This is a genomic window from Pseudoalteromonas sp. T1lg88 (genome assembly GCF_002964765.1).
Classification (GTDB): Bacteria; Pseudomonadota; Gammaproteobacteria; order Enterobacterales; family Alteromonadaceae; genus Pseudoalteromonas.
Genome location: NZ_PQCF01000018.1, coordinates 1 through 180,334, shown reverse-complemented (window position 1 = coordinate 180,334; position 180,334 = coordinate 1). Strand labels below are relative to the sequence as shown.

At 48.5% G+C, this 180,334-nt stretch carries 151 protein-coding genes, 15 tRNA genes, 1 other RNA gene and 2 pseudogenes; 52 read left to right on the top strand and 117 right to left on the bottom strand.

Going from position 1 to position 180,334, the window contains the following annotated elements; all coding sequences use genetic code 11:
* Positions 1–589: 589 nt before the first annotated feature.
* On the top strand, positions 590–2,005 hold the full coding sequence (locus C2M34_RS07335; protein ID WP_105200430.1) for an alanine/glycine:cation symporter family protein: 1,416 nt from the start codon (positions 590–592) through the stop codon (positions 2,003–2,005).
* A 30-nt stretch (positions 2,006–2,035) separates the two neighbouring features.
* On the opposite strand, the gene C2M34_RS07330 is transcribed toward C2M34_RS07335, so the two are convergent.
* Positions 2,036–3,649, bottom strand: coding sequence for a Na/Pi cotransporter family protein (locus C2M34_RS07330; protein WP_199878780.1), 1,614 nt, complete (start codon positions 3,647–3,649; stop codon positions 2,036–2,038).
* 123 nt (positions 3,650–3,772) lie between these two features.
* Here C2M34_RS07330 and C2M34_RS07325 point away from each other — a divergent pair, with 123 nt between their 5' ends.
* Positions 3,773–5,104, top strand: a complete 1,332-nt coding sequence (locus C2M34_RS07325) for an NfeD family protein (protein WP_105258433.1) — start codon at positions 3,773–3,775, stop codon at positions 5,102–5,104.
* Positions 5,105–5,107: 3 nt separating this feature from the next.
* Positions 5,108–5,884 carry a slipin family protein gene (locus C2M34_RS07320; protein WP_105258432.1) on the top strand — a complete coding sequence of 259 codons (777 nt, stop codon included), beginning with the start codon at positions 5,108–5,110 and terminating at the stop codon, positions 5,882–5,884.
* Between the two features lie 164 nt (positions 5,885–6,048).
* On the opposite strand, the gene C2M34_RS07315 is transcribed toward C2M34_RS07320, so the two are convergent.
* Together C2M34_RS07315 and C2M34_RS07310 are read right to left on the bottom strand one after the other, a co-directional pair.
* Positions 6,049–6,122: transfer RNA gene (locus tag C2M34_RS07315), tRNA-Cys, on the bottom strand.
* A gap of 36 nt (positions 6,123–6,158) precedes the next feature.
* Positions 6,159–6,234 (bottom strand) — tRNA-Gly (locus C2M34_RS07310).
* Between the two features lie 624 nt (positions 6,235–6,858).
* On the opposite strand from C2M34_RS07310, the gene C2M34_RS07305 reads away from it, so the two are divergent.
* Positions 6,859–8,142: a DUF7507 domain-containing protein gene (locus C2M34_RS07305; RefSeq protein WP_105258431.1), complete on the top strand. Its 1,284-nt coding sequence runs from the start codon at positions 6,859–6,861 to the stop codon at positions 8,140–8,142.
* A 64-nt stretch (positions 8,143–8,206) separates the two neighbouring features.
* On the opposite strand, the gene C2M34_RS07300 is transcribed toward C2M34_RS07305, so the two are convergent.
* The 11 genes from C2M34_RS07300 to C2M34_RS07250 form a co-directional block, all read right to left on the bottom strand.
* Entirely contained in the window at positions 8,207–9,991 is a 1,785-nt protein-coding gene (locus C2M34_RS07300; RefSeq protein ID WP_105258430.1) for an Ig-like domain-containing protein, read from the bottom strand.
* A gap of 1,120 nt (positions 9,992–11,111) precedes the next feature.
* Positions 11,112–11,187: transfer RNA gene (locus C2M34_RS07295), tRNA-Gly, on the bottom strand.
* A 185-nt stretch (positions 11,188–11,372) separates the two neighbouring features.
* A tRNA-Leu gene (locus tag C2M34_RS07290) sits at positions 11,373–11,459 on the bottom strand.
* Between the two features lie 42 nt (positions 11,460–11,501).
* A tRNA-Gly gene (locus C2M34_RS07285) sits at positions 11,502–11,577 on the bottom strand.
* 104 nt (positions 11,578–11,681) lie between these two features.
* A tRNA-Leu gene (locus tag C2M34_RS07280) sits at positions 11,682–11,768 on the bottom strand.
* A gap of 37 nt (positions 11,769–11,805) precedes the next feature.
* A tRNA-Cys gene (locus tag C2M34_RS07275) sits at positions 11,806–11,879 on the bottom strand.
* Positions 11,880–11,888: 9 nt separating this feature from the next.
* Positions 11,889–11,964 (bottom strand) — tRNA-Gly (locus tag C2M34_RS07270).
* 178 nt (positions 11,965–12,142) lie between these two features.
* Entirely contained in the window at positions 12,143–12,694 is a 552-nt protein-coding gene (pgsA, locus tag C2M34_RS07265) for a CDP-diacylglycerol--glycerol-3-phosphate 3-phosphatidyltransferase (RefSeq protein WP_105200435.1), read from the bottom strand.
* A 44-nt stretch (positions 12,695–12,738) separates the two neighbouring features.
* Positions 12,739–14,559 (bottom strand): excinuclease ABC subunit UvrC, encoded by a 1,821-nt coding sequence (uvrC, locus tag C2M34_RS07260; protein WP_105200436.1) that lies wholly within the window; start codon positions 14,557–14,559, stop codon positions 12,739–12,741.
* Between the two features lie 9 nt (positions 14,560–14,568).
* Positions 14,569–15,219 carry a UvrY/SirA/GacA family response regulator transcription factor gene (gene uvrY / locus C2M34_RS07255; protein WP_105258429.1) on the bottom strand — a complete coding sequence of 217 codons (651 nt, stop codon included), beginning with the start codon at positions 15,217–15,219 and terminating at the stop codon, positions 14,569–14,571.
* 68 nt (positions 15,220–15,287) lie between these two features.
* A complete protein-coding gene (locus C2M34_RS07250) occupies positions 15,288–16,439 on the bottom strand; it encodes a dicarboxylate/amino acid:cation symporter (RefSeq protein WP_105200438.1) in 1,152 nt (383 codons plus the stop codon).
* Positions 16,440–16,800: 361 nt separating this feature from the next.
* Between C2M34_RS07250 and cysK the strand changes: the two genes are divergently transcribed.
* A complete protein-coding gene (gene cysK, locus C2M34_RS07245) occupies positions 16,801–17,769 on the top strand; it encodes a cysteine synthase A (RefSeq protein WP_105200439.1) in 969 nt (322 codons plus the stop codon).
* A 149-nt stretch (positions 17,770–17,918) separates the two neighbouring features.
* Here the strand turns inward: cysK and C2M34_RS07240 are convergent, their stop codons facing one another.
* Positions 17,919–20,195 carry an acyl-CoA dehydrogenase gene (locus C2M34_RS07240; protein WP_105258428.1) on the bottom strand — a complete coding sequence of 759 codons (2,277 nt, stop codon included), beginning with the start codon at positions 20,193–20,195 and terminating at the stop codon, positions 17,919–17,921.
* A 163-nt stretch (positions 20,196–20,358) separates the two neighbouring features.
* On the opposite strand from C2M34_RS07240, the gene C2M34_RS07235 reads away from it, so the two are divergent.
* Positions 20,359–22,206, top strand: a complete 1,848-nt coding sequence (locus tag C2M34_RS07235; protein WP_105200441.1) for a M2 family metallopeptidase — start codon at positions 20,359–20,361, stop codon at positions 22,204–22,206.
* Between the two features lie 72 nt (positions 22,207–22,278).
* Here C2M34_RS07235 and C2M34_RS07230 read toward each other — a convergent pair whose 3' ends face one another.
* The 10 genes from C2M34_RS07230 to nagK form a co-directional block, all read right to left on the bottom strand.
* On the bottom strand, positions 22,279–23,070 hold the full coding sequence (locus C2M34_RS07230; RefSeq protein WP_105258427.1) for a putative porin: 792 nt from the start codon (positions 23,068–23,070) through the stop codon (positions 22,279–22,281).
* Positions 23,071–23,195: 125 nt separating this feature from the next.
* Positions 23,196–23,570 (bottom strand): PH domain-containing protein, encoded by a 375-nt coding sequence (locus C2M34_RS07225; RefSeq protein WP_105200443.1) that lies wholly within the window; start codon positions 23,568–23,570, stop codon positions 23,196–23,198.
* Position 23,571: 1 nt separating this feature from the next.
* Positions 23,572–24,483: an ABC transporter ATP-binding protein gene (locus C2M34_RS07220; protein ID WP_105258426.1), complete on the bottom strand. Its 912-nt coding sequence runs from the start codon at positions 24,481–24,483 to the stop codon at positions 23,572–23,574.
* Positions 24,480–25,289, bottom strand: a complete 810-nt coding sequence (locus C2M34_RS07215) for an ABC transporter permease subunit (RefSeq protein ID WP_105258425.1) — start codon at positions 25,287–25,289, stop codon at positions 24,480–24,482. The genes C2M34_RS07220 and C2M34_RS07215 overlap by 4 nt, the downstream gene beginning before the upstream one ends.
* Positions 25,290–25,398: 109 nt before the next feature.
* Positions 25,399–26,577 carry a cystathionine beta-lyase gene (locus C2M34_RS07210; RefSeq protein WP_105258424.1) on the bottom strand — a complete coding sequence of 393 codons (1,179 nt, stop codon included), beginning with the start codon at positions 26,575–26,577 and terminating at the stop codon, positions 25,399–25,401.
* Positions 26,574–27,494: an NAD(+) diphosphatase gene (gene nudC, locus C2M34_RS07205; RefSeq protein WP_105258423.1), complete on the bottom strand. Its 921-nt coding sequence runs from the start codon at positions 27,492–27,494 to the stop codon at positions 26,574–26,576. Before nudC ends, C2M34_RS07210 begins: the two co-directional genes overlap by 4 nt.
* A gap of 105 nt (positions 27,495–27,599) precedes the next feature.
* Positions 27,600–28,394: a glucosamine-6-phosphate deaminase gene (nagB, locus tag C2M34_RS07200; protein WP_105215781.1), complete on the bottom strand. Its 795-nt coding sequence runs from the start codon at positions 28,392–28,394 to the stop codon at positions 27,600–27,602.
* A 227-nt stretch (positions 28,395–28,621) separates the two neighbouring features.
* The gene (gene nagX / locus C2M34_RS07195; protein ID WP_105258422.1) at positions 28,622–29,758 is read right to left on the bottom strand and encodes a transmembrane glucosamine N-acetyltransferase NagX; all 1,137 of its coding nucleotides are present in this window, start codon (positions 29,756–29,758) and stop codon (positions 28,622–28,624) included.
* Between the two features lie 88 nt (positions 29,759–29,846).
* Complete coding sequence (nagA, locus tag C2M34_RS07190; RefSeq protein ID WP_105258421.1) at positions 29,847–30,968, bottom strand: N-acetylglucosamine-6-phosphate deacetylase; 1,122 nt, start codon at positions 30,966–30,968, stop codon at positions 29,847–29,849.
* A 49-nt stretch (positions 30,969–31,017) separates the two neighbouring features.
* The gene (nagK, locus tag C2M34_RS07185) at positions 31,018–31,914 is read right to left on the bottom strand and encodes an N-acetylglucosamine kinase (protein ID WP_105200450.1); all 897 of its coding nucleotides are present in this window, start codon (positions 31,912–31,914) and stop codon (positions 31,018–31,020) included.
* Between the two features lie 346 nt (positions 31,915–32,260).
* Here nagK and C2M34_RS07180 point away from each other — a divergent pair, with 346 nt between their 5' ends.
* Together C2M34_RS07180 and C2M34_RS07175 are read left to right on the top strand one after the other, a co-directional pair.
* Positions 32,261–32,884, top strand: coding sequence for a hypothetical protein (locus C2M34_RS07180; RefSeq protein ID WP_105200451.1), 624 nt, complete (start codon positions 32,261–32,263; stop codon positions 32,882–32,884).
* Positions 32,877–33,638, top strand: a complete 762-nt coding sequence (locus tag C2M34_RS07175; RefSeq protein WP_105258420.1) for a DUF3307 domain-containing protein — start codon at positions 32,877–32,879, stop codon at positions 33,636–33,638. The genes C2M34_RS07180 and C2M34_RS07175 overlap by 8 nt, the downstream gene beginning before the upstream one ends.
* Positions 33,639–33,705: 67 nt before the next feature.
* Here the strand turns inward: C2M34_RS07175 and C2M34_RS07170 are convergent, their stop codons facing one another.
* The 3 genes from C2M34_RS07170 to metE all read right to left on the bottom strand — a co-directional run bounded on the left by C2M34_RS07170 (position 33,706) and on the right by metE (position 38,213).
* Positions 33,706–34,545, bottom strand: coding sequence for an isopenicillin N synthase family dioxygenase (locus C2M34_RS07170; protein WP_105200453.1), 840 nt, complete (start codon positions 34,543–34,545; stop codon positions 33,706–33,708).
* A gap of 230 nt (positions 34,546–34,775) precedes the next feature.
* Positions 34,776–35,819, bottom strand: a complete 1,044-nt coding sequence (gene pyrC, locus C2M34_RS07165) for a dihydroorotase (protein ID WP_105200454.1) — start codon at positions 35,817–35,819, stop codon at positions 34,776–34,778.
* A gap of 120 nt (positions 35,820–35,939) precedes the next feature.
* Complete coding sequence (gene metE, locus C2M34_RS07160; protein ID WP_105258419.1) at positions 35,940–38,213, bottom strand: 5-methyltetrahydropteroyltriglutamate--homocysteine S-methyltransferase; 2,274 nt, start codon at positions 38,211–38,213, stop codon at positions 35,940–35,942.
* Between the two features lie 301 nt (positions 38,214–38,514).
* Between metE and C2M34_RS07155 the strand changes: the two genes are divergently transcribed.
* Positions 38,515–39,405 carry a LysR substrate-binding domain-containing protein gene (locus tag C2M34_RS07155; RefSeq protein ID WP_105200456.1) on the top strand — a complete coding sequence of 297 codons (891 nt, stop codon included), beginning with the start codon at positions 38,515–38,517 and terminating at the stop codon, positions 39,403–39,405.
* Positions 39,406–39,662: 257 nt separating this feature from the next.
* On the opposite strand, the gene C2M34_RS07150 is transcribed toward C2M34_RS07155, so the two are convergent.
* Entirely contained in the window at positions 39,663–40,415 is a 753-nt protein-coding gene (locus C2M34_RS07150) for a Nif3-like dinuclear metal center hexameric protein (RefSeq protein WP_105258418.1), read from the bottom strand.
* A 162-nt stretch (positions 40,416–40,577) separates the two neighbouring features.
* Between C2M34_RS07150 and C2M34_RS07145 the strand changes: the two genes are divergently transcribed.
* Entirely contained in the window at positions 40,578–40,967 is a 390-nt protein-coding gene (locus tag C2M34_RS07145) for a hypothetical protein (RefSeq protein WP_105200458.1), read from the top strand.
* Between the two features lie 51 nt (positions 40,968–41,018).
* Here C2M34_RS07145 and prpF read toward each other — a convergent pair whose 3' ends face one another.
* From prpF to C2M34_RS07120, 5 genes are all read right to left on the bottom strand, one after another.
* Positions 41,019–42,194, bottom strand: a complete 1,176-nt coding sequence (gene prpF, locus C2M34_RS07140; RefSeq protein ID WP_442792780.1) for a 2-methylaconitate cis-trans isomerase PrpF — start codon at positions 42,192–42,194, stop codon at positions 41,019–41,021.
* A gap of 60 nt (positions 42,195–42,254) precedes the next feature.
* Positions 42,255–44,846, bottom strand: a complete 2,592-nt coding sequence (acnD, locus tag C2M34_RS07135; protein WP_105200842.1) for a Fe/S-dependent 2-methylisocitrate dehydratase AcnD — start codon at positions 44,844–44,846, stop codon at positions 42,255–42,257.
* Positions 44,847–44,924: 78 nt separating this feature from the next.
* Complete coding sequence (gene prpC, locus C2M34_RS07130; RefSeq protein ID WP_105258417.1) at positions 44,925–46,049, bottom strand: bifunctional 2-methylcitrate synthase/citrate synthase; 1,125 nt, start codon at positions 46,047–46,049, stop codon at positions 44,925–44,927.
* 35 nt (positions 46,050–46,084) lie between these two features.
* The gene (gene prpB / locus C2M34_RS07125; protein ID WP_105200460.1) at positions 46,085–46,963 is read right to left on the bottom strand and encodes a methylisocitrate lyase; all 879 of its coding nucleotides are present in this window, start codon (positions 46,961–46,963) and stop codon (positions 46,085–46,087) included.
* 30 nt (positions 46,964–46,993) lie between these two features.
* On the bottom strand, positions 46,994–47,692 hold the full coding sequence (locus C2M34_RS07120; RefSeq protein WP_233999554.1) for a GntR family transcriptional regulator: 699 nt from the start codon (positions 47,690–47,692) through the stop codon (positions 46,994–46,996).
* A gap of 225 nt (positions 47,693–47,917) precedes the next feature.
* Here C2M34_RS07120 and rsmF point away from each other — a divergent pair.
* Positions 47,918–49,371 (top strand): annotated as a pseudogene (gene rsmF / locus C2M34_RS07115) (16S rRNA (cytosine(1407)-C(5))-methyltransferase RsmF).
* Between the two features lie 316 nt (positions 49,372–49,687).
* Here the strand turns inward: rsmF and C2M34_RS07110 are convergent.
* From C2M34_RS07110 to yceD, 14 genes are all read right to left on the bottom strand, one after another.
* Positions 49,688–51,529 carry an alkaline phosphatase D family protein gene (locus C2M34_RS07110; RefSeq protein WP_234398775.1) on the bottom strand — a complete coding sequence of 614 codons (1,842 nt, stop codon included), beginning with the start codon at positions 51,527–51,529 and terminating at the stop codon, positions 49,688–49,690.
* 20 nt (positions 51,530–51,549) lie between these two features.
* Complete coding sequence (locus C2M34_RS07105) at positions 51,550–52,329, bottom strand: TatD family hydrolase (protein WP_105200463.1); 780 nt, start codon at positions 52,327–52,329, stop codon at positions 51,550–51,552.
* Positions 52,330–52,363: 34 nt separating this feature from the next.
* A complete protein-coding gene (locus C2M34_RS07100) occupies positions 52,364–52,690 on the bottom strand; it encodes a PilZ domain-containing protein (RefSeq protein WP_105200464.1) in 327 nt (108 codons plus the stop codon).
* A 13-nt stretch (positions 52,691–52,703) separates the two neighbouring features.
* Positions 52,704–53,603: a DNA polymerase III subunit delta' gene (gene holB / locus C2M34_RS07095; protein ID WP_105258415.1), complete on the bottom strand. Its 900-nt coding sequence runs from the start codon at positions 53,601–53,603 to the stop codon at positions 52,704–52,706.
* Positions 53,603–54,226: a dTMP kinase gene (gene tmk / locus C2M34_RS07090; RefSeq protein WP_105200466.1), complete on the bottom strand. Its 624-nt coding sequence runs from the start codon at positions 54,224–54,226 to the stop codon at positions 53,603–53,605. The genes holB and tmk overlap by 1 nt, the downstream gene beginning before the upstream one ends.
* Positions 54,216–55,205 (bottom strand): endolytic transglycosylase MltG, encoded by a 990-nt coding sequence (gene mltG, locus C2M34_RS07085; protein WP_105200467.1) that lies wholly within the window; start codon positions 55,203–55,205, stop codon positions 54,216–54,218. Before mltG ends, tmk begins: the two co-directional genes overlap by 11 nt.
* Positions 55,202–56,014, bottom strand: coding sequence for an aminodeoxychorismate lyase (gene pabC, locus C2M34_RS07080; RefSeq protein WP_105258414.1), 813 nt, complete (start codon positions 56,012–56,014; stop codon positions 55,202–55,204). The genes mltG and pabC overlap by 4 nt, the downstream gene beginning before the upstream one ends.
* Positions 56,015–56,096: 82 nt before the next feature.
* Entirely contained in the window at positions 56,097–57,335 is a 1,239-nt protein-coding gene (gene fabF, locus C2M34_RS07075; protein WP_105200469.1) for a beta-ketoacyl-ACP synthase II, read from the bottom strand.
* Positions 57,336–57,419: 84 nt separating this feature from the next.
* A complete protein-coding gene (gene acpP / locus C2M34_RS07070; protein WP_010374019.1) occupies positions 57,420–57,656 on the bottom strand; it encodes an acyl carrier protein in 237 nt (78 codons plus the stop codon).
* A gap of 243 nt (positions 57,657–57,899) precedes the next feature.
* On the bottom strand, positions 57,900–58,646 hold the full coding sequence (gene fabG / locus C2M34_RS07065) for a 3-oxoacyl-ACP reductase FabG (RefSeq protein WP_105200470.1): 747 nt from the start codon (positions 58,644–58,646) through the stop codon (positions 57,900–57,902).
* A 12-nt stretch (positions 58,647–58,658) separates the two neighbouring features.
* Complete coding sequence (gene fabD / locus C2M34_RS07060; protein WP_105200471.1) at positions 58,659–59,588, bottom strand: ACP S-malonyltransferase; 930 nt, start codon at positions 59,586–59,588, stop codon at positions 58,659–58,661.
* A gap of 66 nt (positions 59,589–59,654) precedes the next feature.
* The gene (gene plsX, locus C2M34_RS07055) at positions 59,655–60,701 is read right to left on the bottom strand and encodes a phosphate acyltransferase PlsX (protein ID WP_105200472.1); all 1,047 of its coding nucleotides are present in this window, start codon (positions 60,699–60,701) and stop codon (positions 59,655–59,657) included.
* An 11-nt stretch (positions 60,702–60,712) separates the two neighbouring features.
* Positions 60,713–60,883 carry a 50S ribosomal protein L32 gene (rpmF, locus tag C2M34_RS07050; protein WP_105190738.1) on the bottom strand — a complete coding sequence of 57 codons (171 nt, stop codon included), beginning with the start codon at positions 60,881–60,883 and terminating at the stop codon, positions 60,713–60,715.
* 10 nt (positions 60,884–60,893) lie between these two features.
* Positions 60,894–61,418: a 23S rRNA accumulation protein YceD gene (gene yceD / locus C2M34_RS07045; RefSeq protein WP_105215446.1), complete on the bottom strand. Its 525-nt coding sequence runs from the start codon at positions 61,416–61,418 to the stop codon at positions 60,894–60,896.
* 120 nt (positions 61,419–61,538) lie between these two features.
* On the opposite strand from yceD, the gene C2M34_RS07040 reads away from it, so the two are divergent.
* Positions 61,539–62,126, top strand: coding sequence for a Maf family protein (locus C2M34_RS07040; protein WP_105258413.1), 588 nt, complete (start codon positions 61,539–61,541; stop codon positions 62,124–62,126).
* Positions 62,127–62,157: 31 nt separating this feature from the next.
* On the opposite strand, the gene C2M34_RS07035 is transcribed toward C2M34_RS07040, so the two are convergent.
* Positions 62,158–62,808: an HAD-IA family hydrolase gene (locus C2M34_RS07035; protein WP_325042613.1), complete on the bottom strand. Its 651-nt coding sequence runs from the start codon at positions 62,806–62,808 to the stop codon at positions 62,158–62,160.
* Entirely contained in the window at positions 62,792–63,754 is a 963-nt protein-coding gene (gene rluC / locus C2M34_RS07030) for a 23S rRNA pseudouridine(955/2504/2580) synthase RluC (protein WP_105200475.1), read from the bottom strand. The genes C2M34_RS07035 and rluC overlap by 17 nt, the downstream gene beginning before the upstream one ends.
* A gap of 632 nt (positions 63,755–64,386) precedes the next feature.
* Between rluC and rne the strand changes: the two genes are divergently transcribed.
* Positions 64,387–67,644, top strand: a complete 3,258-nt coding sequence (gene rne, locus C2M34_RS07025; RefSeq protein WP_105258412.1) for a ribonuclease E — start codon at positions 64,387–64,389, stop codon at positions 67,642–67,644.
* 82 nt (positions 67,645–67,726) lie between these two features.
* Here rne and yejK read toward each other — a convergent pair whose 3' ends face one another.
* Entirely contained in the window at positions 67,727–68,734 is a 1,008-nt protein-coding gene (gene yejK, locus C2M34_RS07020; RefSeq protein WP_105215450.1) for a nucleoid-associated protein YejK, read from the bottom strand.
* Between the two features lie 64 nt (positions 68,735–68,798).
* Between yejK and C2M34_RS07015 the strand changes: the two genes are divergently transcribed.
* The 5 genes from C2M34_RS07015 to C2M34_RS06995 all read left to right on the top strand — a co-directional run bounded on the left by C2M34_RS07015 (position 68,799) and on the right by C2M34_RS06995 (position 73,867).
* Positions 68,799–69,011 (top strand): DUF1414 domain-containing protein, encoded by a 213-nt coding sequence (locus C2M34_RS07015; RefSeq protein ID WP_105215452.1) that lies wholly within the window; start codon positions 68,799–68,801, stop codon positions 69,009–69,011.
* Between the two features lie 3 nt (positions 69,012–69,014).
* Entirely contained in the window at positions 69,015–70,505 is a 1,491-nt protein-coding gene (locus tag C2M34_RS07010) for a DUF3413 domain-containing protein (protein WP_105258411.1), read from the top strand.
* A gap of 116 nt (positions 70,506–70,621) precedes the next feature.
* Complete coding sequence (locus C2M34_RS07005) at positions 70,622–71,107, top strand: DUF4124 domain-containing protein (protein WP_158677897.1); 486 nt, start codon at positions 70,622–70,624, stop codon at positions 71,105–71,107.
* A 65-nt stretch (positions 71,108–71,172) separates the two neighbouring features.
* Positions 71,173–72,867 carry a bifunctional isocitrate dehydrogenase kinase/phosphatase gene (gene aceK / locus C2M34_RS07000; protein WP_105258410.1) on the top strand — a complete coding sequence of 565 codons (1,695 nt, stop codon included), beginning with the start codon at positions 71,173–71,175 and terminating at the stop codon, positions 72,865–72,867.
* A gap of 61 nt (positions 72,868–72,928) precedes the next feature.
* Entirely contained in the window at positions 72,929–73,867 is a 939-nt protein-coding gene (locus C2M34_RS06995; RefSeq protein WP_105200481.1) for a LysR family transcriptional regulator, read from the top strand.
* 66 nt (positions 73,868–73,933) lie between these two features.
* Here the strand turns inward: C2M34_RS06995 and C2M34_RS06990 are convergent, their stop codons facing one another.
* A complete protein-coding gene (locus tag C2M34_RS06990; RefSeq protein WP_105258409.1) occupies positions 73,934–75,460 on the bottom strand; it encodes an amidohydrolase family protein in 1,527 nt (508 codons plus the stop codon).
* A 138-nt stretch (positions 75,461–75,598) separates the two neighbouring features.
* Positions 75,599–76,699: a helix-turn-helix domain-containing protein gene (locus tag C2M34_RS06985; RefSeq protein WP_105215462.1), complete on the bottom strand. Its 1,101-nt coding sequence runs from the start codon at positions 76,697–76,699 to the stop codon at positions 75,599–75,601.
* A 647-nt stretch (positions 76,700–77,346) separates the two neighbouring features.
* Here C2M34_RS06985 and C2M34_RS06980 point away from each other — a divergent pair.
* The 3 genes from C2M34_RS06980 to C2M34_RS06970 all read left to right on the top strand — a co-directional run bounded on the left by C2M34_RS06980 (position 77,347) and on the right by C2M34_RS06970 (position 80,894).
* On the top strand, positions 77,347–78,696 hold the full coding sequence (locus C2M34_RS06980) for a site-specific integrase (protein WP_105258408.1): 1,350 nt from the start codon (positions 77,347–77,349) through the stop codon (positions 78,694–78,696).
* Positions 78,697–79,942: 1,246 nt separating this feature from the next.
* The gene (locus C2M34_RS06975) at positions 79,943–80,449 is read left to right on the top strand and encodes a hypothetical protein (protein WP_105258407.1); all 507 of its coding nucleotides are present in this window, start codon (positions 79,943–79,945) and stop codon (positions 80,447–80,449) included.
* 1 nt (position 80,450) lies between these two features.
* The gene (locus tag C2M34_RS06970; RefSeq protein ID WP_105258406.1) at positions 80,451–80,894 is read left to right on the top strand and encodes a hypothetical protein; all 444 of its coding nucleotides are present in this window, start codon (positions 80,451–80,453) and stop codon (positions 80,892–80,894) included.
* A gap of 113 nt (positions 80,895–81,007) precedes the next feature.
* Here C2M34_RS06970 and C2M34_RS06965 read toward each other — a convergent pair whose 3' ends face one another.
* A complete protein-coding gene (locus tag C2M34_RS06965) occupies positions 81,008–81,574 on the bottom strand; it encodes a recombinase family protein (protein WP_105258405.1) in 567 nt (188 codons plus the stop codon).
* A 473-nt stretch (positions 81,575–82,047) separates the two neighbouring features.
* Between C2M34_RS06965 and C2M34_RS06960 the strand changes: the two genes are divergently transcribed.
* Together C2M34_RS06960 and C2M34_RS06955 are read left to right on the top strand one after the other, a co-directional pair.
* Entirely contained in the window at positions 82,048–82,755 is a 708-nt protein-coding gene (locus tag C2M34_RS06960; RefSeq protein WP_105258404.1) for a hypothetical protein, read from the top strand.
* Between the two features lie 8 nt (positions 82,756–82,763).
* Positions 82,764–83,666: a DUF2971 domain-containing protein gene (locus tag C2M34_RS06955; protein WP_105258403.1), complete on the top strand. Its 903-nt coding sequence runs from the start codon at positions 82,764–82,766 to the stop codon at positions 83,664–83,666.
* Between the two features lie 582 nt (positions 83,667–84,248).
* Here the strand turns inward: C2M34_RS06955 and C2M34_RS06950 are convergent.
* From C2M34_RS06950 to aspS, 17 genes are all read right to left on the bottom strand, one after another.
* A tRNA-Ser gene (locus tag C2M34_RS06950) sits at positions 84,249–84,339 on the bottom strand.
* 106 nt (positions 84,340–84,445) lie between these two features.
* Positions 84,446–85,489 (bottom strand): quinolinate synthase NadA, encoded by a 1,044-nt coding sequence (gene nadA / locus C2M34_RS06945; protein ID WP_105200489.1) that lies wholly within the window; start codon positions 85,487–85,489, stop codon positions 84,446–84,448.
* A gap of 130 nt (positions 85,490–85,619) precedes the next feature.
* Positions 85,620–85,695 (bottom strand) — tRNA-Lys (locus C2M34_RS06940).
* A gap of 70 nt (positions 85,696–85,765) precedes the next feature.
* Positions 85,766–85,841: transfer RNA gene (locus C2M34_RS06935), tRNA-Lys, on the bottom strand.
* A gap of 68 nt (positions 85,842–85,909) precedes the next feature.
* A tRNA-Lys gene (locus tag C2M34_RS06930) sits at positions 85,910–85,985 on the bottom strand.
* 23 nt (positions 85,986–86,008) lie between these two features.
* Positions 86,009–86,084, bottom strand: a tRNA-Lys gene (locus C2M34_RS06925).
* Positions 86,085–86,110: 26 nt separating this feature from the next.
* Positions 86,111–86,186, bottom strand: a tRNA-Lys gene (locus tag C2M34_RS06920).
* 187 nt (positions 86,187–86,373) lie between these two features.
* Complete coding sequence (gene ybgF / locus C2M34_RS06915) at positions 86,374–87,141, bottom strand: tol-pal system protein YbgF (protein ID WP_105215486.1); 768 nt, start codon at positions 87,139–87,141, stop codon at positions 86,374–86,376.
* Between the two features lie 16 nt (positions 87,142–87,157).
* Positions 87,158–87,691, bottom strand: a complete 534-nt coding sequence (gene pal, locus C2M34_RS06910) for a peptidoglycan-associated lipoprotein Pal (RefSeq protein WP_105200491.1) — start codon at positions 87,689–87,691, stop codon at positions 87,158–87,160.
* Between the two features lie 122 nt (positions 87,692–87,813).
* Positions 87,814–89,169 carry a Tol-Pal system beta propeller repeat protein TolB gene (gene tolB / locus C2M34_RS06905; RefSeq protein ID WP_105200492.1) on the bottom strand — a complete coding sequence of 452 codons (1,356 nt, stop codon included), beginning with the start codon at positions 89,167–89,169 and terminating at the stop codon, positions 87,814–87,816.
* A gap of 9 nt (positions 89,170–89,178) precedes the next feature.
* Positions 89,179–90,111, bottom strand: coding sequence for a cell envelope integrity protein TolA (gene tolA, locus C2M34_RS06900; protein ID WP_105200493.1), 933 nt, complete (start codon positions 90,109–90,111; stop codon positions 89,179–89,181).
* Position 90,112: 1 nt separating this feature from the next.
* Positions 90,113–90,538 (bottom strand): protein TolR, encoded by a 426-nt coding sequence (tolR, locus tag C2M34_RS06895; RefSeq protein WP_105258402.1) that lies wholly within the window; start codon positions 90,536–90,538, stop codon positions 90,113–90,115.
* Positions 90,525–91,226 carry a protein TolQ gene (gene tolQ, locus C2M34_RS06890; protein ID WP_105200495.1) on the bottom strand — a complete coding sequence of 234 codons (702 nt, stop codon included), beginning with the start codon at positions 91,224–91,226 and terminating at the stop codon, positions 90,525–90,527. Before tolQ ends, tolR begins: the two co-directional genes overlap by 14 nt.
* Before the next feature lie 891 nt (positions 91,227–92,117).
* Positions 92,118–93,122 carry a Holliday junction branch migration DNA helicase RuvB gene (ruvB, locus tag C2M34_RS06885; RefSeq protein WP_105200496.1) on the bottom strand — a complete coding sequence of 335 codons (1,005 nt, stop codon included), beginning with the start codon at positions 93,120–93,122 and terminating at the stop codon, positions 92,118–92,120.
* Positions 93,123–93,135: 13 nt separating this feature from the next.
* Positions 93,136–93,756, bottom strand: coding sequence for a Holliday junction branch migration protein RuvA (gene ruvA, locus C2M34_RS06880; RefSeq protein WP_105258401.1), 621 nt, complete (start codon positions 93,754–93,756; stop codon positions 93,136–93,138).
* A gap of 2 nt (positions 93,757–93,758) precedes the next feature.
* Positions 93,759–94,280 carry a crossover junction endodeoxyribonuclease RuvC gene (gene ruvC / locus C2M34_RS06875; RefSeq protein WP_105200498.1) on the bottom strand — a complete coding sequence of 174 codons (522 nt, stop codon included), beginning with the start codon at positions 94,278–94,280 and terminating at the stop codon, positions 93,759–93,761.
* A gap of 129 nt (positions 94,281–94,409) precedes the next feature.
* Positions 94,410–96,197, bottom strand: coding sequence for an aspartate--tRNA ligase (gene aspS / locus C2M34_RS06870; protein ID WP_105200499.1), 1,788 nt, complete (start codon positions 96,195–96,197; stop codon positions 94,410–94,412).
* A gap of 193 nt (positions 96,198–96,390) precedes the next feature.
* On the opposite strand from aspS, the gene C2M34_RS06865 reads away from it, so the two are divergent.
* Positions 96,391–97,248, top strand: coding sequence for a DUF72 domain-containing protein (locus tag C2M34_RS06865; protein WP_105200500.1), 858 nt, complete (start codon positions 96,391–96,393; stop codon positions 97,246–97,248).
* 18 nt (positions 97,249–97,266) lie between these two features.
* Here C2M34_RS06865 and C2M34_RS06860 read toward each other — a convergent pair whose 3' ends face one another.
* Entirely contained in the window at positions 97,267–97,956 is a 690-nt protein-coding gene (locus C2M34_RS06860) for a DUF3334 family protein (protein ID WP_105258400.1), read from the bottom strand.
* Positions 97,957–98,183: 227 nt separating this feature from the next.
* Between C2M34_RS06860 and cmoA the strand changes: the two genes are divergently transcribed.
* The 5 genes from cmoA (at position 98,184) to C2M34_RS06835 (ending at position 102,793) form a co-directional block, all read left to right on the top strand.
* A complete protein-coding gene (gene cmoA / locus C2M34_RS06855; protein WP_105200502.1) occupies positions 98,184–98,909 on the top strand; it encodes a carboxy-S-adenosyl-L-methionine synthase CmoA in 726 nt (241 codons plus the stop codon).
* Positions 98,910–98,920: 11 nt separating this feature from the next.
* The gene (gene cmoB, locus C2M34_RS06850) at positions 98,921–99,889 is read left to right on the top strand and encodes a tRNA 5-methoxyuridine(34)/uridine 5-oxyacetic acid(34) synthase CmoB (RefSeq protein WP_105258399.1); all 969 of its coding nucleotides are present in this window, start codon (positions 98,921–98,923) and stop codon (positions 99,887–99,889) included.
* Positions 99,890–100,336: 447 nt separating this feature from the next.
* Complete coding sequence (purM, locus tag C2M34_RS06845) at positions 100,337–101,389, top strand: phosphoribosylformylglycinamidine cyclo-ligase (protein ID WP_105258398.1); 1,053 nt, start codon at positions 100,337–100,339, stop codon at positions 101,387–101,389.
* Entirely contained in the window at positions 101,389–102,060 is a 672-nt protein-coding gene (purN, locus tag C2M34_RS06840; RefSeq protein WP_105258397.1) for a phosphoribosylglycinamide formyltransferase, read from the top strand. Before purM ends, purN begins: the two co-directional genes overlap by 1 nt.
* Positions 101,993–102,793, top strand: coding sequence for a DUF3108 domain-containing protein (locus C2M34_RS06835; protein ID WP_105258396.1), 801 nt, complete (start codon positions 101,993–101,995; stop codon positions 102,791–102,793). The genes purN and C2M34_RS06835 overlap by 68 nt, the downstream gene beginning before the upstream one ends.
* A 50-nt stretch (positions 102,794–102,843) precedes the next feature.
* On the opposite strand, the gene C2M34_RS06830 is transcribed toward C2M34_RS06835, so the two are convergent.
* The 3 genes from C2M34_RS06830 to C2M34_RS06820 are packed head-to-tail and all read right to left on the bottom strand — an operon-like array spanning position 102,844 to position 104,820.
* Positions 102,844–103,458 (bottom strand): hypothetical protein, encoded by a 615-nt coding sequence (locus C2M34_RS06830; protein ID WP_105258395.1) that lies wholly within the window; start codon positions 103,456–103,458, stop codon positions 102,844–102,846.
* Positions 103,458–104,078: an RNA polymerase sigma factor gene (locus tag C2M34_RS06825; protein WP_105190773.1), complete on the bottom strand. Its 621-nt coding sequence runs from the start codon at positions 104,076–104,078 to the stop codon at positions 103,458–103,460. The genes C2M34_RS06830 and C2M34_RS06825 overlap by 1 nt, the downstream gene beginning before the upstream one ends.
* Positions 104,079–104,136: 58 nt before the next feature.
* A complete protein-coding gene (locus tag C2M34_RS06820; protein WP_105258394.1) occupies positions 104,137–104,820 on the bottom strand; it encodes an energy transducer TonB in 684 nt (227 codons plus the stop codon).
* A 981-nt stretch (positions 104,821–105,801) separates the two neighbouring features.
* Between C2M34_RS06820 and C2M34_RS06810 the strand changes: the two genes are divergently transcribed.
* Positions 105,802–106,041 (top strand): RNA recognition motif domain-containing protein, encoded by a 240-nt coding sequence (locus tag C2M34_RS06810; protein ID WP_105200510.1) that lies wholly within the window; start codon positions 105,802–105,804, stop codon positions 106,039–106,041.
* A 1,203-nt stretch (positions 106,042–107,244) separates the two neighbouring features.
* Here C2M34_RS06810 and C2M34_RS06795 read toward each other — a convergent pair.
* The gene (locus C2M34_RS06795; protein ID WP_105258391.1) at positions 107,245–107,544 is read right to left on the bottom strand and encodes a hypothetical protein; all 300 of its coding nucleotides are present in this window, start codon (positions 107,542–107,544) and stop codon (positions 107,245–107,247) included.
* An 81-nt stretch (positions 107,545–107,625) separates the two neighbouring features.
* Between C2M34_RS06795 and C2M34_RS06790 the strand changes: the two genes are divergently transcribed.
* Positions 107,626–107,859 carry a hypothetical protein gene (locus C2M34_RS06790; protein ID WP_046520085.1) on the top strand — a complete coding sequence of 78 codons (234 nt, stop codon included), beginning with the start codon at positions 107,626–107,628 and terminating at the stop codon, positions 107,857–107,859.
* 287 nt (positions 107,860–108,146) lie between these two features.
* Here the strand turns inward: C2M34_RS06790 and C2M34_RS06785 are convergent, their stop codons facing one another.
* Both C2M34_RS06785 and C2M34_RS06780 read right to left on the bottom strand, forming a co-directional pair.
* The gene (locus C2M34_RS06785; RefSeq protein WP_105258390.1) at positions 108,147–111,185 is read right to left on the bottom strand and encodes an efflux RND transporter permease subunit; all 3,039 of its coding nucleotides are present in this window, start codon (positions 111,183–111,185) and stop codon (positions 108,147–108,149) included.
* Positions 111,186–111,189: 4 nt separating this feature from the next.
* On the bottom strand, positions 111,190–112,278 hold the full coding sequence (locus C2M34_RS06780; protein ID WP_105258389.1) for an efflux RND transporter periplasmic adaptor subunit: 1,089 nt from the start codon (positions 112,276–112,278) through the stop codon (positions 111,190–111,192).
* Positions 112,279–112,709: 431 nt separating this feature from the next.
* On the opposite strand from C2M34_RS06780, the gene C2M34_RS06775 reads away from it, so the two are divergent.
* Positions 112,710–113,348, top strand: a complete 639-nt coding sequence (locus tag C2M34_RS06775; RefSeq protein ID WP_105258388.1) for a TetR/AcrR family transcriptional regulator — start codon at positions 112,710–112,712, stop codon at positions 113,346–113,348.
* Positions 113,349–113,635: 287 nt separating this feature from the next.
* Here the strand turns inward: C2M34_RS06775 and C2M34_RS06770 are convergent, their stop codons facing one another.
* The 4 genes from C2M34_RS06770 to C2M34_RS06755 form a co-directional block, all read right to left on the bottom strand.
* On the bottom strand, positions 113,636–113,923 hold the full coding sequence (locus C2M34_RS06770) for a TnsA endonuclease N-terminal domain-containing protein (protein WP_105258387.1): 288 nt from the start codon (positions 113,921–113,923) through the stop codon (positions 113,636–113,638).
* 130 nt (positions 113,924–114,053) lie between these two features.
* An RNA gene (gene ffs / locus C2M34_RS06765) (signal recognition particle sRNA small type) lies at positions 114,054–114,150 on the bottom strand.
* A gap of 264 nt (positions 114,151–114,414) precedes the next feature.
* The gene (locus tag C2M34_RS06760; RefSeq protein ID WP_158681403.1) at positions 114,415–114,816 is read right to left on the bottom strand and encodes a DUF3014 domain-containing protein; all 402 of its coding nucleotides are present in this window, start codon (positions 114,814–114,816) and stop codon (positions 114,415–114,417) included.
* A complete protein-coding gene (locus C2M34_RS06755) occupies positions 114,795–115,256 on the bottom strand; it encodes a hypothetical protein (protein ID WP_105258385.1) in 462 nt (153 codons plus the stop codon). Before C2M34_RS06755 ends, C2M34_RS06760 begins: the two co-directional genes overlap by 22 nt.
* Positions 115,257–115,403: 147 nt before the next feature.
* Here C2M34_RS06755 and C2M34_RS06750 point away from each other — a divergent pair, with 147 nt between their 5' ends.
* Positions 115,404–116,543: a patatin-like phospholipase family protein gene (locus C2M34_RS06750; RefSeq protein WP_105258437.1), complete on the top strand. Its 1,140-nt coding sequence runs from the start codon at positions 115,404–115,406 to the stop codon at positions 116,541–116,543.
* Positions 116,544–116,559: 16 nt separating this feature from the next.
* On the opposite strand, the gene C2M34_RS06745 is transcribed toward C2M34_RS06750, so the two are convergent.
* The 7 genes from C2M34_RS06745 to lpxB form a co-directional block, all read right to left on the bottom strand.
* Complete coding sequence (locus tag C2M34_RS06745; RefSeq protein WP_105258384.1) at positions 116,560–118,527, bottom strand: monovalent cation:proton antiporter family protein; 1,968 nt, start codon at positions 118,525–118,527, stop codon at positions 116,560–116,562.
* 195 nt (positions 118,528–118,722) lie between these two features.
* Positions 118,723–119,049, bottom strand: a complete 327-nt coding sequence (locus C2M34_RS06740; protein WP_233999556.1) for a hypothetical protein — start codon at positions 119,047–119,049, stop codon at positions 118,723–118,725.
* 11 nt (positions 119,050–119,060) lie between these two features.
* Complete coding sequence (tilS, locus tag C2M34_RS06735; protein ID WP_158681402.1) at positions 119,061–120,395, bottom strand: tRNA lysidine(34) synthetase TilS; 1,335 nt, start codon at positions 120,393–120,395, stop codon at positions 119,061–119,063.
* Positions 120,396–120,459: 64 nt separating this feature from the next.
* Positions 120,460–121,416, bottom strand: coding sequence for an acetyl-CoA carboxylase carboxyl transferase subunit alpha (gene accA / locus C2M34_RS06730; RefSeq protein ID WP_105200518.1), 957 nt, complete (start codon positions 121,414–121,416; stop codon positions 120,460–120,462).
* Positions 121,417–121,432: 16 nt separating this feature from the next.
* On the bottom strand, positions 121,433–124,924 hold the full coding sequence (dnaE, locus tag C2M34_RS06725) for a DNA polymerase III subunit alpha (protein ID WP_105200519.1): 3,492 nt from the start codon (positions 124,922–124,924) through the stop codon (positions 121,433–121,435).
* A gap of 3 nt (positions 124,925–124,927) precedes the next feature.
* On the bottom strand, positions 124,928–125,524 hold the full coding sequence (gene rnhB / locus C2M34_RS06720) for a ribonuclease HII (protein WP_105258382.1): 597 nt from the start codon (positions 125,522–125,524) through the stop codon (positions 124,928–124,930).
* Positions 125,514–126,671, bottom strand: a complete 1,158-nt coding sequence (gene lpxB / locus C2M34_RS06715) for a lipid-A-disaccharide synthase (RefSeq protein WP_105258381.1) — start codon at positions 126,669–126,671, stop codon at positions 125,514–125,516. The genes rnhB and lpxB overlap by 11 nt, the downstream gene beginning before the upstream one ends.
* A gap of 284 nt (positions 126,672–126,955) precedes the next feature.
* On the opposite strand from lpxB, the gene C2M34_RS06710 reads away from it, so the two are divergent.
* The 5 genes from C2M34_RS06710 to cydC are packed head-to-tail and all read left to right on the top strand — an operon-like array spanning position 126,956 to position 133,295.
* Positions 126,956–128,530: a cytochrome ubiquinol oxidase subunit I gene (locus C2M34_RS06710; protein ID WP_105258380.1), complete on the top strand. Its 1,575-nt coding sequence runs from the start codon at positions 126,956–126,958 to the stop codon at positions 128,528–128,530.
* The gene (gene cydB / locus C2M34_RS06705) at positions 128,527–129,666 is read left to right on the top strand and encodes a cytochrome d ubiquinol oxidase subunit II (RefSeq protein ID WP_105200523.1); all 1,140 of its coding nucleotides are present in this window, start codon (positions 128,527–128,529) and stop codon (positions 129,664–129,666) included. Before C2M34_RS06710 ends, cydB begins: the two co-directional genes overlap by 4 nt.
* A 9-nt stretch (positions 129,667–129,675) precedes the next feature.
* Entirely contained in the window at positions 129,676–129,801 is a 126-nt protein-coding gene (gene cydX, locus C2M34_RS06700; protein ID WP_105190793.1) for a cytochrome bd-I oxidase subunit CydX, read from the top strand.
* 4 nt (positions 129,802–129,805) lie between these two features.
* Positions 129,806–131,584 carry a thiol reductant ABC exporter subunit CydD gene (cydD, locus tag C2M34_RS06695; RefSeq protein ID WP_105258379.1) on the top strand — a complete coding sequence of 593 codons (1,779 nt, stop codon included), beginning with the start codon at positions 129,806–129,808 and terminating at the stop codon, positions 131,582–131,584.
* Positions 131,577–133,295 carry a thiol reductant ABC exporter subunit CydC gene (gene cydC, locus C2M34_RS06690; protein WP_105258378.1) on the top strand — a complete coding sequence of 573 codons (1,719 nt, stop codon included), beginning with the start codon at positions 131,577–131,579 and terminating at the stop codon, positions 133,293–133,295. The genes cydD and cydC overlap by 8 nt, the downstream gene beginning before the upstream one ends.
* 112 nt (positions 133,296–133,407) lie before the next feature.
* Here the strand turns inward: cydC and lpxA are convergent, their stop codons facing one another.
* The 13 genes from lpxA to rpsB all read right to left on the bottom strand — a co-directional run bounded on the left by lpxA (position 133,408) and on the right by rpsB (position 146,401).
* Positions 133,408–134,178 carry an acyl-ACP--UDP-N-acetylglucosamine O-acyltransferase gene (gene lpxA, locus C2M34_RS06685; protein ID WP_105200526.1) on the bottom strand — a complete coding sequence of 257 codons (771 nt, stop codon included), beginning with the start codon at positions 134,176–134,178 and terminating at the stop codon, positions 133,408–133,410.
* A 2-nt stretch (positions 134,179–134,180) separates the two neighbouring features.
* A complete protein-coding gene (gene fabZ, locus C2M34_RS06680; protein ID WP_105200527.1) occupies positions 134,181–134,633 on the bottom strand; it encodes a 3-hydroxyacyl-ACP dehydratase FabZ in 453 nt (150 codons plus the stop codon).
* Between the two features lie 21 nt (positions 134,634–134,654).
* Positions 134,655–135,680, bottom strand: coding sequence for a UDP-3-O-(3-hydroxymyristoyl)glucosamine N-acyltransferase (lpxD, locus tag C2M34_RS06675; protein ID WP_105258377.1), 1,026 nt, complete (start codon positions 135,678–135,680; stop codon positions 134,655–134,657).
* Positions 135,680–136,198 carry an OmpH family outer membrane protein gene (locus tag C2M34_RS06670; protein WP_105258376.1) on the bottom strand — a complete coding sequence of 173 codons (519 nt, stop codon included), beginning with the start codon at positions 136,196–136,198 and terminating at the stop codon, positions 135,680–135,682. Before C2M34_RS06670 ends, lpxD begins: the two co-directional genes overlap by 1 nt.
* 10 nt (positions 136,199–136,208) lie before the next feature.
* A complete protein-coding gene (bamA, locus tag C2M34_RS06665; RefSeq protein WP_105258436.1) occupies positions 136,209–138,680 on the bottom strand; it encodes an outer membrane protein assembly factor BamA in 2,472 nt (823 codons plus the stop codon).
* Positions 138,681–138,882: 202 nt separating this feature from the next.
* Complete coding sequence (gene rseP / locus C2M34_RS06660) at positions 138,883–140,235, bottom strand: sigma E protease regulator RseP (RefSeq protein WP_105258375.1); 1,353 nt, start codon at positions 140,233–140,235, stop codon at positions 138,883–138,885.
* Positions 140,235–141,434, bottom strand: a complete 1,200-nt coding sequence (gene ispC / locus C2M34_RS06655) for a 1-deoxy-D-xylulose-5-phosphate reductoisomerase (RefSeq protein WP_105258374.1) — start codon at positions 141,432–141,434, stop codon at positions 140,235–140,237. Before ispC ends, rseP begins: the two co-directional genes overlap by 1 nt.
* Positions 141,431–142,297, bottom strand: a complete 867-nt coding sequence (locus C2M34_RS06650) for a phosphatidate cytidylyltransferase (protein WP_105258373.1) — start codon at positions 142,295–142,297, stop codon at positions 141,431–141,433. Before C2M34_RS06650 ends, ispC begins: the two co-directional genes overlap by 4 nt.
* A gap of 16 nt (positions 142,298–142,313) precedes the next feature.
* Complete coding sequence (gene uppS, locus C2M34_RS06645) at positions 142,314–143,081, bottom strand: polyprenyl diphosphate synthase (protein ID WP_442792518.1); 768 nt, start codon at positions 143,079–143,081, stop codon at positions 142,314–142,316.
* Between the two features lie 100 nt (positions 143,082–143,181).
* Positions 143,182–143,739, bottom strand: a complete 558-nt coding sequence (gene frr / locus C2M34_RS06640) for a ribosome recycling factor (protein ID WP_105200533.1) — start codon at positions 143,737–143,739, stop codon at positions 143,182–143,184.
* A 13-nt stretch (positions 143,740–143,752) separates the two neighbouring features.
* On the bottom strand, positions 143,753–144,499 hold the full coding sequence (gene pyrH / locus C2M34_RS06635; protein ID WP_105200845.1) for a UMP kinase: 747 nt from the start codon (positions 144,497–144,499) through the stop codon (positions 143,753–143,755).
* A gap of 210 nt (positions 144,500–144,709) precedes the next feature.
* Positions 144,710–145,561: a translation elongation factor Ts gene (tsf, locus tag C2M34_RS06630; protein ID WP_105258372.1), complete on the bottom strand. Its 852-nt coding sequence runs from the start codon at positions 145,559–145,561 to the stop codon at positions 144,710–144,712.
* Positions 145,562–145,672: 111 nt separating this feature from the next.
* Complete coding sequence (rpsB, locus tag C2M34_RS06625; protein ID WP_105200535.1) at positions 145,673–146,401, bottom strand: 30S ribosomal protein S2; 729 nt, start codon at positions 146,399–146,401, stop codon at positions 145,673–145,675.
* A gap of 301 nt (positions 146,402–146,702) precedes the next feature.
* On the opposite strand from rpsB, the gene map reads away from it, so the two are divergent.
* From map to C2M34_RS06605, 4 genes and pseudogenes are all read left to right on the top strand, one after another.
* Positions 146,703–147,491: a type I methionyl aminopeptidase gene (gene map, locus C2M34_RS06620; protein WP_105258371.1), complete on the top strand. Its 789-nt coding sequence runs from the start codon at positions 146,703–146,705 to the stop codon at positions 147,489–147,491.
* A 30-nt stretch (positions 147,492–147,521) separates the two neighbouring features.
* Positions 147,522–150,151: pseudogene (glnD, locus tag C2M34_RS06615) on the top strand ([protein-PII] uridylyltransferase).
* Between the two features lie 22 nt (positions 150,152–150,173).
* Positions 150,174–150,998: a 2,3,4,5-tetrahydropyridine-2,6-dicarboxylate N-succinyltransferase gene (gene dapD / locus C2M34_RS06610; RefSeq protein ID WP_105258435.1), complete on the top strand. Its 825-nt coding sequence runs from the start codon at positions 150,174–150,176 to the stop codon at positions 150,996–150,998.
* Between the two features lie 150 nt (positions 150,999–151,148).
* Positions 151,149–152,198 carry a S66 peptidase family protein gene (locus tag C2M34_RS06605; RefSeq protein WP_105258370.1) on the top strand — a complete coding sequence of 350 codons (1,050 nt, stop codon included), beginning with the start codon at positions 151,149–151,151 and terminating at the stop codon, positions 152,196–152,198.
* 236 nt (positions 152,199–152,434) lie between these two features.
* Here the strand turns inward: C2M34_RS06605 and C2M34_RS06600 are convergent, their stop codons facing one another.
* From C2M34_RS06600 to C2M34_RS06590, 3 genes are all read right to left on the bottom strand, one after another.
* Entirely contained in the window at positions 152,435–153,175 is a 741-nt protein-coding gene (locus C2M34_RS06600; protein WP_105258369.1) for an HvfC family RiPP maturation protein, read from the bottom strand.
* Between the two features lie 2 nt (positions 153,176–153,177).
* Positions 153,178–154,023, bottom strand: a complete 846-nt coding sequence (locus C2M34_RS06595; protein WP_105200540.1) for an HvfB family MNIO-type RiPP peptide maturase — start codon at positions 154,021–154,023, stop codon at positions 153,178–153,180.
* Between the two features lie 78 nt (positions 154,024–154,101).
* The gene (locus C2M34_RS06590; protein WP_105215566.1) at positions 154,102–154,575 is read right to left on the bottom strand and encodes an HvfA family oxazolone/thioamide-modified RiPP metallophore; all 474 of its coding nucleotides are present in this window, start codon (positions 154,573–154,575) and stop codon (positions 154,102–154,104) included.
* 186 nt (positions 154,576–154,761) lie between these two features.
* Here C2M34_RS06590 and C2M34_RS06585 point away from each other — a divergent pair, with 186 nt between their 5' ends.
* Positions 154,762–155,727, top strand: coding sequence for a tRNA-dihydrouridine synthase (locus C2M34_RS06585; RefSeq protein WP_105200542.1), 966 nt, complete (start codon positions 154,762–154,764; stop codon positions 155,725–155,727).
* Between the two features lie 96 nt (positions 155,728–155,823).
* Positions 155,824–156,180: a TraR/DksA C4-type zinc finger protein gene (locus C2M34_RS06580; RefSeq protein WP_105258368.1), complete on the top strand. Its 357-nt coding sequence runs from the start codon at positions 155,824–155,826 to the stop codon at positions 156,178–156,180.
* Here the strand turns inward: C2M34_RS06580 and C2M34_RS06575 are convergent.
* From C2M34_RS06575 to C2M34_RS06530, 10 genes are all read right to left on the bottom strand, one after another.
* Positions 156,167–157,147 carry a hypothetical protein gene (locus C2M34_RS06575; RefSeq protein WP_158681401.1) on the bottom strand — a complete coding sequence of 327 codons (981 nt, stop codon included), beginning with the start codon at positions 157,145–157,147 and terminating at the stop codon, positions 156,167–156,169. The two genes, C2M34_RS06580 and C2M34_RS06575, sit on opposite strands and share 14 nt — an antisense overlap.
* 69 nt (positions 157,148–157,216) lie before the next feature.
* Positions 157,217–158,482, bottom strand: a complete 1,266-nt coding sequence (locus C2M34_RS06570) for a tetratricopeptide repeat protein (protein WP_105258366.1) — start codon at positions 158,480–158,482, stop codon at positions 157,217–157,219.
* A gap of 13 nt (positions 158,483–158,495) precedes the next feature.
* Positions 158,496–159,113, bottom strand: a complete 618-nt coding sequence (locus C2M34_RS06565; protein ID WP_105200546.1) for an energy transducer TonB — start codon at positions 159,111–159,113, stop codon at positions 158,496–158,498.
* Positions 159,113–159,514 (bottom strand): ExbD/TolR family protein, encoded by a 402-nt coding sequence (locus C2M34_RS06560; RefSeq protein ID WP_105200547.1) that lies wholly within the window; start codon positions 159,512–159,514, stop codon positions 159,113–159,115. The genes C2M34_RS06565 and C2M34_RS06560 overlap by 1 nt, the downstream gene beginning before the upstream one ends.
* Before the next feature lie 14 nt (positions 159,515–159,528).
* Complete coding sequence (locus C2M34_RS06555; protein ID WP_105190820.1) at positions 159,529–160,053, bottom strand: MotA/TolQ/ExbB proton channel family protein; 525 nt, start codon at positions 160,051–160,053, stop codon at positions 159,529–159,531.
* Positions 160,053–161,417, bottom strand: a complete 1,365-nt coding sequence (locus C2M34_RS06550; protein ID WP_105200548.1) for a MotA/TolQ/ExbB proton channel family protein — start codon at positions 161,415–161,417, stop codon at positions 160,053–160,055. Before C2M34_RS06550 ends, C2M34_RS06555 begins: the two co-directional genes overlap by 1 nt.
* A 6-nt stretch (positions 161,418–161,423) precedes the next feature.
* Complete coding sequence (locus tag C2M34_RS06545) at positions 161,424–162,194, bottom strand: DUF3450 domain-containing protein (protein WP_105200549.1); 771 nt, start codon at positions 162,192–162,194, stop codon at positions 161,424–161,426.
* 935 nt (positions 162,195–163,129) lie between these two features.
* Positions 163,130–164,029: a class I SAM-dependent methyltransferase gene (locus C2M34_RS06540; protein WP_105215574.1), complete on the bottom strand. Its 900-nt coding sequence runs from the start codon at positions 164,027–164,029 to the stop codon at positions 163,130–163,132.
* Between the two features lie 58 nt (positions 164,030–164,087).
* Positions 164,088–166,667, bottom strand: a complete 2,580-nt coding sequence (locus C2M34_RS06535) for a TonB-dependent receptor (RefSeq protein ID WP_105258365.1) — start codon at positions 166,665–166,667, stop codon at positions 164,088–164,090.
* A gap of 256 nt (positions 166,668–166,923) precedes the next feature.
* Positions 166,924–168,978, bottom strand: a complete 2,055-nt coding sequence (locus tag C2M34_RS06530; protein ID WP_105258364.1) for a DNA polymerase II — start codon at positions 168,976–168,978, stop codon at positions 166,924–166,926.
* Positions 168,979–169,415: 437 nt separating this feature from the next.
* On the opposite strand from C2M34_RS06530, the gene dinG reads away from it, so the two are divergent.
* The 6 genes from dinG (at position 169,416) to rsmS (ending at position 174,288) form a co-directional block, all read left to right on the top strand.
* Positions 169,416–171,485: an ATP-dependent DNA helicase DinG gene (dinG, locus tag C2M34_RS06520; protein ID WP_105258362.1), complete on the top strand. Its 2,070-nt coding sequence runs from the start codon at positions 169,416–169,418 to the stop codon at positions 171,483–171,485.
* Between the two features lie 2 nt (positions 171,486–171,487).
* On the top strand, positions 171,488–172,264 hold the full coding sequence (locus C2M34_RS06515; RefSeq protein ID WP_105215584.1) for a TSUP family transporter: 777 nt from the start codon (positions 171,488–171,490) through the stop codon (positions 172,262–172,264).
* Positions 172,264–172,872 (top strand): primosomal replication protein, encoded by a 609-nt coding sequence (locus C2M34_RS06510; protein WP_105200554.1) that lies wholly within the window; start codon positions 172,264–172,266, stop codon positions 172,870–172,872. The genes C2M34_RS06515 and C2M34_RS06510 overlap by 1 nt, the downstream gene beginning before the upstream one ends.
* Entirely contained in the window at positions 172,869–173,777 is a 909-nt protein-coding gene (locus tag C2M34_RS06505) for a histone deacetylase family protein (RefSeq protein WP_105258361.1), read from the top strand. The genes C2M34_RS06510 and C2M34_RS06505 overlap by 4 nt, the downstream gene beginning before the upstream one ends.
* Positions 173,778–173,864: 87 nt before the next feature.
* A complete protein-coding gene (locus C2M34_RS06500) occupies positions 173,865–174,155 on the top strand; it encodes a late competence development ComFB family protein (RefSeq protein ID WP_105200848.1) in 291 nt (96 codons plus the stop codon).
* The gene (gene rsmS, locus C2M34_RS06495; RefSeq protein ID WP_105258360.1) at positions 174,127–174,288 is read left to right on the top strand and encodes a pleiotropic regulatory protein RsmS; all 162 of its coding nucleotides are present in this window, start codon (positions 174,127–174,129) and stop codon (positions 174,286–174,288) included. Before C2M34_RS06500 ends, rsmS begins: the two co-directional genes overlap by 29 nt.
* Before the next feature lie 57 nt (positions 174,289–174,345).
* On the opposite strand, the gene C2M34_RS06490 is transcribed toward rsmS, so the two are convergent.
* Entirely contained in the window at positions 174,346–175,110 is a 765-nt protein-coding gene (locus tag C2M34_RS06490; protein WP_105200557.1) for a class II glutamine amidotransferase, read from the bottom strand.
* A gap of 177 nt (positions 175,111–175,287) precedes the next feature.
* On the opposite strand from C2M34_RS06490, the gene fadE reads away from it, so the two are divergent.
* Together fadE and C2M34_RS06480 are read left to right on the top strand one after the other, a co-directional pair.
* Positions 175,288–177,744 (top strand): acyl-CoA dehydrogenase FadE, encoded by a 2,457-nt coding sequence (gene fadE / locus C2M34_RS06485; protein ID WP_105200558.1) that lies wholly within the window; start codon positions 175,288–175,290, stop codon positions 177,742–177,744.
* Positions 177,745–178,079: 335 nt separating this feature from the next.
* A complete protein-coding gene (locus C2M34_RS06480) occupies positions 178,080–180,029 on the top strand; it encodes a S9 family peptidase (protein WP_105258359.1) in 1,950 nt (649 codons plus the stop codon).
* A 188-nt stretch (positions 180,030–180,217) separates the two neighbouring features.
* Here C2M34_RS06480 and C2M34_RS06475 read toward each other — a convergent pair.
* Positions 180,218–180,294: transfer RNA gene (locus tag C2M34_RS06475), tRNA-Asp, on the bottom strand.
* Positions 180,295–180,334 lie beyond the last annotated feature (40 nt).

The window sequence follows — 180,334 nt, the reverse complement described above, 5'->3', positions numbered from 1 at the left end:
ACTGTGATGATATCTTTCGATATCGAATTGACTGTGCTGCAATAAATAAATTTATTTCCGTTGGTCACTCACTTTCCATTTAAGGAAAAAACATTGAGACTCTAAATTTGTTTGCGTCATCTAGCGAACTAGAATCTGCTGTTAGAACTCAATCTGTACGAGTGCCCACACAGATGATTGCTTCATATTTTTAAAGAACGTTGCGATGACTCTTCATCGCGTCAGGGCTGCGTATATTAAGCCTTCCTGACTTAAAGTCAACTAGAAAATTTAATTTTCTTTTTCTCAAAGAGAAGTAACTTTTCCGTTTAACTTTCCCGACCACTTTGCTCGTTGCTTTTCAGCGTTGTGCTCCGTGTCGGTGGATGCGCATTATAGGGAGAAACGATTTCGACGCAACCCCTTTTTTAAAGAAAATGACAAAAAGATTTAACCCCCACACTTAACTACATCCTACCCACCAGTTATTCACAAATTCCTGTGGATAACCAAATGAATTAGCTATCTTATGTACTAAGGCACTAAAAGTTTGCTCGTCTATATGCTAGATTGCGCCTCAATTTTTTACTCGTTCAAAGGTACTCTTGTTATGACCGAAATCGCTAACGCTATTAGCGGCCTTATTTGGGGGCATGTACTTATCTATCTGCTGATAGCTGCAGGTGTATTTTTCACTGTTCGTTTGGGCTTTATTCAATTTCGAGACTTTGGGTACTCTTTTAAAGTCATGTTTGCTAGTCGTGAAGGAGCCAAAGGCGGTATTTCATCCTTCCAGGCTTTCTGTACTTCACTTGCCGCTCGTGTTGGTACCGGTAATATGGCCGGCGTTGCCGTTGCCTTATACCTAGGTGGCCCTGGCGCGATTTTCTGGATGTGGCTTATCGCACTAATAGGTATGGCCACCAGTTTCGCTGAAAGCACCCTGGCCCAGGCCTACAAAATAAAAGATGAAGAAGGTAACTTCCGTGGTGGCCCAGCTTATTATATGGAGCTTGGTCTAGGTAAGCGCTGGATGGGGGTGCTATTTTCACTCTGCCTTATCCTCGCTTTTGGCTTGGTCTTTAATGCCGTACAGGCTAACTCCATTGCCGCAGCCTTTAATGTGGCCTTTGATATTCCCAAGTATGCCGTTGGCATAGCCCTGGTGATTGGCTCCGGCTTTATTATATTCGGCGGCCTTAAAACCATTGCCCGCTTTGCCGAAATCGTGGTGCCCTTTATGGCCATTGCTTATCTTCTGTTGGCTATATATGTATGTGCGGTCAACGCGGAGCAATTGCCCGGCGTATTTATGCTGATCATTGATCATGCTTTCGGTATTGAGCAGGCTGGTGCCGGCGCCATTGGTTATGGCGTTATGCAGGCTATGATACAAGGCATAAAGCGCGGCCTGTTTTCAAATGAAGCAGGTATGGGTAGTGCCGCCAATGCCGCCGCCACGGCTACGCCCAACCCGCCTCACCCGGCCTCTCAGGGTTATGTGCAAATGCTTGGCGTATTTATTGATACCTTAGTGATCTGTAGTGCCACGGCGGCGCTGATTTTATTATCGGGTCAACTTGAACCTGGCTCTGGCCTGACCGGCATTGCCTTAACCCAACAAGCATTAGTGACACACGTTGGTGAATGGGGCTCAACCTTTATCGCCATCGCTATTTTATTCTTTGCCTTTACCTCTATCGTTGCTAACTACTCTTATGCAGAAACCAACCTGCTGTTTTTGGAGCACAACCATCAAAAAGGCATGTTGATCTTCCGCTTATTGGTGCTCGCCATGGTTATGTTTGGCTCGCTCGGTGAAATTAAGCTGGTGTGGACACTTGCAGATATTTCCATGGGGATGATGGCCATCGTCAATGTTATCGCTCTGTTTATGCTTTCAGGCGTGGTGATCTGGTTAGCTAAAGACTATCGCAGACAACTTAAGGCCGGAGACGTACCCACTTTTAATCGTCGCGACCATAAAAAGCTGGATAAGGACTTACCCCCGGGAATTTGGGAGTAATAATGAAGGCCGCACTTGCGGCCTTTTTTGTTATTTAATTTCTTGCCACCGATTAAGATGCAAACAAACCCGGCGAATATGGTAGATAGTTTTTTGCAGGTGCCGGTATTGCTCCAAGTAGTCCTCGGCCTCTGGTACCCCCAGCCGGCCTACGGCTATATCATGCATCCGCTGAGCTCGGGCCCTCGCTAACTCGCTTTCCACTTCGTCACCCAGGCTCTGCGCCTGTTGCCACAAACGGAGGTTGTCACCTTCATTAATACTCAGCATCATATTATTCAGGGCTTGCTCCGTATTTATAAGGAGTGCGCTAAAATGCCCGTTTCTCATAATAAGTTCGCCATCTGTGTCATACCATGGGTCATCACCCAAGACTTTGCATCTTTCATGCAAACGCTGCATATGATCTAGAATATGAATCAGCTCCAGTAACTGAGACCAGCTCGGTTTATCTTTTTGCTGTAAATGGATCAGGTCAACATAGACATGGGTTTCGTCCAGTGCACTTTGAAGCTCGGGAAAAGAGGGAGCATTAACAAAGTCTCCCGGCTTTAGCCGAGTGCGAAGATAACAGAGGAGATCATGAAATTGCCGATACACACTGGCATGAACCGTTTTTAAAGCAAGGTCCACATCCCGCAATAAGGTGTTGTCCAATGCCTCGGTGTACGACTGCCCCCGTTGAGGAACCAGCATTCGCATGAGGTGCTCAAACTGATTGGTAAAAGGCAAAACCAAAAACAGCCCCAAGACATTAAAGAGCGTATGAAAGGCCACCAGAGCCAGCTGCGCCTGGGTTTCAACTGATTGTGTGAACAGCCATTGCCAAAGATGCACAAAGGGTGTGATAAGCAACAGCGCCATCATTGCCGTTAAGACATTATAAATTACGTGCGAAAGGCCAGTCCGCCGCGATGCAACCGAGCCACCCAAGGTCGCAACCAAAGCAGTCACCGTAGTACCCAAATCCATGCCTATGATCAAGGCGGCGGCTTGATGAAAGTTAATGCTACCTGCATACAAGGCGGTGAGACTCGCCGCTACACCGGCACTTGAGGACTGGGTAACCAGGGTAATGGCGACCCCAAGGAGCAAAAGTTGTATTCTGCCAAGCCAGGTATCCGGACCAAAGGTTTCTGGTGTTAATACCTGCTCAAACCCGGACAGACCACTTTGCATCATGCCGATGCCAACAAAAATAACGGAAAATCCCGCTACCGCCATGGCCAGTGAGGCTCGCTTTCCCTTTAAAAACAACTTAGCAACCATGGCAAACAGCAATAAAGGCAAGATCAAACTGGTCAGTTGAAGCTTAAAACCTATCAACACCACTAACCAGCCGGTTATGGTCGTGCCTACATTGGCACCAAAAATAATCCCCAAGGATTCTTTAAAGGTTAACAACCCGGCTGAAACAAAACCGACGGCGGCCACAGTAGTGGCGCTTGAAGACTGCAGGATAGCCGTGCTGCAGGCTCCAGTGCACGCTCCGGACACAGGGCTACGTGTTAAGGACATCAAGGCATTACGGATCCGCTGACCAGCAAGTTGATATAAGGCATCGGTCATTATGGTCATGCCCAGTAAGAAAAGCCCCAACCCGCCTAGCGCTTCAAGGAGATGATAGGTCTCGATCATGGTCATTGTTAGTCGACTCGGTAAAATTTACTGAGTGCAACCTCAGTATTTCTTTGAATCTTAGTTGTAAATAACGCGGTGCTCCAACTAGGGCTATACTGTGACTAAAGCATCAAGTTCAAATTGATCATGATACGACTCCTCGCCTTAGTATTGCTGTTGACAGCTTTTTATGGATTGGCACAAGAGCAAACTGAGCAACAACCAACAAACATGGTCCCGGTAATTCGCATAGAGGGGGCTATTGGTCCCGCTGTGGCAGATTTTGTCGTTCGCCAAATCAATAAAGCCAATGCACTGTCGCAGCCCTTGCTGATGATCACCCTGGACACGCCCGGCGGGCTAAGCAGTAGTTTGCGGCAAATTAACCAGGCGGTGTTAACATCATCCGTTCCCGTAGCCTGCCTGGTATACCCTCAAGGCGCTCGCGCCGCCAGTGCGGGTACTTTCCTTTTGTACGCCTGTCATATTGCCGCCATGGCTCCGGCCACCACCTTAGGCGCCGCAACGCCGGTGAATATCGCCGCGCCTGGGCAAGGTCAGCCTCAAGGAGAAAAAGAGCAAACGCCAAGCGCCATGGATAAGAAGATGCTCAATGATGCTATTGCCTATATTCGCTCACTAGCACAGCTACGCGGACGCAATCCCGAATGGGCAGAGCAAGCGGTGCGCGAAGCGGCAACCCTGACGGCATCGGAAGCCATGAAAGAAAACGTCATCACTCATCTGGCCGACTCACCCACAGATCTATTGGCACAGCTTGAGGGGTTTAGCATCAAAAGCGGTGAGCAACAGACAAAGCTTACGCTAGCAGGAGCTCAATTGCAGCCAGTCGAGCCGGATTGGCGCTTTAACTTTATTGCCACCATTACCGACCCAAACATAGCGTATATATTAATGCTCATAGGCGTTTATGGCCTACTGCTGGAATTTTACAGCCCGGGCATTGGTGTCGCCGGTGTCGTTGGCGCCATCAGCCTTATCGTCGCCCTTTATGCCTTTCAAATGTTACCCCTAAGTTTCTCCGGCCTGGCGCTGATCGCGTTAGGCATTGCTTTAATGGTTGCCGAGTCGTTTGTGCCAAGTTTTGGCATATTTGGGCTCGGTGGCATTGCTGCTTTTGTTTTAGGCTCAATTTTCTTAATCGATACTCAAAGCCCCTACTTTCAGATTTCCATCCCTTTAATAGCCGGCGTCGCCTTCACCAGTGTCTTGGTGGTGATATTTTTACTTGGTTATTTATGGCGAAATCGAAATGTGGAAGTGGTTTTCGGTCAAGAAAGCATGGCTGGAAAAATAGCCATCGCCGAAAAGGATTTTTGCGGCCAGGGTTTTGTGGATGTTGGCGGCGAGCGTTGGGCAGCGCACAGCGATAGCCCCATCAAACAGGGTGATCAGGTCACCATAGAATCAGTTCAAGGCTTAACATTGCATGTTTCGCCACCCCCAGCCAAGGAGTAAGTCATGGAAATCTTCTTAACCAATAGTCAGATATTCTCGAGCACCATAATACTCTTGCTCATTTTAATCATTCTCAGTGCATTTCGCATTTTGCGTGAGTACGAGCGCGGCGTGATATTTTTGCTCGGGCGTTTTTACAAGGTAAAAGGGCCTGGCCTCATTATCGTCATTCCCTTTATCCAACAAATAGTCCGCGTGGATTTACGTACCATAGTAATGGATGTGCCCAGCCAGGATGTAATAAGCCGGGATAATGTATCGGTACGCGTCAATGCGGTGATCTACTTTCGCGTTATCGATCCGCAAAAAGCCATTATTAATGTTGAAAACTTTCTCCAAGCCACCTCCGAGCTGGCACAAACAACCTTACGCTCAGTGCTGGGGCAACATGAACTGGATGAAATGCTGGCAAATAGAGACATGCTCAACGTCGATATCCAAGAGATTTTAGATGCGCGTACCGATGGTTGGGGGATCAAGGTTGCCAATGTCGAAATTAAACACGTCGACCTTAACGAAACCATGATTAGGGCCATAGCCAAACAAGCCGAAGCAGAACGTACACGTAGAGCAAAAGTAATTCACGCCTCTGGGGAAATGGAAGCCTCAGAAAAACTGGTTGAAGCGGCAGAAACCTTATCAAAAGAACCTAACGCCATCTTATTAAGGTACCTGCAGACATTAACGGAAATTGCCGGCGAGAAAAACTCAACCATCGCCTTTCCATTACCCATGGAATTATTAAAGGGATTATTTGAAAATAAAGAAGAGAAGAAGTAATACCAATTCTGTTAAGTATGTGATCAGATATAGCACTGGATAAATGAAGTGATAACAAGGCGGTATTTTTCTTATGTAGTTATTCTACATATAAAAATTCCAACGTCGTAAGCATGATATTTAGCCCGCTAGAATGATTAGCGAGTTACGTGAATTGGTATGGATGGAGGCGGAACCCGGAGTCGAACCGAGGTAGACGGATTTGCAATCCGCTGCATGGCCACTCTGCCATTCCGCCCTCTTGAAATGATTGTAGCAACAGAAATAAGGAAGTTGGAGCGAGTAACGAGGTTCGAACTCGTGACCTCAACCTTGGCAAGGTTGCGCTCTACCAGCTGAGCTATACTCGCGTTCCTAGGTCAGAAAGAGAATATTCGCGCCGCTATAAGACAAAAGGTTGCGTCCTTACCTTCTTACAGCTGAGCTATACTCGCGTTCCATAATGAGAATCACCGACCTGCTATAAGCTAAAGCTTGTACCATTAACTTACGCAGTAAGACCCTTCCCATCTTACATTCTAACTACCGTTCCCACGAACTCTGCCGTATGAACGAGCGCGTAGTCTAACGAATTACTGAATTCGGTCAACTATAAATTTTAACTTTCTGATCTGAATGATTAAGAAGCGCTCAATTAATTATGTGTCTTAAGAAGTGTAACACTGGTGAACACTGTGTCCCTTGCTGTACACATCAACCCGCCAAAAATTAAATTTCATTAAATTCATACAGTTAATCACATTCCGAGAGCAGTTCAGCAAATTAGGGTGTATCGGCTATGACACAACATAGACCTCGCATCTTATCAAATTAAAATAATTTCTAATAAATACATATGGTTAAGAATTGGCATGGTCTGTGCTCATAAGCATAGCGACGTACTAAAAGTACGAAGTAAAAAGTTTCACTAGGCAATAACTAACTATCACTGTGTATAGGGCCGCAGTTTGTTGTCCATACTCAAAGGAGCTTTTATGAAAACCAAAATGAATTCATGGTGGGGCACAAGCGGGTTTAGTTGTTCCACCTTAACCAACAGCAAATTACTTGCTCTGTTTTTGGTCTTAGGGTTTACCCTTTGCGCACAAAATGCATTCGCCGAAGACCCTGGGGCGCCATCCGACAATGGGGTGCAACCTGAATATGTTGAGGGCAACCCAACCTGCTTTGAACTCACGGGTGTTGAAGGGTTATTGGAGTACCGAATCAATGACCCCGGTGACGGCATGTGGAGTAATGGCGAAATAAACGTGGACATAGATATACAGCCGGACAAAACGTTCGATTGGACCGTTAGCGGCGGTGTAATTATCCAGTCCATCTTCGTTAAAGGTGGCCCAGCCGGCAACCTTTATGAATACTACGCCGACAGTGGCGAGATCACCTTATCTGACGGAGGACTGCATTCTCCGGTCAACCATAAGAATGGTAATTACTATGGCCTTAGCCATATTTCATTCTGTTATACCCCAGGTGCTCCCGACATCAAACTTACTAAAGACTGTACCTTTGACAGCGTTGTGGATGGCGAAGCACTTAAATACAACTACGTGCTAACCGTCGAAAACACAGGTACCCTACCTTTATTCGACATTACAGTAGTCGACACCACAGCTGAGGGTGTTGATGGCGCAGGCAGCCACACCTACAACCATGACGGGTTAGAGCCCGGTGCTACCAAGCAGTTCAATGGCTCTTTTGTTATTGGTCAAAATGGTATTTTAAACCATGCTACCGTAACCGCAGCAATAGAAGATAACGGCCCGGTTGAAGTTGATGATATGGCCAGCTGGGATTGCCCAAGCCAGGAAATTCCAGGTTCCTTATCACTTGAAAAAGATTGTAATGTGGTGGTAGTGCTAAATGACAACTTAGACTACGGACTTCAAGTGAACTACAGCGGTGAGGTCTGTAATACTTCTGCTGTGACTATGTTAGACGTGGAAGTAGAAGACGTCGTTGGTGGCAACATCATAGCTACACATGACATAGGTACACTGACTCCTGCTGGTACTATGGGCGCCTGCGCTGAGTTCCAAGGTAGTTATGTACCAGTACCTGGAGATGGAGAATTAGGCGACGAAGGCCAAGCTGGTTTTTATGTCAGAGCGTTTTCTGACACAGTTGAAGCCAGTGGCGTAACCTTCTTTGGTCTTCCTGTAGACGCTATGCCAGCGGATGCAGAATGTACCTTATGTCCTCAGTGTGTGGACATGGAGATGTGCCCTGCACCTGCTTCAGCAATTAACCTTGAATAGGCAAAGTTAAATCGAAAAACTAAAAAGCCTGGCTCTTGCGAGTCAGGCTTTTTTATATCTATCTTTACTTGTTTTTGCCCTTCCCAGGCCCTGTATTGCTGCCACCGTCTGACTGTAGCCTTACAGAAACATAAGCTGTCGAACGGGTATTCCCATCACTAATGGTATAGCTAAAACTATCATTGTTTTTAAATCGACGCCCTGGTGTATAACGTAAGGTGCCATCTGACAGCATCTCTACAGTCCCCTTGCTAGGCTGGGTGATGGAAGTCACTGAAGCCTGTGCACCAGCAATATCATTGGCCAATACATCAATAACTACTGACGCCTTTGAACTTAGCGCTACCGAGTCGTCAACCGCAACCACTGCTGGTGTAGTCGCTTCATCGGCAATTACAGTATAACGTACCGATGTTGCTGCACTAGAAGCTGAATCGCCACCGTGCGTTGCTTTAATTGATAACGAATAATCTTTTGCGGTTGCACTTTGAGATGAAGTCACGGCGATAACTACTTGCCCAGATGCCCCCGGCGCTAAAGTTACTCGGTCATTAGTTGCTTGCCAACCGAACGGTACTGCGGTGCTGATATCGAAACTGGCACTGGCACAATCTGCTGAATCCTTATTGGTAACCGTCACCTGATACTGTACTTCGGCGCCAGCGAATACCGCACTTTCCGTAATGGCCTGTGCATTTATGGACGGCGCGTTAATTGCGCAACTTCCGTTATCACCGCCTGAGCCAGAGCCATCTAAAGTAACCTTTACCTCGGCCAAGCTGCCGTTTTCACTAACCAAGCTAAAGGAAACACCAGAAACAGGGTCGGTAAAGCTGCCGCCAACAGACAGAGCAGGATCAAACCAGTCATTAAAGCTAGAGTCAGGCTCAGGTTTAAAGTGAAGTAAATTGCTGCTACGTCCGTCACCCTCGATAGCCGAGCGAACAATGATGCCAGCCGTTACATCATCCCGCGAAGATCTGTATGAACGGGCATCCAAAAAGTCGTCAAAGCCTACCGACTGACGGTATTCAATATAAAACCAGCTCTTTTTGCCAGTAGTTGAATCTATACCACGTGGCACCTTGATGGTCACAGGTTGATTGGTTTGCGTTTCATAGTTAGCGATTGAATAAGTACCACTTTGAGTCACTTCGATTGTTTTAGCGGCATGGGCTCCTTCCAACCAACCCATTTGTTCTTTCTGAAATGTGTTGAAATAACCAATATCTGGGCCGCCCATAGCATCATAGGTATCGCCATATTCAAGTGTTTTACACTGTTCTGAAATAGTTGTGTCGCCACAATCTAGGGCACGGGAATGATACAAGCCTAAATTGTGTCCCAACTCGTGGGCGATAGTCTTAGCCGCAAAACCACCGTTGATCCACGCACGCGAAGGTGTTCCCTGCATGGTCGCAGATCCGGAAATAGCGCAGGCTGTTTTGGTCATCAGATAGACGATACGGTCATATTGTTCTAGTTGAATACCAGAAGAGATAGCTTTTTGATCGGCGGCGTCGCGCACGGCGCTTAAATCACACACCTGATTCGAAACAGGCAGTGTATACCAGCCAACTACCTGACCCGAGAACCAAGTTTGGTCGAAAGAGTTTTCACGATAAAAATCACTTACCGTACCAAAGACCAGGCTATTGGCCTCTGCTGCACTCATTGGCTGCTCGCTTGGGTTTTCCTTGAAGTTAAGCAACATTACCAGAGTCTTTTGTTGCCCTAGCGCACTTGCTGCTAGTGCAGATTGCACACTTTGGAAATATACGAACAGTACCAGTAAAAAAGATAAACTCTTATACATCCCTGCCTTAGTTATTTTAAGTTTTGCTGTCATCGCTACACCTGAAATAATTTATGTAAATAATTGAAATCTCATATAAAAGAGAAATCAAAAAACGGCAAAGGTAGTGAATTCAGACAATAAAAACCCTTGGTCCATAGAAATTGAACCAAAAACTGTATGCTTTTATTGAGCTGCTAAATCACAACCAGAATAAAAAAGGCGGCATAATAACAAGACGAAAGGTCAAAATTCAACCAATTTAAGGTATGAAATTGAATAGATTTTCGCCAATGGAAATTAAGCTTGCCACATCAATTACTTAAATTTAAGACTCAAATCTATAACGAAAACTTTTCTTATAGTTATAAAGCGCACTCGCTTGAACTGCATGGCTGAAAATAAAATAAAAACAACCAAATCAAAAGCTTAAGAATAGAAAAGAAGCAAAAATAAAATTAAGCAGAGAATCGACACTAGGCAATAAAACACCTTTTTATCCCGTCGATACTCATGCTGTTTTTTAGTGTGATGGATAATAATGCAGCTAGATGAATGCGAAATGACTAAATTATGTTCAAAAAATAACACCCTGACCTAGAAGAATTTTAAATTGAAAATAAAAGTTACTTTGTGAGGTTTTGCCAAACCACCAGGGCAATGAAAGGCTAATTGGCCAAGGTTTTGAGTCACTGTGAGTGCAATACCTGGATAGCTCAAAAAAGCTGGGCGCCCCGCCCATTACTCAAACTAACACCTCAGAGTTTAGGCAACCCGCGAGTAAGTATCGGCTGATAAGCTAGGCTTGCAATGAAAGAATACAATAGGTCTAGGGGGAAGATAATAGTAAGGCTAACCTTAAATAATTATCGTCACCGCGACAAATATTAACCCGCTCCTGGGCGCCACCCGCAATAAAAATACGATGCCAGGTTGAGCACAGAGATAAAAAGTATCAATGAGTCATATGGTTACTAAGTTCTGTTATCAAGGCAATGTGTGAAATAAACGACGGGAGGTCCAGTATAACTAACAGCCGGAGCAGTTAGGTTTAGTAATGCAGTAAACACCAGGGGTTTTATTAACTTTAGGTAGAATTAAGCGTTCGACAATTTTATATGGCGTTTTTTATTATTTTATTAAGAGAGGGATTTGATTATGAATCATAGGAAATTGGAGCGAGTAACGAGGTTCGAACTCGTGACCTCAACCTTGGCAAGGTTGCGCTCTACCAGCTGAGCTATACTCGCGTTCCATGATCGGAATGGGAATATTCGCACCGCAATAAGAATTAAGGTTGCGTCTTTACCTTCTTACAGCTGAGCTATACTCGCGTTCCAAAAAGAAAGTTTACCGCCGTTTTATATGAAGATCGCCTTACCTTCTAGCAGCTAAACAATTCTTTACTCTTAGGTCATTTGACTAAGCAGTCAAATGGTGCCCGGGGCCGGACTTGAACCGGCACGCTGTTACCAGCGAGGGATTTTAAATCCCTTGTGTCTACCAATTCCACCACCCGGGCGGATGGTCGACTCAAGAGTCGTACATACGAAGCGGAGGAGATTGGAGCGAGTAACGAGGTTCGAACTCGTGACCTCAACCTTGGCAAGGTTGCGCTCTACCAGCTGAGCTATACTCGCGTTCCATAGTGAGAATAGTTTAACTGCTAGAAGTTTAAGGTTGCGTCCTTACCTTCTTGCAGCTGTTCTATACTCGCAAAATCCGAAAACACATAGTGTTAAAATGGTGCCCGGGGCCGGACTTGAACCGGCACGCTGTTACCAGCGAGGGATTTTAAATCCCTTGTGTCTACCAATTCCACCACCCGGGCATCGGGTTGCTTGCGCATGTGGATAGTGTTGAGAAAATGGAGGCGGAACCCGGAGTCGAACCGAGGTGGACGGATTTGCAATCCGCTGCATGGCCACTCTGCCATTCCGCCATCAAAGATTGGAGCGAGTAACGAGGTTCGAACTCGTGACCTCAACCTTGGCAAGGTTGCGCTCTACCAGCTGAGCTATACTCGCATCCTACAGTGAGACATTCTCACTGCACGAAAAGCTTGGCTTTTCGTTTACTTTGATTGGGCTAGCGCCCTCTCAACACCGACGCATTCTACAGAGATTATTAAACGCGTCAATACAAAAAATATCAGTTTTGAATCGTTTGCTTAATTTTTATCTAAAACGGTGTGTAATTATACATTTAGCCGTTATCGGCCAGTAAACTATGACGTGCTGCCATTAAATATTGCACCATAGAACCAAAGGTCAACAAGGTCGCAATGTATAACAACACATAGCTTAAACTCACCATCCAGGGCTGGAACTGCCAAATCAAGCCGATAATGGCTAACATCTGAGCGGCGGTTTTAATTTTCCCTAGCTGGGATACGGCCACTTGACCCCGCTTACCCTGTTCGGCCATCCATTCACGCAATGCGGAAATGACGATTTCCCGAGAAACAATGATGATCGCCGGCACCGTCATCCATAAACTCTGATAATGACTAACCAGTAACACCAAAGCAACACTGACCATGACCTTATCGGCTACAGGATCCAAAAAGGCACCAAAGGGAGTCGACTGATTTAAGCGTCGCGCCAGATAGCCATCGAGAATATCCGTGATCGACGCCAACCAAAATACAAATGCCGCTGCGAAAAACGCCCATTGATAAGGTAAATAAAAAATAACTAAAAAAATTGGAATAAGGCACAACCTAAAGGTTGTTAACGTATTGGGAATGTTCCACATAACTACTAGCAGCGTCTTCTTTTTTTTAATATTCGCACGAAGGGCTATGCCTTGTCATGCAAATGGTTAAATATCTTTTCAGCCATGGCCTGGCTGATCCCCGGAGCTTGGCTCAACTGCTCCCTTGTTGCATTCTTAACTCCCTGCATTCCTCCTAGGTATTTGAGCAGCGCCTGGCGTCGTTTTTGGCCCACGCCACTGATTTCTTCTAGCACCGAGCGGTTACGCTGTTTCTGGCGCTTGTTGCGATGCCCGGCAATGGCAAATCGGTGGGACTCATCCCGTATATGCTGGATCAGATGCAGCGCAGGCGAGTCACTACTTAAATTCACTGTTTTACGCCCGGCATCGATCAACAAGGTTTCCAGACCTGGCTTTCGGCTGGTGCCTTTGGCCACCCCAACCAATAATGGCTCTTTTTCAAAGGGCCAATCACTAAAAAATTCAACCGCCTGATTTAACTGCCCTTTACCGCCGTCAATAAAAATCACATCGGGGATCTTGGTTTCATCCACCAGCTTGGAATAACGCTTTTTCAAAGCAAATGCCATGGCCGCATAGTCATCCCCAGGGGTGATATCGGTTACATTAAAACGCCGATATTGGGACTTATTTGGCCCTTGGGCGTCAAACACCACACAAGAGGCAACCGTGTTCTCCCCCATGGTATGGCTGATATCGAAACATTCCATGCGGCTAATATCATCTAGATTCAACGCATCTTTTAACAGCGCATAGCGTTTATTGATGGAATCCTGGGTGCTTTGTTTCACCTCCAGGCTACTACGGGCATTTTTATTTGCCAGTTGCAGGTATTGGGCACGCTCCCCCCTTTGCACCGTCACCAGCTTGACCGCTGCCGATTTTAGCTCACTCATGGCCGCTGCCAATTCGGCTTGCTCATCAATGGCAAAGGGTAAGATCAGCTCCTTGGCGATGCGTCCACTGGCTCCCGGTGTGCAGTAGTATTGAGCAATAAAAGAGGTGAGCACTTCATCGTCGCTGCTGTTTTTAGGTACCTTAGGAAACAGAGTCTTGCTGCCCAGCACCTTATGATCGCGCACCATAAGAATATGTATGGCGATCAAGCCATTATGGGAGTAATAACCTATGGCGTCGAGCTCGGCATGCTTACCCGATACCGATTGTTGCTCCTGCACCTTACGCAGCAGCTGGATTTGGTCGCGATATTTGGCTGCCTTCTCAAACGCCAACTCCTCGCTGGCCTGCTCCATTTTTGCTACCAGCTCGGCGATCACCTCTTGGGATTTGCCGCCCAAAAACTTGCGCACAAAGTTTACCTGAGCATCGTAATCTTCATCACTAACCTTACCCACGCAAGGGGCACTACAGCGTTTTAACTGATACTGTAAACAAGGACGACTGCGCGCTTTATAGTAACTATCCTCGCACTGACGCACCGGAAACAGCTTTTGCATTAAGCGTAAGCTGTCGGACACCGCGCTGCTACTGGGAAAAGGACCAAAATATTCGCCCTGAATTTTACGGGCGCCACGGTGGAAAGCTAAACGAGGGTGCTGGTGCTTAGTCAACAGAATATAAGGGTAAGACTTATCGTCACGCAGCAGGATGTTATAACGCGGCTGATACTTTTTGATCAGGTTATTTTCGAGCAGCAAGGCCTCGGTTTCGGTGTTAGTCAGAGTTACCTGGATATCACAGATATTACTCACCAAGACCTGTGTCTTAGTATCTAAACCGGTTTTACGAAAATAACTGGAAAGGCGTTTTTTTAGATTTTTAGCTTTGCCGACGTATATCACCTGCTCTTCTTTGTCGAGCATACGGTATACGCCGGGTTCTTCAGAGACCGTTTTAAGAAACTGGTCAGCAGCAAAGGTCATAAGGTTTGATCAGTGATCGCTATCAATATCGATCATTTTATGGCGGATAGCCAAATGTGTCAGCTCTACGTCGCCGTTCACCGCAAGCTTTTCGAAAATTCGATAACGATAACTGTTGACTGTTTTCGAACTCAGATTCAGCTGCTCGGCAATGCTTTGCGCCTTATCACCCTTAGTGATCATCAGCATAATTTGCAGTTCACGATCGGACAGAGTCTGGAAAGGGCTCTCATCGGTACGACCACTAAACTTGGCCAAAGCTATCTGCTGGGCGATTTCCGGAGCAATGTAGCGCTGACCGGCATTCACGGAGCGAATGGCTTGGATCACTTCTTCCGAGCCGGCGCCCTTAGTGAGATAACCATGGGCACCTATTTGCATCACTTTGCTAGGGAAAGGATCTTCACAGTGTACGGTCAATACGATGACCTTTACATCGGGGCAATACCGGCAGATCTTCTTGGTCGCTTCCAGGCCACCAATACCGGGCATATTCATATCCATCAAGACGATATCCGGCTCATTCTGACGGCAAAACTGCACCGCTTCTTCACCGGTTTTAGCTTCGCCTATCACCTTAAAGCCACGAACATCGTCAAGAATACGTTTAATTCCTGTACGTACCAGTTCGTGATCATCTACAAGTAATACATTAATCAACAGGATTACCCTCTTTAGTTACGCTCAAGTAATTCCTTGTTACCCGAGCGTACCTGTAAACACCTTACTCAAGCCTCTGTTTTAACAGAAAAACGGTCGACCCACAATGCTATGATGCCATCACCGGTAACATTACAAGCGGTACCAAAACTGTCTTGAGCTAAATACAAGGCGATCATAAGCGCAATTGCCGCATCATTAAAGCCCAACATGCTAGTTAGCAGACCCAAGGCCGACATCACCGCACCACCAGGAGCGCCAGGAGCCGCGATCATCACTATGCCTAGCATAAACACAAAGGGCAGCATCTCGGTTAAACTACCAACGCTCATACCCGGCGACAAGGCCATCACTGCCATGGCACAGGTCACTATGGTAATAGTCGAACCGGACAGGTGAATGGTGGCACACAGGGGCACGCTGAAGTTGGCAATATTTTCTTTTACGCCATTGTTTTTACTTGCCTGCAAGGACACAGGAATAGTGGCTGCACTGGACATGGTACCCAAGGCGGTAAAATACGCAGGCAACATGTTTTTAATTAGTTCTAGCGGAGAGCGGCCAAGCAAAATGCCCGTGCCCACATACAACACGGTCAGCCATAACCAGTGCATTACCAATGCAATGGCCAATACCACAGCAAAGGTTTGCAAGGTCGAGGCCACGGTACCGGCGACCGTCATATCGGCAAAGACGCCGGCGATATAAAAAGGCAACGCCGGAATGATCACCTTGGCCAATAAGGCATCGATCACTTCTCGGCCTTGGTCAACAACCGTTTGCAGCTCACTTAACTGGCGCTGGCTGATGGCTATACCAAAGGTAAAAGCGGTGGCCAAAGCCGTCATCACACCCATTAAAGGTGGGATTTGAATATCAATAAAGCTTTTTAGTGCGCTCTCTTCAGAGCCGGAAAAACTGATGCTACCGCTTAGGTGTGGCGCCGCCCAGATCATCACTAAAGTAGCCAAAGTACCGGCGATAACCGTTGAGCCATAGGCAAACCCAACGGTTTTACCCAACAAGTGATTGGCTCCACGGGGCAACCCGGCAATACCTGAACAAATGTAAAACAGGATGATCAAAGGAATGGTAAAACCAATCAGCTCGCCGATCAGGGCTTTCACCGTATACAACACCCGCGCCACCAATTCAGGAGCAAAGGCACCAATAACAATCCCCAACAGGATGCCGGCTATCAATTTAACAATAAGCTTCATAATATTAGAATCTAATTTAACAATACTGATGTTTTACCATCTTTTAACACTTATGTACGCATAAATCCGTTCAATCACGCATCGGATGAGTAAGGATTGACAAACAACTGCCTTATACGCATGCCACTCATGTATATAGAGAACTGGCAAAACGCCCTAGCATGCGCCAGAATTATTTCACCTTCTGGTAAGGAACTGCGAATAAAATTAAAGCATCAGGAATATCAAACTTTGTTTTTATACCCTGCTGTTATAACCGATTAGCTATATCATATAGCCAATCTTTCCTTTAGTTTTGCGCTTCAAATAGTAAAGTGAAGGCATTACCGAATATACGGTCACATTTAGCTAGGTACTGAATATGTCAAAGATTTACGAAGATAATTCGCTTTCAATTGGAAACACCCCGTTAGTCAAACTTAACCGCGTCACCTCTGGTAATGTTTACGCCAAAATCGAAGCTCGCAACCCGAGCTTTAGTGTTAAATGCCGCATCGGTGCGTCAATGATTTGGGAAGCCGAAAAATCTGGCGAATTAACCGAAGGCAAAGAATTGATCGAGCCGACATCAGGTAATACAGGTATCGCCCTGGCCTTTGTTGCTGCATCTCGTGGCTATAAGCTAACCCTAACCATGCCCAACACCATGAGCTTAGAGCGTCGTAAGCTGTTGAAGGCATTAGGTGCAAACCTGGTACTTACCGACGGCGCCAAAGGCATGAAAGGCGCTATCGAGAAAGCCAAAGAAATTCGCGATAGTAACCCTGAAAAATATATTTTATTGCAACAGTTTGAAAACCCAGCTAACCCTAAGATTCACTTCGAAACCACAGGCCCGGAAATCTATGATGCCCTAGATGGCAAGATTGATTTCTTTGTTGCCGGTGTTGGCACAGGCGGCACCATCACAGGCGTGAGCCGCTACTTGAAGCAGGAAAAAGGCGTGGATGTTAAGTCTATCGCCGTTGAGCCAAGCGACTCACCAGTGATCAGCCAAACCATGGCCGGTGAAGAGGTAAAACCTGGCCCCCATAAAATTCAGGGCATAGGTGCCGGCTTTATTCCTGGCAACCTGGATTTAGAATTGCTTGATGGCGTTGAACTAGTCAGTAATGAAGAATCCATGGAGATGGCCCATGAGCTGATGAAACGTGAAGGTATCCTTGCGGGTATTTCATCTGGTGCTGCCGTGGTAGCTGCCAAGCGCATCGCCGAGCGTCCTGAAAACGCAGGTAAAAACATTGTGGTTATCTTACCTAGCTCAGCTGAGCGTTATCTATCTAGTGCCCTGTTTGCCGATGAATTTAGCGACCAAGAGTTAGTACAATAACTCAGCTTATGATTCTTTATTCGTAATTAAAAGGCGCTCAGGCGCCTTTTTCTTTGCTTGTGATTCGGGCTAATATCCTACAGCGGCTAAATCTGAGCCGGACATTAAAAAAGGGCCTAGTGGCCCTTTTTAGTAGTTATTGAACTTGGCTAGGCAAACTCATCGGCGTCAAAAACATCGACGGCTATCACTTTTTGCCTTAATTCCTCAGCCTTGGATAACAAATTATATTGCTCCTCGGTGATCTTCTCTTTTTCTTTTGCATCCTCAATAAGCTCGGCCAGAGTTAACCCGCGGATCTCTTTGTCGCGTTTAAGTTTATTCAGTGCTTTGTAAGCAGATGCAGCTTGATGCTGGGCTTCGAGTGCCGCTTCAAGCACGCCAGTGCCATTTTTTTCATCAACCACGCACAAGTGGGTTAAGCGCTCGCGCACTACACCTATTTGAGTCATGTGCTTGGCCACAGCTTTGGCAACCTCGTCTTTAGGCATTTTAAAATGATTGCCTAAGGGGAACACCACCAGACGTAACAGGCTACGCAGCGCTAAGCCGCCAACATTAGTAATAAACTCGTCAAAGGCCTTGGCGCACAGATACAGGTTACGTTCTACCGAATATTGCACAAAAGGCAGGTCAGCATGCTGATGCCCTTCGTCTTCAAAACGCTTCAGCACAGCAGAAGCAAGATAAAGGTGACTTAATACATCACCCAAACGGGCCGAAAGCATTTCTTTGCGCTTAAGCTCGCCACCAAAGCGCAGCATGGCGATGTCAGAGCAAAACGCCAAGGCTCTGGAGAAACGGCCAAGATAACGATAGTAATGTGCTGTGGCACCACCTACGGGGGTACGGGCAAAGTAGCTACAAGTCAAGGCGTGCACAAAGGCCATGGCGCCATTGTTCGCGCTATAGAGGATATGCTGACACAAGAGAGGATCAAATTCCTTCACCCCTTTTTCGCCATCCTCATGTGCGGCGGCCACCATTTCATCGAGCACATAAGGGTGACAGCGAATAGCGCCCTGACCGAAAATCATCAGGTTACGCGTGAGAATATTCGCGCCCTCAACTGTGATCGAAACTGGCGTGCCCATATAGCAGTGTGCCAAATAATTCGAGGGTCCCATTTGAATGCCCTTGCCGGCATGAATATCCAGGGCATCATTGATCACCTGGCGACCCATTTCCGTCATATGGTATTTGGCGATAGCAGTGATCACAGCGGGGCTCAGTTTTTGATCTATGGCCGTGGCAGTTAGCACCCGGGTGGCCTCAAGCTGATAGGTTAAGCCACCGATACGCGCAAGGGCTTCCTGTACGCCTTCAAACTCGCCAATGGCCACACCAAATTGTTGGCGCAGCGCCGCATAGGCACCACTGGTGCGGGCACTTAAATGTCCGGTTGCGGTACTAAGCGCGGGTAAGGAAATGCCCCGCCCCGCTGATAAACACTCGACCAGCATACGCCAGCCATTACCGGCCTGCACTTCACCACCGATAATCCAGTCAAGGGGAATAAATACATCTTCACCCGTGGTGGTGCCATTAAGGAACCCCATATTCATGGGCTTATGACGCATACCCGTATTCACCCCGGGGTGATCCGTGGGGATCAGGGCGCAGGTGATACCGATATTCTTGGTGTGCCCCAATAGGCCATCTGGGTCGAACATCTTAAATGCCAGGCCAAGCACCGTGGCTTTAGGCGCCAGGGTTATATAGCGTTTTGACCAGTTGAGTCTTAAACCCAGTACTTCCTCACCCTGGTATTCGCCCTTACAAACGATGCCCGTATCCGGGATTGCACCGGCATCGGAGCCTGCATCCGGTGCGGTTAAGGCAAAGCAAGGCAATTCTTCGCCCTTGGCCAGCTTAGGAAGCCAGAGGTTTTGCTGCTCTAAGGTACCATAGTGCAATAACAACTCAGCCGGGCCCAAACTATTGGGCACCATCACGGTTACCGCAGCACTTAAGCTCTTAGTGGCAATTTTCGCCACTATGGTGGAGTTTGCTAAGGCCGAAAATTCATGACCACCGTGCTCTTTAGGAATGATCAAAGCAAAAAAGCCTTGGTCTTTAAGGTATTGCCAGACGGGCTCGCTTAAATCCTGATTCCGGGTGATCTCTTCGTCATCAAGCATGCTGCACAAGGTAGCCACCTGATTGTCGATAAACTCACGCTCTTCGCTGCTTAATATGGTGGTTGCGTATTGATGCAGGGTATGCCAGTTGGGATTGCCGCGAAAAAGCTCGCCATCCCACCAGATATCCCCCGCTTCCATAGCATCACGCTCGGTTTGCGACAGCGGCGGCAATGCATTTTTAAACCATTTAAACAACGGCCGGGTAATAATATTCATGCGAATATCACGCACCCCAAACACCACAATAATGGCGACCAAAATAAGGATAAATAACCAACTCATTGCTTTGTTCCTTGATACTCGATCTTAGCCCTCAGTATGGACGAACTATCAAGATTTACAATCATTTGCGACATCTGCATTGTACCAATTCGCAGCGCACTGCTATTATTCTGCTGCTTTAACCGGGATATTTAACCCGGGTCTAACAACAAGAGGAATCTTCATGACCAATTTGCCATTTAAACCAAGCCTAAGCGCCTTGGTTGTCTGCGCGGCGCTCGGCCTAACTGCCTGCTCGGATGCCAACACCGCAGAAACAAAACAACAAGGTGTTGCTAAAACCCAGGTGAGTGTTGCCGATGCTCAGCGTTTCTTAGATAAAACCGAGCAAGACTTAGCCGCCCTATATCTTGAGTCAAGCCGTGCCGAGTGGATTTACGCCAACTTTATTACTCATGATACCGCCGAGCTTTCTGCCGAAGTAAACCGCAAGATGACCGAAACCGTGGTGCGTCTTGCCAATGAAGCGGCTAAGTTTGACAGCTTGGAACTTGATTATGATGCCCGTCGTAAGCTCGACAAGCTTAAGCTTGCCCTAACTCTGCCTGCACCTCAGGATGCCGAGAAAACAGCCAAACTTTCTCAGTTGGTTGCCGAGTTAGGCGGTTTATACGGTAAAGGCAAATATTGTAAAGAAGACGGTACCTGTTTAAGCCTGGGCGAGATGACCGCCACCATGGCCACCAGCCGTGATTACAACGAACTGCTGGACTTATGGCAGGGCTGGCGCCAAGTGTCTAAACCCATGCGCCCGCTTTACGAGCAGCAAGTAGCACTTACCAATGAAGGTGCACAGGAGTTGGGTTATGCCGACACCGGCGCCATGTGGCGCAGCAAATACGATATGCCAGCCGATGACTTCGCCAAAGAGCTAGATCGCATCTGGGGTCAGGTAAAACCGCTTTATGATTCACTGCACTGCCATGTGCGCGCCAAATTGGGCGAAAAATACGGCGAAGACAAGGTACCGCAAGATCAACCTATCCCGGCTCACCTGCTAGGTAATATGTGGGCGCAAACCTGGGGTAACATTTATGACGTGGTCGCCCCGGAAAATGCCGATCCTGGTTATGATGTTACCGAACTGCTCGCCAAGCATAACTATGACGAGATCAAGATGGTCAAAGGCGCTGAGAAGTTCTTCACTTCTATGGGCTTTGCACCGCTACCACAAACCTTCTACGAGCGCTCCTTGTTCACTAAGCCTCAGGACCGTGATGTGCAATGTCATGCCTCGGCCTGGAACATCGACAGCAAGGACGATCTGCGTATTAAGATGTGTATCCAGCGCACCGGTGAAGAGTTCTCTGTTATTCACCACGAACTGGGCCACAATTTCTACCAGCGAGCCTACAACACGCAGCCGCTTTATTATCAGGAAAGCGCCAACGATGGTTTCCATGAGGCCATTGGCGACACCATAGCCCTGTCTGTGACTCCGGCTTACCTAAAAGAAATCGGCCTACTTGATGAAGTGCCGGATGAGTCAAAAGACATCGGCCTGCTGATGAAGATGGCATTGGATAAAGTAGCCTTTATTCCTTTCGGTCTGCTCGTTGACCAATGGCGCTGGCAGGTATTCTCAGGTGAAATTACTCCTGAGAACTATAACCAAGCCTGGTGGGATCTTCGTGAGAAGTATCAAGGTGTACAAGCGCCTATCGCCCGCTCTGAAGCCGACTTTGATCCCGGTGCGAAATACCATGTACCAGGCAATACGCCATACACGCGTTATTTCCTAGCGCATATTCTGCAGTTCGACTTCCACCGTAGCCTGTGTGAAATCGCCGGAAACGAAGAAGCGATTCATCGCTGTTCGGTATACAACTCGAAAGAAGCCGGTGAAAAGCTTAACGCCATGCTAGAGATGGGTTCAAGCCGCCCATGGCAAGAAGCCCTGGCCAGCGTGACGGGTAAAGAAGAAATGGATGCCACCGCCATCCTGGATTACTTTGCCCCGCTTCAAGCTTACCTTGATGAGCAAAACAAAGGCCGTCAGTGCGGCTGGTAATTTTCTAACCAAAGGTTGAAAACAAAAAAGCCGCGATAATCGCGGCTTTTTTTATTCCTAAAGCGAAGCAGATTAGAACTGCGCCGTGGCTTTTAGGTAGTACTGATCTAGGCCTGAGTCATCCCAGTTGTTACCATAACCAGCAGTCACAGCAAAGTTAGTAGTGAAGAAGTGCTTAGCACCAAAACCGTAGTTGTCTTCTTCATCAAACTCAACGAATGCCGAAGTTGCTTTGCTGAAGTAGTAGCTAGAGCCAAGTTGCCAGTAGCTGTCTCCATCTTCAATATCGATAAATGTCCCTTCAACCGTTAGGTAGTTACCTTGCTGCAGGTCTTTAAAGTATTTTGCACTTACTTCACGATGATCGAATCCGTCATCCACTTTGGCTGTGAAACCGATGTAATCGGTGGCGTTTAGCGCGTGATTGTATTGACCTGAAAAGTAGAAAACGTCGCTTGCCTGTTCATAATCTTCACGTTCAACTTTGAACAACAAGTTGTCGTTTACCAGGTAACCTAGGCTTAATGTGTAGCCATCAACATCACCAGCATCATCAAAGTCTGTGGTGTTGAACGATGCGCCAAATACAAAGCTATTGTAGAAGTACTCACCGCCTACATTGTAGCTAGTGGCGAAGTCACTATCAGCAAGACCGCCGTATACATTGGTGGTTTTGTTGATGTATTCAAACTGATCCAACGGGCCAAGTACTTGCTTAGGCGCGAAATAGTACTTAGAGCTTAAAGAAACAAAGTCATCAGAGTCGAAGTTAACGTATTCAAGGTCGGTGATCGACTGATAAGACTGGGCGAATGCAGCGCCTGAGAAAAGTACAGATGCGATGGCAACAGTTAGTTTTTTCATAATAGATTTCCCTATATCTAAATAAAGCAGCGCCACTCTAGCGCCGCTGAACTGAATTATAACTTAACTAACCATTTGATTGTTTTAATTAAATGTTAGGGATTGTTAGATATGGGTACAAATTCTTACAAAGCATAGCGTGACAATATTCGATAAACCTCATTAATGTTGTCGCCAGCCTTGAAGTTTTTCGTCAACGGCTCCTTATCCGAGCCAATCCAGATTTTCAGCTCCGCATCCATATCGAAGTGACCGGCGCTTTCTTTACTGAATTTAGTAATTTTGCCGTAAGGAATGCTCAACACTTCCATTTTTGACCCTGTCATACCTTGTTTGTCCACCAAGATTAAGCGCTTGTTGGTAAACAAGAATAAATCGCGGATCACCTTGTACGCTTTTTCCAGATTCTCTCCCGGGGCAAGAATTTCTTCGAGCAGGGTTTCCAGCTCCTCACCGTCCACTTCACTGGCATTACCCATTAGTCCGCTTAAAAGTCCCATATTAGGCTCCTGTTGCAAAAAGTTGATTTTCTAGAGTGTGACCATTAACCAGCGCACGATACTGCCACCCTTGTTGATGACATAATCTTAGCACCTGAATGTCCATGGCCTCAGAATTGACCTGATGTTCGTAGCCGATCACAAATTCATTACTTTGACTATTACTCACCTCAATCACCCGTTCAAGGGTTTTTAGTCGCTCTACGACTTGCGCATCTTGCGCTCGCAATTGCAGGGTAAGATACCTCAGCTGCGTGCCGCCTTGATTAAGTTCGTGGGTTGCCAATTGCCCCTGGCGTAAATATAAAACGCGATCACATAAGCGTTCTAGCTCGGATAAATCATGGGAGCTGAGCACAAAGGTGGTGTGGTCGCTGTGCATACTCACCAGCTCACGAATAGCCCTGGCATTGACCGGATCAAGCCCCGCGGTGGCCTCATCCAACATCACCAGTTTAGGCGAGCCGATCAGCGCCTGCGCTATGCAGATACGTTTTTTCATGCCGTGTGACAGCTCATTGGGACGGTTATTTAAAGTCTCGGGCAGACTCACCAGCTCCAATACCCGCTCACATTCGCTTCGCGCCTCGGCGCGGCTAAATCCTTGCAATCGCGCGAACAGATTTAACTGTTCACCAACGCTAAAATCCGGGCTTAGCAAGGCATCTTGGGGCAAGGCCGCAAGCTGACCAAACAAGGCAGCACTGCCCGGCTTATGACCAAGCACGCGCAACTCACCCCGGCTCGGTTGCAAGTAGCCGCAGATTAAACTGAATAAGGTGGTCTTACCGGCACCGTTAGGGCCGACCAGGGCAATGGGCTTACCCGCAGTCAATTCGATATTCACGTCTTGCAGCGCTTGCTTGGCACCGAAGAAATGGCTGACGCCCTTGGCTTCTATTAAAAAACTCATAGACTGCCTCGCTGAAATTTATAAAAGCCAAGCCCTAGGAAGAGCCCCGTTTGCACCAGCGGCCACAACACCGCGCTCATTAAGGGCGGGCGTAAGGTCGCAATCTGGTCGAGCGGCTCACCGGGGAACAAATAATCCAGCGCCTCGGGCACACCCAGTTTCACCTGCAGTATGGATAAGATCAGCAAGCCCAGGGTGTAGAGCAAGATCACGTAAATCAGTGCCATTCGCGATGAGCGCGCCACGGTGTTGAGCAAAGACATAAGAGCAATAAAGGGCAGTAAATTAACCAGCAGTAAGAGTTCAAACTGCAGGGCATGCCAAAGCGCTTGTGGAAGAATACTGATATCGCGCAGCGCCACCAAAATAAGCGCCCCGCACAAACTAATGGCAATCAAGAATGCGGTACTGAGAGCATGGCCGAAAAAACGTCCCAGTACGATTTCCAAACGTGTGGCGCGCAAAGCAATAAAACGCAGAGTGCCGCGCTCGCGATCGCTGACAAACTGATCGCTGCACAAGTAAATGATAAAGGGTGGAAAGGTGAGCATGGCGATTAGGCAATACACCGCCATCTCGGCATCGGGCCAATGTAACAGACTCTGCAGACCCAGGTTGCCAAACACGGCTAAAATAAACTGCTCAAAATCCGGCTGAGCAAGAATATTCACCGCTTCATACACGCCATAGCGGTAAATCATCAGCCACACTAGGGCAAAGGCCAACAGTGCCAGCCAGGCTTTCTTAGTTAAAAAATGCCGCGCTAGCTCAAACTGCATAAGCTTGCCGATACGCACAGGGTCCATGGCGTTATCCTTATTATTATTAGTTGCTTACCACTATAAATGAAAAAAGCGCTCAAAAGTATGAGCGCTTGTAAAAAGATGTTTCAGTAAAGTCTACGGCTTATGGACACTAAGCCTGAGCACAAACCTTGGCGTACACATCCAGACCCTGACTCAGGTCGTCAATCAAGTCATCAACATTCTCTAAACCAATATGCAGACGAATAATTGGCCCATGCGCCCATCCGGTGACGCTGCGCAGCGGTGCCATGTTAAGGCCTGTGGTGATCAGGCTCTCATAGCCACCCCAGGAAAAGCCCATTTTAAAGTGATGCAAGGCCTCAACCAAGGCATCCAACGCCGCCTGATTGCCCTCTTTCATCACCACGGAAAACAACCCATTGCTGCCGTGAAAGTCGCGCTTAAAGTGCTCATGTCCTGGGCACGTTGATAATGCAGGATGACGCACATGGTCGACCAAGGGGTGCGTGCTTAACCAGTTTGCTACTTCTAACGCCGCCTGCTCATGCTGCGCCAAACGTACCGCCATGGTGCGCAGGCCACGCAGTGCCATATAAGCATCATCGGCGCTGCAGCACTGACCAAGCAGGTAGGATTGCTCGCGCAAGGTTGGCCAGTAGCGCTCGTTGGCAACGCTGACCCCCATCATCACATCGCTGTGGCCGACGATATATTTGGTTGCGGCCTGGATGCTGATATCAACACCGTGATCTAAGGGACGAAATTGCAGGCCATTGCCGTATGTATTATCGAGCATGGTGATTAAACCATGATCTTTGGCCACCTTAACCAGGGCCGGTACGTCCTGCACCTCCATGGTGATGGAGCCGGGAGACTCCATAAACAGCACTCGGGTGTTGTCTTGAATTAGCTCGCTTATGCCTGCGCCTATCATGGGATCGTAATAGGTGGTACTCACGCCCAATCCGCTCAGTACCTTGTTGCAAAAATCACGAGTTGGCTCGTAAGCGGTATCCATCATCAGGATATGATCCCCGGCCTTCACAAATGACAGCAGGGTATTGGCGATGGCCGCTGCGCCGCTGGGGTACAGGGCACAACCAGCGCCGCCTTCAAGCTCGGTAATGGCTTCTTGCAGGGCAAAGTGGGTATTGGTGCCGCGACGACCGTAAAATAAGGCGCGATTACCGCGATTTTTAGCCGCTTCTTTAAATTCGGCCACGCTGTCGAATACCACGGTGGATGCCCGCTGCAATACCGGGTTCACAACCCCCTGAGTGTACTTTTTACTGCGCCCGGCGGCGATCAGTTGTGTTTCTTTTTTCATTCCTGGTCCTCATTCTGTGCTATCCAAGAGTCGATCAAAAACCGTGAGATAGAGTCTTTACGGGGCAATTTGAAATGCTCGCCCTCGTCCCCCCAGTTACCGAAATCGCGCAGCTCCTGGCGGGAAAACCATCTCGCCTCACTTATTTCATCCTGGTCGATAAATATATCTGTGCTTTTTGCCTTAGCCATATAACCTAGCATTAGAGAGCTTGGAAAAGGCCAAGGCTGAGAGGCGATATACCTGGGATTTTCAACAGCCACTCCAGCCTCTTCCATCACCTCACGAGCCACTGCAGCCTCTAAGGTTTCGCCCGGGTCTACAAATCCGGCCAAGGTTGAGTAAACACCTTGGGGCCAACTCGCCTGGCGGCCCAGTAAACAGCGTTCAACGCCATCGCTAAAGGGATAATGAACCAGCATGATCACCGCAGGATCGGTTCTTGGGAAGGTTAAATGACGGCAGTCTTTGTTGCTGCATTTACGCGCATGACCGGCTTCTGCAATAAAGTTTTGGGTGCCACAGCGACCACAAAACTTATGCGTTTTATGCCAGTGACACAGACCTCGGGCCAGCACTAAAATGGCCGCATCATGGGCATCAACCACAGGCCCGTATTTGCGGATATCAACGAATTCATAGCCGGCGAACTGCCTCTCTTCGGCCAGCGGCACGCTTACATCCAGGGCAAAATAATGCTGCTGCTGATGCTCGCCCAGATAGATGGCATTATCCACATCAAACTCTTTTACGGCTTGGTAATCGACAAAAGCGGCGATGGGTGAGTCTGCGATAAACAAATTATGGTCGTTATTGATAAGCACATAACGCCCACCTTGGCGCTTGTTAATAAGCCAATTTGGGTCTTTGCGGTCACTGGAGTGACGGTCGAGGGGCAACTGGGAGTATTGCAACATCTAAATCTAAACACGGGCCAAAAAATCGAATGCCCCTACCCTAGCATATTTGCGCGCCCCCGACAGCGACAATAAAAGCTCATTTTAATCTAGCTAATGAAGAAGTTATCTTTTGCCAAGGCGCTTTAACAGCTTTTGGTTTTCGGCTTCAATATGTTTGTAGAAATCTACATCCGCCAATTGACTTGCCGCAGCCTCATCTATCACCAGCACGGCGTTTTGGTGCATTTGCAGCGCCGATGCCGGGCAAGCGGCACTGAGTGGCCCTTCGACCGTGGCGGCAATGGCCGCAGCCTTACTCTCACCAGTTGCCAGTAATACCACCTTCTTGGCATCCAATATGGTGCCTATGCCCATGGTGATGGATAAATGGGGCTGGTATTCTCCTTCAGCAAAGAAGCGCGCATTATCGGCAATGGTTGCTTTGGTCAGGGTTTTTACCCGGGTACGCGAGGTCAAGCCGGACGAGGGTTCATTAAAACCGATATGGCCGTTGCGACCAATGCCAAGTAGTTGCAAATCAATCCCACCTGCCTCTGCTATTTGCCGCTCGTACTGCTCGCAGGCCGCAATGGGATCGTCCGCATTGCCTGGCGGCACATGGGTGTTGTTAATATCTATATCAATATGATTAAACAGCTGCTGATTCATAAAGTAGCGGTAACTTTGCGGATGTTCACCGGGCAAGCCCAGGTATTCATCGAGGTTAAAACTTTGCGCCTGAGCAAAGCTTATGTCCCCTTGCTGGTTTAGCTTGATAAGGTTTTGATACAAGGCCACCGGCGTTGAACCGGTCGCTAAACCCAATACCGAGGCAGGCTGTTTGTTTAACTGCGCCGCAAACAACTCACTGCCATAGTGAGCAACCGCCGCCGCGTCTTTTAGAATCACAATTTGCATGTCTAGCTCGTTGTTAAAGTTGAAAAAAATGGGATCTATGGTCAAGCGCTCCGTGCAATTGGCCCATGACCATAGATCAGCACCTAATAGGATGGTTATTAGGTCACACCATTATGACAACGTTGTCATTTTTACCTTTTTCATTTCCCCTTGTAAAGCCAAAGCGACGAAACAGGCATGGATTTTTGATTTAGCTTTGTTCGCTGTTACCTACGCCGGATAAAGGCCTAGACACTGACAAAGATCTTGCGCCTATACATCCAGTGTAGCACCAGCAACTGTACGCCCAGCAGCGCTATTACACCGACCAAGGGCTGCCAGGGCTCGGGCACGGCACGTATCACGCCGCCGAACAGACTTTTCGATATATGGCTCCAGCTCACCAGGCTTGAGGCCAGGTAAATAATGATGGAATTGGCGCCGATAATCACAAAGGGATACGCCCATTTTTGCAAGCCAAGTACGTCCACTAGCACATAGAACAGTGCCAACAGCATGGCACTCCAGCCTACTGTCACCAGCACAAAAGAGCTGGTCCAAAGCTCTTTGTTAACGGGAAAAATTCCATCCCATAACCAGCCAAGCATCAGGCTAACAAGCCCGCTGCCGAATAAAATAGCGGCTATTCGCCACTGCCCGCGCTCCTGTGCCTGAGCTATCAGACGCCCGGCAAAGACTCCCATCATGGCGTTAGCCACGGCGGGAATATTCGACAATATCCCCTCAGGATCAACCGGCCTATTCTGATAACTAATGCCCGGTAACAGGCGCTGATCAATCCAGGCGTTCCAACTGCCCTCGGCACTTAGGTCACCGGCAAGGCCACCGGGCACGGGAATAAAACAAAGCCACAGCCAATAACCCACTAAGATGCCAACCAGCACCATCACCTGAGTGCGCATCGAGGTGTGCCAGACCAGCATGGCGGCAATAAACCAGGCAATAGCAATGCGGCCAAGCACACTGGCGTAGCGAATTTCATCCAGCGCCATAGGCATGCCGGTGCCCCAGCCATGGTTATAGAGCACCCCAAAGGCTGATAAAATAACCAGTCGTTTCAGCGCCTTTTGGTAATAAGGCAGTCGTTCCTTAAGAGGTAAATGGTCGATGCGTTTAGGGCTTAAGCCCATGGCTACGCCCGATAAGAAGATAAAGAGCGGAAAAATCAGATCATAAAAGGTGAAGCCATGCCAAGGTGAGTGCACTGTCTGGGCCTCAAATGCCTTCCAGCCCTGCCAACCCGTTAACACCAAAAGTGCGGCAAATATGCCTTGACCGCCAAGGATCCAAAACATGTCGAAGCCGCGTAAGGCATCCAAAGAGGCCAGGCGTTGCTTCTTTTTAACCGTGTCAGTTGTTGTCATATACTCTCACTAGTTGCCCGCTCGCATTTCTGGCTGGGCACAATAAAAAGCCCCGCGTTACTGCCTGCGGGGTCTCCAGGGATTAACCTTAAAGCAAGTGCCCGCCCAGGTAGGTTGCCTGTGCCTGCAGTAGCTGGTCAAGCACCACAAAGTCGGCATCAAAGTCTTCCAGCAGACGCCCCTTAGTATTCTGTAAGCCCAAATAGTGCGCCGGATACAGCGAAGCCATTCGTAGCGCTTCGCCAAGGCTAATATCCAGGGTATTGACCGTATTGCGCACGGCACTGGCCATATCGAGCACACTGCCCGCCAGCTCTCCGGTACTGGAATTCAAACGATCGCCGGTGCGGTACACCTTACGACCATCGAAGAAATCAAACTCGGTGGCGTCTGTGCCAACCGGCGGCATAGCATCTGTCACCAGCATGATTTTGCCGCGCTGCTTGGTACGAATGGCCAGCTTGGCGGAGTCAGGATGCAGATGATGACCATCCACTATCAATCCACACCAGCTGTTGTCATGCCAAAGGGCTGCACCCACCACACCGGGCTCTCGGGAAGTAAAAGGTGACATGGCATTAAATAAATGAGTGAAGCCATCGGCGCCGGCATCGAGAGCCGCCATGGTGGTGGCATAATCCGCATTAGTATGGCCAAGGGAGACTTTAACACCCAAGGCCACCAGACGCTTGATGTCGGCGATACTGACATGCTCCGGCGCCAGGGTGAGCATTTTCAGACCCAGATCATCGCGCTCGTAAATGGCCATTTCTGCGGCGCTGATAGGACGAATAAACTGCTCACTGTGAGTGCCTTTTTTGGGCAAACTCAGATGCGGCCCTTCGAAATGAACGCCGGCAATACCCGGCACCTGAGCGCTGATAGCCTGAGCAATGGCGTCGGCCGCAGCGCCCATCACCTTAATATCATCTGTGATCAGGGTCGGCATCATGGCCGTGGTGCCAAATTGACCATGGGCATGCACCATCTTCTTGAGACAGGCAAGGTTGGGCTCGGCATTAAAAAACGCACCGCCACCACCATTGACCTGAACATCGATAAACCCAGGTACCACTAAGCCCTCAAGTCGAGTGGCCTGATCTTGTGGCGATGTCAGGAAATGCAATTTTCCCGCACGCACCTGAAAATAGACGTCTGTTAAAAAACGTTCACCATCAAATAAGCGCTGAGCATGGAAGGCTGTATTCATTTTATTTATAACCTTAGAGTCTGTGGTGCCAATTTATTCTTGCGCCGATTTATTCCTGTGCCAACGATTGTTGCGCAAAGTAAACCGCCCCTAATTCCGGCGGCTGTTTGGGCGTTGCGACACGCGCGGCAATATCCGCATCCAGCCACGGCTGCAGGGGCTCTGCCAGGCCGCCAATCATGGATAAACGCGGCGGCTCAAGTGCCAACAAGCGCTTGGCCATCATGCTGATATATCGGGCACCATCTTTAACTATCTCGGTGGCCAAAGGATCGCCCTGTTGCGCCGCATCCAAGACCATACGTGCCAATTTAGCATAACTACTTGAGGGTTGGCCTGCCATTTGTTCGGCAATCACCATCGCCGATTGCGTATTAAAGTGTAAGGTAAACATAGCCGTAAGCTGGGTATGGGGCCCTAAACCATCCAAATCGAGCAACACTGCCTTTAATGCTTCAAGACCGAGCCAGGCGCCACTGCCCTTATCGCCTTGAGCAAAACCATGACCACCATAGCTTTTGCTCTTGCCCTGAACGGTGACATACCCACAGGAGCCAGTGCCCGTGATGATAACCGCCCCATCCTGCCCTTCATGGGCACCAATACAGGCGGTGTGCAAATCCGTGGTCAGGTACATTTTTTTAAAGGGGTGCTGCCAACCACTGATCTGTTCATACAAGCTCGGCAAATTAACCCCGGCCAGACCTAAACCGGCCACCAGCTCATGAACGCTGTGCAAATTCATAGAGGCATCGCGCAACGCCTGTTGGGTCGACATCATGATCGACTCCAAGGTGCGCTCCAGACCATGCAAGGGGTTGGCGGGCCCGCCAAGGCCAGTGCCCAAGACTCCATGCGTGGGGCTATAAATGGTCGCCCGGCATTTGGTTCCCCCGCCGTCGATACCAATAAATAGCTGTTCCTGCGTTGCCGCGTCTACCCTCATTACCAGACCTCTATACCTTAATTCAATCCGGGCAAAAACGCTGTACGCACCTTGCCTCAAACCACCTGCTCTTTCATGTTGAAATTATGTTACCCAATTAATGACAGCGTTGTCATTAACTTTTTTAGAATTTATCAACAAAAACCCCATTTGCGGTATAGCTATCTGATATTATTATGGTTTGCTAATTTTAAGCACCTAGCTAAATACACCAAAAAGACAGGCATTCCTGGCAAGAAAAAGCAAAGCTTGTACTTTTAAGGGGGAGTAACTATATTTAGTTACAAATAAAGATGTAACCATTTTCAGTTACTTTCAATTAAGTAACCAAACTGCACGGAGATCTATGTCCACGGCCAATTACACAGTACTGAGCGGCGATATTGTCGGCTCCAGCGAGCAGGCAGGCGCACAATACGACGGTCTGCTTTATACCTTGGAGCAAGGCTTGCGCGCCCTGTGCGAACGCTTTGATGGGCACTTCAACATTTACCGCGGCGATGCTTTTCAATGCATTCTTGGCAAGGCCCCTGTCCCTTTACAAGCGACCTTGATGTTACGTCTTTATTTGCGCAGCCATGCCCTTGATGCCCGTGTTAGCGAAGCTATAGGGCCAATTGATAACTATCGCCAGGATGTAAAAACCGCCACCGGCGCCGCCCTGATGCTCTCCGGTAAGGGACTGGATACGATTAAAAACAAGCGCCTGAGTCTAAGCCTCTATCAAAGCCCCTTGAGCGCCAGCTTTGCCTTAAACATCCGCTTCCTTGACCATCTAATTAACCACACCAGTCAAAAGCAGGCCCAGGCCCTGTACTGGTATCACTGGCTGGAAAACAAGGATCATGCCGCTATTGCTGCTCAGCTGGGCAGCTCACGAGCCAATGTCACCAAATTACTCAATGCCGGGCAATATCATTTGCTCGATGAATTTCTAGCGGTCGCCGCCAAGGAGTACACACATGAATGAGCAAATCGCCCTGCTGCTTGGGCTGTTGTTGGCCCATGTGGTCGCCGACTTTTTTTTACAACCCTTAAGCTGGGTTCACCAGCGCAATAAACGCCATTTTAAATCCCCTAAGTTGGTGTTGCATACCTTGGTGCACGGAGCTCTGAGCGGCGCCTTATTGTGGGCCTGGGAGTGCTATTACGGCCTCGGTGATTGGCTCCCTGTGCTGGCGGCCACCGCACTTATTATGACCAGCCACTGGCTGATTGATGTTGCCAAATCCTACAGCAGCCGTGGCTTTGTGCCCTTTATTGTCGACCAAGGCGCGCACATTCTTATTCTTGTGGCGCTAAGCTGCTATTTAACGGATGCCGATACACTCGGCCAGTGGTTTAACGCTCAGCTGATGCACAGTAATACTTATGTGCTGTTGCTCGCCTATTTATTAGTGCTTAACCCCAGTTCCGTGGCCATTCGTATGCTGCTGGAGCGCTGGCACCTGCCCGCCAGCATCGCTGCTGATAAGAGAACAACGCTACCACAGGCCGGGCACAGCATCGGCCTGTTAGAGCGCCTGCTTATGCTGACCTTTATCATAATCGATGAATTGGCTGGGGTGGGATTTGTGCTTGCAGCCAAGTCGGTCTTTCGCTTTGGCGATTTAACCAATGCCAAGGATAAACAACTTACCGAGTATGTGATGTTAGGCACCCTACTCAGCGTGGTGATCACACTCGGTATCGGCCTGGCGGCCCGTGCCTTACTGATAAGCTAAACTTTCAAATCCAAAACAAAAAAAGCCCGTTTTTAACGGGCTTTTTTTTGTGGTCACTCTATGGGCGTTATTTTACGCCGAGTTCGCGTAAACGCTCCTGCAAATAACTGTCGGCGGTGTAACGCTCAGACAGCACCACATCTGGGCGTGGGTGCAAAAACAGGGGTAACGAGATACGCGACTTGGTCGAAGCCTTACCCGTTGGGTTAATTACCCTGTGAATAGTCGATGGGAAGTAACCACCAGATGCCTCTTGCAGCATATCGCCAATATTGATGATCAGATTACCAAAGTCGCTTGGAACATCCAGCCAGCCACCCTCTTTGGTTTGCACCTGTAACCCCGGCTCGTTCGCCGCAGGCAGCACGGTCAGCAGGTTGATATCGCCATGAGCGGCGGCACGAATGGCGCCCGGCTCTTCATCGCCCGTCATCGGTGGATAGTGCAAAATACGCAGCAGGGTTTGCTCCGAATTCTTGATCATGTCTTTAAGGTCAATGGAGAACTTAGCCTGTACATCCGCCGGCGCATGGGCCTGCACCCAGCTCAGTAATTCGCTGGCAAACTCATTGGCCAAGCGATAATACTCACGAATTTTCTCTTCCAGCTGCTCAGGTACCCGGCCCTTAGGATAGACATGGTAGTATTCTTTGATGTCTTTAACCTTGCAGCCTTTGGCCACTTCACTTATCTCGGGTGGGAAATAACCGTCCTGAGTTTGTTTATCAAAAAGAAACTCATGCTTTTGCTCTGAGTTAAAAAAAGCCTGCCAATCCTGATAAATTGACTCCACCAGCGATTGTGGGATCGGATGGTTGGTTAACACCCCAAAACCGGTATTGCGAAGCGATTCGACAAATTCGGCTGGCGCGTTCGGCGATTGATAGTCCACTGTCGGTAAGTGCATGGTTATTTCACCTGTTTGTTATAGCGCGAGAAGCACTGACTGTGCTTAATTTTAGCGCCAGAGCTTAGTCAAAGCCACTTTAGATCATAAGGACAATTGTCCGCTAAAGGCAGGGCTCTGCAACTTGCTTGCGGCAGATCAACACCCCGCCATCCATCTTGGCGGCTTATCCTTGCAGGCATAAAAAAACCCGATAACAAATCGGGCTTTTTCTAAGAGTAATCTGGAGCTTAGTCCTTTACCTGCCAGTTCAGCATTTCACCGGCACAAATAGGAATGACCTTGTCTTCTCCCAGCGGGTAGCTTTGCGGCACTTGCCACGGCTCACGTACCAGGGTCACTGTATCTGTATTGCGGGCAATGCCGTAGAAATCAGGACCGAAGTGGCTGGCAAAGGCTTCCAGCTTGTCCAAGGCACCGGCCTGTTCAAAGGCTTCAGCATATAGCTCAAGTGGCGCGTGCGCCGTGTATGCACCGGCACAACCACAAGCCGCTTCTTTTTTGTCCTTAAGGTGTGGCGCCGAGTCGGTGCCCAAGAAGAACTTGCTGTTACCACTGGTGGCGGCTTCGATCAGGGCTTCCTGATGGGTATTACGCTTAAGGATAGGCAAGCAGTAATAATGCGGACGAATGCCACCGGCAAGCATATGGTTGCGGTTATAAAGCAGGTGATGCGCGGTAATGGTCGCCGCCACATTGGCCGAGGCCGAGCTTACAAACTCAACCGCATCCTTGGTAGTGATGTGCTCTAACACCACTTTAAGCTCAGGGAAGTCCTTCACTACCTTCTTCAGTTTGGTTTCGATAAAGACCTTTTCACGGTCGAAAATATCGATACTTGAATCGGTCACCTCACCGTGAACCAACAACAGCATGCCTACTTCCTGCATGGCTTCAAGCACAGGGTAGATGTTTTCGATATCGGTCACACCTGAGTCCGAGTTGGTGGTCGCACCGGCTGGATATAGCTTGGCAGCAACGATTTTCCCCGATGCCTTGGCTTTGCGAATTTCATCAGCCGTGGTGTTATCCGTGAGATACAGCACCATCAGGGGTTCAAAATGCGCCTTTGGCCCCGCAGCCATAATGCGATCACGATAAGCTAGCGCCGTGTCTGTACAGGTCGCCGGCGGTACCAGGTTAGGCATGATGATGGCGCGGCCGATATAGCGGCTGGCGTCTCTTACCGTGTCTTTTAGTTGCTCGCCATCACGAAGGTGAATGTGCCAATCATCAGGACGAGTAAGGGTAATACGTTGCGGGGTATGTGTCATTGCGCTTATCCACTAGAAATTTAGTGTGATCTTATGAGGGAAGGCTGTGAAAGTAAAGGGTGAGAAAGGCTTAAAAAAGAGCGGACATTTATAACGTCCGCTCTTTTATGACTCTTTTTGCTAGGCGCTTAATTCTTGGCGCAGCTCCTTGGTGGCAATCACCATGTTTTGCAGGGCCTCACGGGTTTCCGGCCAGGCTCGGGTTTTCAAGCCGCAATCCGGGTTCACCCACAGGCGCTCAACCGGAACTTTCGCCGCCGCCTTGTGGATCAAGTCCTTGATCCATTTGACCTCAGGCACATTCGGAGTATGGATATCATACACCCCAGGGCCAATATCATTGGGGTAATCGAAGTGTTCAAAGGCATCGAGCAGCTCCATGTTCGAGCGCGATGTCTCTATGGTGATCACATCCGCATCCATGGCGGCAATGGCGCCAATAATGTCGTTGAACTCGCTGTAACACATATGAGTGTGAATTTGCGTGCTGTCATCAACGCCGCTGGCCGACACTCGGAAGGCATAGGCCGCCCAATCAAGGTAACTTTGCCACTGGCTGGCTTTAAGTGGCATACCCTCGCGAAACGCCGGTTCATCGATTTGAATCACCTTAATGCCCGCATCCTGTAGATCCACCACCTCGTCGCGCAGCGCCAGGGCAATTTGCTTAGCTATGGACGGCTTATCCAGATCATCGCGCACAAAAGACCAGAACAAAATAGTCACAGGACCCGTGAGCATGCCCTTCATATGCTTGTCGGTGAGCGACTGCGCATACAGGGTCCATTGTAATGTCATAGGCGCGGCACGAGACACATCACCCCAGATCAAAGGCGGCTTCACACAGCGGGTGCCATAACTTTGTACCCAACCGAACTGGCTAAAGGCAAAACCATGGAGCAATTCACCGAAGTATTCGACCATGTCGTTACGCTCCGCCTCACCATGCACCAATACATCTATATCCAGTGCTTCTTGCTCACGCACCGCGTATTGAATTTGTTCCTGCATCTGCTGCTCATAAGCCTGGGCACTTAACTCCCCAGCCTTAAAGTCGCGACGGGCCTTACGAATATCCGATGTCTGCGGGAAGGAGCCAATAGTAGTAGTCGGCAACAGTGGCAATTGCAGGGCCGCCTTCTGTTTTTCAGCACGCACCGCAAACTCGCTTTGACGTTGACCGTGATCCAAACTTAACTGAGCCACACGCTGCTGCACTTGCGCGTTGTTTACCCTGCTTGAAGTACGGCGGTTTTTCACCGGTGCACTATAAGCGTCGATATCTTGCGTGTTGCAGCGCTCCAGAGCCACTTTCAGCAAATTAAGCTCTTCGCCTTTTTGCTTGGCAAAGGCCAACCAGCTTTTCAATTCACCGTCCAGCAGTTGCTCTTGCTCCAAGTCCACCGGGGTATGCAATAAAGAGCAAGATGGCGCCAGCCACAATGAATCACCACGCTGGGCGGCAATATCTTGCACCTGCTCATAGATGGCACTGAGATCGGCGCGCCAAATATTACGGCCGTTGATCACCCCAAGAGACAACACCCGCTGCTCGCCAAGGGCTTTGTCCAGCGCTTCAATGTTTTGCGGTGTAGCCACCAAGTCGAAATGCGCGCCATCGATGGCATACTCACTGATATCTTTTAAGTAGGCGCTCACCTCATCAAAATAAGTCGCCAGCAGCAGCTTCACGCCCTGATTTGCCAAGGCGGCGAAGCTTTTAGTTAAAGCGCTGCGGTAGTGGGTATCCAGCTCCAAGGCCAAAATTGGCTCATCGATTTGCACCCACTCCACCCCTTGTGCCGCCAACTTGGCCAGCACCTGTTGATACACTGGCAATAGGCGCTCCAACAAGGTGAGCTTATCGAACTCTTCCCCGGCGCATTTAGCCAGGTACAAATAGGTAACCGGGCCAACCAGCACGGGCTTGACCTTATGCCCTAAATTCTGCGCTTCTTCTACCTGCTCAAAAAGTTCGTTAAAGCTCAGCGCAAACTGCTGCTCGGCACTTAGCTCGGGCACAATATAGTGGTAGTTGGTATTAAACCATTTGGTCATCTCACTGGCGGCACAGGCGCAGCCCGTTGGTGCACGACCACGGCCGATACGGAACAGGGTGTCCAGTGCATTGCTGCTGTCGCTTTGATGGCGCGCCGGAATGGCTCCTACCAGCATAGAGGTAGATAGCACCTGATCGTACCAGGCAAAGTCGCCCACCGGCACAAGCTCTATGCCCGCCTCGCTTTGCATTGCCCAATTTTCTTGGCGGATTTGCGCACCGCGCTGGCGCAGCTCTTCCTGAGTAATATCGCCAGCCCAGTAGGCCTCGATAGCAAATTTCAATTCGCGGCGTTTGCCGATACGGGGAAAACCTAAGTTATGTATACGTGCCATGATGTAAATATCCGTTTAGCTGTTTAGATGGCTAAACATTACCTCTCAGATCTTGGGGACACAAACGAAGCTTACTCACATTGCTAATGAATTAAATTCATATCAGCGCGTTAACTCACCGCTGAATAAATTTAAAAACAGAGAAAATAGACATTTTTCACAATGAATTTTATCTTTTAATAGCCAACTGAGTATAAAAGTGATAATTTTTTAGCCGTCTAGACTTTTATACATTTATCCAGCTCGGTTTAGTCGCAATCATTATGAGATATGTGACTGGCTTTTATGAGATTTACTAAAGATGATTGAAATTAAACACCTTAAAACCATAGCCACCTTGAAAGAAACCGGTTCTTTAGTGAATACCGCCCGTGAATTATTTCTAACCCAGTCAGCTTTATCTCATCAAATCAAAGACTTGGAAAACAAGCTGGATTGTCAGCTGTTTGAGCGTAAAACCCATCCGGTGCGCTTTACCCCTCAAGGCATGCTGCTATTAGAACTGGCGCAGGATGTGTTACCTAAGGTCGAAGCCACCAAATGCCGCCTGAAAGAAAGTTTAAATCAGCCTATTTCGCAACTGCGCCTAAGTGTGGAATGCCACGCCTGTTTTCACTGGTTGCTGCCGACCATTAAAGAATTCAATAATTTCTGGCCCGATATACATGTGGATTATGAACGCGGGTTTAGTTATGACGCCATTCCCGAGCTGCTTGATGGGGATTTAGATCTGGTTCTGACCTCGGACATTCGTGAGCCGGATCGCTTGGAATTTGCCCACCTGTTTGATTTTAAACTTAAGCTTATCGTGGCGCCGGACCACCCCTTGGCCAATAAAGCTTATGTGACCGCCTTAGATTTAAAAGATGAGACCATCATCTCCTACCCTATTCCGCGGGAACGACAGGATATATTCAAACACTTTATTCAAAATGCCCGTTTCGATGGCACCTTAAAAACCGTGGATCAGGGCTTGTTGATTTTCCAATTGGTCAGTGCAGGCATGGGCGTAGCCGCCCTGCCGGATTGGCTGGTGACGCCCTATGAGGCGCAGGGCTTGATCAAGTCAATTCCTTTAGGCGCCCTGGGATTGAACCGCCCCATGTATTTGGCGATGAAAAAAGAAATGAAGGACAACCCGGTTTACCGCCACTTCCTTAATACCTGTAAGCAAAATAACAGCCGCAAATAATTTGTTGCAGCGACAATAAAAAAGGAGCCCCTGGCTCCTTTTAATACCAATTCTGTTAAGTATGTGATCAGATATAGCGCTGGATAAATGATGTGATAACAAGGCGGAATTTTTTTTATGTAGTTATTCTCGGCTTTGGCTCCTGCGCCGCTCTACCGCCTACATCCGTGTAGGCGTACATCGAAAAATTTCAACACAGTTAGCACGATATTTAGCCCGCTAGGGTGATTAGCTATTTAAGTGAATTGGTATAATCTTTATACCGGATTGTCGATGTCAATAAAGGTTACATCCAAACCAAACTCATCCGCTAAAAACTCCCCCAGCGCCTTAGCACCATAGCGCTCGGTGGCGTGGTGCCCGGCGGCAAAGAAATCTATGCCCTGCTCGGTGGAACTATGTATGGTTTGCTCCGAGGCCTCGCCGGTCAGGTAGGCATCCAAACCTTGCGCCGCCGCCAAGTCGATATAACCCTGACCACCGCCGGTACACAGGCCTATGGTTTCAATCACCTCAGAGCGCACCACAGAGCTGAGCGGCGTGCGCCCGAGCACGGATTCAATGCGCTTGGCAAATTCATCGCCACTGACAGGCTCGTTGAGCTTACCCCACACCGGCACGCTAACTGGTCCCGGCTCCATGCCGCCCAGGATCTCGATGCCCAGTAGCTTAGCAAGCTGGGCGTTATTACCTAGCTCGGGGTGCACATCCAAGGGTAAGTGGTAGGCGAACAGGTTAATATCCGCCGCCAGCAGCGCTTTTAGGCGGCGCTTTTTCATGCCACTGATCACTTGCGACTCACCCTTCCAAAAGTAGCCATGGTGCACAACCAGGGCATCGGCTTGCAGCTCTATGGCCTTATCAACCAAGGCCTGACTGGCGGTCACTCCGGTGACGATTTTTTTAATATGCTCGTTGCCTTCAACCTGCAGACCATTGGGACAAAAGTCTTTGATTTGCTCCGGTGCCAGCTTGGCATTCAAAATAGCGAGTAGCTCGTTGCGTTTCATAATCACCTCATGACCTAATTTAGGCCTAAATTTTCCCGTCATTGGCGGAAAAAATAAAGGAAATTAGCAATTTCGCCACAAAAAATTGAAAATCCCAGGACAAATGGGTATAAATATATACTTGTAATAAAATTAACCTGCGTTAACGACTAGGATCTTTTGATGAGTAAACTAGACAAAACAGAAGTGTTAGCTGCTTTTGAAGCTGCGTATGAAGCGGCGAATGGCAAAAAGCCAGAAATCACCACCAAGCCTGGCTGGTACAGCATTGATGGCGGCAAAAACATGCGCCTTGCTGAGGTAGCTGAACTTACTGAAGAGCTTACTTCTGGTAAAACAGAAACAGTCGCTAAAGTAGAAGAAAAGGCTCCTGCCAAAGCAAGCAAAAAAACAACAACCAAAAAAGCGGCTCCTGCGGCAAAAGCAACTGAGAAAAAGGCTGCCTTTACTGTCGTTAGTGAAAACAAAGATGGTTTCACTGCCGAAGAATTTTGGATTAAAGAGCTTGCAGAGAAAGAGCACGACTGTCGCCTACCGCGTGGCGTTGTCTAATTCACCTTCTGCTTTAATAAAAAAAGCCGCTTAAAGCGGCTTTTTTTATGTCTACTCGCCTAATTCAGGCTCTGGTACACGCACCCAGCCTTCCATTAAGCGGCGGGCACTGCGGCTCATGCTGACACTGTGCACATCAGCCTGACCATCAAGCATATTTACCGCTGCACCCACTTGCAGCGTGCCCGAAGGGTGGCCAAAGGTCAGCGACTGGCGTGCTACACCACCTGCAGCCAGGTTCACCAAGGTGCCTTCGATGGCGGCCGCGGTAGCGATGGCAACGGCGGCGGTGCCCATCATGGCATGGTGCAGCTTACCCATGGACAAGGCGCGAACCTGTACATCTATATCTGCCGCATCAATGCGCTTGCCGCTGGATGCCACATAGCTGCTTGCCGGTGCCACCATGGCGATTTTCGGCGTATGCTGGCGCGTTTTCGCCTCTTCAATATCACTGATCAGCCCCATTTGCACTGCACCATAAGCACGAATACGCTCAAAGCGTGCTAAGGCCTGCTCATCATTATTGATATCGTCCTGCAGCTCTGCCCCGCTGTAACCCAGCTCGCTGGCATTCACGAAAATAGTAGGGATACCGGCATTGATAAAACTTGCCTGTAGCTCGCCCTCGCCCGGCACCACTAAGGTATCGACCAGGTTACCCGTTGGCAGTACTGCACCATCACCTACAGGCGATAAGAAGTCGACCTTCACCTCAGCGGCGGGAAAGGTCACACCATCGAGTTCAAAGTCACCAAGCTCTTGCACCAAGCCATCACACATAGGCACATGAGCGACAATGGTTTTGTGAATATTGGCCTGCCAGATCCGCACTTCGGTGATGCCATTTTCACAAATGCGTGACGCATCCACCAAGCCATTATTAATGGCAAAGGCACCCACCGCAGCGGTTAGGTTGCCACAGTTACCGCTCCAATCGATAAACGGCTTATCAATAGCAACCTGGCCAAACAGGTAGTCAACATCATGATCCGCCTTATCGCTTTTCGATAAGATCACCGTTTTACTGGTACTGGATGTCGCCCCACCCATGCCATCGGTATGTTTGCCGTACGGATCCGGGCTGCCGATGACGCGCAAAAGCAAGGCATCACGATAGGCGCCCGGCTGCTGCGCTTGTGCAGGCAAGTCATGCAGTGCAAAGAACACCCCTTTACTGGTGCCTCCGCGCATATAGGTTGCCGGTATTTTTAGCTGTTGTGTCATTATTAACCTCAAAAAAAGGTGAGATCCCACCTCTAAAAATGGGCTCTCACCTTCTGCAATTTATACTGAGCCTTCAAGGAAGTCCTGCGCAAAGCGTTGCAATACACCGCCTGCACTGTAGATGGACAATTCCTCTTGGGTATCAAGGCGACATTTGGTGGTAATAGTCAGCTGTTCACCATTGGCGCGGGTGATCTGCACTTGCATATCCGCACCCGGTGCTGGCTCGCCTAACACCGTATAGGTCTCGCTACCATCAAGGTTAAAGGTCTTACGGTTTTCACCCGCTTTAAACTCCAGAGGTAACACACCCATGCCAATCAAGTTGGTACGGTGAATACGCTCGAAACCTTCGGCGATGATCACTTCCACACCCGCTAGGCGAACGCCTTTGGCTGCCCAGTCACGGCTTGAACCCTGACCATAGTCGGCACCGGCAACGATACATAGCGGTTGCTTACGCTCCATATAGGTTTCAATGGCTTCCCACATACGAGTAACCTGGCCTTCTGGCTCAATACGCGCCAGTGAACCTTGCTTCACCTCACCGTTTTCATCGCGCACCATTTCGTTAAACAGCTTAGGGTTTGCGAAGGTGGCACGTTGCGCCGTTAGGTGGTCACCACGGTGCGTGGCGTACGAGTTAAAGTCTTCTTCAGGCAGACCCATTTTCGCCAGGTATTCGCCGGCCGCACTGCTGGCCAGAATCGCATTCGATGGTGACAAGTGGTCGGTGGTGATGTTGTCACCTAGCACCGCCAGTGGACGCATGTCTTTCATGGTACGTGGTGCCGCAAGCGCCCCTTCCCAATAAGGTGGACGACGAATATAGGTGCTCATTTCGCGCCAGTCATACAGTGGATTGTTCTTTTCACCGTAATCCACGTCTAAATCGAACATGGGTTCGTACACCTGACGGAAGTGCTCTGGCTTCACGCTCTTGGCAATAACCGCATCGATTTCTTCGTCGCTTGGCCATAGATCCTTCAAGGTAATAGGCTGACCTTGCTTATCATATCCCAGGGCATCTTTTTCGATATCGAAACGTATAGTACCGGCAATGGCATACGCCACCACCAATGGCGGTGAGGCCAGGAAGGCCTGTTTAGCATAGGGGTGGATACGGCCGTCAAAGTTACGGTTACCTGAGAGTACCGCCGTCGCGTAAAGGTCGCGCTCGATCACTTCTTGCTGGATTTTCGGGTCTAACGCGCCACTCATGCCGTTACATGAGGTACAGGCAAAACCCACTACGCCAAAGCCCAGGGCTTCCAGCTCAGGAAGAAGGTTCGCTTCTTCTAAATAAAGTTTTACCGCTTTTGAACCCGGTGCCAGTGAGGTTTTCACCCAAGGCTTGCGCACTAAGCCAAACTTGTTGGCGTTACGGGCTAACAAGGCTGCGGCAATCACGTTGCGCGGGTTAGAGGTATTGGTACAGCTGGTGATAGCGGCGATAATGACCGCGCCATCCGGCATCAGGCCCTCTTCTTGCTCAACATGCTTGGCGATACCACGGGCTTGCAAGTCCGCCGTCGCTAAACGGGCATGCGGGTTTGATGGACCGGCCAGATTACGACCCACAGAGGACAAATCAAAGCTTAATACGCGCTCGTATTTCGCACCCGTCATGGCATCGGCCCACAAACCAGTTTCTTTGGCGTACTGTTCAACCAGCTTCACCTGCTCGTCTTCACGGCCAGTCAGTTTCAAATAGTCGATAGTTTGCTCATCGATATAGAACATGGCCGCCGTGGCACCGTATTCCGGTGTCATATTCGAGATGGTGGCACGATCGCCCAGAGTCAGATGCGAGGCACCCTCTCCGAAGAATTCAAGGTAACTTGAAACCACACGCTCTTTACGTAGGAATTCGGTCAGCGCCAGTACGATATCTGTGGCGGTAATGCCCGGCTGCGGCTTACCCGTCAACTCAACACCAATAATGTCCGGCAGGCGCATGTAAGAGGCACGACCCAGCATCACGCTTTCGGCTTCAAGACCACCTACACCCACGGCGATTACGCCCAGCGCATCAACATGCGGGGTATGACTGTCGGTACCTACCAGGGTATCCGGGAAGGCGACGCCATCACGTACCTGGATCACCGGCGACATCTTCTCCAGGTTGATCTGGTGCATGATGCCGTTACCCGGCGGGATCACATCAACGTTTTTAAACGCTGTTTTGGTCCAGTTAATAAAGTGGAATCTGTCTTCGTTACGACGGTCTTCAATGGCACGGTTCTTTTCAAACGCGTCTGGGTCAAAGCCCGGTGCTTCGACCGCCAACGAGTGGTCAACGATCAATTGGGTCGGTACCACGGGGTTTACCTTGGCCGGATCGCCGCCTTTGGCAGCAATGGCATCACGCAGACCGGCAAGATCCACCAGCGCCGTTTGACCAAGAATATCGTGACAAACCACGCGGGCCGGGAACCAAGGGAAATCATGCTCGCGCTTACGATAAATAAGTTGCTCTAGGCTTTGCGTTAAATCGTCTGGGTTACAACGGCGAACCAGGTTCTCGGCAAGCACTTTAGAGGTATAAGGCAAGCCATCGTAGGCGCCAGGTTCGATTGCATCAACGGCCGCTCGGGTATCGTAATAAACCAGCTCTGAGCCCGGCAGCGTCTTACGGTATTGGGTATTCATAATCATCTCTACATTGCGAATGGATGTGGTGCGCCAACGAATGTGCCGCACCGACAGGCAAGGTGGCTAAGCCGTGGCTTAGCGCTCGCTTAGCTCAGGTACAGGGCGCGCTTCTGGGCCGATATAACCCGCACTTGGGCGGATAATACGGTTGTTAGCACGCTGCTCTTTCACGTGTGCAGTCCAGCCCGTTACGCGACTCATTACAAAGATAGGCGTAAACAATTTGGTTGGAATGCCCATAAAGTGATAGGCCGAAGCGTGGAAGAAATCGGCATTACAGAATAGCTTCTTCTCGCGCCACATCACTTCTTCACAACGTACAGACACAGGGTAAAGCACATCATCGCCTACCTCTTGAGCCAAACGCTCTGACCATTTTTTGATGATCACATTACGCGGATCGCTTTCACGGTAAATCGCATGACCGAAGCCCATGATCTTCTCTTTGCGCTCAAGCATGCCCATCAGCTCCTGCTCGGCTTCATCGGCATTGCTGAAACGCTCAATCAGTTCCATCGCCGCTTCGTTAGCACCACCGTGCAATGGACCACGCAGTGAACCGATAGCACCGGTTACGCATGAATGAATGTCAGACAGGGTTGACGCACATACGCGAGCGGTGAAGGTTGAGGCGTTAAACTCGTGCTCTGCATAGAGAATCAAAGACACATTCATCACGTCTGCAAACAACTGCGATGGCGCTTTGTCGTGTAACAGATGTAGGAAGTGAGCGCCCACCGAATCGTCATCGGTTTCAACGTCAATGCGCACGCCATCGTGGCTAAAGCGGTACCAGTAACAGATGATGCTTGGGAAAATAGCAACCATGCGATCGATGGCATCATTGGCCTGGTCGAAATCGGTTTCCATTTCCAGGTTACCCAGCATAGAACAGCCGGTACGCATCACATCCATTGGGTGCGCATCTTTTGGAATGGCTTCTAGCACTGTTTTAAGTGCCGCCGGTAGGCCGCGCAGTGATTTAAGCTTGGCTTTGTATTCAACCAATTCACCTGCGGTAGGTAGCTCACCGCGCGAAAGTAAAAAGGCCACTTCTTCGAACTGTACTTTATCCGCCAGCTCGCTGATGTCATAACCACAATAAGTCAGGCCTGAACCTGTTTTACCTACCGTACAAAGGGCTGTTTGACCCGCTTCTTGACCGCGCAGACCCGCGCCACCTAATGCTTTATCTACCATAATAATTCTCCTGAATTTTTCCTGTTGAAACTCGGTTACTTATTCTTGCCTTCGGCAAAAAGGGCATCGAGTTTTTGTTCGTATTCGTGATAGCCAAGATAATCGTACAGCTCCATACGAGTTTGCATGGTGTCTATTACGGCTTTTTGATCGCCGTTAGCCAGAATCGATTTGTATACGTTTTCTGCCGCCTTGTTCATGGCACGGAATGCCGACAATGGGTAAAGCACCATGTCCACACCCCACTCGCCTAGCTCTTTGCAGTTCCACAATTCGGTTTTACCGAACTCGGTGATGTTCGCAAGGATTGGCACGTCTAAGGCGTCGGCAAAGGCGCGGTAATGCTCTTCGGTTTGTACCGCTTCGGCAAAGATACCGTCGGCACCGGCGGCCACATAAGCCTTGGCACGTGCAATAGCGGCTTCTAAGCCTTCTTGGGCAAATGAGTCGGTACGAGCCATGATGAAGAAATCTGGGTCGGTACGGGCATCTACCGCCGCTTTAATACGGTCGACCATTTCTTCAACGGGAACGATTTCTTTATTTGGACGGTGACCACAGCGCTTTTGCGCCACCTGGTCTTCGATGTGCACCGCAGCGGCACCGGCTTTTTCCATATCGCGGATGGTCTTGGCAATGTTAAATGCACCGCCCCAACCCGTGTCGATATCCACCATTAGCGGTAAGTCGCAGGCCGAGGTAATACGCTGTACATCGGCAATCACATCGTTCAATGAAGTCATACCTAAGTCAGGCAGACCGTATGAGGCGTTGGCCACGCCACCACCGGACAGATAAATAGCCTGATGGCCTAGTTGTTTAGCCATCATGGCACAGTAAGCATTGATAGTGCCGACAATCTGCAATGGCTGATTGGCTGTTAATGCGTCTCTAAATTTTTTTCCTGCGGACATTGTAAACTCCTGCTCTGTGAACGGTTGCGGTTATTGCGCCGCGTTAAATTTATTTTCTATGTTATTCATTGAATAGCTGATATGTCGCTTCATCAACATCTCAGCCAATTCGCCATCACGATTTTCAATGGCGTTAATAATAGCCAAATGTTCGTCAAATGCTTTGGAAACTCGAGGGCCCGTCATCCCCATTTGCACTCGGTACATGCGAATAAGCTGATATAAATCGTGAATTAGCAAATTAAATAGGTGCTCGTTTTTTGAACCCTTAATGATGCGATAGTGAAAATCCAGGTCGCCAGCCTCTTGGTAATAGGACTCCCCCTCTTTCACTCGTTGCTCATTAAGATGCTTGTTTAACAAGGCTTTAATATTGGCAATTTCCTCGTCGCTCATGTTCTGCGCGGCAAGCCGACAGGCCAAACCTTCGAGGGCGGCACGCACCTGATACACCTCGATAAGGCGCTCCGGCGTCAAGGCCACCACGCGACAACCGACATTGGCTTTGCGCTCAACCAGGTTGCAGGCTTCTAAACGGTTTAAGGCATCGCGCAGGGTGGCGCGCGATACACCATAGCGTTTTGCCAATTCCGGCTCGGAAATTTTCGACCCCTGTGCCACGTCTCCCTCGACGATGGCGCGGCGCAGCTCCACAAAGACTTGGTCTACTGCGGTTGTCACCTGGTTTTGCGGTTCTATTGATTCATTAGTCACGGATTGATTGCTCACGCCTTTCTCAAATTGTCGACAATCTTGGCACCTACTATGGGAGAGGATGGGGATATTGTCAACCGTAGCCACCTTATATTGTCGACATAAATCCTGTTTATACCGGCTGAAGTTAGCACTTTGTGTAAAATTGAAACAAAAATGTCGACACTTTAAAAACATCGGCATTCACTATGGTGATGCGATACACTATGCCTAGATTATTTGCCCGTCATTACCCTATCTATGAACATCAACACCTATATCCCTGATGCTTTTATTGAAGATGTTAAAAGCTATTTGCCCGATCACCTTGAACTAGAAGACTTTATTAACGCCTGCCAAACCCCGCTAAAACGTGCGGTGCGGGTTAATACGCTAAAGATGTCGACCGAGGAGTTTGAGCAAGTATGTAGTGAGCGCAACTGGCAAATAGTCCAGGTGCCCTGGTGTGAAGAAGGTTATTGGTTAGAGCGCCCCGAGCAGGAAGAAGAGGCCCTGCCTTTGGGCAAAACCGATTTGCACTTAAGTGGCTGCATCTATGTACAAGAGGCCAGCTCCATGCTGCCACCTACCGCCTTAAAAGAAACCTTGAACAATGCCTTTGGCGTTACCCATACAGTACTGGATATGGCTGCGGCCCCAGGCAGTAAAACCTCACAGTTAGTGGCCATGCTTGATAATGAGGGCTTCTTAGTCGCCAACGAATATTCCTCGTCACGTTTAAAGGCACTGAGCGCTACCCTTAAACGCGTCGGCGCCCATAATGTTGGGCTCACGCATTTTGATGGCGCCGTATTTGGCGATTATATGCCGGAGATGTTCGACGCCATTTTATTGGATGCCCCATGCTCCGGCGAAGGCACGGTGCGTAAAGATGCCGATGCGTTAAAAAACTGGTCGTTGCAATCGAATATCGATATCGCCGAGGTACAGAAATCGCTGATCAAAAGTGCTTTCCATGCCCTTAAGGTTGGCGGCACCTTGGTTTATTCCACCTGTACTCTGACTCCGGTAGAAAATCAGACGGTGTGCCAGTACCTGCTCGACGAGTTTGATGGCTTAATCGAAGTAGAGCCGCTGAATGATTTGTTTACCGGCGCAGAAAAAGCGGCGACACAGGAAGGCTATCTGCATATCTGGCCACAGCTGTTCGACAGCGAAGGTTTCTTTATTGCCAAGTTTAAGAAAACCGGAGCCAAAGCGGTCAGCGAGCCGAAACGTAAAAAAGGCGCCTTCCCTTTTGCGCCAATGCCAGCGAAACAACTGCAAGAATTTATGCAGTATCTTAAAAAGCAGTTTGGGATAAAAGCCTTACCCGGCACTGTGTATAGCCGTGATAAGGAAGTCTGGTTGTTCCCGGATGCGGAGAGTGTGCAGTTGTTTGAGGCGGTTAAATACTCCCGCATCGGTATCTTGATCGGCACCACACACAAAAATGGCGTGCGTCTTGAACATGAATTTGGCAGTTGCCTAGGTAAACTGGCCAACAAAAACATCATTGAATTAACTGCCGAGCAAGGCGCCGACTACTTTAATGGCAAAGATGTGCGCCTAAGCGAGCCAAGTGCGGCTCAAGGCGAGGTGATCATCCGCTTAAATGGGGCCAGTGTCGGTCTTGGTAAGTGCAGAAGAATAAAATAAAAAACTCCCTGGCTCGGGATCTGGTGCTGGATGGGCGGTTAATAACTTGGGTATAACTTGGGTATAAGGGGTATAAAAAAACACCAGTTATTTTTACAGTTTTTCACAAAGACCAGTAACACACTGTTTTAAATGCATTTTAATCTTGTTCATTTATTTCACTTTTTGCAGTGTGTTAACTACAATTAAGAAGACTTTCGCTTCTCCCGTACGAATGTGAACAGTTTATTTAGTTAGCGCACGGCTCATCAAGAGCCATTCCCCTAGGCCCAGGACAATGCGGATTCGTCCTGGGCGTTTTTTATTCCACTTTTAAATTTTCACAATAAACTTCAAGCTGTTGCGAGAAATTATTGCGGCGTTTCTGCGTCCTTAATCGAGTTCATACTCGGTGCAGCTGCCATCACTGTGTAGCAAGCGATAGCGACTCAGCTCACCCTGCTCCAACTCAATCAGGCTGATCGCTGCCTGGCTCACCAAATGCTTTTGCGGACCCGTGGTGGTATCGTGCTTATCGACCTTCATTTGCCAACGTTTAGTAAACATATTCAAGGGGCTGCGCGGCGAATAGAGTATGGAGTCGAGCCTATCCAAAAAGTTAATCAGCTTACGAGGAAATTCATTTTTAATGCCACTGGCGGTCAGCTGCCAAATACGGTTATCACGCTCACCAAAGCGCGCCTTTACTGAAAAGCAAAAGGAGTAATGCACATCGCCGGAGAGAATAATGGTTTCTACCGGTGTCTCTAAACGCCGGAAGATATCGAGTAACTTTTTCGCCGAGCCTTCATGGGCCATCCAGTTTTCACAATCCACCATCAGCGGCTTGCCGCACAAGGTAAAGAGCGCCTGTATCGCCTCAATAGACTTAACCCCAAATACGGGGGCGGCAGAAACCAGCAAGACCTTGTCACATCCTTCCAGGGTGCTCTCCAGCTCGAGTAATCGCTCCCAGTCCAATAAGCCCGAGGGCTCATTAAAGTCCTGCTCATTACGCCATCTATGGGTGCGAGTATCGAGCACCACCACCTTAGGTACGGTGGGAAGCTCATAATGCCAGTAGTCGTAATGCAGTAAGGGCTTATACACGTCCTTCAAGTGCCAGTGATTCTCTCGCGAGGCGCTATTGAGCAAGGAGAAAAATGGCCAGTCCTGTTTCGCATCCGTGTTTCCCCAGCCCTGAAACAGAGCATACGCCAACATGGCATTACAAATAATGCCGCGGCTGGCGCCATGGGTATACACAGCTTGCTCCCAATTGGCGGTGAGGTTCCAGTCATCGGTAACGTCATGATCGTCAAAGATCATTAAGGTACTGGTATGGGCCAACAGCCGCGCCACTCGAGCCTGACTGGCGGCAAATTTACGCAAATGCTCACGCTCGGCGCTAAACTGGGCATGCTGAGGGTGCTCGGCGGCAAGATCTAAGCGGGCAAAGTCGACCAATTGCCAACTCGCAGCGCTAAAGCTCAACAAGTACAGAGCAATAAACTCTTCAAAGTGGATTAAATGGTTGGCACTTTTAATGCTGCTAAAGTGCGCCTCGTCTTTGCGCAGCCAATAGCCGCTATGCCACTTTGACAGCTGCTGCCAAGGGGTTTTCGGCAGCAACTCGGCGCGCCTATAGAGCTCATCCACAACCTGCTCGCTCACAGCTAACAGTGGCGCCGATTCGGTGTAAATCCCCAGCTTAGCAATCAACTGATGAATCGCCATTAACATGGGACCCGCCACATCATCGGCATACACCTGATCACCAGAGAGCAGGAGCAGCTGCGGACGCTGAGTCTCACTGCCGTGCTCCATTGAGCGTGCCAGTAAGGCATCGGCTTGCACCAGGGCATCGTCACTATAATGATGGGGATTGCGACAAGAGCCGTGCAGCACTGAGTGTAATAGCTGGGGTATTAATAAGGTCGGGCTGGCTTGGCCTGGGTAGCAAAACGCATTTAAATCGATGCGCTCTAGGCCATCAAACAACTCGTAGGCAATGGCAAGATCGCTTACAAAGGTGCCGTTGACGGGCGTTATGGTCAGGTTGTAAAGGTATAAATGCTCGCCCAAGCGACACATATCCACCTGCTGATAAAGCTCGACCCCGCTGAGCTCTAATCTTGGGTTAATCGCCTTAGAGGTCGCCAGTTGCAGACGAATAAGCTCGGGCTCGGCGCGCCGTAGCAAAGGGCCAAGCAGCAGCAGAGGAAGTTCTGTCACAATATTGGCCCCATCAATCCTTAACGCCTGTTGATACCGTTAAACAAACGATAAAAGTTATCCGTTGTTGCGCTGGCCAGCTCTTTATAACTCACCCCTTTGAGGTCGGCAATAAAGTAGGCCACATCCTGCACATAGGCCGGTTGATTGGTTTTACCCCGATGCGGCACCGGCGCTAAATAGGGTGAGTCGGTTTCAATAAGCAAGCGATCCAAAGGCACCTGTTTGACCACATCCCGCAATTGCTCTGCATTGCGGAAAGTGACTATACCTGAAATGGAAATATAAAAGCCTAGATCCATGGCCTTTTTAGCCATATCCAGGTCTTCGGTAAAGCAATGCAAGACGCCACCGCAGCGCTCAGCATTATGCTCACGCATCAAATTAATGGTGTCGGCTTTGGCATCTCGGGTATGAATGATCAGCGGTTTATTAAGCTCATTGGCCACCTGAATATGACCGACAAAGCTGTCTTGCTGCACCTGTTTGGTGTCGCCGCTGTAGTAGTAATCTAGCCCGGTTTCACCTATGGCAACCACCTTATCATGCACCGCCAAACGGCGCAGCAGGTCGATATCCAAGGCATCTTTTTGGTCTAAAGGATGCACACCGCAGGAAGCGGAAACATCATCAAAAGCGGCGATTTTTTCCAACATTTGTGGAAACTGCTGCAAGGTCACGCTGACACATAAGAAGTGTTCAACATCTTTGGCGCGTGCCTGAGCTAATACACTTGGCAAGTCTTGACCAAGCTTATCGAAATCCAACCTATCCAGGTGGCAGTGGGAGTCTACAATCATGTGTTACTGCAATATGAATGTAAGGCCGAAGGCCTTACATGGTGTACGTGGGATGTCCGGAGTTTAGCATGGTTCCGAGCTGCTTTTCGATTTTATCACGCAGATGCACTTTATCATCTACGAAGCCAATGCCGATACCCGGCGGGTTGGAGCTCTGAGCACCAATGGGCGTCACCCATACTACCTTGCCTGTTACCACCTCTTCTTCGAGGGAATTGGGTAGACTCACGCGCAGCGCCAAAGACTGACCCATTTCATAGCTCATGTTTGTGCGTACAAACAAACCACCGGTTTTTAGATAAGGCATATAACAACGATATAATTCGTCCAGATCGTCTAATTCTACAAGTAACTCTTGCACAACGGCTCCTTTGTTATCCTAATTCTTGCTTTAATACACGCAACAGCTTTGCCAGTGCTAAGGACATATTTAGCCCTGGGGTTTGCGTTACCTGCTCACTAAAGTGTTGTAATTGCCTATAACAGCGTTCAAAAGCCGTAAAGCTTAACCCCTGCTGAGACTTATGTAATAAAAACTGGCTGACGAACAGCCTAAAGATAGCAATATATTGTGAGTTTTGCGCCAAAATATCAACCAGCTTTTGTTCGTCACCCGCCAATTGCTGTTCATACAGCGCCTGGTATAAGGTTTGGATTTGCCCTAGTTCATCGTTTTCCTGCCATTGGCGTAATAACAAGGGCTGAGTTTTAAAATGTACGGCAAAGGGCTGCTGTATCGCCAACGAGGCATGATTCTGCAGCCAGGTATCCAAGGCTTCATTGTCCTGCACCGTGATCTGTTGCTTAGCACAGCGACTCAAGATGGTGGCCGATAAATTGGCGGTGCCTGGACTTAATAACCATAAATAACAATGATTATTGGGCTCTTCCAAGGTTTTCAGCAAGGCATTACTCGCCGCTACCGTCATACGCTGGGCATTGGGAATAATCACGCATTTGGCGCCGCCTTGCTGGGCACTGTGTTGGATAAAGTCGCTGATCGCACGTATGGCATCCACGCCTATGCTGCTGCCATCGCCGCTGAGCATAAGTAAATCCGGATGGGTGCCAGCAGCGATTAGCTTACAGCCCTTACATTGGCCGCAGGGCTGCATCTGCAGCGGTTGTTCGCACAGCAGCGCCTGACTGAGCTGCTCGGCCAAGGCGCGTTTTCCCACACCTTCAGCGCCGTATAGCAGGTGGGCATGGTGCAATCGCCCTTGCTGCTGCTGTTGGGCATATTGTTGCTGTACTGTGCTAAGCCAGGGATACATTATTGCTCCGCAATAAAGGGCACAAGTACATCGGCAAGGGCCTGATGCACCTGCTCCATGCTTTGACTGGCATCGATAATATATATGCTGTCATCCGCGTGCGCCAAAGCCAGATAACGCTCTCGGGTGCGGACAAAAAACGACAGGTCTTCTTGTTCGATGCGATCCAGCTCACCACGGCCTCGGGCACGCTCAAGGCCCAACGCCGGGTCGATATCCAGATACAAGGTCAAGTCCGGGCGCAGCCCGTCTAATACATATTTGCCAAGAAAACTCATCACCTCGGCGTCAACTTCTCGGCCACCGCCCTGATAGGCCTGAGACGATAAGTCATGGCGGTCGCCCAGCACCCAGGTGCCCTGTGTCAGGGCCGGGCGGATCACATTTTCAAGCAACTGAGAGCGCGCCGCATACATAAGCAGCAATTCGGTTTGGGTGCTGATTTGCTCACCCTGACATTCCTTTACCACACTGCGCAATTGCTCGGCCACAGGCGTACCGCCCGGCTCCCGCGTGGTGATAAAGTCAATGCCGGCATTCTTTAATAGCTCGGCACAGACCTTCATGGCGGTGGACTTGCCACTGCCTTCAAGGCCTTCAATCACAATAAACTTAGCTGTCATTTGCTCTTCTTAACTGATACTGGCGCACGGCGCGGTTATGCTCCGCGAGTTGCTTGGAAAATTGATGACTGCCATCGCCTTTGGCGACGAAATAATAATAGTCCGACTGTGCCGGTTGCACAGCTGCTAAGAGCGCTTTGCGCGATGGCATGGCAATAGGCGTCGGCGGCAGGCCATGGATACGGTAGGTATTGTAAGGCGTCGTCTGGCGTAAATGGGCACGGGTAATATTGCCATCGAAATCCGGACCGATCCCATAGATCACTGTGGGATCCGTTTGCAAACGCATACCCTTGTTTAAACGATTTACGAACACGGATGCAATCAAGGCGCGCTCGCCGGCCACACCGGTTTCCTTTTCAATAATAGACGCCAAGATCAAGGCTTCATAAGCGCTTTTCAGTGGCGTGCTCTCGTCACGTTGCTGCCAGATCTGGGCTAACTGCGATTCCATTTTATTGTAGGCGCGCATTAGGATCTGCTCGGCATCTTCATGAGCATGGTAATGATAGGTGTCGGGGAACAACTTACCCTCGAAACGCTCATCCAAGGGCTGGTCGATAAAGCTATCGCCCCATTGCAATGGCGCGCTCACATATGCGGACTGGGCCAATCGTGCCAATACCTGACGCAGGTTGTCACCTTCGATAATGGTGAAGCTGAATTCATGCTCCTGACCCTGACTTATCTGTCTAAAGGCACCAAGCGCTGTGCCCGGTACCAACTGATACACGCCGGCTTTTAAATCGGTCAGAGTGGGATCGAGCTTGGCGAGCACCTGCAGCGGCCAACACTCTTCGACCCATTGTTTTTGCTGCCACTGACGGCATAACTGGTTGAAACCAGTGCCGCTTGGAATTTCAACTAATTGGGTGTGCTCAATATTAAAGGGCGCTAGCATGGCTTGACGCAATTGATAATATCCAGCAGAAGTAAGTACTAACGCCAGCAATACAACGCCGACAATGACCCTTATCATATCTTGATCCCTTGTTTTGCTAGCAGGCTATGAGCGACATCCAAATTAAAATCATGGTGAGCGATGCGGGTAATGGGCACCAAGCCCATCAGGCTATTACAGCAAAACACCGCATCCATCGACAATACCTGGGCCAAATTGAGCTGACAACTGATCACCGGCATACGCTCTTGCAGATGGGCTAAATACACGCCCTGCACTCCGGCCTGATCTAGGCTTGGTGTGTACCACTGCCCCTGCTTATACATCAGCAGATTTGCGCTGGATGTTTCTATCACCTTGTCTGTGGTGTCTAATACCAACAAATCGTCGCTGTTTTGCTGCGCCGCTTCTTGCTTGATAAAGACTTGCTCAAGACGATTGAGGGTTTTTAGACCGGCCAATAAAGGCTGTTGCCCTAACCGTGTTTTGGCCACCGCAAGACTCAGGCCTTTTTGCGCTATCTCTCGGTATGCATCGGGATAAGGCAACAAGCTAAGTATGCGCGTAGGCTGAACATCACTCGGAGGCGCATAACCTCGCCCACCACTGCCACGGGTGTAGAGCACCTTAAGGACCGCCGGCTCATCAAGGGCGTTTTCGCGGCTATTGAGCAGCTGCGCCACGTCCTGCTCAAGGGCGGCAAAGTCCAAATCCCCAAAGCCTAAACGACGGGCACATTCACTTAGACGAGCACGGTGTAAGGGCCATAGTTGCACCTTGGCGTCGACCACTTTGGCCGTAGTAAAAAAACCATCGCCGTAGTTTAAACCGCGGTCATTAATATTGATTAGGTGCCCCGGCTGGCCATTTATAATAGTTTTAGTCATAAAAAAAGCTCGGTCATAACCGAGCTTATGTTACCAGCTTAGTCCTAACTTGGTCTACGCTGGTAGGCAGTTGATTTCACTGTTAGATCTTTTTAAATAGCAGTGAGCCGTTAGTGCCACCGAAACCAAACGAGTTACACAGCGCATAGTCTAGTTTTACATCACGCGCAGTGTGGGCAATGTAATCCAGATCACAGCCTTCATCCGGGTTATCCAGGTTGATGGTTGGTGATACTTTTTGGTCTTGTAGCGACAGTACCGTGATGATTGATTCTACCGAACCGGCAGCACCTAGCAGGTGACCCATCATAGACTTAGACGAGCCTACCATCACTTTGTCGGCAGCGGCGCCAAAGATGCTCTTAACCGCACTGGTTTCGGCCTTATCACCCGCAGGTGTTGAAGTACCGTGAGCATTGATGTAACCCACTTGCTCAGCATTGATGCCTGCATCTTTAATAGCGTTAGCCATAGCAAGTGCCGCACCGGCGCCATCTTCTGGCGGCGAGGTCATATGATAAGCGTCACCACTCATACCGAAACCAACAAGCTCGGCATAAATCTTCGCACCACGTGCTTTGGCGTGTTCATACTCTTCAAGAACCACAACACCGGCACCGTCAGACAGTACAAAACCGTCACGGTCTTTATCCCAAGGGCGTGACGCCGCTTGCGGGTTGTCGTTGCGCGTTGACAAGGCACGCGCCGCACTGAAGCCACCCATGCCCATAGGCGTAGATGCTTTCTCAGCACCACCGGCAACCATGGCATCCGCATCGCCGTAAGCGATCATTCGTGCCGCATGGCCAATGTTGTGCAGGCCGGTTGTACAGGCGGTAACGATAGAAATGTTCGGTCCACGCAGGCCCTTCATAATAGAAAGGTGACCTGAGATCATATTAATGATGGTTGACGGCACATAAAATGGCGACAACTTGCGCGGCCCAACATTTAAAAGTTTTTCATGGTTTTCTTCGATCAGTGTTAAACCACCGATCCCTGAGCCCACAGCAACACCAATACGGTCGGCATTGGCTTCGGTCACTTCCAAGCCTGAATCATCTAAGGCTTGAATACCAGCGGCGATACCATATTGGATAAACAAATCCATTTTCTTGGCATCTTTTTTCGCCATGTATGCTTCGGCATCAAAATCTTTGATTAAACCAGCAAATTTGGTACCAAAATCTGTTGTATCGAAATGGGTTATAGCACCTATGCCACTTTGACCATTCAATAAGCCCTGCCAGGTTGACGCTACATCATTACCCAGCGGCGTAAGCATACCTAAGCCAGTAACTACGACTCGACGTTTAGCCACGGTGTCCTCCAAAAAGGGAATAAAAGATGGGGGTCTCAGATAGACTAAGGGCAGCGGATGCTGCCCTTAAAAGAAATGCGTTGATTACTCAGCGTGAGCTGTAACGTAATCGATAGCAGCTTGAACTGTAGTGATCTTCTCAGCTTCTTCGTCTGGGATCTCAGTATCAAATTCTTCTTCTAGCGCCATTACTAGCTCAACAGTATCAAGAGAGTCCGCACCTAGATCATCAACGAAAGACGCTTCAGATTTTACTTCTTCTTCTTTAACACCTAGTTGCTCAACGATGATTTTCTTTACGCGTTCTTGGATGTCGCTCATTCTTCTTTCCTTTATTTAAACGCTACTGCGTTATTTTTTCAGATTGCGGCGTAGTTTACGCAGCATATTTGTCTGATTCAAGGATTTGCCCTGAGTTTTTTCTCTGGTCAAACCTGTATCAAAGTAAAGTTGCACTTTTATCGCCCATTTTCACAGCGATTTCAAGTATGTTTAAAGCAAGATCACAAAAACTTCAATCTTTTTAGTCGAGTTTTTGTGACCTTTTTTGGCCCCGATAGAGCCTTAAACCATATACATCGCGCCGTTAACGTGCAGAGTTTCGCCGGAAACGTACGCCGCGGCGTCAGACGCCAAATAGCATACAGCCGCTGCAATTTCATTCGGTTGACCAAGACGACCAGCCGGTACATTGGCAAGCGTTGCCGCCTTTTGCTCTTCGGTTAGCTCGTCTGTCATATCGGTTTGGATAAAGCCAGGAGCAACAACGTTCACCGTGATACCACGTGAGGCCACTTCACGAGCCAACGACTTAGAAAAACCAATTACGCCCGCTTTCGCAGCAGCATAGTTGGCCTGACCAGCGTTACCCATGGTGCCCACAACAGAACCTATGTTGATGATACGGCCCGACTTTTTCTTCATCATAGGACGCAATACGGCTTTTGACAGGCGGAAGATAGACGATAGGTTAGTATCGATAATATCCTGCCATTCGTCGTCTTTCATGCGCATTAGCAGATTATCGCGGGTGATACCGGCATTGTTTACCAATACATCTATGTCACCCAGATCTGCTTTAATCGCCGCCAAAGTTGCTTCGATTGACTCGGCATCGGTCACGTTTAGCTTATAACCCTTGCCGTTCTCACCAAGGTAAGCAGAGATCTTCTCAGCACCACCGTCGCTGGTTGCCGTGCCCGCAACTTTTGCGCCCTGCGCAACCAATTGCTCAGCAACTGCTTTACCAATACCACGGCTTGCACCTGTTACTAGGACTACTTTGCCCTCTAGGGAAAATAAATTTGCCATTTTTGTTCTCTTTTATTTAGCTGCTTCTGCGCTGGCACTGTCGTTAACAGCGCTGCAATCAAGGGTTTTATCAATTCGTTTTACCAGGCCGGTTAGAACCTTGCCAGGACCAAATTCAAAGGCCTGAGTAACGCCCATTTTAGCAATGGCTTGTACGGTTTCAGTCCAGCGAACTGGGCTGTAAAGCTGGCGTACCAGGGCATCTTTAATGGCTTCAACATCCTGCTCGGCAGCCACATCAACGTTGTTGATCACCGTGTATTGAGGCGCGTTTAGTGCTAAGGCGTCAAGGTCGCCTTTAAGCTGCTCGGCGGCAGGCTTCATCAGTTCACAGTGTGAAGGTACACTTACCGCAAGCGGCAGTGCACGCTTAGCACCTGCTTCTTTACAGGCTTCGCTAGCGCGATCTACGGCTTCTTTATTGCCGGCGATCACCACCTGGCCCGGTGAATTGTAGTTCACTGGCGCAACTACCTGGTCTTGGGCACTGTCGGCACAGGCTTTAGCAATTGCATCATCGTCAAGACCAATGATGGCCGCCATTGAACCTACACCAGCAGGTACGGCTTGCTGCATATATTGACCGCGCTTTTCAACCAGCTTAACGCCATCGGCTAGGCTCAGTACACCGGCACATACCAGCGCCGAGTATTCGCCGAGACTGTGACCAGCCAATACCACTTCTTGCTCTGCACCGCCTAGTTGTTGCCAGTGACGGAAAATAGCCACTGAAGAACACAATAACGCAGGTTGTGTACGGTGAGTTTGATTTAGCTCTTCTTCTGGACCATTAAGCACTAGCTCTGCCAAGTCATAGCCAAGGGCTTCTGATGCTTCTGCAAAGGTGGCTTTAACTACCTCAGACTCGCTCAGTAGCTCGGATAACATGCCAACGCTTTGTGAGCCTTGACCAGGAAATAATATTGCGATTTTTTCAGACATATGCTGCTCTTTCGTATTGTTTTAGCGATGTTCGCGAATTTTGGCAGGCATTAATGAGGAGGGAGTTTACGAGTTTTCTGCGCTCGTATCTGGCGTTGGCTCGTTCTCAGCAAAGGCCGCTTGAATCTTCTCGGGCAACTGTCGTTGCACTTCCTTAACAGCCTCATTAATTGCCGCTAGAAATGCACTTGCCGATGCATTCCCATGACTTTTAACCACTATACCGCGCAATCCTACCAAAGATGCGCCGTTATACTGGTCGGGGTTCACCTTTTTATAGATCTTTTTTATGACAGGCATAAGTAATAGCGCCAAGCCACGATAAAGCAAATGCTTTTTCAAGGCTTTAGTCATCTTATGCATGATCAGTTTTGCAATTCCTTCACAGGTTTTCAGTGCCACATTCCCGACAAAACCTTCACAGACGATCACATCGGCCTTGCCACTGAAAATATCACTACCCTCGCTGTAACCCGTGTAGTTAATGCTGTTACAGCGCGTCATCAACTGAGCTGCCTCTTTGATACCCTCATGACCCTTAATGTCTTCGGAGCCGATATTGAGCAAGCTAACCTTAGGGTGTTCAATGTCTTGCACCTCGCGCGCCACCACAGCGCCCATGATCCCGAATTGATACAGGGTATGAGCATCGCAATGGACATTGGCGCCAAGATCCAATAAATAAACCGGTCGTTTTGTTTCTGTGGGTACCGAAGAGATCAGCGCCGGGCGTTTAATGCCGGGCAACATTTTCAGAACATAATGAGCAATGGCGAATAACGCCCCTGTGTTGCCGGAACTTACACAGGCCTGAGCTTCCCCGGATTTAACCAAATCAAGGGCCACACGCATAGACGCATCTTTTTTATTACGTAACGCATACGCGGGTTCATCGGCATTGGTGACGATTTGCGTACAATGTTTGATTTTTAAGCGTGGGTGCTGCAGCGCGTCTAAACGGGAAAGCTGCTCTTGAATTAGGGTTTCATTACCGCAGAGGATCAGGGTAAGTGAACTATGAAGATGGACCGCTTCAACTGCGGCTGGGATAGATGAACGGGGGCCGTAATCGCCCCCCATCATATCTAACGCAATGGTTAGACTGCGTTGCATAAAGCAATCTCTTACTTAGAAATTACTTTAACGCCTTTGTAGTAGCCGTCTGCAGTGATGTGGTGACGACGGTGAGTTTCACCAGTCACTTTATCAACTGTTAGAGCTGGACCACTGATCGCATCGTGTGAACGACGCATACCACGTCTTGCACGAGACTTCTTGCTTTTTTGTACCGCCATTAGCCTTCTCCTAAGAATCTTTCTTAAGTTGTTTCAAAATTTCAAATGGATTTGGTTTTTCATCTTCTTCGTCGATTTTACCAAAGCTTTTTTGTTGCTCTGAGTAACGACAAGATGCTTCGTCATGCATAGGCACGATAGGAATGGCCAAAATCAACTCGTCTTCAACTAATTGTCGAATGTTGACTTCTCCGTTCTCATCTAGCTCCACAAGATCGTAGTAATCAGGGAGATGATCTGACTCTGCACCCATGCCAACCGGCGTATACGCAAAGTCTTGTTCCAAATCCAACCCAAACTCTTCATTACAACGCTGACAAATAAGGGTGGCTCGGGCCTTTAAAGAACCACTTAGCACAGTTAAACCTTGTTCGTCCTGCTTGCAATGAATTTGTACCGCTACTTCACCACTTTTATCCAGCACAACTTGCTCGAATCGAGAAAGTTCTTCAAACATCACCACGCCATCATAACTTAGCTGACGCTGTGCTGCCCTGCCCGGATCAAGGGTGACGGGAATCTTCACCTTTTGCATAGGGGCTGCATCATATAGATAGTTATCATTAGAGTCAAAATAAAATTCGACTTTCCTTTTGTTTTTCGCCCGATTGCGCCGTATTCTAGAGCCGATATTTAACAATTCGATGATCGGGCAATGAAAACAGCTTTTATCTTAGCCTCAAGTTCGCCTTTTAGGCAGCAATTATTAAAAAAAATTATCCCTGAATTTCACCATTTTTCACCCGAAATTGACGAGTCAGCCAAAGCCGACGAAAAGCCGGAGCAACTGGTACGCCGTTTGGCTCTGGAAAAAGCCCAAACCGCGTGTAACTTGTATGACAAAGGGCTGGTGATTGGTTCAGATCAGGTGGCTCTGCACCAGGGGGATATACTTGGAAAACCCCACACCGTGGCCAAGGCCGAAGCGCAGCTGGCTCGTTTTAGCGGCGAAAAAGTCACCTTTTTAACCTCTTTAGCCCTGCTCGACATAGAAACGGGCAAAAATGCGGTAATAGTCGAGCCCTTTGAGGTTCATTTTCGCCATTTAAGCGCCGAGCAAATACGTCTTTATGTGGCCAAAGAGCAACCGCTTAATTGTGCCGGCAGCTTTAAAAGCGAAGGCTTGGGGATTTGTCTTTTTGAAGCCCTTAAGGGCGATGATCCCAATGCTCTAGTTGGCCTGCCTTTATTGCGCCTTAATCAGCTATTGTTAGATTGGGGCATAGATCCGCTGGCGCTGTAACTGTGCCAGCACACCAGCACAAAAATGGCGCTTAAAATAGCGCCAATAATTCCCGATAACTGTTTACAGTCGCCTTGGGGTTGAAGATTTCCAGTTCTTCCTTGGCATGCACACCAAAGGTCACGCCTATGCTATCAACCCCGGCATTGGCTGCCAGTTGCATGTCGATTTGCGTATCCCCTATCATCACCGCCTGCTGTGGCGACAGTTGATAAAAGGCAAGGATTTGCTCCAGCATCTGCGGATGCGGCTTAGATTGGGCCTCACAAGCAGTACGGGTTATATCAAAAAAATGCGTCAGACCGGTTTCACCCATTAATCTGTCTAAGCCCTTACGGCTTTTACCGGTTGCCACCGCCAAGGCATAACCTTTATTCTTTAGCGCCGTGAGCGTGCTTTCAACATCATCAAATAGCGGCGTTGGTGTGGTGTCAACGGCCAGATAATGGTGCTTATATTGCTCTTCAAGGGCCTGATGAAACTCGCTATGCTCGGGGAACAAGGTGGCCACCGTGGTATCTAGGCTTAGGCCTATGATATTCTTTGCGCTCACCGGGTCGGGCTCGGGCACGCTCAATGCGCGCGCCGCACTTTGCAGTGTCGCCACAATTTTCGGCACCGAGTCCATAATGGTGCCGTCCCAATCGAATATCAGCAGCTCTTTGTTATTGATTTTGCTCACGTAAGCGTCCTAAACAATGTTCCAATGCCGCATCTAAAGGCGCTTCCAGAGCCAAGGTAGTTTCCGTTTGCGGATGGAAAAAGCGCAGCTCACGAGCGTGCAAGAATAAGCGGTTTAAGCCCTGAGCACGCATTTGCGCATCAAAAGCTTGATCGCCATATTTATCATCACAGGCGATGGGATGACCCTTACACTGAGTATGCACACGAATTTGGTGAGTACGCCCGGTCACAGGTGATGCCTGCACCAAGGAGCAATTTTCAAAACGCTCCAGAACGCGAAAACGCGTATGGGAGGCTTTACCGCGCTCATGGTCAACACGCACCACGCGCTCACCGGATTGCAGGGTATTTTTATTTAGCGGCTCATTCACATTACGCACCTTGGCATCCCACTGCCCGGCTACTAAGGCCCAGTAGTTCTTCTCCATGGTTTTTTCGCGCAATTGCTCGTGCAGAGACTTCAAGACCGAGCGTTTTTTCGAGATAAGCAGACAGCCCGAGGTATCTCGGTCTAAGCGGTGCACCAGCTCCAGGTTTCTGTCATTCGGGCGCAGCGCGCGCAATGCTTCGATAAGACCAAAACTCAAGCCACTACCACCGTGCACCGCCATACCGGCAGGCTTGTTGATAACAATAAGATATTTGTCTTCAAACAAGATGGCATCTTCGAGCTTACTCACCTTATCCAAGTTGGTGGGTATCGGCTGTTCGCTGCGCTCGGCCACCTTAATCGGCGGAATACGTACAGTATCGCCCGCTTGTAATTTATACACAGGCTTGACACGTTTTTTATTCACCCGCACCTCGCCCTTGCGCAAAATACGGTATACCGCGCTTTTTGGCACCCCTTTGAGTTTGGTTATCAAAAAGTTATCTATGCGTTGTCCGCTGTAGTCTTCATCAACGGTTACAAAGCAAACCTGGGTGCCAATTGTCTCTTTCATTACCTAATCACTGATTTGAGTCATAATTTAGTTGCTTATGCTGAGGTTTTAGTGGGATAATCGCCCTTGTAAAACCTGTGCATAACACAAGATTTTACATCACCTTTGGTTTTAACCAAAACTTGCGTGCAACACATTCTGGGAATGGCGATCATACAGATTCGAGCTCGTATTTCCACAGCTTTATCACCCAGAAACCACGTGAATGCAGTGACAAACAATGCGCGTAATAGATTGTTTGTTTGGCTGCGACCGCAAGTGGTGATTAGCCCAACGGGGTAATAATAGGAAACGAAGAATAGAACATTAGGTCTTTTGCGCACGATTCAGCATTAAATAGAACGTCAGCGAACGGCCTGTAATTAAACAAAATCATAATGCTATCGACCACCATTTGGTGTAACGGTAAACGACTATTGCCTTGTGCGTCGCCTGTCAGCCCCTAGCTGAGGGCATAAACTTAGATGTGGTGTAGTGGCTCAAAATTACTGCCAAACCACTCCAAGGTAGATTTAAAACGTTAAGCTTTTTCGTTAAAAGCCCAGTCGTGAGACTGTACCTAAGACACAAAGAAGAGCGCCGAACGACCCAAGTCAGGTCGGGCACTATGTAAAGAATTTAAGAGTAACAATATGAAACGCATGCTAATCAATGCGACGCAGCAAGAAGAAATGCGCGTAGCACTGGTTGATGGCCAGCGCCTGTACGATCTAGACATCGAAAGCCCTGGACACGAACAAAAGAAAGCAAACATCTACAAGGGTAAAATTACCCGTATCGAACCTTCACTTGAAGCCGCTTTTGTTGACTACGGCGCCGAACGCCATGGCTTCTTACCACTGAAAGAAATTGCCCGCACTTACTTCCCTAGCGGTTATACCTTCAGCGGCCGTCCTAATATCAAGGATGTGATCCGTGAAGGTCAGGAAGTGATCGTCCAGGTTGATAAAGAAGAACGTGGCCAAAAAGGCGCTGCGCTAACCACCTTTATCAGTGTTGCCGGTAGCTACCTGGTGCTTATGCCAAATAACCCTCGTGCTGGCGGTATTTCTCGTCGTATCGAAGGGGATGAGCGCGCCGAGCTTAAAGAAGCGCTAAGCCGCCTGGACCTGCCTAAAGGCATGGGCCTGATTGTTCGCACCGCAGGTGTAGGCAAATCATACGAAGAGCTTGACTACGACTTAAAAGCGCTTCTGGTACATTGGCAGGCGATTAAAGATGCAGCCGACAGCGGCAAGGCACCTTTCTTAATTCACCAAGAAAGCAACGTTATTTTCCGCGCTATTCGTGACTATCTACGTCGCGATATCGGTGAAATACTAATCGACAAGCCGCGCGTATTCGAAGAAGCAAAAGCCCATATCGAACGCTTCCGCCCAGACTTTATGAATCGCGTGAAGCTGTACCAAAACGATGTGCCCCTGTTTACGCATTATCAAATTGAAAGCCAAATTGAGTCGGCCTTCCAACGCGAAGTACGTCTGCCTTCTGGTGGTTCAATCGTTATTGACCCGACGGAAGCACTGACCTCTATCGATATCAACTCGTCAAAAGCGACAAAAGGTAGCGATATTGAGGAAACCGCACTTAATACCAACTTGGAAGCCGCCGATGAAATCGCCCGCCAGTTACGCCTGCGTGACCTGGGTGGTTTGATTGTTATCGACTTTATCGATATGACGCCGCCGCGCCATCAACGTGAAGTAGAAAACCGCCTTAAAGATGCGGCACGTCAAGACCGTGCCCGCGTGCAGATCGGCAAAATTTCTCGTTTTGGCCTGTTGGAAATGTCACGTCAGCGCCTGCGCCCTTCACTGGGTGAAGCGAGCCAAGGCAGCTGCCCACGTTGTAGTGGCCAAGGTACCATTCGTTCAAACGAGTCTATCGCCTTGTCTATCTTGCGCTTAATCGAAGAAGAAGCGATCAAGGACAATACCGCTCAGGTTAATGCTCAGGTACCAGTTGCCGTTGGCGCCTACCTGCTCAACGAAAAGCGCCGCAGCGTGCAGCGCATCGAAAAACGTCACAACTGTGATGTGGTGATCATTCCTAATCAACATATGGAAACACCGCATTACGAAGTCGTACGCTTACGCAAAGACGAGACCCTAGAAGCAGCAAGCTACGAGCAAATCATTGAGCCGGAGCCGGAAGCAATTGAGTACTCACGTGCGCCGGCTATGCCACAACGTGAAGAGCCTGTACTTAAAGGCGTAGTCATGCCACACGAGCCTGCACCTGTTGCTCAGCCTAAAGCGGCCAGCCCTCAAGCCAAAGCGCCTGCACAACTAGGCCTGCTTGAGCGCATCGGCAAATGGCTTAAAGGCCTGTTCGGCGGCGAAGAGCAAAAAGAGCAAGATAAAAAGTCAGGTCAAGAAGAGCAAAAAGAGCGCCGCACGGGTGAACGTCGTCGCAATAACCAGCGTCGTCGCAGCAATCAGTCGCGTAACCGTGGTAAAGGCCCGCAGCAAAAAGGCGGTGATAAGCCAGAAGCTGAGAAGAGCGAAAGCAACGAGCAAAATCGCAGCGATGAGCGCGGCGGACAACGTGGTGGTCAACGCAGCAACGAGCGTGATGATAATCGTAGCTCGGACAACCGCAATAAACGCCGTCGTTCGCAAAACCGTCGTCGCGATAACCGCAACGATAACGAGGAAGTGCGCAAAGAAGCGGTTGTTGAAGCTCAAGAAGAGCAACAACAAGAGCAAGATCAAAAGCCTAAGCAGCGCCGTCAGCGCCGTAACCTTCGTAAGAAGGTACGTGTGTCAAATCAGACAGAGCAAACGCTTACAGCCGAAACAGCAACGCCTGCGGTTGAGCCTGCAGTAGATGCTCAAGAGCAACAAGCAGCGCCGGTTATTGCAGCAACTCAAGAAGTTGCCGTGCAAGAACAGCAAGCTGATGCAGCACAAGAAAAGGCTTCACCAAAAGCTGAATCTAAGCCTGCACCTAAGGCAGAGCCAAAAGCAGAGCCAGCAGCTCAGGTGGAAAACGCCAACGCTGAGACGCAAGAAGGTGAAGAGCAAGCTGAGGGTGAAAAAGAAGGCCGCACTCGCAGCCGTCGCTCACCACGCCACCTGCGCGCCGCCGGTCAACGTCGTCGCCGTGAAAAGCAAGAAGGCGAAGTGGAAAAGGCTGCCTTTATTCCGGTAGCGGATCAAGCCATGGCGGAAGAAGCGAAGCAAGATATTGTACCTGCAGAGCAGACAGCCGAGCAGTCGGTAGAAACGCCGGTGGAGCAAGTAGCCGTTGAAGCTGCTCCAGCACCAAGCCAAGAGAGCCCAGAGCCTCAAGCCGAAGTTGTTGCAGAAACTGTTGAGCCACAAGCTGAAGAAGCGGTTGTTGAAACGCCTGCAACTAGCAGCGAAGAGCCAGCGGTAGAAGTTACCGCCGAACAAGATGAAGCGAAACCAGTTGAAGCTGAAGTTGAAGTTGAAGCTCAGGTTGAAACACTTGCCGAGACTAATGTCGAGACTTCCGTCGAAACTGCTGTCGAGACTGCCGTCGAGACAGTTGTTGAAACACCAGCCGAGCCTGCTCAAGAGGAAAAGGTTGAAGTTGTAGCTGAAGAAGCACCTGTTGCGGAAACTGCAGAAGCCCCACAAGTTGAAGCAGAGGTTACAGCAACGGCTGAGCCAGCCGCTAAAGCCGTACGCGCAATCGGTCATGCCACTGCGCCTATGACACAGCCGGTAACCCCAGCCATGCAACCTCTGGGGGAATTGCCACAGCCAATGCCGGCTGAGCAGCGCATCGCAGTTGTAAACAGTGGCTTGAAGCCAGGGTCAGTTGCACCTGTACACCATGCATTCTGTGGCGCGGCGACGCCAAAAGCCCCACAGATTGCCGCTGAGCCGGTGCCCGAAGTAGCTCAGGCTGATGCCGAGTAATTAAGGTAAACGAAAAAAGCCGCTGATTTCAGCGGCTTTTTTATGTCTTTTTATATCCTAAGACTAGAAGCAGGTTTACCCCCTACTCCTTATCCAACTGCTCAAGCTGGTCTTTTAGATTTGGCGGCACGCCCTTGATAGTCAGGGTGTCATTAACCGGGTCGTAAATAACCCGCTCACCCAAGTGCTTGCGCTCAAAGCCAACGCTCACTCCACCACCCATGCCAGATAACTTCACCATGCCGGTTACGGTTTTCTTATCGATCGGGAATGACTCGGCCAAATCATAATTTTGCTGCTGATAAAAATCGTTAAAGCTGTTCTCATCATCCTTGCTGATAGCCTTACCAATTTCATCGATTTGAGCATCTTCGCCACTGCTTAAGCGGTCACTGCAATAATCAAAGACTTCGCGACGACGTTCATCTTTTTCCGTCTTGTCTAAGCCTTGCTCGCTTAAGTAGTCTTCAACTGCGTTCAACATGGAGCGACTTTGTTGTTTCGGGTCGATACCTTCTTCACAGCCGAGGAAGTCCAAGAAGAAATCGGCAACCTTACGCCCGGCTCGACCTTTGATAAAGGAGATATAACGGTTATCGTCTGCCTGCGTGTCCCAGGCTGCTAAGTCGATGCGCGCCGCCAATTGCATGCGGGTGATATCCAGGTGACGGGAAGAAGCCAAGTCAAGCTCAGAGGTAATGCTGTAATGCTCTTTAATATTAATTAGGGCAATTAAAATATATTCCGTGGCAACATACTGATAATGACAAAACACCAGATAGCCGGTTTCATTAAAGGCATATTTATCAAGCTCTTCTTTTAATACCGTAGCGGCCTGCTCGGTGACTTGCCAAAAGCCAAGCTCATGATTACGGTAGCTTTGCATGGCACTTGCCACAACGCTGCTTTTGTCTGCACTGAAGGCACAAAAACCCTTGCCTGGCTTGCCGTTATAGGCGTGATGTAACTGCTCGATAAACACATTAACACGCTCATTGATGGGCATTTCGTCATTGCGCAAGTGAATTTGGGTATTACCGTCGTCTTTATCGACGTAATGTACAACCAGCTTCTTAACCTCAGTGGTCATCTTTGTTTTTCACTCCTACGGTGTTAAAATACAAGGACATATATAAATCAGTAATGAACCACCGATGCCAGCGTTATCCAAATATACCAATGAAGAAGTAGAACAACTTGTCGACCAGCTTGTAGCTGTACTTGCCGAAAAAAAGGCACCGGTTGATTTAAGCCTGATGTGTCTGGGCAATACTATCACGCATATTATTAAAGAGCATGTGCCTGCGGCAAAAAGAGCTGCCGTGGCGCAAAACTTTGCTAATGCCCTAACGGATTCGTTGAAGTAACCAATGAACCTGACAACGCAAAATCAATTTTCTTCTCGAGTCAGTCAGTTACTGGCCTGGGGTCACTGGTTTACCCTGGCTAATATTGGTCTTGCGTTGTTGCTTAGCCTTGCCTATTTATTCGCCGATGCGCATCCAGCAACGGCTATCGGCACCTTTTATATGGTGGTGACCTGGTTAAGCCACACCGCCTTTATTACTTTTCTAGCCTTTGTGCTGACCATATTCCCGCTGTCCTTGGTTTTTCCCTATCCTCGGCATATTCGCGGCATGGCCTCGGTGCTGGCCACCATAGGCATGACCTTGCTGGCGGTGGATGCCTTTGTTTATTACAACCTGGGATATCACTTGAATTACAGTGCCTTAGGGGAAATTTTATCCCTGTTTTGGCGCAATGTAAGTAATACCCCAGCGTTGTCGACTCTGATGGTAAGTGCCTTTGTCATGTTGATTTTGGCCTATCAGCTGATCGTCAGTAATTATGCATGGCACCATCTGGGCGATCTCAAACGCCTGCGTATTGGTCGCACCATCACCACTGCATTAGTGGTGTGTTTTGCCCTTAGCCACAGCATTCATATTTGGGCCGACGCCGAGCTAAAATTTGATATCACCAAGCAGGACAATATGTTGCCTCTGTCTTACCCGACTACGGCAAAATCCCTGCTCGCGAAAAATGACTTACTGGATCTGAAACGTTACGAGCAAGAGCGCTCGGTTAATGTCAATGCGCCCAATGTCAGCTTTGTGATGCCAGCGCAATTGCCAAGCTGCAACCTGGCGCCGGATGCCGCCGCAGTTGATATTCGCTTGTTTAGCACTCAGGCCGACTTAGCCCGCTTTACCCAGGCTAATCCGACCCTACAACAGGTTGCCCCTATTTTGCACCCAACCAGCGCTGAAGACACTATATTCAATGCCCTGTATGGCTTACCCAGCTATTACCGCCAAAGCATGAGCAAGGATCACATAGATCCGCTGTGGCGACGCACGCCTTTGACGCTGCAAACGAATCTAGCGCAATTTGATTTTATTCATGACGATGCCGACGCCCTGGTCACAGTCTCCCTTGATGAGCACACGCCGGTGCAACACTCGCATACAGTCTTTGCCTTTACCCTTGCCAGCGAAAGCACAGAGCGCATCACGACAATTAATCAGTTGTGGAGCTCAGACACGCGTTTGCAGGGTTTAGGTCATATAGTGCAACCCCAGGACATACTGGCCACAGTGCTTGCCGAACATTGGCAGTGCCCAGAGTTGGCAGCCAGTGCATTAATTGCCAATAATATGCTGGGTAATGACACTCAGCCCAATATCAATTACTCACAAGGGGTGTTTATCGCCCTGCGCAAAGACCGCATTACCTTGTTAAGCAGCGATGGCAGTTATAAACATATTTCCGCCAGCGAGGGCTTTAATGTCGACCAAGAACTTAATGTGCCTTTTTTAATTCAAGGCCTTAAGCAGCTCAAACGCTTTAACGCGCAATAAAACGGATAAAAAACAACCATCTCGCTTTAATACCTTTGGCTTACTTCCGTGACATTCAATTTTAGTTCATCTATATTGGGTAAGGAATGAGAACAATAATTAAGCGAGGTGAAATAGTGACTAGTAGATTAGCACTCCTAAGAAGTGTGTTAATACTTAGCGCGGCGCTGCCAGTTTTGGGTTATGCCAATACCACATATTTTAAGTGTCAAACGTCAGAAGGCACGGTATTTAGCCAGTTCCCTTGCGATAAAAATGCGAAGGAGCAAGAAGTAACACATACCAAGTCTCCTCAACGAGGCCCAAAAGAAGACTACAACAAGCAACTATCCGAGCTGGAAAAGGAAAATAAGCGCGACAGCATCAATATGCAAATTCGCAGCACCAAACATAAGGTGGTGATGTTAAAGCGCGAGCGCAGTGCAAAAACCCTGGCCGAAGAACAACGCCTGGAGCGTCTGATGTCAGATGACGAGCGCAAGGCACTGAAAAAAGAGGTTCAGGTTAATATCAAGGACATTGAACGTCGCTATACTCAGCGCATTAAAGAAACCGAACAAAAGCTGGCAAGGTTAGAAAAGTCCCTGGCAAAATATCAATAACACTTGCAAAGACTTAGAACCATGGCTTAAGGTAGGTTAGAGTTTATACTCTAGAGGCTTTAACTGTGTATGCACAAGCAATAGCGCAACAAATTCTTAATGGGTTTTTCCATCATTATAAGTTGTTCCAATCGATCACGGCGCAAGCTCCCCAAGCCTTTGCCAAGCGTGATTGGGCGACCATGCGTCATATCGCCAGTTTGCGCATTAGCTATTATGATACCCGCGTTAATGAAACCGTCGACACTCTGGCCTCTGTAGTCAGTGATCCGGCGGACGATCCCCAGCTGTGGATAGACACCAAGGAATGCTATAAGCAGTTTTTAACCTTTCACCCTCAGGCTGAGCTCGCAGAAACCTTTTATAACTCGGTGTTTTGTCGTTTATTTGAACGCAAATACTACAATAACGACTTTATCTTCGTTCAGGCGACCTTGGCCGATGCCCCGGCGCTGCCGGTGGAGGCCGAATATCGCAGCTACTTTCCCGTGGTTGAAGGCCTTAAACCCACCATTCGCCAAATTATCACTCAGTTTGAGTTTGGTTGTGCCTTTGCCAATTTAGAACGTGATATTCGCTTGTTATTAAAGGCTTTTATAAAACAAGCGCCAGACACCCATGTTAAAAGCCACCAAATGCGCTTTGACATACTGCAGACCCCCTTTTATCGCGGCCAGGCCGCCTATATCGTCGGTCGTATAGTTTCATCAACTGGCTCCCAGCCCTTTATCATTGCAGTATTGCATAACAAAGACCGCGGCCTCTATATCGATGCCCTGCTCACGCGTTCATCGCAAATGTGGGTGATCTTCGGCTTTGCCCGCGCTTATTTTATGGTGCAAACTCATGCGCCGTCGGCCTTAGTGCACTTTCTCAATCAACTCATGCCTGGCAAAACCAAGGCGGAACTCTATAACGCCATAGGTTTTCATAAGCAGGGCAAAACCGAATTCTACCGTGAGCTACTGGCACATATGCAGCATGCTCAGGAGCGCTTTGAGCTGGCCGCCGGTACTCCGGGCATGGTGATGATGGTTATCAACCTGCCATCTTTCCCTTACGTATTTAAAATAATCCGCGACCGCTTTGGCTCCAGTAAACCCTTTGGCAGACAAACCGTACTCGAGCGTTATCAACTGGTTAAGCGCCACGACAGGGTTGGCCGCATGGCCGATACCTGGGAGTATTCCGATGTGGCTCTGCCCCTGAGTTGCTTTAGCGATGAATTACTGCAGCAGTTGGAAAACAGCATCGCTAATTCCATGCGTATCGAAGGCGATATGCTGATCATCAAGCACCTCTATATCGAACGCCGTATGACGCCGCTAAACCTTTACCTGCAAGAGGTGAATGAGGAAAAAGCCGAGCACGCCATTATCGAATACGGTCAGGCACTTAAAGAAATGATCGCCGCCAATATCTTCCCCGGCGATATGCTGTTGAAAAACTTTGGCGTCACCAAGCATCAGCGTGTGGTCTTCTATGACTATGACGAAGTTCAATATCTTACAGATATGCAATTTCGCGAATTCGATTACAACGATGAGCACAGCATGTCGGTCGCCCCAAACGATGTGTTCCCGGCTCAGCTAACCACCTTTGTGTTACCTAACCCTACTCATAAAGAAATATTTATGCGTCATCATGGCGAGCTGACTGAAGCCGCCTATTGGCAGCAGGCACAGCAAAAAATTGTTCGCGGCGAATATAAACAGGTTTATCCTTATCCCAAAGAACAGCGATTTATACACCTTTGGTAGCCTATTCTGCTACCCAAGAATAAGCTAGACTAACTATAAATATAATAAATGGCATAGCGGAATGAACATAAACAAAATTGATTTAAATCTTCTCGTTTATCTCGATACCTTATTGCGCGAGTGTAATGTCACCAAGGCAGCCAATCAGCTCAGCATTACTCAGCCGGCCATGAGTAATGGCCTTAAACGCCTACGTAACCTGTTGAACGACCCCCTATTGGTGCGCACCAGTGAGGGCATGGTCCCTACAGAGCGCGCCTTAGAGCTGCAACCTGTGATCCGCGGGGTGCTGATGACCCTGGAAGAAACCTTAGCCCCTAACCGCGACTTTGAGCCCGCCAGCAGTAAGCGCGTATTTCGCATTATGGCCAGTGACTATGCCGCCAGCACCTTGGCTCCACGCCTGTTAAGTAAACTCCATGCCGAAGCACCGGATACCACCTTGGATATACTGACGCCAAGCGACGTTAACTTCCACGACGTTGAAAACGGCAAGGTGGACATGGCCCTCAACCGTTTTGAGAAACTGCCTCAGTCTTTCCACCACAAACGTATTTGGAAAGACAGCTTCTGCTGTCTGGTTAAATCCGACAACCCCATTTTGGAGCGCTTTAATTTAGAGAGCTATTTGCAGGCCAGACATATCTGGGTGAGTAAAACCGGTTTTGGCGTCGGTGTGGGTATGGACCCTAAAGATGTGCAAAAACTCGGCTGGGTTGACGAGGCCCTGGCACACTTTGGTAAACACAGAGACATTGCCACTTTCACGCGTAATTACCACGTAGCCATTCACCTGGCTAAAGAGCTAAACCTGGTGGCCACCTTGCCCTCTAAGGCGGCAAAAATATACAAAGACGACCCTGGGCTCACCATTTTAGAGCCGCCCTTCCCCATACCGCCGTTCGAGCTCGACATGATTTGGTCGCCGCTGCTGCATAGGGATGTGAGCCATATCTGGTTACGACAAAAAGTGGCAGAAGTGGCGCAGGAGTTAGCGTAAATCGGATGCAAATATAAAAGAGCCCAGCGACATAGCTGGGCTTTTTGTTTCAAAGGACAAGGTCGATTAGAGATACTTATCAATATTGATTTTGCGACTGTTAGCGTTCGCCTGCTTAACCGCGTCTAACATGGCATCTAGCTGCTCTCGCGCAAACACACGACCGTTTAGAATAACCGTATCTATACTGCGAGTGTTGCCAATATCTGTAAGTGGGTTTTGATTGAGTATTAGCAAGTCGGCACGTCGGCCAGGTTCAATAATACCGGCATTACTCTTCATCAATTCCGCTGGAATTCTGGTTGCGGTTGCCAGCGTTTGCGCCGGGTTCATGCCGCCTAAATTTAGCGAACTTAGTTCGTCATGCAGTGAGAAGCCAGGTACCACCAGGTTGCCTCCCGCGTCTGTGCCCGCAACTATCTTAACGCCACGACGAACCATGGCTTTTAATAAAATATGATGCGCTTTCTCCCGCGCTTGCCAGAAAGTATCGCTCTTTTTGTAAGCCTCCTCCGACGCATCATTCACAGCTTCGAACTGATTATAGCCGGGTAACCAGCCCACTTTATATTCGCCGCCGTCTTTGGTGCCTTCAACCAGGCCTGGGTTGGCGTATTCCATATGCACTTCTTTTAATGCCTCCTCAAGATTGCTGAACTGATCATGGATGCTTTCCATAAACCATAAGACGGAATTTACTGTGATGTCATTCGCCAATAAGTCGTCAATAATCTCGTCGGCACGGGCTTCTACATGGGCATAGAAGGCCTCGCTGCCTTGCTTATTGATAGAACCAAACTCTCTGATCAGCACCCGCACAATTTCCTCAAGGTGAGCGACTTCCCTTTGTTGGGTGACCGCCAATTCCGAGAGCTCAAAGGTCAAAGGAAAATGACCCGTGGTTGGCACTCCCAATTCGGTGGCTAGTTTATTCACGGCGCGGTAGGTCGGCATATCTAGGTGGTAGATTTTAATGGCGTCATAACCTTGCTCGGCAAACTCTTTGACCATGCTTTTAGCATGCTCAACATCATGGGTATTTTTATGGAATGTAATAAACTCCCAAAATGCGCCCTCAAGCAGTCCCATAGAGTCGATGGGTGGGGAAGACACAAAGAGTCTAGGGCCAACGCGACCTTGGTCAATCTCTTCACGCAATTGTAAACGCTCGGCTGGGCCTCCCAAATCACGAATATGGGTGACGCCATTGGCAACGTAAAGCAATAAATCGTTGGGGCTCTTTAGAAGATGGGCATGTGAGTCCACCAAGCCGGGAATAAGATATTTACCCTGGCCAGGTATGACCATAGCACCTGCGGGAATTGAGCCCTCGGTGGTCACCGAGAGAATCTCTCCCTTATCCAGGACCACAGTGCGATTGGGTAGCATGGTTTGGCCGTCAGGTGAGAGCACGCTGACATCCGTAATTACGGTTAACTGCCTGGGCGATGCAAAGGCGCGATGATCGACGACCTGGGTATGGGCGCCATAAATAAAATTAACGCCATTTTTAAACCAAGCGAGATAAGCGGCTGCGACAATGCTGACGCCAATAAAGAGACCAAAAAGCCATTTTAAAAGAGTTTTAAACATGGGGTATTTCCATCTGTTGTTGATGGAGTAATTTCAGCACACAGGTGAATCAAAAGCGTCCAGCCTTATAATATCAGACGTCCAATATGTTGTTTTTACACCTTTTTAGGCGCTATATCCGATCTAGCCGATAGAGCACTACTGGCATCGATACGCACTTGGCGTCAGCCCCGTAAGCTTTTTGAAGATGGCATTAAAACTGCTTTTTGAAGAAAACCCCGCATCCATAGCCAAATCAATTAATTTACGTTCGCTTTTTTGGTCGAGTTGCTCGCATACCTCGGCCACCCGGTATTCGTTAATAAATTGATTAAAATTTTTGCCACCGGCTTGATTCAAGGTCTCTGACAATTGGTGCACACTCACACCAACCTGCTGTGCAAGTGTGGCCAAGGTCAATTCGCTGTTCCGATATAGGGCCTGGTTTTTGACTTCATCTTGAACCAATTTCAGTATGCTTGAACGCGTATCTGGATCCAATACACCATCAGCAGAGGCTTTAGCACCGGAATCCTTTGGCTGCTCCAGTTGTGTTGTCAGTTGCCGAATATGAAAGAGACTTGGGTTGCGCCATTGGACTACTGCAACAAAATAAACCATTAAAACCAGGAGGCAATCGGCAAGCAGATTGACGATAGGTGCCGAGTTAATAAAGTAAAACAACAGCTTTAAACTCCATATCCCGACCATAAAGGCCACCAGGCTCCAAATCCACTTAAAAATATCTGGGCTATAAGAGGAGAGTGTTTGTTTAGCCTTGGCCTGGTAGCGACTGACCATGGTTATCAACAGCGCTAAATAGACGCCCACTTGTCCGTAAAAAACAATTTTTGTCAGAGTATGCTTGATAAGCGTGGTGTCGGGTACGGTGACAAAACTCAACGCCTTGTCGCCAGAAAACAGGATGTCGTAATTGAGCAGGTAGCATATTGCCAAGGGAAAAAGATGAAGAATATCACTGGCCTTAAGCGGCGCACCGGTAATGGCTGTTCGGCAATACAAATAGGTAAGAGCCCCATAACAAGCGGGTAGAAACACCAACCAAGCTATCAACCAAGTAAATTGACTTTCTCCTGCATCCACGATTAGTGGCAAAGCAAAAGTTGTAGCTATAAACAAGCACTGGATAGCCAATAACTTACTGGCGTAGTTAACCCGTTTGTCACTCACTAATAAGGTAAACAACAAAAAGCCCTGAAACCCGCCAATGGCCAGTATTACAGTCTGAGTTTGCGACATTGTTATTTTTATTTTATGTCTGGTTAGATAAGGGCATAAGTCTATCTATTAACCGAACTTATGTCGATTTGTATCGGCTTATAAGTGTTGAGGTGAGGAGTGAGTTCACCGCGAGTGAACGAACAGCCCAAGGCAACGCCGCAGGGCTGAAGCTTGCGACCGGGAGGGATAAGCTTGCCTACGTCCTGTAGGCAACCCTGCGGGCGCCTACGCGACTTAAAATGCTCGCGGCATTTAGGTGCGCTCATATATCCCTATATTCGCCCCTTCGGGTGCTTCGCAGCACAAAACGCTCCCGGCGTTTTGTCGAACTAGGGTTTTCATCATGACCTCCCCCACTCAGCTAGTGCTGTTAAAACAAAAAAGCCCAGCTATTTAGCTGGGCTCTTTCGTTTTAATGCATGGCGCAGAGGAGCGAGTTCACCACTAGTGAACGAACAGCCCAAGGCAACGCCGCAGGGCCGAAGCTTGCGACCGTACGCCGAAAAGCAAAAAACCAGCCGAAGCTGGTTTTTTATCATAATGCATGGCGGAGAGGGAGGGATTCGAACCCTCTATATCACCCGCCTACATCGCCCAAAGCCATTGATAACAAACACTTGCAGCTCTACAATGACTAGAATGATGACTATTTCTTGCAGAAATTTATGACTAAAAGACACTTACGACTGAGAGGTGATACTTGGTATTTTAATTATGCCGTTCCCAAACATCTCCAACCGATATTGAAAAAGAAGAATATCACCAAGTCCTTAGGTACTGACTCACTTAAAACAGCAAGAATGCTTCGAGATAATTTATTAAGAGAGTACGAAGGCTTGTCAGAGTCTCATGGTGTAAACCCTGAGGGTGTACGCTTAAGAACTCTCATATCTGAAATACGTGAAAAATACTCCAAGGCGTCAGAAGAGGAACACTATTGGGCGCTTGATGATATTTATGATGCAGAGAGGGTATCCAAGACTGACCCGCTTTTAGCTGATGCAATTCTAATTGCAAATAAAGGAAATGATTCTAGTTCACTATCAGGGGTTAGTGTTGAATATACCTTAGGTGAAGTTTGCGCAGAATATATTAACAAAGTGAAAGACCAAAGGTCACAGCAAACAATTAACACCACCAAACGCGCTTTAAAATACTTCGAACAATTCCGAAAAAGCAGAAATATTCTTTTAAAGTCTATTGATAGACCTAGTGTCACTCGATTCATAGATTTTCTTAGAAATGATGTTAAAGTTGGTTCGAAGTCAACCAGTAACATGTTGTCATGTCTAAACAAAATCTATAAATACGCCAGAGACTATGGGTACGTAGAAAACGAATCACCCTTTCAAGACCATAGCATCATCAAATCAGTAGGTGATGACACTAAAGGGTACAGACCCTTTACACTTGAACAATTCACAAAGTTAATGAGCATCATCAATAACTCAAGAAAGATAAGTGAAGCTAGGAAATGGTTTGTACCAATGATGCTTATGACAGGAATGCGTCCATCGGAGCTAGCTGGGTTGTATAAGGATGATATTTTTGAAGAGGAAGGCTTATGGTTTATATCAGTTCACGAAACTAAAGAACGAAGACTCAAGACAAAAAACTCTTATAGAAAAATCCCGATTCACAGCTCAGTCTTGAATATATTTCTCAAACTGAAAAATGATAAAAGCAACGAAAGTAAGTTTCTTTTTAATGAGGTTAAAGACTTGGAAAGCCCATTAAACTCGACAGGTCAGTGGTTTAGTCGCTTAAAGAGAAAACATATAACTGAAGATAGTGATGTGGCTCTTTATAGCCTGAGAGCGATGTTTGCTACTGCTTGTGAAAATGCCGGTATCGAGGAAAGAGCGACAGCTTACCTCATGGGACATTCAAGAATCGCACAAGGTCTAGCATATGGCTTATACTCTACTGGCCTAGAACCATCTTTATCTGCAAAATATATAGATAAAGTGGGAGAAAAACTAACCCCTTATGTTAAGTGCTTCCCAAGTCTTTAGCCCCAACCCCTAGAATCGCTTACGGTGCGTTACAGAGCTTCCTAGGGGCTTCTATGGGTAACAACGTGATAAGCCACCAACAAAAACCCTTACAGAAGCTCCCAGACACCACTAATACTTCCTAAAAAAATTTCTGAGCAACTTTAACACCAACAACCATAGAAACCTACCAATAACAAGTTAAAACCCATCACAGAGCGTTACAGAGCGCTACAGAGCTTCTAGGCTTATTTATGGCTGGTGGGTATGGCTATGGGTTTAAGCTCGTGGTGTTTTTCAACCAATTGTGAATGTTCTTCAAAGAACTACAAGCAAACAGACAAACTAATAGCGTAGAGGTACGGGTTTACTGGGTTTTCTTGGAAAACTGAGGGAGAATGTAAAACAATGGGAACAAGACGATTTACTGGTGGGGTATCGAGATGTACAACGGGTGAGCCTAGTATACATGAGCAGCTAACGGGGAGGCTGAAATGACACCTCATAGCACAGGATTATACTAAAGTCCAGATTCAAGAAAATTATTTTCAAACTAAATTCCTTTATACAACAACCACTTAGCAAAACCAGAGAAAATAAAGCTTGACTTTTTAGGGGGAATATGTTATTATAATAGTATTATAAAGTTTACTTAAAAGGTTGGCTGGAGTTGCTGTAACAGTTTATTGAGGAGATTGTTACAGATTATTAGGGACAACCTTTAATAAATCATCTTTAGTAAAAGAAAACTTATAACACATTTTGTAAAGCATTTCTTAGTGTGCACTTCGAAGGGTTCATAACCATTTTTACAAATGGGAATCACATCTACTTTAAGGTAGGTTGTCAGGAAGGTTGCCACTTATAAGAGATTTTATAAAACCCTTATTAAATATCTCTAGTAAACAAACCTTCTTACCACAAGTGAATAGAAGGTATGGTGATTAGGAATCTCTTACAGGTTTACTCAAAAGATTGGCCAAGATACTTCAAAGTTCTCATAAATTAATTGGCTAGTATTGAGTAATACCTTAGTCAATCTATCCAGTTCAATACTACCCATAGATAACCCATTGGTGATTCCACCTATCACCAACTTCAAAAGAATCTCATAAGGGACTCCCTCCCTTTACCGTATGTGGTTGAGTGGCTATGACGGCACTTACAAAACCACTGCTTTATCCAGACCTCCCAACTTGCTTAGTTCCCTCTTGTACTAAGGGAGTTGGCTGCGTCTTTTTACATCCAACAAGAGGATTTATTAACAATGAAACTATCAGAATCAGAATTTAAACAATTGCTAACTACTGCCCAAAGCCCCAAAAGACGCTTTACCAAAGAAACTGTACAAAATCGATTTGAGCGCTCCAAGAGTTTATACCAGAAGAACATTGAATCTCATGGCGTACTTGGCGCTGTGAAACACTTCATCTTCTACAACAACAAATATGAAGTTATCCAAACTCTTGAAAGATTATTTAAGGAAGGTTGGGAAGAATACGGTAGCCCACAGAGCTTTTATCAGTTCAAGGTTGATATACGAACTAACGCAGTTGAGTTTTGGATGACTAAACCAGAGTCGCTTCAAGAAGAGGATTTAAAAACCTTACGGGATAAGGCCGAAGCAGAGTTACGAGTGGAGATTGATTCCCACAACCAATCCCGAGAAGAAGCTATAAAAGCCCTAGCCTTACATGCTGAAGCCGTTCAAGCTGAGAAAGATGAAGAGGCTGAGCTATTCAGTCAGATTCAATCACTGGTTGAGGGTCTGTAATATGCTGGATAGACAATCTTTAATCGCTAGGGTTGGGGCAGCTTTAGCAGCTAACACCCCATCGCAAACAACCCAGAGCAGCGCAACCAATAGCATTCTAACCAAGCGTAAAATGGGATTAACTCCCGAGGAGCAACACAAAGAGCTTGTAAAGCGCATTTCAACCAGCTACAAGCCAACCAACCCAACCATGAGTGACGCCGATACTTTACTACTTAAGAAGAAGCTTTACTTCAAAGATGAAACTCTCACTTTTCACTTTACTTCTAAAGGTGAAAACAAGATGGAAGCCTACTTCCCAGCTGCATTGTTAGTAGAAGATATGGAAGCTATCAAAGCTACTAGGCTTTACCGTGAGACTGTAGGTTATTGCAAGAGCGAAACTAAGCTACTGGAACAACTGGAAATCAAACGAGCTGAGCTATTAAGTAAACTTCCTTTCTAAACCAAGAGAATGCTAGAAATGATACTCCAAAGCCATTTTAGCCATTTTAAAAAGCCCCTTTCCAAGGTTGATGGTTAGGGGCTTTTTTGTGTCTGAAATAAGGTTGCTGACGGTCAATCTTTCATGGCTTTCTTCATCTGGTAATATTGACCACGGCTCAATCCAATCAACTCCAAAGCTCTAGTGGCTGTTTTACCACCCTCTATCAGCTCATTTACCTCATTAAACTTCTTAAGCGTTTCTGGTGACTGCTTACGGCCAGTATACTTCCCTTCGCTTTTAGCTCTAGCAATACCTATCTTCTGCTTTTCCAGCATCTCTACACGCATCATTTCAGCCACACCAGTTAACGTGGTTAGTATCATTTTACCTGAGCTACTGGTGACATCTACACCACCCAAAGCATGAATGAACAACTTAATACCATTCGCCTTACAATAATCAGCAAAGTCCAATACGTGCTGAACCTTTCGACCTAACCGCGATATGTCGTAACAGATAACGGTATCACCAAACTTTAGGTTGCTGACCATTCTATTAAAATCTGGTCTATCAACATCCTTACCAGAGCGCTGGTCAGTGAATATCATATCAACTTCACCATAATGCTTTTTAAGCTCTTCTACTTGCTGTTTAACATTCTGCTCTTCTGTCGATGTCCTTGCGTAAATGCACTTCATACCTTCCCGCCTTAAACTGTTCACCACCCAATGACCCTAACTATACAGTTCATTTTAAGTTGCATCAACAAGTATAATGAACACACCTAAGACTGATACAGTTGTTCACCTAGGGCATGGTCTTAATGAACACATATCGACACAGGGATTTTAAAATTGCTACGGGATATTTAGGGGTAGCCCAGTTGGAGCTAAGCACCTCTGAACATGTTCTAGGGATTTTGATTGCCATGGAAAAAAACTGCTGATTTAATGGAATACTACTAAAGGATATAAGGTAAGAAAGTGAATTCATTTAACAAACTACTAAAGGACACTCCTCTATATACAGAAGTTCAGGTGAAAGGGTTTTTGTCGGAAAAAGCTGTGGAAAAACAGCAGCAGAGTATTAAAGACTCTGGTTACAGGCTGCCTTTTACCGAAGTGGTTATAGATGACGAATTTAGGCCTTCTCTATACTGTAATTCTGAGGAATGCAAGCGGTTGGTCTTTTTGACATGCTCCACGGTAGTGTTAGAACGATAAAGATTCGTTTCACCTCACACCCAATAACATTGATGTACGGCTGCTCTCACTGCCGCAAAAGCAATTATGTTTTTCATTTAACTATCACCTGTTCAGTAACTGAAAACGCGACTAATGATACTACATTCAAAATTCAAAAAGTTGGGCAAACCCCTCCTCACGGTGAAAGGACACCTGATAAATTCTTAAAAGTTTTCGGTAAGGAAAGGGGGTTATTTCTAAAGGGCGTCCAATGCGAAAATAGAGGGTTGGGCATAGGGGCTTTCTCTTATTACCGAAGGGTTTTAGAGGCTAAGAAAAACACCCTTTTTGATGAAATAATTAAAGTACTAAAACTAGAATCAAGCAATATAGCCTTAATCAATGAGCTTGAAGCAGCAAAAAAAGAAGGTCAATTTACCAAAGCGGTCGACACGATTAAAGTAGCACTTCCTGACTACCTCCTAATAAATAACCACAACCCTCTAAAGCTAATGTATAGCGCCCTTAGCGAAGGATTGCACTCTCATACTGACGAAAAATGCTTAGATTTGGCTCGCACAATAAAGTTAATTCTTTTTACTTTCCTTGAAAAACTAGAGTTTGCTTTGAAGAGCCACGATGAGGTCAACGAGGCCGTTAATAGGCTTCTTGATGCAAAAAAACAAAACAACTAAATAGCAAAATGACAGATAACAAAGACAAAGACCTCCGAGATACTATTAAGAACGATAAAATCTATAAATTTTATCCTTATCGTGACTTTGACCTAGATGCCTTAGCTGGCTCATACCTTTGGTTTAGCTCAATAGAGGATTTCAATGACCCTTTTGAAGGGATGTACCTAGAGCAGATTGCATTCCGAGGGGTTGACGATATAAATGATGAAGAAATTATTGAAATTAATGAAGCTTTGCATGAGTGGGCTGGGTATTCAAGTAAGGCAGCAAGCAGTAAAGCGCTCGCAATCTATAATAATATCATGAAAACCGAAGAAGATAAGATTGCATACAAGCAAGTGCTAATGGAAAATATTGAAAGCCAGCTGAGGGCGACCTTCACTTTAGAGGCTAAAAAGCGATGCTGCTGCTTTATAACTGACTATGAAAATAAACCAGCTATCACGAGCAAGCTTATGTGGTCACATTACTCCAATGGGCTGAGAGGCTTCATGCTAGAGTTTGACACTGAAGCACTGCTAAAATCCCTTGAAGACTGCAACCAGACTGCCGTTCAGTACGGCAAGGTTAACTACAGTAATTTTGAGCGCTTGGATGCACTTAAAGACCTCTCCCTTTCCCCTACCGCCAAAGGTAATTTCAGTAGAATTCTCCTAAGGAAAAGCCCTGAGTGGGTATATGAGCAGGAGTTTAGGCTAATATCTGAGATGGATAGGGTATACTTTAACCCCAATGTAATTAGGTCGATAGTGGTAGGGGAAAAGATACCTCATCCCAAGCTCAAAACATTACTAGCGGTAATCAAATCACAGGGCTTGCTAGAGCAAGTCAAGGTCGCTCAAATAAACAAAAAAACATTGGAGCTAGATATCGTAGATTTAAATATTAGCAACCTAAGCCCTACATAATCTGCACAATTGCTAAACGAGTGAACCCTCATGTGCAAAATGCGCCTCTGGCTAGATACCAGAAAACCTGATTACGCAGTCATCACGATAACGAACAGGGAGTTACGAACTTTGCAATAAACTCAAGCAGGGTTAAACTGATATATCACCCTCAAGAAACTTGCAGGTCACAAACCACCTGGAGCAAGTGGCGTCAGGCTAGCCAAATTATTGATTGGGGCGCTGTGAATGTCAAAACCACTTTATAACCCTACCAATCTGTAATCGCATCAACTACTGGGAATAGTTTCTTAACCGCAAAACCATAGGTATAACGCTTGGAGGTACCTAGCTCGCTTTTCTCACGCCCTACAACAGACTGAAATAATGAAGTTGATACACCACACCTCTGCACTTTAGTAATGCGTACACCCAAAGCCATGCAAAGTATAGCGCTACCCTTTGCCACCAACACTTGGAAGATTCAAATCAAACTCCAACAGAAGTAAAAGAGGTGACTGGAAAAGTAACTTTTTTTTGACTAGAAATTGACTATTTTTGGCAGGAAACCGAAAGGTAAGTATTTGATTTACAAAAAGAAAATGGCGGAGAGGGAGGGATTCGAACCCTCGATACGCTATTAACGTATACACGAGTTCCAGTCGTGCGCCTTCGGCCACTCAGCCACCTCTCCGCACTTTAACTGGGCTGCCGCAGCAGCGCCGCTTATACTAAGCAAAGGCTTTGTTTGTTGCAAGGTGTTTTTTACAAAACCAAATCAATTGCTTAGTAATCCGCCATTAGCGTGCCATGGCGGCGGTGAAATCAAGCATGCGATTAAGTGAGCGTAAGGCGCCCTCACGCAGCTCCATGTCCACAAACACTTCTTTACCGCTTGGGTCAATCAGTGCTTCTTCAATGGCTTTTAAGCCGTTCATGGCCATCCAAGGGCAATGTGCGCAGCTTTTACAGGTAGCACCCTCGCCTGCAGTCGGTGCTTCAAAGAACTCCTTCTCTGGGCACAGTTGCTGCATCTTATAAAAAATACCGCGATCGGTGGCGACGATAAACTTCTGGTTATCCATTTCCTGCGCCGCTTTAATCAGCTGGCTGGTTGAACCAACCGCATCGGCCAACTCAACAATCTCCGCTGGAGACTCTGGGTGAACCAGAACCGCCGCATCCGGGTGCAAAGCTTTCATATCTTGCAGCGCTTTAGTTTTAAACTCGTCGTGAACGATACAGGCGCCATTCCACATGATCATATCGGCACCGGTTTGCTTTTGAATATAGCTGCCAAGGTGCTTATCCGGACCCCAGATAATTTTTTCGCCTTCACTATCAAGGTGCTCAACAATTTCCAACGCACATGATGAGGTAACAATCCAATCCGCACGGGCCTTAACCGCAGTCGAAGTATTGGCGTACACCACTACTTTACGATCCGGGTGCTGATCACAAAACGCGCTAAAAGCATCGATAGGACAACCCACATCCAGCGAACAGGTCGCCTCCAGAGTTGGCATGACCACGGTTTTATTCGGCGTCAGGATCTTAGCCGTTTCACCCATAAAGCGAACGCCGGCAACAATAATCATATCTGCTTGCTCTTGACGTGCGCCAAAACGAGCCATCTCTAACGAGTCGGCAACACAGCCACCGGTTTCTTCCGCGAGCGCCTGAATTTCAGGGTCGGTATAGTAGTGCGCGACTAATACGGCATTCTTCTCTTTCAGCAATTGCTTAATACGCTCTTTATAGGCGAGCTTTTCGGCATCGGAAAGAGGAGCTGGCTTAGGAGGAAAAATATAGTCCTCTGGCATGATCTGTTGGCTAATACCCATACTGATAAAACTATTCTAGGTTACGAAATACTAGGGCAATTATACGAAACTATGACGATAAAAAGAAGCTATGCGCTAGGGTTCGAGAAGATAGTTAGTAACTAGTTAGTTTAAAAGGGAATAAAGAAAGTGGTGGGTCATGATGGATTCGAACCATCGACCAATGGATTAAAAGTCCACTGCTCTACCAGCTGAGCTAATGACCCGCTCTGGTGTAATGAGCCAATAAGATGTCGGCACATTAAGTGCTATTCATAATAGCAGGGGGAGATTGAATGGTGGGTCATGATGGATTCGAACCATCGACCAATGGATTAAAAGTCCACTGCTCTACCAGCTGAGCTAATGACCCGCCCGGGTTGTTAAGTTGTTTAAGGCGTTATGATTAACGTCAACAAGTTAACAGTATTGATTCTAAAGTGGTGGGTCATGATGGATTCGAACCATCGACCAATGGATTAAAAGTCCACTGCTCTACCAGCTGAGCTAATGACCCAACATTAGAATCTATTTAGCAATTGGTGGGTCATGATGGACTTGAACCATCGACCAATGGATTAAAAGTCCACTGCTCTACCAACTGAGCTAATGACCCAACGCTGTGCTAAGTATTACATAAAGTGGTGGGTCATGATGGATTCGAACCATCGACCAATGGATTAAAAGTCCACTGCTCTACCAGCTGAGCTAATGACCCACTTTATGTAATTTGCCGCAGAAAACTTCCTGAGTGGTTATCCCCTGCTGCGGGCGCTTATAATACTTATTTAAAATCCAAGTGCAATACAAATACTCGGTTTTTTTTAGTTTTTCCTTTTAGTTGCCTAATTTTAGACCGCTTTAGCTACAAAGCAGTCTAAAACATTGCAACTGGCAAAATTCGGCTACAACTTGCTAACACGTTCGGCGGCAAGTTTCGCAGCCGTGGTATTAGGGTATTGAGTGATAACCTCATTAAACAACTGCTTAGCTTTGGCCAGCTGACCTTGCTGTTGTTCTAGGGTGCCAAGTTTAAGGAGTGCGTCCGGGCGCTTGCTAGAATCACTGAACTGATTCACTACGGTCTCAAAATGAGACTTGGCACCGGCTGTATCGCCCTTGATAGTCAACAATTGCCCCAACCAGTAATGAGCGTTAGCCGCATACACGGAATTTGGGTAGCTTTGTAAAAAAGACTGGAATTCAGGAATAGCGGCATCATAGCGCTTATCCTGCATAATCAGTTTCACCGCTTTATCGTACGCTTCGTTTTCCGATAGGTCGGTGCTGACCGCCGTGGTGCTTAAGCCAGTGTCAGGCTGCGGCATTGGCACTTGTGATGACTCGTAGCTCGGCTGCTGCGTATAAGCGGCACTCACACGGTTCTCAATCTCTTGATAAAGCTCACGTTGACGTTGCAACACCTTCTCGAGCTTGTAGCTATGCTCTTCGGTAATGCCACGTAGCTGGCTCACTTCATCCTGTAACATATCGAGCTGCTGCTGCAGATTGGCTTGCATAATGTTGCGCGATTGCATCATTTGCTCAAGTCGGCTTAAGCGCTGCTCAATACTTGATTCGCTGGCAGTGGCCTCAGAAACAGGAGCGGGAGCAGCCCAAACATGGGTGCTCCCGCTCATGAGTAAGGCTGCCAAAATAAGTTTCGGCTTCATCATTACTCTACTGATTTTAGTATACTAATACCGCACGGCGGTTTTGAGCAAACGCTTCTTCGTTGCGTGCTTTGATCATTGGCTTTTCTTCGCCATAGCTCACAACTGACATTTGGTTTGCGCTAACGCCAAGGCTTAGAAGGTATTTTTCTACCGACTGACCACGGCTCTCACCCAGGGCGATGTTGTACTCAGGCGTACCACGCTCATCGGCGTGACCTTCGATAAGTACTTTAACTGATGGGTTTTGGATTAGGAATTGAGCGTGCGCTTGAAGTAGCTCAGCATACTTGCTTTGGATCGTTGCACGGTCAAAGTCGAAGTGGATAACTTGTTGCTGGCGAAGTTCTTCAAACTTTTTACGTAGTTTTTCTTCTGCAGTTTCTACGCGCTCAACAGTTTCAACTTCTACAGTATCAGTTACTTGGGTTTCAACTTGGTTAGTCTCGTTGGCTTGGCCTTCATCTAGGTTAGATGAAGAGCTACAGGCCGCTAGTGTCATTACTGGCACTGCAACAAGCAGGCTTTTTAACAGTTTATTCAGTTGCATTGAGTAGATTCCTATTATGATTTAGTGAAACCATCACCTGATTTTCAATTTTTCTTAATATAGTGCGATAGTCGCACAAACATCAAGTTTATACGACTAAAGCTGACTGCACCCTTAGCGAGTTACAAAAATGGCGACCATGCCGGCGACTTAACCTGACCGTCGAGCACAGGTAAACGCGCTTTAAAACGACCATCCATCGACACCAAAGCCAATACATTTTTATTGTTATGCATGGTGCTGTATATAATCATTGAGCCATTGGGCGCAACGCTTGGTGATTCATCCAAGCGAGTTCGAGTCAACACATGGAAGTTCCCGTTATCAAGATCCTTCTTAGCAATATGATATTGACCTAAAGTACGGTTAACCATGACCAGATGTTTCCCATCCGGGGTCACCGAACCATTCAGGTTCATATCGCCGTCGAAAGTCACACGCTGTACTCGACCCGAGTCTAAATTTAACTTATAAATCTGGGCATTACCACCTCTTTCAGAGGTAAACATTAGGTCTTTACCATTGGGATGCCAAGTTGGCTCCGTGTCTATGCTACGGTGGCGTGTTAAGCGGCGTTCCTGCTTAGTAATTAAGTCGTATAAATACAATTCAGTGGCGCCGGTACGGTCTTTTGACAGTACCATGGCCAGCTTAGTGCCATCGGGTGAAAACTGCGGCGCACCATTGATACCTGGGTGAGAAGTGACCAACTGACGCTGGCCTGAGTAGATATCCTGAATAAAGATCTGACTCTGACGGTTCTCAAAAGTTACATAAGCCAGCTTATTGCCATCCGGCGACCATGAAGGCGACATCAGCGGCTCTTTAGAACGCAATAACACCTGCTCGTTAAAGCCGTCGTAATCGGCAACCACTAGCTGATATGGTTTCTCGTCCTGCTCACGCACTATGATGTAAGCAATTTTTGTTAAAAAGGCGCCGCGCTCACCGGTCAAGGCCTCATACACCACATCACTGATGCGGTGGCCATAGCGACGGAAGCTCGATGCCGAAATCACGGTTTCGCGGGCATCCAGCACATGGTCTTCACTGTTCACCAACTGACCATTGTTCAATACTCGGGTTTGACCGCCAGTGATCTGACCGCGTAACACATCGATCAGCTCAAAGCTGACCAGGTAACGACCCGCTGATTGCTGCTCAACCGTGCCCACAACTATGGCTTCTACACCACGCTGTGCCCAGGCACCATAATCTACATCTGCATCCGAGCTCGGGCGCTGCGGCATATCGATATTGGCAACTGGCTTAAATTTACCGCTGCGGCGCAAGTCCGCAGCAACCACTTCGCTGATTCGCATGGGCATTTCGCCTGTGCCTTTATAGGCGAAGGGCACCACAGCGATGGGGCGAGCGCTGTCGACCCCTTCGGTGATCACAATTTCCAGCGCGGCCTGAGCCCACATACTCATGCTCGCCAGTAAAGACACTGCCACCATGCGGCATAATCTAATCATAAAAGTCCCCTAAAACTCTGGTTTAACCGTTAAGTTAATATTTTTTAATTCTTCAAATACGTCGCGATCTTTAGATACCGGCAGCGTATCGGCGCGGCGCACGGCACGTACTGCGGCCTCACATACTTGTCTGTCACCACCAAGCGAATTTACGCTGGTCACCAGGCCATTAAAGGCCAATTTAATATTGAGGCGACACTCTTTACCGCGGAAGCTATCATCAAGCAGCAGGTTCTGCTGAATACGCTGACCGATTAAGGCGCGATATTTGTCGACTTCAGATAGTACCTGCTGACGGCGGGCTTTAGCACGCACCGCTTGCTCGGCGGCCATCTGCTCTTGCAACATTTGCTCTTGCAGTGCCTTCTGCCTTGCTTCTTCAGCCTTACGCTTGGCTTCCGCCTCTTTACGTTTGCGCTCTTCTTCGGCTTTGCGTGCCGCTTCTTCTTCCTTGCGACGTTTCTCCGCTGCGGCCTTGGCAGCCTTCTCTGCCTTTTCCTTTTCTAACTGAGCTTTCTTCGCTTTATCGCGTTCTTTACGCTCAATTTCTCTGGCTTTTTTCGCTTCGGCTTCGGCTTTTTTACGCTCTTCTTCCTTGGCTTTGCGTTCCTGCTCTAGCTTTTTAATGCGATTAGCTTCTTCCTGACGCTGACGCTTGGCCAGCTCAGCGCGTTTTTCCAGTTCGCGAATGCGTTTTTGCTCAGCCCGTTTCTTATCTTCTTCCTGCTTACGCAGCTCGTCGATACGCTTTTCCACCTGCTTTTGATCCACGGCCACCGCATCCACGGCTTTTTGCGGCGTGTCTTCATTGCTCGGCGCATTCAAGGTCACAGTGATCACCTCGGGCGTTGACGGGCGCAAGTAATTGACGCCAACGAGTATGGCAATCATCAGCACATGCAAACCGGCAGAGATCAGAAGAGGTATTTTAAACTGCTGCATATTAATCCTCGAACGACTCCGTCATCAGACCCACCTCGTTCACTCCACTTTGTCTTAGTATGTCCATAAGACGGAGTACCTCTTGATAACTGACCTGGCCGGAACCCTTGATCATCACAGGTGTTTTCGGGCTTTTTTCCAGTTGCATTTGAATTATCGCTACAACTTGAGCCGCTTCTAAAGCCTCTTCCGGGTCAGGGTTAGCACTGACATAGTATTTACCGTCGGCATCGATAGAGGCAATGATAGGCGGTTCACCCTTGGTATCCACCAATTCCGACTGCTCCATTTTCGGCAGCTCAACCTTGACGCCATGGGTGATCAGAGGCGCGGTGGCCATAAAGATAATTAACAGCACCAACATCACGTCGATGTAAGGAACGACGTTGATCTCCGAGACCGGACGACGCTTCTTACGCTGATACATGGCTTTTCACCTCATGAGTCAGAGTCTGGCGATGTAGGATATTGGCAAACTCTTCCATAAAGTTACCGTAATAAGATTCGATTTTTTCCATCTTGGTAGCAAAACGGTTGTAGGCGATAACCGCAGGAATAGCCGCGAATAGACCCATGGCCGTTGCAATCAGAGCCTCGGCAATACCCGGGGCAACCATTTGCAAGGTCGCTTGTTTTACTTCACCCAAGGCGATAAAGGCGTTCATGATGCCCCATACGGTACCGAACAGACCGATATAAGGACTGATAGAACCGATAGTGGCTAAGAAAGACAGGCTGTTTTCTAGCTTTTCAATCTCACGAGAAAGGGCAACACGCATGGCACGATGTGGACCATCAATTCCCATCGCAGCGGCAGAGAGATTGTTTTTCTTGGCGCGGGCAAATTCTTTAAAACCCGACGTGAAAATGGCTTCGATACCTTCACTTTGGGTACCGCGAGCAGAGATTTCGTTATACAGCTTAGAAAGGTCAACGCCAGACCAAAAACGGGATTCAAACTTTTTCGCATTCGTTAGGGCGTTGCTAAGTATTTTGCGACGCTGAATGATAATGGCCCAAGAAAGCACCGACAGGGCAACCAGGGTAAGCATCACCAGCTGTACTAAAAAGCTGGCTTTTAAAATAAGATCAATAAAGTTTAATCCTGAATCCACGTATTTTCTCCTAAGGCGCGTATATTGCAATTAACTGTATCCGCGCTCAATACAGCGTACGACACACAATGAACCCTAGTGTACCCAGTCATAATTGCGCTGACAATGACCTTGCCATGAATTGCCGCCTAGCGCCGATAAATCGCCGCAGGCTGTGGTTAACAGGCAGATACACAGATATCTTATTGGGCTCTTTTACATGCGAAAAAGTTCCAAAAAAACAGATTTTATGCGAATTATTCGCATAAGCTGTCATTTTGCCGATGTATTACAAGTTAAAAAATAGTAATTCTAATAGAACAAAAAAAGCACAAAAATAATAATAGCCTTATATTTCAACATACAAAGCTAATAGCCTTACGTTTATTGCGCAAAATATCATCATGAAGATTTTATTCGGTATTAGTTTTTTTTATCCGAAAAAAATAATTTTTCTAGTTTGAAGAAAATCTGCTACCGCTTTATTATTCTCCCTGTACTGAGCTAGCGCAACCAACTATGGCTCTATTGCACAGTTCATGAGGTGGTTTCTGATTCCCCACCTCACACCATCGGCTGTTTCATCCTACTATTGAGCAGCTGGTGTGTTCCTCGGATTTACTTCCTTCAACTTGTTGTTTTGCCCGCTTTATTAGCGGGCTTTTTTTTGCCTGAATCAAGCTCAGTCACAGACCCTAATCGGTGCAGCCTTAATCCGCTGTGAATCGGCTGTCGTATGACAAGCAATTGGCTGCCTGTTGTCGGCCGTTGCTTCGCGTCGACAAGGTATCAAGGGTGCACTTTTGTCGGGATGAATCCCGACCTACAGAGGTATTCCGGGCATAAAAAAGCCGAGCTTATGGCTCGGCTAATTAGTGCTCGGCTAATAAAATGCGATTTTACACACCAGACTTAGGTCGCCTTATGCAGACCAAAGTGAGCATAGGCATGGTCAGAGACAATGCGCCCTCTTGGTGTACGTTGAATAAAGCCCTGCTGGATCAGATAAGGCTCAATGACATCTTCAATGGTTTCTTTTTCTTCGCCTATGGCGGCGGCGAGGTTGTCCAAACCAACCGGCCCACCCATAAACTTCTCGATGATCGCCAGTAAATACTTGCGATCCATGTAATCAAAACCGCTTTTATCAACATCCACCATATCCAGAGCCTGGGCGGCAATATCGGCGCACACGCTGCCATCGCCTTTCACCTCGGCAAAGTCACGAACGCGGCGCAACAAGCGATTGGCAATACGCGGCGTGCCCCGCGAACGTTTAGCAACCTCGTATGCACCCTGCTCGTCTATGCTCAAACCAAGATGAGTTGCAGAGCGCTTAACTATGGATGCCAGGTCATCGACATTATAAAACTCCAGGCGCTGGACAATACCGAAACGGTCGCGCAGCGGTGAGGTTAAAGAGCCGGCCCGAGTCGTTGCACCGATAAGGGTAAAAGGCGGTAAATCTAACTTGATTGAGCGCGCTGCCGGACCCTCGCCTATCATGATATCGAGTTGATAGTCTTCCATGGCCGGGTAGAGAATTTCTTCCACATGCGGGCTCATGCGATGGATTTCATCGATAAAGAGCACGTCATGGGCTTCTAAATTGGTTAGCAAGGCCGCCAAGTCGCCGGCCTTTTCTAATACCGGGCCTGAAGTGGTTTTAATACTCACCTCCAGTTCATTGGCGACTATGTTCGCCAACGTGGTTTTACCCAGGCCCGGCGGACCGAAGATAAGCAAGTGATCCAAGGCCTCACTGCGAGAGCGTGCCGCCTCGATAAAGATATCCATTTGCTGTTTTACATGAGGCTGACCATGATAGTCCGCCAGCAGCTTAGGTCGTATGGCCCTATCGACCACGTCTTCATTGCCCTGCTGCTGGGGCTCAATTAGTCTATCCGCTTCTATCATTCACTTATCTCTGTTACAGCATCGCCCTAAGCGCTTGCTTGATCATTTGCTCCGAGGTCATGGCCTCCTGGGCAACGGCTTTCACCGCTTTTGTTGCCTGACTATTCTTATAACCCAAGGCTTCCAGGGCAGCAATAGCATCGTCTGTGGCATTGGCGGCTACTAAGGTATCACCACCTGCACCGCTAAGGGGCGCCACATCCGTATATGGCGTGAATAAATCCGGCCCCCAGTCTTTGAGTCTGTCTTTCATTTCCAGCACCAGACGCTCGGCGGTTTTCTTGCCCACCCCAGGCAATTTCACTAAGGTGCTGGCATCGCCATGATGGACACAGCGGATAAACTGCTCCGCCGACATGCCAGAGAGAATGCCAAGGCCAAGTTTAGGACCCACACCATTGGCTTTTAGCAGCTCTCGAAACAGAGCGCGCTCGCTTTTGGTGTTAAAACCGAATAGAAGCTGGGCATCTTCACGCACCACAAAATGAGTAAACAGGGTGACGTCTTCGCCGCACTCAGGCAAGGCGTAAAAACAGCTCATGGGCAAGCTGATTTCATAGCCGACACCGGCCACATCCACCAGCACTTCTGGAGGCTGTTTTTCGACTAATTGTCCGCGAATTCTTCCTATCATATTCACCTCAAACGACCACGCACGGTTTTGCGCGCTTGGCCGGCTAATTTAATCAGGTTTTGTTGTGAGTGACCATGACACATGGCAATGGCCAAGGCATCGGCGGCATCCGCCTGGGGCGTCGCCGGCAGCTTTAAAATATGCTTAACCATATGTTGAACTTGTGCTTTTTCTGCCGAGCCCTTACCCACCACGGCCTGTTTTACCTGGCGCGCGGAATACTCATGGACGCCCAGCTCTGCCATGGTGGCGGCAACGATGGCGGCACCGCGAGCCTGACCCAGCTTGAGTGCCGAGTCCGGGTTATGGGCCATAAAGACCTGCTCAATGGCAAAGGCGTCGGGGTTAAACTGTTCGATCAACTGGGTGACACCTTGGTAGATCATTTTTAAGCGCGTTGGAAACGCGTTCTCACCAAGCTTAATACAGCCGCTGCCCAGATAGACAAAACGCTGTCCTTGCTGGCGCACCACGCCGTAACCGGTGAATCGCGAGCCAGGGTCAATCCCCAAAATAATACTCACCCAGAAACCTTATTCTTGTTATTGCACCAAACAATGGTAACTGTATGGATGACCAGTGTAAAGGCGAGGCACAAGAAAAAAGCGGCCTAAGCCGCTTTTAAGATTGAACTCTGTGTCTGAGCGAGCGGATTACTCACCCTGCTCCGCTGTCGCACTTGCTTTAGGTGCAATGGCGATACCCAGCTCTTTAAGCGCATCCGGGTTGGCACCGCTTGGCGCATCCGTCATCAAGCATGAAGCCTGAGTAGTTTTCGGGAAGGCGATTACGTCACGAATGTTGTCCGTGCCACATAGCAGCATTACCAGACGGTCAAGACCAAAGGCCAGACCCGCATGTGGAGGCGTACCGTACTTCAAGGCATCCAGTAAGAAGCCGAACTTCTCTTGTTGCTCCTGCTCTTCAATACCCAAGATGCGGAAAGCTGTTTCTTGCATGGCGCTGTTGTGAATACGTACCGAGCCACCACCGACTTCGTAGCCGTTTAAGACCATGTCATAGGCATCGGATAAGGTGCCTGCCGGGTTGGCTTCCAGCTCTTCTGGGCTTACGCCTTTTGGTGCCGTGAACGGGTGGTGTACCGCGTGCAGGTTACCTTCGTCGTCTTCTTCAAACATTGGGAAGTCAACAACCCAAAGCGGTGCCCACTTGCTTAAATCTGTTAGCTCAAGGTCTAAACCGATTTTCAAGCGTAGTGCACCCATGGCTTCGTTAACCACGTTGCGGCTGTCGGCACCAAATAGAATGATGTCGCCAGATTGCGCATTGGTGCGCTCTAGCAAGGCAGTGATCACTTCTTCACTTAGGAATTTAGCGATAGGTGATTGCACGCCTTCAACACCGGCGTCGCGGTCGTTAACCTTCATCCAGGCCAGACCTTTTGCACCATAGATGCCGATAAACTTAGTGTAATCATCGATTTGTTTGCGTGATAACTCAGCACCGCCTGGTACGGTAAGTACAGCTACACGGCCTTTTTCATCGTTGGCCGGGCCTGAGAATACTTTAAACTCAACGTCTTTCACTAAGTCGGCAACGTCGATAAGTTCCATCGGGTTACGTAAGTCCGGCTTATCCGAACCGAAGCGACGCATGGCTTCTTCGTGACCCATCACAGGGAATTCGCCAAGATCAACGTTCAGTAGCTCTTGCCACATATCACGAATTAGTTTTTCGGTGATAGCACGAACCTGATCTGACGTCATAAACGAGGTTTCGATATCGATCTGGGTGAATTCAGGCTGACGGTCTGCACGTAAGTCTTCATCACGGAAACATTTCACGATTTGATAATAACGGTCGAAACCAGACATCATCAGCAACTGTTTAAATAACTGCGGCGACTGTGGCAAGGCGTAGAAGCTGCCGTGGTGTACGCGGCTAGGTACCAAGTAGTCACGAGCACCCTCTGGTGTCGCCTTGGTCAATACCGGAGTTTCGATATCAAGGAAGTCGTTGCTGTCTAAGAAACGACGTACAAAGCTTGAAGCCTTGGCGCGCAGTTTAATGCGATCGCTCATCTCAAGACGACGCAGGTCAAGATAACGGTATTTAAGACGACGCTCTTCCGAGTTTTGCTGGTTAAAGTCCAGCGGTAGCGCTTCGGCACGGTTGATGATTTCAAGCGCGGTGCCAAGAATTTCAACTTCACCTGTGGCCATATCTTTATTTACTTGGCTTTCGGGGCGAGCACGCACCACACCTTTGATCTGGACACAGAATTCTTGACGAAGTTTGTTGGCAATATCCATTAACCCTTCTACTTCAGGGTCAAACACCACCTGCACCAGGCCTTCGCGGTCACGCACATCGACAAAGATCAAACCGCCTAGATCACGGCGTTTGTTGATCCAACCACAAAGAGTAACCTCTTGGTCGACATGGCTTTTATTCAAGTGTCCGCAATATATAGAGCGCATAATATTCCTGTTTTAATTGTAAGCGCGTGAGCTAAATGCACGCAGTGGCCAAATAAATTGCGTCAATTATATAAAATCGGCGGTCAATGTCACGAAGCAAACTACGGCTTGGCTATTTATTCACCACCTTGAAGACCCAAGCTATGGTAGCATTTGCGTATCAGAGCAAATAAAGACAAGAGCAAAAGCACAGATGTTGTATTTGGGTTGCCCACAATGGGCCAATAACGCCTGGAAAGGCAGTCTTTTTACTTCCGACTGTCAAAACGCCCAGATGCTGGCGCAATATGCCCAGGTGTTTAACTCGGTGGAAGGGAACACCACCTTTTATGCCGATCCCAAGACTGAGACAATACAGCGCTGGCATGAGGCCACCGGCGATGACTTTCGCTTTACCTTTAAGTTTCCCAAGCGTTTTAGCCACGACCTGGCGCTGCAATGTGATAAACAGGCGGTACATACCTGGTTGAAGTTAATGTCACCCTTGCTGGAAAAAACCGGATCCCTGATGTTGCAACTGCCCGCCAGTTTTGCCCCCATGCACCTGAGTCGCTTACAACACTTTATGGCGCAGATACCCGCGGACATCGGCCGCAGCATAGAAGTCAGGCATCCTGAATTTTTCACCAAAGGGGATGGCGAGAAACAGCTTAATCGCTATTGTTTTGAACAGGGCATAGATCGTGTGTGCATGGATACCCGGGCGCTGTTTGCCGCCAAGCCTTATAACGACGCCATTATTGATGCCCAGCAAAAGAAGCCCCATCTCCCCGTGCATGCTATTGCTTTGGGCCAGCGTCCTATCGTACGTTTTGTTATCGCCGCCATGGGGGATGAATATCAAAGCTACTATCAACCCTGGCTCAAAAAGATTAAGCAATGGCTGGATGAAGGCCGTGAGCCCTATGTGTTTTTGCACACCGCCGACAATCATGGCGCACCCTTATTAGCACGACAGTTTGCTCAAGATTTAAAAGCCCACTGCGGTTATCATCATAGAGCTGTCGACCCCTTTGCCGGTGAATACAAGCAGCAAAGCAGTTTCTTTTAGTCCCCCCGAGGCTCACCACTATAAACCGAGGTTTTCCATAAAGTCATCATCGATATCCTGCTCTACGTCTTGCGCTTGCTTGGCCTTGGCGCGGGGATTAGTTGCGCTCTTATCCAAGTCGGCTGCTTCACGTGTATCCAAGTCTTCATTGATATCAAAATCACGCAGCTTAAAAAACTCGGTTTTTTCCATCGCCATTTCAAGATAGAAGATATGCTGACTTTGGGTGGTAAAGGTGACCCGTCGTGCCTGCGGTCTGTCTGAGGTAGTACCGACGGAGATCTGCACCTGCTTATTAATAGCCATCATTTTCGGCTGGTTTTGGCTGATAGAAGTGTGCAGTAGTTCACGCACTTTTTTGCTAAAGTCGCCGACAATCTGATTCATCAATTCACCGAGCACATTGGCCACATCATCGGATAAATGGCTTTTTGCCAGCTCACTCTGTGGCATGCCCATGTTGCGCAGGTAATTGCCGTAAATTTCCAGCGCCGCCCCAGCGCTGAAGTTGGTCACCACTAAGGCGCTAAAACCGCCGTCAAACAGCACAAAACAGCCTAGGTCCGGGCGCATACAAGTGTGCGATATTTTCTGCACCATGGCGGAATAACCTATGCTACTGCCACTGGCGGACGATAAGACCTGAGTGACCGAATGACACAAGGTAGCGAGGATATCATCGGTGCTAATTACTTTGCTTTTGCTCATGCACAGTCTCACTTGCTGCTGTTAATGGCGCATTGCCGCGACTAACATATTGAATTAACGGCAAATAGGCTTGGTTTATTCGCGCTTTTTTATCATTGTTCCTGCTCTTATATCCCCTTGGCCAGCACACAGGGTTAATGCCCGTACATAATCGCCGACTAAAGCTGCCCACAAACAGCACAAAAATGATAAAATAACGTCATCGTTTCTAGCTAGAGCTTAGCAAAGTGTCAGCCAAAGACAGTATTTACGCCTCTGAACAACAAGTAAAAGACTTCACTTTTGACGCCAAGGTAGTGGAAGTATTCCCCGATATGATCGAGCGCTCGGTCCCCGGGTACGCCACCATAGTCAGCACCCTGGGCAAACTTGCCGGTAAGTACGCGCAAAACAACAGTAACCTCTATGACTTAGGTTGCTCCTTGGGCGCCGTGACCCTGAGCATGCGCCGCAACCTGAACCAAACCGGCTGTGAGATCATTGCCATCGACAATTCCGCAGCCATGGTTGAACGTTGCCGTTTACACCTTGAAGGCTTTCGCTCCACGGTACCGGTCAAGGTTGAGTTGGGCGATATCTTAGACGCCAAATTAGAAAATGCTTCTGTAGTGGCAATGAACTTCACCTTACAATTTATTGAGCCGGAAAAACGCCAGGCGCTATTAAGCCGTATCTACAACGCCCTTAAGCCCGGCGGCGTTTTACTGTTGAGCGAAAAGCTGCGTGGTGAAAATCAAATCGTCGACGACCTGTTGATCGATCTGCACCACGACTTTAAGCGCGCCAACGGCTATTCCGAGCTGGAGATCAGCCAAAAGCGTACCGCCATCGAGAATGTGATGCGCACCGACACCCTGAGCACACACCTCACCCGCCTTAATGAGATTGGCTTCAGCCAAACCCAGGTGTGGTATCAATGCTTCAACTTTTGCTCCATGGTCGCAATTAAATAAACGGAACAACTATGAATCAGTGGTTTAACGAATTTTATCGCCATATTGCCTGCACCGAGCTCAGCCATTGGCTCAATACCTTGCCGGCGCAACTACAACACTGGCAAGACGAAGCCCGCCATGGCGATATGCCGAAATGGCAAAAAGTACTGAATAACCTGCCTGAATTGAACGCCTCAGAAGTGAATATTCAAACTCAGGTGCAAGTAGGTACCAGCGAGGATATTAACGAAGGCCAGCGCAAGCAGCTTATCCATTTATTGCAGCGTTTTATGCCCTGGCGTAAAGGTCCCTTCTCTTTGTTCGGCATTGATATTGATACCGAATGGCGCAGCGACTGGAAATGGGATCGAGTTTTACCTCATATCAGCCCACTGCATGGGCGCAAGGTGCTGGATATCGGCTGTGGCTCGGGTTATCACCTATGGCGTATGCGCGGCGAAGGTGCCGAGCTGGTAGTCGGCATTGACCCAAGCGATTTATTCCTTTGTCAGTTCCAAACCATTAAGCACTATAACCCAGACCCGGCGGTACACCTGCTGCCGTTAGGGGTGGAACAACTGCCGGAACTCAAAGCCTTTGATACCGTGTTTTCCATGGGCGTGCTGTATCACCGCCGTTCGCCCATCGACTTCCTGGCCCAGTTGCGCGCTCAGTTGCGCAAAGGCGGCGAACTGGTGTTAGAAACCCTGGTTATCGAGGGGGATATCAATACAGTTCTGGTACCCGAGGACAGATATGCGAAAATGCGTAATGTCTGGTATATCCCCAGCACAGAAGCCCTGATGCTGTGGATGCGCCGTGTTGGCTTTAAGGATATTCGCGTCGTCGACACCGACCAAACCTCGCTCAACGAGCAGCGCCGCACCGAATGGATGGAAAATGAATCTCTGGCCGATTTCCTAGACCCTAATGATCCAAACAAGACTATTGAGGGCTATCCGGCACCATTAAGAGCCGTTATTGTGGCCACTGCATAAACAAGGACAAAGGTCCTCCTTTTCCTAGCTAAGCCGCGGCATTTGCTGTAAAATGCCCGGCGTTTAGAGGGCCTGTTTATCTTTGTGGTTTACTTTATGTTCAATCTAAACGCATTCTGGTGAATATAATCACTGATTTATCTGGTTAAATTCATCCATGAAGCTTGGTTACATCGCGCATCCATGCGCTCACCTCGCTAAGCTGCGAAGCATTGCTTCGGTCTTGCTCGCCTATGTTCATAGCGAGTAACACAGAGCAGGATGCGTTTAGATGAACCCACAGGGCAGCGTTTGTAGCGCATTTCTACTGTGTTGTTACATGTTTATGTAGAATAACTACACCACACATGTGACGCCTTGTACAAATCTGCTACAAACTGCTGCAGAAACAAACAACAAAGGTCAACAGACCCTGATCACCCCTAAATTAAATTTTGAGGAAACCCTGTGAGCGAACAAAAACAGTCTCTTAGCTACAAAGATGCCGGCGTTGATATCGATGCGGGTAACGCCCTAGTAGAACGCATTAAAGGCGTTGTGAAAAAGACCAAACGTCCTGAAGTGATGGGCGGCATCGGCGGCTTTGGTGCGCTATGTCAGCTACCGACTGGCTACAAAGAGCCTGTTTTAGTTGCCGGTACCGATGGTGTGGGCACTAAATTGCGTCTTGCAATCGACCTTAAAAAGCACGACACCGTAGGCATCGACCTGGTTGCCATGTGTGTTAACGACCTTATCGTTCAAGGTGCCGAGCCACTATTTTTCCTTGATTACTATGCCACCGGCAAACTAGACGTGGACACGGCTGCCGACGTAGTTACTGGCATTGGCGCGGGTTGTGAGCTTTCTGGTTGTGCCCTTATCGGTGGTGAAACCGCTGAAATGCCTGGCATGTACGAAGGCGACGACTACGACATGGCTGGTTTCTGTGTGGGTGTAGTAGAAAAAGAAGGCATTATCGACGGCACTAAGGTTGCTGCCGGTGATCAGCTTATCGCTCTTGCCTCTAGCGGCCCGCACTCAAACGGTTACTCATTGATCCGTAAGGTTCTTGAAGTATCTGGCGCCGACACCAACAGCGAATTTGAAGGCAAAACCCTAGGCGAGCACCTGCTTGAGCCAACGCGCATCTATGTTAAGCCGGTACTAGAGCTACTTAAGCAAGTAGACGTACACGCGCTTTCACACATCACAGGCGGCGGCTTCTGGGAAAACATCCCACGCGTATTGCCTGAGTCGGCTAAAGCCGTGATCAAGGGTGACAGCTGGCAGTGGCCTGCGGTATTCAACTGGCTACAAGACAACGGCAACATCGAAACCCACGAAATGTACCGCACCTTTAACTGTGGTGTAGGCATGGTGCTTGTGGTTCCTGCCGACAAGCTAGAGCAAAGCCTGAGCATCCTTAAAGATGCCGGCGAAAACGCTTGGCACATTGGTGAAATCCAAGACGCTGTTGCCGGCGAAGAGCAAGTTGAAATCACCGGTGGTGCGCAATAATGACACCAGGCCAGGTACCTGCTCGACTCGTAGTACTTATTTCGGGCAGTGGATCTAACCTTCAGGCCATCATTGATGCGGTTACAGCGGGTACCCTCCCCGCTGAAATCTGCGCGGTGATCTCTAATAAGGCCGATGCTTTCGGCCTTGAGCGCGCCAAAAATGCTGGCATCGAAACAAAAGTGTTAGACCACAAGGCGTTTGCCACGCGCGAAGAATATGACGTGGCTCTGGGTGAGCTGATTGAGAGTTTTTCACCTGACTGTGTTGTATTAGCTGGATTTATGCGTATTCTAACAGCAGGCTTAGTGCAAAAGTTTAAAGGGAAAATGTTGAACATTCACCCTTCCTTGTTGCCTAAGTACCAAGGGCTGAATACCCACCAGCGTGCTTTAGATGCAAACGATAAAGTGCATGGCGTTAGCGTTCACTTTGTGACCGAAGAGCTCGACGGCGGACCTGTGATAGTTCAAGCACAGGTGGCCATCGAAAGCGATGACACAGCACAGAGCTTAGCGCAAAAAGTGCATGCACAAGAACATATTATCTATCCGTTGGTGGTTAAGTGGTTCAGCGAACAACGACTGAAAATGGAAGATAACTATGCAGTGCTCGATAACAACACCCTTCCAAGCCAAGGCGCCGACCTCAGCGCGTACTTGGACAGCTAAATTATTGATTGCCGCAGTCCTTGGCTGCGGTGTCAATCTTGCTCAGGCCGAGCAGCAAGACGCAGATCCTGCACCGACCATCGCCTTAAACGAATACAGCGCCGAGTATATAGTGACCCGTCAGGGTGAACGCCATGGTGCCGCACAGCGCAGCCTGACCCGCGTCGACAATGACCTCTACCAATTAAGCTACCGCAGCGAAATTGAGTGGATGATCTTCTCCGACGAGCGCCAGGAAAGCAGTCGCTTTAAGTATGTCGATGGTGCCGTATTGCCCATAGACTATATACTTAAGCGCTCAGGTACCGGCCCGGATAAAACCTATAAGATCAGTTTTGATCACCAGCAGCAACAGGTATTTAGCAACCAGTCTAAATACCCGCTTGAGTGCACCTGGCAACAAAACTTCCAGGACGTGCTTTCTTACCAGATCTCATTGCGTCAGGCGCTAAGCAAGGGTGAAACCAAGTTTACCTACCCCATAGTGGATAAAAAGGGCAACAACCGCGAATATCAATTCGAGGTGATTGGCAACGAAACCATTACCCTGCCCATAGGCAATGTGGAAACCATCAAGGTTAAACGTGTGTACGACAATGATAAGCGCCAAGCCATCGCCTGGTTTGCTCCTAGCCTAGATCATATGATGGTACGCATGTACAAGGGCAAAGACGGCGTAGAACAGTTCCAGGTGGAATTGGCCAAGTACACGCCAGGCACCGCAACCCACTAATCTTAGAACACAAAAACAGGCGCTACATTTAGCGCCTGACCTCTCTTACCTCAGCACTGCTGATGCTTGCCCGCTCCCTGTATTGCCACCAGCTGACCGTTACTGTCAAAAGACAAGGCCAACAGAGCGCCAGACTGCAGTTGCGCCGCCGGGTGCCCTACCCGCTTCAACAGTTCCGAGCTCAAGGCGATCAACACCTGTTGCCGGCAATCGGCCAACAACCAATCGCCCTTATTTTGCACTAAACGCACTAAACGAACCGGCTCCTGCTCTTGGTCAAGCGCATAGGCCTGGTGTTGCACCCGCAGCTGACTGGCCAGCTGCAGCTCGGCCTGCTCTATGCTGCCCAGTTGCGCCGGTACCGTGTCGCTGATACGCATGCGTTGCTCGCCATCGGCGATATCAAAGATTTCCATGCGCGTATAACTCTCAACGCTATACAGGGGGGCATGCTCTTGCTTTGCCGCCTGCCAGGTTACCGACACTAAGGTAAATAAGGCCACACAGGCCATCAGCCACTGACCCTGATGCCACCAGCTACGACGATTACGGGGGCTCGAATTGAGAGCCGACAACAAGGCTTTTTTCTCCTGTGCCTGCAGGCCGCTTTGTTGTTTTTGTTGTTGCTGCCATTGGGCCAGTTTGTCTGATCCGCGGTTTGCCATTACTGTGCTCCTTTGACCATGGTGGCGGCGATTTTTGCGCGTGCATAGCGCAATCGGGTTTTTACACTCTCTTGGGCGCTGGCGGTGATCTGGGCAATTTCTTGCAAACTAAAACCCTCGAGTTGCAAGGTTAAGGCCTCGCGTTGTAAGTGCGGCAAGTCTGCTATCGCCGCTGTTAATTGCTGCTCGGTGGCGGCCATGATCAGTCCCTCTATATGCTGGGCGTCGAGGTGCAAATTAGGCTCCTGCAGACATTCTTCTACCGGTAGATGACGCTTTTGCCTGCGGGCATAATCAATCACCTGATTGCGGGCCAGGCTAAATAACCAGGCCTTAAAGCTGCCCTGCTGTTGCGGACTAAAGCGTTGTGGCTGGGCCAACCAGCGCAACCACACCTCATGCAATAAATCGAGCGCCAATTGCCGCCGCGTATGGCTATCCTCACTTAAGGACACTAACTGGGCCTGCAAAAAATACAGCACATCGTCGCTTAGCCTGAGCACCAAGACATCCCGTGCCTTGGCGCTGTCGGCGGCCAGTTGCGCCAACTGCTCATCACTATAGTGGCTATAGTTTGGCGACAGGGGCGCAAATATCCGTGTGGCAACCGCTTTTAGCATCTTTACTCCTTAAATCGGCGACACCCTAGGCTCAAATCCAGGGTGGCGCCCTAGGCGACTAATTTTGCAAGTTAAAGTCTAATCTTACCTGTTGATTGGGCTGGCTCCTAGCCACACCCTCCACAACCTTAGGGCTAAACTTCCATTTACTCAGCGCCTTAAGGGCCTCACGATCAAAAATCCGCTTGGGCTCGGCGCTAATTACCTTAGCATTGATAACCTGACCGGTTGGGGAAATATCATAGCTAAGTATGACATAACCTTCGATCCCCTCACGGGCGGCGGTCGCTGGATATTGCGGCGGTACCCGCACCAAGGGCATGGCGGTATCGCGAGACATGGATGAAAACTCCCCCAAATCCGACATCTCGGTGCCCACATCCGGCAAGGTCGGCGCTAACGTCAGCACCTCACCACCTGGGTCGGCAACCAGGCTTGGTCTTGATTCTGGCCTTGGCTCAACCTTAGGTGGCACCGGCTTGGCTTTTTTGATCACCTCGGTGTGCTTGGGCGGCTCCATGATTTCCACAATGACATCGTCAAACACCTCAACGGGCGCACGTTGCTCTGCGGTCAACAGCGACACCATAAAGCTAAAGGTCGCCAAAGTGATCGCCGCAGCGGCTAAGGCAAAGGCAACCGCCTTAAAACCTGGTGCAATCAGATTATGGCTGGGCTCAAAACCCGGTTCGTATGTGCCACTCTGGTGAGCGCCATGAGTAATATTCAATGTATTTTCCATGCTCTTTCCCCTTAAAAACTGACACCCTGACAAGTAAGGTGCTTACTAAGAAAACGCATGGGGGTATAAAAAGGGGTGAAAATATTTTTAAGACTTTTGCATAGAGCATGCCCTACCCTTACTTGGGTTGAGCTTAAACACAGTTCACACAGCAATTCGTATTGATAGAAGCGTTGAAATTAACACAACAAGGAATTATCCAACGAAGGCATACACAACAACAAACACCATAATTGACCAAAATATAATCTCCTGGAGTTTGTAAGCCATTTTATCCTTGTTGAGTAGAGGCAACACCCATACCAAGAAATAGCCAGTAAACCCACCCACCAGCAAAGGCAATATAATAAGTATATCCAGCAATAAAGGGTCACACGTTGGAAAGAAATCGAGTATAAAAACTGGAGAAATGACACTAAGCAAAAAAATAAAATAGATAAGTGAGTGGGTACCAATGGAAGTATTACATTGAGGGCAACGTAACTTCCTAGGCTTACTTAGTACATCCCAATACTTAATTTCTGTGTAATCACACTCTGGACATTTCATATCCTTTTTCGCGCCCCCATTATTTATTGGTTTTTACTAAAGGTGTTTGTAATTAATCTTAGACCTTATTCGAGTAGGGTTCGGTTGTTTGAAGTGAAAGTTGTCATAAAGCCCATGCCAATTTCAGGCACTTCAGAGGTATTAGTGAAGTAAAAGATGACAAAAACTTTCCCCTGTCCCAATAATGACCTTCGGATGACTCTTTTGTGCCAAAAGCGGACGGTGAGAACGCCGCGTTAAGTAGTGAGCAACGCTACCACCTAACCCATTGCACCGTAAACACAAAACTCAAATTGGACTAAAATGCCACGCGTTGCGAATCTGCCTTAAACATTTTGTTAGGTACAATTTTTTCAAGGTAAGTTATCAATAACTTGGTTTGTTAACCGTTACCTGCCACACTTAGCTCGCATTTTATATTAGGCAACCACTATGAAACTTTTAGTTCGCAATTTAGAGCGTAAAACATCGGAACATGACATTCGTATTCTATTTTCCACTTTCGGCACTGTAACTGAGTGCAATCTAGTTTTAGACCAAGAAACTGGTCAATCAAAAGGCTTCGCGTTTGTTGAAATGCCTGACGAAAGCGAAGCAAAAACAGCCATTGAAAAATTACACCTTTCAACGGTAGCTAAGACCAAAATCAGAGTTAAATTAGCTCAAAACTAATAACAATAAGCGCCAGTAAACCTTAGATATTGCTGGCTCGATTTCAAACTTTTCGTATTGTACCTAACGCAAAGCTTTGGGGCGGCTGAAGCGCAGCGTAAGCCGTCCCAGCCACGATAGTGGCAACAACAGCGCCTTGTTATGTGTTTTTACCATTATTTTTTTTACTAATCGTTGATTTAGCTAACGTGACAATTGCGATTAACCCCAGACCCAATAGCACTGCTAGTAGAGTAAAACTAAACTCCTCCCGCGCTTTGAAGATCAGTATTAAGTACACAACTACTATGCAAGCCAAAAATATATTGCTGATTAAACCAACGTATTTTTTCAAAACAACTTTGTCCATGATGTTCAGCTTGAAACACATAACAATTTAATATCGAGCGATTGGGTCGTTTTTCTGCCGCAATCTGTCTCGCTTTTGTCCTATGACCATTGATAGCAAACTTAGGAAGTGCTTGCCAGCATTGAAGTTACGCTACGTTGCTATAAACGTGGACACGACAAAAACGACCCATTGGATCGTTTTCCTGACTATGGGAGAAACTCATCGATTATGGATATATAAACAGTAATTTATGTGGAAGGATGAAGGTCAGCTTTTCGCTCAAAGCCTCCCTTAGAGCATTTGCATTATCTCATTGAATGAATGGTACTAATTCAGGGGAAAGGTCACTTTCAATCCAAATATCTTCAAACTATCACTCATAAGCTAATATCCGAAATTCATCAATTCAGTTTTGAAGAGAGACAAAAGGAAAAGCTTCAGGAAAAAGTGCCCCTACAAAGTTATGGAGCAGTTGATTATTTACCCTGCCTTTTCGGCAGTTAAAATTAATATGGTCTGATTATTTACTTCTAGCCTGACTCCGGCCAATGCGGGATCGGATATCAGCTGCAAATTAATTTACATAGTAAGTGTAGAAAGAGAGTAGATTTCAGAAAGATTTCAAAGAAGATGTAGTTTGAAGTATAAGTTGACATAGTACACTCCCTACTCCTCAGCTCTATATAGATGTTATGGAAGTATAAGCTGACATAAATTTGAAGTAAAAGATGACAAAAAGTTCCTTACTTTCCTAATATAGCCACTCGTGCGTCCCCTTTTATGCCAAAAGCGGACCTTCACACGTAACTCGTTTCTGCCCCAAAACGAGTTAAGGTGAATGCTCTAAGGGCGGCTTAGAGTAAAACGGACTGTCACTCTCTAGCTACTCTAGGGAGGGCTTTTCTAATTCCTGCCAAGATGTTGCTCCAACCAATACGCTTTTTCCAAAGCTTTCCGTCGACCAAAACTTTATAACAATCGATCCGATCAGTTTTATAAAGTTCAAGCTTATGAGTAATGGGTTCACCACTATCGTAATCGGTGATTTCGATTATTCTTCTTAGTTCAGGAATATTTTGTGGCTCTACAAAGCTTTCTTGTTCTATATCAAATTTTCGATTAGTGTATGATTTACGATAATTTTTTGAAGCTTTATTAGTTTGTCTATACATAGGTAATCTCCTACCTTACGAGGTAGCATACCTTGCAAGGTCTCACTAATAAGCTGTTAGAAAACCAATGGAGATCGAGCATTGAAAGATAGAATCAAGTTGAATCCAGGCGAAACCTTAAAGCAAGAAAGCCATCGTTCAAAAGGTACTATGGCTGAGACCGATATCTGGACATATGCAGTTTTGGATTCAAGCGGGAACAAAGTAGGCTCTGTAGTCCATACGGATCACACTTCAATTAAAGGCTTCAATCGCACCCAATCAGTTGAACAGCGCGATGCGAATGGAAAAATCGTAGTAGATGTAACGTGGTAAGGTTTTCTAACAAGGCGCTGTTATCGCCGCTATCGCGGCTGGGACGGCTTACGCTGCGCTTCAGCCGCCCCAAAGCTTGGCGTTACCGAATAAATACTCTAACTCATTTCTGTCCAAAAACGAGTTTGTCCGCCAGTCCGTTTTTGCTCACAGCCGCAGTTCACATAGTGCTAAAAGCGGACGGTGAACGTTCAGGTAAGAGATTGCTTTCCGGTGTAATTTACATAACTTACAAGCTTAATTATTACACAAAAAAAGCCGCAGGTTTCCTGCGGCTTTTTTAAGCTTTAGCTCTCACTCGGTGCTCTGAATATCAAAGCATACAAGATTGGCAAAACCACCATTGTCAAAATCGTTGCAAATATTAAACCACCAATAATAGTGATTGCCATTGAAACGAAGAATGCATCGAATATCAATGGGATCATGCCTAAAGCGGTAGTTAATGCAGCCATAGCAACTGGACGTAATCGACTGCAACCAGAATCTACAATAGAATTTAATAAATCCTTACCTTGGCTTTGTTCAAGGTTTATCTCCTCTACCAGGACGATCGCGTTCTTAATCAACATTCCAATTAGACTTAAAAAGCCAAGTAGGGCCATAAACCCGAAAGGCTGACTTGTAACCAACAAACCAACAGTTACACCTATAACAGCCAACGGAACACATAACCATATCACGAGCGTTTGGCGTAAAGAGTTAAACATCACTACGGTAAGCAAAATCATTGCAAGAACAAAAATAGGGATTGATACTGCCAGGCCTTGCTCCGCTTTTTTAGATTCCTCATGTTCACCGCCCCATTCTAAACTATAACCTTTTGGTAGCTGTATTTTCTCTACTTCTGGTTTCAACCGGTTAAAGAGCTCGACTGCATTTCCTGAACTTGGGTCTGCTATGACAGTGATCGTACGTTCTCTATTTCGCCTATAGATTAAACCATCTTCAAAAACCGTTTCAAAAGACTGTACAACTTGACGGATAGGCACCATTTTCTGCGCAACAGGACTCCATATTTGGATATTACCTAAGTTGTAAGCATCTTCTCTAATACTGTCATCCGCCCTAACAATGATCGGCAATAACAGATCTTGCTCACGAAATACCCCCGTTAATACCCCATCATATGATTCCCGAATTGCCTCCGCTACCATAGGCCGCGTAATGCCATTCAAGTTAGCTTGCTCTTCTATTAAAACAGCTTTTATTACCTTCACTTTTTGTCGCCAGTCCGTTCGAATGGCCTTTGTATTCGGGTCGGATGAAAACACCTGCTTTACTTCATTAGCAATGCTCCTTAGTTGGTCTGAGTCAGGCCCACTTATACGCGCTTGAATTTTACCGGTTCCGCCAGTACCCAATTCAAAGGGGGATGCGTAAATCAATGCATCAGGATGCTTTTCAGAAAGCTGGGATTCTACCGTTGACATAAGATCGGGTATTTTTTTGTAGTCATCAACATCTACAAGAAACTGGGCGTAGCTACTATTTGGTTGCACAGGCTGATAAGTCAGTAAAAACCTCAGAGCACCTTCGCCTACTGTCGTTGTAACGTGTGTTACATTTGGCTGTGCATTTAAATAAGACTCGACCTTTTTGGCACTCTTCTGGGTTTCGACAATATGACTGCCTTGTGGAAGCCACATATCAACCATAAACTGTGCTCTTGTTGAGCTTGGGAAGAAACTTTGCTCTACAAATGAAAATCCCCACAACGCAAATGCAAATATACCGACTACCGATGCAGAACTAATATAACGGTGGCGAATACAGCGTCTCAGTAGCATTCTATAGCCGATATAAAAAGCTCCTCCATATGGCTCAGATTTTCTATCACTCTCCTTTGGTGCTTTTAAGAACATAACACACAGAACTGGGGTGACGGTTACTGCTGTAACCCAGCTAAGAAGCAATGACACCAACACGACCTGAAAAAGAGAGCGGCAATATTCACCTGTAGCATCGTTTGAGGTACCAATGGCTGCAAAAGCTAAAATTGCTATCAAAGTTGCAGCGAGCAAAGGCCAAGCAGACTGATTAACAACTTTAACTGCAGCACTAGATGCTTTTTCTCCCTTTTGCATTCGAACAAGCACACCATCGACAACTACTATTGCATTATCAACTAGCATGCCTAGCGCGATAATGAGCGCTCCGAGAGAAATTCGCTCAAGCGCAACTCCCATTGGTTCAAGAAAAATAAATGAACCCGCAATGGTCAAAACCAATACAAAACCAATCAGCAAACCGCTCCTTAACCCCATAAACAGAAGTAGTACAGCGATCACGATAATCACTGCCTCCACAAGGCTTGTAACGAAGCCTGAAATCGCTTCTGTAACTGCTTTTGATTGCAAAGATACATAACCAAATTCTATTCCTGCAGGACGTTGCCCCTTGAGTTCATCCAGTTTATCTAATATCGCTTCCCCCATATCAACAACATTGCCGCCAGAGACAGTAGAAATACCAAGGCCTATCCCTTCTTTCCCATCGAAGTGAATATGTTGTGTAGCAGGTTCAACATAACCACGACGCACGTTGGCAATGTCTCGTAGATAAAACTGTTTACTCGAACCGTCAGAAATCAACAGGTAATTAAAATCTTCAACCTGACTAAAGCCACCCGTTGGTGTAATGGCAACATTAGCTCTACCTACTTGTACATTACCTGCATCAACTACAATGCCTTTACTGCTTAGTTGATGTGTTATCCGCTCCGGGGACAAACCTAACTGGGCTAACCGATCTCTATTGAACTCAATGTAGATTGCTTCACTACGCTCACCAAACGTATTGATTTTGCCAACCCCTTTCACTTGCAGTAATTTTTGCTGCAGGTCATCAACATACGATTTTAGTTCGCGGTAGGTGTAACCGTCTCCAGTTACAACCATAAATACACTGTACACGTCACCATAATCGTCCATAACAAACGATGTTCCAGCTCCAGGTGGGAGGTACCGTTGAACATCGCTTACTTTTTGCCTGAGCTTATTCCATACCTGGGGGAGAGTCTCACTGTTGTACTGCTCTTTGATTGAAACAGTAATCGTTGATAATCCACGCTCTGACTTGGATGTAACTTTATCTAACTCTCCGAGCTGTTGAACCGCTTTTTCGATAAGTTCTGTTACTTCCTGTTCAACTTCTTCAGCGGAAGCTCCGCTATAAGGGGTGACGACTAAGGCTTCTTTAATTGTAAACTCAGGGTCTTCCAGTCGACTCATTTGACTAAATACCATTAAGCCGGCGAGTAACATAACGATGGTTAGTACGAGCGTAACGGTTTTCTTTTCGATAGCGGCTGAGGCAAAATTCATGAGATTAATCCTCTAACGGGTGAACTAGAAACCCATCAAACATGCTGTGCACGCCTGATACAGCGATTTGGTCGCCTTTGGCTAGACCGCTCTCAATTTGCACCCAGTTCGAACTAACACTGCCTAATATAACGGGTTGCTTTGTAACAATGCCCTCATCAGCATTGTAGAGCCAAACAAAAGACTGGTTATCTACATCACCCACAATTGCATCAACGGGAACCTGAAGTCCATTATTTCCGGAAGAGGATTTAAGAGGCTCATACAAAACATGGCCCGTCATACCTGAGCCGACGATACTATCCTCAGGTACTGAAAAGGCGACAGTGACTTTGTATGTACGGGTGATCGCATCAGCGGCACCAGAAAATTCAGTAATAACACCCGGAAATTTTTCATTAGGTGCAGCACTAACTGTTACAAACAATTGATCCTTTAAATCAATTTCCGAGGCGGAACTGACTTTTTCTCCCTGTGCCCAGTCAGCTTCTGGAACATCAACGACCATTTCGAAAGCGGAATCACTGTGTAATTGAAGAACAGGTTGCTTTGCATGAACCGTGTCAAACTGGTCAATATTAATACTCACCACTCTACCAGCAAACGGTGCTGTTAGAGTTGTATCATCAACGGCTTTCTTTGCGCGCCTGAATTCAGACTGAGCTACTTCTAAATTTCGTTTAGCTTCATCAAATGCTTGTGGGGTGACAGCATTCGCCTTGAGAGCTTTTTTGTATCGCTCAAAATCAGCCAACGCAGCGTCCCTATTAGATTTTGTGCTATCAAGCTGCGATTGATAGTCTCGAGCATCTAGATTTGCTAACACTTGGCCAGCCGAAACTGTCTGACCCTCTTTAATTTTAAGAGAAGTAATCTTGCCAGGCACCTCAAATGCGAGGGTTGACTCAAGCGCGGCGGATACACTTCCCGGATAGCGAGATGAGTTTTGTACAATATCTCCACCAACCGTATAAATTTTTACAGGTCTTGATACAGGAGTGCTTTCTTCTGGCTGCTTTTGATCACACCCCAGCAACGTGGCCGCCAACATTAAGGTCATCACAACCATACTGCCCTTTGTTACATTTTTCATCGAGAACTCCCAGTAATTAGACTTGAGTAATTTTAATAAACATAGTGCCTGGCCCTATACCGCACAATTAAACCGTAAATGAAGTTGTGCCAAGTTGCCTTAAACCTGATTGTAATATAATCACCACAATTAACACAACATGTGTTATGTTAATTTAATCAAGGTGTGTAAATAAGCGATTGCCAAAGAATGAACTTTAGTTCGATAGAAATTATTCCATGTGACTCTTGTGAATATGTTCATATGTCACGGCCAGTACGTAGTCGTATTGTGTTGCATCAGGACATATCGTTATGGAAAAATTGCGCGTCGATGCACAGCGAATGAGAGTGTGTTTTTTTAGTTTTTGTAGTTCATGTTCAAGCTTGAAAATTTAGCTTCTAATATCGAATTTGTGCGGAACAACTAACCCAGAGGAGTTTAACCACCAAATGAGTAATAATGAGTTCAGTCACAACAAAGGCAAAGCAAAAAGAGGACGCCCGGCAGGAGATCACGATTCCAAACGAAAGCAACTGGTGTCAGCCGTGATAGAGGTACTGTGCGAACAAGGCCATCGAGGAACCTCTATGCGTAAAGTATCGGCGAAGGTTGGCAGCTCAACAGGGACAATGACCTATTACTTCAAAAACAAAGAAGAAATGATCACCGCTGCTACTGATTTTATTTTTGAAGAATATGAACAGTTACTAATTAACGATGGAAAATACCTTGATATAAGAGACACATTAGATAACTGGTTAATGCGCGCGCAAAATGAGAGTAAAAGCACAGCCCCTGTTTTTTCTGAGTTGTTGATTTACGCTAGAAATGAGCCCAACTTTGCCAGGTACCTACTGAAAAAATACGAAAAGTTAAAGTCAATTCTCACTTTAAGCATCGAGCAAGGACAATTGGAAGGTGCAATTCGCAAGGATATTAGTGCTAAAATGCTATGTGACCAATTAACAGCTTTAGTTGACGGTTGGCTGGTAATTCAATCCATAAATATTGATGAATTCGACCCAGAACATACACAAAATTTTGTAAGTGCGACTCTAAAGCTTATGTCTCCATATACCGTATCCTAGATATAACACTGGTCTTTCCATTACGATTAGAATACAACAAGCTAAAGTTAGCTCACTTATTTTTTCACTCGCTTTGCCAGAATGTACATGCCGACAACAAAGGTGACTACTGTTAGTGATAACATTGCCAATCCAAATATTTGAACGTCATTCATAACAAAACTCCCAGACAAATTGCATAGCATTAGATACTGTTCAGATTACCACTGTATTTTAAAGAAAACACCCCAGCATTTGCTGGGGTGTTTGATGTCTAGCCCTGCCTTTTCGGCAGTTCACAGTGAAGATCACTCTTCTTCAGCAAGCTCCTTTACTGGCTTTATCTCGATATACTTTTGCGCGCCATCGCTATGAGTTAATAGAAAATCAGGTGTATATGGGCAAGTACGGCCTTCAAAGTCGTATTTAAAGCCAACAGGCTGAGCCTCACACGCAACAATCGCTGGGGAATATTCGAAGTGGAAACAAGCATCGAACTCTAATGCCGATTCGACGAGACAGGTAGCCTTGTTCTTTTGACTGGCGAACTTAAAAAGGTTTTTTACTCTGGAGTGTTTGAGTTTGCGTCGGTACATAGCCGTTTTCTTTTTTAGCTCACTGACTAAAAATTAGACTATGACAACTTATTGTTCAAATTTATGTCAACTTTAACTTCAAATTTGTCAACTTATACTTCAAACAACAGAAGAGGAATTTGGGTGGTAGCCTTACCAGCCACATCTCGGCACACACATCACACGCTGTGGCTGCTCCCTTCCGGGCCTGACCAGGTTCACATGCTAGTGTTGCGAGAGGACCAATAAGGCCACCATAGTGGGCCTCTTTGGGCGCAGGAGGGATTATCCCGACTTTAACGGTGAGATTCAAGGGAAATCCGTGAATTGCCCAATAAATACAGGTTAACTGCCTAGTAAACAAACAGTTGGTTGTCTGTTAGGCACGAGTTTAGGCTATTGGGCCAGCCTGATGGCCAGCCCACCTCTGTGCTATTGTGCTATTGTGCTATTGTGCTATTGTGCTATCGAGAATCGAATGGCAATGCCACCGACTCTCTTATTACCGGCATTTAATCAAGCTGGGTGCGGAGCTCGCGTAACACCCCTTTCACCTTGGCCACGTTTTCCGGGCCCATGCGCAGTAATTGCTTTTGCGCCGGCGGCAGGTTTTCCCATTCTGAATAGGCATACTTATAGGTAACTGAATCGCGCAACAACGGAATTTGTGTGGTCATCTCCGGCGTTGCCAGTACCAGGTCGATGGCCTGCACCAGACGCTGCTCAAAGCTGGTACCCGGCTCACCTACTTCGCCATAGGCTTCGACAAAGAGTGGCTCGAAGCGTTTATAAAGCGCCAAAAGCTGCTCGCTGTCCAGGGCCGTAAGAATGGCCACATAAGGGTCATAGCGTTTAAAACTTTGCGGGTCCATGGTCAGCACATCGCCTTCAACTACGCTGAATGGCTCTTGCAATTAGTCACCGGCGAGTGATTGGTGGCAACGCGACCGGCGGCGAGGTTATTAACAAACACCACTGTGCGCCGGATTAAATCATCATTAACCAATAGTTCGGCACTGCTGGCGGCCAAGGATTGCTCTACCCGCTCGCTGACCTCAGCATCGCTGTCATCCAGGCTTGGTAGGGGCTCTTCCATTACCGGCTCAGGCTCTGGCTGAACGGTCTCGGGCTGAACAGGCTCGGGGGTTGGCTGCGGCTCTAACTCGGGTTCGGGCTCTTGCGGCTCAATAACCACCTCTTTGGGCTCGGCAACAGGTGCCGGCTCAGTCGGTTGCTGCTGATTACTGAGGGCGATAACCACTACAATCATCAACACCACAACAACGATGGCGGCAAATAACAGGGTATTTCTGTTCGGTGTTTTCGTGTCTTGTTCGGGGGGCTGCTCTTTCATAGGTGCTCCGTTAACATAACCACGGTTTCAGCAAGGGCGGTGGCCATCAGTGGCAGTGCCAACATTGACAACGCGCTTGCCTATACGTTTCTTTTTACTGAAGAATCTTTTACATTAAAGCTAGGTCTCCATTTAAGTGCAAATAATATGCGAAAGCAAACTAATTGCGGTCAAAAAGGCACAGCATTGTTTTTAAGCGGCGGTGGCGCTCGTGCGGCTTATCAGGTGGGGGTGCTTAAGGCCCTCACTCATAGCCTACCGCGTACCGCCCCGCTACCGTTTCGTATTATCACCGGCACCTCTGCCGGGGCAATCAATTCCGTGGCATTAGGCTGCTGGGCGTCCTGTGCCCACTTGGCCAGCCGCAAGCTTGATGCGGTGTGGAGCCAATTTCATACCTCGGACGTCTACCGCAGTGACTTTGCCCATGTTTTTGGCCATATCCTTCGCAACATACTTACCAGCTTTCGCTCCGGCCATGCCAACCATGCCCCGGGCAGCCTGTTTAATAACGCGCCTCTTAGGCGCCTGCTGGCCGACGTCCTGCCTATGGAGCGCATCGACCGCAATATTCACCGCGGGATCATAGATGCCTTGGCGGTCACCGCTTCGAATTACAGTAACGGCGATTCCATTACCTTTTTTCAAAGCCATAACGCCGAACCCTGGCAACGGGTGAGACGCCAGGGACTAAAAACCCGTATCCATATGGAACACCTGATGGCCTCCAGTGCCATCCCCGTGGTGTTCCCCAGTGTAAGAATTCGACAGCAATATTATGGTGATGGTTCCATCCACCAAATGTCACCGCTTTCGAGTGCCATTCACCTTGGCGCCGATCGCATTTTTGTTATCGGTGTCGAGGCCCCGAAAGATGAAAACCGCAAGTATGCCCCGCATTATCCGGGTATCTCGCATATTGCCGGCCACCTGCTAGACAGTGTGTTCGCCGATACCCTGCTGGCAGATCTGGAACGCGTTGAACGCATTAACCGTACCCTAAGCCTGCTAAAAGACCGTGAAGACCACAAAGAGCTCAAGCATATCGACACCTTTGTTATTAATCCCTCGCACAACTTTAATACCATAAGCAGCGAATATTACGACGATATGCCCCTCGCCATTCGCTTGTTACTGCGTGGCTTTGGTGTGAAGCGCTACAGCGAGTCAAGCTTACCCAGCTACCTGCTCTTTGAGAAACGCTATACCCAACATTTGATCGACCTCGGCTACCAGGACGGACTCGATAAATTACCCGAGCTGCGCCACTTTTTGAGTTTGGATTAGCTCAAGCATGAATTGATCAGGCTTCGCTACCATTGAGTAAGTAACGCTCGGCACGCTCCACCCTGCGCGGCTTGCCCTTAAGCACCAGCACATCCTGACCTTGCAAAACAGTATCGGCGCAAGGGTCGTCAATTTCCTCACCATGGCGGCGCATAGCCGCCAGACTAACCCGGCGCAGACCCAGATTTAATTCGGCAATGGTTTTACCCACAGCATAGGCGTTATCCCCTAAGGCCATCACATGCAGATACTCTAAACGGTCGCTGTGAAGCTCTCTGTGTAGGGCCTCATCGCTAATATAAAAGCTATGCAATAGGGAATAACGATTTTCCCGTTCCTGACTCACACGCCGTAGGATCCGCTTCATGGGTACGCCACTCATAAACAAAACATGGGAAGAGAGCATTAGACTCGCCTCCAGCGACTCGGGCACCACTTCCGAGACGCCGCATTCTTTGAGCTCTTCGAGGTGCGCATCATCCGGCATCCGCGCTAAAATTTTAACCTCAGGAGCAACCTCTTTGATCACCTCGGTCACTAATTTGACCTTAGCCAGATCAGTGAAGGTGATCACCACGAGGCGCGCATTGGCGGTGCCCGCACGCTGGAGAATCCCCTTTTGTGTGGCATCGCCGAACATCAAGGGATAATTGGCCAAACGGCCTTGCTGAACCAGGTAGGGGTCTAAGTCTATGGCCACAAAGGGCAGCGCTTCGGCACGTAAAAAACGGCTGATATTTTGACCGACTCGACCAGAACCGCAAATGATCACATGTTCGCTCTGGCGCTCATCGACACAATTGATCTGATCCGGCTCGCTTGAAGTTGCAAAGAGGCGGTGCACCCAGCGCGGCGCGCAGTCGATCAGATAAGGGGTGATAGCCATAGACAACACGCCCACAGCAATAAGCAAGGACGCTAACTCGGTAGCCAAAATGCCATGGGTTTTCGCCAAGGCCACCAGCACAAAGCCAAATTCACCCATTTGACAAAGCATGATGGCGGCACTGAAGGCATCGGTTTTACGCTCCCCCATTAGCTGGGCTATCAGCGCTAAAATGACCCATTTAAGCAACATCATGGCCACCAACACCGCAAGCACTATATGCAGATTAGAGAACACATAAAGCAGGCTCAGTTGCATGCCCACGGTAACAAAAAACAAGCCCATCAGAATGTCGCGAAATGGGCGTATATCGCTTTCCAATTGATGCCGGTATTGGCTCTCACCAAGCATCATACCGGCCAAAAAGGCACCCAGGGCCATGGACAGACCAAACCAATAGGTCAATCCACCGGCGAACAGGGTTACCAGCAAGGTGGTGAGTACAAAAAGCTCTTCATTGCGCATCCGCGCCACTTCATTAAAGATAAGCGGCAACAGCCACTTGCCTATGGCCCACAGCAAGGCGCAAACCAAGGCGCCCTTGCCGAGCGCAAAGGCCAGGCTATAAAGTAACGATTGCTCCGTGTCGTTTGCCAGTAAAGGGATGGCGATCAGCAAGGGCACCACGGCCAGATCCTGAAATAACAAGACACCCACAGCCAACTGGCCGCGACGCTTTTGCAACTGGCCGCTGTCTTTAAGGCATTTCACCACCACGGCGGTAGACGACAATGCTACCAGGGTCGCCACAGCAAAAGCACTTAGGGTATCGAAAGAAAATAACCACAGGCAGAAAAAGAAAACGCTCGAGGTCACCAGCACTTGTAATAAACCAACGCCAAATACGATATTGCGCATCGCCAACAAGCGGGGAAAAGAGAACTCTAGGCCTAGACTAAAGAGCAGAAATACGATGCCGAGCTCGGCAATGCCATGCATCTGTGAGCCGCTGGCAAGCCAGTCGAAACCGTGGGGACCGGCCATAATTCCGGTGACCAGATAGGCGAGAATCACCGGCAGACCCAGGCGTTTAAACAGCCATACCAGCACCACTGCGCTGACTAACAAGCCAATAACTTCGATAAACAGCTGCTGCATGGCGCTCCTGTAACGTCAACACCCGACCAACCAATGACCCTTCACTAACTATAGCAAGGCGTTGTTTTATGGCTAGTTTGAATTACAGGCACAGTTCTAGCATGGAAATGCTAGACGAAGTTAATATTCACAGCGGTACATATTGAGCGCGCCGATATGGCCTGAACAGGCCAAATTCAGTGCTCGTAACACCTATCACGGCGCCCCGGGTTTATCTGCCGTGCCATTGACGAGCTTAAGCGCCCATAACGACAACCAAAAACCACAAAAGAACGCCAAAATAAGCTGAAACAGGGAAATAAAGTTTGGTAACTCGGCGAAGATCACGGCCAGCAAGGGCACCAACAAGCCAAGAATAAAATAGATGCCACCCTTACCCAGCCAATAAGCGAGTAACAAAACACCGCAACCGACGCCGGCAATAAGCGCAATCACCAATACAGACCACATTGGCCCATAAACACCGACCACCACAGCCAGCAAAATCAAGGTAACCAGCGTAGCCAAGGGTGCTTTTTGCACCAAAGATAAACCTACATGAGGGGGCTTTGGGGAAGAGTTGGTTTCAATTGCCATTGCAATCCTTGTTGTGCCAAAAAGTCGTAATTATAAAAGTAACCCACCACGGCCACTAGGGTATCGCCATAAAAAATAAGCGGGATACGTTGGCGCTCCCAGGGCGGTACCTTGAGCTCTTTGAGCCAGTGACTTAGTTTATTGCCATAGGGTTTGTGCTGTGGACGAATACGGGCATTAAGCACACCAAAGCGCACCCAGACCTGCTCATCGGCATTTGGCGCTCTGACTCCCTGCCCCGGCTCACAGGTTAAAACACGTGCATCTTTCAGGATATGGGCGCCCGGGCAACTTAGTTGCTGTGCCAATAATTCGACTTGGTTTTCAACCAAGTACAGCTGCTCATTAAAGCGACGCACACTCACCTCAGCGCCACTATGAGTGCGCAGCGATAAACTCGGCTGACTATCGGCACGGGCACTTAACAGCTGCTCGCACAGGCTTTGCAGCTGCAATTGCGAAGGCATGGCCACATCATGGCTTTGCAGCCAGTAGCGCAACACATTATTGGCACGAGCCGCGCCTAAGGCCATTAATGGCGCCAGGCTTAGCTGCTGCGGATTAACAGCCAATTGAGTTAAGTCTTGGGCGGCAATCTCATCAAGCAGGTGCTGCTGCTGTTGCAGTAACTCAGTGGTTTGCGCCACCTTAGCGCTAAAGCCGGGGAAACGTTTGTTAAGTAGCGGCAAGACCTGGTTACGCAGAAAGTTACGGTCGAAGCGGCTGTCATCATTGGACTCGTCGTGAATATGCTCAAAGCCATGACTTTCGACATAGTGCGCTAATTGCTTACGACTAATACCCAGTAAGGGTCTAAGTAAAGGACGTTGTTGCCAGTAGCTTAGCGCCTGCATGCCGCCAAGTCCCTTGAGACCGGCACCACGCTTCAAGCGCAGGAAGAAGGTTTCTACCTGGTCGTCACTATGCTGACCCAAAAGCAGCGCATAGCCTGCAGGCAAGGCCATATCCATGGCTTGATAACGAGCCTGACGCGCCTTGGCTTCAATGCCCAGCCTGGTTTTATCCGACAGCGTAACCCGCTCGTTATAAAAGGCAATACCACGCATCCGACATTGCTCGGCACTAAAGGCCAGCCAATGATCGGCGTTGGCACTTAAACCATGATGGATATGAATGGCGCACAAGGGCATGCCCTTATCCTTGGCATAACGCTGGGCAAGCTCAAGCAACACCATGGAATCGAGGCCGCCGCTCAGAGCAACCGCCAAGCCTTGGCAGTCGGGCAGCTCATTAAGGAGGTGTGCTAATTGTGTGGCAAAGCGTGTATACATAAGGCTGGCCATTAGGCGATATTAGACTGGCATTAAAAAAGGCCGACTGAGCGGCCTTTTTTGCTTAACAGTAACCGAAGCTCATTAAGCGTTTGTAGCGCAAGTCCAGCATTTCTTCAACGCTGTTTTGACGCAGGTCGGCCAGGTCACGCTTAAGCTGTGCCTTCAGGCTCTTGGCCATGGCATCGTAGTTGCGGTGCGCGCCGCCTAACGGCTCTTCGATAATGTTGTTGATCAAATCCAACTCTTTAACGCGCTGCGCGGTTACACCCATGGCTTCAGCAGCCAATGGTGCTTTCTCAGCACTCTTCCATAGGATTGATGCACAACCTTCTGGAGAAATTACCGAATAAGTGCTGTATTGCAGCATGTTAACGCGGTCACCCACACCAATAGCAAGGGCACCACCTGAACCACCTTCACCGATCACGGTACAGATGGTTGGTACTTTCAACGCTGCCATTACTTTTAGGTTACGGGCGATGGCCTCACTTTGACCGCGCTCTTCCGCGCCTACACCTGGGTAGGCACCCGGAGTGTCGATAAAGGTGAAAATTGGCATTTTAAAACGCTCGGCCATTTCCATCAGGCGCAAGGCCTTACGGTAACCTTCCGGCTTTGGCATACCAAAGTTACGTTTGATCTTTTCAGCTGTGTCACGGCCTTTTTGCTGACCGATAACCATAACCGGCTCACCATCTAAACGCGCTACACCACCAAGAATGGCCGGATCGTTTGCAAATGCACGATCGCCCGCGAGTTCGTCGAACTCGGTAAAAATACGCTCGATGTAATCACGTGTGTAAGGACGCAGGGGGTGACGAGCCAGTTGAGAGACCTGCCAGGCACCTAGTTCAGAAAAGATTTTATTAGTTAGTTCAACACTTTTCTCTTTTAGGCGACCGACTTCTTCTTCCAGCCCTAAATCCAGCTCGCCCGCTCGACTGACGTGACGTAGCTCTTCAATCTTCGCTTCCAATTCGGCAATTGGCAGTTCGAAATCCAAATAATTGAGACTCATGCGCTCATTAACCCATTTAATTAAATTCTAATTCTATATTTTGTGCCGCCATCAGGGATAACTTATGAATTAAGTCATCCGCAGGCGTCACACACCATTGTGTTCCTAGTTCCAGCTCAGCCAAGGCATCTGGTCGCCGGTACAGTATTTTTACCGGACAGGTGCCAAACTTATACGGTTCCAGCACTTTTTCCAACTTTTCGAAGAAGTTGTCGTCAACTTGTGCCATATCCACCGTCATTTTCATCGCTTTAATGCGTTTTTCACGGGCCTCGGCGAGGGTACAGACGTCTCGGGCGGTCATTGTAATGCCGCCAGAGAAGTTATCAAAGCTGACCTGTCCAGTTATCACCAAGATATTGTTGATTTGCAGCAATTCTTGGAACATTTCAAACTGTTCTGGGAATAAGCGTACATCAAGACGGGCACTCTTGTCATCTAAGGTGATTAATCCCCAGCGTTTATTCTTCTTATTTATCAAAGTTCGGGCGCTGATCACCAAGCCCGCCGCCGTGGTTTGCACATCTCGCTCGGTCGGCGTCAGATCGACGAGTTTACCGCTAGTATAGTGCTTAAGTTCGCCACGATACTGATTTATTGGGTGCCCGGTTAGGAATAATCCCAGTGTTTCACGCTCACCGTCAAGCCATTGATTATCGGTAAAGTATGGCACTCGTTTAAAGGCTTGTTCAACCTCTTCCGGCTCAGTGGCAAGCAGGCCAAAGAGGTCGCCCTGCCCCAGTTGCTCAGCCTTATTGTGCTGCTCGGCGGATTTAATCGCCTCGGGCAATGAAGCCATCAAGATGGCGCGACCACCCTGCACAGGATCCGGTCCCAGCTTATCCATGGCACCGGCCATAATCAGCTTTTCGATAACCCGCTTATTAAGGCGCTTTAAATCAACTCGGGCACAGAAGTCGAACAGATCCTTAAACGGCCCTTCCTGCTCACGGGCGCTCAAAATCGCTTCTACCGGGCCTTCACCCACGCCTTTGATGGCACCTATGCCGTAGACAATCTCGCCTTGCTTGTTCACGGTAAACTTATACAGGCCGGCGTTTACATCCGGTGGCAACAAGGTGAGCTTCATGTTTTCACATTCGTCCACCAGGGTAACGATTTTATCCGTGTTATCCATATCCGCCGACATTACCGCAGCCATAAATTCGGACGGATAATGAGTTTTCATCCACAGGGTCTGATACGACACCAGGGCATACGCGGCGGAGTGTGATTTGTTAAAACCATAACCGGCGAATTTCTCTACCAAGTCGAAGATTTTCATCGCCAGTTCGCCGTCAACGCCATTTTGTATCGCCCCTTCTTCGAAGGTCGAGCGCTGCTTGGCCATTTCTTCCGGCTTCTTCTTACCCATGGCTCGACGTAATAAGTCGGCGCCACCGAGCGAGTACCCGGCGAGAACCTGGGCGATTTGCATAACCTGCTCCTGATACAGGATTACGCCATAGGTCGGCTCCAAAATGGGTTGCAAGCTGGTGTGCTGGTACTGGGCATCCGGGTAAGAGATTTCCTCGTTACCATGCTTACGGTCGATAAAGTTATCTACCATGCCCGATTGCAGTGGCCCCGGACGGAACAGGGCCACCAGGGCTATCATATCTTCGAAGCAGTCCGGCTTAAGACGGCGAATCAGGTCTTTCATACCGCGGGATTCGAGCTGGAACACAGCCGTGGTCTCGGCGCGCAGCAGCAGCTCGATACTGGGTCTGTCATCCAGCGGAATGGCATTGATATCCACCGGCTCTTTGCCCTCACGGGCGAGACGCTCATTGGTCATATCCAGGGCCCACTGCAAAATAGTCAGTGTACGCAGACCCAGGAAGTCGAATTTAACCAGACCGGCGGTTTCTACATCGTTCTTATCGAACTGGGTAACCGGGAACTTGCCCTCTTCATCGCAGTACAGGGCGGCAAAATCTGTGATGGTAGTCGGTGAGATTACAACACCACCGGCGTGTTTACCGGCATTACGAGTACAGCCCTCGAGAATACGGCACATGTCTATCAGGTCGCGTACTTCCTCGTCACCATCATAGGCTTCGGGTAAACGCGGTTCGATTTCAAATGCTTTGGCCAGGGTCATACCCGGATCGCCAGGGATCAGCTTGGAAATTCGGTCGACGAAACCATAAGGGTGACCCAGCACCCGGCCCACGTCACGAATAACCGCCTTGGCCGCCATGGTACCAAAGGTGATAATCTGGGATACCGCATCGCGGCCATACAACTTGGCTACGTGGTCTATTACCTCATCGCGGCGGTCCATACAGAAGTCGACGTCGAAGTCGGGCATGGAGACCCGCTCTGGGTTTAGAAATCGCTCGAATAGCAGGTCAAACTGCAACGGATCCAGGTCGGTGATCTTCAGGGCATAGGCCACAAGTGAACCTGCACCCGAGCCCCGCCCCGGGCCCACGGGAATATTGTTATCTTTGGACCACTGGATGAACTCCATTACGATCAAGAAGTAACCGGGGAATCCCATTTGGTTGATTACATCGAGCTCGATTTGCAAACGCTCGTCGTATTCACCGCGGCGCTCGGCACGCACCTGCTCGTCAGGGAATAAAAACTGTAAACGCTCTTCAAGGCCATCGCGGGATACCTTAACCAGGAAGTCCTCGATTTTCAGCGAACCCGTGGGGTAATCCGGCAAGAAATAGGTGCCCAGTTGCACTGTCACATTACAGCGCTTGGCAATTTCCACCGTGTTTTGCAGCGCCTCGGGAATATCGCTAAACAGCTCGGTCATTTGCTCGGGCGTTTTTAGATATTGCTCCTGCGAGAAGCGCTTGGGTCTGCGCTTATCTTCCAGGGTGTAACCATCGTGGATAGCCACACGAATTTCATGGGGCTCAAAGTCATCCGGTTTTAAGAAGACCACTTCGTTGGTGGCCACCACCGGCAGCTGATGCGCATAGGCGTGCTCAACCGCCAGGTGTAAATAGGTTTCTTCGTCGGCGCGGGAGGTGCGGATCAGCTCTAAATAATAATCACCGGGGAAATGGGTGCGATAAAACTGGCTGATCTCTTCGATAATACCGGCGTTGCCCTTAAGCAGTGCCTTACCCAAGTCACCGTCTTTACCACCGCTGATAATGATCAGGCCTTCGCCATGCTCCGCCAGCCAGTCTCTGTCGACCATGGCACGGTGCATCACATGACCACGCAAATAGGCCTTGGAAATAAGCAAGGTGAGGTTTTTATAACCCTGATTGTTTTTCGCCAGCAGTAATAAACGACAAGGCTCGTCGGGAAATTCCGGGGTATTGAGCCAGATATCGGCACCGACTATGGGCTTAATGCCGGCGCCATGAGCAGCACCATAAAAGCGCACCAGGCCGCAGAGGTTCATTTGATCGGTAATAGCCAGGGCACTGAGTTGCAACTCCTGCGCCTTGGCGACTATGGGCTTGGTTTTAGCCAGGCCATCGACCATGGAAAAGTCACTGTGAACCCGTAAATGAACGAACTGAGGTGCTGCCATTGCTTATTGTCCTCGCTCGGCCAGTACCCTTTGTACGGGCTTAAAACTTTTTCTGTGCTGCTCAAGGGCACCATGCTCGGCCAAGGCTTCAAAATGCGCCTTGGTCGGATAGCCTTTATGCCCGGCAAAACCATATTGAGGATACTGGGCATCAAGCTCGATCATTTCCTGATCGCGCGCCACCTTGGCCAAAATGGATGCGGCACTGATCTCTGCCACCAGCGCATCCCCTTTCACCACGGCCTGCGCCGCCATATCGAGCGCCGGCAAACGGTTGCCATCGACAAACACAAAATCTGGGGTAATATCCAAACCGGCTACGGCGCGGCTCATGGCCAGCATGGTAGCGTGGAGAATATTGAGCTCGTCAATCTCTTCCACCGTGGCGCGGGCAATACAGTAACTCAGGGCTTTTTCTTTGATTTCTTCGCTCAGTGCCTGGCGCTTTTTATCGCTTAGCTTTTTCGAGTCGGTCAGACCGGCAATGGGCTTATTGGGGTCGAGGATCACCGCGGCGGTGACCACATCGCCCACTAAGGGTCCGCGCCCTACTTCATCGACACCGGCAATATATTGTACGTCTGGGCGATTAATTTGCATCGATAAGCTCCAATACGGCTTTGGCCGCCTGACGGCTGGCATCACAACGAATATTCTGATGGATTTCGGTAAAGCGAGCGATTAAGGCGCTGTTATCACCGTACAGGCGCGGCTCCAGCGCCGCACACAAGGCGTCGACATTGCATTCATGTTGCAAATACTCGGGCACCAATTCTTCATCGGCCAGCAGGTTCGGCAGCGAGAAATACTTGATGGTAAAGGTAAAGACGTTTTGCACCATCCAGTAGGTCATAGGTTTAAGCTTATAGCCCACCACCATGGGCTTTTTATACAACATGCCTTCCAATGAGGCGGTCCCGGAGGCCAGCAAAATGGCGTCGCTGGCCTGCATGGCTAAGCTGGACTGACCGTCAAGCAGGATGGCCTTAAGCTTTGGCGCATGCTCCTGTTGCAGTGCTAAAAACTGCTCCTTACGCGCTTCATTAACCAAAGGCACCACCACCTTTAAGTCCGGATTTTGCTGTTGCAAACGCTCAGCGGTTTGCGCATAGGTAGGGGTTAGCAAGCCAACCTCGGAGCCTCGGCTGCCGGGTAGCAAAGCAAGTACCTTATCCTGATGGGATAAACCTAATTGCTCCCGCGCCTGGGTATTATCCTGTTCAACGGCAATATCATCGGCCAGGGTGTGACCGACAAAGGTGCAGGGCACCTGATGCTCATCGTAAAATGCTTTTTCAAAGGGTAACAGGGACAACACCAGGTTAGTGGCTTTGGCGATTTTATGAATACGTTTTTGTCGCCATGCCCACACCGAAGGGCTGACATAATGCACAGTCGTGATGCCCGCTTCTTTAAGCGGCTGTTCAACACGCAGATTAAAATCCGGCGCATCGATACCGACAAACACATCCGGCGGGTTAGCGATAAAATGCTGCACCAGTTCTTTGCGAATACGCAGCAGGCGTGGCAAACGCGAGAGCACCTCAACCAAGCCCATCACAGACAACTCTTCCATATCAAACAGGCTGTCACAGCCTAGCGCCTGCATGCGCGGGCCACCGATGCCGACAAACTCTGCATCCGGGTGAGATTTCAAGATCGCTTTCATCAGGCCTTCGCCGAGAATGTCGCCCGACATTTCTCCGGCAACAATACCGATACGTAGAGGTTTAGCTGCTGCGCTCATCTAAAGGGGGTTTCCCATATACCACTGTTATTATTAACAGCCTAGTCTACCCTGTTTAGGGTGTGCTTAAAACCTTAGCGGAGCACAAATCCACGGCGCTGAAAAATAGCCGATTTTTTCATCCCTTGGCACAGAGCGCAAGCCGGCTGTTTTTTCATCGCAATGAATTTTTTTATAAATTAGCAGCTGCTAATGTGTGGTTGACTGTTAACCAATAAGTACGGATACTATGCAAACTTTCAGTTATTACTGAAAGTTCAAACATCTTACATTAGGGGTAAACCATGATAGATGAATCCTTTGTAGACATATCCCGTCTGCAATTTGCAATAACGGCCTTCTATCACTTTTTATTCGTGCCACTGACGTTAGGGATGACATGGATTTTGGTGATAATGGAATCCGTCTATGTGATGACAGGGCGAGAAATATATCGTGATATGACCAAGTTTTGGGGCAAGTTATTCGGTATCAACTTTGCGCTTGGGGTCGCCACCGGACTGACCATGGAGTTCGAATTCGGTACCAACTGGTCCTACTATTCGCATTATGTCGGCGACATCTTCGGCGCGCCGCTCGCTATCGAAGGCCTGATGGCTTTCTTCCTCGAATCCACCTTTGTTGGCATGTTCTTCCTCGGCTGGGACCGTCTGACCAAGGTGCAACACCTGGGTGTTACCTTTCTCATGGCCATAGGTACCAACCTCTCGGCGCTGTGGATCCTTATCGCCAACGGCTGGATGCAAAACCCAGTGGGCTCAGAATTTAATTACCAAACCATGCGCATGGAAATGCAAAGCTTTGGCGAGCTGGTCTTCAACCCGGTTGCCCAGGTGAAGTTTATTCATACCGTGTCCGCCGGTTATGTCGCCGCGTCCATGTTTGTGCTTGGGATCAGCGCCTATTACCTGCTTAAAGGGCGCGACGTGGCCTTTGCCAAACGCTCGTTTTCGGTGGCCTGTAGCTTTGGTTTAGCCTCGGTGCTCTGTGTCATCTTGCTCGGCGATGAGTCCGGTTATGAGGTTGGCGAGGTGCAAAAGGTTAAACTGGCCGCCATTGAAGCTGAATGGGAAACCGAACCCGCCCCCGCCGCCTTTACCCTATTCGGCATTCCCGACTCAGAAGCACAGGAAACCCATGCCGCGGTTAAAATCCCCTATGTGATGGGCATTATCGCCACCCGCTCCCTTGATGAAGAGGTCACTGGTATCAAGGAGTTACAGCAGCAGCACGAGGTGCGTATCCGCAGCGGCATGATTGCCTATCGCTATCTGGAAAAGTTGCGCAATGGTGATACCCGCCCCGAGATCGTTGCCGAATTTGACAAGTACAAGGCCGATCTCGGCTATGGCTTGTTGCTTAAGCGCTATCGCGATGATGTCTATAACGCCAGTGAAGAAGAAATCGCTATGGCGGTGAAGGACTCGATCCCTGCCGTCGGTCCGCTATTCTGGACCTTCCGCGTTATGGTGGCCTGTGGAATGATCATGCTGTTTATCTTCGCCGCTTCTTTCTATTACAACGCCAAGCGGGTGATTGAGAAAAAACGCTGGCTGCTTAAGGCCGCCTTATTTGCCATTCCCCTACCCTGGATAGCCATAGAAACAGGTTGGTTTGTGGCCGAGTTCGGTCGCCAACCCTGGGCAATTTCCGAAGTGCTGCCCACCTTTATGGCCACCTCCAGCCTGACCTTTAATGATGTGCTGATCTCCCTGACCGGCTTTATTATCTTCTACACCATACTCGCCATTATCGAGGTGTGGTTGATGCTGCACTTTATTAAACAGGGTCCCAGCTCGCTGCACACCGGCAAGTATTATTTTGAACGCCAGGCCGCCCTTAAGGAGACTCAGGTATGATTTTCGATTACGAAACCCTAAAACTGATCTGGTGGCTGTTAATTGGTGCCCTGCTTATCGGCTTTGCCATCACCGATGGTATGGACATGGGCGCCGCGGTCTTGCTGCCCTTTGTCGCCAAAAAAGATGTCGAGCGCCGTGTGGTAATTAACACCGTCGGCGCACACTGGGACGGCAACCAAGTCTGGCTGATCACCGCCGGTGGCGCCTTATTTGCAGCCTGGCCAATGGTGTATGCAGCGGCTTTTTCCGGCTTTTACTTCGCCATGATGCTGGTGCTGTTTGCGCTGTTTTTCCGCCCCTTGGCCTTTGACTATCGCTCCAAGCTGGATAACCCGTCTTGGCGCAACCGTTGGGACTGGGCACTCTTTGCCGGCAGCTTTATTCCGGCACTCATTTTTGGTGTCGCCTTTGGCAACCTGATCCAAGGGGTGCCCTTGCATATAGATAATCTTATGCGGGTCAGCTACTTGGGCTCTTTCTTTGCTTTGCTCAACCCCTTTGCCCTGCTTTGTGGCCTTATTAGCGTCACCATGTTGGTCGCCCATGGCGGTCTATGGTTGCAACTGCGCACCGTAGATCCGGTCGCCTCACGCGCCGCTAAATTGGGTCGCCTGGCATTGATCCTAGCTCTGGTGGGCTTTGCCATTGCCGGAGTCTGGTTAACGCAAATCGAGGGCATGCAAATTATCACCATGGCCGAGCCCGGTAGTCATGCCGATCCCTTGGCAAAAACAGTGAAAACAGGCACCGGTTTATGGCTCGATGGCTACCAGCAGCGGCCGTGGAGTATGGCCTTCCCAGTGCTGGCTTATGTGGCTGGCGTATTGGCTCTGCTTTGCTCTTGGCGCAACAAGGCCGGACTGGGCTTTATCCTCACCAGCTTAATGCTGGTTGGCATTATTATGACTTTTGGCGCCAGCCTGTTCCCCTTCATCATGCCTTCAAGCCATGATGCCAATATGAGTCTGACCATTTGGGATGCGGTTTCCAGCCATATGACCCTTAACATCATGTTTATCGTGGTGGCACTGCTGCTGCCCATAGTCCTGAGTTACACCACCTGGTGTTATGTGAAGATGTGGCGTCGAGTCAGTCATGAAGAAATCGAAAACAACTCTCACGGCAGCTATTAAGGAGGCATTATGTGGTATTTCGCTTGGATATTAGGAGTACTCTTTGCCGTTGCTTTCGGCGTAATTAATGTGATGTGGTATGAAATGCAACAGCACACCGACAGTATTGCAGACGACGAGCAGGAGCACTTCTAAGCTCATGAACCCCCAACCAAATCGCGCGCAGCAACTCCAGCTGCGCGCCTTTTTAAAGGAATTTACCCGCCCCCATAACCGCCCTTTGCTGCTAAGCATATTTTTGGGCTTTAGCAGTGGCGTGTTGATGATCATCAGTTGCTATGTGCTGGCGCAGTTGTGCCATAAGGTGATGTTTGCCGGGCAAGACTTAGCCGAGCAGACACAAGCCCTGTACTTGCTGGCGGGATTAGGTCTACTGCGGGCGCTCTTGATAGGAGCCAGTCGCGCCATAGCTGAGCGCAGTGCACTCAATATCAAGCTGGCGATGCGTGAAGCTCTGTGGAAAGCCTTGGTCAAACAGCAAGAAAACGGCTCAGCGAGCCGCCCGGCATCGGAGTGGGTACTCACCCTCAACCAGGGAGTGGAAGCTCTGCACGATTACTTCGCCAAATACCTGCCGGCGGTAGCCTATGCTGGGCTTATTCCCTTTGCCATTATCGCCGTGGTATTTCCCATCGACTGGAAGTCCGGGCTTATTTTTCTTATTACCGCGCCGCTTATTCCATTTTTTATGATCCTCATTGGCTATAAGGCGCAAGCGCTGAATGAGCGAAATTGGCAACGCCTACAGTATATGGGGCAGTTCTTTTTTGACCGCCTAAACGGCCTGACTCAATTAAAACTATTTAACAGCGCCCAGAGCCAGGTTAAGCGCGTTGAGCAGATGGCGGATCAGTTTCGTATATCGACTCTGTCGGTATTACGTATCGCCTTTATTTCCACCCTGGCGCTGGAATTTTTAGCCACCATCAGCATTGCCTTGGTGGCCGTGATCATCGGCTTTCGTTTATATTTCGGCACCCTGGATTTTGCCACAGGTTTTGTGGTGCTCTTGTTGGCACCTGAGTTTTATCTGCCACTGCGTCAGTTGGGGCAGCATTACCATGCCAAGCTCAAGGGTCTGGCCTGCGCCGACTCCATGCTGGCGCTTTTGAGCACACAAGAGCTGCAGCAAGCTCCTCTGCCAAAAAATACGCGGGATAAGGCCAAGCTAGCATCTATCACCAAGTTAGAAGTGCAGGAGTTATCCCTGAGCCTCGATGAGGGCGCCAATGCGGTGCTAAAAAATATCAGCTTTAGCACCGAAGCTAACGGCATACTCGCCCTGGTAGGCCAAAGCGGCGCCGGCAAATCCACCCTGATGGACTGCTTGATGGGCTTATATCCGCAAGCAAACTCGGCCATACGCATCAATGGCATACCGTTAACGGATATCGATATTGCCAGCTATCAACAGCGCATTGCCTGGGTCGCGCAAACGCCCACCTTATTCAGTGGCACCCTGGCCGAGAATATTGCCCTTGGCAGCGAGTCTATCGACCTTGAGGCTATACGCGCGCTTTGTAAAGAGCTGGATTTGGACGCCTTTATCATGGCTCTGCCCCATCAGTACGATACAAAAATCGGCGAATTGGGCCAGGGTCTATCCGGCGGTCAGATACAACGTCTGGCCCTGGCCAGAGCCCTATTACGGCAACCGGATGTGATCTTTTTAGACGAGCCCACGGCGGCGCTCGATAAGCTTAGCGAACAAAAGGTGCAGGCCTGTCTTGGGCGCATCAGCGCACACACCCTGGTGGTGATCATTGCCCATAGACTCAATACCTTGAGCCAAGCCAATCAGGTCCTGGTACTTAAACAGGGTGAGCTGATAGAACAAGGCAGCTATAACGAGCTTGCCGCCGATACTCATTCTCAGCTTGGCAGCATGCTTAAGGCGCCGGAGGTGGTTTATGGCTAATTGGCGCTTTCTTATTTCCCTCATTCGCCCCCACCTTGGCTGGGCGCTGTTAGGTCTATTTTTGGCTTTTCTTGCCCTGGCCGCCAATATTACCCTGCTGGCCGTTTCCGCCTGGTTTTTGGCGGCCATGGCCGCCGCGGGTTTACAAGGGATGACCATGAACTACTTCACCCCGGCGGGCATTATTCGCTTCCTGGCCATCGTTCGTACCGCCAGCGGCTACGCCCAGCGCCTGGTCAATCACAACACCACCTTTTTAATACTTAAAACCCTGCGGGTGCGCATTTTCGCCGCCCTCACCCAGGCCCCCTTGCAGAGCTTTACCAGTGTCGGGCAACGCCTGTCACAGTTGCAGGAAGACGTTGAACAACTCGATGAATTCTATATCGGCGTTCTGGTACCCCTGTTATTGGCTATCATGGCCTTACCCTTAATTGCCTGGGTGCTCGGCAGCTACAGCCCTGTGCTGCTGCTGGTGACCCTTGCGGCCTTGCTCATTACCGGAGTCATCTTGCCCGCCTGGCTTAGTCGTAATCTAAAAGGAGTCGGCAAACGCACACAGGATGCGCAAAGCAAGTTAAGTGAATGCCTGGTAGAGGGCGCGCGCGGCTTAAAAGAGCTGCATTTGGCGGGCGCCGCACAACAATATTGGCAAGATCTGGATAAGGCGCAGCAAGCGCTGGCCAAAGAGCAACAAAAGGCACATCGCTGGTTTGCCATCCATCAGGGACTGTCACTGCTTATCAGCCAGCTGACGATAGTTATGGCACTTGTGGCCTTGATCCCACTGGTCAATAGCGGTCAGTTGGCACAGGTTGAGCTGGCCATGCTGGTGCTCTTGGTATTAGGTGCCTTTGAGTCCGTGTTAATGCTGCCCGATGCCATGCTAAAACTGGAACTCACCTTGGCCAGCGCCGGGCGCATTCGCGCCCAACTAGCCGAAGTGGATAAAACGCCAACACAGGTGCAACAAGGAAAAGCGCACGCCGAGCTTATCTTCTCCCTCGACCGAGTTTGCTTTGCCTACCCAAATCAGCCCCCTGTTTTTCAATCCTTGTCCCTGGACATAAAGCGAGGTGAGAAGCTCGCGATAGTAGGCAGAAGCGGCGCCGGCAAGTCCACCTTGCTTGGCCTGCTAACGGCGCAGCTCCAGCCACAACAGGGAACGTTTTTGGCGTTTGATACTCACGTAGAGATGCTAGACCCCGCTTGGCTTAATCAAGAGTTGGGCGTGCTGAATCAATTCAGCCACACCTTTAGCGCCACCATCAAAGAAAACCTGCTTCTTGCCAAGGAGGATGCCACTGATGAAGAAATCTGGTCGGCGCTCGAACAGGCGCAACTGGCGGCCACGGTAAAGCAAATGACTAAGCGCCTGGACACCCAAGTAGGAGCCACCGGACGCCAGCTGTCCGCCGGCGAAGCCAGGCGTTTGCACCTGGCGCAACTATTTTTGCGCGACCCACAAGTGCTGATATTGGATGAACCCACCCGCGGCCTGGACGGTGATAATCAAAGCAAGGTCTTTGATGCGGTCTTAACCCTGACACAAAACAAAACCCTGGTCATAAGCACTCATGAAACTTCACTGCTGAGTCATATGGATAAGGTGTTGTGGATGGACGAAGGCCAGATAAAAGCTGTGGCTAGCCACAAGGAGCTATATCAGCTGTATGAGGAGTATCGTGCCATCAGCCAGTTGCTTAACTAGCGAAACAGCCGCAATCACATTTACACAGGCATAAAAAAAGCGCTAACCGGGTTTACCAACCGAGTTAGCGCTTTTTCATATATTTCTGCTCTGCTAGTTTGCAGCTCTTATACTAACGAATAATGCCGCGCGTAGAGCTGTTAACCAAGTCGATCATAGGCTGAATGGCTGGGAAGTTAGCCACTTCCTCTTGCAGCTGTGCCAGTGCTTCATCGGCCTTCAATCCCTTACGGAACAAGGTCTTATAAGCACGGCGCAGGGCCATGATTTCGTCAGATTCAAAACCGCGACGCTTCAAGCCTTCGGTATTGATAGCCACCGGGCGCGCAGGCGTGCCGATTGTAGTCACATACGGTGGCACATCCTGGTTTACACCCGAGTACATGCCGATAAAGGCATGAGCCCCCACTTTACAGAACTGATGCACGCCTGAGTTACCCGCTAGGATCACCCAGTCACCTATGTGCACGTGGCCCGCGACACTGGCGTTATTGGCAAAAATAACGTTGTCGCCAATCACTGCGTCATGCGCAACATGGGTATAGGCCATAAACAGGTTATTGCTGCCAATCTTGGTGATACCCTGATCCTGAATGGTGCCACGGTGAATGGTGGCGCATTCGCGAATAATATTGTTATCACCTATGATAAGCTGCGTTGGTTCATCCTTGTATTTTTTATCCTGGCACGCCTCGCCTACCGATGCGAATTGAAAGATGTGGTTGTTTTTGCCGATTTTAGACGGCCCTTTTACTACCACATGAGATTCAATAATAGTACCTGCACCGATTTCAACGTCATTGCCTATATAGCTATAAGCGCCAACTTGAACATCATCAGCAAGTTTTGCACCGGGTTCGATAATTGCGGTCGGATGGATCACGATTAAAACTCTCTTCTTGCACACATTAGTTCGGCGCTGCACACGACTTTATCGTCAACGCGTGCTTCGCCGTAGAATTTCCACATATTGCGGCGCTCTTTTAAGAACTTTACATGCAAGTGCATGGTATCGCCAGGTAATACCGGCTGCTTAAAGCGCGCATTGTCGATGGCTGCAAACAAGTATAGCTCGTTCTCACCACGATTTTCTGTGGTTTTAAAACCCAATAGACCTGTCGCCTGGGCCATGGCTTCAAGGATCATCACGCCTGGGAAAATTGGCTGCTCAGGAAAGTGACCGGTAAAGATCGGCTCATTGATGGTCACATTTTTGATTGCATGCAGGCTTTCACCCGGGGTGTAATCTAACACCTTGTCCACCAACAGCATCGGATAACGGTGCGGTAGTAAACTCATTATCTCTTGAATATCTAAGCTATTTAACTGATTAGCCAACTTCTTTTCCTTAAAACAAAGTTATTCTTGTGACTTAAGCTCGGCCTCAATGGCCTTTATACGCTTATTCATGTCACCAATATTGCGCAGGTGCGCTATGGTACGACGCCACTCTTTATTCTTGCTGTGCGGCAAGCCCGAGGAGTAAATACCCGGCTCGTTGATGCCACTGGTAACCATATTCATACCGGTTAGCACCACCTTATCGCAGATCTCTACATGACCTGTGATGGCACTTAGACCACCTATCTGGCAATAACGACCTATTTTGGTACTCCCCGCCACCACGGTACAGCCGGCAATAGCGGTGCCTTCGCAAATTTCCACATTGTGGGCAATTTGACACTGGTTATCGATAATCACGTTATCGTGGATAATAGTGTCGTCGATAGCGCCCCGATCTATGGTGGTACTGGCGCCAATCTCAACGCGGTCGCCGATTATAACAGATCCGACCTGAGGGATCTTCACCCATTGGCCACGCTCATTGGCATAACCAAAGCCATCGGCACCAATCACAGTATTGGCTTGCACTAAGCAGTGTTCGCCCAACTGCACCTGATGGTAAACAGTCACGTTATTCCATAACTTGGTATGGGCACCGATTTGCGCATCTTTGCCGATAAAACAATGGGAACCAATTTGCGCATGCTCGCCAATCACTGCACCGGCTTCAATCACCACTAATGGGCCGATATTGGCGCTGGCGCTGACCTTGGCATCCGGGCTGATCACTGCACTGGGATGAATCCCCTGAGCCGCAGCCGGCGTGCTGTCGAGCAGCTGCGCCAACTTAGCATAGGCCACATAAGGGTCCTGGCAAATCAGTTTGTTGCCGGCGAAGTGCTCGGCATCGGCGGCACTGAGGATCACAGCACCGGCTTTCGTATCGACCAACTGGCTACGATACTTTTTATTCGCTAAAAAACTAATATGCGCCGCAGTTGCTTTTCCAAGCGTCTGTATGCCAACTACTTCAAGGGTGCCGTCACCAATAAGCTCGGCACCTAAGTGTTGGGCGATGTCAGCTAAGCTTTTTGCCATCATTACTTCTTACTTACGCGCTCAACCACTTTTTCTGACAGGTCAGTCACTTCTTTAGGGTTGAAGTAGATAGTACCGTCTTTAACTTTCACTTCGTCGAAATCACCGTCTTTGGCAATTTCTTCAATAGCCGTAATAATGGTTTTCTGTAGCTTGGCCAACTCTTGGTTTTGACGTTGCTTGATTTCTTGCTCTAGCGGACGACCTTTTTCGTTAAACTGCTTTTGCATGCTGTTGATCTTGTCACCAAGCGCTTTCTTCTGGTCTTCGCTCATGGTTGGCGCTTCACGCTGAAACTTTTCCATTTCAAAACGGATATCGCCCTGCAGCTTTTCAAGTTCTTGACGACGCTCAGAGAATTCACTTTTCAATGTATTGTCGATAGCCGCAGTTTGTGGCACCTGAGAGTAGATGGTTTGCATATCAACAATACCAACCTTATGCGCCAAAGCCTGTACCGAAGTACCCATGGTTAGTGCCGCTAATACTACTAGTGCTGTGTTTTTAAATAGTTTGTTCACAGAAAACTCCTTAGAAAGTGTTACTAATGTTAAAGCTAACAGTTTTCGTCTTATCATCTTCTTCTTCTTGCAACGGATAAGCAAAACTAATTAGCATTGGCCCCATAGGCGAGATCCACTGGATTGAAAGACCAGTTGAGACCCTGAAGCGACCTGGATCGGAATAATCATCCAAGCGCGCACGCTCATCGGGCTGAAGGTTTTGATAACGGTCAACGTTAAACTCTGTATCCCATACGTTAGCCGCATCGACAAAGAAACTGGTACGAACGGAACTGCTGTTCTCGTCGTCTAAAAACGGTGTTGGTACTATCATTTCAATACCTGCCACCGCCTTGGCATTACCACCGATACGACCGGCAAGTTGCAGAGTATCAAACTCCTCGGCACCACCGATATTGCCGGTAGGCGTACCATCAGGCAAGGTTGTGCCCGGGATATTCTGCGGTGAACGAATTACCGCACGTGGCAAGATGGTATTACGGTCAAAGCCGCGTAATTCCTGCTCGGTAATGCGGAAGAACTCCTGCACAGGAAGAACCTGCTCATAGCCATTGGTTTCGCCATAACCATTACCATATCCTAGCGCCGCACGGGCTGAGAATACCCAGCGATGGTCATCGCTCACCGGCCAGTAATAACGCGAGTTATAGTTGATCTTAAAATACGTCAGATCTGAGTTCGGTGTGGTTGCCGACAGGTTTAACGACTGGCGAGAACCGGCCGTTGGGAACATACCACGGTTAACTGTCACACGAGACCAACCGGCGCTTAGCTCGTACTTGGTGAACTCAAAACCAGCATCCGGATTTTCCGGGTCCAGGAAGGTTTCACGCAGTACGCGCGTTTGCTCGTATTCGGCCAAATCAGACAGTTCTTCTTCTATCCAACGCACACCAAAGTTCAAACGGTTAACCGCATTAATAGGGAAACCAATATTGGTACCCAGACCATAGCTCTTCGATTTATAGTCGATCAGGCTAAATTCGCCGGCATCATAGTTACGATAGAAGATGCTCGAACCCTGAGAGACGCCATCCGGCGTAAAATAAGGGTCGGTATAAGACAGGCTGACGCTTTCTGAACCACGTGAGGTATTGATATTAAAGGCCACCTGGTTACCAGAGCCAAGGAAGTTAGACTCACTCACACCTATGTTAAACTGCAGGCCGTAGTAGGAACCGTAAGCCAAGCCAGCGGTAAAGCTACCGGCGGATTGCTCTTTCACGGTAAAGCCAACATCGACCTCGTCATCTGCACCGGGTACAGGTTTAACATCGAACTCCACGCTTTCCATATAGGGCAAACGTTGAATTTGTAATTTTGAGCGCTCAAGGTTTTGGTTTGAAAGCCAGGCACCTTCAAGCTGAGTCATCTCACGACGAACAACCTCATCGGCGGTACTTTGGTTACCTGAGATATCGATACGACGTACATAAACACGTTTGCCCGGGTCAACGGACAACACCAGTTGTACTTCTTTGGTTTCGTCGTCGATTTCCGGAATAGTACGTACCACGGCATTGGCATAACCAAAGCGGGCCAAATAACTCTTAATAAATTCTTCCGACGAAGTCACCACAGAGCCATTGTAAAGCTCCCCAGCCTTAAGTGGGAGCACGCTGCGGATCAGCTCTTCTCGGCCAAGCAGGTCACCGATAAAGTCAAAGCCCTTAACCATGTACTGCTCGCCTTCGGTGAGGTTAGCGGTCACATACACGGACTCACGCTCAGGACTTACCGAAACTTGTGTTGAGTCGATATTAAAGCGCAGATAACCACGGTCGAGGTAGTAGCTGCGAATTTTCTCTAAATCGCCCTCAATAGTCTGCTTCTGGTAACGGTCCGATGACATAAAGCGCCACCAAGGTAAGTCCTGTTTTGACTCCACCAGGCCCAGCAGCTCTTCATCCGGGAACAACTCGTTACCAACGATATTAATTTGGCGAATTGAGGCAGCTTCACCTTCATCAAACTTGAGTTTAAGGCGCACTCGGTTGCGCGGCAGACGAATGACCTCAACGTCAATCTTGGCGTTGTATTTACCTATACTGTGGAAGAATTCGATCAAACCCTTTTCCACATTATCCAAAACCGTTCTATCTAAAGGCTCACCGGTACGGATATCTTGCTGATCTAGGCTCTCGGTCAGCTGCTCGTCTTTAATATCCTTGTTGCCATCAAACTCAATAGCACTGATGGTAGGACGTTCGGTCACCTTAAAGATGATTTGATCGCCATCGCGGTACACTTCGATATCATCGAAATGGCCAGATTTATACAGGGATTTAATGGTTTTCGATACCGTATAGGTATCAATTTGGTCACCCACGTTAATGGGGATATGGGTCAGCGCGGCGCCTAAAGCTACTCGCTGCAGACCTTCAACTTTTAAATCTTCTACGATAAAGGATTCTTGGCCCAGGGCGGCGAAACTGGCCCCTAATAAACTCGTTACTGCCAAATGTTTTTTTATAGCCATTTTATTATCTTTGTCCTTTACTACAGTGTCTTCACCCAAACGCACTATTAGAGTTCGTTTTGCGCACGGCTGTTTTGGTTTGGGCCATCGGCTGCGTTTAATACAGCCATCTTATCATTGCTGTTTGGCTTACACAGCAGTTTCTTTATGCATCCGGCTCAGTTTTTACCCATAAAACAACCAAGCCGGCAGTAACCTCAAGTTACAAGCGCGCAATATCGTTTAACAAAGCAAACGCAGTAAGCGCCAATAATAAGGTTGCACCAATGCGAAAACCAATTTCTTGTGTCTTTTCAGAGACTGGCTTTTTACGAATAAGTTCAATTATGTAATACATTAGATGACCACCGTCGAGCACCGGCAGAGGCAATAAATTAAATACCCCTAGGCTCACACTGATCAGCGCTAAGAAACTTAAAAACGCGACGAAACCGTAGCTTACGCTAGTTCCTGCCCCAACCGCAATGCCTACGGGGCCACTGATATTTTTAATCGATACCTGACCTGTGATCAGGTTGGCAATCATTTCAAAGCTCAGGCTAACCATTTGCCAGGTTTTAGTCACCCCAAGGCCAATGGCCGTAATCGGGTTGTAACTGCGGGTCACAATTGCATCTTCAGGCCAAGGTTCTACCACAGGCACCACGCCAAGATAACCGCGACTCAAACCATCTTCCATAGGCTTATTCGCTGGGGTCACTGTCACATCCATGCCGCTTTTGTCGCGAATGATATGAAACTTCAGCGGCTGCTCCGCAGAGCGCTCGATTTGTTGTACCAAGGCCGGCCAGGACTTAATCAGCTTGTCCTCAACACTGACCAAGAGATCCCCTTCTTGTAAACCGGCTCTTTGCGCCGGAGAATCCGGAGCCACCATGGCCAAGGTTAAGGTTGCATCGGGACGAAACGGCACTATACCAATAGATGCCAGCGGCGACTGGTCGCGCTGTTGCAGGCTCCAGCCCTCAAGATCCAGCACCTTAATGCTTTGCATGCCCGACGGCGTTTGTATTTTCACATTAACGCTTTCATCACCCAGGTGCTGCATTAATGCCAGAGTTACTTCCTGCCAATCCTGAGTTTGCTGGCTACCCACCTCAATAAGCTGGTCGCCTTCTTTTAAACCCGCAACCTGAGCACGGCTTTGTGTGCCAACATCGCCAATAATAGGCTTCACTGATTGCACGCCGATGACATACATCAGACTCAGGGCGAAAATAGCGAATAAGAAATTGGCCAAGGGCCCGGCACTGACGATGGCAATGCGGGCATAAACGGATTTGGCATTAAATGACAGGTGACGCTCATGCTCGGCGACCTTATCGACGCGCTCGTCGAGCATTTTTACATAGCCACCAAGAGGGATCATGGCCACCACATATTCGGTGCCTAATTTATCGTACCAACGCAGCAGTGGCTTACCAAAGCCGATGGAAAAGCGCAGCACCTTAACGCCAGCCTTGCGAGCCACCCAGAAGTGGCCGTATTCGTGCACTGTGACTAGGATACCCAAGGCAAGGATAAAGGAGCCCAGGTGCCACAAAAATTCAAACATTAGTTTGCCCTACTCTTAATTTGCTGCTGTGCCACGCGTCTTGCGTCGCCATCGCACTGCAAAATTCCCTGTAAACATTCATCATATTGGGTCGACATGGCCGCCAGGGTATCGGCATTGACCGCATAAATATCGGTAAAGCGAATATGCCCGGCTAAAAATGCCGCCACCGCTTCTTCGTTTGCGGCGTTAATTATGGTGGTCGCACTTTGCCCCGCTTTACAGGCCTCTATGGCAAGGCGCAGGTTCGGGTAGCGATTAAAATCCGGGGCATGGAAGCTGAAGTCTTTCATGGTGCTAAAGTCCAGGGGCGCCACACCGGCATTAATACGCTGCGGGTAAGCCAAAGCGTGGGCTATGGGCGTGCGCATATCCGGTTGCCCCATTTGCGCGAGCACAGAACCATCGCTGTACTGCACCATGGAATGGATCATACTCTGCGGGTGGATCACCACTTCGATATCGTCGGCGCTGGCATTAAAGAGCCACTTGGCTTCGATAAATTCCAAACCCTTGTTCATCATGGTCGCAGAATCGACTGAGATTTTCTGGCCCATGGACCAATTTGGGTGTGCGACCGCTTCGGCAACGGAAATATCGGCAAAGGTGTCCAGGGCGCGCTCACGAAACGGGCCACCCGAGCCGGTTAATAAAATTTTAGTCACCCCATGGGCCGTCAAGGTGGCGTCATGGTGGCCTTGAATGGCCTCGGGCATACATTGGAAGATGGCGTTATGTTCGCTGTCGATGGGCAATAAGGTGGCGCCGTGGTGGCGTACCTTATCCATAAATAATTGCCCCGACATGACCAAAGATTCTTTATTTGCCAACATCACTACCTTGGCCGCTTCAATGGCGTACAAGGTTGGAATTAGCCCGGCGGCCCCTACTATGGCGGACATCACCATATCAACATCGCTGTGTTGGCAGAGCATGGCCATATCCTGCTCATAGTCCACGACCTGGGTGGCACTTCCAAGCGCATTTAGGCGCTCGGCCAGCTGCTTGTTTGCATCAGCGCAGGAAAGAGTCGCAAATTGCGGCTTATGCACAACACAGTCGCTCACCATTTGCTCAAGGTTACGTCCAGCGACCAGGGCAAAGACCGAATATTGCTCTTGATTGCGGGCAATCACATCCAGGGTACTTTGGCCGATAGAGCCGGTAGAGCCTAAAATGGTGACGCTTTTGCTGCTCATAGAGTCATGGTCCAGGCGTAAAACACGACAAAGATAGGTGCCGCTGCGGTCAGGCTGTCGATTCTGTCAAGAATACCGCCATGGCCGGGTAAGCACTTACCACTGTCCTTCATGCCTGCCTGACGCTTAAACATGCTTTCCAGCAGATCGCCCACCGCAGAAAAGGCAGCAACAATCACTGCCATCAGTGCATAAGGCGCCCACATACCAGGCTCGATATCTTTAAAATAACAAAATACCAAGACGAAGATGGCAGCGCTTACCAGGCCGCCGACAAAGCCTTCGATGGTTTTATTCGGGCTCACCTTGGGCATCAATTTGTGTTTGCCAAAGTTTTTACCACAGAAATAGGCGCCGATATCGGCACACCAGACAATACCTAATACCGCCAGGATCAAGTAGGAACCAAACTGGCTCGACTCGTCATAGTTGGCGCTGCGCAGCACACATAACGCCAGCCACAAAGGTGCCAGGGTTAATATTCCGGAAATGCCACGCATTAAATAACCCTGCGACCAGGCATCACTGAATTTAGGGTAACGTACCACCAAAATGGTGGCGACAATCCACCAAGCCAGCGCCAGGGTGAAAACATAATTGATATCCGGCAGCATTTGCCCTTGCTGCCACAGTGCGGTGATCGGCCAATGCCATTGCATCAGAGCCACCAGCACACCGACCAAGGCCACATAGATAAGCCTTTTGCCGCGATTACAAATTCCCATTAACGCCGACCATTCGTAGGCGCCTAATAATACGATGCCGCCGGCACAGTAACTAAACCAATCCAGAGGGGCTAAAAACACTAATGCAAGGGCCAGTGGCGCCAGCACCAATGACGTGATAATTCGTTGTTTAAGCAAGTCTTATACCTTCAACTTAGGGCTGAGCGTGTGAGAGTAATTGTTTTATTTGTTCGCCGGTACATCCGAACCGACGTTCTCTCGATACATAGCAGGCAATGGCCTCTGCAAACACCGACTCATTAAAGTCGGGCCATAGCGTAGGCGTAAAATAAAGCTCAGCATATGCCGCCTGCCAAAGCAGGAAGTTACTGATGCGCAGGTCACCGCCGGTACGTATCAATAAATCCAGTTCACTTTGTTCATTAAGACTAATATGCTTTGCCAGCGAGTGCTCGTCAACGTCATCCGCTGTTATTTCACCTGCCGATACCTTAAGCGCCAACTGTTTAGCGGCTTGGGCGATATCCCAACGACCACCATAGTTTGCGGCAATATTTAGCCGTAAACCGCTGTTATTGGCGGTTAACGCTTCAGCTGCAGCTATCTTCTCTTGTAGCTTTGTGGAAAAGCGACCTAGGTCGCCGATAATGGATAATTTAACGTTATTTTTATGCAGTTTTTTCACCTCGCGGCCAAGAACCATTAAAAACAGTTCCATCAGCGTGGTGACCTCTTCTTCCGGGCGTCGCCAGTTCTCACTGCTAAAGGCAAATAAGGTGAGCGACTCTATGCCCAATTTGGAGCAAAATTTCACTGCTTCTCTAACCGCATCAACCCCTTTTTTATGGCCGTACACCCGCGGGTGACCCTGAGCCTGCGCCCAACGACCATTGCCATCCATGATAATTGCCACATGTTTGGGCAATAATTGCTGCGAAATTTGTTCTGCGTCTAAAGCCATGTAACTCAAATTATCCACAAAAAAACGCCGCCTAGTATACCCTAGACGGCGTTACAAACCTAATGGCAATTTATGAGCAAATTGCTCATATTTAGCACATTTAGAATTCCATCAATTCTTCTTCTTTGGCGCTCAGCTGTGCGTCCATTTCCTTGATGTACTTGTCTGTTAGCTTTTGGATAGCATCTTCGCCTTGGCGTGCTTCGTCTTCAGAGATATCTTTATCTTTTAATAGTGTTTTGATATCACCGTTAGCATCACGACGGATGTTACGCACCGCTACACGACCGCTTTCAACTTCACCACGTACGATCTTGATAAGGTCTTTACGACGTTCTTCCGTTAGTGGAGGAAGAGGAACGCGAATTACCGTGCCCGCTGACGATGGATTTAGACCCAGATCAGAAGTCATAATGGCCTTTTCAACCGCTTGTGCTAAAGAGCGGTCGAATACGCTGATCGCCAGCGTACGCGCGTCTTCGATAGTTACGTTAGCAACTTGGTTTAGCGGCGTATCAGCACCGTAATAAGAAACGGTGATACCGTCTAGCAATGCCGGGTGAGCACGGCCGGTACGGATTTTAGATAGTTGGCTGCCAAGTGCGGCTACACTTTTTTGCATGCGCTCTTGCGCACTTTTTTGAATGTCGTTTATCACGCTAGTATCCTACTTATTTTGTCTCACTAGAGGCTTCAGAAGAAATCAAGGTTCCCTCTTCTTCACCCATGATCACGCGCTTAAGCGCACCAGGTTTATTCATATTAAAGACACTGATTGGCATATTGTGGTCGCGCGCCAGGGTAAAGGCGGCCAAGTCCATCACTTTCAGTTCTTTTTCAATTACTTCATTATAGGCAAGATGACGATAAAGAGTGGCTTCTGGGTTTTTCACCGGATCATCACTGAACACACCGTCTACCTTAGTGGCTTTAATTACGGTGTCGGCTTCGATTTCGATACCGCGTAAACAGGCCGCGGAATCTGTGGTAAAGAATGGGTTTCCTGTACCGGCAGAGAAGATCACTACACGGCCCGACTTCAACAAGCTGATCGCCTCAGCCCAGTTGTAAGCATCACATACGCCATTTAGAGGAATGGCAGACATTAAGCGCGCATTTACAAAGGCGCGGTGCAAGGCATCACGCATTGCCAGGCCATTCATAACCGTAGCCAGCATACCCATGTGGTCGCCAACAACACGGTTCATACCCGCTTCCGCCAACGAACCGCCACGCAGGAAGTTACCGCCACCGATAACCAAACCCACTTCTACGTCGAGCTCTACCAACTCTTTAATTTCTTGTGCCATGCGGTCAAGCACTTTAGGGTCGATGCCGAAGCCCTCTTCGCCCATTAAGGCTTCACCACTTAGTTTGAGTAGAACACGTCTAAAAATAGGTTTGCGATTAGTATTCATATTTTCCTGGCCAATAACGAATTGAGATAAAAAATAACCGCGCCTATGTGGGTACATAAGAGCGCGGTTATTCTAATTAATTTTGCTGGGCGACGCAAAAGCAAATCATGGCTTTTGCTCACTTAAGGCCGCCGTTTCCTCTACTAAATGTAAAGAGACACGGCACTGATAAAAGGTTCGCCACAGCATGCTTATACAAGCTTAAAGAAATTACTCGCCTTTAGCAGCAGCGATTTGCGCAGCTACTTCAGCAGCGAAGTCTTCTTCTTTCTTCTCGATACCTTCACCTACTTCTAGGCGAACGAAAGCAGATACTGATGCGCCACGCTCTTTAAGCATTTCGCCAACAGTTTGCTTAGGTTCCATGATGAAAGCTTGACCAGTTAGAGAGATCTCGCCAGTGAACTTCTTCATGCGGCCAACAACCATCTTCTCAGCGATTTCGGCTGGCTTGCCTTCGTTCATTGCGATTTCTACTTGAACTGCTTTTTCTTTTTCAACTACGTCTGCAGGTACGTCTTCTGGGTTTACGAACTCAGGCTTAGACGCAGCAACGTGCATGGCAACGTGCTTAAGAGTTTCTTCTTCAGCTTCACCAACAACAACAACACCGATACGGTCGCCGTGACGGTAAGAAGCTAGCTTAGCACCATCGATGTACTCAACGCGACGTACGTTGATGTTTTCACCGATTTTAGCAACTAGAGCAACACGCGTTTCTTCGAACTGAGCTTGAAGAGTGGCGATGTCTGCTTTTGATTCAGCAGCAGCGTCAAGTACCTGGTTAGCGAAACCTAGGAAGTTTGCATCTTTAGCAACGAAGTCAGTTTGACAGTTAACTTCAAGAAGCGCAGCGAAGCCGTTGCCTTCTTTGATAAGGATTGTACCTTCGGCAGCGATGTTACCCGCTTTTTTAGCAGCTTTAGCAGCACCGCTCTTACGCATGTTCTCGATCGCTAGATCGATGTCACCGTTAGTTTCAGTTAGTGCTTTTTTACAATCCATCATGCCAGCGCCAGTGCGCTCGCGTAATTCTTTAACTAGGGCAGCAGTTACAGCCATGGGAGTTTCCTCAAATCAATGTTTAGAGCAAGTGACGATGCGTCACTTTGAATTAAGAATATCAAGTCTTCACCACTTTAGGATGAAGACTTGATGACAAGCGAGTCGCGATTACTCAGCGGCTACGAAATCGTCTTTTTCAGCTTGAACGGCGATGTTGCTTTCACGGCCTTCAATAACAGCAGTAGCAACTGCGTTAGTGTAAAGCTGGATTGCACGGATCGCGTCGTCGTTACCAGGAACGATGTAGTCAACGCCATCTGGGTTAGAGTTAGTATCAACGATAGATACTACTGGAATGCCCAGGTTGTTCGCTTCTTTGATAGCAATGTGCTCGTGATCAGCATCGATAACGAATAGTGCGTCAGGAAGACCGCCCATATCCTTGATACCGCCAAGGCTCTTTTCAAGCTTAGCCATTTCACGAGTAAGCATTAGCGCTTCTTTCTTAGTTAGCTTCTCAAACGTACCGTCTTGGCTTTGAGTTTCAAGATCTTTAAGACGCTTGATTGACTGGCGAACAGTTTTCCAGTTAGTAAGCATACCACCTAACCAACGGTGGTTTACGTAGAACTGGTCACATTTAACTGCCGCTTCTTTTACTGCTTCGCTTGCAGCGCGCTTAGTACCAACGAAAAGTACTTTACCTTTGTTAGATGCAGCGTTCTGGATGAAGTTAAGTGCATCGTTGAACATAGGTACAGTTTGCTCAAGGTTGATGATATGAACCTTGTTACGCGCACCGAAGATGAACGGCTTCATCTTAGGATTCCAGTAACGAGCCTGGTGACCGAAGTGTACACCCGCCTTAAGCATGTCGCGCATTGAAACGTTTGCCATTGTATTTTCCTCTATAATTTTGGGTTAAGCCTCCACATATCCCATAGCACCAACACCGCGGAAAGTTTCGTAAAATCATTCCTAAGTGCACCCAAGTGTATGTGTCGATATGTGTGTGTGTTAATATTAAATGGTTATGTCTTCGTTACAGACAAACCACTCGCAGTAAGTTTAATTTTACCGGCGGTGATTTTATTTGTAAAAAGACGGCGCGCTTTATACCATATTAGCGACCAAGACTCAAATTTTTGTGCACTATTTGTGCGCAGCAAATATCTTTAAAAACCGAATTGGAGCATCAATGACTGCAGTGATCAAAACCCCGGAAGAAATCGAAAAAATGCGCGTTGCGGGCCGTTTGGCCGCCGAGGTACTGGAAATGATCGGCCCTTATGTAAAGCCTGGGGTGACCACTGATGAGCTCAACACCATTTGTCACGACTACATAGTGAACGAGCAAGATGCGATTCCTGCGCCGCTAAACTACCACGGTTTCCCTAAGTCCATCTGTACCTCGGTGAACCATGTTATTTGTCACGGTATTCCTAACGACAAGCCGCTTAAAGAAGGCGATATCATCAATATCGATGTAACCGTGATCAAAGACGGTTATCACGGCGACACTTCCAAGATGTTCCATGTCGGCCAGCCAACGATTCAAGGCAAGCGCCTGTGTGAAGTGACCCAAGAAAGCCTCTACCTGGCCATTAAAATGGTTAAGCCGGGTGCACGTTTGGGCGATATCGGTGCTGCTATCCAAAAATATGCCGAAGGCTTTAGCTACTCCATAGTGCGCGAATACTGTGGTCACGGCATAGGCAAAGACTTCCACGAAGAGCCGCAGGTGATGCACTATGGCCGTCCGGGCACGGGCGAGACCTTAAAAGCCGGCATGTGTTTAACCATAGAGCCCATGGTGAACGCCGGTAAGCGCCAGTGTAAACTGCTTAAAGACGAGTGGACGGTTATCACCAAGGACCGTAGCCTGTCGGCGCAGTGGGAGCACACCCTGCTGGTTACCGACAACGGCGTTGAAGTGTTAACGCTGCGCAGCGATGAAGATCTGCCGCGAGTGATTGAGCACAATTAACGAACCCGGTTAATAAGCAAGGATAACTAAGTGGCCCTACCGAATAAGTTAAAAGACCTGCTTGAGCAGGCGAGCAAATTGGATAATACAAGGCCTGTAGCCAATACTTTTATAAATGGCTCGGCAATCAATTTGATAAACAACCGGTAGGCTCGCTTATCCGCGCCCGCGCCGAATACATAGACCGCTTACTGATCAAGCTGTTTCACAGCTGCGATCTGGCCCATGAACCGGAGCTCGCTTTGGTTGCGGTCGGCGGTTATGGTCGCGGCGAATTACATCCCTATTCCGATATCGACTTTCTGCTTTTAGTACGCAACGACCCGGCCCCTGAGCTGTGCGAAAAAATCGGCCAATTCGTCACCCTGTTGTGGGACCTGAATCTTGAAATTGGCCACAGCGTACGTACCCGTGAGCAAGTTATTGAGCAAAAGAAAGAAGATGTCAGCTTCGCCACCAGTTTGCTGGAAAGCCGCCTTATCTTTGGTAACCATATCGAGTTTGAAAAGCTCAAAGAGCATATTTTGCAAACACCGGTATGGGGCTCAGACGACTTCTTTATCGCCAAGCGCCAGGAGCAAGACCTGCGCCATCGCAAATGTCATGGCACCGCTTATAACCTGGAACCCAATATCAAGGAAAACCCCGGTGGCTTGCGCGATTTGCAAACCATTATCTGGGTGGCGAAAAAACACTTTCAGGCCGAAGCTCTTGAAGAGCTGATCAACCACGGTTACCTCACCCACGAGGAATACCAAGAGTTGCTCGAGTGTTTGGAGAACCTTTGGAATATTCGCTTTGCCTTGCATTTAGCCGCCGGGCGCAACGAAAACCGCCTGTTGTTCGACCATCAGCCCCATGCCGCCGAGATTTTAGGTTTCGGCAGTGACGGTAAGGCCTCGGTCGAGCGTATGATGAAACGCTTGTTCCGCATTATGAGCCGGGTGCGCGAGCTCAACCAGATGCTGCTGGCTTATTTTGAGCAAAGTATTTTACCGGACCAACGCCAATTGCCCGTGGTCGAGCTCGACCGTAACTTTGAGCGCATTGGTCACCAAATTCGGGTAAAAAACCCTTCGGTATTTTTCCGCCGCGACCAGCTTTTAGCGCTGTTCGAGCATATTGCCGATCACCCGGAGATCACCCATATCTACCCCAGTACCATACGCACCATGCGTCAGGTACGCCGTCGTTTACTCGGTGATTTACAGGACTACGCAGCTTGTCGCGACGCCTTAATGCGTTTGGTAAAGCACCCCAATGGCATGGGTCGCGCCTTTACCCTGATGCATAAGCACGGCATTTTAGCGGCCTACTTGCCACAATGGCGCAATATTTTTGGGCAGATGCAGTTTGATCTATTCCACGCCTATACAGTGGACGAACACACCCATAGACTGATCAACAATATCTACCAATACGGCGATAAAACCCGTATCAGCGATTTCCCCATTTGCAGTGAAATCGTCACCCGCATGGATAAGCCGGAGCTCCTGTATCTGGCGGCAATTTTCCACGATATCGCCAAAGGGCGCGGCGGCGATCACTCCGAACTCGGTGCCGTGGATGCCCTTGCCTTTGCACGCTTACATCAGTTGCCCACTTCCGATGGCAGGTTGATTGCCTGGCTGGTTGAAAATCACCTATTGATGTCGGTTACGGCGCAGCGTAAAGACATTAACGATCCGGATGTGATCAATGAATTTGCCGGCAAGGTTAAAAATGAGCGCCAGCTCGATTACCTCTATTGTTTAACCGTGGCGGATATTCGCGCCACCAACGACAATTTGTGGAACGATTGGAAAAACACCCTGCTGCGCGAACTCTACCTGCATACCCAAAGGGCACTGCGTTTAGGTTTGGAAAACCCCATGGATATGCGCGACCAAATTCGCGATAAAAAACAGCAGGCTAAGCAAAGGTTAATCAACCTGGGTTATGATGAGGGGCAGATTGACCTGCTCTGGAGTCGCTTTAAGGCCAATTATTTTACCGCCTTTAGTGAGCAGCAGATTTCCTGGCATTGTGAGCACTTGCTAAGCTCCGAGGACCTGTCTCAGCCCAGTGTTACCGTCTCCCCAGAACCCATGCACGGCGGCACCCAGGTCTTTGCCTACAGCCCTTACAGTGCCGCGCTATTTGCGCGTCTGGTCAGTGTTATCGGCTCAAAGAAAGCGCAAATTCAACATGCCCAGGTGATGACCACCAAAGACGGCTATGTGATATTCAGCTTTGTGATTTTAGAGGTTAATGGCGAGCCATTAAGCACAGGGCGAGGCACAAGTATAAAACGGGCGCTGGAGCTCTTTATGCTCGATCCCAAGAAGAAGATCCGCATTAAAAAGAGTCGTTCACAGCGCTTTAAAGACTTTAATATTAAGCCCAAGATAATATTACGACCTCATGCCCATGCGGATCGCAGTCTAATAGAAATTCAGGCGGTGGATATTCCTGGATTATTGACCAAAATAGCCCAGGTATTTCAACGTCACCAACTGCATATTCATGCCGCCCGCATCACCACTGTGGGCGAGCGTGCGGAAGACTTTTTCGTCGTTTCCAACAACGACTACAAGGCCTTGACGGATGAAGAGCAAGTTAAGATCCATCAAGCACTTAGGAAGAAACTAAACGCCGACAATGAAGCAACAACCGCTTAGTCGGCGCACTAACGAGGATAATATGGCAGATTTAAAAACCATTATTGAGCAGGCGTGGGATAACCGCGACGCCATTAGCCCAAGCAGCGTATCGAGTGAAGTCAAAGACGCCATTATCGCCGTACTTGAGCGCCTGGATAAGGGTGAAGCCCGCGTTGCCGAGAAGATCTCCGGCGAATGGGTGGTGCATCAGTGGCTGAAAAAAGCAGTATTGCTATCGTTTCGTATTCGCGACAACCAGGTGCTTGCCGACGGTGCCAATCAGTATTACGACAAGGTACCGCTTAAGTTTGCCGATTACACGCCGGAGCAATTCCAGCAAGAAGGCATGCGCGTAGTGCCTAATGCTGTCGCCCGTAAAGGCAGCTATATCGGCAAGAACGTAGTGTTAATGCCTTCTTACACTAATATCGGCGCCTATGTTGATGATGGCACCATGGTTGATACCTGGGCTACCGTAGGTTCATGTGCGCAAATCGGTAAAAACGTGCACCTGTCTGGCGGCGTGGGTATCGGCGGTGTGCTTGAGCCACTGCAGGCCAACCCAACCATTATCGAAGACAACTGCTTTATCGGCGCCCGCTCGGAAATCGTTGAAGGCGTCATCGTCGAAGAAGGTGCGGTAATTTCCATGGGCGTGTATATCTCGCAAAGCACCCGCATCTTTGATAGAGAAACAGGTCAAATTCACTATGGTCGCGTGCCTGCCGGTGCCGTTGTGGTTCCTGGCTCTATCCCAAGTAAAGATGGCAGCCACAGCCTGTATGCCGCTATTATCGTGAAGAAGGTCGACCAACAGACTCGCGAAAAAGTTGGCGTTAACGCCCTACTACGTGGCGTAGAATAAGCTCTTCAAAAGCCTCCACAACCCGTGGAGGCTTTACCACACCTATTAATTTATTCCATCCAACCTATAAAATTTGAAATATATACTTCACTGCGGTAATCATAGAGTCTGCAGCTCTTGGCTACAGTACGCATCCTGTGAGGTAGATAAATGAACAAACGTACCTTTTTAAAAACCTGCTCCCTCCTTGGAGCTGGCTTGCTGGCCAGTACCGGGGCACAGGCTATTGGTATACCTAAATTGGGCGCTCAAGCCGTTATCAAACCCAAGGCGTTAAAAAAAGGCGGCACAATCGCCATTGTCAGCCCTTCTGCGGCGACCGTAGAGCTCAAAGAGCTGATCCTGGCGCGTCAGCTGGTAGAGGCCCTGGGATATAAGGTTAAGCTGGCCGAGCATGTACTTGCTCGCCGTGGCCATTTGGCGGGAACCGATGCCCAGCGTGCGGCGGATATCAATGCCCAGTTCGCCGACCCCGAAGTCGATGCGCTCTTTTGTCTGCGCGGGGGCTCAGGCGCGGCCCGTATTCTCCCCCTACTCGACTACCCAAGTATCGCTGCCAACCCCAAACCCTTATTGGGTTACTCAGATATTACCGCGTTGCATAACGCCCTGCTCTCCCAAGCCGGCTTGATCAGCTTTCACGGCCCCAATGCAAGCAGCGATTGGAATCCATTTAATGTGCAACAGTTCCAACGTCTGTTTGAACAGCGCCAGCGCATGCACTATATGAATTTACCCCGCGGTGAGGACGAGCTGGTGAACAGCCGCTATCTGACGCAAACCATTAATCCGGGGCGCAGCAGTGGCCGCTTAATTGGCGGCAATTTAACCGTGCTCACGGCCTTGGCAGGCTCTCCCTATTTACCTAGCTTTGATGGCGCCATTTTATTTTTGGAAGACACAGAGGAAGCTCCCTATCGTATCGACAGAATGATGAGCACCTTAAAGCTGATGGGCGCGTTGGATAAGCTCAGTGGCTTTGTGTTTGGCGATTGCAACCTGTGTAAACCTAATTCTGGTTACGGCTCGCTGAGCCTGGATGAGATTTTCGCAGATTATATTAAGCCGCTGGGCATACCAGCCTATCGCGGGGCCATGATAGGTCATGTGAAGCAACAGTTTATCTTACCCGTGGGCGCTCGGGTTACACTTGATGCCGATGCCGGCTCCATCACCTTGGCCGAGTCGGTGTTTAGCTAAGGGTTTTTCAGGCACAAAAAAGCCCCTAACGGGGCCTTGTGCAAATATTTTCTTAGGCTGAAATGGCGGTTACCCAACCTAGAATTGCATTAAGACAACCAATGCCTACGAATACCGCGAGAAATGCAGCGAAATATTTGAAGTTGAAAGGGTCTTTAAAATCACCTTTATGCGCCATAGTAATTACCTCTTAAACACGACAAAAAACGGCGCATATAGTAATCTAATATCGGCTATCAATCCAGCGTTAGCACTATGCTTCTTTGTGCTAAGTCCGCCAGAATCTGCTGCGCCCCAGCTTGTAGTTGGGCTTCACTGAAGCTCGGTGCCTGCTGTTTGAGCAAGGTACATAAAGCGCTAAGGCTAATACCGGGATGCTTATCGAGAGTATCGAGTAACAGCGCGGTCATGGCATTGAGGGCCAAAAATTGCACCTCATCATCCCTATCACGATAAACACAAATATAGCTTGGCACCTGATCTGGGGCAGTCGGTTGGTTATCAACCGAAATGGTTTGCACCGGATAGTGATAACAGACCACCTGCGCACATTCGCTTAAATATAAGGGCTCATCCTTTACGGCGGCGATGGCACGATATTGGCCCTGCACCTTAGCTGTAGCCACCGCAAGCTCGACCCATTCATAATGAGCCAGCTCAAGCAAAAATGCGGGATCGCTGGCCTGAGGGGTATATTCTTGCGCCAAAAAGTCCACAAACTCTTTTGAGATATCAAGAAAGTATGGGGATTGCGCCTGATGTTGAGCAAAAAAGGCGCGCACCAGCTGCTGCCATTGCTGCGGTTTGTAAAGGCTATGCAAGACAGGGAAGCCACTTTCTAAAAAGCCGTTGACGTTATTAAAAAACAGCTCACGGTAGATTTTCATGCGCCGCTCTTCGATATCCTCAGGCTTGGGGTTAGCCTGTGGATCGCGAATATAGTCACTGAATTGCTTTTGCACCTGTTTAAACTGCATCTTTAGGCTCGCTGCTGATTAACTAAAAAAGGCTTTTGCAGCTCGGCTATGGTATCGAGCTCGGTTATTAACTGTGGCAAGGGCGGAATATTAAAGTCACGCTCAAGCAGGGTTGGGTGCACACCATGACATTCATAAGCCTGCTGTAGCAGACGCCACACCGGATCTATGACATCGGCACCATGGGTATCGACAATTAAATCTTCGGCCTCATTATAGTGACCTGCCACATGGATATAGGCGATGCGCTCACTGGGCAAACCTTGAAGAAAGGCTGTGGCGTCATAGCCGTGATTTACCGAGTTCACATAGATGTTATTTACATCAAGCAGGAGCTGACAATCGGCCGCCGCCAACACTTGGTTAGTAAATTCCAATTCCGTCATTTCTTGCCCGGGCGCACCGTAATAAGAAACATTTTCCATTATCAGCGGTCGCTCTAAAATATCCTGCACTTGACGAATGCGCGCCGCAACATAGTCTACCGACTCACAGGTAAAGGGAATGGGCATAAGATCATACATATGGCCACCGGCGGAGCAATAACTTAAATGCTCGCTATACATACGAATATTGTGCTCATCAAAGAAGCGTTTCAGGGCCTTGAGAAAACTAATATCCAGGGGGTCCGGCGAGCCTATCGATAAGGAAAGGCCATGGCAAATAAAGGGGTGACGCTCGGTCAAGGCTTTAAATTGCTTACCCAGCTTGCCGCCAAAGGGCAACCAGTTCTCGGGCGCGACTTCCATAAAACCAATTTGCTCGGGAATATGGGTGAGCATCTCCTCTACCATCTCGCGACGCAGCCCAAGGCCAACCTTACCTATGTCTGTGGCATGGGATTTCATCTCGTACTCCTAGGGGGTTCCTAAAAACACAAGCCGCGTGTGACAGCGGCTTGCATAGGTCTGACTTTACCTCAGTGCTTATGCGCTGTGGCCGCCACATTTACCTTCTTTCTCGGCTTTGCCTTCACCGCACTTGCCTTCTTTCTCGCCTTTTTTGGCCTTGCCTTCACCGCATTTACCTTCGCCACACTTACCTTCTTTTTTGGCCTTGCCTTCGCCGCATTTACCTTCGCCGCACTTGCCTTCTTTTTTGGCTTTGCCTTCACCGCATTTGCCTTCGCCGCACTTGCCTTCTTTTTTGGCTTTGCCTTCACCGCATTTACCTTCGCCACACTTGCCTTCTTTTTCGGCTTTCTTGGCTTCACCGCAGCGACCTTCTTTTTCAGTCTTACCTTCACCGCATTTGCCTTCACCGGCATCTAGCTGATAACCAGCTACCATTTCTTGCATTTCGAATGGATTTGCCTGGGCATCGGTTGCTGTCATTGCAGCACCACCGGCAACAACTGCGCCTAAGGTCAATGCAATTGAATTTTTCTTTAATGTGTTCATGCTCTTGCTCTCTCTGTGTTAGTAGCTGTCAAAATAAGTAGACCCGACTTAATGGCGGATGCTTTCACTAAGATTAGATTAATTTTGTAATCAGATCACAGACTTAAATATGAACTGATAATGCTATTTTATCAATAGCCTAGTTCAGGTTAGAATACGCGGCCAAAATTTCCTATAAGGTCAAACATGAAACTTATCCTCGCACCCATGGAAGGCGTTGTAGATTTTAAAATGCGCCAGCTGCTGACCGACATTGGTGGCTTTGACCTGTGTGTGACCGAGTTTGTTCGTGTTGTTAACCAGCGCCTACCACGACGCGTGTTTATGCGTTATTGCCCAGAGTTACACAATGGCGGCTATACCCGCGCCGGCACACCAGTGCGCATCCAACTGCTTGGGCAAGACCCATATTATTTAGCTGAAAATGCCGTTAAAGCGGTCGCTTTGGGCTCCCACGGCATAGATTTGAACTTTGGTTGTCCGGCCAAGACGGTTAATAAAAGCAAGGGCGGTGCCGTGCTTTTGAAAGAGCCTGAGCAGGTCTATCAAATCGTTAAGGCAGTGCGTGATGCGGTGGATAATGAGCATATTGTTACCGCCAAGGTTCGACTTGGCTTTGACGATGATTCCCTAAGCAGTGAGATTTTCGATGCCGTAGCCCAGGCCAAGGCCGATGGTATCGCCATACATGCGCGTACCAAACGGGACGGCTATCGCCCACCGGCCTACTGGGACAAGATAGCACCTCTGCTGGCCAGAAATACCAATATGGAAGTGGTGGCCAACGGCGAGATTTGGGATCTTAAAGATGCCCATAACGCCCGCATCCAAAGCCAGTGTCAACACCTGATGCTGGGCCGCGGAGCCTTGGCTATGCCTGACCTGGCGGCCTGGATAAAAGCAGAAGATTTAGGGCAACCCCACCGCCGCTTGAGCTGGCATGATGTTATCTATCATATAGTGCACTCGTCTATGCATGACGATGAGCTGATGTCAAAACGCTACTTCGCCAATCGCACCAAGCAATGGTTAGGATACTTAAAACGCACCTACAGCCAGGCCGATGCCTTGTTCGAAGATATCCGTCGTCTACACGATAAAGATGAAGTATTGGCGGTGTTAAAACACCATAGTGAGCAAGCGGAGCATTAACTCACTCTTTTTCGCCTTTAGTTGATCACGGTCATATCGACACAGCCAGTTAATGGCCACAATAAAAGCTACCTAAGTAAAACAGTGGATTGTGCCATGACTATCGAGACGCTCGACTTTGAATCGAAAGTAGAGGTGTTACTCGCGCAAGTGCGTGAAGAACTTTTAAATCGCTTGCGCTATTCCACCCTCAGCCATGAGAACGAGATATATCAAACCTTGGCAGCGCACCCAGAATGGGATTGGGTAGCGCATCTTCGCGATAAATCCGGACCCACCTATAAAGATCTTGTGGATAGACTGGAGCGGTTAGAAGCAACCCAATGTCAATTCGATCTCGGGCTATTCGGCTTTTGCAGCGATTGCGAAGAGCCCATTGAGGCGGCCCGCATTTTAGAAGACGTGACCACCCAACGCTGCGAGCAATGCGAGGCACATCTTAAAGCTCGTTAAGCACGCCTGCATAAATAAAGCTTTGCCCTGGGTGGGTTAAAACCTGCATCAAGATGCGCGTTGCCACCCCGGCATCAATTCCCTTCTTGGCCAAGGCGGTATAGACAAAGTGTTCGTTCCACATATGAGCATGTACGCCTAAGTCAACTTCCATCCATATTAACGCCATGCGGCGCTGTGGCGGGCTCAGAGACTGCTCTTTAGCCCACCCCCTTAGGTCGCCATAGTTTTGCCGCCAATCAAGGTCTGGGAGCAGCTGGGCGCTGTCTCTGTTTGGCAAAGGCTGCACATCCGTCTCTTTTAGGCTCTTTTGCTTGCCTTGAATATGGGTAAACCACTGGATTGGAGAGCGCACCTGGCCGCTATAATAATTAATTTTTGCCTGATACCACTGGGCACCATTGGGCAACTGGGACAAACCCAGTTGATTGCGAGGCGTATACTTGTCTAAATAGGCCTCCAGGCTGGTAATGGCCTTGTTGAGCGCAGGCTCTGTACCCTTGTCCTTAAAATGCCCTAACTGGGCCTGCATATGCGCTACTTCAACGGCATTAAGGAAGATTTTACTCTCTTTCGCCAGCTCCAGGGTGTGCTCAACATAAGTCAACCACCCGGCCAAGCCGTGCTGCCACTGAGGGTTTTGGAAGGCAGTGGCATCGACATCTATTTTTGCCGCCATAGGCCAGGGTTGATAACGGCGGACAAAGCGTTCTTCGGTGATTAAATAGTCCAAGGTTTGCGCTTGCGCTGGGGTTAACTGTGAGCGGGTTATGGCATTGTAGATATCATGACGTTGCTTTAGATACTGCTCGGTATAGGGCCAGGGCTGGCTGGTATCGCTTGATTCGCCACTGAGTCTGGCATTGAGCTGCTGCAAGGCTGCAATAGCCTGTTGTGAATTTAAGTCAGGCGCATCCGAGCACCCTGCCAATAACAATAAACCTACCGATAAAATTCGCTTGATCATAATCCGCTCAATGCTGTTATAAATATAAAAAAAGCCCCAAATGGGGCTTTTTATGATCACATGCTGTGATTAAAGACTTACGCCGTTGCGCTGCGCCTTATCCTTAATGAAGGTCTTCCAGCTGCGAGCAAACTTACGTGTACTTGGATCTTCCGCTGCTTTGGAGATCGCTGCATACGCTAGCTTGTATTTCTCTTGCTGTAAGTAGGCTTCGGCCAAATCAGAGTAGATAGCACCCTTTTTCTCCGAACCTAAGTCAAGCGCCTTGTTTAATAAGGCTACCGCCGAATCAAACTGCTGAGCTTGTAAACGCAATGAACCCGCCTTACGGAAAAGCTCAGCATCGCTATCAAACTTTGCTGCTTCTTCGTAATACTTAGCCGCTGTCTTAACGTTTTTCGCATTATGATAGTAGCTGGCAATTGCCGTTAAATTAAGCTTAGTACGCTCAACCTTACCCTCATTTACCGCTTTTTCCATATGGAAACCGGCTTTGTAAGGTATACCAACGAAAGAGTATAGCTGGGCCAATACTTTATAGTCGACTTCTGACTCTAAATAGCCGTTATCGTAAGCTATATCCATGATATTAAGACCTTTTTCATAGTCTTCTACCTGCATATAGAAACGACCTAGGTTAGTCCAAGACTTTTTGTCTTCGGGCCAACTTTTAACCATACGCTCACCAACTTTTACTACGTTCTTGAAATCTTTCGTCTCGTAGTAAGCACCCATAAGCAGCGAGAATGGAGCCTTTTTAGGCTCATTGTTCGCATCTAGCTCAATGGCGCGCTCAGCTGGTTGTACTACGTCTTTAAACTGACCAAGCTCATAGTTAGCCTGCGCAATACGCGTGTACACTGTGGCATCTTCTTGACCGGTAAAGTCCATCCACTCTATGTAGGCTTGCTTCGCTTCTTTGTACTTTTTGGTGTTAGCCAATAAGTCACCAATCAGCTTCATTGACTGCTCTTGGTCGTTGAAGTTAAGCACATCAGGCTTAACCGCATCGCGAATGTGCTTGATCGCTAACTGAAAGTTGTCTTTTTGCGCGTACAACTGACCTAAATAACGGTCTACCGTAGCTTTATCGAACTTATCAGAAGGGTCTAGCTCTTTCAAAACAGCAATGGCACCGTCGATATCTTCCGCTTCATAAAGCTCAAAGGCTTTAACCACTTTTTTACCGACGCGCTCACCCATGACCTTGGTCTTAGCGTTTTTGCGCTTTTCGATCTCCGCATAGTTCGGTGCAGCCAACGCTGAAGTGCTGACTACGCCGCCTGATACGGAAATTAGCAGAGCGAGTGCAGTAACTTTCGATAGATTTTTCATCTCTACACTCTCCTTACTGGTCTTGGTTCAGTTTAAAGTCAAGCTGTACTGTGATGCCAGGCTGCTTCATTGGCTTGCCATCAACAACTTTTGGCTTGTACTTCCATTTACGCAATGCGCGCACAGCTTCGCGGTCAAAGATACGTTTAGGCTCTGCATCGATAACCTCTACGTCTTCTACACCACCTAGCTCGTTAATGGTGAATGAAAGTTGTACCCAACCTTCTTTACCATCACGTGCGGCTTGCACAGGGTATTTAGGTTCAATTCGCACAAGAGGTGTCGCATCACCATCTCGGCCAAACGCACCTGGGCCACTTAGTCCACCGGCAGAACCACCCACGTTAACACTTGGCATATTAAAGCCTAGTGCGCCAGCATCAGGGTTGCTGTTGTCTGGCTGTGGCGGCTGCGGCTTAGGCGGCTGCTTAGGCGGAGGAGGCGGCGGTGGCGGTACACGTTTGCGCTCCTGAACCTTGGATTCAGGTGGATTCGTCATAATTTCGACAACGATCTTCTCTTTCTCGTTAGCGGCGCGTCCGTCTCCTCCGGAGATCAGATACGCCATGAAAAAGAATAAGCCGAAAGTAACTGCCCCACCTGCAATCAGTGAAAACAGAAAACGAATCATTACTTTTCTCCAGCGATGGATATCTTATCGATACCTGCAGCTTTAATTTGGTCCATTACCTTCACAACAACACCGTGCTTCGCTTCTTTATCCGCTTGGATAATTACGATTTCGGTTGGTTGCTCTGCTAATAGACGTTCGATATTTGCAGCTACACGCTCGGCATCTACCTGACGCTTATCCATCCAAATTTCACCATTAGAGCGGATAGCGATGAAGATATTTGCATTTTTCTTCTGAGTCGCTTGCGCTGCTTCAGGTTTATTTACATCAATACCAGCTTCTTTAACGAACGAAGTAGTTACGATAAAGAAGATAAGCATGATGAATACGATGTCTAGCATCGGCGTCATATCGACCGCTGCTTCTTCTTCTTCACGAAAACGTTGTTTACGTGCCATATTCAAATCTCTCTCTAGTGATGAGGCAAGCTATCGATCAGCTTTTCTTTAGCCATTTTTGCACGTGCTTCAAGACGTGTACTAAAGAATACACCCGATAGTGCCGCAACCATTCCAGCCATTGTTGGGATTGTTGCCATTGAAATACCTGACGCCATTAGTCGAGGGTTACCAGTACCTTGGGTTGCCATGGTTTCGAAAACCGCGATCATCCCCGTTACTGTACCCAGTAGACCGATTAACGGACATACAGCTACCAATGTCTTAATCAACAACATGCGCTCATCTAATTTTTCAGACGCTTCAGAAATCCATGCATCGCGGATTCTGTGTGCGTACCAAGACGTAGTGTCTTGGCGGGCGTCCCACTTGGCTACGATTCCTTTTTTCATTTTCGGAAACTCAGCAAGTAGGAACCAATAGCGCTCAATCATTAAAACCCACATGAGGAAGAGTGCTATCGCGACCACGTATAAAACCTGGCCGCCTGTGCCAACAAAATCCCTGATAGATTCCCAAATCTCCATCAGGACTAGCATTAGGCTTTCTCCTTCTCCGCGTGAGCAGCGATAATACCAGCGCTTTGCTCATCAAGAATGTGGATGATTGATTTACTACGACCGGCAACAACAGCGTGTACTAGGATTAGCGGAAGTGCCGCGATTAGACCTAGGGCTGTAGTTACTAGAGCCATTGAGATTGAACCAGCCATGATCTTCGGATCACCTGTACCGAATAGAGTGATCTGCTGGAAGGTGTTGATCATACCAACAACGGTACCAAGTAGACCTAGTAGTGGTGCGATAGCAGCCAAGATCTTGATGATGTTGATACCCATTTCGATGCGAGGCGTTTCACGTAGAATCGCTTCATCAAGCTTAAGCTCAAGGTTTTCAACGTCTTGGTTTTTGTTGTCTTGGTAAACTTTAAGGATACGACCAAGCGGGTTACCTTCAGAAGGAGCGCTGGTGTTCTTAAGTTGACTCTTGATCTTACCTGAAGTGATTGTTAGGTCTACTAGACGAACAATCGCGATTAGGAAACCAATCACTAGTAGAATAGCGATGATGTAACCTACTTCACCACCTTGGTGGAAACGCTCTTCAGGAGTTGCTTTTTGCGTGTTTAGACGCAAGATTGAACCACGAGTTGGGTCAACGTAGAAACCAGTGTACGCGTCTGCAGAAGTACCGATAAGTGACTTAGCAGTGTCAAGTACGTAACCGTCTGGTTGACGACCTAGTGGTTGAATCGACTGAGTGTCGCCTGAGTAGATCAGGTAACCTTCGTCTGTGATCAGGTTGAAGTTACCGATACGAGTTACTTGCTTAGTTGAGATTGAACCATCAAGCTCAGAAACTTCAGCTTCGAAAGAAGATACTTTCGCAGACTCGGTCATTTCAGTTTGTAGGGCAATCCAAAGCTCTTCTAGTTCACGAGTAGTTGGTAGCTCTTTAGCCGCCGCTAGTGAACGAAGGATCTCAGCACGTCCAGGCTTTTCAGCACTTACTAGTGATGCTTCGATTGAACCGATAGTTTCTTGTGCCGCACGACGTACAACACCGAACATTTCACCTAGGGTACCTTTTGCATTTTCAAGTGCAGTTTCTTTTTCCGCTAGAGTGATTTCGTTTTGTGCGTATTCTTTTTGCAGACGCTCACCACGTGCTTTTTCAGCAGCTAGTTCACGCTTTGCAGTGTTAAGAAGCGCTTGCTGGTCAGCACGAGCAGCTAAGAACTCTTGCTCACGTTGCTTGTTTAGCTTGCCTTCAGAGATACGCTCTTTCTTTACTTGCTCAAGGATTTGGTCAAGTACTTGCGTGTTTGCGTGGGCATTAAGCGCAGCACCGGCAGAAACAGAAAGTACTGCTGCAACAGCAAAACCTTTAAATAGTTTCTTCATTATCTATTACTCCGCGCCGAAGATTGGTAGTTTAACAAGATCCGGAGCCGCTTGCTTACGGGCCATACGGATTGTCTCTTTGATAGGCTTCAAGAATTCGTCGCCTAACTCTTCCCATTGCTTAGTAGTGTTGTTCCACACCCAAGCGTTCTTCTGGTCGAAAGATTGTGCTACATAAGCGATACGACCCAGACGCGCGAAGTCTACAGAGATATCACGACCGTCGATGTTCAGGCTACCTTGGTTAGCAACCATAGTCGTGCTGTAGTCTTTCTCTACCATGTAGGCTTCAAGAACCTGACGGAACTTCTCAGAAGTCGTCACAGAAGCGCTAGTCATGATGTCGCGAAGCTTCTCAACACGCTCCATACGCTCTTCAGTGTCAAACGGAACGTCCGCTTTGATGAATTGCTCAAGCGTATCGATCATGCGATACATCAAAGGCACAACGTTTTGTTTTGTTTTGTCGATACCAGCGATCTGACGCTCCAAAGACTCGATTTGTGAGTTTTGGTCATCAACAAGACGCTGAACGTGGTCGTTATAGACCTTCATGATTTCTGTTTCATCTACAGTAGAGCGGTAATCAGCGATTAGCTCTTGTGTTTGACCATAGATGTTGTCGATTTTAGTTTGAGACTTAACAGCAGCCGTTTGAATAGTTGCACCAGCTTTGTGCAAGTCATTCAACGGATCTGCCATCACATTGTTGCTTGCAAGTGCAGCTGCGCCAACCAACGCAGAAGCTACAAGACTCTTTCTGATTTTAACAGACATAGTTCCCAACCAATTAAGTAATGTTACTTTTTGAATTTTTATCGGCCCACCTAAAGTGAGCCAACCTAGGTATCTTTATAGTGATACCAACTAGCCAATAATGCTAAAAGCTTCCGGTGCTGTCAACTTGATGTTCATCGCAATTTTCCTTGCATTCGTCTTATTTCTTCATATGAAACATAAAATTAACACACAACTTATCTATATAGCCCAAAATGCCTAGCCCCTTCTGCACTTTGGAAATAAAAAGTTAATATAAAAACCCTAACAATTGACATAAAATTTAAATTATTAATTGTCCTGTGACAGCAAAAATCCCCCTTTTTACGAGCAAATAGCCCCCCTACGCAGTGGCAGTTTTCAATATTAACCTTGCTCTTTAACCACTTTTTAGCAAGTCTTTGCGCCGCTGCAAATTAAGGTTAGTCCATAGCTAAAAATAAAGCATGTATGCTTTGTACTAAGCATAAATATGCTAGATACGCTGACGAAAATAGTAATCAGCCTAATGGCTTTGAAAGCCAACATCCGTTGGCAGAAACTACAAATTTATTATTGTAAGTTATAGTCTGGCAGCGCAAGCTACTGCCATCAGTCTTTGAGTTACAGTGTTGTGGTTGGGAAATTTCGCGGTGCTTACTGTGCGGGGCTAGCTTCAGCACTTGGGGAGCTGTGAAGCTAAGGCCTGCTTATATGAGGCGGGCGGTAATTTCCCCCTTCAACGCAGAGGCTGGTGTAATAACCAGGCGTAACCTCGCATTGTCACCCTGAGATGCCTGGTGAAGACGAATGACAGAGGTAAGGCAAGATTGGCCTCACCAACATACTCCCCTGTCATTTCTGTTATGCTAGTACTTTGAGAAATCATTATTTTAGCCCCAAGTTGACCCTACTGGACATCAAACTTCGGGCGCTAGGGTAGCAGCCTTCAACTATTAAGGCTTTTTGCCCAGATGTAAATGCAGTCCAAACTCACTGCCATCGACCACAACCCTTTCTATCGTATATTCGACCACACCGGAGTAAGGTTGTAACAAGGCTTCAAGCTTTTCCACGCTATGCGCTACTGAAAGCTGCTGCTGTAATCTTGTCACTGTCTGCTCAAGGTTGGTCGCTAATCTATCGAGCAAGACTATGGTGCGCTCAGCGGGAGCATCAATAATACGTAAAAAGCTTGCACATATGTCATCTAGCCAAGACTTCATCAGACTGTCCTTAGCTAAATTATTAAATAGGTTCTGAACCTCCTCGGCCAGCGACTGTCGCGCTCCAGAAGATGTTAGCTCTTGATAAACCTTCAAAAAAATCCCCGAATGAAAAACCCGTTCAATCGCCTTGATACCCTGTATCGAGTCCGCCGAGATGGCTGAACTTGCCGAGTGGATGATGAAATCAGCACTTCCTGCAGGCGCCAATAAGCCTATTAGGGAATCAAGTAGCGGTTTATTCAATGTTGCGTATTCAACGCCAAATTGACTGACCAAGCGATTAAATGAACCTTGAGCATACGCCAGGTTGGCAATATCACAGCCTAAATTCCAGGTAATTCGTTTATATGCTTCATATTCGGCAGCAACGCTGGTCATATCTATGGCCACGGCATCGGTAGCATGAATGTCTAGTGGCTTGTGGCTCTGTTGTGCATTGTCAGCCAAAAGTAAAGCGAGAGCACCTCGCCCACAGGCTAAATCTAGAAGGGTGTCACCATCATCATAGGTTGCCGCCTTGGCGCACCAAAACTCTTCAATTGCCTTAGGATAACCGTATTGCTGACCACTAAGACCAAAACTTGAAACCATGGATGTTTGGTGCCAAAAGTCTTCCCATTGCTTCATAAAATATCCCCATAAAAAAAGCGGCCAATGGCCGCTTAGATTAACTTGTTAAGCTAACTTAGAAAGTTTGCTTGTAGTTAAGGTATACAATACGACCGAAGCCATTGTATAGGTTGAAGTTGTAGTCACGACCGTCGTAGCCAATAAGAGGTGGCTCTTTAGCGAAGGCGTTTTGTGCACCAAGAGTGAACTTACCGTTCCATGGAGCGTTGTAGCCAACTTGTAAATCGTGAGTAACCCATGTAGGAACATGGCCTTCACCTTCACCGTCAACGATTTCTTCGTACTGAGAACCGATTACGTTCATGTTCCAAGCGATGTCGAAATCAGCGATAGAGTATGAAGTTGCTAGAGTAGCACGGTACTCAGGCACACCTGGATCTTCTACGAAGTTACGGCCGCCATCTGTGCTGTAATCATTGATCCAGCTGTAAGATAGGTTCGAACGTAGTGCACCAGCTTCACCGAAGTCAAAACGAGCACTTGCTTTGAAGTCAATACCGTTAGTTTCAAGCGTACCATCGTTACCGAAACCACGTACAACTTCTGCAATCGCACCGTTAGGAGCACGTTTTACAGTGAAAGATGACGGGATTGGGTCGCCAGCGATAGTTGAATCAAGAATGTATTGTGAGCTGAACGCACGAATACGGTCTGTTACTTCAATATCGTAGTAGTCAATTTCGAAGTCGAAGTTATCATTTAGTGTGTAAACAGCACCAAGTGAGATTGACTCTGATTTTTCTGACTGAAGATCAGGGTTTGCAATAACAATCGCGTTAATTTGCGCGCTACAGCCTGCTTCTTCACCGATAGCAGCACAGTGTAGGTCATCATTCACTGAGTCAGCAGACTCAGCTGGCTGCTGAGTAAGGTCAGGTAGTGATGGAGCACGGAAACCTTCACCCCAAGATGCACGAAGTACTAGGTCTTCAACGCCGTCAAAACGAACTGACACTTTAGGTGAGAAATCGCTACCATAGTCTGAGTAGTCATCGTAACGACCAGCAATGTTTAGCTCAAATGTTTCAGCTAGAGGTACCAATGCTTCGAAGAAAGCAGAGCGAACTGAACGGTCACCAGCAGCAGAGCTACCAGATGAACCACCTACTTGGCCAGCTTCAGATAGTGAATCATATTTATCTGCGTAGTCTTCAGTGCGGTATTCAAAACCTACGAAGCCTTGAATCATACCAGCTGAAGTTTCCATTACGTCAAATGCAGCGTTAGCGTAAACTTCTTCTTGGTTGAACTTACCAGCACGAGAAGTAGTTACAGTCATCGCTTTAAGAACGCTTTCAGGGTTGCCGTAAGGGTCTGAAAGGTCGTAAGTACCATCGTTGATGTACTGACGAGCTACACCACGTAGAACGTAACCAGAACCGATGTTGTTACTTTCGTTAAGTGTCTTACGAGCACCGAAGTCAACAGATACGTCACCGATGTAACCTTCTGCACCAACTACGATATCTTTAAGCTCACTTGTGAAGCTGTTATCACGGTTACCTAGAGCAGCAAAACGGTGCCAGAAGTCAACAGGCTGTTGCTCTAGACCTAGGCTAGCATCGTATAGAGGGCTGTCTGGGTTAGTTGGGTTATTCGGGCTGTCTGCATCGATTTGTGCTGATGCGGTATAAGCCGTTTCATCCAATGATGGAGCATAGCGACCAAACGATTTAGTTTGAGCGATGTTCACGTTTGAATATAGAGACCACTGGTCGTTGATTTCAAAACGAGCCTTAACGAACGCAGAACGGTTTTTGATTGAAGCTTCATCAGCAGATACAGATGCGAAGTTAAAGCCACAACGTGCGCCGATGCGATAGAAATCTTCGCTGCCAACGCCTTCACACGCAGCTTCTGGAGAGAAGAAGTCGAAGTTAGATAGCTTTTCGCCATCAAGAATTTCGAAAGTTGTGAAGTTGTTTGAGTAAACTGAACCACCTGGTGAATACCAAGGGAAGTCGCGTGCATAAACGATATCACGGCCACTCCAAGAAGCACCCGCTAGTACTGATGCGTTGTCTGACGCTGCACCAAATACTACTGAACCATTCTCACGGTCGCCGCCATCGTGTTCGATACGCGCGCCGCCAAGTTGAATTTCAGCACCGTTGAAGTCTTTACGTGTAATAACGTTGATTACACCACCGATAGCGTCTGAACCGTATAGTGCTGAAGCACCGTCAGTTAGGATTTCAACACGCTCGATCGCTGCAACAGGGATAGAGTTCAAATCCTGGCTTGAACCAGTAAGTGTTGATTTAGGTAGACGACGGCCATCTACAAGGATAAGAGTACGGTCTGAACCAAGACCGCGAAGGCTCACTGATGAAACACCCTGAGCAGAACTACCTGACTGAGGACGGAATGAACCTAAGCTGTTAACTGTAGTGTTACGTAGTAGGTCAGCTGCTGAAGCTTCACCGCTTAGCTCGATAGCTTCACGGTCGATAACTGTAATAGGTAAGTCACCAGCCATATCAGTACGCTTGATACGTGAACCGGTTACTTCAATACGCTCTACTTCTTCTGCACTTTCTTCAGCGGCCATAGCCGTAGCTGAAATACCAGCAGTTGAAGCAGCGCCAAAAACTAGCGCTAAGCGCACTGATTTTGCAATTTTGCTGTTTAACATTGGATTCTCCCTGGGTCACATTTTGGTGTGACTAATTATTTTTTGTTGTGAACAACTCTTAGCGAAATGTAACAAAATACACTTCCTAAAGAGATACTAAACAATTTGAGAAATACTGGTCAACAGCAAATTAACAACAAAAGCATAAAAAACAACGTTAAATAAACAAACTATTGCTTTATGTTTCTAAAATAAGCTTAAAAAACAACAATCTAAATATTCAATTACACAAGTGTAATCGTTATAAATTATTTTGTTACAGAAGCGGGAATTGTTTGCCCGAGTGGCCGTAATTAATGGTAATTCCAAGGCCCTGAAGGTCATCAATAATGGGTCTTAATTGCTTTTCCAAATAATGTTCTAAGTCCAGCGGTTGCGAGGTCGGCAGCAGCTTAGGCCCTGACAAGGTGATCACATAATGAACCCAGTCGCCCTTGCTTAGCCCCTTAACAGAGCCCCGCGCTGCCCGTACATGAGGAGGGATAGCTTTTGTATACTGATCAGGGTCTTTACCCAAGCGTTTACTATAAGTAAGTAATTTTACATCATCGCAGTGGTGCAACTTATCTAGATACTCTGCAACCACCTGTTGCAGGTCACCACCTGTAAATAAGGCATTAAATAAATCTTGTTGGAAATCCCGGGCGAACTGCGTCCAATCGCTACGCACCGACTCCATTCCTTTAAACACCAGACGATAATCCGCTTGTGCTAACAAGCCCGCATAACGTTTTTTGCTGCCAATATCTTTATGACGAGCTTTTGGCATAAAAAATGGCCTATACAAACTCTCATACTCTAACTCGAGATAACTGGTTAAGTTTAGGTTGTTTTTTAATCTATCACGCCATTTTTGGTTAATTTTTGCTACCAAGTCCGATGCAACGCGATGACTTTGCGCTTCATCCAGGTCCTTGGGCAGGGCCACAAAAGTTGAATCCGTGTCGCCGTAAATAACGGTAACACCCAAGTCTTCAAGCCACATTTTGGTGGTTTGCATAATTTCATGGCCGCGCAAGGTGATAGAGCTTGATAACCTGGGATCATAAAAGCGACATCCCTTTGAACCGAGCACGCCGTAGAGACTATTCATAATAATCTTGATCGCCTGCTGCAAATGATGATCACCCTGGTTTTTAGCGCGTTGACGCGCCTGGGCTAAATTGGATACTAGTTGCGGCAGGTGGTGCTCGGTGCGGGAGAAATAAGCATGGTTAAACCCCGGCACACTGTCTTGCGGCTGCTGCAAACCTAGGATAAGCGCCATGGGGTCGATACAAAAAGTGCGAATAATGCTCGGATACAGACTTTTAAAATCGAGCACGGCAACGTTATCGTAAAGTCCTGGTGTGGAGTCCATCACATAGCCCCCAGGACTGTCGAAGCTCAGGCCATGATCGCCCAAGTTCGGGGCGACATAGCCACTGCGATGCAAATGGGGAAGATATAGATTGCTAAATGCCGCCACCGAGCCTCCAAGGCGCTCCAGAGGCAAACCGGTTAGCTGAGCACGGGCTACGGCAAATTCGCACAGTTCCAGCTTATTGAATATCGCCAGCACCAGCTCACTGTCTTTGAGGTTGTATTCGGCTAACTTGAGTTTATCGTGATGGAAAAGATGCTGTATGGCGCCAAGTTTATCTCCCTGCTCTAGCAATTTACGCTCTGCGAGCACCTCGGCGGCGACATTATCCAGGCTGTAACTGCTAAAGTGATAAGTGGCATTTTTTAACATATCAATGCCATCGAGTACCACCCGCCCCGCTACTATTAGCTTATTAACCTGACCGCCGCGCCAAATCACAGCTTCACCATCGCGTCCCAGGGTGAGCTCAATGCCCAGTTGCTGGGCACGAAAACACAAAAGCTGCATATCAAAGTCGGCCACATTCCAGCCGATAATTAAGTCCGGATCTAAATTTTTAATTTGCTCAATAAGCGCATATAGAAGCGCAGCTTCGTCTTCTACGTAATCAAGCCAAGGTTGCTCCGGGCCTGCACTTGGACTTGGGCCTATCATAATCACCTGGCGGCTGTGCTCACTCACCAGCGCCACACTATATAAAATGCCCTCGGGACTGCACTCCAAGTCCAGCGATAACATGGAGAGCTTGGGACGAAAGCCATCATTAGCTTTAAAGCGCGCGTTACGAATTAAACGGTTATCACCGCCGGACGCTTCGCCTTGCACCCAAACACCACCTCGAATAAAGCGCTCCATTAAAAATTGTTCTTGCGGGCGGATATCATCCTCATAGAGTTCGATACCCTGCTCACGCAGTAACTCTCGGCCCTGGTAATAATCTTGCAAGGAAGAAAAATAAAGCGCACAGACTGGCTCACCCGCAAATGTTTAAGCGTCAGAGCACGTTGCTGATACCGACTCTGCAGAGATGCCAAAATGCGTTCGGCGCTCGCACTATTTTTTTGCGCGACAAAAAAAACCGCCTTTTGCGCCGTCGATATGACCTTGACCGGACCACGTTCGGTAGCCAGCCAGGCAACATAATAAATACCATGGCGACGCTGTTGCGTTTGCATGGAAAGGATAAAACCGGCGGTGGCAGGGTTAGGCGTAGACAAGGCAGGTTCACTCAAACATCAGATATGGCACCAGTGTAACCAAGCAGCGCCATAATTACAGCAGCTAAAGATGCCAAGTAGCAGACTGGTCGTTGACTAATCCTTGAGTCTTTCTTCTAGTCCCCCTAGAATATCAGCACTGTAAATATATACATAAGTTAAATCATGCTCTCCGATCCGCTTAAAAAGACCATACGTACCGCTCATCAGCGGATCGCTGCCAGCCTTGAGGATTATAGACCTAGGCCGAGCCAAAACTACCTGGTGGCGGAAATAGCCAAAACCCTGGCTGGGGAGTATGACAAAAAACAACGCATCTGCGTTATCGAAGCAGGCACGGGCACAGGTAAATCCCTGGCCTATTGTTTGGGGGCCCTGCCCATCGCCCTCAAGGCAAATAAGAAGTTAGTTATTTCTACCGCAACTGTGGCGCTGCAAGAGCAACTACTATTTAAAGAGTTGCCATTTTTTGCCGAGCACAGTGGCCTGACCTTTAGTTATGACCTGGTGAAGGGACGAGGCCGCTATATTTGTGCCCACAAGCTGGAAAATGCCGTCAACGGCGATGAACAGCAAATGGCGCTAATGCCCACACTTAGCTCGCCGCTCAGTGAGATGGAGCAAAAATGCCTGAAGCAATTGCATCAAGCCTACAGCAATAAAAAGTGGCAGGGCGACAGAGACTCCTGGGCCGATGTAATACCGGATAGAGTCTGGGGGTTGATCAGCGGTGATAAGCATTCCTGCCAACGGCAGATGAAGGCACACCAAACCTGCCCCTTCCATCTGGCGCGCAATAAAATTGCACAAATGGATGTACTGGTTGCCAACCATAGCTTGTTACTAGCAGACCTGGAGCTTGGCGGCGGGGTTATTTTACCCGAGCCGGAAAACTGTATTTATGTGATAGACGAGGCTCATCACCTCGCTCACATTACCCGAGACTTCTCCTCCGCCGCAGCGACCATCAAGGGTACCCAGGACTGGCTGGAGAAGCTGCTCAAGTTCAGCGGCAAAATGGCACAAGCCATTTTTAGCGCCAGTGCTGCCGGCAGCCAATTTAAGCTAAACGATGCCGTCGATGATATCGGTCGTGGCCATAAAACCGTGTTAACCATGCTCGATAGCGCCGCCTATGAATACAATGAAGATCATACCTATCGCTTCGCCCATGGCCGCTTACCTGAGCAGCTTACACAGCAGGCACAGGACATAGGCGAGGCAGCAAAAACCGCGCTGCGCATCCTAAATAAAATGCATGAAGCGCTCAGCAGCGACGTTAACGACGGCGATGTGAAGGGCTTTATCGCCGAGCCCTTGTTGGCCGAAAGTGGCCAATACATCGCCCGTTTAGAAACCCTGTATAAACTTTGGTCCAGCTACAGCAAACACAGTGAAAGCGTGCCCCATGCCCGCTGGATAAAGCGCATGGAGTACAAAAATCACCATGATTACCTGCTCAGCGACTGCCCTATCGAAGTGGGTTTTTATCTTAAAGACAAATTATGGCGAGAATGCGCCGGTGCCGTGCTCTGTTCGGCCACACTCACGGCTCTAGGTTCGTTTGAACATTTTGCCCATGAAAGCGGCCTGCGTGGCGAGCCCGGTGTTAAGTTTATCAAGGTGCCTTCACCCTTTGATTACCCGCAGCAAGCCCTGTTACATATTCCAAAAACCGAATGTGAGCCCACAGATAAAGCCTTTAGCGACTATCTGGTCAAGGCCTTGCCCCAGAGTTTACAAAAGGATCGCGCCAATCTAGTGTTGTTTGCCTCTTATTGGCAAATGCAGCATGTTGCCGAGCGTCTGCGCAAACAAGGCTGGGACATATTAATGCAGGGGGAAATATCCCGAGACGCCCTGGTGCGCCGTCATAAAAAACGCATTGACGATGGCCAAGGCAGCATTTTATTTGGTACGCAAAGCCTATCCGAAGGCCTTGATTTACCTGGCGATTACCTCACTAATCTGGTGATCACCAAGATCCCTTTTGCGGTGCCTACCTCGCCCATTGAAGAAGCTCAAGCCGAGTTTGTGCAAAGCAAAGGCGGTAACCCGTTTTTATCCATTACCGTGCCCGATGCGGCTAAGAAATTAGTGCAAAGCTGTGGTAGACTGCTGCGCAAAGAACGCGATAGCGGTCGCATTACTATCTACGACAGGCGCTTAGTCAGCAAAAGATATGGTAAGGCGATGCTTGATACCTTGCCGCCATTTAAAAGACAAATTGACTGATCATGTTTGAATTAGCGATCGACCCCTCTACCTGGGCAATACTGTGCGCCGTGGCACTGGCCGCCGGTTTTATCGATGCCATTGCCGGCGGTGGTGGCATGCTCACTGTGCCCGCTTTACTCACCGCTGGACTGCCGCCTCATTTAACCTTAGGCACCAACAAGTTGGCTGCCAGTTTCGGCTCACTGACCGCCAGCGTCACCTATTACCGTAAGCGCTTATTCGACCCGGCATTTTGGGCTGGCTCAATTCTCGCCACCGCGATTGGTGCGGCCATAGGCACCTTGATCGTTGACCGTCTCAGCATCGAATTTTTAAATAAACTGATCCCCGTGGTGATCATCCTGGTGGCCATTTATTCTTTGTTTGGCAAGCTCAGCCCTGAGCAGAGCGATAAACTGCCCGTCCTCACGCCCTTACTGCGTGTTAAACAATGGTTGCAAGGGTTAGCGCTGGGCTTTTTTGACGGCATCGCCGGCCCGGGCACAGGCACCTTCTGGACAGCCACCAACAGCGTTTTATACAAGATGAACTTATTGCTGAACTGCGGCCTGGCGCGCTCGATGAACTTTGTCAGCAACTTTATATCCCTGATCACCTTTGTCGCCCTGGGTCACGTGAATTTTATCCTCGGCATTACCATGGGGATGTTTTTAATGTTCGGCGCCTGGCTGGGTGCCCATTCAGCCATTCGCTTTGGCTCTAAGGTGATCCGCCCGGTATTTAATACCGTGGTGATCCTGCTGGCGCTAAAACTTGTTTATGAGGCCTATCTCTAATGGCGCGTGCCGATGCCCTGACTCGATTAAAGCAGCAAGTGCAGCGTTTGCGCCACGATGCGGAGCAATTTGATAAGGCCAAGTGGTTTGCCAAAAACCGCTATATGCAGAACCAGCACGCCCTCTTTGAGCGTTCGGTATTCAATACCAGAAGTATGCAGTTACTCGACTATGTGGATGAAGTAGAGCAACAGCTTGAGCGACTCGGGCGCAGCGAACTACAAGCGGCGCGTCACCAGTACACTTTTGCCCTGACCCAATTAAGCGAGCAAATAGAAGCCATAGTCAAAGTATTAAAAGCTACGCCGGTTTGGGAAAAGGAAAATACCCCAAGTAGCCGGGCGAGAAAATACCAAAAGGCGGTGCAGCAGCTCATTCAGCCCACCAGTGAGCTCTATCAGGAGCTGGCCAAAAACCATGAGTTTGAACGCCGTTTAGAGCTGATGATAAGCGAACGTCGGCAGCTGTTACACAAGGCTCAGGGCGAGCAAGCAACCCAGTTAAATAAAGAAATATTGGCATTGCACGCACGTTTGGGACGCTGTCGTAAAGCCATAGGTGCCTGCGAAGAGCGCATTCAATACGCGGAAAAACAGCAAGCGCGATGAATGTATTTTATCATCCCCTGTATTCGGCACTGCCCTTACCGGCGCACCATCGCTTTCCCATACATAAATATCGGCTGCTATACGAGCGTTTGCTCGCAGATCCTGAGCTTGGCAAAGCTGTGCACTTACACTGCGCCGAGCCCGCAACAAAAGAGCAACTAGCCCGGGTTCACACACCAGAATATATAAATGACTTTATCGGCGGTACCCTGCCCGCCAGCGCCCAAAAACGCATAGGTTTCCCCCACAGCGACACCCTGGTGGCACGCACCTTACAGTCTGTTGGCAACTCTCTGGGCGCCGCCTATTGTGCGCTGGAACACGGCATAGCGGTAAACCTGGCCGGTGGTTATCATCATGCCTTTGCCGGCCATGGCAGTGGCTACTGTATCTTTAACGATCTCGCCATTGCCGCCCGTGAGCTAATACAGAAAGGGCGTGCAGATACCGTGCTACTGCTTGATTTGGATGTCCATCAGGGCGATGGCAGCGCCAGTATTCTCGGCGATGATGCGGATATCATCACCCTCTCCTTGCATGGCGAGCAAAACTTTCCCCGTCTTAAACAAAGCTCGGATTATGATTTCCCGCTGCCGACGGGCTGCGACGATGCCCTTTATCTGGACACCCTGGAAACGGCGCTTAATCTGGTACTACGCCTGCATCAACCGGACATAATTCTGTATAACGCCGGAGCCGATGTAGTTAGCGAGGATGAACTTGGCACCCTGTCACTATCACTTGATGCCGTTAGGCAGCGCGACAGCCTGGTTATGGACATGGCGAAACAAAGAAGCATTCCTTTGTGCTGTGCCCTCGGCGGTGGTTATCAGCGCAACCTGACACGGGTGGTGGATGTGCATTGGCAGTTGTTGCTAAGCGCCTACCATACCTACAAGGAATAAACCCCGCAAGGCAAAAGGTATTTTCTGGACAGGGCTTTTGGGTGCGCTATGCTAATTGAATATCAATTAGATTTGGGCATAGAATTCATGAAGTTACATGACGATGTTCATAATTACTATGAAAGACTCCTAGTCGAAGAAATGGCGCTGCAGCAGTTGCAACAGCACTATGATGAAGATACCCTTGCGGATCTCAGTTGCACCGTTTTAAATCAGCTGCCGTCGCGGTATATCCGCTCCGATGTCAATATGTTGGTTTATTTGTCTGCAGAAGAAGCCGCCCACATGCAGCTGCAGGTACAGGCAGCGATCAAGTTAGCCCGCGGTTTAATAGCAAAGCGAGGAACCCATGGAGAATTCAGGCAAGCCCCTAGATAAAGCCCCGGATGACGTAAAACTGGCGGTCGATCTGATCATGCTGCTGGAGCAACATAATATAGAGCCGCAATTGGCCCTAAGCGCTTTGGAAATTGTCAAACGTGACCTTGAATTACGTGCCCTAGAAGCTTAAATAAGACAATAAAACTGCGGCGCCAAAAGCCTAAACCTTAGCGCCGTGATATACACTCTAAATTTTTTCCCCAAGCTTAAATAAAGCGAACTCACCCGGCTCCATTTTATGCCAGCATTCGTCATTGGTGAGCGGCCGCGTCGCTATCACTGTGACTATATCGTTGGGGGTGGTTTCTTCTTGAAAGTTCACCACCAATTCGGTGTCGATCAAGGTTGCCTTGCCAAAGGGTGCTCGACGGGTGATCCAGTGCAAATTATTGGTGCAATACGCCAGCACATAGACGCCATCGGTCAACAACATATTAAACACCCCTTTCTCACGCAAGTGATGCGCTAATTTAGCCGCGTAGCGAAATACGGGGGCCATATTCGAGGGGCGCTTTGGATACTTTTCGCGAATTTGATCAAGTAGCCAACAAAACGCCAACTCACTGTCTGTGCTGCCTACCGGCTGATAATAGCTCGGCTTAAGGTCATTGTAATTGGATAACTGGCCATTATGGGCATAGGTTATCTCCTTGCCCCACAACTCACGGGTAAAAGGATGGGTATTCTCCAAACAGGTTCGACCGCGATTGGCTTGACGAATATGGCTTATCACCGATTTGCTTTTAATGGGATAGGCACGCACCAACTTGGCAATTTCCGACTCGGCGCTAGGTAAAGGGTCTTTAAACGAACGACACCCCTTACCCTCATAAAAGGTAATGCCCCAGCCATCCGTATGTGGGCCGGTGTTACCGCCTCGCTCTAATAAGCCGGTAAAACTAAAACAAATATCGGTGGGGACGTTGGCCGACATGCCAAGCAATTCGCACACATAAGCTCCTAATAAAAAAAGAAATACTAAGGGTATTAAGAAAGTACTCGCCGCTAGCGAGTCTGGTACTAATAAAATTCATATCACAGCCCTATAATTAAACACAGGACTTGCAACCCCCCTAGAGTAACGCTAATCTACTCGGTAGTGGTCAGACCTCTAACAAGGAATAAGATTATGACACTCCTATTTTTACTCGCGCTTATTGCGGTGCTGTCTTATGCCAGCTACCACAGAGCCAGTTACAACACCTGCCTGGGCTTGGCCGCTGCGACCATGCTTATCGGCACCTTTGCCGGCGCCTTTGGTTTTATCAGCTGGCTATTATTCTTGGTTATTGCGGTGCCTCTATCGGTTACCACAATTCGCCAACAATATATAACTCAGCCGCTGTTTAAGGCCTTTAAAAAAGTCACCCCCACCATGTCAGAGACCGAAAAGTCGGCCATCGACGCAGGTACCACCTGGTGGGAAGCAGACCTTTTCTGCGGTAATCCGAACTGGAAAAAACTACACCAATATCCAGCTCCCAAACTCAGTGCCGAAGAGCAGGCCTTCCTAAACGGCCCTGTGGAAGAGGTATGTGGCATGTTCAACGATTGGGAAGCAACCCATGAATTGACCGATCTGCCGCCCGAGGTATGGCAATACCTGAAAGACAACAAATTCTTCGCCATGATCATCAAAAAGGAATATGGTGGCCTGGAATTTTCTGCTTATGCTCAATCATGTGTACTGCAAAAACTCACCAGTAAATCGACCCTGCTCTCTTCCATAGTTGGCGTGCCTAACTCATTAGGCCCGGGCGAGTTATTGCAACACTATGGAACCAAAGAGCAAAAAGATCATTATCTACCGCGACTAGCCCGCGGTGAAGAGATCCCCTGCTTTGCATTAACCTCACCGGAAGCCGGCTCAGATGCCAGCGCCATTCCTGATTATGGTGTGGTGTGTAAGGGTGAATTTAATGGCGAAGAAGTAACGGGTATTCGCCTGACCTGGAATAAGCGCTATATCACCTTGGCACCGGTTGCTACCGTCCTTGGTCTGGCCTTTAAAATGCAAGACCCAGATGGCCTGCTTGGCGATACAAAAGAGCTGGGCATTACCTGTGCGCTGATCCCAACCGATATGGAAGGCGTGGAAATCGGCCGTCGTCACTTCCCGCTGAATGTACCGTTCCAAAACGGTCCAACCCAGGGTAAAGACGTATTCGTACCCCTAGATTACATTATCGGTGGTCCGAAAATGGCCGGTCAAGGCTGGCGCATGCTGGTTGAATGCTTATCCGTAGGCCGCGCTATCACCCTGCCTTCTAACTCGGCTGGCGGCATTAAGTCGTTGGCTCTGGCAACCGGCTCCTACAGCCGTATTCGCCGCCAATTCCGCTTACCCATAGGTAAAATGGAAGGGGTTGAAGAGGCCATGGCAAAACTTGGCGGTTACGCCTATGCCTGTGACGCTGCAGTGACTATGTCGACCGGCGCCGTGGACTTGGGTGAGAAACCGTCTGTGGTTTCCGCCATCCTTAAATATCACCTGACCGAGCAAATGCGCGAGTCGACCATGCACGCCATGGATGTTCACGGCGGTAAGGGTATCTGTCTCGGTCCGAACAACTACCTGGGCCGCGGTTACCAGGGCGCGCCTATTGCTATTACGGTCGAGGGCGCTAATATCCTTACCCGTAATATGATCATCTATGGTCAGGGTGCGATCCGCTGTCATCCTTTCGTGTTGACCGAGCTTAACGCCACCACCATAGAAGACCGTAAAGAAGCCCTGGATGTGTTTGATAACGCGCTAATGGGTCATATCGGCTACACCATTTCTAACCTGGTACGTACCAAGTGGCTGGCCTTCACCGGTGCCCGCTTTACTTCGGTACCCTTTAAAGATGAAACTGCGCAGTTTTATCGCGATGCGGCGCGCTTCAGTGCCTCACTGGCACTCATGTCTGATATCTGTATGGCAGTGTTTGGCGGCTCATTAAAGCGTAAGGAACGTATTTCTGCACGCCTTGGAGATATGCTCAGCTACCTATACCTGGTATCGGCAACGCTAAAACGCTATAACGATGAAGGTCGCCGTAAGGAAGACTTACCTCTGGTGCGTTGGGCCTGCCAAGAGTATCTGTACCGTTGTCAACGTGCCTTGGCGGATCTGATCAACAATATGCCATCGGCACCACTTCGCGGATTGCTTAAGGTTGTACTCTTCCCATGGGGCCGTCCGGTGCGCAAGCCAACCGACAAGCAAGAGCATGTTATTGCCCAGCTACTGCAAACGCCAAACGAAACCCGTACGCGTTTAGCACAGCATATTTTCTTGAGCGAAGGGCCTAACAGCCTGTTAGGTAATCAAGAAAAAACCTTACGTGATATTCTTGCCGTCGAGCCACTGTTCGACAAGGTATGTCGCGCCACAGGTAAGAAACTGGCCTTTATGCAGCTCGATAAAATTGCCGAGCAAGGCCTCAAAGCCGGTGTGCTCACAGAAGACGAAGCGCAGCGTCTGCGTGATGTCGAAAAGCAGCGTCTTGATGTCATTAATGTCGACGATTTCGACCCTGAAGACCTGCTTGCCGGCAAAGCTGCACGCAAACAAACAAGCAAAAAAGCGTCGGCAGCGTAAAGCTTCCTGACTCCCCTTCTAAACAGCCGGCCCAGCCGGCTTTTTTTATGCCGGTTAAATTTGCTAACAATTTATACCAATTCAATTAAATAGCTAATCATTCTAGCGGGCTAAATATCATGCTCACTGTGTTGGAATTTTTCTTTGTAGAATAATACATAAGAAAGATTCCGCCTTGTGATCACATCATTTATCCAGCGCTATTTCTGATCACATACTTAACAGAATTGGTATTACTGGCTATAAATTCTACACTTTTCTTGCATTTACGCCTGCCAAGGCAAACACTATTAACGCTACAAAAAGCTATAACAACAACTCTAAGGATGAGAAGCATGTCAAAAACCCTAGTCGCGACCAGTTTGGCTGCCGCGTTAACCCTGGCCTTAAGCGGTTGCCAATCAAACACCTCCAGCACGGCTCAAAGTCAAACATCGACCCCAGCTCCCGTGGCAGCAAATGTTGCAGCTATCCCCACCTATAGCGCACAAACCTTTTTCGACACAGTAAGCCTGAGCGGCAACAGTTTTAACCACAGCGGCGACAAGTTGCTGCTAAGCAGTGACGAAACGGGTATTTACAACCTGTATGAGGTCAAGGTGAGTGACGGCAGTCGTACCCAGATCACAGATGCACAAGACAGCACCTATAGCGTTGGCTATTTCCCCAAGGATGACCGTATCTTGTTTAGCCGCGATAACGGCGGTAATGAACTACATCACCTTTTTGTGCGCGAACTCGATGGCACCATCAGGGATCTGACCCCTGGGGAACAAACCCGCGCCGGATTTGCCGGCTTTAGCAAGGACGACGCCAGCTTCTATGTATTAAGCAATAAACGCGATCCTAAGTTTATGGATCTCTATAAATTTGATGCCAAAACCTATGACAACGAGCTGGTTTATAAGAATGAGCAAGGCTTTAATGTGGCCGCCATCAGCCCCGATGGTCGCTTTATCGCCTTAAATAAAACCAACAGTAATCGCGACAGCGATTTTTACCTGCTCGACACTCATAACCGCAGTGCCAAACCGACCTTACTTAGCGCCCACGACGACCCGGCCAATTACAATGCCTGGGGTTTTAGTGTCGATGGCCAGTCTCTGTATTATGCCACCGATGCCAAGGGTGAGTTTCGCCAGCTCTGGCGTTATGACTTAGCCACCAATGAACACAGCCTGGCGCTAAAAGCGGACTGGGACATCAGTTTTCTGCGCTTTTCAGAAACCGGACGCTATATGGTCAGTGGCATCAATGCCGATGCCAGCACCGAGGTCAGTATTTTCGACACCAGCACCAATAAACAGTTAACTCTGCCTAGCTCGCTTCCCAAGGGCACCCTTAGTGGCGTTGAGTTCAGTCATGACGAACGCTTTATGTCCTTCTATCTCAGCTCGGATACCAGCCCACGTAATCTCTATCACTGGGAGATCGGCAGCGATACGGCGCAGCGTCTGACCAGCACCTTGAGTAAGCAAATAGACGAAAACAACCTGGTTAACAGTGAAATTGTGCGCTTTAAGAGCTTCGATGGCTTAACCATACCCGGAGTGCTCTACAAGCCAAAACAGGCATCGGCAACCAATAAGGTGCCCGCGCTTATTTGGGTGCATGGCGGCCCGGGTGGACAAAGCCGCACCGGCTACAGCGCCATGCAGCAGCACCTGGTTAACCATGGCTATGCGATATTTGCGGTCAACAACCGCGGCAGCTCGGGCTATGGCAAAACCTTCTTCCACCTTGATGATAAAAAGCATGGCGAAGACGACCTGCAAGACATCATCTATGGCAAAAAGCATCTGCAAACCCTGGATTGGGTCGATGGCGACAAGATAGGCATTATGGGCGGCAGCTACGGCGGCTATATGACGGCAGCGGCGCTGACCTTCACCCCGGAAGAATTCGAGGTGGGTATTAATATCTTCGGCGTGACCAACTGGGTGCGCACCCTCACCTCCATCCCGCCTTGGTGGGAAAGCTTTAAGAAGTCGCTTTATGACGAAATGGGCGATCCGGCCACGGACGAAGCGCGCCATCGTCGCATCTCGCCACTGTTCCACGCTAAAAACATCACCAAGCCCCTGCTGGTAGTACAAGGCGCCAACGACCCTCGGGTGCTGCAAGTGGAAAGTGATGAACTGGTAGCGGCGGTGAAAGCCAATAATGTCCCGGTTGAATATGTGCTATTCGATGACGAGGGCCATGGTTTTAGCAAACGGGAAAACCGCATTGCCGCATCCAATGCCTATGTTCGCTTTCTGGATAAATACCTAAAAGGCAAATAATACAGGCAGATAAAGCCAAAACAGACATAGCTGGTTTAAACACCGGCTATTTTTTTGCCTAACTTTTTATGCGCATTTTAAAGACAATTTTTCAATGGTAGGGAATAAAAGCTGAGTATTTAAGGAAGCTATTACGAAAATTCAAAGAAAATTATTAAGGGAAAAGTTTGCTTAAGGGGAGAAGCAAATGGCGGAGTGGACGGGACTCGAACCCGCGACCCCCGGCGTGACAGGCCGGTATTCTAACCAACTGAACTACCACTCCGCAGTGGTATGCATTGTACATCATTAAATGGCGGAGTGGA

What these genes read in the sequence shown, in the direction of transcription:
- C2M34_RS07335 (WP_105200430.1), top strand. Translation starts at nt 590, where the DNA reads ATGACCGAAATCGCTAACGCTATTAGCGGCCTTATTTGGGGGCATGTA.
- C2M34_RS07330 (WP_199878780.1), bottom strand. Translation starts at nt 3,649, where the DNA reads ATGACCATGATCGAGACCTATCATCTCCTTGAAGCGCTAGGCGGGTTG.
- C2M34_RS07325 (WP_105258433.1), top strand. Translation starts at nt 3,773, where the DNA reads ATGATACGACTCCTCGCCTTAGTATTGCTGTTGACAGCTTTTTATGGA.
- C2M34_RS07320 (WP_105258432.1), top strand. Translation starts at nt 5,108, where the DNA reads ATGGAAATCTTCTTAACCAATAGTCAGATATTCTCGAGCACCATAATA.
- C2M34_RS07305 (WP_105258431.1), top strand. Translation starts at nt 6,859, where the DNA reads ATGAAAACCAAAATGAATTCATGGTGGGGCACAAGCGGGTTTAGTTGT.
- C2M34_RS07300 (WP_105258430.1), bottom strand. Translation starts at nt 9,991, where the DNA reads ATGACAGCAAAACTTAAAATAACTAAGGCAGGGATGTATAAGAGTTTA.
- pgsA (WP_105200435.1), bottom strand. Translation starts at nt 12,694, where the DNA reads ATGTGGAACATTCCCAATACGTTAACAACCTTTAGGTTGTGCCTTATT.
- uvrC (WP_105200436.1), bottom strand. Translation starts at nt 14,559, where the DNA reads ATGACCTTTGCTGCTGACCAGTTTCTTAAAACGGTCTCTGAAGAACCC.
- C2M34_RS07250 (WP_105200438.1), bottom strand. Translation starts at nt 16,439, where the DNA reads ATGAAGCTTATTGTTAAATTGATAGCCGGCATCCTGTTGGGGATTGTT.
- cysK (WP_105200439.1), top strand. Translation starts at nt 16,801, where the DNA reads ATGTCAAAGATTTACGAAGATAATTCGCTTTCAATTGGAAACACCCCG.
- C2M34_RS07240 (WP_105258428.1), bottom strand. Translation starts at nt 20,195, where the DNA reads ATGAGTTGGTTATTTATCCTTATTTTGGTCGCCATTATTGTGGTGTTT.
- C2M34_RS07235 (WP_105200441.1), top strand. Translation starts at nt 20,359, where the DNA reads ATGACCAATTTGCCATTTAAACCAAGCCTAAGCGCCTTGGTTGTCTGC.
- C2M34_RS07230 (WP_105258427.1), bottom strand. Translation starts at nt 23,070, where the DNA reads ATGAAAAAACTAACTGTTGCCATCGCATCTGTACTTTTCTCAGGCGCT.
- C2M34_RS07225 (WP_105200443.1), bottom strand. Translation starts at nt 23,570, where the DNA reads ATGGGACTTTTAAGCGGACTAATGGGTAATGCCAGTGAAGTGGACGGT.
- C2M34_RS07220 (WP_105258426.1), bottom strand. Translation starts at nt 24,483, where the DNA reads ATGAGTTTTTTAATAGAAGCCAAGGGCGTCAGCCATTTCTTCGGTGCC.
- C2M34_RS07215 (WP_105258425.1), bottom strand. Translation starts at nt 25,289, where the DNA reads ATGGACCCTGTGCGTATCGGCAAGCTTATGCAGTTTGAGCTAGCGCGG.
- C2M34_RS07210 (WP_105258424.1), bottom strand. Translation starts at nt 26,577, where the DNA reads ATGAAAAAAGAAACACAACTGATCGCCGCCGGGCGCAGTAAAAAGTAC.
- nudC (WP_105258423.1), bottom strand. Translation starts at nt 27,494, where the DNA reads ATGTTGCAATACTCCCAGTTGCCCCTCGACCGTCACTCCAGTGACCGC.
- nagB (WP_105215781.1), bottom strand. Translation starts at nt 28,394, where the DNA reads ATGCAAATTGTGATTCTAAAAGACGCGGCGGCGGTTGCTCACTATGGC.
- nagX (WP_105258422.1), bottom strand. Translation starts at nt 29,758, where the DNA reads ATGACAACAACTGACACGGTTAAAAAGAAGCAACGCCTGGCCTCTTTG.
- nagA (WP_105258421.1), bottom strand. Translation starts at nt 30,968, where the DNA reads ATGAATACAGCCTTCCATGCTCAGCGCTTATTTGATGGTGAACGTTTT.
- nagK (WP_105200450.1), bottom strand. Translation starts at nt 31,914, where the DNA reads ATGAGGGTAGACGCGGCAACGCAGGAACAGCTATTTATTGGTATCGAC.
- C2M34_RS07180 (WP_105200451.1), top strand. Translation starts at nt 32,261, where the DNA reads ATGTCCACGGCCAATTACACAGTACTGAGCGGCGATATTGTCGGCTCC.
- C2M34_RS07175 (WP_105258420.1), top strand. Translation starts at nt 32,877, where the DNA reads ATGAATGAGCAAATCGCCCTGCTGCTTGGGCTGTTGTTGGCCCATGTG.
- C2M34_RS07170 (WP_105200453.1), bottom strand. Translation starts at nt 34,545, where the DNA reads ATGCACTTACCGACAGTGGACTATCAATCGCCGAACGCGCCAGCCGAA.
- pyrC (WP_105200454.1), bottom strand. Translation starts at nt 35,819, where the DNA reads ATGACACATACCCCGCAACGTATTACCCTTACTCGTCCTGATGATTGG.
- metE (WP_105258419.1), bottom strand. Translation starts at nt 38,213, where the DNA reads ATGGCACGTATACATAACTTAGGTTTTCCCCGTATCGGCAAACGCCGC.
- C2M34_RS07155 (WP_105200456.1), top strand. Translation starts at nt 38,515, where the DNA reads ATGATTGAAATTAAACACCTTAAAACCATAGCCACCTTGAAAGAAACC.
- C2M34_RS07150 (WP_105258418.1), bottom strand. Translation starts at nt 40,415, where the DNA reads ATGAAACGCAACGAGCTACTCGCTATTTTGAATGCCAAGCTGGCACCG.
- C2M34_RS07145 (WP_105200458.1), top strand. Translation starts at nt 40,578, where the DNA reads ATGAGTAAACTAGACAAAACAGAAGTGTTAGCTGCTTTTGAAGCTGCG.
- prpF (WP_442792780.1), bottom strand. Translation starts at nt 42,194, where the DNA reads ATGACACAACAGCTAAAAATACCGGCAACCTATATGCGCGGAGGCACC.
- acnD (WP_105200842.1), bottom strand. Translation starts at nt 44,846, where the DNA reads ATGAATACCCAATACCGTAAGACGCTGCCGGGCTCAGAGCTGGTTTAT.
- prpC (WP_105258417.1), bottom strand. Translation starts at nt 46,049, where the DNA reads ATGGTAGATAAAGCATTAGGTGGCGCGGGTCTGCGCGGTCAAGAAGCG.
- prpB (WP_105200460.1), bottom strand. Translation starts at nt 46,963, where the DNA reads ATGTCCGCAGGAAAAAAATTTAGAGACGCATTAACAGCCAATCAGCCA.
- C2M34_RS07105 (WP_105200463.1), bottom strand. Translation starts at nt 52,329, where the DNA reads ATGATTGTAGACTCCCACTGCCACCTGGATAGGTTGGATTTCGATAAG.
- holB (WP_105258415.1), bottom strand. Translation starts at nt 53,603, where the DNA reads ATGTATCCCTGGCTTAGCACAGTACAGCAACAATATGCCCAACAGCAG.
- tmk (WP_105200466.1), bottom strand. Translation starts at nt 54,226, where the DNA reads ATGACAGCTAAGTTTATTGTGATTGAAGGCCTTGAAGGCAGTGGCAAG.
- mltG (WP_105200467.1), bottom strand. Translation starts at nt 55,205, where the DNA reads ATGATAAGGGTCATTGTCGGCGTTGTATTGCTGGCGTTAGTACTTACT.
- pabC (WP_105258414.1), bottom strand. Translation starts at nt 56,014, where the DNA reads ATGACTAAAACTATTATAAATGGCCAGCCGGGGCACCTAATCAATATT.
- acpP (WP_010374019.1), bottom strand. Translation starts at nt 57,656, where the DNA reads ATGAGCGACATCCAAGAACGCGTAAAGAAAATCATCGTTGAGCAACTA.
- fabG (WP_105200470.1), bottom strand. Translation starts at nt 58,646, where the DNA reads ATGGCAAATTTATTTTCCCTAGAGGGCAAAGTAGTCCTAGTAACAGGT.
- fabD (WP_105200471.1), bottom strand. Translation starts at nt 59,588, where the DNA reads ATGTCTGAAAAAATCGCAATATTATTTCCTGGTCAAGGCTCACAAAGC.
- plsX (WP_105200472.1), bottom strand. Translation starts at nt 60,701, where the DNA reads ATGCAACGCAGTCTAACCATTGCGTTAGATATGATGGGGGGCGATTAC.
- rpmF (WP_105190738.1), bottom strand. Translation starts at nt 60,883, where the DNA reads ATGGCGGTACAAAAAAGCAAGAAGTCTCGTGCAAGACGTGGTATGCGT.
- yceD (WP_105215446.1), bottom strand. Translation starts at nt 61,418, where the DNA reads ATGCAAAAGGTGAAGATTCCCGTCACCCTTGATCCGGGCAGGGCAGCA.
- C2M34_RS07040 (WP_105258413.1), top strand. Translation starts at nt 61,539, where the DNA reads ATGAAAACAGCTTTTATCTTAGCCTCAAGTTCGCCTTTTAGGCAGCAA.
- rluC (WP_105200475.1), bottom strand. Translation starts at nt 63,754, where the DNA reads ATGAAAGAGACAATTGGCACCCAGGTTTGCTTTGTAACCGTTGATGAA.
- rne (WP_105258412.1), top strand. Translation starts at nt 64,387, where the DNA reads ATGAAACGCATGCTAATCAATGCGACGCAGCAAGAAGAAATGCGCGTA.
- yejK (WP_105215450.1), bottom strand. Translation starts at nt 68,734, where the DNA reads ATGACCACTGAGGTTAAGAAGCTGGTTGTACATTACGTCGATAAAGAC.
- C2M34_RS07015 (WP_105215452.1), top strand. Translation starts at nt 68,799, where the DNA reads ATGCCAGCGTTATCCAAATATACCAATGAAGAAGTAGAACAACTTGTC.
- C2M34_RS07010 (WP_105258411.1), top strand. Translation starts at nt 69,015, where the DNA reads ATGAACCTGACAACGCAAAATCAATTTTCTTCTCGAGTCAGTCAGTTA.
- C2M34_RS06995 (WP_105200481.1), top strand. Translation starts at nt 72,929, where the DNA reads ATGAACATAAACAAAATTGATTTAAATCTTCTCGTTTATCTCGATACC.
- C2M34_RS06990 (WP_105258409.1), bottom strand. Translation starts at nt 75,460, where the DNA reads ATGTTTAAAACTCTTTTAAAATGGCTTTTTGGTCTCTTTATTGGCGTC.
- C2M34_RS06985 (WP_105215462.1), bottom strand. Translation starts at nt 76,699, where the DNA reads ATGTCGCAAACTCAGACTGTAATACTGGCCATTGGCGGGTTTCAGGGC.
- C2M34_RS06980 (WP_105258408.1), top strand. Translation starts at nt 77,347, where the DNA reads ATGACTAAAAGACACTTACGACTGAGAGGTGATACTTGGTATTTTAAT.
- C2M34_RS06975 (WP_105258407.1), top strand. Translation starts at nt 79,943, where the DNA reads ATGAAACTATCAGAATCAGAATTTAAACAATTGCTAACTACTGCCCAA.
- C2M34_RS06970 (WP_105258406.1), top strand. Translation starts at nt 80,451, where the DNA reads ATGCTGGATAGACAATCTTTAATCGCTAGGGTTGGGGCAGCTTTAGCA.
- C2M34_RS06965 (WP_105258405.1), bottom strand. Translation starts at nt 81,574, where the DNA reads ATGAAGTGCATTTACGCAAGGACATCGACAGAAGAGCAGAATGTTAAA.
- C2M34_RS06960 (WP_105258404.1), top strand. Translation starts at nt 82,048, where the DNA reads ATGCAAGCGGTTGGTCTTTTTGACATGCTCCACGGTAGTGTTAGAACG.
- C2M34_RS06955 (WP_105258403.1), top strand. Translation starts at nt 82,764, where the DNA reads ATGACAGATAACAAAGACAAAGACCTCCGAGATACTATTAAGAACGAT.
- nadA (WP_105200489.1), bottom strand. Translation starts at nt 85,489, where the DNA reads ATGGGTATTAGCCAACAGATCATGCCAGAGGACTATATTTTTCCTCCT.
- ybgF (WP_105215486.1), bottom strand. Translation starts at nt 87,141, where the DNA reads ATGAAGCCGAAACTTATTTTGGCAGCCTTACTCATGAGCGGGAGCACC.
- pal (WP_105200491.1), bottom strand. Translation starts at nt 87,691, where the DNA reads ATGCAACTGAATAAACTGTTAAAAAGCCTGCTTGTTGCAGTGCCAGTA.
- tolB (WP_105200492.1), bottom strand. Translation starts at nt 89,169, where the DNA reads ATGATTAGATTATGCCGCATGGTGGCAGTGTCTTTACTGGCGAGCATG.
- tolA (WP_105200493.1), bottom strand. Translation starts at nt 90,111, where the DNA reads ATGCAGCAGTTTAAAATACCTCTTCTGATCTCTGCCGGTTTGCATGTG.
- tolR (WP_105258402.1), bottom strand. Translation starts at nt 90,538, where the DNA reads ATGTATCAGCGTAAGAAGCGTCGTCCGGTCTCGGAGATCAACGTCGTT.
- ruvB (WP_105200496.1), bottom strand. Translation starts at nt 93,122, where the DNA reads ATGATAGAAGCGGATAGACTAATTGAGCCCCAGCAGCAGGGCAATGAA.
- ruvA (WP_105258401.1), bottom strand. Translation starts at nt 93,756, where the DNA reads ATGATAGGAAGAATTCGCGGACAATTAGTCGAAAAACAGCCTCCAGAA.
- aspS (WP_105200499.1), bottom strand. Translation starts at nt 96,197, where the DNA reads ATGCGCTCTATATATTGCGGACACTTGAATAAAAGCCATGTCGACCAA.
- C2M34_RS06865 (WP_105200500.1), top strand. Translation starts at nt 96,391, where the DNA reads ATGTTGTATTTGGGTTGCCCACAATGGGCCAATAACGCCTGGAAAGGC.
- C2M34_RS06860 (WP_105258400.1), bottom strand. Translation starts at nt 97,956, where the DNA reads ATGAGCAAAAGCAAAGTAATTAGCACCGATGATATCCTCGCTACCTTG.
- cmoB (WP_105258399.1), top strand. Translation starts at nt 98,921, where the DNA reads ATGAATCAGTGGTTTAACGAATTTTATCGCCATATTGCCTGCACCGAG.
- purN (WP_105258397.1), top strand. Translation starts at nt 101,389, where the DNA reads ATGACACCAGGCCAGGTACCTGCTCGACTCGTAGTACTTATTTCGGGC.
- C2M34_RS06835 (WP_105258396.1), top strand. Translation starts at nt 101,993, where the DNA reads ATGCAGTGCTCGATAACAACACCCTTCCAAGCCAAGGCGCCGACCTCA.
- C2M34_RS06830 (WP_105258395.1), bottom strand. Translation starts at nt 103,458, where the DNA reads ATGGCAAACCGCGGATCAGACAAACTGGCCCAATGGCAGCAACAACAA.
- C2M34_RS06825 (WP_105190773.1), bottom strand. Translation starts at nt 104,078, where the DNA reads ATGCTAAAAGCGGTTGCCACACGGATATTTGCGCCCCTGTCGCCAAAC.
- C2M34_RS06820 (WP_105258394.1), bottom strand. Translation starts at nt 104,820, where the DNA reads ATGGAAAATACATTGAATATTACTCATGGCGCTCACCAGAGTGGCACA.
- C2M34_RS06810 (WP_105200510.1), top strand. Translation starts at nt 105,802, where the DNA reads ATGAAACTTTTAGTTCGCAATTTAGAGCGTAAAACATCGGAACATGAC.
- C2M34_RS06795 (WP_105258391.1), bottom strand. Translation starts at nt 107,544, where the DNA reads ATGTATAGACAAACTAATAAAGCTTCAAAAAATTATCGTAAATCATAC.
- C2M34_RS06785 (WP_105258390.1), bottom strand. Translation starts at nt 111,185, where the DNA reads ATGAATTTTGCCTCAGCCGCTATCGAAAAGAAAACCGTTACGCTCGTA.
- C2M34_RS06780 (WP_105258389.1), bottom strand. Translation starts at nt 112,278, where the DNA reads ATGAAAAATGTAACAAAGGGCAGTATGGTTGTGATGACCTTAATGTTG.
- C2M34_RS06775 (WP_105258388.1), top strand. Translation starts at nt 112,710, where the DNA reads ATGAGTAATAATGAGTTCAGTCACAACAAAGGCAAAGCAAAAAGAGGA.
- C2M34_RS06770 (WP_105258387.1), bottom strand. Translation starts at nt 113,923, where the DNA reads ATGTACCGACGCAAACTCAAACACTCCAGAGTAAAAAACCTTTTTAAG.
- C2M34_RS06755 (WP_105258385.1), bottom strand. Translation starts at nt 115,256, where the DNA reads ATGAAAGAGCAGCCCCCCGAACAAGACACGAAAACACCGAACAGAAAT.
- C2M34_RS06750 (WP_105258437.1), top strand. Translation starts at nt 115,404, where the DNA reads ATGCGAAAGCAAACTAATTGCGGTCAAAAAGGCACAGCATTGTTTTTA.
- C2M34_RS06745 (WP_105258384.1), bottom strand. Translation starts at nt 118,527, where the DNA reads ATGCAGCAGCTGTTTATCGAAGTTATTGGCTTGTTAGTCAGCGCAGTG.
- tilS (WP_158681402.1), bottom strand. Translation starts at nt 120,395, where the DNA reads ATGTATACACGCTTTGCCACACAATTAGCACACCTCCTTAATGAGCTG.
- accA (WP_105200518.1), bottom strand. Translation starts at nt 121,416, where the DNA reads ATGAGTCTCAATTATTTGGATTTCGAACTGCCAATTGCCGAATTGGAA.
- dnaE (WP_105200519.1), bottom strand. Translation starts at nt 124,924, where the DNA reads ATGGCAGCACCTCAGTTCGTTCATTTACGGGTTCACAGTGACTTTTCC.
- rnhB (WP_105258382.1), bottom strand. Translation starts at nt 125,524, where the DNA reads ATGCAAATTAATCGCCCAGACGTACAATATATTGCCGGTGTCGATGAA.
- lpxB (WP_105258381.1), bottom strand. Translation starts at nt 126,671, where the DNA reads ATGAGCGCAGCAGCTAAACCTCTACGTATCGGTATTGTTGCCGGAGAA.
- C2M34_RS06710 (WP_105258380.1), top strand. Translation starts at nt 126,956, where the DNA reads ATGATAGATGAATCCTTTGTAGACATATCCCGTCTGCAATTTGCAATA.
- cydB (WP_105200523.1), top strand. Translation starts at nt 128,527, where the DNA reads ATGATTTTCGATTACGAAACCCTAAAACTGATCTGGTGGCTGTTAATT.
- cydX (WP_105190793.1), top strand. Translation starts at nt 129,676, where the DNA reads ATGTGGTATTTCGCTTGGATATTAGGAGTACTCTTTGCCGTTGCTTTC.
- cydD (WP_105258379.1), top strand. Translation starts at nt 129,806, where the DNA reads ATGAACCCCCAACCAAATCGCGCGCAGCAACTCCAGCTGCGCGCCTTT.
- cydC (WP_105258378.1), top strand. Translation starts at nt 131,577, where the DNA reads ATGGCTAATTGGCGCTTTCTTATTTCCCTCATTCGCCCCCACCTTGGC.
- lpxD (WP_105258377.1), bottom strand. Translation starts at nt 135,680, where the DNA reads ATGATGGCAAAAAGCTTAGCTGACATCGCCCAACACTTAGGTGCCGAG.
- bamA (WP_105258436.1), bottom strand. Translation starts at nt 138,680, where the DNA reads ATGGCTATAAAAAAACATTTGGCAGTAACGAGTTTATTAGGGGCCAGT.
- rseP (WP_105258375.1), bottom strand. Translation starts at nt 140,235, where the DNA reads ATGTTTGAATTTTTGTGGCACCTGGGCTCCTTTATCCTTGCCTTGGGT.
- ispC (WP_105258374.1), bottom strand. Translation starts at nt 141,434, where the DNA reads ATGAGCAGCAAAAGCGTCACCATTTTAGGCTCTACCGGCTCTATCGGC.
- uppS (WP_442792518.1), bottom strand. Translation starts at nt 143,081, where the DNA reads ATGGCTTTAGACGCAGAACAAATTTCGCAGCAATTATTGCCCAAACAT.
- pyrH (WP_105200845.1), bottom strand. Translation starts at nt 144,499, where the DNA reads ATGAATACTAATCGCAAACCTATTTTTAGACGTGTTCTACTCAAACTA.
- tsf (WP_105258372.1), bottom strand. Translation starts at nt 145,561, where the DNA reads ATGGCTGTAACTGCTGCCCTAGTTAAAGAATTACGCGAGCGCACTGGC.
- rpsB (WP_105200535.1), bottom strand. Translation starts at nt 146,401, where the DNA reads ATGGCAAACGTTTCAATGCGCGACATGCTTAAGGCGGGTGTACACTTC.
- map (WP_105258371.1), top strand. Translation starts at nt 146,703, where the DNA reads ATGACTGCAGTGATCAAAACCCCGGAAGAAATCGAAAAAATGCGCGTT.
- dapD (WP_105258435.1), top strand. Translation starts at nt 150,174, where the DNA reads ATGGCAGATTTAAAAACCATTATTGAGCAGGCGTGGGATAACCGCGAC.
- C2M34_RS06605 (WP_105258370.1), top strand. Translation starts at nt 151,149, where the DNA reads ATGAACAAACGTACCTTTTTAAAAACCTGCTCCCTCCTTGGAGCTGGC.
- C2M34_RS06600 (WP_105258369.1), bottom strand. Translation starts at nt 153,175, where the DNA reads ATGCAGTTTAAACAGGTGCAAAAGCAATTCAGTGACTATATTCGCGAT.
- C2M34_RS06595 (WP_105200540.1), bottom strand. Translation starts at nt 154,023, where the DNA reads ATGAAATCCCATGCCACAGACATAGGTAAGGTTGGCCTTGGGCTGCGT.
- C2M34_RS06590 (WP_105215566.1), bottom strand. Translation starts at nt 154,575, where the DNA reads ATGAACACATTAAAGAAAAATTCAATTGCATTGACCTTAGGCGCAGTT.
- C2M34_RS06585 (WP_105200542.1), top strand. Translation starts at nt 154,762, where the DNA reads ATGAAACTTATCCTCGCACCCATGGAAGGCGTTGTAGATTTTAAAATG.
- C2M34_RS06580 (WP_105258368.1), top strand. Translation starts at nt 155,824, where the DNA reads ATGACTATCGAGACGCTCGACTTTGAATCGAAAGTAGAGGTGTTACTC.
- C2M34_RS06575 (WP_158681401.1), bottom strand. Translation starts at nt 157,147, where the DNA reads ATGATCAAGCGAATTTTATCGGTAGGTTTATTGTTATTGGCAGGGTGC.
- C2M34_RS06570 (WP_105258366.1), bottom strand. Translation starts at nt 158,482, where the DNA reads ATGAAAAATCTATCGAAAGTTACTGCACTCGCTCTGCTAATTTCCGTA.
- C2M34_RS06565 (WP_105200546.1), bottom strand. Translation starts at nt 159,113, where the DNA reads ATGATTCGTTTTCTGTTTTCACTGATTGCAGGTGGGGCAGTTACTTTC.
- C2M34_RS06560 (WP_105200547.1), bottom strand. Translation starts at nt 159,514, where the DNA reads ATGGCACGTAAACAACGTTTTCGTGAAGAAGAAGAAGCAGCGGTCGAT.
- C2M34_RS06555 (WP_105190820.1), bottom strand. Translation starts at nt 160,053, where the DNA reads ATGCTAGTCCTGATGGAGATTTGGGAATCTATCAGGGATTTTGTTGGC.
- C2M34_RS06550 (WP_105200548.1), bottom strand. Translation starts at nt 161,417, where the DNA reads ATGAAGAAACTATTTAAAGGTTTTGCTGTTGCAGCAGTACTTTCTGTT.
- C2M34_RS06545 (WP_105200549.1), bottom strand. Translation starts at nt 162,194, where the DNA reads ATGTCTGTTAAAATCAGAAAGAGTCTTGTAGCTTCTGCGTTGGTTGGC.
- C2M34_RS06540 (WP_105215574.1), bottom strand. Translation starts at nt 164,029, where the DNA reads ATGAAGCAATGGGAAGACTTTTGGCACCAAACATCCATGGTTTCAAGT.
- C2M34_RS06535 (WP_105258365.1), bottom strand. Translation starts at nt 166,667, where the DNA reads ATGTTAAACAGCAAAATTGCAAAATCAGTGCGCTTAGCGCTAGTTTTT.
- dinG (WP_105258362.1), top strand. Translation starts at nt 169,416, where the DNA reads ATGCTCTCCGATCCGCTTAAAAAGACCATACGTACCGCTCATCAGCGG.
- C2M34_RS06515 (WP_105215584.1), top strand. Translation starts at nt 171,488, where the DNA reads ATGTTTGAATTAGCGATCGACCCCTCTACCTGGGCAATACTGTGCGCC.
- C2M34_RS06510 (WP_105200554.1), top strand. Translation starts at nt 172,264, where the DNA reads ATGGCGCGTGCCGATGCCCTGACTCGATTAAAGCAGCAAGTGCAGCGT.
- C2M34_RS06505 (WP_105258361.1), top strand. Translation starts at nt 172,869, where the DNA reads ATGAATGTATTTTATCATCCCCTGTATTCGGCACTGCCCTTACCGGCG.
- C2M34_RS06500 (WP_105200848.1), top strand. Translation starts at nt 173,865, where the DNA reads ATGAAGTTACATGACGATGTTCATAATTACTATGAAAGACTCCTAGTC.
- rsmS (WP_105258360.1), top strand. Translation starts at nt 174,127, where the DNA reads ATGGAGAATTCAGGCAAGCCCCTAGATAAAGCCCCGGATGACGTAAAA.
- fadE (WP_105200558.1), top strand. Translation starts at nt 175,288, where the DNA reads ATGACACTCCTATTTTTACTCGCGCTTATTGCGGTGCTGTCTTATGCC.
- C2M34_RS06480 (WP_105258359.1), top strand. Translation starts at nt 178,080, where the DNA reads ATGTCAAAAACCCTAGTCGCGACCAGTTTGGCTGCCGCGTTAACCCTG.